The following is a 173,729-nucleotide window of genomic DNA, read 5'->3' on the forward strand; positions in this document are numbered from 1 at the left end:
TTTTAAGAGAGCTCCTCTTGTACATTATTATTCATTTCGTACAGATAGATCCTTGCTGCCCTTAGTCATTGAGGATTTGCACAGTGGACAAGACTTAGTTGAAAGCTTTGCATCAGTAGACGAGGTGATTCTCTGCCAGGTTTTGCAACGGCTGCTTGTGCATATCCAAGCCTCAATAATTCCAGTGGGGGTATCCCTTGCAGGAACAATGGGGCCTCCTAATGTTGATTTCCGAGTGGTGGTTGTTGTTCGGCTCGTAGAACTTGGACTGTTGGCATCCATCTTAGGTTTAGGAAAAGCGGATAAAAGGAAGCGCGATGGATCTGCTTTTTTACCGCGGTAGTAGGCTGGAGAACTGATGATCAAATCATCCTTGGCCCGAGTTATGGCTACATAAGCAAGTCGGCGTTCTTCCTCCAGGGCAGCCGCTTCTTTATTACGACTATTTTCCCGAGGAAATACATCTTTCATCTGCTTAACATCCAAGGCCGAGCTATGCGGCATATTACCTTCACAAGCCCCGATCAAATAGACTACCGGAAATTCCAGCCCCTTCGATTTATGGATCGTCATCAATGACACCTTATGGGTCGGATTGTCTGACTTCTGCTGCTTCATGTCTCGCCGTTTCTCCACTACCTCTTGGACAAAAGACAGGAAGGATTCCAACGTATCGAATCTTTTGGCTGAGGACTCCAGCTCGTCCAATGTTTCTTTTAACAATTCCTTTTGATGTGTCACCTTATTCTGCTTGTTAGTTTCCAGAAAGGAATCGTAAAAGTCGCGGCGGATCAGCTGAATGGCATTCAATGGCTTGAGTGAAGCTAAGGACTTAATCAGCTTGATGCGTTCTTTGATCTTTTCCTTCTGAAAATCCTTAAGCTGGGGGAGCCCCAGCAGATGAATGAGCGGCCACTTTTTGGCTTGAATGGCTTCTTGATCTTGAATGATTCGGATACCCTGATCGCGATTAATATAGAGAGTTCCAAGTATGCCTTCAATGGCTTCAAAGCTGCGGCGGTTCAAGGCAAGAGAAAGATGATCGATAACTGGCTTGACCATCCACTGCTCGTAGAAGGACTCCTTATCACCGTAATCGATGAAAGGGATATTATGCAGAATAAACTGCTCAATGATGGCCCGGCTGTTGCTAGCTGAGCGGTACAATATAGCAGCATCCCCATAGCCTCGTATGCTTTCGTTTACTTGACGCAGCAGATGACTAAGAATCCATTCGGCTTCTTCATCGCTGTTTGAAGGTCTTATATATTGCGGCGGTGCAGCTTCACTATGTTTGGTGGCGCGCAGCGTCTTTTTCTTGCGTTCCTTATTATGTCGGATGACGGCATTACCGAGACCCACAATGCTGGGAGTGGAGCGGTAGTTGATGTCCAGTGTAACTGTTTTTGCCGTTGGGAAGCGCTGATCGAACTGTAGTATAAATTCATGGCGCGCTCCGTTAAAAGAATAGATCGTCTGGTCATCGTCGCCGACAATCATCAGATTTTCATGCGTTGAACCGACCATTTTTATCAGCTCATACTGAACCAGGTTTGTATCTTGAAACTCGTCCACGCTAATGTAGGTAAATCTTTGTTGAAGTGAACGCAGCGCAGCAGGCTTTTGCTTCAGTAAATGGTAGCAGTTTAACAGGATATCGTCGAAATCGATTTGGTGGCTGGCCTTTTTCCATTCCTCGTAGCGGAGAAAAATTTGCTTTAATTCTTTCTCTTCGGCTGTACTATCGGGTAACTCGCTAAGCTCAATCATTTGCATTTTGTACGAAGACAGCAGGGAAAGCAGCACTTCCGGCTGATACGTTTCCTGCAGCCCCATTTCGAGAAGGATACGCTTAACGGAAATTTGCTGATAGCGTGTGTTGGTTATAATCTCCTGATCGAAGCCGTGAGTGCGAATGATTTGCAAGCAGAAGGAATGAAAGGTTCGTGCCTGAATAGTAGCGGCAAGCTGGTTGTTCAAGCCAGGCATTGACGAAATACGCTCCTTCATTTCTTCGGCAGCTTTTTTGGAAAAAGTAACGAGCAGCAGGCTTCGGGGATCAACGCGATGAACGGCTACCAAATAAGCTGCCCTGCATACCAAGACGGTTGTTTTCCCTGAACCTGCTCCCGCTAATGTCAGCAAAGGACCATTGAAGTGACGGACGGCTTGAATCTGAGGTGCGTTTAACCGGATACCTTGCATCTCTAAATCACGGAAAAAGAAAGCATCGCTGTCATCGTCAGTAACGATTTCTGTACTGGTTGTAAGCTCTGCCATCGGAGCATATGGAATAGTCTTACTGCCTGCTCCCAGAGGGACTTTGTGAAATTGGGGTTCGCTCAATAAGATCACCTGTTTCATTGTTCATTGCCATAAGAAGCTTTAACTTGTGTTATTTTAACACAGTCACGGCTGCTTTGTGGAGGAAAGGGAATTTCTATGCGCGCCTCATTTTTATGCAATTACAAAAAAAAGCAGGATTTCACGAGGAAATCCTGCTTGGTAATTAATGTGGAACTTGTACTGTAGGTGTAACAACTCGAGGTTGAATCAACTGTAATAGTTGAAGCACATCATCCCTAGTAAAGCCGGGTTTGCCGTCAACATCCTTCTTCAGAAGGATGTTTTGCAGCACATAGCTAATGTCAATCACTGTGTAAACTGTTACAACACTATTGAGCATGCTTGGTTTAGCTGCAAAAGCTTGCAATATCTGATTGGCAGCTAGTTTAGGTTTGTTAGCTGGATCGTAGACCAGACTGCCCGAGGTTGGTCGCGTGTTGTTAAGAGTGTAGTAAATGATTACATCGGATCCTGCGGTTGCAGTATTCAAGGTAATCTCGGTTTCCCCGTTTGGCAGTCGGGTTTCTGTTGGCTGAACCGCTGCTACTTGATTTGCTCCAAACACACCGTATGTTGAGAAATGAGTTACGAACGCAACGGCTCTTCCATCTGCTGTAATAACGGTTGGCTGATACTCCCAAGTCCCTTTGGTCTTGTTGTAATAAAAAATTCCAACACGGCTTTTATCCGAACCTGGAGTTATAGGGAACTCCAGCCTAACGGGATGGTTCTGATCGATAGTCGCACCTGTCAAGGTGAAATCCAGGATGTCTCCCGCAAGAGTAAGAGGGAAGTTACTATAAGATTCCGACGATTGTGTAACTGTAAGTCTGGCATCGGGACCAAGCGCAGCACTCGACAAATCAACAGTAACTCCATTAGTGAAAGTAATGGTTGGACTGACGGAGCTCACGGGTTGGGGCTGTCCCAACGGTGCTCCGCTAATGATTTTAATGAAGTAGGACTCTTCGGTGGAGCCGTTAGTAGACCTGATTTTAAACGTAAGCTCCGTATCATTGCGAAGCATCGGTACATAAAGCTCGTAGCCAGTTCCCTTACGGCCATAAGTGACTCCAGTTACATTGCCCGACACATTCACTAGTTGTGCGGAAGAAACGGTCGGTTGAATATAGAAATATACAGATTGTGTCACAGAGCTCATGGTGAAACTAAAAGTATTGCCTGACCTCAATCCCAGTGTGTTTCCATACGAAACGCTCGTTACGGTAGCATCGTTGCTTGTATCAGCTGCACGGTTGATGACAACTTGATATGCGTAAGTCTTCGTTTCATCTGCTGCCGTAACAGTGATAGCTAATGTATTGTCACCGACATTTAGCGATATCGGCAAAGGCTTACCGCTGGTGGAAACTTGGCCATCAATACGCAGAGTTGAGTTACCATCGGCCAATGAAGCAACAACGTCCAAGCTGCTGATCGAATAAGGAACGTTGACCGCAAAGCTTTGCGACGTTTGGTTGGCAGTAAGCGTCTGGCTGCTACCGCCAATGGTCAGGCTGCTCAAGTTAGCGTTGCCGGACAAAGGAGCAGCACGGTTAACGACAATGTGATACGCATACTCAGTTCCGTCTTCTGCCGTAACAGTGATAGCTAATGTATTGTCTCCGACATTTAGCGATATCGGTAAAGGCTTACCGCTGGTGGAAACTTGGCCATCAATACGCAGAGTTGACTTCCCATCGGCCAATGAAGCAACGATATCCAAGCTGCTGATCGAATAAGGAACGTTGACCATAAAGCTTTGCGATGATTGGTTGGCAGTAAGCGTCTGACTGCTACCGCCAATGGTCAGGCTGCTCAAGTTAGCGTTGCCGGACAAAGAAGCAGCACGGTTAATCTGGATTGTGTAAGTACGCTCATTAAGGTCTTGTGCGATTAATTGTACAGTGACCGTGTTCAGCCCAACGTTTAAAGGAGCGGTGTTGATCAAGCCGTTCGCATAGGTGGCTCCGCTGACTGTGCCGATGGAAGCGTTCGGCGATACGGAAGCTCCAAGCGTCAAAGCCTCAACCGCATAAGGCACACTAACGGTAAAGGTATTATCACCGGCAGGTGTCACGGAATACGCTGGGTCGACCGTAAGTGTCAGTACAGCAGCATTGGAAGGGACTGCACGATTAATGACAATGTGATAGGCATATTCAGTTCCGTCTGCTGCCGTAACAGTAATATCTAATGTATTGTCACCGACATCTAGCGATCTATAAACGGGCTTACCGCTAGTGGAATCTTGGCCATCAATACGCAGTTTCGCTGTAGCATCGGCTACGGTAGCTACAATGCTCAAGCCTTCCATCGTGTACGGTACGTTTACGGTAATGCTTTGTGAAGCTTGGTTAGCTATCAATGACTGTGGAGTGCCGCCGATGATCAAGCTGCTTAGGTTGGCATCGTTTGATAAACGAATGATGGAAATAGAGTAATTATTCGTAGTACCATCTTCTGCCGTAACCTTTAATTGTATTGTATTATTTCCAACAAGCAACTCAGGGATAGTGATAACTCCGCCGTTGTAAACAGCACCGGTCACAGTTCCCCCAATAATACTGATTGCAGATGTATTATGAACCGTTGGTGTTAGGGAAACAGACGTTACTTCATGAGAGACTTTGATTTTAAAAGAGTCTGCCCCCACATTTTCCACGGTACCTGTGTTTGAAGCGACAGATAGGGAAGCATCGCTAGAACCGAGGTTTCTGGTAACGGTTATCTTATGTTCAGCTACTGTGTTGTCCTGGGCAATTACAGGTACTTTAACCTCATAGGCTGTTCCGGGATCTGGCAACGATACAACCCAACCATTCGAGTCGTATACAGCGCCAGTTACATTTCCAATACGGGCCTGTGGGGAAAGCTCCCAGGTTAATTTAACAGAGCTTACTGAATAAGGGACTTCAACCTGGTAATCGCCTGCAACAGATGTGGTAGTTCCATGGCTGCTTGTTACTTTTGTCAATTCTTTTGCATTAGACAGCATGGTCAGTCGATACGGATCACTAAAAGCTCCTGTTCCGCTAATTACACCAATGGAAGGGTTTAAGTGAACAGCGGGCCTAACTGCATATTCAGAGTGGGGTTGACTGAAATAAATATTTCCCCAACTATCAACAATGTGGACAAATTGCCCATACTCATCTTCTTCGGAATTATTTTGTTCAACTACCCTAGGTGTAAGCAACCACCAATCATACTCTTGCCATTCTTCATGCCGTAAGGTGCCGTCTCCGCCATATTCTTCTTTATCAGATAAAGCTTTATATTGTTCGGTGTTAAGCAATCCGACCTTTGCTTCTACAGTACCATCGGTACCGTAAACTACAGCGCCGGAATTATCCCTAACATCCCAGGAATGGTTGTCAATCCAGTCCTTCTGGGAAGACAAGCTGTTGTAAAAATCTGCATTTAAGTAGTAGGCTAGCGATCCCGTTTTTGTAGGGGCGTATTTTATACTGTCAATGCTACTCTCGCTTTCGTTGGACCAGGACTTACTCCCGATTTTATACACATCATCCATACCTAACAAAAGTCCATTTTGGCCAGGGTTCCACAGGAGCCATTTTTTACCGCCGAGTTCAACGTAAGAACCTTTATTTAATTGGTTTAGCAAGCCGCTAACGTATTTGCTGCGATACTGTTGAATGGCTTCGTTCAGGCTGGATTGGGCTGTCAGCATTTGAGCTGTTGTGGAACCAGGGTTTTGCAGCACGGCTTTAGCCGAATTGATGTGCAATTGCAGCTCAGCTTTGGAACCGGCAGAATAATTCCCTACTCCTGTCCCTTCCAATGTGTGAGAGATTAGCCCTTCGGCTTCGGATACGGTGTAGCCAAGATCCTTGGGATACGCAGTAACCCGTACGTCATCGATGTACCAGCCGGGCGAAGTATTTGCATTCCATTGCAATGCAAACCGGATTTTCAACCCTTCAACATTGTAGGAAGGATCCAACTCTACTTGCATTGGCTGCCACGAGGAGCTCATGACGGATTCTGAAGAAGGCCCTTCTATCTCTCCACGTTGCCTTTGTATAAAAAGGGTCTGCCAGCTCGCTCCTGCATCCTTACTGGCTTCCACTTTGATGGAACCGCAGCAGGATCTTAGCTGCACCCACTGCATCCAATTAACAGATAATTTCCACGCTTCCGTAGGTGATGGTTGAATTGGCGGTGATATGATGTAGCTGTCCTCGTTAGAATAAAAATTTCCCGTCAGATTGGTGGCCCATAGTTTCGTACCGGATGCCGCTTGCATCGGTCCTGATTGTGGTACTCCATACTGCCAGCTGGAGATAGTGCCTCCTGATGTAAATCCCCCGTTATTTGCTTCGAAGTCACTGTTGTATAAGAAGTTGGGCTGTTTTACTTTCGTTTTGAACTGTGCAATGGCCTGCTGTATAGGTGCAAGTGCATTGTCCAATTCATTTTGAGTAAGCACATCCTTAAATGCTACCGTTTGTGCGTTAAGTAAGGCAGCGTTCAGTGGTGCTTTTGCTCCGGTTTCATAATAACCTACCGAATTGCCTTCCTGGCTATGCTCAAGCAGATGCTGGGCTTGCCAAATTTCATTTAACAAGGAGCTGGTGTTCAGTTGACCGATAATGATGTCATCCACGAAGACACCGGCCTGTTGGACGGAGGAGTCACTATAGAAATGGAATTTCATTCTGAAATCGGCAACGGCGTAAGAGGGGTCAAGGGTGAATTTTTTTTGAACCCAGCGTTCTTCTCCGCCGCTTTCATCCAATAGTTGAGTCCACTCATTGCCTCCGTTTTTAGATATAGATACCCTTAAACCGTCATAGCCTTGCTCCGTCTGAGCCCATTGCCACCACGTCAAGGTTAATGGCGCGTCAGTGCTGGCGCTACTCAAGTCAATGACTGGGGATGTCAAATCGCTCTCTTGGCTAGCGGCGTAGACCCCGCTCAAATTCGTCCCCCATGCCTTATTACCGGAATGGCCTGATTTGGGGCCAATTGTTGGCGTACCACATTGCCAGATTTCGGAAGTACCGCTTCGCACAAATCCGCACGGAGTATTTTCAAAATTATTGCTATATAGAGTACCCGGCAAGTATTTGGAGGCTTGGAAGTTCTGTACAGCTTGTTTTAAAGCAACAACAGCTGCATCTACTGCTTCAAATCCCGGATTGCTGTCGCGAACTGCAATGGCATTGGAAATTGCTTGCTGCAGCTGTGCCTTGGAACCACTCGCATATAGACCGGCTCCGTTTCCCTCTACGGAGGATTGATGTAATTTCTGCGCGTCTGTAATGGATTGGTTGAAGTTAGTGGAGAACCGCTCGATTTTCACGTCATCAATCATCATAGCTGCGGGAACGAGATTGCTGGTAGCCGTCTCTATTTTGAATTTAAAATTTTTCACGGCATAAGAGGCGTCCAGTTCAAAGGAACGTTTGGCCCAGTTCCCTCCCGGTACAAAGTTAATAGGGACGAAATCCCAATTAGCTCCGCCATCTTTACTAACAAAAACTAAGTTTGTGTACTCTAGTATAGGAGAATTGAACTGCCACCAGCTTATCCTGAAGCCTTGGACATTATTCGATGTCAGGTCCATATCCGGGCTAATAAGAGTATCCTTATGGTATCCTGATACACTACCTGCGAGATTGAGAGCCCATACCTTTGACCCGGAGTGTGCGTGAAGATCACCGGCCGTAAGAGTGGCGTGCGACCACAGGTCATTGCTTATAAACCCTCCATTGTTTTCTTCGAAGATCAGGAAAGCAACAGGTGCCAAAGGAACTTCCTTCAATTCAAAATCATTCCAAGCAGTTTGGAGGGCTGCAACAGCTGCAGTCAGATCTGCCTGTGATAAGGCGGCATTATCTCTAGCTGCGGTGGCTGTATGGATTGCGTTAAGCAACTCATTCCTCGCTCCAGCTTGATATTGCCCCTGCGCTGTACCTTCAGTTGTTATGTTATAGACTTCTTGAACTAAGCTTAATAGAGTAAACATTGGATGACGATCCGGCGACAAATTATTATTAAATACTTCTCTTGCAGCCATCAGTGCCGCTATTGCATCATTAATTGCTGCTTGGGAGGAAGAAGGGTTAGCGTTAACGGCTTGCGCTGCTTGAATAGCCACCATTAGTTCAGCTTTTGCGCCGGTTCTATACTGCCCAGGTAAAATTCCTTCAGATGACTTGTCATGAGCGTTGAGGGTATCAACGATAGTTTGAGTCAGCTGCTCTTTATCGGGAAAAGCTCTATTGATCTGCAAGGTATAAGTGGTGGTTGAATCATCCACCCCGGTTACTTGAACCATAATGGCATTCAAACCATAACTGACTGGAACTGCAAAGTCAGAGAGCTGGGAAGCGGGAAAGACTGTTTGACCCAGCTTAAATTCCTTCGCATCCGGATAAGAAGCTTCGGCTGATAAGTGAACTTCGCTTGTATCCGTACCGACGTTTAAAGAATAACTATAACCATAATGCTTGAAAGCCGGAGTTAACGTTCCTTCCGCAGCAGTCAGTGATTTCAGCTCAGAAGGGAGTGGGAATAAGGGTTGGGTAAATTCATTGATAGAGGTGAAAGCTGAGTCCCCCAAGCCGAGCTGACCGTGATCATTGATCCCTTTGCCCCAGAGCTTTCCGCTTGCTGTGAGAGCGAAGGTTTGCTGATGGCCTGCCGCTACGGCGATGACTTCTCCAATATGGGCTGTTAGACTTTCATTTCTGCCGGGAAACGATCCATTGTCTCCCTCGAAATATTCCAGTTCCGTGCCCCCGTTTAAAATATCCAAGATAATCATCTGCTTGCCGCCAGCTGCCAAGGCAGCAGGATTATTTAAAAGGGCGTAAGAATAGTAATAAAAATCAGCAGGGCGTGGGTATGCGGAATATGTATCTGTAAAGATATTATTGACTGAAACAAGTCTATCTCGGTCTATACCGAGCTGCCTCACTGTGTTATCGCCCCAGGACCACAATTTCGTATATAGCTCACTTCCTTCACCGGTACCTGAAATAACAATGGCAACGCTGTGGTAGGAGCCTGCTGCGATTTTACCGACGGTCCTGTTTGTAAAAGTGGATTGAATAGCTGAAGCATATGGACTGGTGCTATCCAACGGAGCATCAGTACCTAACTGTCCACGGTCATTGGAGCCCCAAGAATAGACAATACCGTCCTTTAAAGCCAAGCCATGCCTTCCGCCGAGTGATAGCTCTGTAATCCCGCTAAGCTCTGTAGATTGATTGGTTTTTACAGGGACTGGGAATAAGCTTTTGTTTCCTGTGTCCTGATTGCTAAGCTGGCCGAATTGATTGTCGCCCCAAATCCAGGCTTTGCCGCTGATCGGATCCAACACACCGGCATAATCAAATCCGGCAGACAGCTTGCCGTTAGGTACAACCAGATCGGTACCGCCAGAGGTTTTAACTCTAGCGAAAGTCAATCTGCTAAAGGTAGTGCCATCCCCCAGCTGTCCCTTTTCATTGCTCCCCCAACTGTAAATATAGCCGTTGGCATCAATAGCAAGAGTAAAGGCGGAGGAAGCAGCTCCAGTCTCCGGATTGCCGCCTGCTGCGATGGAAACAATATTCGAGGGAAGTCCTGTAACCTGCCTCGGACTGGTTTGATCTGCACCGGATGTATCATATCCAAGCTGGCCATGATCGTTCGCTCCCCAGGTCCAGACCGTGCCGTCAGATTTCACGGCTGTCGTGTGAGAATACCCAGCGGATACGGCTTTAAAGCCGGAGTTGCTTTCGCTGGTCCCATAGGCAAGGCTTATCTCTGGCAGGCTCATAAGTGCTGATAATAGAAAGCAGATGCAAAGAGATAATTGCACTAATCGTTTGGTTAAACTTTGACCAGGCAGATTGGACCTAAGTCTGTCAGTCATTTTTTGGATAAGCATGCATATCCTCCTTTTTCCATAGTATTTTAGTACCATTAAATTTAATTATATAACAAGTTTCGCTATTATTCTGTTAATTTCTTCAATAAATAAGACTAATTTGTAAGCTGTTTTTGATAGAATTAGTTATTTTTTGCTGTACTGGATCATATCGGGTTTATTGGGGGATTGACAGGGTCAAGCAGGAAAAAGTAAAGTGGAAACTAAAAGGTACCTATGTGGTTTCCTGAGTTTCTGTTGCTGGAGGTTATATTTGTGGATGAAGTGAATCACTTGCGTATAGTGCAAGCAGCAGCGGAACTTTTTAATGCTAAAGGATACCGTAATGTCACACTAAGTGAACTGGCTGCGCGGCTTGGCATGAGTAAGAAAACGCTGTACTTGTACTTTAGCGGCAAGGAAGAAATAGCCGAGGCAGTGCTGGAGCAGACGATGCAGGCTATAGCCTGCAAAGTTGCCGAAGGTGCGGAGCGGAAGGGCAATCCGATACAAATTTTAGAGGATACTTTTGCGGCGATCAAACAAGAAATAATAAAGCTGAATCCTGTCTTCCTGGAGGATATTCAGAAATATATTCCTGGGATGTGGAAACGGCTTGAAGACTTTAGAGCCGGGCAGCTCCTATTCATTGAAGGTCTACTCAACCAAGCGCAGCAGTTGGGGTTAATTCGTGACCTGAACCCCAAATTAGTCTCAGCTATTATGCTGCAAAGCATCCAAACCTTCGTACGGCCTGATTTTGCAGCAAAGCATGGGGTTGCCATGGTAGAAGTTGCGGACACTCTGTTTTCTTTGTTTACCAAGGGGCTTCGGAAGGAGAATAACGAATAAGGAGCGTGTGCATGATGGATAGCTATGTGCTTGACTTCCAACAGATCGATAAAGCCAGCTTACCTCTTGTAGGGGGGAAAGGAGCCAACCTGGGGGAAATGACACGAGCGGGTTTTCCCGTTCCCGCCGGCTTTTGTGTAACCACAGGAGCGTTTCGTGCTTTTCTTGAACAAAGCGACGAAATGGAGGCGTTTTTCCTTAGCTTGGCGGCTGTAAAGGCTGATCAGCTGGATGAAATTGCAGCGCTGGGCCGTGGTATTCGCGAGCATCTGGTGACGGTTGCAGTCCCGGCTGAAGTGCTTGCAGCAATAATGGCCAGCTGGCGCCGATCCGGAGAGGCCCAAGCTTATGCTGTCCGATCCAGCGCAACCGCTGAGGATCTGCCTACGGCATCGTTTGCCGGACAACAGGACACGTACTTGAATGTACTGGGCGAGGAACAATTGCTTGAAGCTATTCGCAAATGTTGGGCATCCCTTTTTACCGACCGTGCGATTTCATACCGGGCGAAGAATGGCTTCGACCATCGAGCGGTGCTGTTATCTGTGGTTGTACAGCAGATGGTATTCCCCGAGGTGTCGGGTATTATGTTTACCGCTGACCCTATCAGCGGACATCGCGGCACGGTCTCCATTGATGCCGGCTTTGGGCTCGGAGAGGCCCTAGTGTCGGGCTTGGTTTCCGCTGACTTGTACCAAATACGTGCAGGTGAGATCTTTGCCAAGAAGATTGCAAAGAAAAAGCTTGCGATCTTTCCTCTGCCTGAAGGCGGCACTGTTACTCGACAATTACCGGAGGATAGGCAGGGTCAGCAAGCGTTGAGTGACCCGCAGATCCTTGAGCTGGCTGCCTTGGGAGAGAGGATTGAGAAGCATTATGGATCGGAACAGGATATTGAATGGTGTTATGCTGAGGGACGTACATATGTGGTTCAGAGCCGTCCGATTACATCCTTGTATCCTGTCCCGCAGATGAACGTTCCTGAGGGGGAATCCCCTCATATTCTCTTATCGTTCGGTCACCAGCAGATGATGACCGATGCCATGCGGCCACTCGCGCTATCGGTCCTGCGTACGATGATTCCTTTCGGCAAGGCTGCGGTTCGAGTGGAGAGCAGCTTCACGCAGTGCGCGGGAGGCAGAATGTTCCTCGATATAACGCAGCTGTTCACGCTGAAGCCTGCTCGACGTTTCTTCCCCAAGCTCTTGAGCGGTATTGATGAGCTTATAGGCATCGGAGTCGAGGAATTCGTGCAACGCGAGCCGTTCATTCGCAGCCTTCCGCGGCAAAAAGGCCTTAAGCGGGGAGCGCTGCGTCTGATTATGCCAATTGCCGGCAAGGCGATTCATAACCTGCTGTTCGCTGATACCTCGAGAGCCGTTCAAATCGTGAACGAATGGATGGCTGCAAGGCTGACGGAGGTCCGGACACAATTGACAGGTGTAGTCGGAGCTGAGCGGATCATGCGTGTGCAGGAGCAGGACGGGATGATGCTACGTTCGCTTCTTCGCAACGTGATAGCCTATCCATTGGCTGGCATCATATCGTTAGGGCTGATTAAGTCGCTGACAAAGAAATGGCTAGATGACACGAAGACGGTACATGTGCTGAATAAATCGCTGACTGGCAATGTTACCAGTGAGATGGGCCTCATGATCGGCGATTTGGCGGACACGGCAAGGCGTTATCCGCAGATTGCCGAGATCATTGGCCAAGCCGATAACGCGAACTTTCGCAGCAGCTTGCAGCAGGCCGATGGCGGAGACGAGTTTATTCGCCAGTGGGATCGATTTATGCAGCATTACGGCATGCGCTGTCCTGGCGAGATCGATATCACGCAATCGCGATGGAGTGAGGATGAGAGCTTGCTGCTTCCAGCGGTTCAAAGTCATATGCGAACGATGGAGGCAGGCGAGCACAGGGAGAGGTTCGCGCAAGGAGCGACCCAGGCAGACGAAGCCGCTCGTGAATTGATCGGACGAGTGCGTGCGCTGCCATTCGGATGGTTCAAGGCAAAGCTGATGTCTCGCTTGATCAAGGTGTTCCGCAATTTGATGGCTATTAGGGAGCATCCGAAATATTTGATGATGCAGACGTTTGGCCTTATTCGCCAGGCACTGATGGATGAAGCAAGGCTGCTGGTTGAAGCGGGAGTACTAAAGCATGAGGAAGATGTGTATTACCTGACCCTTGATGAGCTGCTGCAGCTAACACAAGGGGAGCCTCTTATTCGCTTGAGCTTGGATGAGAAGATAGCTGAGCGAAAGCGGGAATATGCACGCTTTCGGAATCTTACGCCGCCGCGCCTTATGACAAACGAAGGGGAAATTATCACCGGTCACCGCAAGCAGAAGGATGCGCCGGAAGGGGCTCTGCTCGGCACGCCTGTATCTGTCGGTGTCGTGGAAGGTTTCGCACGCGTGGTGCTTCGCCCAGAGGAAGCTAGACTGAACAAGGGTGAAATATTGATCGCACCGTTCACCGACCCGGGTTGGACGCCATTATTTCACTCGGCCATTGGCTTAGTGATGGAGGTCGGCGGGCTCATGACCCACGGTGCCGTAGTCGCCCGGGAGTATGGACTGCCCGCAGTCGTCGGGATCGATGGCGCCACGCAGCGGATTAAGGATGGCGACTATATTCGGCTCGACGGTACGCGAGGTTACGTGCTGATACTGAAGCGACAAGATTGAACATCCGGCTGTGTTAAGGGAACGCCTCCATAAGTACCTACCCATACTTACACGAGAGCGTATAACTTTAACGCAGCTGTAGCTCTCCGTGATCAGGAGAAAGAGTGTCTTTCCCTCAGCTCAAGCTGAACAAACAAGCCCATCGACTTCTCTGCCCAAATTATTCGTGTTAAGATGAAGGAAAGTATTGGACCAACGGAAGAGCCGTTAAGAATGGAGGCCGCAATGAAAGCTTTACAGAATAAAATAATTACAGAGGGAATTGTTTTAAGCGACCAAGTGTTGAAGGTGGACTCATTCCTCAACCATCAGGTTGATCCGGAGCTAATGCTGGGGATTGGACAAGCATTCGCTGCAAGATACGCCGATAGCGGAGTCACCAAGGTGCTCACACTCGAATCGTCCGGAATTGCCCCAGCCATCATGACCGCATTGACATTGAAAGTACCGCTCATCTTTGCCAGAAAACAAAAATCATTAACATTGAAAGATAATCTCTATGTTGAAACCGTATATTCGTTTACCAAACAGCAGCAGAATGAGATCACCATTTCAAAGAAATTTTTATCTGCAGGTGAGAAGGTTCTAATCATTGACGACTTTCTGGCGTACGGTGAAGCAGCTATTGGAATGGCACGTATTGTTGAAGCGGCAGGCGCGGAGGTAGCGGGAATTGGCATAGTGATCGAGAAATCGTTCCAGAATGGGGCGAATAAACTTAAAGAGTCCGGGTACCGGGTCGATTCCCTTGCTCGAATTGCGTCTTTATCCGCAGGAAAGATTGAATTTATAGAGGAATAGCAGCAAGGAACATCAACAACGGAGGAGCTTGGTCCTGATGGGGCTAAAGTTCCTTTTTGTTTATCAAAAGGGGATATTTTTGCTTCCTCTCGTATACAGCAGGCGCTAACACAAACAGACTTGTCTCTGAAGGGTAGCTTAAAGATTTTGCAAGGAAAAAGGGAGCAAGTCATAGGGGCAGAAGGGAAAGTACAATGACATCGAAAAATGTTTTAGTCACCTCATGCATGAAGTACTGCTTCAATAAGCCCTCTTGTTTAAAGCCCAGCTTTTCCAAAATTTTTAGAGACGCCGTATTGCCTGGTGCTACCTCAGCTTGAATTCTGTGAGCTCCTATTTGTTCAATGCCGAACCGGGTAACGACTCCCAAAGCTTCTGTCATGATGCCTCTGTTCCAATATCTGCTGGATAGCTCAAATCCGATATTGACCGGGAGAAGCGGTTTGTTGGCGAAGGTGCCTCGGATAGGCATGTACATGATAGTGCCGATCAAATGGTTGTTTGTATGCAGAGTAATCCCCCATGGGAGAAGCTGCTTGTTTTCAAATTGCTGATTCCATGATGCAATCAAGTCCTGCGCATGGTTGGGAGAGGAAGGACCGTACCAGTCGAGATATTTAGTGAGCTGAGGGTCGGAATAGATCCCATAAAGATCAGCGGCATCATCTGCCGTCATTTGTCTTAATAACAACCGATTTGTAGTAAGTGTTGGAAAAGAGGAGTAGTTCTCCATATGTAATAGACCGCGCTCTCGTTATGTGGTAGTAAAACCTATAACCGGATTGTAACCTATTAATATGAAAATAAGATGAACTCCACTTAAAAAAATAGGTGTGTGCTGCTGCGGATTTTTGGGGAAATTGGACGAGAAACCATTCCAAATGTAAGGTTTGTGAATAGGCTGGAGAAGAAATACTTCTATAAAGAGTACTCATAATCGATAACTTCAGACAAAAAGGAGTGGTTTGCTGTGGCAAAAGGTTTTGATTGTGCTACTCCATTGACAGCACAAACTGCAGCGGCTTTTCGTGCTGACGGGTATGAGTTCGTTTGTCGTTACCTGGTACCTAGCGGGGCGAAGCGGTTAACATCCAATGAAGTTACAGTAATCAGCCAAGAGGGTCTCCAAATCGTCTCCGTGTTTGAAACAACGGCGGCTCGAGCACTTGGCGGTCGAGCGGCCGGTCTGGCCGATGGAGCAACTGCTCTGGAGGTAGCGGCACAAATAGGGCAGCCTGAGGGCAGTACCATTTATTTTGCCGTTGATTTTGATGCCACCTCTGTCCAGATGCCAACGGTCATTGAATATGTACGGGCAGCCAGCGAGGCAACTCCCGCTTACAATACAGGGGTATACGGCTCTTATGCGGTTGTTGAGGCTGTAAGCTCCGCCCGCGCCTGCTCGCGCTTCTGGCAGACGTATGCGTGGAGCGGAGGCAAACAATCCGCCGCGAACAACATCTATCAATACCAAAATGACATAATTGTAAATGGAATCGCTGTTGACTTGGATGAGTCTTACGGCAGCGAAGGCTGGTGGAGTCTTGGCTCGGATAACGGAGGGGGTGAAGATACGATGCTTGATCCAGGTGTAGCCCAAACGATTATCAACACGTGGATTTCCCCGGCGTGGTTTGAAGCACAAGATCAGGAGCAGAAGGATTATCTGCACTGGCTGGCTAATCAGCTTCGGATTGCATCCGGTCAATCGCCGGATTAAATGGGATTAACCTGTACCCGAGTGGAAGCGGGTACAGGTTCCCCCTTTTTTATAGAGCCGGATGGAGAAGTGAAACTGTTGTCTTCGTTTCCGACACAGTTAACCAGATTGAAGATTTGAGCGGGATTTATCATTTGGAGTGCAATTCCAATTTCACGAAATTTTATATGCAAAACTTAACCTTAATTATGGTAATCTGGACTAAAGGTTCCCTGATAAAGCTGTAGGGTTACTAATATCTGAAGGAGGTTATTGCGTATGAAACTTCGCTGTGCAATTCTTGATGACTACCAGCATGCCGCTCAGACCATGGCGGATTGGACATCTATCTCTGACAGGGTAGAGATTGAGACCTTTCATCAGCATCTGGATAATGAGGATGAGCTTGTTGGTGTGATCCATGATTTTGACATCATTATAATCATGCGTGAACGAACTCCTTTTCGGGCGCAGCTTCTGGCCCGTCTGCCTCGTTTGAAGCTGCTTATCACAACGGGCATGCGAAATGCATCGATTGATCTGGCAGCGGCTGCTTCGCATGGAGTGGACGTATGCGGCACTTCGGGCGGCGGCGATCCTACCACAGAGCTTACCTGGGCTCTGATCCTGGGGCTTTGCCGCAATATTGTGCAGGAGCACAATGCGATTCGGTCGAACGGCCCGTGGCAGAGTTCAATCGGGTCCGACCTACGTGGCAAACGGCTCGGATTGCTGGGGCTTGGTAAGCTTGGCGGGAATGTGGCGCGTATTGGACAGGCCTTCGGGATGGAAGTAATAGCCTGGAGCCAAAATTTAACCAAAGAGCGAGCGGAAGAAGTTGGCGTTCAGCTGGCTTCATCCAAAGAAGAGGTGCTGGAAAGCAGCGACATTGTTTCCATTCATCTTGTGCTCAGCGAACGGACGAGAGGCTTGCTCGGTGCTGAGGAGCTCCGCATGATGCGTCCATCCGCTTATTTGATTAATACATCCCGCGCTCCAATTGTGGATCAAACCGCCCTTGTAGAAGCTCTCCAAAACCAGTGGATAGCAGGTGCGGGTCTAGATGTGTTTGAGATAGAGCCATTGCCCGCGGATAGCGCATTTCGTCAACTTCCTAATGTTCTGACCACTCCGCATCTTGGATATGTATCACGAGCGAACTATCAAACTTATTATCGGGAAGCTGTGGAGGATATAGAGGCTTTTTTATCCGGTTCACCGATTCGGAAGCTGTCTTAATTTTATGTACAGCCAATAAATATGAATGTATATGTTTTGGGGTGAGCGAAGCTTACCCCTTTTTCCAATTTTCAGTAAGGTAGAGTATAGACTAACGGAACGTAAATGCTCTATTGTTTGAAAACCGATCCTATTTTATGAAGTCACGGAACTACGATGCGTTATTCCGACTTTAATAGACAGAAATGCCATATTTTAAGCAAATAAGAGATCCTAGTTCCGTTTCAATTGAATACTAGCGCTAAAACAATGAAATAGCGCACCTCACATCCTTCGGTTGGAACCCCACACCGGATTTCTCACGCACACACGTAAGAGTTGGCACATAAAAGGACCGTGAAGTTCATTCCTGACGGTTTTTCTAAAAATTGCCGCGTATTTTCACTATCACTATAGGGTGCCTAATTAGACTCATCCGGTTGCCCGAGTTTTTGTTGCAAGGAATACGCCATCCGTCACTTGGTAATTCTAAAGTAGAATCGGGGTGAACAGGATGGCGGCAGTGTGGGCCTGGAACGTCATATGGTGTGCAATAATGATATCGCTGCTCTACAAATTCGTAGATTGGCGGGATATTCGCAAGGTTTGGGTTGGTTTTTTGGCTATGCAAACGATCACGTGGAGTGTGGGCATTACACTGGTGAATTCCCATCTGGTGGAGTATCCTGTACGCTTGTTTCCCGGCGCGACACACCAAAACTTTGTGACAGGATATTTTATTTATCCATCTCTTAGCGTTCTGTTTAATCAATATTTTCCTCGTATTGGCAGGGTGAAGCAGTTTTTTTATACATTCGCATACGCTGGGACTGCGGCTTTCTGGGATTATATAATGTCCGCGTATACAAATATAGAGAATCATTTGAATTGGAATCCAGTTAAGCAGTTCTTGATATTATTCATTGGATTACTTGCATGCAGATGGTTTGTGGCCTGGATGTTCAAACAGCATTTTCCAGACAGGGGTTTAGACGATGCGGGATATTAATCGTTTATTAGAAGCCGCGGTTTGGGTGGTTTCTGCGTTACTTCTCCTGTTTTTTGTTCCAAAGAAGAAATACCGAGAAGCATGGATTAGCTTCTTTATTATGCAGCTGCCTACATGGTTACTAGGTTTATTTGTCGTGCAGCTTGGGCTAATCGAGTACCCGAGCCGGTTTATGGCAGATGGGACGAACACTAGTTTTACATATGAATTTTTTGCGTTGCCGGTCATCAGTATTATTTATAATTTGCATTATCCATCTGACAGGGGAGCCGGATTACGATTAGGCTATGTTCTCTTGTATGCCAGCGTGTTAACGGGTATGGAAATTATTATCGAAGCCTATACGGATCTTGTTGAATATATACATTGGAATTGGTTGTATACATGGGTAAGTGTACTGCTTACCCTACAAGGGTCCTATTGGTTTTATGTCTGGTTTACAAAAGGAGCGGGGAAGGTTAAGCCTCTGTAAAAAAAGTCCCCATTGGGGACTTGAAAGAGAACTTAAGGAATAGTAGCTGTTATTAATTAGTACGTAATATTTACCGTACGCGTCGGTTCGATATAATCCACTTTTGCCCCCAGCACTTCGGCTAGCAGTCGAACCGGCACCATAGTATTTTCCCCAATCAGCCTGGCAGGCGTTGTTGTTGAACGAACCTCCCCATTTACCATATAAGAATCTTTCGTTGTATACAGCGTAACCTTCAAGCTTCCTTTCGTATAGACAGCCGCGCGTTGGGCTTCATCCCAATCCACGCTGGCTCCCAGGGCCGCTGCAAGATCGCGGATATACAGATAAGAGAAACCTTCAGTGATAACAGGAGTTCTTTTCATTGGGAAGCTAATGCCATCCACCTGATAGCTGCTGCTATCGAGCCCGAAGCTGGCTGTGCGCATCATAGGGGCTACTGAAACGAAATACTTTTTGTAATTCGCCGCATTTTGATGCAGCTTCTTTTTGCCGACCTGGTAAGCGGGCTCTGTTGAGAAATCCCACTCTTTATCTTCAGTTACCGTACTTCCGTCCTTCTTGGTTACCTGCAGCTTCAGCTTTACATAATACCTCGAATCGGCCAGGAGCGGCTTGCGCGGCATTATTATAACGGCATTGTCTAAATTTTTATCGTTATCTGGCGTATTTACAAGAGTTTCCACAGGCTGCTTCTTGCTATCCAGCAGCTCCGAGCTGATCAGCTTGACATTTTTTACTGAAGAGCCGTAATACTGGGCCATGATCGGGTATCCGACAGGGAAAGCTTCGTTCGGATGAATGCTCAACGGGTCAGGAGATTCATTGCCCTCAAAGGTTGTTGGTACATAGCGGTCTCCTTCCGCAGGAGAGACGACAAGCTGTGGGCCTGCATCGGGTTCGAGCCCGAATTCTATGATGGTATAATTGCCCGTTTTACCAATTCCCACTTCTTTTATATAAGGGTTCAAAAAAGGATTTCTATGGTAAGGAGCATCGAATAAGGCATCGATAGCTTCATCATTAGTACCGGTTATATAAGCTGCATCTTCACCCACTGCCTTAGTAAACCCAAAATAAGCAGCACGTTCCAGTGGTGTTATGCCAATAAAGGCGGTTTTGTCAGAGTCTTGGGTATGAAGACTTTCTTGGCTTGCTTGGCTCTGCTTAACCTTGTTAATGTCCAAATAATTGGAATGAGCAGTGGCACTTGCGCTCAGCTGTTCGTTGAAATTAAAAGCTGGGAGTCCGTGAAGGACCCGGTAATCATTAATTATAGTAAGTGTGCTCAGTTGATCCGGTGTGGCGGCAGCAAATTGCTTGATCGCATCCTTGGCGACATTGAAGGTCCATGATTTCTCTAAAGTCTCATAACCTGCAAACTTGATAGCGATCCGAACGGTATAAGGACCAGGTGCCAGATCTTTGGATGGAGTATGAGTAAATATAGAATTTACAGCATCATAGGATACCGCCACGCTTTGACCGTTCAAATACATGGAGTACGATGAAGGCTGGGTATTCGTATCGCTTTTGAAATAAAAGGAAAGAGTCGGCTTTGTGACGCCAACGGTTTGTTTGGGAACTCCCTCATAGCTATAAGAGAACGCATCTGCTTGTTGTGCCGGAAGTGCAAGGCTGGCGCACCAAATCAGGAGCGTTAATGGAAACAGCAACAAATAATGGCTTAAACGTCTGGCTCGGTTCATTGATCTAATCTCCTCACTTATTTATTGACCCCTGTCTTTAAACATACACTAAATTTCAACAAAAGGCGCGTGAATTCCTTCTTTAAAATGTTTCCAATGGTTGTTCAAGGTCAACTTGTGAATTGTGTGTCATTTATATTGACATTTACATAACATAAATGTACAGTGGATAAAATATAATTTTAGGCATGAGGATCAAACGCAAATTGGATATGAACTAAGGGAGGGGAAGTCAATGTTATATGACAGAATTACAGATGTTATGCAAAAAATCCCCAAGGTTGATCTTCATTTACACCTGGACGGCTGTGTGAAGCCCGAAACGATTATGATCCTCGCAGAGGAGCAAGGTATTTCGCTTCCGGTTAGCGACAAGGAGCGGCTCCTTCCTTATTTGCAAGTGGCTGAGAATTGCAGCAGTCTTACACAGTATTTAAGTAAATTTGATTTTACAGTTCCTTTTCTACAAACGGCTGATGCTTTGCGGAGGGTCGCTTATGAGGCTGTTGAGCAATCGGCCGGACACTATTGCAAGTATATCGAGGTGAGATTCGCACCCCAGCTTCATAGAAACAAAGGACTGACTGTAGATGAGGCGATCTATTGGGTCATTGAAGGCTTGAAGCAGGGGGAGCGAAGGTTTGGTGTCAAAGCTCGTGTGATTGCCATATGTATGAGGAACCATTCGGAGCAGGCTAACAAGGAAGTTATTGAGGCCGCGGTGAATTACATCGGCAACGGTCTCGTAGCTGTCGATTTGGCAGGAGATGAAGCTTCTTATCCTGCGGAAAATTTCCGCGGAACCTTTGCGCTGGCAAGGAGGTTGGATATTCCAATAACGATCCATGCCGGAGAGGCGGCGGGCCCAGGCAATATATACGAAGCGATCACCCATCTGGGGGCCGTGAGAATTGGACATGGGGTAAGGGTGCAGGAGAATCCGGCTATTATGGATATTATTAAAGAGAGAAGAATCCCTCTCGAATTATGCCCGGTCAGTAATATACAGACGAAGGCAGTGAGCGATTGGGATGCCTATCCAATTAGACAGTACTTCGACCAAGGCTTGGTATTGACTATTAATACAGACAATCCGACTGTATCCGGCACGAATATTACGGAGGAATACAGGATTATTACTGAAAAGTTCGGCTTCACCGTGCCTGATCTTATTACACTCGTAATGAATGGAGTGGAAGCTTCCTTCCTGGAAGCCAATGAGAAGCGATCGCTCAGGCTGGAGTTCGAGCAGCTGATAGGAGAGCTGTAGTGCGAACAAATAGGCTTAATTCCAGTGGGCTTCTTAGTTCACCTTCCCATCGACAGCTCCTCGTTCCTAATTAAATAAACCTGGCCGCTAATAGGGTCAGGTTTATTTAATTTACTGCATTGTTAGCCGCGATGGCCTGCTGCGGGTACGTAAGAGTGATGCTCGTGGCGCACCCGGGCTTGCTAAGGATGCGCAGCAGCGAAGCTGGTCCGTACTGCAGGGATAGCCGCTTGCTCGTGTTAGAAAGTCCGACATGATCGGACTGCATCGACTCTGACAGGAAGGATGCGCGGATTTGCTCAAGCCGCTCCTTCGGTATACCCGTTCCGTTGTCAAGAATGGTCACTTGCAGGGTGGTTCCTTTCAAGCGGCATTTCACCTTAATCCGCAGGAATTCGCGGCTCTCCAAGCCATAGTGGATACTGTTCTCAATAAGCGGCTGGAGACTGATTTTAATTACGTGGCAAGCCTCGGCTCCCTCTTGAATATCCCATAGTACATCGAACCTGCCTGGGAACCGGGAGTGTTGAATGTCGATGAAGCTTTGGACATGAGCTATTTCCATATTTAATGGAACCAGGTCATCTTTGGAACGCACGGCATACTCCATAAGATCGCTTAGCTGTTCGATCATTCGGCAAGCATCGTTAGGGCCGCCTGTCAGTTGAAGTGTTTTCCAATATATAGAATGCAGAGTGTTATAAAGAAAATGCGGATTCATTTGCGACTGTAAAGCTTTAAGCTCCAGCAGTTCCATCTTTGCTTTCCGTTCGGAGAGCTGGATTTTTACATACTTGTGCTCTAGAAATGTTTCCAAAATCGATTTGATGATCCACTCGTATACATCATTGATTTTGGATGGAATATCCGGCATAGGCTGTGCGGGACGGTCTGCAGATTCCAGTATACTCGCGATTTGTACAATTTGCCGATAATTTCTCCGAGTGATCCACAGAGCATACACGGAGCTTAGCAGCAGTGAGAACAAGGATAAGATGACTGTCATATACACGATCGTGCGCGGCAAGCTGTACAAGGAATCCTTGGGCACGACAGAAATCAGATTCCACTGCAGACGGGGAACCTGCTTCACGTTAATCAGGTTATCCGCATATTCAAATCGGCTAAGTGACGCATTCCCATCTTGGCTGCCCTCTCTTAACGGAAGGGGAATATACTGGGTGAAGCCGCTGGATTTCATAATGGGCTCTCCGTCTTTGTCCGCAATATAGAAATACCGCCCAGGCAATTCGTTGAAATAATCGAACAATGCTTCAAAGTAGGAAGGGAGAACATTCATGATGATCAGCCCTTTATGATAACCGGGATATCCGTAGGAGAACGGCTTGTAAATAGTCACGAGATGATTGGATTGATGGTCAAACCCATAAGCATCGATTTTCCTGACCTCAGTAATCATCTCTTCCTTGCGAGAACGGAGGTCGCTGTAACGCTCAAACCATGAGGTATCATCGGAACGATTAATTTGGGTAAGTCCATCGCGCGAGCTTAACACCCGGTTATACGGATTTTCATAATACACAGATATGGAGTGAATAAACGGCTTCGAGTTAGCAGGCACATCCAGTACGTTTTTTAAGTAGAATAGCGCTTCCATATCTTCGTAAGAAAAGGAGGGTGCCGACAGAAGACTTTTCAGCTTCAATGTAATTTTAGGATCTTTATCAAAAGAAAGGCTTAAGGAATCCAGCTCCGAGGATATCACCTGCGCAAGCTCGTTTAATTGGTTTAATTGGTTAGCATTGCTCTGCTCTACATTGTAGCGGATATATTGATTAGTAATAACAATAGTTAAGGTCCCTAATATAAACAAAGGGATAAAGCAAGGAATTAAAATCCTCATTAAATGACTGACGAAAAACTTGCGCCGCAAAGCCGAATCAATGAGGGGAAGCTGGAAAGTGCCCTTCATGCCGATATTGCCCCGGCGTTTTGCCATAAAACTGCTTGAAAGACCGGATAAAATTTTTCGCATTCGCATACCCCACCATTTCACTAACCTCAAAGGCTTTAAAGCGGCGGTCCTTTAACAGAACGGCTGCTTTTTTCATTTTGACAGATTGGACATATTCAGAAAATTTGCAGCCTGTCATCTTCTTAAAGTAGGCGCTGACATAAGTAGGATTCATATGCACATGCTTGGCGGACTCCTCCAAGGTTACGGTCCGATATTCCATTTCGATGAAGCTGATTATTTTTTGGATAACAGGATCATCCTGCCCTTCCAGAATTAACTCATTATGCTCCAGCGGCATATCCGAGTTTGAATGCTTGGCTTCCTGATCCAGCTCTATTTTCAACTCGGTTAAGACTGTGAAAATATCATTGAATTTGGCAGGCTTCACTAAATAGTGGCTAACGCCGCAGTTGATAGCTTGACGTGCATATTCAAAATCGCGCAGACCACTGAGCAGAACGATTCGGATGGGAAGCTTGCGGTTCGCAATTTCTTTGGCCAGCTCGATCCCATTCATCACAGGCATTTTAATATCACAAAGCAATACATCAACAGGCTGCTGAAGGATATATTTAAGTGCTTCCATTCCATTGCTGCGTTCTGCCTCGACCCTGAAACCTAGCTGCTCCCAAGGAAAACAGCTGCATAAGGTACTCCTGGTTTCCGCTTCATCATCAACAACCAATAGCTTATACATAGTTATCACCCTCTATCATTATACAAAATTCAAAAAACAAAAGTAAACGGACTTTTTAAAAGAGAAAACAAAGGTATTTTCTAAAGAAATGATACCTTTTCCCAAATAAACAGGAATCTGGAAGCGCTTTACATAAGGAACGACCCTTTTTTCTATAGATGAATCGTGTTACTTTGTTAGAGGCGCCAGTAAAAATAAACGTATTGGGGGATGTAAGATGATAAAAAAACCGCGTTTAGTAGCAGGAATGCTTCTGCTGTCGATGGCTTGGTTGACTGCTTGCTCGGGAGGCTCGGGTACAGCGGGGAATACAAACAGCTCAACAGCAGGAGAAACGAAAACGGATACAAAGGCGGAAGCCAAACAAACGACGCTCCGTTTTGCCTGGTGGGGGAATGATCCGAGGCACAAGGCTACTTTGGCTGCCATCGATGCCTATATGAAATTGAATCCACATGTGAAGATTGAAGCCGAATATATGGGCTTTGATGGATATAACAAAAAGCTGTCAACCCAGTTCGCGGGTAAAACAGCTCCTGACTTGTTCCAGTACACCTATGAGTGGACCTTGGATTTGAGCGACTTTTTGCTTGATTTGAATACAGTGAAAAATATTGTGGATATGTCCACGCTGCCAGCTGATACGCTGAAAGCATTCGGCTCCTATAAGGATCGGCAGATTATGGCTCCGGCAGGGATGTTTGCTTCTACAACCATAACGAATCAAGACTTTCTTCAAAAGTTTGGCATCCCAGCCGATACGGTCTGGACCTGGGATAAGATCATCGAGGAAGGCAAAAAGATTCATGAAAAGGATAAGAATGCATACCTGCTGACAGCGGATATTGATGTTATTAATAAAGTTATTCTGCAACCGTATATCATGCAAAAATCCGGCAAGGGCTGGGTCAACGATGACTTTACAGCAGGCTTTGACAAAGCTCAGCTGACAGAGGGTCTGACTTATCTGTCGAATTTGTACAGCAGCGGCGCGATGGAGCCTTTCGGCGACAGTACGGCTTTCGTCGGCAAGATGGAGCAGAATCCGAAGTGGGTCAAAGGTGAGATCGGCATGCTGCTCGATTATGTGCAGTCGTTGGATAAATATAAGCAGGCGGTACCTAACGCCAAGATCGGCGTAGGAGCTTTCCCGGAAAATCCGGGAGCCGCGCAGTCCGGCAACCCGATGGTGGCGGGAACAGGCTTCGCCATTGCCAAAGATAGCAAGAACAAGGAAGAAGCCGCGAAATTTTTAAACTGGCTTGTCAATGATAAAGACGCTTCGATGCTCTTAACTACACAACGTGGAATACCGGCTTCGTCAACCGCCCGCAAAGCGTTGGAGGATTCCGGCAAGCTGAATCCGGACATTTCCAAGGGCTTGGATTTGGCAGCGAAGAAGAAGGCGGTAGCGCCTAATGTGATAAGCACCAATGCAGAGCTGGCACAGATTGTGAAGGACTCGATTCAGAAGCTGATCTATAACAAAGCAACGCCTGAGCAGGCAGCGGACGAAATTCTCAAAGGGTTCAACGCGAAGCTGAAGGAACTGAAATCATAATTGTACATGGTTATAAAGTTACAGAGAGTGCCGCCTGATTCGGGCGTCACTCTTTTTAAAAGATGTAAAGGAAAGGATAAACCGACTTGAAAAAGATAACGAGTGCGCATGCATGGTGGGGTTTGCTATTTGTGTCTCCGTGGATTATTGGCTTTATTTGGTTTCAGCTCTATCCGCTTTTGCTTTCTTTCTATTACTCTTTTACCGATGCCACGGTTGTGAAGCCGGGTAAGTTTATTGGCTTGGCCAACTACAGCAAAATGCTGACGACAGATAAGGACTTTCTGCCTTCATTGAATGTTACGCTCATATACTCCATTATTGCAGTTCCAGCGAAGCTGGCTTTTGCCTTACTAATTGCTGTTATTTTAAATATGAAAAGCAAAGCGGTCAATTTCTACCGTACTATTTATTATTTGCCTTCAATTCTGGGCGGCAGTGTGGCCATCTCTATTCTATGGCGCTTCCTTTTTATGAAAGAAGGAGTAGTTAATAACGTACTTGGTTATTTACATATTCCGCCGATCAACTGGTTGGGAAGCCCGACTGTAGCTCTAGGCACCATCAGCTTGCTGGTGGTTTGGCAGTTCGGATCCTCCATGGTCCTTTTCTTGGCCGGCTTAAAGCAAATCCCAGGGGAGCTTTATGAGGCGGCCATGGTTGATGGGGCAGGCAAGCTGCGAATGTTCAGGCAGATCACGCTTCCGCTCTTAACTCCGATCATTCTTTTTAATTTAGTGATGCAAACAATTAATGCGCTGCAGGAGTTTACTGCTGCCTTCGTTGTAACGAACGGAGGTCCGTTGAAAGCGACCTACCTGCTCGGATTAAAAATATACGACGAGGCTTTCCTCAACATGAAGATGGGATACGCTTCCGCATTATCCTGGTTTTTATTCGCAATCATCCTATTGCTGACTCTGCTGATATTCCGTTCGGCCAGATCATGGGTGCACTATGAAGATGGGGGGAAAAACTAATGAGCATGCCGACACCTTCAGCTTTCCCTGAGATAACTAAGAAACGTAAACAAATGGTTATGAATAAAAAGTGGATGACTCATCTGTTTCTGCTGCTGTTAGGCTGGGTGATGGTGTATCCGTTGATATGGTTGTTCTTCAGCTCCTTCAAAACCAATGCGGATCTGTTCGGCTCCTTGCAGCTGCTGCCGCAACATTTCGTATGGGATTCCTATGCCAAAGGTTGGGCGGGGACGGGGCAGTATTCATATGGGACGTTCTTTAAAAATACGTTTCTGCTTGTTGTGCCAACCGCGTTCTTTACGGTCTTATCCAGTGTGCTTGTTGCTTATGGCTTTGCACGCTTTACATTTCCTCTGCGCAACTTTATGTTTATTCTAATGATATCAACGTTGATGCTGCCGCATTCGGTTATCATTATTCCAAGGTATTTGATCTTCCGCAACCTGGACTGGCTTGACAGCTATTTACCATTTATTGTTCCGGCTGCCTTCGGCTGCTTTCCTTTCTTTATCTTTATGCTAGTGCAGTTTCTTCGTGGGCTGCCTAAGGAACTCGATGAATCGGCGGTTATGGACGGCTGCAGCCCTCCGGGTATTTTGTTCCGCATTTTGCTGCCGTTAAGCTTTCCTGCACTTATGTCGGCCGCAATTTTTCAATTCATATGGACATGGAATGATTTCTTTAACTCGTTAATTTTTATCAACAGCGTCAAAAAGTTTCCGATTTCGCTTGCCCTGCGCATGTCCATAGACTCGACGGGAGGCACGGTGGAGTGGAATCAGATTATGGCGATGTCGGTTCTCGCTGTACTTCCGCCGGTATTGCTGTTTTTCTTCTCTCAGCGGTATTTTGTAGAAGGAATTGCAACTACAGGTATTAAGGGATAAGGAACATTGAAGTGATAGGTCTGAGGGGACAATTGACTTCTCAGGATTATTTGGGGAAAGGTAAAGGTGAAGCATAATGAGTAATGGAAAAACGAAGAAGCAGCCGAATGTAATTGTATTTTTTACAGACCAGCAGCGGTGGGATACGATGGGGCTTCACGGCAATCCGCTGAATTTGACCCCGAACCTGGATCGTATGGCCATGAACGGAACTCATGTGCCTTATGCATTCACCTGCCAGCCGGTTTGCGGTCCGGCACGTTCATGCCTGCAAACCGGATTATATGCAACGGAAACGGGCTGCTTCACCAACGGAATTCCAATGCGCGAGGATGCGGGCACTATTGCTCGCGCTTTTAACGATTCAGGATACGAGACCGCCTATATGGGCAAATGGCATTTGGCGAATACACGGACAGAGCCGGTGCCGGTAGAGAAGCGGGGAGGCTATCAGCGCTGGCTTGCGGCCGATTCCCTGGAGCATACCTCGGATGCTTACCGGACAGTGCTGTATAACGAAGAGAATGAGCGGGTAGAGCTGCCCGGCTACCGAGTTGACGCCTTGACTGACGCGGCAATCCGGTATGTCGCAGATCAGCGCGGGAAAGAGCGTCCGTTTTTCCTGTTTATTTCCTATTTGGAGCCTCACCATCAGAATCATCGGGATGATTATCCTTCGCCGGATGCGTATCGGGGCAGCTATACAGGTCGGTATGTACCGCCTGATCTTGCTGCACTAGGGGGTACGGCGCACCAGCATCTGGATGGCTACTATGGGATGGTCAAACGCCTTGATGAAGCGCTCGGCCGCTTGATGGACGCGCTGAAAAGCCTTAATCTTGCTGATAATACGATTATCGCCTTTACCTCGGATCATGGCTGTCACTTTAAAACTCGCAACAGCGAGTACAAGCGCTCCTGCCATGAAAGCTCCATTCGTGTGCCGATGGCCTTTACCGGCCCTGGGTTCAGCGACGGAGGAAGCGTGCGGGAGCTGGTCAGTCTCATCGACCTTCCGCCCACACTGCTGGATGCCGCTGGCATTGCTGTGCCGCAGCAGATGCAAGGGCGTTCCCTGCTTCCGCTGCTTCGCGGCGGAAGCTCGAATGGCGCCGCTGAGACAGAGTGGCCGCGGGAGGTGTTCGTGCAGATCAGCGAATCGCAGGTGGCACGTGCCATCCGTACAGGCAGATGGAAGTACGGCGTGACGGCTCCTGAGCGGAATCCAATCAAAGATGCAGGCTCCTCTGAGTATGTGGAGGAATTTTTATACGATCTCATGGCGGATCCTTACGAGCTGTCGAACCTGGTAGATTCGGAGTCGCATGAAGCGGTAAGAATACGGCTTAGGGAGCGTCTGATCTCCCGTATGACTGAGGCGGGGGAGGAAGCTCCAGCTATTGTACCGCTTCCGATGAAGCCTTCTGGGCAGCGTCTTGTACTGCCTGAGGAAATTGAGCTGTAGTCGTTGTGGGAGGACTTCCGCCCGCGTGCAGAATGGATTATGTTCGGACAAATAAAGAAATGATCCAATAAGGAGAGCACGAGTATGAAAAGATTCATGTTCCGGACCCAGCTGAGAAACGGGCACGAAGAAGCAGGTCTATTGCGGCTGGCTGAATTGCAAGAGGATGCTCGCGAGCTTGTTCGTGATGGGGCCATCATGACCATCGGCTGCTACAAGTGGATGAGAAATCTGTTTTTATATTATGAATGCATCGGGCGGGACATCGCCCCTGAGGACATGTTTGGCGGCTTGCAGGAGCATTTGGAGGACTGGCCGGGGACACAGCAGATGAGAAAATGGATTCTTATGACAGACGTATTTCATTTTAACGAACCGGCAAGTTATGATCACTGGCTTCGTAAGGAATCGGTTGAACGACGTGTGGGCAGAGTGGCTCATCTGAAGCCTGAGATGATCAGCAGCTACATCTATTATCATTATCAGCTGCAGGAGGAGCGGGCATTTCTAGGGGATAAGTATGAAATTATAGCGATTCATGAAAATCTGTTGTTCGGCTATCAGGAGTTTCCCAAAGTTATTGAGGACCCGGTTCTCCCCAAGAAGCTGAGCACCTCCGGCACTCCGGTGAATTGGAATGACTCCAGGATGGATCTGCATTTCCAGCCATGGGAGGACGGACATTTGTATTTTAAGCCGATTGATGAAGTATTCACGATTTATTGTGGAGATGAAGCGCTTAAGAAAAAATAGGCAGCTACAAGGAGAATGCTTGAAATATAGGGGAAGCAAGCTTGTGTAAAAGGAGATGTCCAGCGTTGTTTATCAATATTCGCGATTTTGGAGCTGTAGGGGATGCAGTCACCAAGGATACAAAAAGCATTCAAGCTGCAATCGATCACTGTGCATTGCAAGGCGGGGGCACCGTACTTATACCGCAAGGCCAATTCTTATCCGGAACTTTGCTATTAAAATCCAATGTGAATCTTCATTTGGATGCAGCGGCTATCATCGTGAGCAGCCTGGAGGAGCAGGACTTCGTACCGGTCGATTCCGATGGACAGGCGCTTAGCGAAGGCCAAGGAAGCAGCGCGCTGCTCTGCGCCCGGCATGCCGAGCGGATCTCCGTCACAGGGATGGGGATGATTAACGGCCGAGGTGAATTGTTCCTGGAGCCGGAGAAACAGGATGGCGATTATGTACTGCTGCCGATATCGGCTTTTCGCCCCAAAATGATTGATTTTGAAGGCTGTACCGATGTGCTGTTCCGGGATGTTACTCTGCATAGAGCTTCCTCATGGGGACTTCATATGACGGGATGCCAACGAGTTACGATTCAAGGGATTAAGATTATGGGCCAGCTGCGTGCCCCCAATAATGACGGTATTGATCCCGATTGCTGCAAGGACGTCCATATTTCGGATTGCCACATCGAGACCGGAGACGACTGTATTGTAGTAAAAACGACCCAGTATGGTGCCGAACGCTACGGGCCCTGCGAGAACATTACGATAACCAACTGTACGTTGACCACCCATGATTCCGCTGTGAAAATAGGCACCGAAACTCATGCGGATATCCGCAATATAGTGGTGCAAAATTGCGTCATTCGCGATTCCAACCGGGGACTCGGAATATGGGTCCGGGATGGCGCGACCGTTGAGAACATTTTATTCTCGAACACTGTGATTGAAACGAGGCTGTTCAGCGATGAAGCTGAGATCGCAAGGCCGCTTAGATGGTGGGGCAAAAGCGAGCCGATATTTATTACCGCTGAACGGCGTAGTGAGAAGCATGCGGCCCCGGGAACCATTCGAAACATCCGGATTGATCATTTGAGCGTGGAAAGTGAAGGCGGCATTTATCTGGAGGGGTCCGAGGACAGTGTTATCGAGGACATTTCTATTCGTGGTCTCAAGCTGATCATGCGCCGTAAAAGCGGATACCCGGGAGGTTTATTTGATACTCAGCCGTCGATCCGCGGAGTATTCAAGCACGATGTTCCGGCTGTGTTTTGCCGGTATGCCAAAAATGTATCGTTCGATGGTATCGAGGTTGTCTGGGCTGGTGTGCCGAACCAGCATTGGTCTCATGCTTTTTCTGGAGAAAGCATTGATCGGTTATCGCTTAAGGGTTTCCGCGGTGGACCTGCACAGCCTGGCAGCTCGGCAGTCGAATTAAAAGAAGTCAGAGAGCTGTCTGTAGAAGGCTGCAAAGCTGAAGAAGGAACAGGCGCCTTCCTGTCATTGGAGCAGGTAAATCCTGACCAATTGTTTGTAGTCGGAAATGATTTCTCCAAGGCGGAGAGCGCTGTTTGCTTTATGGACGGGTCAGAGCCGGAATATTTTGCCGCTGCTAATCGGATGCCTCAGTAATCAGAAATTTTAGTTGTGGGATACCTTTGACATGGTAGAATATAGGAGAATGCTAAATGTCATGAGAGGGATGATACCATGTTTGGCAAAGTGGCGGCGGATATTTTAGGATTGAGTGATTTAGGCAGTGTGATTAAACGGGAAAATTACGACAAGGTGGATTCTGATGATTATGTCATGCATGAAGATGGTGAGAAGATTTTTTTCCTCATTAAGTCTAAATCGGATGAATATTGCTTCACCAACCAAGCTCTGATTCATCTGGATGGTACGAGTGCTATTAGTAAAAAGCGTTCGCTTCGCCGTTACAGCTACAGCTCCTACCATCTTTCCGATGTAAGCCTTGAGACCGCAGGTACCATCGACTTGGATGTGGAAATTAAATTTACATTAGGCTCTATTGCGTATTCCATTGATGTTCACAAAAAACATCTCGAAGAAATCAAAGACCTGTACAAAGCACTCATCAAAATTGCCGAAATATCCCGTGAAAATGAAATTAGCTTAGCCCATGCTAAGGAAAGCTTGGATACCGCTTCTGGAGTATTGAGCCAAATCACTAAATATCAAGGCAATATAACGGAGCAGTTCAAGGAATTGAATCAAGCTACGTTCTCTTGGCTTACGGATACTCGGAAGCAATACCATGTCAAGGACTTTGGTTTTGTGTTTGAACGTTATATTAACAATTAAAATATAAGAAAAAGCCACGTCCTGCATTGGAATGAAGAGTGCACACCTTACCTTACTTACATGAGAGCATAGGATCATTAAACGTACTCCATGACTATGGCACTAAGCGCCAAAACAGAGGGCATAAAGGAACTAGCTGTTCCGTTATACCTCTGCTTTTTGTGCTTTTCAGGTGATAGAGGAACAAGTGCTTTCGCTATTGTCCTTCATTTCGTAGATGCAGCTCTGCTACTCACCAGCACACCTGATTTCCTTGCGGATTCAGCTTCTGAGATCGAAATGTATGTTGCTAGATGTAGTCAGTGCTTCCACTTGTAGAAAATGGGGATGAGTGGAGGCTCGCAAAAATTGAATTACAATTACTGCCCTACCGAAATTTCCTGCAGCGTGGTATGATAGGGATTTGTGTCATAGACAACAAGAATATGGGAGTGCATAAGCTTGATCAAGTCGGAAAAAACAATTTATTTAATTCTAGCTCTGGTCGTAATCTCTTGGGGTTTAAATATTGTAATGGTCAAGTATCTTACAGCATCCATCTCACCTATGATGGTCGCCGCTATAAGGATGCCCTTGGCGGGTCTTGCACTGCTTCCATTTGTATGGAAAAAGTACGGCTTCTATAAGCCGAATGCCAAGGAATGGCTAATGCTGTCTTTGATAGGCGTCACATCGATTTTCTTTCATCAGCTTTTTTTGGCATATGGAGTTACTACGACTACAGCAACTAATGCTTCCCTCATACTTGGATTAAATCCGCTTACTACAGCGCTGTTGGCATCTATTTTTGTCGGTGAAAAGTTCAATTATAAATTAGGTTTAGGTATATTGTTTGGTTTTTCGGGTGTGATATTGGTGGTTACATCCAAGTCTGCAGACAGCTCGCTTGCTGTTTCCGGCTGGGGAGATATGATCATGTTTCTTTCGATGCTGGCCTACGTGATAGGGGGTCTGCTTATTAAGAAAATTTCCTCCTCTACGATTCCAACCCTTGTAGTCACTGCTTATTCTACTATCATTGGGGGAATTATGCTGAATCTGGGCACTGTTGCAGTTATGGGACCTGCTTCGTATGCAGATGTGCAGTTTACGACGGCAGCATGGCTAGTTATGCTTCTGTCAGCCTGGGGGGCTTCCTCACTCGGTACATTAGGCTGGAATCATGGTATCAAGCGACTAGGAGCTAACCGCACCGCGATGTTTATTAATGCTATGCCTTTTGCAAGTATGGTTGGAGGAGTTATTTTTCTGAATGAGCGAATCGGCTGGATTCATGTGGCAGCTTTTACGCTTACGACAGTTGGTATTGTGATTGGAACGTTGAAGCCGAGAGGTCGGGAGCTTCCTGTTAAGGCGGCTGAGTCCGCTCATTCGTAATATACGACATTATTTTATCCATTAATAAAAATACCTTCATTTTCTGCATCCCTATTATGTGGTACACTGAAAAGGATTTGGGGCTAATGACCCATTCTTGTTTAGAATCCACAGCAACGAAGCTGGTTTTGTTTAATCAAAACGATAGAAGGCACGTTCATAAATAGGGAGGGCGTTGTATTCATGAAAATTAGAGATGTAATAGGCCCAGCAGCAGCAATTGTAGCACCTTATCTTTTATTTGAATATTTGAAAGCGCATCCTAATCTTGATATTCTGCTATCGCTGCCTAGAGGGCATTTTTACATTGTCAGCTTGGTTGCCATTCTGTCTACTATAATTGCTATTGCTGTAGGGATATCGGGAAACCGTGTGCGAAACATCAAAGTATGCTTTTTATCGCTGGCATTCATTTCGTTGGCTGAAGTATTCTCCGTTCACGGGTTATCCACTCCAAACTTTCTAATACATGCATCCCATTTGCCGGGTGTTGCCTCACAGGTAAGCCTTTTGCTTGCCACCTTCTGGTTATGGATGTCTTCTTTATCATCCGATTCGTTGTTAATTTTGTGGTTATCGCGCTGGAAAGGCAATTTAATACCGGTTTGGACTGTTGTTCTTGGTCTTATTGGTATCACTGGACTGCTGTTCCCTCATATGCTCGATTTAATTCCTCTGGATCGTAATCCCTTGAGATGGGTAGCTACCGGAGTTATTGTTGTGCTCAATTCGATGACAATGTACCGGTATTTTCAATCGTATCGATTCTCTCGCTTCCCACTTCAAACCGCTATTATTTATAGCTGCGGATGGCTTATTGTTGCTCAGTTCATTATTGTCTTGGGTGAAACCTGGCGGCTCAGCTGGTGGCTTTACCACCTGCTCTTACTGGCATCTATGATCGTAATGCTGGCTGGGTTATGGAAGCAATATGGGGTGAGCCGGTCTTTAACCATGTCTGTCCGAGCCCTATTCACCAATGATCCGTTGGAGCGGATTACCAGCTGCCTGTCCCCAAGTGTGAGAGCCTTGGTCTTGGCAACTGAGGTGAAGGACACCTATACCGCGGGTCATAACCTGAGAGTCACTCTGTATGCCTTAAGGCTGGGGGAAGAAATGCAGCTGTCACCCGAACAGCTTCGCGCACTATCACAAGGCACCATTGTACATGATGTAGGCAAAATCAATATCCCGGACGCGATTCTTAATAAACCGGGACGGCTTACGCCGGATGAACGGGCGATTATTGAGCAGCACCCGCGCAAGGGCTACGAAATGTGCAGGACGCTCGGATTTATGAAAGAAGAGCTTGAGATTATTCGTTCACATCACGAAAAATGGGACGGCACGGGCTATCCTGATCGTCTTAAGGGGGAGCAAATCCCCTTGTTGGCAAGAATCGTGGCCGTATCGGACGTATACGATGCCCTCACTTCTACCCGTTCGTATCGTAAGGCTTGGACGCATACGGAAGCCATCGACTTTCTTAACGAGCATAGCAATACTCATTTTGATTCAGCCTGCGTAGATGCTTGGAAGCGGATATGCGATCGTGATCCACAAGTGTACCGTTATCCGCTGCATATGATTAGCGATAACAAAAGCAATTATTTGCGCCCGGCTGCTTCTGAAGATGCCAATGTATCCTAGTGAGAGCTTAGTAGGGACTATTGAAATCGTACATAGTTGGTGTGGGTATTTAATTCATTTTACAAGGACTGTCGGAATTCTGCGACAGTCTTTTTTTTGGCAGAGAATTTATATGTCATTTTCATCCAGCATATGGACATGAATGCCGTTGACGAACGGAACGTCAATGCTCTATTGATTGAAAACCCATCCCATTTCATGAAGTTGCGGAACTACGATTCGTTATTCCGACTTTCATAGACGGAAATGCGATATTTTAAATAAATAAGTGATCCTAGTTCCGTTTCACTCGATTAATAACGCTAAAACAAGGAAATAGCGCACCTCACTTCCTTAAGTGAATGATTGGCAGCGCTAAAGGGGATGAGGACATGGGTGTGGGATGGAGGTGTGATAGCGTCCACCCTGGTCGTCACCTCTGGTGACTGCTCGGGTATGCAACCTACCGTTGAAGTTCGGGTTCCTACCGCTATAAAACATAAATTCAAAGGAACACGACTTCAACAGCGGCCGGAAATCCCACATCCATCCCTCCTAAACGCACAAACGTAAAGGTACACCAAGGACGCCGCAAGGCGCTTTTTTTGTTATCTATGATTTTGGCAACTCAAGACATTCGTTGATGCATCGGTTTACCTAACATCATCTGATTAAGCAGCTGAGGTTGTATCGCTCTTTTGGGGCAATGTTGCTTTATGTAAGTACCCAAAAGTTGCTTCGGCCCGCTGGGAATATATGCATCAATTAGGTAAATTATCGCCATACTAATCAAAAGTAGTAGACCAGCAAAGAAGACAAAATAAGGACCTTTAACAGCTTTAATTATTCACTTCCTAATCGGCAGCTGTATAGGTGGAAGGAGCCGTTGATTCTGAACAGACGTAAACGAGAGTCTTCTGTACCACGCAGACCTCTATCCCATCTTAGCCAATATGGTGTGACGCATCTTTACCGTAAAAATCCTTTAATGGTCGCATGGTGGTCAGCCGCATTTCCTGGTTTTGGGCACTTTCTACTTAACCAATATGCACGTGCTTGCTTATTAACACTGTGGGAACTGTTTATCAATTCGTTTGCCCATATTAATGAGGCTATGCTGTATTCATTTTGCGGTGATTTTAAAATGGCAAAGGCTATTATTAATCCCCAATGGGTATTCGCTTATATGCTAATTTACTTATTTTCAATTTGGGACAGCTACCGTTCAACGGTAGAAGCGAATAAGCTTTGTGAATTAGCTGAAATGGAGAATGCACGAATCGATGGATTTATCATACGGCCTTTGGGTATTCAATATTTGGAGAAGAAAAGTCCGCTATCCGCAGCGTTCAGTTCTTTTTTTTTCCCCGGGCTTGGTCAGCTCTATAATCACCGGTTTGGGCTGGCTTTTTATGCTATGTTCTCATACTGCATATATATAGGGCTGTCTCATGCGCATGAGGCGGTGATTATGATGATGCATGGCCGAATCCGTGAATCAACAGCTATTTTACATCCTCACTGGCTGCTTTTCATGCCTTCAATACTCGGAGGTTCTATCTACCATGCTTATATAAGTGCGGTCGAACACAATCGTTTGTTTCGCATCGAGCAGAGACAATTTCTTGCGGAACGTTATGGATTTACCGATAGCAGTACAATTTTTCATTAAGGCAGGAAGATTATATGTTAATCGTAAGCACCTTCGAGCATTCCGTTGAATTGGAGCAGGCCCTGGCTGTTCTTGAGAAGAATGGTATCGATAGCAGTCATATTTTGGCTGTTCCTATGGATGCTTTTCCGAACAAATCATTTGCTTTTGCCTCTGAGGCATCCGAACAAGCTCATAAAGCATTTGAAGTTGGAATGGCTTGCGCTACAGCATGTGGTGTTTTGGGGTCGACCTATGGATTCATTTTGGAATGGGGGCCGCTTATCTGGGGACTTATGGCTGCAGTAGGTGGATTTGGAGCGGGCTTCGGCATCTATCGTTTATATATTGTACCAAGGAGTCAAGCAAAGCGCTTAAAGGCAAGCAAACTTCCCGAAGTAACCGTAATTATCCGATGCACCACTGCCAAACATTTGGAGGTGTGCAAGGTACTCTGGCAGTACAAGGCACTTACCGTCGGATCCATCGCCGACCAATCCGCTCAGCCGGAACCTATACAATAACCAGTAAAACGCTGCTACTATATGTTTTTTAACTGGCAATTTTATTTTCAATCGAGGTATAGTAGTGGAGAAGCTTGTTCTGTTATTCACGTAATCATTTATTTTATTATTTTAAAAGAGAGCGGTGAAATATTGTATGAGTTCCAGCGGCCGTCCATTAAGTGGAGAACCCTTTAAATTGCTCAAAAATAGGGTGTGGAGAACCTACTCTGGAGGTAAATTTCTGGAAGAATGGCAAGGTTCACTCCAAGCAGAGGACACGAGCTTTCCGGAGGAGTGGGTGGCATCCACTGTAGTAGCCAAGAATGTGGGCAGGGAGCACATTAAGGAGGGTTTGAGCCTAGTAAGCTTGGATAATGGGGAGACCATGCCGCTGCTTGATTTAATTTTATCTGATCCCCAAGGCTTTCTGGGTAAATCACATGTTGCTAAATACGGCGCGCAAACCGCATTGCTGGTCAAAGTGCTGGACGCATCTGAGAGACTGACGATACAGGTACACCCGGATAGAGCATTTGCAATGGAGCAGTTTGAATCTCAGTTTGGCAAAACAGAAGCATGGTATGTGATGGGTGGAAGAGCTATCGACGGTGAGGAGCCTTATGTTTTATTCGGATTTAAGCCTGGAGTGACGAAAGAAAGCTGGCGGGAGCTTTTTGAACGACAGGATATTGACGGTATGATCGACGCGCTCCATCGTATCCCTGTTCAGGAAGGCGATGTGTTTCTGGTTGAGGGCGGCATTCCTCATGCTATTGGAAGCGGCTGCTTTCTAATCGAGATCCAGGAGCCTACGGACCTTACTCTGCGTGTAGAAAGAACTACCCCCAAGGGCAATAGTGTTCCAGACTTGGCTTGTCATCAAGGTATTGGAATCGAACGCATGCTCGATTGCTTCCACTATGAATCGCACTCCTACGAGAACGCCAGAAGCAAATGGAAGAAGTCACCTGCATTACTGAGAGAGAGCGAAGACGGCAAGGAGCTGGTTCTGATCGGAAAAGAAAGCACAGACCGCTTCCGCATGCATACAATCGAAGTCACTGGCTGTTTTTCAACTGAAGGCAGCGGCGTATTTGGAATCGCTATTGTCATTTCCGGGTCAGGCTCCGTAAGTTGGGCTGATGGAGAGATGTCTATTAACCAGTCTGACGAAATTTTTATGCCGGCAGGTTTGAATGCGTTGTCATGGAACAGCGATGGCGCTGACAAGCTGAAAGTTGTGTTATGTTATCCTCCCGAGTGAAACGAAGGGGGAATGCATCTATAAGAAAAGCTTCTGATCGAAGCCCATTCGATGAAGATACATTCGTGTATTAGCGGTGGCTTTTCTTGCAATATCAGACTTCTTCAGCTCCGCTGAAAACTTATAGTCTGATATTATAAAAAAACAGAAGCCTCCAACCCACTAGGCAGTGGTGTTGGAGGCTTCTATGTTTGTTGAATAGGTGTCGGAGTAACCCTGTCAAATACGGGAAGGTTATTTATTCGCTGTGGGATTCTCCTTGCTCAGCCTGACGGAAAGAATGACGTTGCCGCCCTTCTTCAAAGGATTCGTATCGCGCAGCACCGTCCGTAATCCTACTTCTCTTACACCGTTTACGGAAACGGTCATTGGAAACGATTCCTGCTTCACTAAGGTGCTCTTACCGTCTGAAATTACATACATATCTACGAATTCCGTTTTATCCTGACTAACCAGATCAATAGTTAAGTAACTATACCCTGATGGGAAAACGGCGGTTTCAATTTCGCCTGCTTTTCGAATGTTTTTCGTAATGGTACCCGACTCGCCATTATTGCCCTGCGTTTTAAAGAAGTCGCGAACATTGGTAGCAGTTTGGCTGGAAGGGCCGCTGCCTTTAGGATCGTTCCAAGGATCGGAAACCCCTGAGTTCGAGCCGGTACCGCTGCCGGTGCCTCCCCCTGCTGCCCCTCCGATTCCAGTACCCGTCTGCTTTAAATCAATTGTAGAGTAATCGACAAGCCAATAACTCTTTTTAAGATAATTATAAATCCGGTTCAGTATTGTAACGGCTTCAGCTCGTGTAACTTTGTCTAATGGGCGGAAATACCATTCATTATTCGCAGTCATGATACCGGAGGACTGAAGGCTTGCCAGAACACTGGCCTGCGCATTGGAGAACCCGTCCGAACCAAATTGGCAATCGCCAGCTCCAGTACCCATAAACAACGAAGGGAACACGCCGTTACTTGTAGAAATTTGGGTATTGGCGGAGTCTAAGCGTCCATCTGCTTGCACGGCTTTATCGTATTCATCTTGATTTTTAAATATTTTAGAGGGAACATCTTTGAATTTGGATACGATGGAACAAACATCATTCGGTGTTATCCGGCGGTCAATCATCCGGGTGTCAAAAAACGAATACAGCATATTAGCCAACTGGAGGCGGTTTAATTGTGTATCGGGTCGGAAAGTAAGCTGGCCATACTGGCTCAGTCCGTATATGCCCCATTGAAAGGAGTTGTCATAAATATCTGAGATTTGCTTGTATGCCCAATGCTCAGGGGGGACATCGGAGAACTGTTCGATTTTATTTGTGCCGGAAGCATATAGATTAGGTCTGTACGTATCGAATAGACGATACACCATCACTGTCCATTCCGCTTTAGTAACGGTTTCATTCGGCAGGAAGGTTCCGTCCGGATAGCCTGTCAAAATTTGGTTTTCGGCCATTAAGCTGATCGAACTTAGAGCCCAACTGTTTTGCTGAGGGTTAACATCGCTGAAAGTAACGGCAGCAGTGGCTGAGGGTCCGGGAAGAATCAGCGCTGCTGTAAGTAATAATGTACACCATTTGCTTATTTTGCCTTGAATTTTTCTCATCTTCAATACCCTCCAATCTCTATCTTTATATCGGCTAATACAGATCGATTGTTAACATTTGGAACGAAATTTGATGAAAACTCGTAATATACAAAAGACAAGTACAATGTAATAATAGGATTTTAATGGGTTAATATTCTTTGTATTTTGTCAAAATGCAACAAATATCGGGCTGATTTGATTATTTTCCAAGTAGAGTTAAAATTTTTTGTCAGTAAAACCGATATAAGCTTTATAGCAAATCGTAGACACTATCATTTCCGGGGAACGCATGAATAGGACGGTGATTTTATTGTAAGGAATGGTTTTGTACAAGGTTTGATTGGTTTGAAATTTATCGAATTAAGGAGAGATACAATTGACATCAATGAAAAAAATAGTTAACTATATGCTGTTGTTCGCGCTGTTGTTCTCGATCATACCGGCTCAGTTTGCAGCAGCGGCGCCGCCACCGCCGTGTTTGCAAGCAGACCCTTCGGTAGTAACTTGCCCGCCGCTTGTTCCTAACTACTTTTTCCCGGATGACGGCGAGTTGAAAGCAACGGCCAACATGGAAATTTTGAAGTCTGGGACGTCCGGCAACTTAACGCGCAACACGGCCAAACTATCCAACTCCGGGAAAATTTCCATAGGGGGGACTTTTCAACAAGTAACCGGTTCTACTTTGACGCTTGAAGTGGAACAAATTTCACTAGTTGGCGCCGAATGGGTTAAACAGGCTAATAAAAGCTCTGTTACTACAGTTGGAGCTGTTAACAACCGTTTTCAGGTTAGCGATGTAGATCTTTTTCAGGGTTACAACCGCTTGACATTCATAGGCTCGCAGGGAGCAGCTACAAAAAAAGATGTTTTCTATGTACTATACGATCAGGCTCCTTTGATTAAGAAAATGCAAATTAACTCAAACAGTGAGCTTTTGGATTTGAATGAGGGAGCGAGCCTTGTCCTGACGAAAGGCGTTGCTTATATTCAAGGTACCGTTGATAATGCTAATAAAATGACGATTAACGGCGAAAAAGCTTCCGTATTGGATAATGGCTTGTTCTATGGGCCGGCTATGAATTTGCAGCCAGGATTGAACAAGTTTGAAATTACAATAGCTAACAATACCGATACGATTACAGTTAAGCGTCAAGCTTACTACTATGATAAAGATAAGCCATTTACCATTGTTGATGTAACACAGGATGGTGTTAAGCAAAGCTTGCTAACTTCACCTCCTCCTTCGTTTACGGGTACAACACATAGCGCTGATTTAGACTTGCAATTTTTAGTTCCTTTTGATAGTGCGCCTTTTAATGGAAATTCTACCATTACTATTAACGCGGGTACTCCTGTGAATATTACTGCAGCGGGGACTAACCCGAAAGCGACTGAAACTGTCATCACCAATACATATGGTTCGCCTGCGTTCAAACTGGTGAATGTAACAGTTCCTGCTGCTTTTTACCCATTGGTAGAAGACTCAGCCGGGACGCTGCTCCCGAATCAACCTGTAAACATTGCAATCAGTTATATACCATCCATTGGTGGTACGCCATGGACGATCATTGATAAGTTTCAGTTTAAGCTTGCCTCGGGTCAAACATTGATTAGAGGTGCAAGATTGCTGCAGGGATACGATGGCGTTTCTCCAATTACGGATGCAACATTGAGTGCCCCTTTAAACGGTCAAGAAGTAAAAACGCAGGATTTCTATATCATTGTGGACGCTACAGCACCTTTAGCGGTAGCGGATCCAAATGATCCGACTATAACCAATTATTTAACGGTTGGATTGCAACCACTAGGTAATACAACAATTACAGCTACACAAACTGGTGTTGCTTCGCCAGCTGGCGCAACAGTTAACATTGGCCAGGTTTATAAAATTTCCAACCTGCCGGAGGGTGCTCAAACCATTGCTTTTGCAGTTGGCACCAATCCTGTTTCATACACAGCGAGAGTAACTTATGTTTCTAAGCTATACATTGAGCTGGATAATCTATATGAAGGTCAAGTTATTGAGAAAGATACATCCGTCTTGACAAATAATATAGTTCTATCAGGGAAATATATTGGATTCGGTCCTGACGCCAGAGTGAAGAACGAGAAATTATTCGTTAACAATGTCAATAAAACAACCGGTCCGATATCCATAGTAGATGCTAACGATAACACGATTCGTAATATTGATCCGATGACTCTTGTTATTTCAGCTTCGGGGCCATTATTCATCGGCGAAAATAAAATCAAGATAACGGTTGATTATACCGATGGAGTGTCGACCATTTTGCGGAATTATGTAAAAGAGGTCAAGTTTTATATTGTCGATAAAAATTTACCGGTGATTAGCGATATTAGACCATTAACGCCGCCAACATCAACAAGGGTACCTCTGACAGATCCGATTAGAGCGAATTATTTGCCGCCTTCTCCGGAGCTTCAATTAATTAACGGTGCGTATGTAACTACCCTTTCTAAATTCGACTTATTCGTTGAAGGTTCCGGAGCAGATGATATAACGATTAGAGAAGGGGCAACAGAAATCTTTAAAATGAACCCTAGTGCTACGGTTCCGGCGCCAAATGCTTATTATTCGAGAGCTGACTTTGAAGGAAGCCGGAGCGCCTTCAAGCTTCGATTGGATGATGTGTTAATTCCGGCTGGTTCTCATACTTACACAATTGTATTTACCAATAATACGAATGGTGCTGCAGCTACTTCAACGCTAACGGTGCAAAGCCAAAATGTGCCTTACCGTGTACTTTCACCGGTTCCGAATACAGGCGATAAAATCATTGTTAATAAAAACTTCGTGTTGTTTGATATCGAAGCAGTTGGAGCAAAGGATGTACAAATTAACGGTAATTCCGCCAAGCTGCGCAAAGATATGCCTAACCGGTATATGTACACTTTAACCGGTCTTAAACCGGATACGGACAATAAAATCAATTTGGTTATAAAAGGTGGAAGTGCGGACGTGAAAGAGACAATCACGGTCACGTACGTTTCCAATCCTGACAAAGGCACCATGTTTATGGAGCCAATGAGTGACAAGCACAATGTATTTAATAAAGCTTTGCAGCTTACATTCCCTAAGAACAATGTTCTACGGCGTGAGATTGATGGTAAGATTGAGCCCAAAGTAGACTTGTTATTTGGTATTGCAGATCCTGAGAATGGTAACACAGAGTTAGTCAACGACTATAATCAAAAAGTCGGAACGGACATTGACTCTAGAACGCCGAGCACTCCGACTCAGACGAGAATCCCGATTGACAGCTCACTTTCAAGCAGCTTTGATCCAGGTCTCGGGCCTAGACATTTTATGAGAGTTTCCGATTATTACTGGATTTCAGCAGGTATGGGTGAAGCATCCAAAGTAGGAGCTTCCGACTATAAGCCTGTTACTGGCGGATTGGCGCCGTACTCCACTGAAGGTACTTTTACCCGTTATGATGACAGAAGAAAAGTAGTACCGAGTGAGCGAGGCGTACTTACTATTAAATATGATGATAGTGTTGTATCCCAGGCTGCAGCAGAAGTAACTGTATTCCTTTTGGATGATAAAGGCGAATGGAAAAATATCGGAGGTAAAGTTGATGCGAAAGCTAAGACTGTAACCGTACCGTTTGACCAGTTTGGATACTATATGGTCGCTAAACTGAAATACGGCTATGACGATATTTCCAACCACATTTGGGCACGAGATATTTTGCAGGCTCTATTGTCCAAGGGCTATATGCCAGCTTTGTTTGGAAATGAATTTGGAGCCGATGACAGCGTGACGCGCGGTGAATTTGCAGGTCTGATGGTTCGCTCGCTAGGTATGAAGATTAACTCGGATGACAACAATACATTCGGCGATATATTGCCTGGAAGTAACTCTGCGGCTTGGACGTATGAGGAGATAGAGACGGCGGCCAGAGCTGGTATTGTCCAAGGCTTCGAGGCTCAAATTTTCGGAGCGGACAGGCCGATAACACGTGAGCAGGCAGCGGTTATGCTCTCTCGTGCAATGAATGTCACTTTGGCGATGAATGATGATAAATTGAAGGCCAAAGTTGAGAAGGCATTTGCAGACATTGCGAGTATGGACGTTTATGCACTTCCAGCTATTGAAGCTATGAATTCCGCTAAAGTTATGGTGGGCAGTCCGGTGATTTCTCCTATTCCTACCAAAAACAAACCATTAATTAATTTTAACCCGAAGGGTAAAATGACAAGAGCGGAAGCTGCTCAAATAGCAGTACGCTTATTGCAAAAGTATGTAAAAGGCGCTCTTCCTGCAAACCTAAGTTAACCAAATAAAGGGAAAAAGGGGATGTCCAAAAGACATTCCCTTTTTCCTTTATTTTCAAAATGTTTCCACCCAATTGTGGTTCGATTCATTTGCTTTTTAATCCCTGGCATGGTAAGATGTAATTAATCAAAAAACGTGAGACCTGAATTCACATATTGTTAAGGGTTATCATTAGAACGATGGAACCTTTTGCAATGTGTGAATTTTTATTTTGAAAATAAAAGGATCATGTTAATTTAATTTTGGAGGTATTTACAATGCAAACAGGAACAGTGAAATGGTTTAACGCAGAAAAAGGATTTGGTTTTATCGAAGTTGAAGGCGGAAATGACGTATTCGTACATTTCAGCGCAATCACTGGCGAAGGCTTCAAATCCTTGGACGAAGGTCAACGCGTTCAATTCAACGTGGTTCAAGGCAACCGCGGACCTCAAGCTGAGAACGTTGTAAAACTGTAATATTACAGTAGAAACCGACTGCCCTTAACATGCGTTGAGGGCAGTTTTTTCTTTTTTGGTTGTGCAATCAAAAGGGAGGCTAACCATGTACTATCGAAGAAAATCGTTAGAGGATCTTCCGGAGGAGAATACTGCCATTTGGTCATGCTCGAAAGAAGGTTGCAACGGATGGATGCGGGATAACTTTGCATTCGAATACGTGCCTACTTGTCATCAATGTAATTCCTTGATGGAGAGCAGCGTGAAGATGCTTCCGCTTCTTGTCAACACAAACCGCGATTTGAAATCGATTAAGAAAGGCGTGCAGATTCTGTAGCCGCTGACCTGATAACCGCTTGTTCCAGTATTAGACGGAAAGCGGTTTTTTTGTACGCAAAAAAGGAGCTGCCCCTGAAAGTTTGGAGGAGGGGAGCTCCGATACTTCATTAACTCGTCGTTGCCGGTAAATGTGCAAGGATCGAATGTTTAATACGTGCTTTGGTTTCATCCAAATCGAGATTTTCGAACACATGCTCACAGTCTTTACGGTACGAGACCTCTTCAATATAATGGTCCATATAGTGCCTGATGATTTCATCAGATACAGCTTTGGCTTGCAGTCTTTCCTGGATCAATTGTTTGTTAACATAAATGAATAGTCGGATAGCTTTATCCCCGAATTCATACTTTAGTTTATTGGCACCAGATCGATTAACAATTACGTAAATAACCGGGCTCGCTTTCAACGCTGCTGTGATATCTGCTTTTTTAATGCCATAGAAATGATTGTCGAGCTCGACCGTCTGTATGAACTCCCCACGAATATCAGCTTCAATAAATTCCTTTCTGGAAGTAAAGTAATAATCTTTCCCATGTGTTTCTCTGGGGCGAGGATCTCTTGTAGTATGGGATATCACGAACTGGAAGCCCAATTCTTTGCCGATCTGGTGGGCAATTGTTTTTCTGCCGGAACCGCTGGTGCCTACAAATACAAAAATGGTACCGTTTTCAAAATTTCCGTTCATGAGAACCCCTCCTAGTTTTAAATGTGAAGAGTAACTCTAGTACTAACTCTATTATAGATTAAATAGTCAGAAAATTAAATCTATTTATTTGGCTAAAAAGTATGTTATGGACAAAATAGCAGTAGTTGACTAGTATGGAGTATGAGATCCATTGCGGTGAATTGGCCCTACATAGCAGTACCAAAACCTATTTGACAGGAGAGATCATCAATGTCCCAAGAATGTATTTACTGCGCTCAAGACGAGAGACAAGAAAAGATTATGATTGAAATTGGCAGGCTAAGAGTTTCTACGTTGTTTTTATTTAGGGAGCAAACCTACAGAGGGCGCTGTATCGTAGCATTAAATGATCATCAAACTGAATTTTTCCACCTGTCCCAGGACAAACAGGACGCCTATATGAGGGATGTTGCACAAGTTGCGAAAGCGATTGAACAGGCATTCTCGCCGGATAAAATCAACTACGGTGCATTCGGTGATACGATGCCGCATGTGCATTTTCACATTGTTCCTAAATATAAAGATGGAGCGGCATGGGGCAAGATGTTTGAGATGAGCCCTGCGGATAATAAGCAGCTTACTGATGCAGAATATGAAGAAGTTATTAACAAAATTAAGCAGCACTTATAAGATTTAGAGGCGGGGCTTGATTTAGACAATAGTTTGGCTAAGGAGGATCGAGAAGACATGACTTATACAGCAAACAGTCAAAGATATGAGGAAATGAAGTTCCGTCATTGCGGCCGCAGTGGATTGAAGCTTCCGGCCATATCGTTGGGATTGTGGCATAACTTCGGTGGTGTGGATGTGTTTGAGAACGGCAGGGCGATGGTGCGCCGGGCCTTCGATTTGGGAATAACTCATTTCGACTTGGCCAATAACTACGGACCCCCTCCTGGAAGTGCTGAGGAGATGTTTGGCAAAATTATTCAGGATGATTTCGCTCCATACCGGGATGAAATTATTATATCCTCCAAAGCGGGATATTACATGTGGCCAGGACCCTACGGGGAATGGGGCTCCAAGAAATATCTAATCTCTAGCTTGGATCAAAGCCTTAAGCGGATGAAGCTCGATTATGTTGATATTTTCTATCATCACCGTCCTGATCCGAATACTCCACTGGAAGAAACCATGGGAGCACTAGACTTGGTAGTTCGTCAAGGGAAAGCGCTCTATGTGGGACTCTCTAACTACAGTGCAGAGCAGACTAAAGAGGCTGTCCGTATCTTGAAGCAGCTGGGGACGCCTTGCTTGATCCATCAACCAAGATATTCGATGCTCGATAGATGGGTTGAGAATGGCCTGTTGGATGTGCTGGACGAGGAAGGCGTGGGAAGTATTGCTTTCTCTCCGCTTGCGAAAGGCATGCTGACCGACCGTTATTTACACGGAATTCCGAAGGATTCCAGGGCTGGAGGACAGAGCGTATTCTTGAAGCCGGAGGATTTAACCGACGAAGTTATGGCGAAAATCCGCAGCTTAACTGATATAGCCGAGAAACGTGGTCAAAAGCTTTCGCAGATGGCTTTAGCTTGGGTCCTGCGTGGCGGGAGAGTGACTTCCGCATTAATTGGGGCAAGCAGAGTCAGCCAGATTGAAGATGCAGTCGCCGCAATTAGCGGGCTTGACTTTAGCGCAGAGGAATTAGCTTCTATCGAGGCTATTCTGAAGAAATAATAGCCTATTAATATTCTATGGAAATCGCAGGAGAGCCAATGGTAATCCGCTGCTGCTGCGTAATCGAATTTCGGTGAACCGCCACTTGGAGGTTCATCTTTTCTTTGTCTCCCTCTGCTGTGGAATGGCTAATTTGGGGGGAGTAATAAGAAATACTGAGGCTTCCGGCATCCTCGTACCTATTAACCTCTTGAGCTTGCAGTTGTTTGGCGAATGACGGCTCTAGCGATGCTTCTTGTTCCTTGATTGACGAGCTTATGACTGCAGAGCCTTGAATCATGATATTCCAGTTAGGCTTAATCCCGATAGCTGTAAGTTTTTCCGTTAATTGCTTTTGAACAATTAGGATGGGAACCGTATCTTGCGGGCGGCTCGTTTCTGCACTTATTATGAGTTCGGTGGATCCGTTGGGGAAGCCAATAAATAGAAGAGTTGTTTCGATTCCTTCCAAATCGGTAGTTTTAGCTTGATAGAGTAGATGATCCCGTTCCTCAATGATCTCGCTGCTGACAGGAATATTTAGTTGAGTGCTAACCTTTCGGCCAATTTGAGCAAAGCTTTCTTTATTAGTGAATGATTGGTAACTGCCCGTATGCTTGATGATTACTTTTCTATCGGAGGAGGCGATAATTTGCTTGGATAAAGGAAGCAAGCGTTTGAGATCTTGATTAGCTGCATCCGCGTGTATAGTCCATAGACTTACAGCTGTTCCTATTGCAAGTAAGATGAGTAGACTGTATTTGGTCATCCGATTCATAGTAATTATCCCCCGGTTTCAAATCTATCAATCTAGTAATAAGCATTGACAGAAGCGGCCGGAAGTATACTTACGGTTTGTACGAAAAAAAAGCACTAGCCGCCTGCGGTTAGTGCTTTTTCCAAGTCGAGCGGATTCGCTCAACTATGACAAACGCGCTCGTCCTGGAGAGGACGGCGCAGCCGTTTATCCTTGTATGGTCGCAGCCCGAAAGCTGCGGCATTTTAATGGGTTTTGTGATGATTGAAAAGTAAGGGAAGCATCTTTGTATCCTTGACCATCTCGGAATGACATATAGGACATAGCGGACTTTTCTCAAGTGAGAAGTTTTCACGCATCCAGCATGAGCATCCTTCTTTACTGCACATCCAAACGGATGTCTGTTCTTCCTGAACCGGTTCCATGGTTTTCTTAGAAAAATACAAGATGAACCCTCCTTCGGTTTGTGCGGTGCGAATTCCATTGTAAGGATTATTAGCGATGGTCAAGAGCAAGATAGCGGATGAAACGTTCCTTCAAAGGGACGTTCTCGTTTATCGAGGTAAAGCGGAGCCCTTTATATATACGTTACTTGTCACTGAAAAAGAACTGCCCGGACGAGCAGTTCTCTCCCTCTGATGAAACCTTACAGTTTCACAACGTTTTCAGCTTGTGGTCCGCGATTGCCTTGAACAACGTTAAATTGTACGCGTTGTCCTTCTTCAAGGGATTTGTATCCGTCCCCTGTAATTGCGCTAAAGTGTACGAATACATCTTTGCCGCCTTCAACTTCAATAAAACCGAAACCCTTTTCTGCATTAAACCATTTCACTGTACCTGTTTCCATCTTCTTAAAAACCTCCAATAGCTTTTACTCATTTTTATATGCATGAACAAAAAATTCACACATTAGAAAGATTACCCCAAAAATCGAATTGATAACCCTTTCTAATATGTGAATTCAAATACGAATGTGTATAACGTAATGATACCACATTTTACAAGTTATCACAACAAATTAACATTTGACTTGGCTTAATTTTACCTGTAATGTTAAGCGATTAAAGGAGGCCGCTAATGCCGACAGAAAACTACAAATTGAACGTATTTGATCCTAAATTAGAGCCTTTTTTAACGGAATTATATAGACAACATCGTGAGCGAGCAGCAAGTATCGATTGGAGCTATCATGAATTTATTCCGTGGGAATTGGGACGCAGTTTTATAGATGAGCCATGGGCCCCGGAGCAGCGGAAACTCCCCTTATCCATTTATACCGCAGTAGAAACCTCCCTTCTGACAGAAGTCAATCTTCCCTTCTTTTACCATCATTTAGCCGTCACCTTTAAAGGCTCTTTGCAGGTTTTGCAGGATTTTGTTCATACCTGGGTTTCGGAAGAGGACCAGCATTCGTCTTTACTGGAAACTTACTTGATTATTACACGAAATGCAGATCCTCATGAGCTTCACCGTCTCCGTAAAGGAGTTGTGGAAGCAGGGTTTGTGCCTGATTTTGACACCGCAATGGAAACGATGGTTTATACCGCGATCCAGGAGCTGGCTACGATGGTGTTTTACAATAATGTAGCAAAAGCAGCTACTCCGTATGATCCACGGCTGGCCAAGCTTCTTAGAAGAATTGCGAAGGATGAAACGCTGCATTTTGCTTTTTATCGCGACGCTGTAAAGGGGTATCTCGGGGTAGATCATAACTTCGTTTATTATATACATAAGGCGATGACGAGTTTTGCTATGCCTGGCAAAGAGATGCCACAGTTCAAAGAGCGGATGGAAATGATATCAAAAGAGGCTAATTATGGGCCTGTATCTTATTTTAACCAAGTCTTCGATTATTTAATTCAATTCTGGGCGATTGAAAAGCTTCAGCCAAGCCGCAGTGAGTCAGAGGCAGCCAAGCAGGATCTGCTTATCTATCACAGCAAGCTGAAAAGGATCAGCGAGCGATTGGCAATTAAAGGTGCAAGTTAGTTATTGTCAGTGGAATAGAAAAGGACGACCGCGTGGCCGTCCCAGGAATCAAAGGGAGGCAGCCGCAATTTCTATTCAACGGCTTCCTCTGTTTTTTTGTGATCCGTTAGCTGAATTCGTCCTAGAAATGGGGTTAGCAGAGCGCCTAATATGACGAAGACCAAGGCGATCTGAAAGACGCTGTGAAGAGAATCCACTAATGAGATTTTTAGAATAGGTACGATCTTCTGAACAATAGCTTGCGGTAATTCTGCCAATGAAGCTGGGTTGAGCAGCAACGAGTAGAGGCCTTGCGGATCGGAGTGAATCATCGAAGTCATTTTGTCGGCAAAGCCGCGCGCTTCGGCTGGTAATTGCTGCAGTACCGGAACCAGCTTGTCGCTCAGCTCATGATCAGATCGGTAATTCATAACGGTCCCAAGGATAGTCATGCCGAACGTCCCGCCGATTTGCCGAAAAAACTGGCTGGAAGACGTTACGACGCCAAGCTCGGTTTTGGGAAAGCTTTCTTGAAGCGCTAAAGTAAGAATTGGCATAACAAGCCCAATACCTAACCCGATAACCATCATATAAGAGGATGCAGTCAGTTTAGTCGTATTCATGCTTAATGTACCCAAAAGAACAAAGCCCGCTGCCATTATGATCATACCCAACGTCATTTGGAAACGAACGCCTATCTTTTGTACAATCTGACCGCCTATTACGCTGGCTATAATCATGGTAATCATCATAGGCGTCATGACGGTTCCGGAAGCTGATGCACTAATACCAACGATCCCTTGCATAAACAATGGAACAAACATGATCGCTCCGAACATTCCGACAGCCATTAGAAATCCAATGCCGTTGATGATGGAGAAGGTACGGTTTTTGAATAAACGCATAGGTAAGATCGCTTCGCTAGCTCTGGATTCAATGCGAATGAATGCAATTATAGAAATTATGGAAACCCCTATCATACCAAGGATTTGCCAAGAGCCCCAAGCGTACTGCTTGCCTCCGAAGGTTAGAGCTAACAGCAAGGGCACCACACCCAGGATCATGGTAATCATCCCGCTGAAGTCGAAACGGATCGGGCCCGTTGCACGCACGCTTTTTAAACCAAGGGCAATAAAAACAACGGCTAGAAGCCCTACCGGAAGATTGATATAAAACACCCACCGCCAATTAAGTGAGTCTACAATCCAACCTCCCACCTGAGGTCCAATGACGGAAGCTAAACCGTAAATGGCCCCAAAAACCCCTTGCCATTTCGCACGCTGTTTACCGGTAAATAAGTCACCTATAATAATCATGGCCATTGGCATCATTATTCCGCCCCCCACACCCTGAAGGGTACGGTACCAAATTAACTGTGTTATGGTTTGGGACATACCGCAAAGCGCTGAGGCCAGCATAAATACTATAAGTCCGGTCATATAGACCACTCTTCGTCCTAATAAATCGGCCAGCTTACCGGCAATAGGAACTACCGTGGTTGAACTTAGCATGTAGGCGGTCGTTAGCCAAGCCATTACGCTCAATCCACCCAATTCTCCAACAATCCGCGGCATGGCGGTACCTACGATGGTCCCATCTAACGCTGCGAACAGCATGGCAATAATTAAACCTGTGATCAACAGTCCCCGCTTTGTTTCAGATCCTTTTGAAACGGCTTCAGAGCCTTGTGAAATTTCCATAGCTAATTTCCTCCTGTCAGTACTTGTAGCGTTTCCTTATAAGAAGTAGAAGATGCAATGTAAGAGATTACGGATTATTTTGGCAGAGGGGACTGCAGATAAGATTGGAAAAGCCTATCTTCTCTGATGTATGAATGTCTGATAAGATGAAGGAAATGGTAGTATACGTTGTTTTTAACCGATTTTACCCACATTCTAACTTTAGAGGAGTTATATGAATAGCGAAAGATTGAGCGGAATGATCACAGCTGAGGATGAAAAACAGTGGGATGGACAAGGCTATGCCAATGGTTGGGAGCACTACGCAGATGAATTGCGGCTTCTTGATTACAGGCTTCAGAGGCTGTATTACAGCAGAAAAAAGCGCATGGATGCCTGGAGAGATGATCCGTATCAGGGGATGTTCGTGTCAGAGGAGGAATTCCTGGGCTTAATAGCAGGGATGGAAAATGATTGGGCAAACGATCCTGAGGCAGCGGCGTTGCTGGAGCAGCTGGAAGATTTGGAGAGGGCGATTGCACACAGAATAGCTGTTAGCGTTCAGGCTGGTGTTAATTTGCCGCTTCAAACGGTTGCACACACATTTGGACTGCGTGCACAGGAGCGGGGCTTCTTAATGATGGCGTTAGCGGTTGAACTGGATCGTAAGTATGAACGGGTTTTCGGGTTTCTGCAGGATGATTTGACCTGCAAGCATCCCAATGCCGGTTTGCTGATTCAGTTAAACTGTCGCAATGCCGCAGACATGCTTGAAGTAAGGGATGTTCTCGCGATGTCGAGCCCATTGTCGAAATATTTTCTGTATAAGGATGAGGCGGACACTGCGCCTGCGAAATCATTCCTCTCCCAGCCGATTGTACTTAATCGGCGGATGGTGCGCTTATTGCTTGACGGCATCGCCTCTGAGCCGTCAGACTCCGTTAAGCGCGTAACGCAGCGTTTCAACAGCGGCAGCCCGTTAGAGCCTCTACGCGTTGATGAGGCGCTTCAGGAGCAGCTCCAGACGTTCGTGCGCAGCATGTACGCGCCTGAGAGGGCAACGCGCAAGCGGCTTGCGTTCCACATCTGGGGCCCGTCGGGCTCCGGGAAGACGCTGCACGCGAAGCATTGCTGCCATGCCTTTGGCAAATCGGCGCTAATAGCCGATGTGGCCGGGATGCTGCTTGCGGAGCGGCCGTTTGCGGAGCTGCTCGATGATGTGCTGCGTGAAGCCATTCTGCAGCAGGCGGTCCTTTGCTTCACGCATATGGAAGCACTGTTTCCGGAGGAGGCGGATGCGGCTGCCCGGCATAAGCTGCGCTCGTTTTTGCACAGCTTGAATAGCTATGGCGGGCTTCTTTTCCTGCTCGCTTACAAACAGATTAAGCTTTCGGGGGATATGAAGGACCGCTGGGTGATTGATTTGGAGCTGAAGGTGCCTGAGACCGAGGAGCGTGAAGCTCTATGGAAGAGCTTCGCCGCTGAAGCCAGAATCTCCGATTCTGTAGATTGGCGGGTGATCGGCGATAAGTTCCGGTTCACCGCGGGGCAAATTCAGCGGGCTATCTCGCTTGCGCAGAGCTTTACGGAATGGACCCGTGCAGGCAGGTTAGCTGCTGTGAATTCTGAGGCGTTTAGCGACGACATTGATGAGCAGGCGCTGTATAAGGCTTGCTTCATGCAAGTGCAGCACCGCTTGGAGAAAAAAGCTTCTCGTATCCAAGCGAAGTACACTTGGGAGGATGTCATATTGCCGGGAGAGCAAAAGGAGCAGCTCCGCAATGCGTGTAACCAAATGAAATACCGCAGTGTCGTTTACGGACAATGGGGTTTTGAGCGTAAGCTGGCTTATGGAAAAGGCTTGAGCATGCTGTTTGCCGGACCTCCCGGGACAGGGAAGACGATGTCCGCACAGGTGGTGGCCCAAGAGCTGCAGCTGGAGCTCTACAAAATCGACTTGTCGCAAGTTATAAGCAAGTATATCGGGGAAACGGAAAAAAATCTCCATGAAATATTTCATGAAGCCCGTCTTAGCAATGCCATTTTGTTCTTCGATGAGACGGATGCCTTATTCGGTAAACGCTCTGAAGTCAAGGATTCTCACGATAAATATGCGAACATCGAAACGGCCTATTTGCTTCAAAAGATGGAGGAGTACGACGGCATATCGGTACTTGCCACCAACTTGCTGGGCAATATTGATGAAGCCTTCATTCGACGTATTAATTACATCATCAAGTTTCCATTTCCTGATGCGGATTATCGGGAGAAAATATGGCGTTCCATGTTTCCCAAGGAAGCGCCTATCGGGGATGATGTTGATTTCAAGCTGATAGCCAGTAAATTTTCCATTGCCGGTGGCGGTATCAAAAATATTGCAGTTTCAGCTGCTTTCTTGGCGGCTGATGCAGGAACACCGATTCTAATGAAGCATCTTCTTCTAGCAGTAAAGCACGAGCTTTTGAAAACCGGAAAGCTAATGACCAGAGATGAGCTGGATTTTTTCTAAATAAACTTGGAATTTGAAACCTCTGAAATCAAGCTATGAAGGAGAAGCCGCTGTAAAAGCATTCTCAGTTACAGATGTGTGTTTAGTAATAAATGCAGCAATTTCTTGCTCTCGAAGCGGCTTGCTTAGTAGAAAGCCCTGAACGATATCGCATTTCCATGTTTTAAGCAAATACAATTGATCGTAAGATTCTACGCCTTCCGCAACGGTTTGAATATCGAGATCTTGAACAAGCCGTATAATCGATTTGGTAATCCTGCCCTCATTATTTTTACCAATATCACGAATAAATGATTTATCCAGCTTCACCAGATGGAGCGGCAGCCGGTTCAAATAATGAAGTGAAGAATACCCGGTTCCGAAATCATCCAAAGCGATACGGACACCGAGTCGTGTTAGCTCCATCAACCGGATGTTTGCAGCATCTATGGATGTAATAAGCATGCTTTCAGTAATTTCAAGCTCAAGCAGATGTGGAGGCAAACCAGTTTCTGATAATATTTGTGAGACATGCTTAGGGAAGTAACTATCGCTAAGCTGCAATGCGGATATGTTGACGCTTATTACCGTGTCAGGAAAAGGGCTCATTAGCAGTGCTTGATACGACTCGCATGCGCGCCGCAGTACCCATAATCCGATCGGTAGAATAGTCCCATTTTCTTCGGCAACAGGTATGAAATCTCCGGGAGAAACAGCACCTAGCTTGGGATGATGCCAGCGAAGAAGAGCTTCGAAGCCGCGAACTTTGCCCGTTTGTATATTAAATTGGGGTTGAAAGTGAAGCTCAAGCTCATTGTTCGATACAGCTTGCAGCAGTCCTTCTTCTAGCTTTGTACGGTAGATCTGCTTCTGCAGCAGATTTACGTCGTACATCATTACGGGTGGCTGTCCTTGTTCTTTGGTACAACGGAGAGCTATATCCGCATGATGTATAAGTACTTCGGCTGTCTCCGCGTCCTTCTGCATAGCTATGCCTAAATTCACAGTGAGATGCATGGTGCGATTTCGAACTACGATAGGCTCGCATAATTTATTGCGGATCCTCGCAGCTTCTGCGAGGATGTGCTCGGAATCCTCCGATGTCGCAAGGCTGCATATGATTTCATTCTCTCGTAAATGAGTGATAAAACATTGAGGAATGAGGCTATTGATCCGTGTGCACACACTTTTTATCAGATCCTGACCGAAGGGATAGCTATGCTGGAAATTAATGATATGAATGATGCAAATGGCTGTTTTTTCAGAGTTGTTCATGTAGCTCTGGAGCTTTTCAGCCGATGTTCTGGTGTTGGACTTAGACATATCGATAAAATTTCGCGCCAAGCTTGTAATGATTTGCAGCCAAGACATTGGGTTCAAACCTCCTGATCCGTAAAGGAACAATGATCGCATGATATTTTCTTCTTCAGATTATGGGTTGAAAGTATGAGCAAAGTTAAGTGATTTCCATTTATGGAGTATTAATCTTTCAAATAATTAACGGACCGGCAGCCGGACATAAGAACAGCCTTGTCCGCCCCTTGATAATAGGAGAAGACAAGGCTGTTGAATGAATCGATGCTGCTTAAGGCAATAGCTCGAATTTGTAGCCGACTCCCCAAACTGTTTTAATATGCTGGGGCTGTCTGGGGTTATACTCTATTTTCTTTCGAAGGTTCGTGATATGAACATCAATCGAGCGCTCATTCACATAGGAATCAATCCCGCGGATGGCATTGATTAATTCGTCGCGGCTAAATACTTTGCCAGGAAAGCTGTAAAATAGTTTCATAATCTCAAACTCGGAGAAAGTGATTTCGACGACCTCATCATTGACGATTAGTGCCCGACGCTCCAAGTCAAGCTGCAGCCACTGCGCGTTGGAGCTTATTGTTGCCGTTGGGCTTGATGAAGCTGCTGCTATGAATGCAGGTGCAAATGCCGTCTGCGGTGAGGAACGCCTTAGCTGAGCGATGATTCTAGCTTTTAGCTCCTGCATGCTGAATGGCTTGCATAAGTAGTCATCAGCTCCAGAGGATAAGGCTTGAATTCGATCTGTGACCTTGGTTTTCATAGAAATAACCAGGATGGGAACATGAGTCTGATGGCGAAGCAGCTTGCATAGGTCAGCACCATCCATATCTGGAAGAATGAGATCCAGCAAAATCACATCAGGAACAAAGGTTTCCAAAGCATCGAAGCTCTCCTGTCCCGTCTCTACCCGCTGTACGTTGAAATTTTCTTCGCTCAAATAAAGCTTCAGCATTTCTCCAATAATTGTATCATCTTCTATAATTAACACTTTCTGCATGTTCAGACACCTCTTGAGTGCGGATTTGAGTATTCTATACAATGGTCTGAAACGCTAATATTTTGCTAATATTTACCGTGTCTATATACCTAAAAGTATTATATCGTGCAGATTTGAGTACGTCTATAAGCCATTTTGTTAGAATATTTGGAAAGTATTAGCAAACATTTGATGGCCAGGTTGTTAAGAATGCTTGGAGAGAGCCCATCCTCGCAGTGCTTCGATGGATGTTTTCTTGTCGATACTTGAGAAAACCTCCTGAAGTCGAATTTCTAATTCATTGCACAATGGAACGAAATGCAGGGAGTCAGCCTCGTCTATAGACAATTCCAGTGCACTGGCTGTGGCAAATACTTTTTTCATGCCAAGATTGCTGGCCGCTCCTCGTAGGGAGTGGGACAATCGTTTAGCCTCGATGAATTGCCCTTCGTTAATATAGTGCAACAATTTGGAGGCAGTTTGGTCATGCTCCTTACGAAAAAGTGCCAGCAGCTTCACGATGATTTCTATCCTGCCATCCAATCTTCGGACGGCTTCCTGAATATCAATACCTTTCAATTCCGGCAAGCTGTCGTAATTGGTTTCTATCGGAGCAGCCGATGGAGAAGGCTGCTGTGGCAGCCATTCGGACAAAGCGGCTGCAAGCAAATCCAGCTCCAGCGGCTTGGTTAGAACGCCGTTCATGCCTACGCGGAGGCATTGCTCATGCTGAGCGTTTGTGACATCGGCTGTTAAAGCAATAATCGGCGTATGCGCATACCGCTCATTCAGACGTATTTGTTCTGTTGTCGCTATCCCGTCAAGCTCAGGCATATGAATATCGGTCAAAATCAGATCAAAATTATGCATAGGCAGCAATTCGAGAGCTTCCAAGCCGTGACTGGCTACCGTAACGGAAACTCCTAGTGCTTCCAGCATGGCTATGGCTACTGTTTGGTTAATAGCCTGATCTTCTATGAGCAGAATATGGCCAGTGAGTGGTCTTAAGGGCCCGGGCAGCTTAGGTTGTACAGGACTTCCTTCTTTGTAACGTACCTGAAGGGCGGCGATTGAATGATACAACTCCAAGCGGCTTACCGGTTTGACAAGAATAGCGTCAGGTCTTTGATTGTCAGGCAGACGCTGCAGCGCATCACGCCCTGCAAGGGTCGTATAGATGATCGTGAGTGCTTCGCGCCGATTAGCGGCCTGTTTCATCTGCAGCCATGTTTCCTCCCCATACATATCCCCAGCCTCCATATCCAATAGCAAGGCGTGAACAGGCGAAGGCTCCCATTCCAGACGGTTTAGCGCATGGGTCCAGCTAGCGGAGGACTCTGCTTGTAAAGAGAGACTGCTGACCATCATGGAAAGGCTTGTCCTAAGCTCTTGTGAGTCTTCTACAATGAGAACGCGAAAATCATCCTGACTTTTCGCAAGTGGGAATAAATGTTTACGGCTCGGATTGGGACTAATGAATCGAATTGTAAAGGTGAAGCTGCTTCCAATACCCGGTTCACTTTCAATGGACAAGGTGCCTCCCATCATTTCAATCATATTTTTGGAAATGATTAATCCAAGCCCAGTTCCCCCGAATTTACGGCTTGTCGATTGGTCTGCCTGCATGAAAGGCTGAAGCAGCAGCTTCATTTGCTCAGGAGTCATGCCGATACCGGTGTCAGTAACCGAGAAACGAATTGCTGCCTCTCCATTCTTATGCTCAACGATTCTAATAAGCAGGGCAACGTGCCCGCTGTCCGTAAACTTGATTGCATTGCTAATCAGGTTTAATAAAATTTGCTCCAGACGAAGTGTATCCCCAATTAGAACAGCCGGCATCTCGCCTTCTATTCGAATGATCATATCTATCGGCTTGTGGCCGAGCAGGACGCTTAACGTGCTGTTGAGCTTGCGAATGGATTCATCCAACTGGAAGCTGGCTTTTTCCAAAGTAAGCTTATTGGCTTCAATCTTGGAGAAATCCAAAATGTCATTGATGACTTGCAGCAGCGTTTGGGCAGAGCTGGAAATTTTACTTTGATAATCACGCTGTATATCAGTGAGCTTCGTTTGCTGCATCAAGTAAGAAAGCCCCGTAATACCGTTGAGCGGAGTTCTGATTTCATGGCTCATACTGGCAAGAAACATGCTTTTGGCTTGATTGGCGCTATCTGCGGCTTCCTTGGCTTGAAGCAGTTCGGATTGGATATGCTTTTGCTCCATAATATCCCGCACGATAGTCGAAAAGAATACATCACCGCCATCGGAAGGCTTGTGGGCTACAATAACCTGGGAGGTTATGATGCAGCCGCCGCTTTGGGTCACAAACTCCGTTTCGCCTTCCCAGTGCCCGAGCTTTTGGGCAATAACCAATCCCTCTGCAAGCTGAATCGACATCTCCGTTTGTAAATAATTGCCGATCAAGCGAGAATCCTCGTCCAAAATCTCGATTCCAAGAAGTCGTTTACCAGCTGCATTGATGTAGAACATATTGCCTTTAAGATCAAAGGAAGCGATAAAATCCTGGGCTGCATCCAAAATATGCAAAAGCCGGTTGCTCGTTTCCGTCGCTTGAATAAATGGGCTCATGTCACGGGCAAGCATAACAAAGCCTTTGAGCGATCCGTCGGGATGCGTCATGAGGCTCACATTCAGGGAAACAGGAAGGCGTGACCCATTGGATCGGATGAAGGTCCAGTCTTGATCCATCTCTATTTTACGCAGCGGCTTTGCGGCAAGCACTGAACAACCCGGCTCCACAGATATACCCAAATCAACGGAGTAAGCGGCAGCTCGTTCTCTTAATTGAACCGGATCATGCCAGAGCAGAGGGGTTTCCTGTTGGACCACCTCACGCGCTCGATAACCGAGCATTTTCTCTGCCGTAGCATTTAAGGAAACTACCTGAAACTCCTTGTCCAAAACAATCATAGCCAATTGATTCGTCTCTACAAAGGATTCGAACGGTTCGAATAAATCTCGTAAGTTTTGAGTCATTTCGTTAACAGACAGGGACAGCAGGCCGAGTTCATCTCTGCTTTTGGTTTCTATGGCGGCCACGGACAGATTCCCTCCGGCTACGGCCTCGGTTACAATCAGCAGCTCGTGAATTCGCCTGATGATCATATGGTTGAAAACATAATAAATTAAGCTTGCCAGAACAAGCTCCATCAAGGCGATTAACCCGACCGTTGAGAAGAACAGGGATTCAAGAGGCTTATTCAAGCTGGATTGCGGGATGTTGAGCAATAGATACCAAGGAGAATTAGCCACCTTAGAATAAAATAACAGCAAGGGTATTCCTTCGAAATTAATGGTCTGGAAGCCTGACCCCTTATCGATGATTTCTTTATATGCCGGACCCAGCTCTGGGAAGTCCCGAAGGTAGTTCCTTTTCAACACAAGCTCCTTATTTCCACTAAACAGTACAGTTGAATCGGTATGCATCAAGGTAACTCTTTCTTTCAGGTTAGGATCATCCGTTTTCAACTGCTCGCTAAACACATTCTGAGCATCCAGAACAATCTCCATTAAACAAATCATACTGCCGGAGTCATCCCACACAGGTAAAAGAATAGTAAAGATGTATTCATGTGTAGTCTTTCTGAAAAAGGGATCGGAAATTTTCCCTTGCCCGTTGCGGGCAATTTGAAAATTAATGTCGCCGGCTATATTGACGGTATCCCCATTCGTTAAATTCAGGTTGCCTTGTAAGTCGGAAATACCCGCTGAAAAATAAATATTATCGGAGTAGACGACTTCCTGACGAAGATAGTCGAGCTTTTCTTCAAGAGTGCCTTTTTTCATAATATTGGTGCGGCTAATAACTTTGGCTTCAGCATAGCGGAGGTTCAACCAATCGTTCAGTCGCTTGGAGCTATCCTGTACCGCTGTCAGGTTCTGCTGTTGAATGTATGAGATCATTTTTTCTTTCGCTAATGAATAATTCACCGTACCGACAATGCTCAAACAGATCGTAGTAATGGCCACTAGCAATAATACCCATTTGATACGCAAGGAATTTGCCATTGTATCCCCCTAATGAAAGGTCAATTGTTTACAAATTGTTAGAGAAGCTCAACAAAACTAAATATATATATCGGAAAACTTTTAATGATTTCTTAGTATCATTAGGACAAATGAGGTTCTTAGATCATATGAACATGAGAATAGCCATGAAGGGGAAATGAATAATGAAATGGACCGTAGGCAGAAAGCTGGTTATGTCTTATGTAATCATACTGGTAATTATGGGATTAGTGAGCGGGTTGAATTTAAAAAGTATGAACCAAATGCAAAAAAACACGAAGGAAATTTCTCAAGTCTGGTTAACGGGAATTGAAATTGCCAATCAGGTTAATTTTTCATTGGAGCATATTATGGTCCTCTATTATCAGATGATGGTCGAGCCGGATACGACGAAAAAAGCGGATATCAATAAGCAGCTGGAAGATACCTTCAATTCTGTCGATAAAAAGCTGGAAGAATATAAGGACTCCTTGGCCGATGCGGAGGATGAACGCAATGCAGCCCAATTGGCTCAAAAATGGAAGGCATTCAGAGAAGCAAATGCGCAATCCGGCAGCCAAGGCCAAGTTAAGGGAAATTCGAAGGCAAACGATCAAGTGTCTCGAACGTTCCAGGAAGTAAGGGAAGGCGTCGCGGTCATTATCAATTTTAACCACCAGGGAGCGACAAGAGCAGAGGAGGAAGGGCAAGCGGTTTATCGTAACAGCATCATACAGATTAGTGCAATGATTGTTATTGCGATCTTGTTTATTGTGCTCATTGCCTATGCAGTGACACGGATCATTTCCCGTCCGATTCTGAAGGTGGCTCAATCCCTAGAAATGATTTCTCATGGTAATTTGACGGCCGAAACTATACATATAAAATCCAAGGATGAAATCGGTATGTTGGTCGGTGCTGTGAACAGAGTATCGAGCTCGCTGAAGGATTCTGTCCTGCAAATGCAGGATGCTTCCAATCAGGTAGCGGCCTCGGCCCAACAGCTGACCGCAAGCTCGGAACAAAACTCCATGGCTGCCCAGCATGTTGCTGAATCCGTTCAAGAAGTAGCTTCCGGGTCGGAGAATCAAGCCTCAAGCGCCATGGAATGCAGCAGAGCTATGGATGAAATGGCCATAGGTATACAGCGGATTGCGGAGACAACATCGGAAGTGTCAGAGCTGTCGGATGAAGCTGCCCGTCATGCAGAACAAGGAACAACGGTTATGAGAACAGCTTCCTCGAAGATTCAAGCGGTTAGCTCTACGGTAGAGAAAGCAGGAGAAATTATTAAGAAGCTGGAAGATCACTCTCAGGACATAGGGCGGATATCCCAGCTCATCGGGGACATTGCCAATCAGACTAACCTGTTGTCTCTTAATGCAGCTATTGAAGCTGCGAGAGCCGGTGAGAACGGTAGAGGTTTCGCGGTGGTAGCTGATGAAATACGTAAGCTGGCGACACAGACGGCTGATTCCATTCAAGAAATCAATGGGGTCATCAATGGTATTCAGCTTAATACGGCACAGGCAGTGGAGACCATGAACGAAGGGCTGTCGGAAGTGAATGGCGGCTTGCATGCAGTTGGTCGAGCGGAGGAAACCTTCGGATTGATAGTCAAATCAACCGAAGAGGTGTCTCGCAAAATTCAGGAGGCTGCGGCTGCAGCGCAGCAAATGTCAGCAAGCTCCGAGGAGGTGGCTGCAACTGTAACCAGTATGGGACAAATCGCGCAGCAAAGTGCCGGTTTGGCTCAGACCGTAGCTGCAACCACAGAAGAACAGCTGGCGTCTACACAGGAGATAACGGCTTCTGCCGGTATGCTGTCCGGTGTTTCTCTGGATCTGCAAAAGCTAATAATTAAGTTTCAAGTTTAAAGCTAAGGTTTTGAACTTAGGGGGCTGTCCCAAAAGTCATTTTGAGACAACCCCTCTACCATTTTATCCTGAATAGATGGTAGCAAAAGAGCCCTCAATTCCACTTTAATAGTTGAAGGCTCTTTTGCACATTCTTGTGTATTTTAGAGATGAATAAGATGGGTCGCTTTCCAACGCGTGCTCATCGCGGGTATCGGGTTCGTGGCTCGGGGTTCGGTTACGGCATTGTATGGCAGTCTGGCGCACTCCGTGCAATTATCAGGAAAATGTCAAGTTAGTTACTCCGAAAATAGCGTTCCAAGCCTTATAGCTGGAATTTCTCCTGCTAATTCTACGTATTTTGGCCGATATCCAGCATATCCCCTATATTAGAGTTAGTTTTTCCAGTTAGATTGATTTCAGGCGATATCCACGCTGGATTAGCGTTACAATTTCCATCTATTTTCGTTCCTTCCGCAGCGGCCCCGACAAATCCTGGTCTCCTCTAGATTGAAAGCAGCCGTCCCATCACTTAAGTAACATTCAAAAAGCGGCCGGACTCATTTTTGGATTTTCGAACCCCCACTCTGATGGGAATTTCCCTACAAAAAAGACGCTTCCATTTCCGCTTACATGGTGGTTTTGGAGGCGTCTTTTTACATAGTTTGGGACTGATTCATTCACTGATACCCTTTTGGGACAGCCTCTTTTTGTCGATTCGAAATGAATGGATCGCGTAGTTTGTTATATAATTCACAAAAACGGCAGTTTTCAACAAAGATAGGAAAATAGACTCATATAAATATATAGTCAACCCTTAAAATTACAACTATAATAGAAAAAGATTCATTTATACGACATACATAACGTGCTGGTAACATGATTCGTCAGCATATCGACAAGAAGAAGGTAGGAGTGATTACCTATAGGCGATTATACGGTTATTGCTGATGTTGGCGCATCTCTGCTGAAATTATTGCAAGAGCAAATGACGCCGGAGCCTATTCCTCAGCCTGAGCTAATAGGGATAGCTTCACCCGCCGATAAAGGAGATCTCTACCTTTCCTTATATTTGTATAACATCAAAGAAAGCGGCGACAATCGACAGACCCGAATGATAGCAAGGGGAACGGGAGAAATTCAATTCCCGCCTGAAACTGTGGATCTTTATTACCTGATAACAGCTTATTCGACAGCTGAACTGCAATCACGTGTCTTAGACGAACATAGAATTCTTGGCAGAGCTATACAAGTGTTGTACGACAACTCGATTTTACGCGGACCCGCACTCGTCGGATCATTGGCCGATCGGGGTGAGGAAGTGCGGATTGTTATGGATACACTCACTGGAGATACATTGACTCGTATGTGGAATTTCGGAGATGTCCCCTATCGGCTCTCAGTTGGTTATGTAGCTGGTCCGATTAATATTGATTCTACTCGGATAAAAACTACAAAACGGGTTACAGAACGTGATTTTCGAATTCAAGGATAGGAGGATTCGACTTGGAAAGTGTCAGAGTAACTAAGCTGAATACGAAGGTTTCGTTAGTAGTTTGTCTTCTGGATTCCTATACCTCGAGTTCTCCCCTTGGATTAAACGCATCTATTGTACTTGAAGGAACGCTATCCAAACCTGTCGTTACATCAAAAGGAACATACATATTTAATGACTTACAAGCAGGTGCCTATCGGCTGTGCGTGAACGCGCAGTATTATTTCGAAGAGTACCGTGATATAGAAGTGGGCCTTGAGAATACACTGGTTCATGTTACACTGTCGCCCCGTCCGTCATATCCTTTTAAGGAAAAGGATACTCTCTTGCGTGCGAGCGTTAGCAATGAACATGGTCAGCCGTATTCCAGGGCTCTTTTAGTTGCAGTGGTGCAATCGGATGACAGTGCTAGGTCGAGACTAGCTCAGGATAAGGCAGAGGCAGGTACGGACCAACTGACAGTCAGCTCGGTTACCGGCAAAATTGTTGTCGGAGACAGGTACCTTATTCGCAGCCGCAATAGTACTCAAGTCGCGGAAGAGCTTTGCTTGGTTGAAGAGGTGCTGGAATATCAGCGCAGGATTAGGCTGGCCCGGCCGTTGACCCATAGCTATGCAAGGGGGGCATTGCTGCTCCCTGTTGTTCAGACGCAGTCTGACGAGCGAGGCGAGGCGGTAATCGCTTTTGCCAACTGCAGAGCTAACCGTTTCGACATCAAGCTTGATATTGTACACAGCGGCCGCTCGCTTTCGAAGGAGGTGAACCTCGCGGAGGGCGGAACTACGCTTGCAGGTAAACTGCAATTCTAACTTCGATTAGCAGCTATAAGGCGGGAACTGATTACAGAAGTAGGCTTTTGGCTAGACAGGCTGTACATAACTTTGTTAGTAGATCGGATTCTTCCATCTTCTATAAACCACAAGCAGAAAGGAGAGAACTGGTTTCATATTTTGCAACGGATCGATGCAGATGGATGAAACTGGGGAACAATGGCTGAGTATTTATCACCTGGAGTCTATGTAGAAGAATTCGATAGCGGCGCGCAGCCGCTCGAAGGTGCAAGTACGAGCACGGCGGGCTTTATTGGTCTGGCACAAAGGGGGGAGATCGAAGGTGTCCCTCTACTGATTACCAGCGTAGCTGATTTTCATCGTAATTTCGGCAGCTATTTATCCGAGAATGCTTTCGGAGATTACCGCTTTTTGTCTTATGCAGTTGAGCACTTTTTCTTGAATGGAGGCTCTCGCGGTTATGTGATGCGTGTGGCACCATCGGACGCCAAGCTTGCAACGAACCAGGGAAGTGCTAATAAAGAGGCGAAAGTGCTGCAAATCACCTCCAAAAACCCGGGTACATGGGGTAACCAAGTGCGCATCGTAGTTGTTCCTGCAAGTAAAGCCAAGACGCAAATTCTTGACATTATCGGGACGCCGGGCGAATCGGTGCAATACCGTGTGAAGAACAATGCCGGTTTCAATGTAGGCGATATCGTAGCCTTCCAGAATGGCGGCAGCAAGCAGTACAACCGCATCGTTTCATCGCTTGATAACATCATCGAGCTGGAATCCGTGCTTGACGGTGAAGAGGATGTCATTGACACCAATTTGCTGCCAGCGAAGGTTCTCACAACTAGTGAGTTTACGATGCATGTATTTTATGGGGATGAAGCGGAATCATTCGAGAAGGTGTCACTAAACGTATCTGCTGCCAATCATGTAGAGAAAATTTTGTCTCGCTCTAATATCATTATAGTTAAAGACATTAGCTTGGGTACGGATTTGGGCGCTGTTGCTCCATTCGAATCGCTGTCCGGCGAGAATGAAGAAGCAGGCAAGTTCCAAATCTCCCTATTTGGCGGCAGCGACGGCTCTATAGCGAATTTAGCAGCTTCCGATTTCATGGGTGTAGACCGCGGACCTGGTAAAAGAACAGGGATTCAATCGTTTATCGACAATGATGTCGTGAGCATCATGTCCATTCCTGGTGTAACCGATCCGAATGTACAGCTGTCCTTGGTGGCGCATTGTGAAAATCTTGGAAGCCGCTTCGCCATTCTCGATGTCCCGCGTGAGAAAACTAAAGTGGCCGATGTCATGACACACCGCAATATTTTCGACAGCAACTATGCGGCGATGTACAACCCTTGGCTACAAGTGTTTGATCCGTTAGACAAACGCAATATTTACATTCCGCCGTCCGGTTCAATGGCGGGTATTTATTCACGCTCCGACCAAACCCGTGGTGTTCAAAAAGCTCCTGCTAACGAAGTTGTTCGCGGTGCCGTAGGCCTTGATTGCCAATACAATAAAGGTGAGCAGGATATTTTAAACCCGCAGGGCGTTAACCTGATCCGTCATTTCGCCGGTCAAGGTATTCGTGTTTGGGGCGCACGTACATGCTCCTCGAACGGTCTGTGGAAATACGTCAATGTCAGAAGGTTGTTCATCTTCATCGAGGAATCGATTAAGAATGGCACCAACTGGGTTGTGTTCGAACCGAATGATGAGCAGCTATGGGCTCGTGTACAGCGTACCATTGAAGCGTTCCTTACCCGCGTATGGAGAGACGGCGCTCTGATGGGCGGCAGCCCAAGCGAGGCATTCTACGTTAATATCGGCCGCAGCACGATGACGCAAGACGATATCGATAACGGTCGTTTGATATGTATTATTGGGGTTGCGCCTGTGAAACCGGCGGAATTCGTCATCTTCCGGATTACTCAGAAAACGAGAGAAGAATAGGTTCTCACTAGTCGTTGAGTAAGAGACGGGCAACAATCAGAACGAAAGGGGACGCGGTAAATTATGCCGGGCGAACGTAACGATCCATACAGAAATTTTAGATTTAGGGTTGAGGTAGAAGGTATTCAACAGGCTGGCTTCAGTGAGGTATCGGGCTTCGATGCATCCTTGGCTATTATTGAATATCGTGAAGGCAATGAGACAATTACACCTCGCAAGCTGCCGGGGTTGGCGAAGTATGGTAACATCACCCTGAAATGGGGCGTTACCGATTCGATGGATATGTACAACTGGATGCAGGAATCGATTGAAGGTAAAATTGCTCGTAAAACAGTCACAATTATTGCAATAGACGAAGAAGGCGCAGATGTAGCGACATGGCAAGTTATAGAGGCGTGGCCTTCCAAGTATACGGCTCCTAATTTCAATGGTACAGGCTCTGAAGTGGCTATTGAGTTTTTGGAACTGGCGCATGAAGGCATGACCCGCACGAAGTAACAATTGCATCGGGGAAACAAGAGAAGGAATGAGGCGGTTGACGCTCTTCTTGTCTCTTGTTTTCCTGCTTATGCGATAATTAGGAGGATATTTTATGGCTTTCAAAACAGAATACGAATTCGAGCTTCCAAGAGGATATGTGGATGATAGTGGTACATTGCATAAGAGAGGCGTAATGCGTTTGGCAACGGCAGCTGATGAAATTTTGCCGATGCGTGACCAACGTGTACAGCAGAACCCGGGTTATTTAACCATTATTTTATTGACTCGCGTTATTACGAAGCTGGGAGACCTGCGTGCTATTGATACCAGAGTTATCGAAAAAATGTTTACGGCTGATCTGGCCTTCATGCAAAATTTTTATCGCGAAATCAATGAAATGGAAGTGCCGAAGGTTCACACATCTTGCCCTAAATGCGAGCATGAATTCGATGTGGATGTGTCTTTTATCGCCGGGATGGAGGAGGCGTAGCAGGTTATCCCATTGATAAGATTTACGAGGAGGCCGGGTTCATCGCTTATTATTTTCACTGGCCTCACGATGAAATCATGTTGATGGAACATCGGGAGCGCCGGAAGTGGTGTGAGGAAATCTCACGGATTAACCGCAGTATGAATGAAGATAAGCCCAGAGATAATCCGTTTGACGTATTTAATAAGAGGTGAGCAAGCAGATGAGTATACCGTCTAAAAAATACGCAGTCAGTCCGGCATTCCGCTTTATAGTAGAATTGGATGGCTTGCTTGTCGGTGGCTTCTCGGAGGTAACGGGGCTGCAAGTGGAAACAGAAGTGATGCCGTATAATGAAGGCGGCGTGAACGACTATGTTCATTATCTGCCGAAGCAAACCAAGTATCAGCGCATTGTTCTGAAGCGGGGAATCACCCAGGCTAGTGAACTGTGGGATTGGTACGAGGGCGTTATTAGCGGGAAGATCAAGCGAAAAAGCGGGTCGATTATTTTAAACAACCCTGCGGGCAAAGAAATTTGCCGATGGAATTTTTTCGAGTCGTACCCGGTGAAATGGATCGGCCCAGAGATGAATGCCTCCAGCACGGGCGTTGCTATAGAAGCTATCGAAATCGTACATAAAGGCTTGAAGACAATCTTCAAAAAATAATCGGCAGGGGGACTAGCATGAAATTACGACAAAAGCATATCCCCCATACGGTTAAGCAGAACATGAACCATACAGCGCTGCACAACAGGCAGTTTGCGGATGGTATTATGGGTAAGTACGGTTTTCGGCGCCATGATTATTTAGGCCGGATTTCATTGATCTTTCGTGAGCTTGATGCACTGTCGGGAGAAGATCAGACCAATAAGGATGCTGAATGGCGGCAAAGGGTAGCCCAGCTGCAAACTCAGCTTGATCAGCTGCGTCGTGTAAGTACGAAGCATACGGTAACGCATAGTGAAACCATATACCGTTTGGAGAAATGGATTCAGCAGTACGGTGGAGCTGTGGCAGGGCGGAAAAGCTCGGATCGCAATACCCGGATTGAAGCTGCCGGTATAACAGCAGGTGGACTTGGCTCTTTACAATCCTCATCTCATGTTCAGCTTAGAACAGACGATTCAAGGGCTGCAGCATCAGCGAACAGAATAAACCCACAATTGGTGCTGAAGGTTGAGCAGAGCTTGGGGAAAAGCAATCCTGGCCAAGGAACGCAGCAAGGGGTAGCGAAGGACCATGTACAAACGTGGGAACCTTTGCAGGGGCAAGTACAGGAGCGGAAGCAAGGGCAAAGGCAAGGGCGAGGGCAGAAGCAAGAGCTAGTGCATAGGCAGGAGCAGAAGCAAGGACAAGAGCAGAAGCTAGTGCAGAAGCAAGAGCAGAGGCAAAGGCAAGAGCAAGAGCTAGTGCAGAAGCAAGAGCTAGTGCATAGGCAGGAGCAGAAGCAAGGACAAGAGCAGAAGCTAGTGCAGAAGCAAGAGCAGGAGCAGAGGCAAAAGCAAGAGCAGAGGCAAAGGCAAGAGCAAGAGCTAGTGCAGAAGCAAGAGCAAAGGCAGGAGCAGAAGCGAGGGCAAAAGCAAGAGCAAAGGCAAGAGCAAGGGCAGAAGCAAGAGCTAGTGCAAGAGCAGAAGCAAGAGCAGGAGCTAGTGCAGAAGCAAGGGCAAGAGCAAGGGCAAAAGCAAGAGCAAGAGCTAGTGCAGAAGCAAGGGCAAGAGCAGGAGCTAGTGCAGAAGCAAGAGCAAAGGCAAGAGCAGAAGCAAGGGCCAAAGCAAGAGCAAAGGCAGAAGCAAGGGCCAAAGCAAGAGCAAAGGCAGAAGCAAGGGCAAAAGCAAGAGCAAAGGCAAGAGCAAGAGCAAGAGCTAGTGCAGAAGCAAGAGCTAGTGCAAGAGCAGGAGCAAGAGCAGGAGCAAGAGCAGAAGCAAGAGCAGAAGCAAGAAGAAGAGCGGAAGCAAGGGCAAAAGCAGGAGCAAGAGCAAGAGCAGAAGCTAAAGCAAGAGCAAGAGCAAGAGCAAGAGCAAGAGCAGAAGCAAGAGCAAGAGCAGAAGCTAAAGCAAGAGCAAGAGCAAGAGCAAGAGCAAGAGCAAGAGCAAGAGCAAGAGCAGAAGCTAAAGCAAGAGCAAGAGCAAGAGCAAGGGCAAGAGCCAGGGCAAGAGCAAGAGCAGGAGCAAGAACAAGAGCTAGAGCAAGTTGAAATGATGCAAGAAGAGCCGTTCTCTGGGCTAAGCAATGCAGGAGCAAAGGGTTTACTGCGGTGGGCTTCTAATAAGCATCACACTAACCGTATGTTGCTAACATTCCGACGTAATGGACCAATAGTTCAAGGATTGGCCGAGGAAGAATCACTACCGAAGCGAGTCAGGAATGGAAGTATTAAGGTTACGAAACAAACCGAACAAGCTGATACAATGTCACAGGGTCGGGTTTACTGGAAGCAAAGTGAACCATCTAGAGTGAAGAGCGGCATGTCCAAACTAAGCTGGCATAGTGATCAGATATGGAATGATGGTTCAAAGAAAGCGGATCATCTTAGGATACCTAGGCTTCAAATGTTAGATTTCGCTGACAATCACGGAATAGCAGAACGACAGGAAGCCAGAGGAAGCACTTTGTTTCCACGATCTTCACAGAGTTTGATTGTTCAGCGCCAGTTTGCTCATCTTTTGCCTTTTAGTAGGGGCGCATCGTTACACACCGAAGTCATGCAGCTGCAGGCCAAACGGGCTGAAGCCATCAACGAACAACTGAACAATCGAATAAGCGAGCAAGGCATCAACGGGATGAAAAGCAATGAACAAGCAATTGCAGTACCTGAGAGACGTCAAATAGACTGGGATAAGCCAGTTATTGAGCAAGTACCTTTGAAACATGAGCATAATGCAGGCGCGACGAAAATAAACCGGCAGCCAGATCAGAAGCAACATACATCGGAAGACGATGACCTGCTTGGAGTGCGGCAAACACCGGTGTCGTCGAGCCGGCTTGAATATAATCTGCAATGGATTAAACGTTTATCGGAGATGTATAAAAGTATTACCAATGTGCCTTCACAGAAGCTTACGTTCGAAATCAAGTCGGAAAGTGGGGAGGTTCTGCAAGGAAAGTTTCCCGAGAGCAGGCTTGGCCGCTTGCTGATGCAAAAAAAGCTGAAGGGCGGGCTTGCTTCACGAGTTCATTTTCATAACAGCATTCAGTCCAAGCAAGCAATGGAGAATAGAGACCTTCGTACCTCTAGGACTTACCGGGAGCTGTTGCTTGAACGTAAAGAATTAGTGCGGGAGGAACAGCCTGGAGCTTATATTCAAAGAAGTATATTACCTGGCACGGATTTAAGAAATGATCGACATGGTGCTGATTCTTCTTTATTTAGAGCAGTTCCAAAAAGCAGTATGGCCGTTGAAAATAATACCATAGGACAACCAAACAGGACGAATGGAATTAGACGTTATGCTTTGAAGCAGAGTAGTTCAATGGTGCGTCCTATAGCTCCACTTGATTCAACAGGAACGAAGCTTACGCAAAGAAGCAGTGAGCATCGCCAAGGGACAGGAACTCTTAACCTGCTTGCGGCTCAAGGGATGATTGCGGGAGCTTCCCCTCTGGCATTAATGCTGCTTAGGACATGGCAGCAGCAGCACACGGCGGAGCGAGCGAGGGCACCGCTGAGTCAGAAGAAGCGGCAAGATGAACACAGTGATTCACCGACAAGCATTAGGAAGCTTGGGCTGACGGAGCCGAACGCAGCCGTAAGAAAGACTACAGGCGCTGAAGAAGCAGCGTTTGGGAGCAGCTCTCACATGGTGGGAGGCAGAGCGGGCGCAGAACAACGCGTGTCTGTGAGGCGGCGTGCGTCCGCAGAGCGGTTGCTTTCCTCCAATGCGGAGGTTTTCCCGGCTCAAGCAGTTCAAACGCTACAGAGGCAAGCAGCCCAGGAAGGTGCGTACAAATGGTGGCGACTTCCGGTGGGGCAGCGGGCGTTGGAGCGCTCACGTTTTGCTACGGAACGGGTCTTATCCAGCGCAGCACCGAGGCGGGCTGACCATAGCCACGGTCATTTTGTTCTAACTTCCCAGAGCAGCTCAATGGTGCAGCGACGGAGTGAGCGGATTCCATTTGCAATTGCTGGGAGAGGCATGAGGTCGAAGGAAACATCGCTGCGGGATAATTCGAAGGGTTTCGTGCTTCTTCCCAATGCAGAGGAGAAAACTCCGAGCAGTCGGCAGCTGTTGGGCTCCCTTGCTCAGCGGGGGGATACAGAGCAGCAGTTTATAGGAACCAGCTTCCCGGACAGAGCGTTGCTTGATCTCAATATGGCCGACGCTAAGCAGTTGGTTAGGGGGACGGCCGCAACCGAAAGGCGAACACTTAGGAAAGGACACCTGCCGTCACAACAGGAAGCTCTTCTGCCCCAAACAGAAGGTCATTTTCTTACAGCAAGCAGCGCAGCCGAGGGTAGAGCTCAAAAAACAGCGGCATCTCAATTGCAGCGAGCTACAGCGGTATTACAGCGATCTTTGGTGGAGCAAGCACCCGTTCTTATGAGAAGTGCTTTTCGGGCGGGTTCTGCTGTGTCTGGCATTAAACAAGCTGACAAGGAGGCAGGGTTCCCTCTTGGACGAGTTGGCATTGTAAAGAGACAGGAAAGACCAACTAATGGGGTGGCTGATCGACTTCATACGGCTGGAATGGGAGCAAAAGCAGGAGCTTCCTCTACTGTTTCGGTAAACAAACCAATTAAAGGATTGAATGAAAACCATCTATCCAAATCAACGAGGATGATGGACATTCAGAGGAGGCAGCTCCAAAGCTCGAATCATTCAAAACAAGCTTATCTGAAGGCTTCTGAGCCCTCTTATTTAAAGTTATTGTCAGGCAGGCAAGAAGCCGGTGATTCAAAAAACACAGGCAGCAGAAACCGGCTTAGAGCCGAGCAGCCAAACGATAGATCGATAGCCTCAGGAATACTTGCTAGCGGGCCGACTGCCAGTATTGTAAACAGGGCAGGATCATTCCGAGGGACTGAAGCAATTAATAGTGCAAATGCAGCGATAGTATCTATTTTTAGATCAGCAGAGCCTGCCTCTAAAAATGGGCCATCGGGTAAGGCAGATGTTTCCTCTAAAGCTGTACATTTAATAGATACTGCTAAGGGAGAAGCCGTACCGGCAAATGTTCAAGCTCGCATACCCAGTGGGATCGCTGCTGGATTACCAGTGGATGGATGGATTGCAAGGCAGCAGACAGAAAGCTCTTCGACCAAGAGCCCGAGCAGTCGTATCGTGAGGCGCAGCCTGGCGGAAGATTTGGCAAAGCCCAGGATTCAGAGCAACAAAGTGAATGCTGTTCAAATTCCAGGAGCATCGACAGCATCCTTATCAAAGCGAATGATTCATGGATTGAAGCAGCCATTAAGTGAACAGCCTGCAACTGTGCAACAGATTGCAAGGACCGTTGCTTCACTCCCCGTAGTGCTGCAGAATCAACGGCAGTTTGAGAAACAACGTGTAGCTGCGCAGCCAAAGACACAAAGGACCGGTGCACATCTTACAGATGTACAAAAGAAGCAGCAGTCTGACACCCAACGTACGGTTACACATCAGGAGCTAGCTGATATAGGTAAAGTATCGACAATAGGTGCAAAGAGAGCTTTAAATCGTCGCAAAGAGAGCCCATTAAATGAAGGTAATGACTTTGCACTTATGCGGGTTGAACAACAAGCTCATGCCAAAAGCTTGCTGCAGCGCAATGTAGAACCTTTAGCATCAAGCTTAACATCCTCGACGTTGGTTCCAATGGCAACAAGCAGCAGCAGTTCTTCAACGATATTGCAGCATAAGCCTATGATAGAAAAAGCTGCTGAGTTGAGGGACACACTTGTTGGAAATGGACAAGCTCCTTCTCGGATTCCGGTTCAATGGCAACCGGAGCAGCGGACCGCTGAAGAAATCACGGATAGGGTACGAAGTCGGACGGCTCATGCGACGCGTAGGGTCAACAGGCAGCAGCCTGAGGCATCCAGCGGCCCAGCAGCATCCACGGCTGCTGTGAGTCGCCGAGCGGCTGCATCCGCTGCTCCGCTGCGCGCGCGGAACGCCCTTGGGGCGCCGCAGCAGCACATAACGGCGAGCCTCATCGGCTCGCCAAGCCAAGCAGTCGCGCCCCGCACGGCGGGTCGCGCAACCGACGGCGCAGCGCTCGAACGAGCTGCTGGCCGCCTTACCGCGACGCGCAGCGCATCGTCGCGGCAGCAAGCCCCCGGGCCACTTGCGCCGGGGCAGGCACAGCCTACCCGAGCCACGCTAATGCCCGGTCGCGGCTTGCTCCAACGGCAGGCCGCTCAGGCGGCTCGCCTGCCGTTAGTGCCTGCGGCTGTCACCGGCGGCAGAAGCATGCCGGTGGCTAGTGCCAATCCGGTCATCATGACGAAGCCGATGACCGCAGCCGTTGCAGGTGCAGAGTCATTGTCGCATCTGCAGCAGCAGCCCTTGAATATGCTGCAAGGGCAGGGGCCACCTCCAACGCTCGATTACAGGCAGCCTGAAGGCCGAGATAGTCAGGAGGATGCTGCGGAGTCACCGAGCATGGATGTGCTAAGACCTCAAAAGTCAGCGGAACCAGCCGAAGAGCAGCTAATGATGGAACAACCGGTCAATCAGGGAGAGCTGAGCAAAGAACAGATCAAAGAACTGATCAAACAAATTCCGCAGCTCGACGTGAATAAGATCGCGGATAAGGTGGCTCGGGAGCTGGAACGGCGAATGCGGTTCGAGCGTCAAAAACGCGGCATGTAATGGACTGATTGTTATCCAGTAGGAGCCCGTTCTTAAGAAGTAATGGCAGTTCAGCATTATATAATGGATAGAGAGGTGGACCGCCGATGGCGCTTAAAAAAGCACAGATCATTGTTGATAAAGGAAACAGCAAGGAAACGATTTCGGTGCTATTTAATCCTAATGAATACTCACTAGATACGAGCAATAGCTACTCATGGGATAGCGTTCCGGGCCTTTCGATGCCGATCGGACAATTTGTCAGCGGCGGTACGACCTCTTTGACGATGGATATATTTTTCGATACTTATGAAAAAGGTACGGACGTAAGGGCATATACCAAGAAAATTTCCGGTTTGCTGGATGTAGAAAAGGATCTTCACGCTCCGCCTGTGTGCCGATTTGTTTGGGGTTCTCTTGATTTTAAAGGCGTTGTAGAAAAAGTGAACCAGCGGTTTACGATGTTTCTCGACTCCGGGATTCCGGTTCGTGCGACATTAAAGGTTACATTCCGGTCATGGCAAAGTAAAAAGGAACAGCTCCAGAATATTCCACGTCAATCTGCCGATCGTACCAAGCAGAAATTGCTGAAGCAAGGAGAGCAGCTGTGGATGGTTGCCGCCCATGAATACGAGAACCCGGGTCTATGGCGTGAGATTGCTAATGCCAATGGCATAGATAACCCGCTCAAATTGCAGTCGGGACGCAGAATAACCGTACCAAGGCTGGAGTGATCCTATGGCAGACCTTAAACTAGATTCCTCTACGTATACGACGGATTCCTTGGCAAAGAAGTACAGTGACTTTTTCGCTCCGGCTTTTGAAATTTCGGTGGATGGCACTAAAATTTCGGATGAAATTGCTGTGGCCAGCCTCAAGGTCGAGAATAGTCTTCAAGGGACTGCAGATTCTTTTTCCTTTCGTGTAACGAATGCTTTTAATTTGATAAAACGTGACTTTGTATGGCTGGATAATGTGTTTGTGCTGGGCAAGGCGGTGGATATTAAGCTAGGCTATTTGGATAAGCTTACTTTAGTTTTTCAAGGGTATATAACCTCTGTGGTCGCTGACTTCTCCGAGGATGACACGCCAAGCCTGATCGTTAGGGGGATGGATCTGTCCTACTTAATGATGAAGGGCTCCAAGTCCAAATCATGGGCGAAGAAAAAATATAGTGACATCGTTAAGGAAATAGCGCAAGCCCACGGGGCCAAGCCGCAGGTAGACGATACTACAACGGAGTATATTACGGTTTCACAAAATCAGATTGATGATTATCATTTTATTCAATATTTGGCCGATTTGGTTAATTACGATTTTTTTGTAGTCGGTAAAACACTCTATTTTCGCAAGCCGCTAACAGAAATGACACCTGTGGTCACTCTGGAATGGGGGACCTTTATACGAAACCTCTCCATTGACATGAATATTGCCGATCAAATTACAGAGGTATGCGTGCGTGGATGGGATAATAAAAAGCTTGAGGTAGTTGAAGCGAAGGCTACTTCTGTCACCAAGCTGGGATCGAATTCCAAAACCGGTAAAGATATTATGAAAGCCCAGGGCAGTTATATCGAGCATGTGTACACGAACATCGATTCTGCAAGTGAAGCCAAAACGCATGCCGAGGCCCTTTTGAATAAACGTTCTATGCAGCTTGTTAGCGGGCAGGGAGAATGCGTTGGCATTCCTGAAATACGCGCCGGTCGCTATATGAAGCTCGGAGGGGTCGGAACCAAGCTCAATCAACCTTATTACATCATTGCAACTACACATATTGTGGATGAAAGTGGCTATGTGACCCGATTCCAGCTGGGAGGAAATGCGGTATGATGAATTATCCCGAGTTTATGTTCCGTGGTACGTCCGAGCCTGTTTTTCCTAAAATTAATGGCGTCATGGTAGCGGTAGTAACGGATAATAAAGATCCCGACGGGCTTGCCAGAGTCAAGCTTAAGCTGCCTTTACGAGAGGCGGAGACAGAGACGGATTGGGTGCGGATGGCTACATTAATGGCAGGTAAGGACCGGGGCAGCTTGTTTATTCCGGAGGTTGGGGATGAGGTGCTGGTTGCGTTCCATTTGGGTGAAATTCGACAGCCTTTTGTAATCGGTACGCTTTGGAGCACGAAGCAGCCTTCCCCCAAAGGAAATGATAAGAACGACCTTCGCAAGTTTAAGTCACGGGCAGGGCATGAGCTGGAGTTTGATGATAACGACTCGGACGGCAAAGTAACGATCAAGACGAAGAAGGGCCAGACCATTGTTTTTTCAGATAAGCAGGATATCATCGACATCAAAGAACAAAGCGGCAACAACTCCATACAAATCAAAGGCGGCTCCGCCAATGAGATTACGATAAAAAGCAGTTCCTCCACCATTATGCTGAATGCCAAGGGCGATGTCAGTATTGAAAGCACGAAGGAAATTAAGATCAAGTCCACGCAGGTTAATATCGAGGCTTCAGCTACAATGGCGTTGAAGGCTGGCGCTTCTCTTGATCTTAAATCCGATGGGATTATTAATATTAAAGGCAGTATGGTCAAAATTAATTAAGGCCGGCAAACTCAGCTTATGCACATGCCTAATGCTTACGAAGATGGCTTTCTGCCTTCCCCATGCAAACTTGTAGTAGTTGATTACGATATAGGTTTTGCATAGCAAAATTCATAGGAGGATCAAACCAATGACGGAGGCTTTTCTCGGACGAGGGTGGAAATTTCCAATCCAAGTGGACAAGGCTACAGGACGCGTCCGTTTGTCGGAATACGAAGAGGATATAGCGGAGGCAATCCGGATCATTCTTGGCACTTCACAAGGGGAACGAGTAATGCGGCCAGATTTTGGCTGCGAAGTGAATGACTTTGTATTTGGGCAGACAGATGATACCACTTTACGGCTTTTGGAGAGCAGCATCAAAGAGGCGATCAGGATGTGGGAGCCTCGTGTACATGAGGTGGATGTCAATGCGGTGCCAGATCCGAACGAGCATGGCAGGGTTAATATTGAAATCCGTTATTTGGTGCGTACGACGAATAACTTATTTAATCAGGTGTATCCTTTCTATATCCACGAAGGGTCCAACTAAACTGTTAATTTTCGTTTTAATAATTCTTTCATTTTACTGGTAAGAGGATGAAGCATAGACCATGAAAAAGCGGACAGAGAGGGGGTGGATGCATGCAGCCTCCCAAAATTGATACAAGCAATATTCAGGATTTAATTGCCCGCATGAAGGAAATGGCGCCCTACTATACGCCGGAATGGCGTTTCTCTCCGGAGGATCCTGATCCGGGTACAGCGTTGTTCTTATTGTTTGCCGAGATGTTTCAGGAGAACATTAAGCGGCTTAACCGGGTTCCGATGAAAAATTTTATTTCTTTTATGAATTTATTGGATATTTCGCTGCTTCCTGCGCGACCGGCTAGCGCATATGTGACATTTCGGTTGAATGTAGGCGTGGTTGAGCCGGTACTTATTTCGGCTGGTACGCAAGTAATGGCAGCTGGAGCTGATGGCGAGGTGCTGTTTGAAACGGAGCGTGCGGTGCTTTTGACACCGGCTATGCTGACAGCCATCTTTTTGTCGAGCAAGAAGCACGATATGATTGTGCCTATTTCTAATTCCTTTACTGCTGCATCCAATGAAGGCATAGCCTCCCCGAATGCTCTGTTCGAACTGCGAGAAGCGGATAATTTACAGGAACATGTACTGTATATGGAGCATGGTGAATTATTTCTTTTGAATGAGACTGCACGTATTGAGCTTGTGGTTGGGCATTCTCTTAGAGCGTTCGATGACGGCTCCCTCTGTGAGCGGCTAGCTAATCCGCTGCAAACGGAGTGGCGGTATGCCTCGGCAAACGGCTGGACCTTGTTTGACCGTGTCGAGGCCAGTGGGAATCGTATCATTCTTTACAAACTGCAATTGGGCGAGCTTGTAGAAAGCGAGCTGTCGGGCATTTCGGGCCGCTGGATTCAGTGCCGAATGAAGAAACGCTCTTCTCAGAGCGTTGTTCCTACTTTGGCTGATGAACAGTTGGAGCTGGACCGGATTTCTGTGAAAACCGACTATGAGGACTGCTTGAACAGAGGTGGCATTGCACCTGATGTAATGTTTTATAACGATATTCAAGCTGACCCTAATGGATTTTACCCTTTTGGTGACATGTTTGCTCCATACGGAACTTTTTATATCTCAAGTCGGGAAGCCCTCAGTAAGCTGGATGGGCTGATTACACTATCGTTCGGGCTTAAGGCGGTTGCGAACCGTTTCCAGCCGGAGCTTGAACAACCTGTGGACTGGAAGCTGGTTATGAAAAAGTCCAAATTTGAAAAACGCAATGTCCCAATCATTTCTATTGCAGAGGTGCTGTGGGAATATTGGAACGGCAGCGCATGGGTGAGGTTGAATGTTGGCAAAGAGGCGGAGCGGTTGTTCTACCATCCGGGGGATGAAATACAGCGTAAGGAAGTGACCTTCCGCTGTCCACAGGATTTGCAGGAAGCTTTCGTTAATTCACAGCTGAGCTATTGGATTCGAGTGCGAATTCTGCATCTTGAAAATTTATATTCTGCAGAGCCCATTTATCTATCACCATGGGTTGAGGATGTAAAGCTTACCTACCAATTTGTGGATCGGAATTATCCGCTGCGACGCTGCTTGACGCTAAATAATACAGCCTTTGTCGACAGGACGGCTCAGAGTCGGGGACAATCAGGAGGCTTTGCTCCTTTTTACCACTTGGATGGAGATTATCCATCCTTATATTTGGGATTTCATATCCCGCCCGTCAAGGGTCCTATTTCTATGTACGTATCCGTTCAGCAGCAAAAGATTACGGAGCAGGATGTTCCTCTCATGGAATGGCAGTATCGCCAAGCCAGCTATAATGGGAATGGATCAGAATGGTCGACTCTGAAGGTTATCGATGACACAAATGGTCTGACCCGAAGTGGTACCGTACAGTTTGCGGGACCTGTTGACTTTGCCAATGAGCTGCTTTTTGGTACGGAAGGCTATTGGATTCGGGTAGTGAATCGTGATGGCAAGTATGACGACCGTTCAGGCATTTATGCGATGCCTGTTGTCAACGGGCTGTACTTGAACACCGTTGCTGCAGTTCAACAAGAAACGATCAGTAATGAATATCCCGATCAAAGGGCTGGCGAGATATCTTCCGAGTACCAATTGAGCCGTACGCCAGTAGTAACAGAAACGGTATGGGTCGATGAAACCGGAGCGATGACGGAGGAGGAAGTTCTTCGACACTTGGAGCAAGAAACGCTGGAGATGGATATCATCCGGGATTCGGATGGCCATATTCAAAGGTTGTGGGTACAGTGGCTTCCTGTCGGGCACATGGCTGAATCTGGAGATAAGGACCGTCATTATACGATAGACCGGGCATTCGGACGCATTCGGTTCGGTAACGGAATTCATGGTATGGTTCCTCCAAAAGGTGGGCTTGAGCAGATCAAGGTTCACTATAAGGTTACGGGCGGAAAAGCAGGCAATGTAGCTGCCAAAACAATCGTGAATCTGCAAAATTCCATCGCCTTTGTAGGAGGCGTGGCTAATCCGGAGGCGGCCGCTGGTGGATGCGATGCCGAAAAGCAGGAGGCGGCCTTGCGCCGCGGCCCGCAGCAGCTGAAGCATCGGGGGCGCGCTGTGACCGCTGAGGATTTCGAGTGGTTGGCACGGGATGCCTATCCGAACATTTCCAGGGTGAAATGTCTTGCCAACTACAATGCTTTAATTAAGCCGGATATCGGCTGTATTACACTCGTCATTCTCCCGCAGGAGGGGGTGGGAGGCATGGCTGCTTTCCCAGAGCTGAAAAAACAGGTGGAGAAATATATTTTGAATCGCGCCTCCAATCTTGTTGCTCTTCCTGAACGGATTCAGGTTATCCAACCGGCTTTTATCGAAGTATCCATTACTGCTGTTGTTGCTGTGCAGGGATTAGAAGCTGTAGTACCTGTTGAGCTGGAAGCGATAGCTAAGCTGCAGCGGTTTCTAGATCCATTAGTTGGTAACTATGATGGGACTGGTTGGCAGATTGGGCAGGAAATCCATTTATCGATGTTCTATTCCTTGCTGAAATCGATCCGTTCGATTAACCACGTGGAGAAGCTTTACATGACCGTCGAAAAGCTGGAGGATGGTGTCCGCACCGAGCTGGATGTGAATCGGCTTGAGCCCCTGCTTCACGGTATCGTAGTCAGCGGCAAACATAAGGTTATTGTGAACGCTATATAGGTTTTGCAGCACATAAGCAAATAGCCTATGGATAAACCATCGCACTCTTGTTAGCATCTGAGATCCTAACCCTTAATGGCTTACCTAATAATTTATAAGCAGGTGTCCTATGTCTGACGTAACCGTTCGTTTAATACATAAGAATGAATTAAGTAATCTTCTTAAATTATACAAGCATATGCATGCACAAGACCCTGATTTAATTTTTGATAATAAGCTTGAAAAGCTGTGGGATGAAATTATGAATGATAGATACATGAAGATCATTGTTGTTGAGAAGGAAGGGACGATAATATCATCATGTGTATTGACCATCATTAAAAATTTAACTAGAAATGCGAGACCTTATGGATTAATAGAGAACGTTGTAACCCATATAGAATACAGAAAGAACGGTTATGCTCGAATGGTATTAAATAAAGCAATTGAATTAGCAAAAGAACGTGATTGCTATAAGCTCATGTTATTGACCGGATCTAAAAGAGAAGAAATACATCGATTTTATGAGAAAAATGGATTCATTAAAGGATTGAAAACCGGCTTTATCATGAAATTCGATTGATTTAGATCACTATACGAAAGAGTGAAGAACTATTTTGACAAAATCTAAAAAAACCTCGATCCCAGAAATAAAAAAATCATTGAAAAGCTATGAGAAAGAAGCGTTAATCTCAATGCTTATGGATTGTTATAAGCTAAGCAGCGATGTGAAGAATTACATCCATATACTCATAAATCCCGATGAAACCATTGAAGAGTTGTTTGAAAAATCAAAGCATCAGATACGGCAGGAGTTTTTTCCTGAACGTGGATTGGCAAGGTTCAGATTGTCCCATGCCAAGAAGGCTATTACAGATTTTAAGAACTTGAGCAATGATGAAGTTAGGACGATTGATTTGATGATCTATTATGTGGAAGTGGGCGTGGATGTTACAAATTCTTATGGAGATATAGATGAACCATTTTATAATAGTATGATATCCATGTATTCGAATGTAATAAAAAAGATAGTAGGGAACGAAGCCCTATTTCATAGATTCAATGAAAGGCTTGAAACGATTGTGCGTAAAACAGCTGGAATCGGTTGGGGGTTTCATGACGAGTTATCCTATTTATATATGGAATTCGCAGCTGAGTTTGAAGAAATGCTAGAGTAGTATGCATTCATGGGAGCACCCAAATTAAAGCGTGTCCCATAGGGACGAAAGCGTTCCAAGCAGATAACAACCAAGGAGAACCACCGCCGAGCCCTCCCCAAACCTTTCGGGTGTCCAGAGGGCGGAAGCCCTTGGGGCCCTCCCTAAGAGTTTTGCGCAGCAAAACTGGCTTCGAAAGCATCAGCTTAGGGAGGGTTTGGGAGGGTCAAGGCTCAGAGAGTTTGGGAGGGTAAAAAAAAAGGAGGTGTAAAATCAAATGCTGCCGATACCTAATTTAGACGACCGCTTTTTCGATCAGATTGTCCAGGAAGCCCGCAAAGCCATACCTAAGCTGCTGCCGGAATGGACCGATGAGAATGCGAGCGATCCGGGGATTACATTGGTCGAGCTGATGTCGTGGATGACTGAAGTTCAACAATATTACCTGAATCGGATTACGGAGAAAAATGAACGGAAATTTCTGAAGCTGTTGGGCATAAAGCTGCTCCAAGCGGAGTCTGCCTCAGCTTATGTCACTTTTTCGGGCAGCACACAGCATAAGGTTCTGCCGAAGGGTACGAAGCTGAAGGCGATGGACCAGCCTTTTGAAACGGTTGAGACGCTTCAGCTGATACCAGCTGAGTTGGATAAAATTATTGTGCGCACCGAGGCAGCAGCAAGTGATTACACCTCTTCCAATCATCACTCTGGAATTTCTTATTACGCATTTGGCCCTGAAGCGAGGAGTGGCAGCAAGCTATATCTGGGCTTCGACCAGGCGCTGCCAGAGCATATGGATATTTCCATTGGATTCAAGCTGTTTGATGATTATCCGGTTTCTATTGGCAAGCAAGCCGATGGGTCGGTCCGATTGGTCTCTTCTGCAGATGTGTCTTGGAAATATTTTGGGGCCGAAGAGGGTGAGGGATGGCTTCCGGTGGAGCTGGTTCGCGACTCGACGGTGCATTTATCCCAAACCGGACAGCTTGTGTTCCGCCTGCCTGCTCCTATGAAGCCGATGCTGGTGCATCCGGCTAATGATAAGCGGCGTTATTGGATTTGCTGCACGCTGGAGCGGGAAGGCTATGAGCTCTCGCCCAAGCTTGAACAAATCCATGCTAATGCCGGGATCGCTGCACAGAGGGAGACGTGGAGCGAGACAGCGTCTTTTACCAGCTCGGGCGAAGCAGAGATGGAATTTGCAATAGTAGGACATCTCCCTTTTTATGGGTTGAATATGGTGCAAGTTCGGGATGCCGCTGGAGATTGGCGAGATTGGCGTTCAGTCATGAATTTAGCTGATTGCGGACCACAAGATCCCTGCTATGAGCTGCATAGAGATAAGCAAATTCAATCGGTCAAGCTTGTATTTGGAAATGGAAGCCATGCCCTTATTCCTCCAGCTGGCGATCATAGTATTAGGCTCATCTCCTATACACCTGAGTTTGAATTGGAACGTTGGCTAGGCCGAAGCAGCGGGCTGCCTAATCAGGAGTTTGAGTTTGATCGTTTGCTAAATTGCTTAAGCGGCAGCTTTCAGCTCCAAATCGGGTGCGTCAAGCCAGGAGCTGAGGAGCTGCTGGTATGGGAGGATTGGTCGGCTGTAGAAGACTTCGACCACTCCGGCTCTGAGGATCGACATTACGTATTGGATACCGCTAATGGCATCATTCGGTTTGGCAATAACGAAGAGGGACTAATCCCCCACAAGGCGGAAATCAATAATGTACGGATTATATCGCTGCAAACCGGTGGAGGCCTTAGAGGCAATGTGAAGGACGGGTTGATTTCGGAGATCGTGACGGCTGAACCTGAACTTCTGGGCATTCGGGTAACAAATCCATTTCCTGCTGCAGGTGGGACGGAAAATGAGACCATTGCCGAAGCGAAGCTGCGCGTAAGGCAGGAACTGCATACGCCATACCGCGCGGTAACAGGTGAGGACTATGAGGCAATTGCCCGTTCCACACCGGGTGTTCGTGTGGCGAGAGTGAAGGCTATTCCTCTATATAAACCGGGGATGAAAATTGAGCAGCAGGAAAAGGCTCCCGCCCAGATGACGGTTGTTGTCGTTCCCTACAGTGAAGCGGCAGAACCTAAAGCAGGCAGCGGCTTTCTGCAGACGGTCCGCAGACATCTCGATCTTCACAGGCTTCTGACCACGGAGCTTCACGTTATTCCAGCAGAATACATTAAGATATCCGTACATGCTGTTGTAGTAATGGAGCCGCATATGAAGGGTGAGGCCAGACGAATTATTCATGAGCTGCAGCGGCTGCTTCATCCATTGGATCAAGGAAGTGAAGCGAGAGGCTGGCCATTCGGGCGTGCTGTGTACAAAGGTGATATTTATGGTGCAATTAGTCGGGTAAAAGGTGTCGTCTATGTGCAGGATCTATGGATAGATTATGAAGGAGCTGGAGCACGAAAGGATGCCAGCGGGGATATTATCATTCCGCCTTATGGATTGGTAACATCGGGCGGGCATGAGATTGAATTGCTCAGCAAGAACGATGTGTAGGGGCTGCAGAACTAGAGATATAGAGTACCTGCAGGAACTAGGGGGTGGGGACGGTGCAGGATCCGTATCAGTTTTTCTCTTTTAATAAACGCTTGGATTGGGATAAAGGAAGCTACTACAATCTGCGGATGGTGAATGGAGACTTAGCCATTCACCAAACCGAGAAATATGCGGTACATAAAGTAATCCGTTGCATGGATATCAATGGCCCTGATGTGATGATGGATTTTACGGTAGGACAAGGCGGCAAGCTATTCGTACTGGATGCGGAAGCTGCCATATGGTCCTACGATGCAGAAAACCGCCATACGGAGCTTATGTTTGGACGGAATCATCAGCTGTTCAGCGGACATGCACTGCTTGCGTCACGAGGTGACACCTTGTTTGTGGCTGATCCAGTAAGTGAGCGCCGTGTAGCAGCATACTCCATATCGAACAGTCAGCTGCTATGGGCGGTTGAAAACTGGAAGAATAGCCCCATATATCCGCTTGCCGTAGCTTCCGACTTGCAAAAACGACTGTATACGGTCGTTCCGTTGGATATGATTATTGGAATGAATGGAAAAGAAGAGGTGCCGGAAGGAGGAAGAATTGGGATTTTGCAGTGGGATGCTGCGGGTGAAGTGGTTGGTGTGTATCAGCATGACTCGCTCAGGCTGGACCAACGGACGGATGCTGAACAGCTGAAGCGAAGATATGATGCGGCTGTATCCGAGGCGGGCAAAGTTCATCTGTTTGACGCATACCGCAACCTGCTAACAGTTTTTAAAGAGGACGGAAGCTTCGACGCCCAGTTCCCACTTGCTCTTGAGGGTTCCTATGCGGGACTTTCCATTGATACGAATAATAATATTTACATCGGAGACAGCAGGTCTGTCGGGGTGGATGAAGAGGATGAGCGGTTCATTCTAAAGTTCGGGGCACAAGGTGAATTTCAGACGAGGGTTTCCGGTTTCCGCGGCCGTACCGATAAGCTGCTGATTAATTCGAGAAACCGGATGTACGTATTGAATGGAGAGTTAGCCGAGATTACACTGCTGGAGCTGCAGCAGCGCACGCTAGAGCTTGAGGAAAGCTCTCTCCCTGAGGGGATTTACTTATCCTCTGAACTGGATACAACCCTTTCGGAGACGGAATGGCACAGGTTTCAGCTGGAGGCGGTCATTCCCGAAGAGACGCAGGTTCGCATTTCGTATTTTGCATCAGACCGCAAAGAGCTGATGGTTGATGGGGAATTTGTCGATTTGAGCAGGTACCTTACCAATTCCGATATTACGCTTAAGGATAAGCTAAGATCAACAAGGGATTTATGGTCTGAGCCCATTGTTAATCCGCGCGATGCTCTGCTAATGAATGCGCAGGGACGTTATCTTTGGTTTAAGCTGGAGATAATGGGCAGCGAACGGCAATCGCCGCTTTTGCATAAGCTGAGGGTTTATTTTCCAAGGCAATCTTTGATTTCCTACTTGCCTCCGATCTATCAGGAGATGCAGGATGATAGCCGTTTTTTGGACCGTTTCCTGTCTATGTTCGGAACCTTCTTTCAGGATATGGAGGAGAAGATCGACCGTATCTCCAAATACTTTGATCCTGATGCGGTGCATGGGCATTATCTGGAATGGCTTGGCACCTGGCTTGCTGTCTCCGAGGATGAGTCCTGGGGAGAAGGCAAGCTTCGTCAACTGATTAAGCAAGCCCCTGAGCTGTACAAGCTGCGAGGCACAAGGCAAGGCTTGTCCCGAATGCTGCAGATTTACACCGGCTCGGAGCCCTATATTATCGAGTATTTTCAAATGAAGCAAATGCAGGAGCGGTCAGAGCTCAGAGAACTGCTGTCTCGGTTGTATGGCGACAATCCTTATGTGTTCTGTGTCATGCTGCCGCAGGAATGTGTGCAGACCGATAAGCAGCGATTGATTGTCGAGTCGATAATTAACGACCAGAAGCCTGCTTTTACTGAGGGGAAGCTGACGCTGCTGCAGCCATGGATGTACATAGATATGCATACTTATATGGGGATCAATACATTTCTATCGGAGCCTACGCTGCTCACACTCGATCAAGGCTCATCGATGCCTTACAATACGGTGCTGATCGATCTGGAACGGGATAAGCGAATGGATATCCATACTCGGCTGGGACTAGATTCAGAGCTAGAATAATAACAATCCTTGGGAATATGTATGAATATAGGGGAAGGCGAGGGAATTTCGATGAAGAAAACACGCTATTATCCGTTTGAACGAAACCGCTATTTTTATGGGAAGCTGCTGACTGTTCGTGATTTTGAATCGGAGCAAAAGTATTTTAACGACAAACGCCGCATGATGAACCGTTTATTGCACGGAGCGGGTGTTATTACAGGATTGCAGGTTATTGCAGTGGATGACAAGTCGGTCTCGGTAGAAATGGGGGCTGCCATTGATGCGTTAGGCCGGGAAATTATTATTTCTTCGCCGGTTACCTTGAAGCTGTCCATGATGGACGGTTTCACTAATAATGAATACGCCAAAAATGTATACCTTTGTATCGCTTATGATGAAAAAGGCAAGGAGCCGGTTCATTCCGTCGCTAATGCCGCTGTTCGCTCCGATGAGATCAGCGAATACAACCGTGTGCTGGAGAGCTACCGCTTATTTATTCGTGAGGAGGCGCCGGACCCGGCTTCTTTTCCTTTAAATAATGTGATGGACCAGACTAGTGTGCTGTACCAGGATTCTCAGGTTCGTATTTTGCAAAGCACACCGCGTTATGTCAATCCGGGACAGCTATTCGAAATGACATTGCGGGTGGAGAAAACGCTGCAAGCGGCTAAGGTGTTTTTCCAATATGAGGTTGCAGGAGATCAAGTTGAGGCGGAAAGCTATGGGGCGTTGACGTTCAGTGAGCCGCAGGACCGCCAGGAAACGGAATATGAAATTAAGGTGCTGCTAAGAGCAGGACGATCCTCCAAAGGCAAAAGCCGGGTTGGCGTTAAGCGCGACACAGCTGTTCTGCGGATAGGCGACAAGCAGGTACCTCTTGCTGCCAGCAGCATGAATGAGCTGAACATCATCAACCGAGCCGTTAAGGATCAGTGGCTGGAGGATTACGTGAATCGTTCCTTGGAGGATTCCTTGGAATCTTCCTCAGAGCCATGTATTTATTTGGCTAAAATTAATTTATTGCAGATGGGCCCGACCTACATTATTGAGAAGGTTGAGCCCGTGCCTTTCGGGGAATATGTCTACAACGCTTCCGCCCTTCACAAGCTAGGTCAAAATGACGGAGTATCCTCACCGACCGATAGTCCGATCGTAACGAAGTCCTCTATAACCAGTCTCGGGTCTGACCAAGAGCCAGAATTGAAGGTTGCATATAATCGGGAAAATAACGAGATTTCGTTCAATCTCGGATTACCGAGTGTCCAGTCGAATCAAGATATGCGGACCGGTGTGGTAGAAATTCCGGTTGCATCGTTAAATAAATTTACTGCATCCCCATTCGGGAAGGGTGGAAAAAGCTATGTTTCCGATGAAATCGAACATGGCTTAGGAGCCGGGGATACTTATATTGTAACCGGCCTTGAGGAAGTGTCCGATGACTACATATCGGACATTCTTAGCAACAGCGAGCGAGTTTACTATGGCGCCTCCGATGTGTTTAAAGGCAGCGAGTTTGAGACAAGCGGCCCGGAAGTGAAGATAGGCACACTCGTGTATCCACGCAAAGGCACCTTCCGCGTAGGTGTCCGATTGCAGCAGCCAACAGAGGCGACGAATATACGCGTTCGTTGGTGGGCGTACAACAAGCCATCCGAGGTGCGGGAAGCTAGCTCAGCTGTTGAGAACTCAGTGCGCGAGGCAGCAAGCGGTAAGGAAGAATAGCCACCCAGCCTCTGGTGCAATCTCTTTAAACAAAAAAACGGCCCCTTGCACTGACAAGGAGACCGTTTTTTATTTTCGAAATGAAGCTTTTCATATTCAGCCTATTTTCTGCCCGAGCAGGATACGATCCCATCCTGAAATTAGATCTTTGATTTTATAAGCAGTCTCGCTAATGAAATTTTCCGTTATGCTTTCGGTTATATATTTCGGTGTTATGAGGGGCTCCTCGCTCAGTAAATCGAACCAATGAATTGTCCGTAACCGCCAGAAGTTAATTTCATCAGCAGAAAGATAGGGGGCAAAGGGGAATATCGGAGTGGTGATTAGTTTTCTCCATACTTCAGGTGTCCATTTTTTTGTTTTATAAATATGGAAGTCAATCTGGTCAGTGTCTCTATAATAAGCTCTTTTTATTTCATCGGCTGGAATTTGGTCATTTGTGGCCTGTTCTTTAAACTGTACATATACACTATAAGTCCAGAAGTAGTCTGTAAGCAGATGAGCAAAATACCCCCGAACAAACCATTTCCATGCCTCATCTTCGTTACTTTGGATCATATGGTGGTATTCAGCTTGTATAAGGTCCATATTCTTGGCAGCGTTTATAATATCTAAATGGGTGCGTCTTTTATCCTCTCTGTTTGTGCCCTTCCGCATATGTATAGAATCTGGAGCGATATTACCTAATAAAAAAGCGGCAGGAATGTCTTCATTTCCCATATAATTTACAGCGACACTTAAATGAATCATCGGTAGCGGCATTTTCTAGTACACCTCTCATCATTTTTGTATCCTATAATATTACAACAAATACCAGATTTTACAATGATGTCATTCTGATAGTTGTCTAACAGCTAGTTCATAAGGGAACTCTATCATTTTTGGTATTTGGCTGTGAAATGACTAGAAATTCAATGTCCTGCTCCGTTTTATTAAACACTTGATGTGCTTGTAGAGGTAGAACCTCAATTCCTTCGTGCTGCCCAATTGTAAACTCCGTGCCGTTTATTTCAATATGCATAACACCTGATAAAATAAAGAAGAACTGACTCGCTTTATTATGGTAATGTCTTACTTCGCTTGTAGCGGGTGGCATTTTTTCGTGGATAATGCTTTTTTCCTCGTTATTGACAAGTCGCCATCCATCGCAGTTATCTCCCCAAGTATAGTGCTCAGCATTATGCTTACTTATCATTTAACCAGTCCTTTGCAGCCGTTTTTCTATCATTTTTGAAAACAATAATTCAGTGACTAGTAATGTGACGGGATGTCACTCGGAATATTCAAGGCTGTTGTCCTCACACCATTCGATAGCGATTTTCTTGTAGCATTCATGACGATAAGCGTACCAATTATCTAAAATTCCCAGATAGGCGAGTGTATCTTTAAATCTTCTAAATGCACCTTTTCCTTGTATGGCTTCTAGTAGAGACCTCGCGCTTTGTTCATTCTCGAGAGAATAGATGTAGCCTTCCATCATTGCATAATCGTTAATATCAAATTTCGTTGGTAATTCCTTATAATTTTCAAAGTTCTCAATTACATCAATAGCTACTTCCATATTATCCTGCTGCCAATCATGCAAATGTTCGAATGACTCTTCTTCTTCCGCAGCCCGCAGCTCCTCCACGGATACGGTTATGACCTGTCCGGTCTTAATATTGAGATACGAATTTGATCCATCAAACTGCATATCCATTCCATCGATTATGTCTCGTAATTTCACTTTCACGGCTCTCAACCCTTTATCAATTTAATAGTCTTTATTCTCTTTATTGTCCTTATAGTAATGATTTATACTAACTAAAAATACCTGCCAAATAAGTTTCCAAATCTGTCTTTATTGGCATGAAGTAAATATGACTATTCGTACCATGGGAGAAGTCCAAAGCTCTTCTGGCAAAATCGATGTTCCATTGCAAAGTAGGTTCAAAGCTTTTGGGAAATACGGCGTTGTTCTTTACCTCCCAATAGTTTCTAGACCTGAGCGAGGTTACAGGAGATACTCCCCAGAAAATATCAGAGCCCTCTAGCAGCTCCATATAAACCTCCATAAGCCTTATATCAAAAAAGGGCTGCGTAAAAAAGCCATCCGTACCCGCATCCAGCTTTTGTTGGACATATTCGTATTCTTTTCGAATGCTGTTCCGATAGGGATCAATAGCTGCATACACCTTGATATTCGGACATTCGGACTTTATCTTTTTTATAAAATCTGTGCTAGTCACCGGATAAACTTTTCTATTTATATCCTGCGGGTGATCCCCGGTTATTACAAGAATTTCGGAGATGCGATGCAGATTCAAATATTCAGTGATGGTAATGTTTTTGTTCAAATCAAAGTTGATCGCTCGTATATGTGGGATACAGTTATCGTAAAAGGTTTTGGAAATAGCAGTGCCTTCCCAGCTGCGAATATCTAATCTCATCAGGTCTGGAATATTAACCGTATTTATGGATGGAAATTTAGCTTTAATTAATTGGAGCTCAGATTGTAAATGCTCGATTCCTCTTGGCACAAGCTCGATAGATATTCTCATGAAGTACCTTCCTATCCTGATTGTGAATATTAATGCATTATTATAAATTATTATACATGATTTTGATGCTTATCTCACGCCTTCAAATTGGTATTTACAAGAAGATTTCAGCATGTCCTGCAATCCGTTTTCATAATAAGGCATTAATTTCAGGGCTGCTTCTATATCCATCCAGCAGATCTCAGATATTTCGTCAGGATGCTGAATTTGAATGGAGCCGCCAACAATAGACGCGTGAAAAATAATAAATAGTACATGATGCTGTTTTGGGGTGAAAAAGCATTCTCTAACCGCGGCTATATCCCCAACCTTAACCGTTAAACCGGTTTCTTCAAAGGCTTCTCGTATTACCGCTTGCTCAAGTGTTTCTCCGTCTTCAACGGCTCCGCCAGGCAGGGACCAGAAGCCTGAATCCTTGTTATAAACCATTAATATTTGTTGGGTTTCCTCATTATAAATCAGGGAATAGGCGACATTTACTCTTTTCATGGAGTGTCTTCCTTTCTGTTTTCGTCATTAGGTTCTCTATGTTTTAGCCCATTCTCGTGCCTTATCGACCATTTCACTTACGAATGCTTCCTTATTCTTCTGATACAAATGAGTATTATCCGGGTACCGCTTGGCGAGCCATAATTTAAGTTCCCCATATTTGGCAGCATTTTCGGGATGGGCGATCATATAGTGTTTGAAATCCAAATGGTCTTTTATATGGGGATCATCCTGTTGATAAATATGGAGATGGACGATTCGCGGGTCTCCTTTTATAAAATATCTTCGCCCGGCTATTCCGTTCTCCCCTCTAGGCTGATATCCATGCTTGGTCATAGTTTCGTTGTAAAAATCTATTTGTTCTATACTTAAAGCTGAGATTAAAATATCTACAATCGGTTTAGCAAACCCTATTTGGGGGACCGACGTGCTGCCGATATGATATATTTCAACGACATTTTCTTTCAAAATGGCTGCGAGTAATTCCGACTCAGACTGGTACCTCTGGATCCAATCCTCTGTCCATGGCTCTATTGCGGTTTTTCTTACCATATTTGCTCCTTTATCTTAAGCTTCATAATTTCTTGCTTTTTATGATCAGGGTAGCTGGGAAATAATTAGCTTTCAAATTGTCTGAGAATGTATCCATTCATTTAACCACCTTAATCGTTATTGCTCTTTCTTTTGTCGTTTATTAATAAATCAAGTCTCTCAATAATTCTTTCATCATTTTCTAGCTTTTTCTTCAATTTATAGTCTATACTGCTAATTCCTAAAACCACTACAAAGACAAGAATAACTAATACAATCACAATTACATCCATTTGTTTGGACTCACCTTTTTCTATAAGACGTAATATCAGTCTCAATTTATTCCTTCCGCTTTGAGCTGTTAATGAGTTTAATTATAATTACTATTAACGCGACAAGAAGTGCGAAAGATATAAGCTGAATAATGGCTGTTGTTATTTCAAAATGCATAAGCTTCACCTTCTTTTTAAATTCATGTAGTCAATTATTTCATGAGGTTCATATATCACATCTGTAATCGAACTATCAGGACAAGACTCGTTTCTTCTATTAAACCATAGGGTTTTTATACCAAGTGAGGAGGCGCCCATAATATCATTTACCCATGAATCACCTATCATAATTACTTCGTCAGAACTGACGTTGCAGATTCGGAGAGCTTCCATAAATATCTGTTTATGCGGTTTGGGGACCCCAATTTCCTCCGAAGTTATTATATGGTCTATGTATTTGATGACTTTGCAAGATACTAACTTTTTATATTGTGTTTTCTTAAAACCATTGGTAATTACGGTTACTCTACAGTCTTGTTCTTTTAGTAGCTCTAGAATTTCAATTATCCCAGGAATTGCTCTAAATGATTGATCATAGCAGCTTACATATAGTTCGCCCAGCTTCTCTAAATCCTCTGGTGGTTTAAGGTTACATCCTATAAATAGTGCTGCAATACGTTCAATCCTGGTATCCTTCAGAGATAAAGCGCCACTTAGGACTTGATTATAATTTCCGTTCAACATCTGCCAGAACTCGGTCTCTAATTGTTCTACTGTCTTCACTCGAAGGTCTGGATAGAGGTTCATAATGGCTTCAATTCCATTTTGGCAAGCGTATCGATGGTCTGAAAGTGTCTCATCAAGATCGAAAAAAACATATTTCATAGAGGGAACCTCCAATCAAATCTTTACCAAAGACATATAAATAGTAAACTTACTTTCTTCATTTTCACCCTGATAATGCTCGTCATATAATTCAAAGAAGGGTGGCTTCTGGGTTCCTTTGTAATTATTTTGATGCAACCATTTGCCGATTTCTTGAAACGATTCATTGATTCCTTGAATGGAACCCTTATGTTTAAAAACTGCATATTCGTTGGCGGGTATCACAAAACTAACCATTCCCTCTGGAACAGCATCCAGTTTATTTACTTCAACTGAGGCGATATACCGTTGATTTAGATCATCGCATACCCCTAAGGTGACAGTGGAATTTACTCTATTTTCAATGAGATGTATGTTTTGGATGAATGGATGCCATATTTTTGGGGCCTCAATTGGTGAAAGAAGGCACTCCATGCCAACTACTGTGAATGCTTCCTTGGTCTCTAGCTTAACGAATTCAATGCTCATAATAAGTTCCACCTTTCGTTTTTAGGCAAAGATTATACACTTATGCTTTGACTTTCCAGAAGCAGGCTAAATTCTCGAACCTTCATCCAAATGCTCTTGTGAGTTGGTCTTTACTATGGTTTTCTTACCGTTATCATATCTCCAAATATGAACACCTGTATCACCTGTCGGAATAGTTACTGGGGCATCATAAGGCAAATTTAAAAAACTTCTAAACAACATTGAGATCATACCTCCGTGAGATACGATGCATATTGTATTTAAACCCTTAGCTTGATCTAGAAATGCCAATAGCTTGGATATGAAGTTTTCAGCTCTTGCTCTAAATTGTATTTCGGTTTCACCGCCCTCTATAGATTCATGACGCTTTCGCCCTCCTACCGGGAAGGGATATTTAATCCGTGCTTCTTCGATTAACATTCCTGCGATTACGCCATTGTTAAGCTCCATTAAATCTTCATCCAAATTTATAGGTAGTTGAACTTTATTAGATATGGCTTCCGCAGTTTCTTTCGCTCTCTTGAGAGTACTCGAATAGATCAAATCCGGCTTGTAATTATGATAAATCCAGTCAGATAGCTGCTTTACTTGTTCTCCCCCTAATTCCGTTAAAGAGTAGTCAGCTCTTCCTTCACAACGCTTTAAAATATCTGCTTCCGACTGTCCATGCCGTATAACTAATATTTCTACCATGAGCTTTCCCCCTATAAAATTTACTTTAGGACGTTTAGCATTTTACAAGCGTCTTAAAAAAGTTACTCTAAAATGGGCTCAAAACCGAAATCACCGCTTGACGAAGTCATTCGATTCCGTCTCCTTATCCGCCTAGCCCTGGACAAAAACTTAAGAACGGTAATGACAGCGCACACGACTTTATTCGAATTTATTCGACTTGAAGCCACTGCCTGCTCCCAAAAAACTGCATTTATACATCCTTTAGCCGGTATTTCCGAAGTCTCATAGAATTCATGCAAATGTGCATTTATTTTTTCATTCTTAGCTAAAGCGGAGTGTTTTCCATGAAAATGGATGTACTTTTGCAGGTTTGTTCTCACTACAGCAATTCCGGTAGGAAAATAACTGCATGTTTGCAGGATTTTGCGAAGACTAGTGGTCGTGGAGGGTCAAGTACTGATTTTGAGGTTGAGCCCTAAAATGAGTGTATTGTTTTTTATATAATGCTCTATTATGGATTTATGAGTTTCAGCGACAGCTATTGATTCTAGCTCTGATCTATTTATATATTTGAGTTCTAATGATTCATCACTGCAAACTAGCCTCTCATACGGTTCAACTTCCACCTTGTAAGCAATTGTAATAATTCGTTTCACGTTTCCATCTGGGAATTCAATATTAATGATTCATCCTTCTTTATTGCACCGCCTATTATCGCCCATTTTCCACTATCGGTTCTTTTTTCCATTAATAATTTATTGTCATTTTCGATTAACGCTACCACACCAACACTTGTAGGCTGGTTCGGTGTCGGAGCATCTATATTTTTATAATAAAATCTTGCCTCTCCCATACGAAGTGCCACATCCTTTCTTCAAAAAAATATCTATTACAATAATACCTTATTATGGAAGTGAACCGTAAGGTTTTTTCGAGGAATAATGTGGGATTGCAGAGTCATTGGCATATGGACGAAATACGAGGTAAAATAGAGATAGATGTCGAATGGTGGAGGTGGAGAACGGATGAAACCAATGGTACATTGCCCAAAGCGATCACGAAAAACGCGGTATGGACAGGCATTAATGGTTGTAGGTATTGCAGCGGCACTGCTTCAGCCGTATTCCACTGTAGAGGCCGGACTATTGGATCGGGTTAAAGATATATACCAGCTGCCGGAGCAGGTGGAGAGCATTCAAAAAGAGTTTGATGCGACAAAGCAGCAGCTGCAGGAGCAAAAGGACAAGCTAACCGAGACGGTGCGGCAGTCGATGCAAACGGAGGAGCGACTGATCGCTCAAAATAAGCAGCTACAGGAGCAGAATGAAGCGCTCCAAAGACGCATCCAATCTATGGAACAAACCGCACAGGATAAAAATGCTTTTACACGAAAAATAACAACGATAGCTATAACGGCCGTTATTCTTGTTTTAGGTTATTTTGTATTAGGTCGCGTGCTTAGGATAACGGTGTGGAGACGGCAAAACAGCAAGATGAAGCAGTAAAAGGGTAAGAAATCGGCGCTGGTCGGGATTGGGAGGGGACAGGCTTGAATATTTCCTATGAGCAATCCGGGCAAATGACGCGATTAGCTGCATTGACATTGGACTTGGGCGAATCCGTGCATGTGCTTCATCCGAATCAGATCGTTGCTTTCCAAGGAGCGCCTTCTCTGCGTGAAGACTCATTCATGAAGCTCTCAGGGATGTATCGAAAAAAAAGAATGGTGCAATCGCGAATCCGCGGGCCGGCCCGCTTTATGCTCGGGCTGCCGGAGGGCTACTCTTTGGGGACGGTTGATATCAAGGAGGATGACGACCTGCTGTTTGAATTTCGTCATGTCCTGTTCTATTCAGAAGGGATGAGCTTCCGGACCCATATACAGACTCTACGCAATGCGCTGATGACACGTGATTTTGTGAAAATGCGATTTCAAGGTCCGGGAAAGCTGGGGCTGCTTACTGCTGGCCCCTTATATCCAATCGAGCTTGATCCGGGTCAACCGCTGTATGTCGATATAAGCTGTCTTGTTGCTTATCCGCAGCATGTCAGCTTAACCCCATGTGTGTACGGCAATACGTTAGCCAGCCAGAATATGAACTACCATTGGGAGATAAAAGGCTCGGGTACCGTGCTGCTGCAGCCGTGTAAGCCTGATAAACTATTAAACGAGCAGATGCAGAGCGACAGCTTGATGCGGCGCATACTAAAAGAAATCATTCCGTTTGGCGGAGTGTTTATCAAATAAAGCTAACAACCACGTAAAAAAGCCCTCGCTTAAATCCGGATTCTCCGGACAGCAAGGGCTTTTAATTCGTTAAGGCTTCGTCGCTAAGATTTCCAGCTGCGACACGGCATCACCGACAGTGCGGTGGGTGAGGATGAGCAGGAAATCATCCTTATAGTAGCTGTTGGTGTAGCCCCCAGTAATAGCCGGCTGTTTCAGCTCAAGAATACGGTACCCTTGCGCGTTCGGCTTGGTTGGGTCTGCGAAGGTTTCAATGACCGGCTGTATCAGAGCTAGCGGCTTGCTGCCCCACAAAGTCACCAGCGTTACCGTGGCTTCCTTCGGATTCATCGGTGTCGTTTCTACATTAAACGACATCTGGTAGTTGGGGTAGCTGAGCTGCAGCTTGGCGATGTCTGTGGCAGCCGCAGCAGCAGCAGCTGCAGGAAGTGTCCCGGCGGCCCCCGCAGCCCCTGCTGCCGTAGGCAGTCCGCTGGCAGGCGCTCCTGCGGGTGCTGTACCTGCGGTAGCATCCGGTACGGCAAGCTGCGCCAATGGATCTGGCAGGCCCAGCATGGTGACCTCGCCAGGCTTGCCCAGCAGGTCTTCGAGCTTCTTGCTGGACAGCCCGATGAAGCTTTGCAGGCTGACTGCGCCGCCTGCGAAGAACGACTTCAACAGCGGAGCGCCATCGGCATCGAATAAAGTGCCTATGCCCTCGTAAACGCCGTTTTTGAACTCGCCTTTGTAGACGAGCTTCCCTGTACCGTCCATCGCTTCTCCTGCACCTTGGTACACACCGTTCAAGAAAGAGCCTTTGTATACGGCCGTTCCTTTGTCGCTGAAGGCAGTGCCTTCTCCGTTGTACATGCCCGCTGCAAAAAGCCCTTTATATTTCAATAAGCCTGTGTCGTAAAATTCCGAGCCTTCCCCGGAGAATCTGCCATTTTTAAACTGGCCGTCATAGAGCAGTATGCCTTTGCTGGTGTACAGCTTGCCGGCCCCATTATACTCGTGTGCGGCAAATTCTCCTTCGTACAGCAGCGTTCCTGTTGCATCGAACAGCTTTCCTGCGCCGCTGTAGCGGCCTGCGTTGAAAGCCCCGTCGTATTGAAGCGCCCCATTAGGGTAGTACAGCTTGCCAGTCCCGCCGAATTGGCCGTTTTGAAACTCGCCGATGTAGCTAACCTTTTTATCCGCTGCATAGAGAGTTCCTTGACCGTTATAGGCATCCCCGAGAAACTGGCCTTTATATAGCAGTCTGCCTTGTTCATCGTTCAAGGTGCCTGCTCCATTTTTTTGACCCTTATCCAACTCGCCGTCATACAGTACGATCCCTTGCTTTCCATACAGCTTGCCTTTTCCTGTAAACAAACCTTCGACCAAATCACCCTCATACTTGGAGGCGCTTTGCTCATCGACTACTTTAGCGGTTCCTGAGTAAGTTAAGCTTTTGGAAGTATTCTCCTGAAGGACAGGTACCCGATTGAAGAATTTGTTAATCATAGCAGGGGGCTTGATAAATATGAAATAAGCGAGCACCAAAATGACAAGCGCAATAAACAGCAGCAGTCTCTTGGAAACATAGTACTGGCCAATAAGCACATAATTGCGAAGAGAGGTTTCTTTGGCCACAAGCATGCGCTTCAATATGTCCTGGAATTTTTTGATGATGATCCCGGGCAGCTTTTTCGCGTCTTGCAGCGGTTTAAGCAGCTTGGTTATTATAGGCGACAAAACCGGCCTAAAAACAGCTTCGACATTTTTTACGAATCCATTCATCGACGTTCTCACTCCCGCTTACAAAATCGCCCGCATGCCGCAGGACATGGGACACCTGAAAAACAGAAAGCCGCAGCAAATTTAGCTTATGGCACTTGGATTGTGGCTTGACCCGGATTTGCGACCTGGATGACGCCGCCCCAGTTGCACATACACTTGGAGCTATTGTTGAGCGCGGGCATATTGGCAATAAGGACAGTAGGCGAACCGGGCGCCCATGGAGCAGCTGTGACAGGTACGCAGGGCATGGGAGTGAGTACACCGAAGGCAGCTGCTGTTGCTGCGGCAACGGTTGGGTTGGAAGGAGAGTTGCACATGCCAAACGGTGTAATGTTCATTATTGGCTTATTATCCATAATATTAGCTATCGGCATAGAGGTCATGACGAGGTTCATAGGAAGCACATTCAAGGTACCGGGCGCAGCGCCGAAGGTACATTGAATCATAGCGCCTCCACAAACAAGCATTCCCATCGAATGAACCTCCCTTTAGCCCTAAAAATTTGAGTTATAATCAGCCTTCCGGCTTCAGAACGAGTCGTATGTAAAAGCGAACATATAGTAGAAACAATTAATTTAATAGTACTAAAAAATACCCAATGCGGCAATAAAATCCTTTTAAAGACCTAATTCGTCCGTATTCGTGTTAATTTTCCAAAAAGAGGATGCGATATGCCTACAAGTATTGTACTATTAAACTATGAAAATGGGACTCGGAGGGATTTGCTTTGGATGTCGCAAAAGGTGTCGGACGCTGTCTGGTGCTGCTCCTAATACTGAATCATATGTTGGTTGGTTTGGTGTCGGCTGCTCCTGGTGATAAGGTAAGGGAGCTGCCGCTTAAGGATGCCGTACAGTTGGGTATTAAGAACAGTCAAGACATTCGAGAAGCGAAGTCGGAAGTTACCAAGAAGAAAGTGGAGCTCACCCAAGCGCAGTACGCAATAAAGAGCGAGGAAGCCAAGGATTCAAGTCTGTTTGCCAAGCCAAGAAACTTAAGTAAGGATTTGCAGATTCGTCTGAAAATTCCTGAGGCACGCAAACAGCTGCTTATTGCGGAGGAGACGCTCAAGAGTAAGACTCGATCGGTTCAGAATGACATGGAGAAGCTGTATTGGAATGCCGTGCAAGGCATGCTTGCTGAAGCGGTGTCGCAGAAGAAGCTGGACGCAGCCAAAAAAGCGTTGGATGGCGTTAAGACGATGCAAAAGCTGGGATTAGCGGATCAAGCGGCTCGGGAGCAGGCGGACAAGGCTTTGGAGCAAGCAGCATCGGAGCTGAAGCAAGCACAGCTGTCCTATAAATCGACCCGACTTGCGCTTGGAGAGAAGGTAGGACTGGATCTGGAGTCGGGTGTGACGCTTTCCTACATCCAGGACTATGCCAATTTGAACCAAGCAATGCTGGAGAAATATACTTCAGGCGCAGAAAAGACGAATCTGGGGCTGCTTCAGGACCGAGAGGAACGCAAGCTGGCTGAGGAGAAGTTCAATACAAACCGAATGCTGTATAGTGCAAAGTTTGGTGAAGCTCGGATGAAAGTCATTGAGAGCATGTACCAAATGAAGGATATGGATTATGACCTGTTTATGGCCAACTATGATGTGACATTGGAGAAAATAGGTACGGATTGGCAAGGGTGGGTATGGCTTGGTATTATTCCGCTTCCTAAAATTTTGCTTCAGGGGGAATATGACGGATTAAGGTATTTCGATGATATTCGGCAGTCGCTGCCGATCTCGATGATGGATCAGAACAAAGCTGTTTTGAAGGAAAAAGAAAGCCGGAAAAACGTGATTTTAGCGATCAGGCAGTCGTATTTGGACGCGAAGGGCGCGGAGGAAGCCTACGCCCAATCATTGCGCGTTAGAGATAAAGCAGCTGACGGGGTTGAGGAAGCTATTAAGAAAATGAAGCTCGGACTTCTGAAGACAGATGAGCTGCAGAAGCTTATAGAAGCGAAAGAGCAAGCAGAGCAAGCCGTTACCTCAAGCTGGATCAGCTATAAGCTGGCCTTGGGCAAGCTGAATTTTGATTCAGGCGGTGAGGTGGAGCTGACGTATAAAGAAGGGATTTTGCCGTATCGTGAGATTGATGATGGTTTGGCCAAAATCAAGCCGCCTCAACCGGAAAAGAAAGGCCCTGCGGGCAAATGGGAATTGAAGCCGTCAGTTGGCGAGCTGATGAGTGATTTCGCCATACAAGCGGATAAAGGGCTGGAGGCAACTGATTTTGCGATCTTTACTGCTGAAGGGAAGCCAGTTGGCAAAAAGAAGCCGATCAAGAAACGGGTGAGGCATTTAAGCGTCATGTTCAGCCAGCCGGAAAACTTGAAGGTGGTGCTGTTTAAGAAAAATGAGGTTGTCGCCGAAGGTGCCCTTGCAGGTAATGGGACATCGGGTACGATAGCCTTCGATAAGCCGGGGGAATTAGCGGCACTTCCTGCTGTGAAGGAAGCTGCACAAGCTTCAGCCAAGCCGAATGTAGAGGTTGAGAAGGGCGAAGCGCCGGAAGGAACCTTGATTATTGGCACTTATCGTATTCCTGTGGAAGCCCTGACACCTGAATTGTATAATACAGCCAAAGCTACAATGGCAGCATCGGGACAGGGTGTGTTCTTAAAATCGGAATTGTCGGGAGGAGCTTGGGTTTCCAACGAAAATGCTATGGACTTGAAAGCGATGGAGGATCCCAATGGATCGGCAGTGGTTGCTCCTGAGAAGATAGCAGCACTTAAGCTGACTGTTGAGCTTAGTGAGTCTGGCCTAATAGCGCCGCTGCTCACTGCTGCGCAGATGGTTCAAGAAGTTGAGGCTCTTAAAAAAGATACAGAGCGGTTAAAGCTGGCCAAGGAAGAGGCAGTGGCGGCGAATAAAGGTGCGGACATTGCCCGCTTGTCTATTGAGCTAAAGGATGCAGAGGCGCAGCTGGCACTGATGCAGGCGTTGCAAGCCGGTGACCAACAGGCAGCGTTTAAGCAGATTGCGCTGGTGCATAACCCGGAAGCGCTGCTAAAGCAGTTGGAGGCGGAAGCGGGCAGTGGCGCGAGCGGAGGAGCCGCAGGCGGAGCAGGCAGTGGCGCAAGCGGAGGCGCCGCAGGTGGAGCAGGCAATGGCGCAAGCGGAGGCAGCGCAGGCGGAGCGGGCAGTGGCGCGAGCGCCGCTGTAGTCGAGCAGCGCAAGCAGCAGCTGCAGCAAGCGCTCGCTGCGGGCGATGCCGCAGCTGCGTCTTCGCTGGCCGCACAGCTGTCGGAAGCGGCCATGCAGCTAGCTCTGCTAGAGAGCGGCCGTGCCGAGAGCGTAGCTGCGCTGCAGGAGGCGAAGGCCAAGCTGCAAGCAGCTGTGGCGGAAGCGCAGAAGCAGAAGGACATGCAGCGGGCTGAGCAGCTTCTGAACTCGATAGCATCACTCGATAATGCGGTGCTATCTGCACAGAAGGAAGCGCTGTTCATGCAATTGGATGCGATTATGCAGTTGCCTTCTCAATTGCTGGACGGGGAGCAGCAGGTTAATGCAGTGCTTCCTGAAGCGGTTCAAGGCGTGCTGGCTCAAGAAAGCAAGCAAATTTTAGAACAGATTAAGAGCGTTGAGCTTGAGAAATACTCGAAAGAGCAATTGGTGCTGTTGAGTGAAGCCGCTGCGGAGATGAAGCAAGCCTACGGCGATTCAATGCAAATTTTTCCGGTTGAAAATGTAATTTCTCCGGATTTGTCGATTCTCTTTGAGGTCCCTCCTGCTATAATAAATGGAAAGACCTTTTTGCCGATAAGGCCGGTTTCTGAGGCATTTGGAGCCGTTGTAATCTATGATGAGGCTGCTCGTACTGTCACTATCAGTCATGAAGGTGCAATGATTGTATGTACAATAGACAGTACTACTGGTTATGTGGATGGTGAAGCCGTATCCTTGGACACGGCACCCGTTTTAATTGCGGGAAGGACGTTTGTTCCACTTCGTTTTATTGCTGAGACGATAGGACTTGGGGTGCATTGGGACGAGGGGACGAGGACGATCCTGGTTTCTTCCCAATAAGATTTAACAGCTAGTAGTTTGCGTAAGCAGACTAACATCGGGAGCCTGAACTCAGTGGGGAAATCAACCCGCGAAGCGGACTGTTTGTAAACGGACTTTACGAGCTTGCGAAAATGAGGCGATGAGAGAACGATGAAGAAGTATATAGCGGTTTTGCTGCTCGTGCTAATACTGGCTGCCGGGGCAGGATATTATGTGTATTTAAACAAGGGTACGCTAACTAGCTCTCCTTTTCGTAAGGATTTGCCGTTCGGAAGTGTATCCAATGCGCTTGTCGACGAGGAGAACAATCTCTATGTGATCGACAACTCCAAGAAATCGATAGTTAAGCTGAATTCCTCTGGAAATGTTATTTATACCGTGAGCACGAACGATACTGGCGGTGAAATCTACCATTTTAACGAGCTTGCGGCAGATAAACAGGGCAACCTGTATACGGTCAAAACGACGCTTGATTCTTATGGCCTAACTGTCAGATCGGAGCAGATTATCCGCCTTACACCGGAAGGGCAACAAGATCAGGCTTTCTTTCGCAAAGACTACAGTGAGTCCGAGCGCAAAAGGTATCGTATAGGCAGCCTGAAATCACTGAAGGTTCAAGGCGATGTATTGTCATTTTTTGTGGATGATTTTAATGAAACTATACTTTATCAAGCCGCTGCCGGCAGTACAGAGCCTAGAGCTGTCTTTACCGCCAAGCTTCCCGAAGGGAAGTATTTGGCTGGAGTTGCAGGAACAACCGTGGGTCAGATCTATGTTTCCGCCCGAAGCGGTGAAATTTATCGCATGCAGGAAGGCGGACGCTACGAGCTTATTTATCCTTTACCTGGCATAGACCGCTCGTATAGAAATTTTCCGGAGAAGCTTAATTTGGATCGAAAAGGCCGTTTGCTTTATATAGATTACTACGGAGAAACAATCAGTCGGATAGATCCTGCCAATCCGTATATCGTGGAGGCGCTGCTAACCAAAGAAACAGCCAAGCAGCAAGGTATGGAAATTTCCTCAGACGTTATGCCGACGATTGCTCTTGGTGCGGACGATAGCTTGCTTGAGGTACATGAGGGAATGATATTGCACCAAAGCCCGGATGGAACGATTATAGGAAAGATAACCGGAGGAACGTATTCTACGGAGGCCATGGGGCATAAGTGGTTCGTTTGGGCTTTAGCGGTAGTTGGGCTGCTGCTGTTTGCTTTTGCGGTCAAATTGCTCTATTTCAACATAATGAACCGAAGAATCTCGCTCATGCTCAAGCAGATCATTGTTTTCGTACCGGTTATCGTTGCTTCAATGGTTCTGCTCTCCTATTTTATTTATACGAACTTTTCCCAAAAGCTTGAGGATGAAACGATTCATGAGCTTTCTTTGCTGGCGCGTAATGGCCGGAATTTGATCGATGGCGACAAGCTGGAGAAGATGAGCTCTCCACTGGAGTATATGAGCAGCGATTACAAATCGTTTCGTCAAAAAATGGACTCTGTTTTCGAAGGAAGCGATGAAAGTGGAAACAGAGGCTTTTACAAAGCGCTCTATAAATATGAGGATGGCGTTATTTATCGGATCATAGAGGATGCGGACGACGTCAACATGTTCAACCCGTTCCCGCAGACGGAGAAGAACCAGGAGGTAGTTAAGCAGGGTAAGATTGCTACGGACCAATGGCAGGATGAAACCGGCTTCTGGATTTATGCATTGGGGCCCATTTATAACAGCTCAGGCAAAATTGTCGGTCTCTTCGAAACAAGTAAAAACATGGAAGGTATTCTTCAGCACAGACGTGAGCTGCTTCGTAACATCATTCAGAATATCGCTGTGATTACGTTAATATTACTATGTATCTTTATGCTGATGACCTATCTGATGCTTTCATCGATACGCAAGCTGCGCAGCAGCGCAATCGCTATTTCCCAAGGAAATTGGGATACGGTTGTTGATATTCGAACCCGCGACGAGGTTTCTGATCTGGGAGACAGCTTCAATATGATGGCAGAGCATATTCGCGGTTACATTGCCAAGGTGACACGGGTAAGCGAAGCCTATTACCGTTTTGTGCCGCAGCAGTTTCTGAAATATTTGGATAAGGACAGCATTCTGGAAGTTCGGCTTGGCGATCAAGTTGAGCAGGAAATGAGCATATTAATTGTTAATATACGGTCCTTCTATTTACTGTCGAAGAAGTTGACACCTGAGGAAAATTTCAATTTTATTAACTCGTTTTTGAATCGTTTTGGTCCTTATGTCCGCAATCATGATGGGCTGATCAATAAATATGCGGGAGCGGGCTTTATGGCGCTGTTTCCTAACGCTGTGGAGCAAGCGCTGCTTTCTTGCATCGGAATGAGAAAGGAATTGGATCTGTACAACGTACATCGTGCTCATTCCGGGTACCGGCCTATCGATATTGGTATCGGGCTGCATAAGGGCCCTCTTCGGCTTGGAATTATCGGGGAGGAGCAACGGCTGGAGGGGAATGTTATCTCGGATGATGTCAATCTGGCCAATGAGCTGGAGAGACTGACTGAGCCATTGGGAGCTTCCATTCTAGTTTCTGACTTTATTATTCAATCGCTCAGTGACCGCAGTATATTTCAGTACCGCAGCCTTGGATTGATTAGGGTGGAGGGCAAGGAGGAGCCGCTGCAAGTATTCGATGTGTACCATGGAGAATCGGATACAGCCAGAGCTTTGAAGGAAAAAACAAAAGCATTGTTTGAGCAAGCGGTAGTGCTGTATCAGGTAGGGCGCTTTTATGACGCAAGAGAAGCTTTCGTGCAGGTCATCAAGATCAACCGTCAAGACAAAGCCGCAAAGCTATATTTCTATTTATGTGATGAATATTTCCAGAACGGTACCACAGAAGAATGGAACGGCACATTGTCCGTGTCCTAAGCTCGAGGTAAGACGGGGGAGTAAGCCATGAATGAAATTAACATTGTAACTATGAAAACGGAAAGAGAGGCACAGCGGGTCAGTCAGTTTTTTCTTTCGGAGCAATCATTTGACGATCAGCGTCATACACCCGGAGAGATCGAACACTTTCGCAATAAGCCTCTGGAAAGCTTGGGACTGCAAACACATCAGCATTGGTATGTGGAAAACGAGGAAGGTGAAATCGTAGGTGCCATAAGCGTCACCGAAAATGAGCATAAAACAGGCGGGTATTTGTGGGATTACATTGTGGTACGTAAAGATTACCGGAAGCGCGGGATTGCAAATAGGCTCTATGAAACGCTTCTGGAATTTGTGAAGTCGCAGAAAGGGCGTTATATACTAACCTACACCTGTGACTTGGAGGAGTACAGCACGATACGGCGAATTTTTCATGAACGGGGTTTTGAGCACATAGGCAGTTACCCCGATTATTATTATGAGGGCGAGGGCCGGATGGCCTTTTTGAAAAAGCTTTAGTTGGCGTCAACCCAGACAAATGCGCTCGTTCTTGCAGGACAGCGGAGCCGTTTATCCTCGGCGGGATATTTTACATAGACAGGACTTGATGGTTGTTATGAGTACGATAATTCGATTGCTTGGGCTGCGTGCGGAGGACTTGCGTAAGCTGTGGGTTATGCTTCCGGTGTTTTATTGCGGCGGTATTGCTGAGCTGCTCAATTATACAGCGTTTATGGCTCTGTTTAATCAACGGTTCGGAGTGCAGTTTTTACCATTCGTCTATATTGCGGAAGCGATAATTATGCCTTTGGAGGGCTGGTTATTGGCAAAGCTGGCGGAAAAGCTGCCAAAAGCCAAGCTGATGCGAACGTTGTATGTTATGATGACAGGCTTGCTGCTGATCAATGGGTTCATTCTCTTGGGATTCAAGCTGGGGGAAATTGACTATCGGTATTATTATCCGATTTTATTTATTTGTTCCAACTTCGTTGTGCGCCAGCTGACCTTGCTGCTATGGAGCACAGCGTTTGACTTGTGCCCGACACAGCAAGCCAAACGTGTGATGCCTATTTTTGTTGGCGCTGCGATGGTAGGCGGTATTACAGCCGGTTTTATTGCTCAGCAGGTCACTCACTATTGGGGAACGGAAGCGGTATACTTACTTTCCCCTTGCTTTTTGCTGCTGGGATTATGGAATTTCCGCAAAGCGATCGCGCAATATTTGGCCCCGCTTACGATTAAAAACGAAGTCAGGTCGGGTGCATTGGAGACGGCTGCGGCATTGGACCCTGGTGCATCGTCAGGAACTTATATTAGGCAGATGGTGCGGAATCCGTTTCTGATCTGTGCTGTGGCACTCATGACCTTGATGCCTGCCTTATACTTTTTAATGGAGTACCAGTATTTCACCACAACGCAGCAAGCTTATCCCAATGAACGTGACTTAACGGCTTATTACGGTATGATTATTACGATTCAATTCACGGTCGCCCTCCTGCTGCAAACCTTCGTTGGAAGATTGATGAACTGGCTGGGTGCAAGCAATATGCTGCTGGGGATCGCAATAGTGTTTATTGGCGGATTCGGAATTTCCGCTTTATTCCTTGACACTCCCCTCGGGCTTGCTGCGGTATCAGGAGCTTACGCGATTTTTTATATTTTGCTGTATTATACGGCGGAGCCTTGCTATCAATTGTTTTTCAAAATGCTGCCGATTTCGCAACGAGATGGAGTTCGTTATGTAGCTCAGGGTATAGCCGCTTCAGGAGGTATTTTGCTTGGGGCGCTGCTGTCCTTGCTCCATTCGGAGGGTGTGCTGGAGATTCAGCTGCAAGCGATTATCGGGGTCGCCCTTGCTGCATTGTTGGTAGTCGTAGCTTGGTTCGGACGTAATTTGTACATTAAAGAGTTGGTCAAAAGTGTTCAGTCGTTCCACACCGATTTGTCCGATATGGCGGCCTCCTTTCTCGGGGGGATGCGCAATACCAAAATGCTTCAGGGGGTGCTTGAACATCTCGACGACCCTAACGATCACGTCCGTGAATTGGCGTTGGAGATGATCAGCAAGGCGAAGGATTCCTCGTTCCTCCCCCGGCTTGTCGAGTTAATCCGCGATAAGAATCCGCGTATCCGCATTGCAGCTTTGCGTGCGATGAACCTGCAGGGAGCTACTCTTCAGGAGCTCGTTCAGGTGGCTTCATTCCTCGAAGACGAGGAACCTGGCGTACGTGTGGAATGCGTCAAGCTCATTGCGAAGGCGGAGCATCTAAAAAGCCAATCGCATTATTTTATCCGCATGAAGCTTCTGGATTCTCATCCTCAGGTGGTAGCAGAAGGGATTAGAGCAATCTATGCGCTGCAGAGCGAGGAAAGCTATCCGGCCTGTGATGAGGCGATTATTAAGCTGCTGGATACCGGCGGTGAGTGGGCAGTTTATGGCTGTGGCGTTATAGCTGATTTGAAGCTATATTCGTACACGGATTGGGTCCTGTCGCTTCTGGATGACCATCGACCTGCAGTCAAGGTGGCGGCGGTTCATTGCTTAGGTAAGCTGAAGCATGATGCATCCATTGGATCCTTATTATTAATGTATCCTAGAGCGGATCAGGAGCTGCGCAAAACAATCGTTCAAGGCTTGATCGATATGGGTAGTATTGGAATCGCAGCTCTGATGGAGGGCCTTCAAAACCCCCATCCGCTCATATGGGATGCTTGCTTGGCTGCTCTGTCGGATTTGCTTCCAGAATCGCAGATCCGGCAGACTCTAGTGGAGTCGTGCGTGAAGCGGATGCAGGACTCAAGCAGGGAGAAGGCGCTATCCTCTGCCATCCGCGCGTTAGGTATGGAAGGGCTGGCCGATTTGGCAGGTCAGCGCTATAAGGAAATTCGGATCGCACTGTGCGATGCGGCATGGTCGGTTCTGTCGAAGCTCGCGGATGAGCGTGTAGTAGCCACTGTGCGGGAAACGGTACAGGATGAGAATGAAGAGATTCGCGAGAATGGTTTGGAAGTGCTAGCTGAAGGACTCGGTGACCGGAAGCTTGCTTACGCGCTTCTAGATATGCTGAGGAACGGCAACGAGGCCGAGGCAGATGCACTAGAGGATCCAAGGGTCGTACTGGAGCAGGCTTGCCATTGGTCGGATGATTGGCTGCGAAGTATTGCGGCACACGCTTTAGACAGAGAGGTGCAAGACGAGATGGCGAATGATCAGAAGCTGTTGTCGATGCTGGATAAAGTTATTTTTCTTAAGCAGGTATCCTTATTTTCTGACGTATCGGTCGACGAGCTTGGACTTATTGCAGGCATTACACAGGAGGAAGTGTACCCCGATCAGACCTTTTTGCTGCGGCAAGGGGAGACCAACTCGAGTATGCATTTGATTATCGAAGGCAATGTTGAGCTGAGCAGCGTTTCTTCTAACGGCTTGGAGAGCACGCTCGGCGTTCTGGGCCCCAAGCAGGCAATTGGCGATACAACGGCGTTGGATCAGGCCAAATCCTCTATTACGGCGCAAGTGATATTCGATGAAGTTCGGGTGCTTTCATTACGCGGGGATAATTTAGAGAGGTTGGTTCGTTTGTATCCGGAGATTGGCATCGGCCTATTGCATGCTTCGAGTGCCCGGGTGCGTCTGCTCGAATCGATGCTGACCAAGATGGGATAACGGTAATGTGAAGCGGGGAGGGATCGCATGAACAAGCAAGTCAGTATGGAGCTGAGAAATGATCTGGCGGAGCTTATTCGGCTGCGAGATTGGTTTATCGAATGGTCAGGGCCCTTGTCTATCGATCCGAAAATGTTATTTCATTTGAATCTTGTCTGCGATGAGCTAATTACGAATACAATTTTATATGGGTATGGGGCTGTTGAAGAGCCTGAGGAGCATATAATTGAAGTTCACTTGACTGTGGATGGGGATGATATTGAGCTGTTGATCACAGATGACGGTATTGCTTTTGATCCATTGTCCCTGGCAGCAGCTGATATAACATTGGGTATAGATGAACGGGCGATTGGCGGTCTGGGGATTCATTTTGTAAGAGAAGTGATGGATGAGGTTGCATATGAGCGGATTGGGGAAAAAAATACGATTCGTTTGAGAAAAATAGGGCAGCGGCCCTTAGAGACGGAGGGGACAGCATGAATGTAATGGAACGAATAGTTAACGGTGTTGTGGTGCTGGATATTCAAGGGAGGCTGGATGCCAATACATCGGGAATCCTCGAAGCCAGTTTTCTTAAGATGATTGAGCAGGGGAATACCCGATTTGTTTTTGGGTTGGCTCAACTGGAGTATGTGAGTAGTGCGGGTCTGCGTATTCTACTAGTTGCAGCCAAAAAATTAAAAGCATTGAAGGGCAGCTTGGCTCTGGCACAAATGACTGATAATGTGAAAGAAGTGTTTGATATATCGGGGTTCAGCACTATTTTTACGATTTATGGGACAGAGGCTGAAGCGCTGGGCGCAATAGGATAATACGGAATAGCGGAGCCGGGAGGCAGGTGAAGGAAGATGGGCGATATTCCATTAGGGTGGTTATTGGCAGTCGTGCTCTTGCTGCTCGTTGTGGCGGCTGTGGAATGGAAGCGGCGTGAGGCAACGACGGAGCTGCAGAGGACGCATCAGTTATTTGAAGTCAGCCTAGAGATCAACTCGACAATTCTTAAGCAGGACCTGCTGAAAAAGATTATGGATACAGCTTCCCTTGTAACCGATGCTGAGGCATCCTCTGTTATATTGGTCGACCCTGAAACGGGAGATTTATTTTTCGAGGTTGCACTTGGGGAAAAAGGCGATGAAATCCGCGAAATTCGTCTGACCATGGGGGAAGGGATTGCCGGATGGGTGGCGCAAACAGGAGAATCGGTGAAGATAGATGATGCATCTCGCGACTCGCGCTGGTCTTCGAAGGTAGCCAATCGTGTGGACTACCCCACGCGAAGCTTGATGTGCGTTCCCGTAACAAGCAAGGGAGCCATCATTGGCGTGCTGCAGGTGTTGAACAAACGAAATGGCAAGCATTTCAGTGACAAGGATCTGAGACTGCTGCAGTCTATTGCTTCGCCAACGGCGGTTTCCTTGGAAAATGCCATGCTGTACGATGCTTTGGAGAAATCGCTCAGGGCCCTAAGCGATACGGTCGCGGCCAAGGAACGAATGGAGAGCGAGCTGAGAATTGCACGCGATATCCAGATGGGTTTCTTGCCTCGCGGGGTGTCCTCAAGGAGATCCGTTCCTATTCAGATGGGCGGATTAGGGGAGCTTCAGGCGGAAGAGCTTGATGTAGAAGCGGTAGCGGCTGGTGAAGTGTCCTTATTGTCAGAGGAGCAGCAAGAAATTCCGGCTAAGGTCCGTTCCGTTATCCGTCCCGCTCGCGAGGTGGGCGGTGATTTCTATGATTACTTTACACTGGACAGCTCGAAGCTTTTCTTCACATTAGGCGATGTTTCGGACAAAGGGATTCCTGCGGCGCTCTTTATGGCTGTAACGATGACGCTCATCAAAGGAAAGATGACGCCGGACATGACGCCGGGGCAGCTGCTGACTGAGGTCAATAATGAACTGTACAAGGATGAGTCAGCGATGTTCGCGACGATTTTTTGCGGGGTATTGGACATGCAAACCGGGAAGCTTGAGTATAGTGACGGCGGACACTGTACGCCTTATATAATCCGAAGCAACGGAGCTGTCGAACCGCTTAGAGGAATCAAGGGCGTACCGCTTGGCGTAATGGATGATCGGATATATGCCGACAATACGGTTATGCTCGAAGCAGGTGAGACCATTGTCCTGTATACGGACGGAATCACCGAAGCTGAGGATTCACAGCTTCGGCAGTACGGTACAGCGAGATTATACGATGTATTAGGTGGTAAGCTTGCAGCGGAAGGCGAATCTGGTCTTTCTGTACAAGAACTAATGGAGCGGATTTTGAACGATGTCGACCAGTTTACGAATGGAGCATTGCAATCCGATGATATCGCGATGCTTTTAATAGAACATAATCGGATTGGATAGGAAGATATGGAGCAGAGAATGATTTTCTCCGTTTGGGATATTCTGCCTATCAACAATATGATATATTAGTAATACTAGATTACGAGATGCGAAGTATTGTTTGATATAAGTTTATCCAGGAGGTGCAGCATGCCCATCCATCAATCACGACAAAATGGCAAATCGTCCGCTATGGCTAATGTACAGAGAAGATCGAACTCAGCAAAGTCTGCTTCCAACGCGATTCATTCACCACATAACGGGCAGCAACTAACCGCCGCTAGTATGATGAATTTGCAAGGAACCATCGGCAACCGTGGTGTACAGAGAATGATCTCGGGTTCGCAGGACCATGGTGTTGGCAGCCGATTTCCGATTCAAACGAAGATGGCCGTTGGACCTGTAGGCGATAAGTACGAGCAGGAAGCCGATAAGGTAGCTAGCCAGGTCGTGCAGCAGCTGCAAACGAAGCCGGCAACGGATTCGGTTCAGCGAATGGAGCAGTCGGAGGAAGAATCCGAAGAGCTGCAAATGAAGCCGGCGGCAGAGTCGATTCAGCGAATGGAGCTTCCGGAGGAAGAGTCGGAAGAGCTGCAAATGAAGCCAGCGGCAGAGTCAATACAGCGAATGGAGCTTCCGGAGGAAGAGTCGGAAGAGCTGCAAATGAAGCCAGCGGCAGAGTCGATACAGCGAATGGAGCAGTCGGAGGAAGAATCCGAAGAGCTGCAAATGAAGCCAGCGGCAGAGTCGATACAGCGAATGGAGCAGTCGGAGGAAGAATCGGAAGAGTTGCAAATGAAGCCGGCGGCAGAGACGATTCAGCGAATGGAGCTTCCGGAGGAAGAATCCGAAGAGCTGCAAATGAAGCCGGCGGCAGAGACGATTCAGCGAATGGAGCTTCCGGAGGAAGAATCCGAAGAGCTGCAAATGAAGCCAGAGGCTGGAGGCGGGTTCGATGTGACACCTTCGGTTGAGCAGCGTATACAAGCCAAAAGCGGAGCCGGCTCGCAAATGGATTCGAAGACGAGATCCGGTATGGAGCAAGCAATGGGGGCTGATTTTAGTGATGTTTCCATTCATAATGATGCGGAATCGGGTAAACTTAATGAGGAAATTGGGGCACAAGCCTTCACACAGGGGAATGATGTATTTTTCTCCAACGGGAAATACGATCCATCTAGCCCTCAAGGACAAGAGCTGTTGGCCCATGAATTGACTCATGTGGTGCAGCAGCGGGGCAAATAGTTTTTTTTGATTCAGCTGAACGGATAAAAGTAAAGAGACATCTTACGAGGCTCATGCCTCAGAGATGCCTCTTTTTGCTGTGCTGAACCTCTTTTTGACAGAGGAGAAATTGCGTGCAATTAGAATCTAGTTTTGCCGAAAAAAAGTCGTAGGCTGTGACTGAGGCTGTACTTGCGAAGCCTGGACAAAGCTGTTCATTTGATGAATTACTTGCTCTACATGTTGTTGTGTCTCAAGTAGACGGCGTTTTTGAGCATCCAATTGAATATCAATTTGAGATTGCGCTTGCTGCAGATCCTGCTGCACTTGCATTAACTGCTGTTGGGCTTGGCGCACATTTTGTGTAAACGTGCTTAGACCTGAAGCGGTCAACGCTTGTTGGGCTTGTTGAGCCTGTTGGAATTGCATCATCTGTTGGTCCTGCTGGAATTGCTGATAGGATGGATAGGTGGAAGACATTACTGTAAAACCTCCTGGTGGATGTTATGTAATTGCGCTTCAAAAACCCTTTTATGTGCCAACTTTATTAAGTTGTGAAAAACATGCGATCTTTATGCACGCTCTTGCTGCTCTATATCCATAAACGGAGAAATAGAGGGAAATATGCCATCCATTCACATGCTTTTTAAAGTGCTGCGCGGGAAACGATATAGTATCATCATGCTTTTATTTGAACCTCATAAATACAAAAAACAGAAATAACAAACTATTATTTAGTGTATTGTTAAAAGTAAGTTGATGTGATATTATAAGCAAAATATAAACCATAATTAAAGGAGCGAACCTCAATGAATACAACCAAACTTGGACTAACTGCTGAAGAAGTTATTCTTTCGAGGCATTCCGTACGTAAATACCAACGTGATGTTAAGATACCGGATGCTGAGTGGAATGAAATATTAGAGCTGGCTTTTAGTGCTCCATCCTCTTGGAATTTGCAGCATTGGCGGTTTCTTGTAGTAAAGGAGCAAGCTAATAAGGACAAACTGCTGCCTATAACGTATAATCAGCAGCAAACCTCCGATGCATCAGTTGTTGTAGTAGTGCTTGGAGATCTTCAAGCCAACCTTGTAGCTCCAGACGTATATGAGAAAGCTACACCTGAAATTCGTGATATGATGATTGGTCAAATCAATGGTGCTTACGAGAACAATCCACAGATTGGGCGTGATGAAGCCATCCGTAATGCTTCATTTGCTGCTATGCAATTGATGTTGGCTGCCAAAGCCAAAGGTTATGACAGTGTACCTATGGGCGGTTATAATGCAGAGGCGCTAATCAAGGAATTGAACATTCCAGAACGATATATCCCTGTGGTGGTTATTCCCATCGGGAAGGCGCAAGTAGAAGGTCGCGCAACGGATCGTCTACCACTTAATCATCAGGTTATTGAAGAGAGCTTCTAAGCTTTAAGCATAAAAATCGGAACCGCTGCTCATATTACTGTTAATGCGACAGGTAAAGGAGCGTGCGGTGTGGTACAGAAAGATACGAATCAAGAAAAAATCGGCAGCACTGATAGTGTACAACAGGATGAAGCTGTTATGAGCCGAGCACAATTTAATGCCGCTAACGAGAAGTTGATCGAGGATCAATTGCAAATAAGTGAAGATAAGTTGTTTGATTATGTTCCAGGTGAAGAAAAGTAAATGATAAGAAGCTTGCTCGAAATTGAGTAAGCTTCTTTTTCTTTGCCTAGAGAACTTAAAAGCAAGGTTAAAAGTGCTAATAAAAATATGTTGCCACTGCCTTCTCCCAAAAACCTGCATCTATACAGCCTTTGGGCCGGTATATCCTAAGTCTTATAAAATTCATGCAAATGTGCATTTATTTTCTTCATTCATAGCTGAACCGGATCGTTTTCCATGGAAATTGAGGTACTTTTGCAGGTTTGTTCTCACTAAAGCAATTTCGGTAGAAAATAACTGCATGTTTGCAGGCTTTTGTAAGGACCGGTGATGGTCGGAGGAGGGTCAAGCACTGATTTTAAAGTTGAGCCATAATTAAGTGATCCATGTAATGGTGAGGCAGTGGGCTATGTCGAATTTTTACGTAAAACGTTTTGTTGATCCAGCAGAGCAATGAATTCCTTTGCCGCCGGGGAAAGATGTTTGCTCCGATGATAGATATAACTGATTCCTCTTCGAAAGGTTATCCCTTTTATTGGAATCTCAACGAGCAAGCCGTGTTTGGTTTCCTGTTTGATTGCAAAGTTGGAAACAATAGATACTCCGAGTCCATGAATGACCCCTTGCTTGATAGCCTCCAGATTGCTTATCTCCATATAGTTGGGTGGAGTAAACCCGTTTTCGGCAAATTTTGCTTCCAAAAAGGTCCGCGTAGCCGATTTATTAGGTTTCAAAATCAACGTTTCATTTGCCAATTCCTCTAAGGTGCACTCTTCCTTTTGGGCCAGCGGATGCTCGGGGCTTACGATTAGAGCAAGCTCATCCTGGTAAAAAGTTGTGGCTTGAAAACGAGCTTGATCAATAGCTATTCTATCGGACACAACCAGGAACTCCACTTTGTTGGACTCCAGCATATGGATCAAGTGATTGGAGGATGTAATATTCATGTTGATTTTAATGCCGGGATGTTTCTTGGTAAAGTCACTGAGGATTGCAGGCAGCAGATACACCCCGACAAAATTGCTCGCTCCAAAGGATAAGGTTCCGTAAGCCAAGCTCTCGAGCTGCTTAATATGCTCTTTAGATGAATGAACCAGATTAATAATTTGCTCTGCGTAGGGCTTGAAATGATTTCCTTGATTGGTTAAGTACAGTTTTTTCCCTATACGGTCAAAAAGCGGAACCCCAAGCTCCTCCTCCAAACTTTGGATTTGCATGCTGACAGCGGGCTGCGAGCAATAAAGCTGCTCCGCTGCTTCGGTGAAGTTCAAGCATTCCGACAAGGTAATAAAGGTTTGCAGCTTGGTTAGATTCATTTCCGCCATCCTTCTCGTAAAATTAAACTATAATGTTTTCTTATTATAATCCAATTTAAATCAAATTGTTTAATAATATTACCGAAGATATAATGAAAATGCAAATGAAAATGAGGGATGCTGAAAGGGAGAAAGTGATGTTCACAAACTGGAAGCTGGGTACCAAGTTGTTTGCTTTGTATGTCATCGCATTTCTGGCATTAACCTTGTCCACCGGATTAGCTTTATTGACGATGGGGAATGTGTCCGGGCAATTGATTCAAATTTTGTACGTGGAAAGTTATCAAATAAGCTCCCTTATTCTGCGTGCAGATAAAGATTTATATCAACAGCTGCTAAATCAAAGAACCATCGTTCTTACAGAAATGCCTGAAGAAGAATACAACAAGCAAATGCAGCATTACAAAAGCAATCTGATCAATATTCGCAATCGCATGCTGGAGGGAAAGGAAATATTCGAGAAAAGCCGCGCGAAATACGAAGGCATTCTTACTGAGAAAACCCGGAAGAACGTTTTTGATAATTTGGACGATTTTTTTCGGCAGTTCGATCATTGGCAAAATCAGACGACAGGTTTGGTGGAAAAGGTGCCCATGGTACCGATAAAGGACCGACAAAAGATTTTGAATGAAATCGTAACCTACGATGTTCAGTTTGAGGAAGCACGGAATACGCTCAAAGAAATTCGTTACCTCATGGATTCAATAGCCAAAGAAGAGGTGGACAATGCGCATCAAATAACTAGAGAAGCACGAAAAACCATTCTCCTTATAGCGTTGATCCTCTTTCTTGCAGTTTTTTTATTGGGGTGGTACGTGATTCGTTATATGGTCAGATCAATTAATCAAATTGTTCGCGTATCCGACCTTGTTTCCAAAGGGAGGCTGGCTGTGGAACGTATCCAAGTTAAGAACAATGATGAAATTGGTCTGCTGGCTCAATCCGTCAATACAATGACAGATAACCTTCGTCAGCTGATCCATAATGCAAGTGAGACCGCAGAGATGGTTGCCGCTTCGTCGGAGCAGCTGCTCGCCGCTGTTGAAGAAGGAGAGTTCACGGCGGACAAAATCCGGGAAGGCTCCAGAATGGTTTCAGAGGGGAGCAAGCGGCAGAATGAAATGGTTACTCATACTTTTGAAGCTATTAAATACATGTCCGAAGGTATGTCTGCTATAGAAGGTAAGGGTCAGACCGTTGCACGTTCGTCGGAAGAAGCTCTTTTGGCTTCACAGGATGGCTGCATATCGGCACAAAATGTCGTCAATCAAATGAAGGAAACCAATGATGCGGTTAATAAGACATCGTCTATCATTCTTCAACTGGGAGAGCGATCGGAGGAAATCAGTAAGATCATCCATACTATTAACGAGATTGCCACCCAAACGAAGCTGTTGGCGCTCAATGCTGCCATTGAGGCTGGCAGAGCTGGAGAACACGGCAAAGGTTTTGCAGTAGTGGCGGAAGAAGTGAAGAGGTTAGCAGAAATATCAGGGGAATCTACGATAATCGTTGCAGATGTTATTACGGATATTCGCAGTCATACTCAACATGCGGTACAAGCCATGAAGCTGGCCGCTGAAAAGGTGCACTTGGGACTTGTAAAGTCTGAACAAGTGATAGTTGTCTTAGAGATGATTCAGGCAAAAACGACGAGCGTAACGGAAAATGTGAATGGCATGTATGAAAGTTTAGAGCATATGAAACGTGAAAGCGTTAACATCTTGCGAGCAACAGAGGAGGTGAGCAGAGTTGTCGATGATAATACCCAATCCAGTCTTGATAACGATATGCGGATTAACCAACAGGTTTCATCTGTAAGGGAAATATCCGTATTGGCCAGATCGTTGTCAGAAATCGCCGAAAGAATGGATCAGCTGTTAAATAAATTTAGCAAATAATATTCAGTTTGGAGATGAGCTGTTTGCAATGTGGGGTTGGTATAAGCGGGACGGGGAGAATCGGGCGGTTATTAATTAGAAAAATATTATCAGATAATACCCATCCTATTCATTTGAAGGCAATTAACACGTCATATCCTACTCATATAATCGCACATTTATTGAAATATGATTCCGTGCATAGGACATGGGAGGCCGACATCGAGACAGGAGAAAACTATCTGCTCATTAACGGTCAACGGTTAGAAGTCACGTCCGAGAGGAATCCGGAACTTATTCCGTGGAAAGACTTGGGAGTCGACTTGGCGGTTGATGCAACAGGAAAGTTCAATGATCGTAAGGGGGCGCAAAAGCATCTTCTTGGCGGGGCATCCGCCGTACTGTTGACCGCACCGGGGGAACAGGTGGATCTAACTATAGTTATGGGAGTAAATCAACAAGACTATGATCCTATGAAGCATATTTTACTCTCTGCCGCTTCCTGCACTACCAATTGCTTGGTACCTGTATTAAGTATATTGGATCGGTCGTTTCACGTGAACCACGCCTGGGTTACTACTATTCATTCTTATACGAATGACCAAAGACATCTGGATAATCCTCACCAGGATTTGCGCCGTGCGCGTGCCTGCACACAATCCATTGTTCCAACCAGTACTGGCGTAGGAAATGCCCTTAGGGATGTTATGCCCCGCCTTGCTCCTGTAGTTCACGGTTTATCGATAAGGGTTCCTACACCAGATGTGTCACTGGTCGATTTGACGGTTGGTGTAAATTGTCGGGTATCGCAGGCTGATGTACGAAATGCGCTGCAGTCAGCGGTAAAAGGGGAGCTTAGCAGGTATGTTGAATATACCGAAGCCCCGTTAGTTTCGATAGATTTTATAGGATGTGAGAAATCTGCGGTCATCGATGGTCTGTCTTTAGCAGTTCGAGATGATCAAATTAAACTTCTCGCTTGGTATGACAATGAATGGGGATATGTCAGCAGAGTGATGGATATTTTAAGTATGGTTATTAATAAAAAACAGGAAGTGTTTAATAAATATGGATAATTACAAGGATTCATCAATAATGTTGGGAGTCATTTTGTGCAAGTACTGCGGAAGTGAAATCGCGACGGTAGATACGGAAAAAGTGACTATATTTTATAGCGACTGTAAACGTGAGGTTTGTCGAGAACCTGGAAAAGGGAGAGTAGACGAATAAGGATAAGCTAAAGAAAAAACAATAAGGTTTCCTTATGATAACAAGAATTAAATCAAATTGTTTTATGATTTTTAGCTGGATATAATGAAAGCGGAAACATTACTAATTGCGAGGGGGCTATACAAGATGGCTGAGGTCTTATCGACCCTAAAAACAGATGGCAAGGAACCACCGATCAAGAAAAAAAGCCGAGTTGAGGAAGTTATGAAAAAGTGGGGGATTCCCATTGCAGTTGTTGTGTTTTTACTATTATTTTTTATGCCTACACCTGAAGGAATGACCCCAGTAGCCCAAAGATCCATAGCTGTATTTACAGGGGCTCTGATTCTTTGGATAACGACCCCTATCCCCATTTATTTGACATCAATCGCGGCGATTCTGATGCTTCCTTTGATTGGAGCGGTTAAAGATCAGGATGTTGCTTTCGAATCATTAGGGTTTGGCGTCATATGGCTGATGGTTTCCGCATTTGTCCTTACCTCTGCGATGATGAAGTCAAATTTGGGCAGAAGGTTCGCACTGTGGATGGTCACCAAGTTTGGTAAAACACCGAAAACGACACTGCTCGTATTGATCATTATCAACTTTATTTTGGCGTTCTTCGTCCCTTCAACGACGGCCAGAGCTACGTTGATGGTGCCCATTTGCATGATTTTGTTGGAAGTCTATAAGGCCATTCCAGGTGAAAGCAACTTTGGGAAAGTAATGATGCTTCAAGGAGTCCAGGCGGATGCTATCGCTACATCGGGAGTTATGACCGCTACTGCGGGCAACATTATTGCCGTCGGTTTCATCAACGAACAAGCGGGCGGACACATCGGTTATATGGATTGGCTGTTGGCTTCGATGCCGACCGCTATCGTCACCATGCTGATAACCTTCCTCATCGGGTTTAAGCTTTTCTCTACAAAAGGAGAGGCCAATTTTGAGAATGCGATGGGGACGCTGAAAGATGAGCTGAAGAAGCTCGGTTCCTTTTCTAAGGACGAGAAGAAAGCATCGATTATCTTTATCATAACCGTAATCCTGTGGGCAACAGGGGATTACCAGAAGGGCTGGTTCGGTTTTGAAATCAGCACCGAACAGACCGCTGTCATTGCCGCGCTCCTATGTCTGCTTCCTCGTATTGGAATGCTGACCTGGAAAGAAGCGAACATCAAATGGGAGCTTATGATTTTCGCTGCGGGTGCATATTCCGTAGGAAACGCGCTGGATAAATCAAAGGGCGCTGAATGGATTATTAAAAATGTGGTTAGCGGCCTAGGTTTAGAACAAATGAACCATGCCTTGGTCTATGTGGTGGTGATATTCCTCAGCATGTACAGCCATCTCATATTTACGAGTAAAACGGTTAGAGTCACGATCTTGATTCCGGCGTTCATTGCTCTGGCCAAGTCATTGGGTATGGATCCGGTTGCTCTTGGATTGGCTGCCGCTATGACCATGACCTACACGATCACACTCCCGCCTCATTCGAAGGTCAATACGATCTATTTCGGAACAGGCTATTTCTCAGTCCTTGATCAAGTTAAGTATGCGATCGTTACATGTTTTGTAGGAGCTAGCGTTATCAGTTTGGCTTTATTCACCTGGTTTAAAGTATTGGGATTATAATATAGAAGTTGTTCAAAAAGCCTTCTTTTTGAACACGAACTTATAGGAGGAAACCATGCTGTACAGAAAAGCTATAGTGGCAATTGCCGACGGATTGGGGGACCGCCCTCATCCATTATTAGATAATAGAACCCCATTGGAATATGCAAAAACTCCGAATCTGGACCGCCTGGCTTCTAAAGGCATTACAGGCATGATGGATTTGATCAGTTCAGGCATTCCTGTGGGAACGGATATGGGACATTTAATTTTATTCGGATATCAACCTCATCATTATCCGGGTCGCGGACCCATTGAAGCGTTAGGAATCGGTATGGATGTCAAGCCGGGAGATATTGTGCTTCGCTGTAATTTTGCTACGGTAGATGAGGACGGAATAGTTGTTGATCGCCGGGCAGGACGAATTCGTGAGAATACTAATGAGATTGCTCAGGCTATTGATGGCATGGAGCTGGAAGATGGAGTAGTGGCCTACGTGAAGCCGGCTACGGAACATCGGGCTGTGCTGATCCTGCGCGGAAACGGTTTGAGCGATAAAGTCAGCGATTCGGATCCTAAGGCTCCGAACGATGGTAAACCCTACTGTAGGATAAAACCTTTAGACACTTCCGATGAAGCTGGAAGAACAGCCATTCTTTTAAATTTATTTCTTAAGAAGGTCCACGCCATACTATCGGCTCATCCTATTAATCAAGAGCGCATTGAACAGGGAAAGCTGCCTGCTAATTTTATTTTGACAAGGGGAGCCGGACAGGTGACCCAGCTTGAGCCCATTGTACAGCAGCTAAACTTTAGGGGGAGCTGCATCGCGGGCGAAAGTACCGTATTAGGCGTTGCTCAATTAGCCGGGTTTAAAACTGTGACGGATATCAGAATGACAGGCAATATAGATACGGATATCGAATTAAAAGCGAGATTGGCAATAGAAGAAATTGCTGACAATGACATGGTATATGTTCATTTCAAAGCACCGGATATTAAAGGCCACGATAACGAGCCGTTCGAGAAAGCAAGAGCGATCGAGCTGTTCGATCGGATGGTAGGCCTTATCCTGCAGCAGCTGCCTGAGAATGTGTATTTGGCCTTGGCTGCCGATCATTCCACACCTTGTGAAGTAGGTGAGCATACAGGGGAGCCCGTGCCGGTACTTATATACGGTCCTAGTATCCGTAGAGATCGGGTTCAGCAGTATAATGAATTGGATTGTGCTTATGGAGGATTAGGACATTTATCCGGGAATGAGTTTGTGACGACATTGCACGGATTAATGGGATATGTGAAAAAACAGGGTAACTAAACAATGGATCTGAACCATCCGTATTGCCGACAAGATAAATCTCGGCAATACGGATTTTTATTCTCTCGGGATTACACCCACGTGCCGTTGCGCAGAAGCGGTTCCCGCACACCGTCTGCGGTTTCTCCATCGATGTTCAGTTCACCTGAGCCGATCATGAAATCGACATGGGTCAGACTGCTGTTAGCGCCATGGGCTGCTAATTCCTCTTTAGTCATCAGTGTGCCTTCTTTGACGCATAACGGATAAGCGCTGCCGATGGCGAGATGAGAGGAAGCATTCTCGTCGAATCCTGTGTTGAAAAAGATAACATTCATCGCAGAGATCGGTGAACCATGAGGAACTAAAGCGACTTCACCTAGATAGTGGGAGCCTTCGTCCGTTTCAATCAGCTGCTTGAGTATTTCATAGCCCTGTTCAGCGCTATAATCAACAATGCGGCCGTTTTCAAAGGTAATCGAAAAGCGGTCAATCAAGTTGCCGTTATAATTAAGCGGCATGGTGCTGCTGACCTTGCCGTTAACGCCGTCCTTTGCCGGCAGTGTAAACACTTCTTCCGTTGGGAGATTCGGTACAAAGAAGGCTCCGCGTTCATTATAGACACCGCCTGCAACCCACAGATGCTCGGGCGGCAATTGTATAGATAAATCGGTTCCTGGGGCTGTATAGTACAGCTTGCTGTAGTTTTTGCTGTTAAGGAAAGCGACTCGTTCCTGCAATTCCCTAATATGCTCTTCCCAGGCACCGATGGGGTCATCGCGATCCAAGCGCGTTGCCTGGAAGATATATCCCCACAGTTTATCTATAGCTTTTTCTACCGGCATATCAGGAAAAACCTTGGCCGCCCAAGACGGTGTAGGTACAGATACAATTGACCAGCTTACTTTGCCGGCTTGCAGATAGGCTCGGTGCTCCTTCATTGCGTTCATTTGCGTCTTGCTGGCTAAGCTGATTTTAACGGGATCTATGCCCTGCAGCAGCTCGGGATTTGGCGCATGTACCGTTAGAAAAGCGGCGTCTTGACGGGCCATTTCAGCATATCCGGCAGCTTTCCATTCAGGAAACCGTTCGAAGGATTCATCACGGGCATGGAGAAACCGGATTCGCCGGATCGCTTCGTCATCCCATTCTACCAGCACCTGCAGTACTCCTGATTCGTAAGCCTTTTGGGCGATTTTACGTACAAAATCAACCGCGGCAATAGGAGCCGTCACAACAAGTGTCTGCCCCTCATGTATGTTCAGACCGACCTTTAAAGCCAGTTCTGCGTACTTTTCCAGTTGAGCTTCGAAATTCTCCATCTTATTCTCAACCTCCCTCATCTATGCAACTTTGATGTGCTCACTTATATTATACGGGGAAAGACCTTGAGAATGAAGTTTTGCTTATAGGATGAATCTATAGAGATCATTTATTTTATATATTTATAACTATTTTCGAATTCTTATATACTTATAACAACAAAACGGTTGAGAGGAAGGGTCGGAATGGGACATTCGGTAAAAGAACAGTTTGATGCTATAGCCAAACAATATGATCGGCAAAGAAGGCAATTGATCCCTTGCTTCGATGATTTTTACGGAGTGGCTGCCATGTTGGCGTTTGTACAGAATTTTTCTATTTCGGGAATCCGAGTCTTGGATCTGGGCGCAGGAACCGGCCTGTTTAGCGCCTTCGTTAAGCACAAGTACCCGGATGCGGAATTCACCTTAATCGATCTAAGCGAAAACATGCTACAGACAGCCCGTGAACGTTTCGGCCCGACATCTAATATCGAATATATCGTTGCTGATTATACCAATTATGACTTTTCTAAAACCTATGATCTTGTCATTTCGTCCCTTTCCATACATCACCTGACACATCCTGGGAAAAGAAAACTGTTTCGGACTGTTTATTACCTATTGTCGGATGGCGGGGTTTTTGTCAATGCTGATCAAGCGATGGGGAATACTACCTATGTTGATACTTATTATAAGCAGCAATGGGAGGCGGCTATTCAACTGAGCGGATTATCCAATGAGTCGATAGCGGCTGCCAAGGAGAGACGGAAACTGGATATCAACGCAACTGTAAATGAGCAAATTGTATGGCTGCAGGAAGCGGGTTTTGCAGACGCAGACTGTATGTACAAATATATGGATTTTGCCGTTTTTTTTGCAAGAAAAACAAGTTTAAAGCAGCCATAATCTTGGCCCCCAAATAGCGTCAATTGAACCTTGCATCTGTTTTTTCTTCAGAGCCGCGAGGTTCAATTGGCGCTTTTGGTGTTAGATCACATGTACTTGACGAAAAGGCCATTTAATATTATAGTGGCTTTATACCCATACGGGTATATGTAATAAACATAATGCGAATTATGTTCTTTTTTTGGTCTGTTACATACCCGTATGGGTATGTGGGGCGGATTGAGCCGAGTTAGCGGTGCTTATTACTGCGATAGCCGTAAAATTGGCATCCACATTATAGTTGAAGGAGAAATAACAGGATGATCGATCCAGTTCAATTGCAGGGAATGAGTGCGGAATCATTGGCTAAAAAAGTTTTGGATAATGAATTGGTTTTTATTTTGGACGTTCGTAACGAAAGTGATTTTAAGGATTGGCAGATCGAAGGCAGCAATGTTCATATAATGAATACCCCCTATTTTGAATTGCTCGATGGGGTTGATTCTATTTTAGATACAATTCCGGATGATCAATTAATTCTGGTTGTATGTGCCAAGGAAGGGTCTTCCAAGTTTGTAGGAGAACAGCTGATTAAGGAGGGAAAACAAAATGTTTTTTACTTAATTGGAGGGATGAAATCTTGGAGTGAACATTTGGAGCCTGTCAAAATTGGGGATTTAAAAGACGGAGGGGAGATTTATCAATTTGTCCGTATTGGCAAAGGCTGTCTGTCTTACATGGTTATCTCCGATGGAGAGGCTGCTGTGATTGATGCAGTTCGTATGACCGATGTGTTTGAGAATTTTGCAAAGGCAAAGAATGTCACGATTAAACATACTATTGATACTCATCTTCATGCTGACCATATTTCTGGCGGTAGACAATTAGCTGAAAAAACAGAGGGTTCTTACTGGCTCCCGCCTAAAGATGCGACAGAGGTTATATTCCAATATGAAAAGCTTGAAGAAGGCAAAACGCTTATTGTAGGAAATACGCAAATCAGCATTCAGCCGATTTATTCGCCGGGTCATACGATAGGGAGTACTTCATTAATTGTGGACAATCAATACTTGCTCACAGGCGATATCTTATTCGTCAAGTCAATTGGACGCCCTGATTTGGCTGGCAAAGCAGAGGATTGGGCTGCAGACCTAAGAACGACCTTGTACAAGCGTTATAAACAGCTGGCAGATGATTTGACGGTGCTTCCTGCACATTTTGGTAAATACACAGAGTTAGGCGATAAAGGACAAGTTTCTGCGCGTCTGGGTGATTTGTATCGAGATAATCCAGGCTTAAACATTCAAGACGAATCCGAATTTAGACGAACCGTTTCTGAAAATCTGCCACCCCAACCGAATGCTTATCAGGAAATACGGCAGACGAATATGGGCAAGATCAGCCCTGCGAATGAAGAACAACGGGAAATGGAGATTGGGCCGAATCGTTGTGCGATTCATAATTAGCTTGCGAGAACCGATGCTGTGGGAATCAATAAATATTTATATAAAATGGAGGTTTTATTCATGTCAACATTACAAGTGAATCGTACTTTAGAATGTGAGGGACTTGCCTGTCCCCTTCCGGTGGTTCGTACTAAAAAAGCGATAGAAGAAATGGAAGCCGGAGAAGTATTGGAAGTACGAGCAACAGATAAAGGCTCAGTTGCAGACCTTAAAAGCTGGTCCAGCCGTACAGGCCATCAATATGTAGGGTTAAAAGAGGACCATGGAGTATACCGTCATTTTATTCGCAAATCCGATGCAGCCATAACCAAGGCTGAGATGAGCTACCCTCATACAGCAACGAATGATGATCTTCAAGCAAAAATGGCCGCTGGAGAAAAGCTCCAAATTCTCGATGTTCGGGAACCGGCCGAATATGCATTCGGGCATATTCCAGGAGCGATATCCATCCCGTTTGGCGAGTTGGAGGCTAAGATCAGTCAGCTTGACAGAAGCAGCGAATATTATGTAGTTTGCCGTGCTGGGAGCCGGAGTGATGCTGCATGTCAGATGCTCAATGAGCAAGGGTTCAAAAGCATTAGAAATGTCATACCCGGCATGTCTGAGTGGGTTTATGATGTTGAAAAGATGGAGGGTTAAATTTTTATGGCAGAAATTAAAGAAAAATCAACCATCGTACTTTTTAGTGGAGACTTAGATAAAGCTATTGCTGCATTTATTATTGCAAACGGCGCTGCTGCTTATGATCACGAAGTAACCCTATTTTTTACCTTTTGGGGGCTTAACGCTCTTCGTAAGGATGAGAAGCTTATGGTAAAAAAGGGGTGGTTAGAGAGCATGTTTGCCAAAATGATGCCGCGCGGCGCAGACAAGCTTGGATTATCACGAATGAATTTTGGCGGAATGGGGCCCAAAATGATCAAGCATGTATTGAAGAAGCATAATGCTTTGTCATTGCCGCAATTAATAGAACTGGCTCAAGAGCAAGGTGTAAAATTGGTGGCTTGTACGATGACTATGGATCTGCTTGGTCTGCAGCAGGAGGAATTAATGGATGGCATTGAATATGCTGGGGTTGCAGCTTACTTGGGTGATGCCGCAGATGCTAAAGTGAATTTGTTTATTTAATGGGTGGTCTCCTCTTCCCTTACGTTGTTTTTATAAAACATATCGGCAATAATATACCTATACAGGTATGGTTAATGGGGAGGGTCTTTAAAATGAAATACGATGAGGATGTCAAAAAAAGATTAAAACGTGTGGAAGGCCAAATTCGGGGCGTACTGAGAATGATGGAGGAAGAGCAAAACTGCAAAGATGTTGTAAGCCAGCTGTCCGCGGTCAGAAGTGCAGCCGATAAGGCGATTGCCTATATCGTAGCGGTAAATTTGGAGCAATGTATTGTTGAAGAAAAGGAAGCCGGCAGAGACACCAGTAAAATGGTGAGACAAGCAGTGGAATTGTTAGTCAAAAGCCGGTAAGGCCTAGCGGGAATACACAATAAATTAGACGGACTCCTATATGATTATGAAGTAATTAAAATCATTAGCTATTTACATGGCTAATGGTTTTTTTGTATATAAGGAAGTGCTCATTTAATAGCTGTATGGCATCAATCTTGTGTCATTGCATGGGATAAGTAGGGTCAGTGGGTATGAGTATAATGACCCTGGCAGGGGTAAAGAGTCATTATGATATAATGAAGATAAGATATGAGCTATCGTTTGGTTAGAGGAGTGAGGAGTAAGTGGAGTTTTCCAAAGTGTTTATTATAAATATAAGTATTCTGACTACATTGACCTATACCGCAATGTTAATCCATAAATATTTGCTTCACCAAGCTTCAGGTGTGTTGAAATATGCCCTTTCCGTGCTGCTCGCCATCGGTGCTGGTTGGTTGACCATGGTCTATAGCTTTGATTTTGGTCTGGATATTAAATTCGATTTGCGGTTTCTGCCTTTGATTATTTGTACTTTAGTCTATTCCAATCCCATTATCTTACTTGTTATCGGTGTTGGGATCGGGGCGGCCCGCCTCACGTTTGGTTTGAATAGCGCAGCTTGGGCAGGCTGCTTAAATATGGTGCTGCTGGGTGTTCTTTGTGTAGTTTTAAATATGCTATTAAAGAAACTAGATTGGAATTTCTGGGCTAAGATCACAGTTGTCATTTTTGCTGTCAATATCGCCAATTGTGTGAATGTGGTTTTATATGGAACCATTCCAAAAGAAATTTATATTAGCCAAATTGTTCCCGCCATCCTTCCGGCAAGCATACTTTTAAGTTTTTTTTATGTGTTTATGCTCAGCGATTTTCATTTGGAACGGCGTAGAGTGGCTGATGTTCAAATTGCACATGATTCTTTGCAGAAGCAAACCGATCAACTGATTGAAACGCGCAAAATATTAGAGGAGAAGGCGCATCAACTGATGCTTTCCTCTCAATATAAATCAGAATTTCTAGCTAATATGTCGCATGAGCTAAGGACCCCTTTAAACAGCATTATTGCACTATCTCAATTTATTATCGATGGAGATAAGCAGGAGGAAGGATCCGAGGCCGCCGAATATGCAGCCATTATTCATTCCTCAGGGCAGGAGCTGCTTAGGCTGATCGACGATATATTAGATCTATCGAAGGTAGAGGCAGGACGGATGGAGATTTTGAGTGAAGAAGTCATTATCAGCGAAATCACCTACGTAATGCAGCATAGCTTTCGCCATATAGCTGAGCAGAAGGAGCTCGAATTTATAATCCAGGAGGATCCTGATCTTCCGGCTCTAATTCATACGGATGCGCTTCGTCTGCAGCAAATTTTACGGAATTTGCTTTCCAATGCGTTCAAGTTTACGGCATACGGAAGCGTAACACTCAAGGTGTGGAAGCCTGAGCCGGGGATTGAGGGGATGTCTGGAGATTGGGTAGCCTTCTCAGTAATGGATACAGGTATTGGAATACCTGATAAGATGCAGGAGCCGATATTCGAGGCGTTCCAGCAGGCTGACGGCTCTATAAGCCGCAAGTACGGGGGGACCGGCCTTGGCCTGTCGATAAGTCGTGCATTAACCGGACTGCTCGGAGGGCGTTTGGAATTAACCAGCACGGCGGGGCAGGGCAGCACCTTCACTTTATTTTTGCCAATTCGTTAACGTGCTGTGACTAGAGCCAATAAGCTAGAAGAGTACAAGCTTCCCATGACTGCTGAAAAGCAGGGGAGGCCTTTTTTTTTTATGGAAAACGGCAAGTTTTATAAAAATCCTAAAAAAATTACAAAAAATTCTAAAATCAATCGCGTTACGTTCCTCTCACAAATTCATTACAATTAGCTGTGTCAGTCAAATGAAAACACTTACATCAAGATATAGCAAGAGGGAGGATAAGGAATTGAAAGCATTGAAACGTATTGCGCTTTCCATTGACAGTTTTTTCGAAAACTTTTCGATGCTGGCGCTGCTGGCCATGATTTTGATCGTAACCGTTCAGGTAATGACCCGCAAGCTGTTTAATTTTGTGTTGTTCTGGTCAGAAGAGGTGACTCTGTTGCTGCTAGTGTGGTTTTCCTTTCTCGGTATTGCTATCGGGTTCAGAGAGAAGCTGCACATGGCTATCGACACGTTTACCAGTAAATTGCCGGCAAGGTGGAACTGGGTGTTGGACAGGGTTATTTACGCGAGTACCTTTGCCTTCGGTGTGTATCTGGTCATATCCGGAGCCGAATTTACGGAGTTGATGAATGAAAGCACTCTCGCAGCTACCAAGCTGCCCAATAGCGTTATCTACGTGATTATGCCTATCACAGGCGTGTTGGTGTGTGTATATTCGTTTCTGCAGTTTATCGGTATTGAAACCAAAAGGCATTACGGTATAGAAGAGGGTGAGCACTAGTGGAAGAAGCAACAATTGCCGTATTGATTCTAAGCGTAAGCTTTGTGCTGTTTATGATTCTGAGGTTTCCGATTTCTCTTACTTTGGCGTTATCCACACTTCTGACGGTAATGTATTTGGAAATACCGCTTGCAGTAGTCGGCCAGCGGATGGTTCAGGGGATAAGCTCCTATTCGCTGCTGACGATCCCGTTCTTTATATTGGCGGGCCATATGATGAGTGAGGGGAAGCTCGCTTTGCGGCTCGTCAACTTCGCCCAATTGATTGTCGGCAGGGTTCGCGGCGGATTGGCGATGGTTAACTCTGTGGCGTGTATGTTTTTCGGAAATATTTCCGGATCTGCCGTCGCGGACGTGTCCTCTATCGGTTCGGTTATGATTCCTATGATGAAGAAAAAAGGGTATGATACCGATTATGCAGTTGGTGTAACCGTATCCTCAGCCATTCAAGGTGTTGTTGTTCCGCCAAGTCACAATCTTGTGTTATATTCTTTGGCAGCAGGTGGTGGAGTATCCATTGCGAGTCTGTTCTTGGCGGGAATCGTACCTGGTATTATCCTGTGTATTTCATTGATGGCAACCAGCTATGTCTACGCAATCAAACGGGGATATGCCAAGGGCGACCCTATACAGCGCAAGGATGTCCCCAAGATTGTGCTTGACGGTGTGATGTCTTTGTTAACGGCAGCCATCATATTGGGTGGTATTTTTACCGGCTGGTTTACTGCAACGGAGTCCGGCGCGCTTGCCTGCTTGTATGCATTCATCCTGACATTCGTTGTTTACCGCGATATTCCGGTTAGTCGAATGTGGCTAATTTTGAAGAAGACATTCCGTACGGTATCGATGGTTTTGTTCCTGATTGCCGCATCCGATGCATTCAGCTGGTTATTGGCTTACTTGAAAATCCCCGGTATGGTGACAGATTTGATGCTCGGCATCTCCGACAGTCCGATTATTATTTTGCTCATTATTAACATATTGCTGCTAATTTTGGGAGCTCCGATGGATATGGCGCCGCTGATCCTGATCATGACGCCGATTTTATTGCCGGTTGTTACTCATCTGGGAATGGACCCAGTGCACTTCGGAATAATTATGATGTTGAACCTGGGGATAGGGTTGCTTACTCCTCCGGTAGGGACGGTGCTGTTCGTAGGCTGTGCAATAGGTAAAATATCAATTAGTCAGGGTACGAAAGCAATGATGCCATTTTTCTATGTGATGTGCGTGGTGTTGCTAGTACTGACATATATACCTGATTTGGTAATGTGGCTGCCTAATATGATGAAACATTGACGATTGAGTCGGTTCAAAACTGGGGTTAAGAGGACTCTTGACCCCCTATGTAGGAAAAAAACTACAAAGTAAAGGGGTAATTTAAACAATGAAAACGTTAACAAGAACCGTAAGCATCATTTCCAGCTTGGTCATAGCAGGAGGTTTGCTTGCAGGCTGCGGGAGTAAAGATGCTTCTTCGAATGCCGCCGGAGGAGAGAAGAAAGACGAAGGAAAGAAGTATACCTTTCGATTGGCTGATACACATCCTGCCGACTACCCGACGGTCATTGGGGATAAAAAGTTTGCTGATCTTGTTAACGAACGGACGAAGGGGCGCATCAAAATCGATGTATTCCCAGCTTCTCAGCTTGGAGAAGAGAAAGCAGTTCTGGAGCAGGTACAGCTAGGTGCTATTGAGTTCACTCGTGTAAGCAGCGGACCTTTGGCTGAATTCAATAAAAACTACGGTGTGTTCAGCTTACCCTATGTATTCGATAATGATCAGCATTTGTGGAAATTCCTTGAGAGCGATCCCGCTAGTAAGTTGCTGGACAGCTTGGAAAGCTCCAAAATGAAAGGCTTGGCCTACTACAGCTCAGGAGCGCGTAATTTCTACTCACGTAAGCCATTAACTAGCTTGGCTGATGTAAAAGGACAAAAAATCCGTGTCATTCAAAATAAAATCAACATTGATTTGATGAGCGCACTTGGTGCTAACGCTACACCAATGGCTTACGGAGAAGTATTTAGTGCATTACAAACAGGCGTTATTGACGCTGCGGAGAACAATTATCCGAGCTTCCAATCGTCCAATCACTTTGAAGTAGCCAAGAATTTGATTCTTGACGGTCATCAGCGTGTGCCGGAAGTGCTGTTGATCAGCCAAGCGGCTTGGAATAAGCTGTCTGAGGACGATCGCAAAATTATTAAGCAAGCGGCATTGGATTCCGTCAAAACCCAACGTGAGTCCTGGGATAAATATGAGAAGGAAGCCGAAGACAAAGTGCGTGCCGCCGGCGTTAAGATCACGGAAGTTAAGGATGTTAAGCCTTGGCAGGATGCGGTTAAACCGGTTATCGATAAGTACCGCGCTGAATACAAAGAAGTGCTGGAACAAATCGACGCAGCTCGCAAAAAATAATTTCTTGGCATCTCCTAGCGTGCCCCTGTTATTTTCAGGGGACACGCTATTTTACTTCTGTTACTATACTTGTATAAGCATTCATTTGGTCTATTATGTTCGGCATAACATTGATTCGATAATATGAATCAATTGTTTCTTTCTATTTTTCAAGCGTGTTTGAAAATGAAACGGTTCGACGGTGGGGACGGAGGGCTCAGCAAGTTTTGGAGAAACGCCAGTGTTCGCCTTTGTTATTTTGTTGTCACCTTGGATTTTATACGATGAAAACAACAAAATAACAACAGCGATCGGAAAAACTTGGCTGAAGCCTGCAGTCGATCGAACCGTCGCTATCCTTTTTATTTTCACATCACGCCCCCTCCGGAGGCGACACTCATGCAAGCATGGAAACGAGCGGCGGACTGGTTCCAACGCTATATTTTACTTCGAAATCTGCCGCTCACCAGCAAAATGTTTTTCTACTCCGCGCTGATTGTCGTATTTCCGATGCTGCTGGTCGGCTTGATATCCTACGAACGCTCGTCTGAGGTATTGGAGCGGGAGGCAGGGCAGTACAGCTGGCAGATTATCGAACAAGTGAAGACGCATGTTGAGTACTATGTGCGTGACTTTGAGATCAATACGCTGCGAATTATTAACCATCCCGATATGGTTCAATTTTTAAGGATGAGAACGCTAGAAGAGGTACAGCAGAGCGGGATACGGGATGAGATTGAGCAGGTATTGAAAAATGCGACTTATTCAAGGTCGGATATATCGAATATAACGGTCATTTTGAACGATGTGCAGGTTGTGGATGCAACGGAATTTAACAGTCCAACTCCTGCAGAGGAATTGGAAAAGGAGTATTGGTATCCCAATATTCCACTGGATGGCTCTCCAAGATTGATCAGCCGTGTCATCCAATGGCCTGATCGCCAGGAGCAGGTTATTTCTATCGTGCGCCGTTTGATAAGCCCTCATACTCTAGATCCTATTGGTGTCATGATCATGGACGTCAACTTTAAACGAATTCAAGAAATTACAGAGAAGGTGAGCATTGGGCGGACAGGTTTTCTGTATATTCTCGATGCCCAGAATCATTATGTATATCATCCGGATATGCAGCAGGTCGGCAAACGGGCCAGTGATATCAATATCGGCTACATGCTGCAGAACGATAGCGGCTCTATGATCACCATGGAAGAGCCGAGTAATTTCCTCACCTACAGCTTATCTCCTTATCTGGGCTGGCGGCTAGTGACCTCGATTCCTTACAAAGAGCTGACCAACGGAGCCAACTATATCGGTCACACCATCTTTTGGACGCTATTGGTGACACTGATTGTGGCCTATTTGCTGGGAATAGGGTTCGCAACCAGCTTGCTGCAGCCAATTCGAAAGCTGCATCATTTTATGAAAAAGGTCGAAGTCGGAGATTTCTCGGGGAAGCTTGAGGTGCGCTCCAAGGATGAGCTGGGGCTGCTAACGCACGGCTTTAATAAAATGGTTGAGAAGCTGGAAGGGCTGCTAGAGGAAATTTACTTTACGCGGTTGCGAGAAACAGAGGCGTCCTTGCGGCAAAAGGAAACGGAGCTTAAGGTGCTGCAGTCCCAGATGAACCCTCATTTTCTATACAATTCTCTGGAAACTCTGCGCGGTATGGCATTGGATCAGGATATGGATGACATTGCTGAAATGTCGGCTTCGTTAGCGAAGCTGCTGCGCTATAATTTGAAGAATGATTCCCCGACAGTCAGCCTTCGGGAAGAACTTCGTTTCTGCGAAGTCTATTTGCGGATTCAGAAGTTCCGGTTTGAGGAAAGATTGGAATATGAGCTGGATGTGCCTGAATGGGCGTTGGACCAAAATATTGTTAAGTTTTCGCTTCAGCCTATCGTGGAGAACAGCATGATCCATGGCATAGAGCCCGGGATCGGTCTTATGCAAATCCGCATAACGGCTGTAAGAGATACGGAGGGGACCTTCTTCGTAGCGGTAAGGGATACAGGGGTTGGCATGTCCGAAGAGCAGCTGAGACATATTCATCAAGATTTGGAGGGCAAGGATGTACTGGCAGGGGGCGATCACATTGGGATCGTTAATGTTCATAGGCGTATTTCCTACTTGTACGGAAAGGAATACGGGGTCACCTTAAACAGTATTCCAGGTAAAGGGACTGCGGTACGTATCCGGATTCCTTTTCTGGAGGAGAGCGGCAAGGCGGTTCCCATAACATTAGACGGAAGCAGCCGTGCCCTGTTTTAAAATTGCCCATAATGAGTCAAGTGTTAGGGTAAGCGGACTAAAGGAGGTGGAGCGGTGCCATGTATCAAGTGTTGCTGGTGGATGACGAACGGTGGGTACGTACCTCGTTGAAGCGGGTGCTTGAGAAAACAGAGCTGCCTTTTTCCGTAACGAAGGAAGCTTCAAACGGTCTTGAGGCGTTGGATTGGCTGGAGGATAATAAGGCAGATCTCATTCTGACGGATGTGCGGATGCCGGTTATGGAAGGATTGGCATTTGTACAGGAGGTGCGGAAGCAGGATAGCGGGCAGCAAGTTATTTTAGTCAGCGGATATGATGATTTTCAATATGTACAGCAGGCACTTAGGCTTGGGGTCATTGATTATTTGCTTAAGCCGGTTGAAATAGAAGATATGAAGCGATGTCTGGTCAAATGGATGGAGCACAAACAGGGCCAACAGCTCGAAAGGTCAATGGCTAACAACAAGGCAACGAATGACGACAGATTGCATAAATCGCCTATAGAGCAAGTAAAAGAGTACATTCAGGCTCATTTGGCAGGAGAAATCACACTGACCGAGGCAGCCGCGCGAGTTCATTTGAACCCAAGCTATTTAAGTCAACTTTTTAAGCAGCAGTTAAACCGCAATTTTGTTGATTATATCGTCGAGGTACGGATGGAGGCGGCTAAAAGGCTGCTGTGCTGCACTTCTCTTCGGATCAATGAGGTGGCGGATCGGGTTGGTTACGCGGATGTGGCGTATTTCAGTAATACGTTTAAGAAATGGAATAGCTGTACGCCATCAGAATTCCGCAAGGAGCAGGCGAGAACCGGAACTGCCCAACAAGAGTTCAAATAGCGAGCATAGTGAAGAGGCAGGCCATAGAGCCTGCCTTTTGAATTCCTTGAAATAGTATGGATTAGAATCTTTATATAGAAACTGCACTCTGCTATTTAATTTAGAGACTTCGCTGCAGGTTCTGAATTAATTGATTCATTTGCTGCAGCAATTGTTTATATTGTTCGTTCGACAGATTAAAATGCGGGATACAAGTCTCGGGAATACAAATGGCTTTTTCTTTGAGCTTGCGACCTGCTTCTGTCAGTTCAATAAACACCACACGTTCATCAGATTTGGAGCGTTGCCGGGTTACTAAACCGGAATCCTCCATCCTTTTTAACATAGGCGTCAATGTCCCAGAGTCCAAATATAAGAGTTCCCCAAGTTCCTTGATCGTACACGTTTGTTTCTCCCATAAAACCATAAGAGACAAATATTGCGGGTACGTAATCCCCAACTCATTAAGCAATGGCCTGTATAAGCTGGTTATTTCCCTTGAGCAGGCATAAATGGAAAAACAAAGCTGATTCTCTAGCTTAAGCAATTCTTCCGAATTCATTGTAATGATTCGCCATTCACCAATTTTTGAATATCTTCTTCAATGGCTTCGGGTTCCATCCTTGCAGGATACTGCTTGACGACTTGACCTTCCTTATTAACCAGGAATTTAACGAAATTCCATTCAATATCACCTGTATGATGCGGAGCGGGTACATTGTTAACCAAATAATCAAACAGCGGATGCGCATGCTCGCCTTTTACATCAATTTTGGCAAAGAGAGGGAAGCTAACGTTATAGTTCAGCTCACAGAAGCTCTTAATTTCTTCATTGGTCCCTGGTTCTTGATTTTTAAACTGATTGCTAGGAAAACCTAATACCTTAACTCCTGAATCCTTATAAGTATCGTAGATGTGCTGTAAACCTTTATATTGCGGAGTAAGTCCGCAGCCGCTTGCCGTATTCACTATGAGGAGAATGTCTCCTTTGTAGTCGGAAAGAGCTTTTTCTTCTGAAGAAATGGTTTGAACCGTATAATCATAAACGGACATGGTAGAACCTCCTAATTATATGAAGATTTTAAAATCGTGATCAATGGTTGTGTGAAATTAAATTGTGCACAACTAAAAATTCTTGAGCTAAATATAGCATGTGGTTATACAGAAGTCAATAAGGTTCATTCCAATAATATCCGGGTAAAAAAGGTCAGGAATACATGCGGAGGCTTGGAAATAACTACGAGCACTTGGTATACTTAGGTTTGGACAGGAAATAAAGGAATGGGGGAATAATAGATGGACTATATCCGTGTTACAGGAATTAATGATCCGTACTTCAGACAAATGCATGATCTGATGAAATCGGTTTTCCCATCTGAGGAAGTGCTGGAATACGACCTATGGGCGGAGCCATTGAACGATCCGAGCATTCGCGTATTTGTGGCCGTACATGAGGGTGAAGTCGTCGGCGCGACCGAATACCGTTATTATGATGACATGAGAGTGGCGATGACCGACTTTACCATAATTGGCCGCGAAGGTCTTGGAATTGGGCCGTTTTTAGTGAAAAATCGGACTGATGATATTAATCTATTGGTAAATGCGGGGAGCGGCGTTTTGCTTGGCATGTTCGCTGAGATCTATAATCCTTACTTGGCAAAGGACTACAGCTTTGGAGGGGTTAAGGCGATGGACCCGTTCGTACGACGTGAAGTGCTTGCTCATCTGGGTTATCGCAAGCTGGATTTTCCGTATGTTCATCCATCCTGGCATAATGACGGCGCTGCTGTACAAGAGCTTGATCTGTGCTTCATGCCGTTCGGCGAAGGCGCATTTGATGTGGAAACTATTGTTGCAGGCACCATTACTAACTTCCTTGAAAGATATTATGAGGTTCTGCCTAATAAGCCTGAGCAATGGTACAAGATGATAGAGCAGTTGAAGGTCAGTGAACCCGTTCGTTTGCTGCCGCTGTAGAGCTTGCTAGAACAAAAAACAAAAGGCATCCGTCATGTCAATAACATGGTCGGATGCCTTTTGTTTGAACCATTTTCTATTGGGTATTCATAAAGGGCTTTTTCTCTCTAAGGACATAATTCATCTTGGAGGGCTCCGTTTGAAGGAGCCATTGATCGAACGCATCCTTGTAAACATCACAGGTGATTTCATAAACGACCGATTCCACAGGTGAAATTGTGACGCCGCGATCGTTTTTTACGGCTTTGGAAACCGTAATATCAGCGGTAAACTTGACCTTGGCTGTTGCTCCGGAAGCATCCATGGTGATTTCTTTTACTATGATGCCGTTATTTTTGATGCCGTCGCCGCTAGTGATGGACATGGCCGCTTGAATAAAGCTGCCGCTGTGAGTGACATTGTCGATAAGTCGATGAATTCGTTTTTGCGGGTCGGTTTCGAATTGTACTTGGACCGACCGATTGGATTCATTCCAAGCAACATCGGCACCGGCGGCTTCGCTTACAAAGCGGAGCGGGATAAAGGTGCTTCCATTCTCCAATGAAGGCGTTACATCCAGATAATATACCGTCTCATTTACCATTGCGGTTCCACGATTGATAGATAAAGAAATACTTAAACCGCCGCGAACGGCTTTTGCTGTTTGCTTGTCCGCATCCCATGTTACCAGGAAGCCCAATTTCTCGAATAAGGCCCGCATTGGAACCATGGTGCTTCCATCCTTAATAAATGGGGACGGATCCCACTGCTGCAATTCCTGCTGTATATATACATGAATCTTTGAAGTTTCCTGAGCACTGACTTGCGCAGGAATGATCGCTATCAACATAGAAAAAATAAGAGTAATTGAGGCTAAACGAATCTTTTTTATTCCATGCATGTAAGCCATTCCTCCTGGGAGCTTTGCTTTAAGCAAAGTTACTTCGTAAGTTAATTTGCCTGAATCTATTGAAAGAATTCTAAGAACTTGTACGGGTCAATGATTGATGGGCCGACTGCAACGCTTTAATTACCTCCGCCAGCTCCTGTTCATTCCAATGAAGAGTGATGTATCTGGGGCGGTAGCCTCCACTGTTCACTTCGAGCATAGCAGTTTGTTTCTCATCATCGACAACGAGCGTAAGAGCATCGGTTTCATACATCGTAATCCAAGCCATCGACATAATTCCTCCATGTAATGCAAATAAGGGCCAAAGTAAGCAATTCAACAGAGAAGCGCGAAATCCTTTTATTTAAAACCTTACAAAATATACCATGGTTTTGGACAGTCGGGAATTGTTGACGGTTTCCCTTTTGCCGTTTTTTTGGTATCTTGTCAATAGCAGCTTGCACTTGCACGGTAATGCAAAAAGCAAATACAGTAAACGAAAGGGGCATCAAGGGATGGCAGCGTCTTTAATATCGATCATCATTCCTACGTATAACAGGCTGGGTTATATCTCTGAGTTGATTGAGTCATTATGGAGGCAGACCTACCGCCATTTGCAAATCATTGTGGTTAATGATGCCGGCGAACCGGTTGATGCAGTAAAAGATCTGTACCCCGAGCTGGATATAACGATCGTTAATATGAATCAGAATTTAAAGCATGTCCATGCAAGGAACCGGGGTCTGGAGCTTGTAAAGGGCGATTATATTCTGCTGTGCGATGACGATGATCTGCTGGTACCGACTCATATTGAACGGATGCTCAAGGAAATTGCCGACGCCGACCTGGTTTATTCGGATGTTGAGATATTCGACTACATTCTACAAGATAGTACGCGCAGGGCGACGAAGCGTTTCGTCTTTGCCTATGAGCATGATGAGGCAGCGATGAGAAGGTTTTCGACATTCGTCTCCTCGGGCTGCTTGTATAGGAGGGAACTGCACGACCGATTGGGACCGTTCGATACGAAAATGTACCACTACTGGGATTGGGACTTCTTCCTTCGTGCGGTTGATCATTTCAGGGTGAAGCGGGTACCGGTAGCCAGCGCGTTGTATGCTTTTTCCCAGCAAGGTGGTAATATGTCGGGACAGCATGAGGACATGAGGCCCTATTTGGACAAGCTGTCAGCTAAGCATGGACTTGGTGAATTGCCTACGAAAAATTTCTTCGTGCTGCTGGAGGAGCCTGAAGTCAGAAGCCGCAAGGCGGTAACAGAAATCGTGTGGGATGGAGAGCCCATTGTATCGAGGCTTGCGAGTAAGCAGGAACAAGTGGAATAGAGGACGAGGATCGGGCAGATAGATTGTTTAGAATGGCTGTTAAGGGGGACGTATTATTTTGGTTGGCACGATAGAGCAGGCGGAAGCTTTGCTGAAGAAGTACTATGGCTACGGAACATTTCGGGATGGGCAAAAGAAAGTAATCGCCAGTGTGTTGGAGCAGCAGGATACGCTTGGCATTATGCCAACAGGCGGGGGGAAATCGATCTGCTATCAGGTGCCGGCGATGCTGTTGAACGGTACGACAATTGTCGTTTCTCCGCTCATCTCGCTGATGAAGGACCAGGTGGATGGGCTCGATAGTATCGGCGTGCCGGCGACTTACATCAACAGCTCGCTGTCCTATGCACAGGTGGAGCAGCGCATCCGCAAGGCAAGTCAGGGCGAATACAAGCTGCTCTACGTTGCGCCTGAGCGGCTGGAGTCGGAGCGATTCGTAGACCTGCTGACGAATCTGGCCGTGCCGATGGTGGCGGTGGACGAGGCTCACTGCGTATCGCAGTGGGGCCATGACTTCCGCCCAAGCTACCTGGCCATCAGCCGGCTCGTGGAGAGCTTGCCGACGCGGCCTATCGTGGCTGCGTTCACAGCCACAGCAACGGATCAGGTGCGCGAGGATATCGTCAAGCATCTGAGGCTTAGAGAGCCGCAGATGTTTGTGACAGGCTTCGCGCGCGACAATCTCGCCTTTTCAGTTATCAAAGGCGAGAACAAACGGGATGTGATGCTCGATTACATCCGCGGGCATCAAGACGAGGTAGGCATCGTATACGCAGCCACCCGCAAGGAAGTGGACAATCTGTATGAGCTGTTGCGCAAGCAGAAGGTGCCTGTAGGCAAGTATCACGCAGGCATGACCGATAAGGAACGGGCTGAGGCACAGGAGAAATTTCTGTTTGACGAAATTCGTGTCATGGTAGCGAGCAACGCCTTTGGCATGGGTATTGATAAGTCCAACGTACGATATGTCATCCATTACAATATGCCTAAAAATATGGAAGCTTATTATCAAGAAGCGGGCCGTGCTGGGCGGGATGGCGAGCCAAGTGAATGTATGCTGCTGTTCAGCCCGCAGGATATTCATATACAGAAATTTCTTATTGAGCAGTCCATTGGTGACACCGAACGCCAAGCCCAGGAGTACAGACGCCTTCAGCAGATGGCGGATTATTGCCATACGTCGCAGTGCCTGCAGCGCTACATTGTGCGTTATTTCGGCGATGACGTCGAGGATTGCACTCGCTGCAGCAGCTGCAGCACCGAGCGGCAGCTGACGGACATCACTTTGGAGGCACAGAAGATCTTCTCCTGCGTACGACGAATGCGGGAGAGATTCGGAGCAACGACCGTGGCGTCGGTGCTTAAGGGCTCCCGCAACAAGAAGGTGCTGGAGATGGGCTTCGATGAACTGACAACTTACGGTCTGCTGAAGGACCGTACGGAGAAGGAGATTGTCGACCTGATTCAATTGCTGGTCGCCGAAGGCTACCTGCTGATCACCGACGGCAAATATCCAGTGCTGCGGCTGCAGGCCAAAGCCCAGGCGGTGCTCGCAGGCAGCGAGCGCGTGGTGCAGAAGCTGCGCATCAAGCACGAGCCGGCAGCCCGCGAGGTCGAAGCGGAGCTGTTCGATGAGCTGCGCAGGCTGCGCACGGAGATCGCTAAGCGCGAGGGCATACCGCCGTATATCGTGTTCCCGGACAGCACGCTGCGGGATATGTGCGGGATCAAGCCGACCAATCCGGCGGCGATGCTCAAGATCAAGGGTGTCGGGGAAGCGAAGTTTTTCAAGTACGGAGCTTACTTCATCGAGTTTTTCAAAAACTATAACGGGTAGAGTAGAGGTGAAGGACTGTGGCGAAGCAGAAATATTACGTGGTATGGGAAGGGAAGGTACCCGGAATCTATACCTCATGGGCAGAATGCCAGGTGCAGACGAACGGCTACCCGCAGGCGCGGTTTAAAGCTTATGAAAGCGAAGCGGAAGCCAAGGCCGCACTATCGCGCGGCTGGAAAGCCTCCTTCGCTGGAGCAGCCAAATCAGCCGCATCCTCAAGCGCGGGCGGCGGCTCTGCCAAAAGCGGAGCGGCCAAAGGAGCCGCAGGGAAATCCGCTGCTGGCCTTAATGGCGCGCTTCCCTCTGAAGTCGTACTCGACAGCATTTCCGTCGATGTGGGCAGCAAGGGAAATCCCGGCATCGTTGAATATAAGGGCGTGGATACCCGGACCGGAGAGATTATCTTTCAGCATCCTCCGATTTCAAAGGGTACGAACAACTTGGGCGAGTTTCTGGCCGTTGTTCATGCATTAGCCTATTTGAAGCAGAAGGGCAGCTCAATGACCATCTATAGCGATTCGGTTACAGCGATGAGCTGGATACGCAAGAAAGAGGTATCCACCAATCTGCCGCGAGATGCATCAACGGAAGAGATATGGACGCTGGTCGACCGTGCTTTAGCTTGGCTGCACAATAACACCTACAGCAATAAAATTATCAAGTGGGACACGAAAGCATGGGGCGAGATTAAGGCCGACTACGGCAGGAAATAAAGGACTCAGGCGGTAGTTTGGTTTTATCATTGTCTTTTTTTGAGAGGCCGGTCTTAATATCGTTATAAGGGGAGGAACCCCATCTAGCGGGGAAGAGTATATGAAGACCGTAATGATTAGTTTCCAGGCGGAGAATCGACTAATCAGGCACAAGAAAGGGCTATAAGTGCGTGTTCAAAAAGTCAACTTTTCAGCACCGAGAAAGTTGCAGGAACCTGAAGAAGGAGGAGCGTAGTTTAGGGGAAACCTAAATGAGCACTGGACTTCGAAGGGAAAAGCATGATTCGATGTCGAATAAGCTTCCTGAGTTGCTTCGTGATCAAAAGGGGACTTTTTGAACAACCTCTTAAATGTATTTAAGAAGATTATTGAAGAATTTAAAGGGTAGAGAATTGTAATAGGAACTCACGGAGATATCATGACATTGATGACGAATTATTTTGATCATACGTTTGGCTTTGAGTTTTGGGGAGTCGATAACGATGCCGGACATTTATAAATTAGAGTTTGAAGAAAATGCTTTCATTGTGTGGATCATATCTTGCCAACAGTAACAATTGATGATATATTTATCATGTGGTACCGGTTACATATAGGTTGCGGAATACACATGATGATCTGTCATACTATTATTTTAAGGAGGTGTTTGTAAGGTTGGGCAAGTTTGATTTGGTTTTGTTTGATTTGGATGGTACGTTAACCGATTCCAGCGAGGGGATTGCAAATGGTATCCAATACGCACTTTCCAAGTTTGGAATGCAGGAAGAAAGCAAGGAGCGGTTGGTACAGTGGATCGGACCGCCGCTTCTGGACACATTCCGGACTTATTACAGGTTTGACGAACAAAAAGCTAGGCAGGCAGAAATGTATTACCGCGATTACTACACAAGGAAAGGCATGTACGAAAATACTGTCTTTACGGGGATTCCTCAGATGCTTGATGAGCTTCAACAAGCAGGCACGCAAATGCTAGTGGCCACTTCAAAATCTGCACCGATTGCCAAAAGCATTTTGCAGCATTTTCGTCTTCACACCTTTTTTAAGGTGGTAACAGGGAGCGACCTAGACGGGACCAGGGCTTCAAAATCAGAAATTATTGATTCTGCTCTTAAACAATTCACTACTGGAGAGAGTCGAAAGGTCGTTATGGTCGGAGACCGCAAGCACGATATCGTCGCGGCCCATGACAACGGAATCACATCCGCAGCTGTCTCGTACGGATATGGTACACTTCAAGAATTGGAAAAAGTGCAGCCGACCTATTTCGTACATTCAGTGAGCCAACTGAGAGCATTATTGCTTGCCTAATTTAGAAAAGGGAGACCAACGATGGATACATTACTGGCACAAGAAATATACCAGACCGCCCATTTGACGGGCACTTTTCAGCTCAGGTCAGGACGAATATCGAACGATTATTTTGACAAGTATTTATTCGAGTCGGAACCAAATCTTTTGAATCGAATAACGGATCAGTTAATTGCCAAAATTCCGGATAACACGGAATTGCTTGCAGGCTTGGAACTTGGAGGCGTTCCCATCGCTACAGCATTATCTTTGAAAACGGGCATACCTGCGCTTTTCGTCCGCAAAAAAGCGAAGGAATACGGAACATGCAAGCTTGCAGAAGGGATGCCGCTATCCGGTAAAAACGTTTGCATCATTGAGGATGTCGTGACGACAGGAGGGCAGATTGTGCTTAGCGCAAACGATATGAGGGGATTGGGTGCGAAAGTGTCTCACGCCATCTGCGTAATCCGAAGGGAAGAGGCCGCTCAAGAGCATCTTCTGGTCAACGGGCTGCAACTGTCCTCTTTGTTTACATTTAAAGACTTAATGACTTTTTGTAAATAATGTGGTAACGGTTACACATTGAGTTTATGTTTGTCGAGAGGGCTTCAATCAGAAGCTTTTATTTATAATATCAGACTGTATAAGTTTTCAGCGGAGCTGAAGAAGTCTGATATTGCAAGAAAAGCTACCGTTTAGACACGAATGTATCTTCATCGAAAGGGCTTCGAATAGAAGCTTTTCTTATAAGATATGTGGTACCGGTTACATATAGAGACATTTATTATTTCGGAGGAGGCTGCATCGGTGGAACAAATGATTTTGGATACAGATATTGGAACAGATGTGGACGATGCTTTGGCGTTGGCATTGGCCTTGAAATCCGAGGAGATCATGCTTAAAGGAGTAACTACCGCTTACGGGCATGTAGATTATCGCGCGCGAGTGGCCAGGAAGCTATTGCGGCTGTGTGACCGAGAGGACGTCAAGGTATATGCCGGAATTGGAGCGACTTTACTCCGTAAACGGCAATTGATCGGTTACGGCCATGAAGTGGACGAGGAAATGCTGACTGACGAGCGTTATAATTACGAATCCATGCATGCCGTTGATTTTATTATCGATACGGTGTTGAAAAATCCACATCAAATTACGTTGGTCTGCATCGCACCGATGACCAATATAGCGGCAGCGATCATCAGGGAACCTAAAGTTGCCGAGCTTGTCAAACGAATCGTCCTCATGGGAGGCGTGACCCGATTAGGCGATAACGGGGTTGAATTGCCTTTCTTGGAATATAACGTAAAATGCGATCCGGAATCAGCCTCCGTCGTTTTTTCCAGCAAGGCGCCGATTTATATGGTGGGATTGGATGTCACGACGAAAGTGAAGCTGACGGAAAAAGAACAAGAACTTCTAGCGGGCTCAGATCAGCCTCTGAATCGAGAGTTGGCGAAGCTGATCACCAGGTGGCAGCGGCTTTCGGGCAAGGATTGGTGCGCGATGCACGATCCCCTCGCCGTATCGCTCCTTTTTGATCCTTCTCTCGTCAAGTTCCGTAAAATGGATGTTCAGGTCGAATACGATCATCGTCATCCTTCCGGTCAAACGGTCGCTGTTGCAGACGCACAGTCTACAATTCACGTCGGCCTGGAGGTAGAAACGGATAAGTTTATGGATCAGCTAATGCGGAGACTTCTTGCAAATTAAAAGTACAAAGGGGAGATTTACATGAAAAAACCGGTTTTCAAAATGACTTGTTTCCTCAGCCTCCTGCTGACAGTTTCGGCATGTTCGTCGGCTAACCAAGCGAACGTTGCGCCAAAGCCGAATACGCCTATAGAGCTGACTTTTGTTACTCTTAACGGTCGGGATAATGACGGATACAACGAAGTGATCAATCATTTTGAAAAAGCCAATCCCGACATCAAAGTCAGACTGGAAATGTACCCATACCGCCAATTGTTGGAAACGGTAGAAGTAAAAATGGGCTCTAAATCAAAAGATATCGATATCCTCTCGGTTGACGCTCCGTTGGTTGCGAATTATACCGTAAAAGGTTATCTTGAACCGCTGGAGCCTTTGTTTAAAGATGTGAACTTCAAGGACAAATGGATCAAATCTTCGCTGGATGCAGGAACTTACAACGGTGCACTGATGGCCGCTCCTATCAATACATCCAGTCAGGTGTTGTATTACAACAAAGATATTTTAAACGAAAGAGGCATCGTCCCCCCAAGCCCGGATATCGACAAAAGATGGACCTGGGAGCAGCTCGTTGATTCAGCCAAAAAGCTGACCTTTAATAAAAACGGAGGCAATCAACCTGACGTCTTCGGGTTCAGCTTCGAGCAGATTGATCGCCCTTACCAGCTATTGGCTCTGCCACAAAGCCTAGGTGCCCAAGTTATAAGCGCCAATGGAATTACGGCAACAGGTTATACGAACTCATCGCAGATGAGTGAAGCAGGCAAATTTTATTTCGATTTGTTCAACACGTGGAAGGTTAGTCCCAAAATTTCTTCGGACTTATCGGTCGAATTTTTTATGACAGGCAAAGTCGCAATGTTTATCGGCGGACCTTATAACGCCGAGAAGTTTAAAAATGCGAATCTTAATTTTGGCATCGCCCCGCATCCTTATTTTCAAGGGAAAAAAGTCGCTACACCGACTGGAAGCTGGCATGCAGGTATTTCCAAATACTCCGCCAAAAAAGAGGCAGCCGCCAAATTCATTCAATATTTGACTTTCGGTGAAGGCGCGAAAATATGGAACGACAAGCACCATGATGTCCCGGCTTATTTAGATATATTGAATGAAATTGAAAAAGATCCGAAATATAACGCGTTCCCAAATCAAGTTATGCGCATTGCCGCATATGAAGCGAGAAATACGGGGGTTCCGCGGCCTTCAACTCCGGGATATTTGGAATGGGAATCGATTTTAGGAAAGTCGTTTGAAGACATGAAAAACGGGGCCGAGCCCAAATCAACATTGGACACGGCATCCAAACAAATCGACGGTTTATTAAAAAAATACGAGTCGCTTGTCAAGTGATGTCGCGGTAAACGGACAAAGAGGAGCGGACCATTCGCTGAGCTCCTCTTTTCCTCCCACGGAACAGGCATTATATCTCTCTTCAAAGGTGGCTGTCAGCATGCTCCGAAATAAACTCGTACCGTATGTTTTTCTTTTTCCGGCAATTCTAGGTTTGCTTGTTTTTAAGCTGTATCCGATTACGGATGCCTTGATCCAGAGTTTTTACGCACCGACTTTTCTTGCCGATGTCAAGCAGTTTATCGGTTTGCGCAACTATATGGAGCTTTTAACCGACTCTGTTTTTTGGAATTCCGTGAAGGTGACGCTATTGCTGAACATCGTTATAAATCCTCTACAAATTGCGCTTGCTTTCCTGCTTGCATTGCTTCTAAACCGCAAACTCAAAGGAATTGGTATTTTCCGCGGTATTCATATCGTTCCGATATCCGTCTCCGTCCCGATTGCGTGCATATTATGGGCGATTATGCTGAATCCCGAGCAGGGTCTGGTCAATACGATACTTGTTTGGATCGGTTTCGACCCCCAGCCCTTTTTAGCGAGCAAAAATCAAGCTTTATGGACGATTATTTTGATTGCCACTTGGAAGGGAGTAGGATATTGGTCGATATTTTTGCTGGCCGGCTTGCAGGAAATTTCGCCTTCGCTGTACGAATCGGCTTCCATAGACGGCGCGGGAAAAGCCCAGCAATTCCGAAACGTAACCTTTCCCATGCTGAAACGTACGTTGACCTTTGTTACGGTTGCTGATACAGTGGCCAACTTTTTGCTCTTTGCCCCGATGTACATCCTCACTAGAGGAGGTCCGGAGAACAGCACTAACGTCCTCATGAATGAAAGCTTTAACCTGGCGTTCGTCTATTCGGATATGGGCAAAGCTTCCGCGATCATTATTCTGCTTCTGCTCATGCTCGCAGTGATTATTTTGCTGCAGTTCAAGTTTCTTAAAGCGGAACATTAAAGGGGACACTAAGAAAATGTCTAAGGGAAAATCCAACTCTGCGTTTTTTTTCTGCATTCATCTCATCATTGCATGTTTGGTACTGCTGCCGTTATTGTTTGCCTTAGTCTCCTCATTTCGGCCATTAACCGAAATTTTTCGGTACGTTTCGCCATTTTCCTGGAGGACCTTCATCCCAACAGAGCTTACATTTGACGCCTATACGAGTTTGTTTACGGCAAGAGGTTTTGGGAGAATATTCCTAAACACCTTTCTTGTTACATTCGTCACCGTGATTGTCGGAGTTTTCATCAACTCGATGGCGGCGTTTGCGTTCTCCAAATTCGAATTTCGCGGCAAAAACACGCTGTTTTTGCTTGTTCTGGTGACGTTCATGATTCCGTTTGAAGTCATTGCCATTCCGTTATACAATTTAGTTGACCATTTGGGCTGGATCGATACGTATTGGGGACTTATTGTTCCCGGACTCGCCAACGGCCTGGTTATTTTTCTGTTCAGGCAATTTTTCATGGATATGCCGACGATGCTCCTTGAATCGGCTCATTTAGATGGCGCTTCCTGGTCGACTATATATACTAAGATCGTAATGCCGCTGAGCAAGCCTGTTACAATCAGCGCGGGTTTGCTGCTCTTCCTTTTTCAATGGGAATCGTTTTTGTGGCCCGTTATTGCAACACGTTCAAAGCAATATAAAGTCATTCAAGTGGCTATGAGCGATTTTGTGACAGAACATGCTACTTTTTGGAACGAAATGTTTGCGGCATGTACGCTCGCAGTTCTCGTTCCCGTACTCGTGCTGCTGCCGCTGCAAAAATACTTCGTGCAGGGCGTTACCGGCACAGGCATTAAAGAGTAAGGGCTCCCGTTTATTATAGAGAGGAATGGATCGAAATTATGGCAACTATTCGCGATGTGGCAAAGCTGGCAGGCGTGTCGGTGGCGACCGTTTCAAGGGTGATTAATCAAAGCGGTTACGTCAACAAGCAGACGGAAGACAAAATAATGAAGAGCATGCGCGAATTGCAATATACTCCCAATACATTGGCAAGAGGGTTGGCCAATAAAAAAACGGACTCGATTGCGCTGATCATACCGAACATCACAAATCCGTTTTTTCCGGAGCTTGTGCAAGCTGTCGAGGACGCCGCCAACCGTTACGGATATACTTTGCTGCTCGGGAATTCCTACAATAACGAAGAGAACGCCCTTCAATACATTCATATTTTCAAAAACCGGTTTGTGGACGGCGTGTTGATATTCGCTTCACATCAATTCGATTCAAAAGATTTAAGTGAAATCGACAAAATTGAAATTCCGACGTTCGTGATCGACAAAGCTTTGGACAACAATCAGATTTTCTCGGCAAAAAACCGCAATTTTATGGGCGCCACCATGGCAGTAGAGCACTTGCAGACGATCGGCTGCCGACACATTGCGCATATCCGCGGTCCGGAGAAGCTCTTTCCTGCCCGAGAACGATTCCGCGGCTACCAGGATGCTCTGGAAAAGACGGGAGACTTCAATCCGTCCTATGTGGAGAACGGCGATTTTTCGATGGAAAGCGGCGTGGAGGCGACCCTTCGTCTTCTGGACAAGCATCCCGAGATCGACGGCATATTCGCCGCCAACGACCTTATGGCGGTAGGAAGCCTTAAAGCATTGCAGCGCCAAGGGAAAAAGGTGCCCGACCAAGTCGCGCTGATCGGCTACGACGGTATTCAGCTGCTGCAGATGTTCGAGCCTGAGATCAGTACGATAGCGATACCGATTTACGATATCGGCAACGCCGCAGTTTCTATATTAATCGACCTCATTAACGGCAAAGAAAACCGTTTCGGAATAAATTCGAATATTATGGATGAATTCGAAGTTAAACTGATACAAAGAGCGACAACAACCAAATAAAAACCAGCAGTTTGAGAGGTGAGCCTGATTAGTATTTTGGTAGCAGGCAGTATAAATATGGATATTGTTAGTTATGTCTATAAGCATGCCGTTCCAGGCGAAACCGTACAGGCGCTGCGGACGGAACATCATGCAGGAGGAAAAGGAGCGAACCAGGCCATGGCTGCAATGCGATCCGGGGCTTCGGTTACGATGATCGGTGCGGTCGGAAACGATGCTACGGGGAAATCGCTGCTGCAGGAGCTCCAGCAAGGTGGGTTTTCTACCGGTCATATATGCGAGAAAGTCGGTTTATCGGGAATGGCCTTCATTACAGTTGACAAAGCGGGTGAAAATCAAATTGTTTTATCGTCAGGGGCGAATGCCGAGCTCACAATACAAGATTTGGAAATGGCGTTTTCCGACACAGCTGCCTTTCATGGAGTCCGAATGCTGCTGCTGCAAAACGAAATCCCTTGGGAGCTTAATGCCTATTTGATCCAAACGGCTAGACGGTTGGGCATCAATACGGTTTTTAATCCTGCCCCGGCTTTAAACATTACACCTGAGATGCTTCGACAATTGAACACGTTGATTCTGAACGAAACAGAAATCGCAGCGATTACAAACCGTCAAATCGATAGCTATGTTCAAGCAGAAGAGGCTGTGAAGGAAATCGCGGCACTGGGTGTCAATGAGGTCATTTTGACGATGGGGGGCGAAGGTTCCCTTTATTATAACGGAGAGGGCCGATTGATCCGGACAAAAGCTTTTTCTGTCCCTACCGTGGATACTACAGCCGCCGGCGATACGTTTATCGGTGCCTTTGCTGCGGCAAGCTGCACTGATATGGAGGTGGAAGAACGGCTGCGATTTGCCACGGCTGCTGCTGCTTTGACCGTTTCCAGACAAGGAGCGCAGATCTCCATTCCACTTCGCTCTGAAACGGTCGATTTTTTGAGTTCGACCGCATTTTGAATAGAGTAGAGGTCTAATTGGCCATTCATATTTTTTAATCTGGAATGAGGTCTTTCATGGAAAAAGTATTTATATTGCTGTTTATTGTCGCTGGCATCGGTCTCAGCTCTCAGGCTGCCATCAACGGCGGCTTAGGTAAAACGGTCGGCGCGCTTGAAGCCACATTCATTTCCTTTCTGGTGGGGACGATCGTCTTGTTTTTATTCATTTTGTTTTTTGGAAAAGGCAACGTGCTGCTGCTGTTCACTGTTCCCAAATGGCAATTGGTCGGCGGTTTGATTGGCGCCGCTTACATCGCCATTCTCACCTTCGCCGTACCTAAAATTGGGGTCGGTGTGTCGATCATTTCAGTGATCTGCGGGCAAATTTTGATGAGTATGCTAGTCGATCATTTCGGTTGGTTCAACGGTGCCAAGTTTCCTATCAACGGTTCGAAAATCATCGGCGTCGCCTTTTTAGTCATTTCGTTAATTTTTTTGGCTCATGGCAATTCTACTAAGGCAGCCGGATCGCTGGCTAAAGAATCGGAGTCAAACGTAACGGACAATGCCGAAGGCAATCCCAGGCTACCCACGGAACCGAATAAGTCTTAAAATACGCATTTTCAATATTTCGGGCTGTCGCGATCGCGGCAGCTTTATTTGTTTAAGTAACTTGCGTAGATTCATGGCATAAGTACCCATTCCATTCAGCTATAAACTCAAGTTTTCGATAATGCACCTAAGAAAAACGCAGCATTTGGATGAAATCAGGAGAATTCCTCTGAAAATACTTGCCTATACGGCTTAGAATAACAATATAAGGCATGAAAAATAGTCTGAACTCGTTTATAATCGATGACAGTGAGCATCGGACCCGGCAATCCTGAGAGTGGAGAGCTAAACAGACAACAGAATAGGAGAGGGTTTTTCTTGTTTTTGCAGTACATTAAACGAGGCTTCTTTGGCAATGTCCGCAACGATGTTTTATCAGGAATTACGGTTGCTCTAGCACTAATACCAGAAGCTATTGCTTTCTCCATTATGGCGGGTGTTGACCCGATGGTGGGGCTGTACGCGTCATTTACAATCGCTGTAACCATTTCTATTGTTGGGGGCAGGCCGGGCATGATCTCGGCAGCGACGGGGGCGATGGCCTCCCTGATGGGTCCCATAATTGCCAAGTATGGGTTAGATTATTTGTTTGCAGCAACGATATTGACTGGACTCCTGCAATGGATACTTGGGATTTTTAAAGTGGGGCGCTTCATTACATTTGTTCCTCATTCCGTCATTATAGGGTTTGTTAATGCTCTGGCTATTATTATTTTTATGGCTCAGCTTCCTAATTTTATTGGAGAGTTTTGGCCTATGTACCTTATGGTAGCAGGGACGCTTGCGATTATTTATCTGCTTCCATTAGTAACCAAAGCGATACCTTCTGCGTTAACGGCCATCATTGTAATTACAGTTATTGCAATTGCAACAGGCTCGGATGTCCGCACAGTTGGAGACATGGGAGAGATTAAGCAGGCGCTGCCGTTTTTTCATATACCACAAATCTCCTGGACATGGGAGACGCTATTCATCCTGCTTCCCTATTGTTTGGCGTTGGCTGTTGTAGGCTTGACGGAATCTCTGCTGACGGCAACCATCGTGGATGAGATGACGGAGACGAAAAGCAACAAAAACCGCGAGGTACGCGGACAAGGAATCGCTAATATAATTACAGGATTCTTCGGCGGTATGGCGGGTTGTGCGATGATAGGGCAGACGGTTATCAATGTTAAATCGGGCGGAAGAACGCGTCTGTCCACCTTAGTTGCAGGTCTGTTCCTCTTATTTCTGATCTTGGTGCTGGGAGATATCGTGAAGCAGATTCCAATGGCTGCATTGGTAGGAGTTATGTTCATGGTATGTATAGGGACGTTTGACTGGGGCTCCATACGAACGTTGGGTACAATTCCACGTGGTGATGCTATTGTAATGGTACTGACCGTTGTGATTGTTGTTGTGACCTCTAATTTGGCGATTGGAGTTGTGTCAGGCGTTATATTAAGCGCGTTAAATTTTGGCTGGAAGATGGCAAGCTTGCGCTGTCAGGACCATAGGGATGAGCAAGGACGTAAAGTTTACCGTATCTCAGGCCAGCTCTTTTTTGGGACGATGATGCATTTTATTGAACTGTTCGATCACCACGCAGATCCGGATCATATCGTGATTGATCTTAGCGCATCTCATGTGTGGGATCACTCTGCCATAACCGCTATTTCTAAAGTAATTCAGAAGTATGCCGGATTAGAGAAAACGGTCTCGATAACTGGATTGAACAAGGAGAGCCAACGAATGATGGACCAGGTAGGATTTTCCGGTTCTTCTTCACATTAAAATAACAAGTTTAAAAAAAGGCAGCCTCGTAACCCTAGTGGGATGAGGTTGCCTTTTTGGGTTGAAAGTATAGGGTATACTTAGCCTCTAACTATTTATCGTGGCGGTCGATATGTAGACGAGGCTCTGTATTGGATGTTGTGTCTTTGTAGATTTCTTGCTCTTGGCTCTCCAGAGGAAGACTGACAAGGGTCCACTCTGTTTGCCCGTTAGTCGGGTCAAAGGGGAATTCATCGCCGCGTTTTAGCGTTTCCTCACGGCCCCACTCATTTTCATAGATGCCGGTCGTTTCGACTTCTTCACCGGAAACCGGCTGCATGCTTTTATTGTCTGCCATATGATGAACTAAACCTCCTTATATTTATATCAAGGAATAGTATGCCCGACTTCCATGGAACTATGAGGGAGGAGGAGGCTTGGTGATAAATCTGCACTTTCTTTAATGTTCAAAAAGAGTATACTAAATAGGAAATTATAGACGGAATGTGTTGATGCAGATGGGAGAAATAGAACAAAATGGCATTGTGGGGAACGATAGTTAATGCGGCTGCAATCATTGTCGGGGGGCTGCTGGGACTGGTGCTTCATCGGATGAGTGAGGGTATACGGTCAACCGTTATACAAGGGATAGGCTTGGCACTTTTAGTGCTGGGAGTATCCATGGCATTGAAATCAACGAACTTCCTGCTTGTTGTCGCCAGTCTTGTGATTGGCGGAATAGCAGGGGAGCTGCTGCAGGTGGAACGGGGGCTGGAGCGTCTTGGCGGTCAATTGGAGCGTGGTGTTCATAAAGTTTCGGGGCTTTGGCAAAAGAGAGCGGATACGCTGTTAAGCTCAGCGACGACCACGGACAAAAGTGAGGAAAAGATACGGGGACGAATTGCCGTAGGGTTTGTCAATACTACACTGATTTATTGCGTAGGCGCTATGGCAATATTGGGTGCGCTCGACGGTGGACTTCGCGGCCAGCACGACATTTTGTATACGAAAGCGATGTTAGACGGATTTTTATCCATTATTTTTGCTTCGACATTGGGAGTCGGTGTCTTGTTTTCCGCTATTCCGGTGTTCTTGTACCAAGGGATGATTGCAGTTGCGGCATCCGGGATTACAGAGCTTATCGAGCAAACCTTACTTAACGAAATCATAACTCAACTAACAGCGGTAGGCGGCGTATTAATAATGGGGCTTGGCTTAAATTTATTGGAAGTACGCAAAATTCACGTAGCCAATTTGCTGCCATCCCTTTTGATAGCTGCTCTAGGCGTACCTATCGTGCACTGGGCATCCTCGTGGTGGTGAACAGGTAGATTATATAAAGTAATGTGAATGAGTTTAGAAAGAAAGGACCTCTCAGGGAGAGGGAGAAGCTGCCGTAAATATTCGTCACGTAAGTGAGGGGTTGGAACGGCTTTTCTTATGGAAAAACAGGAACGTATGTGCTATAATCGAGTTGCTAGTTGGTTGTTTTTTCCATATAATAACGTATGAAAGAATTGTTTTAATCATAAATTCCTGTGCTGTAATCCCCCAAATATGGTATCTTGCATTAGGAACTGCATCCTGCCATTTATTTGAAAATATTGGCTTATGCTTATTAAACGAGCTTTCCGCATGGAAGCTTTCAGGAGGGTTTGACTGTGTCTTTTATTGGAAGGTTATCGTGGTTTTTCCAGCAGCAGTGGGGAAAATACGCTTTGGCTATTATACTGATGGCTACGGTAAACATATTAGGTATCATACCGCCGAAGATGATTGGTAATGTAATTGACCAGATTCGAATAGGAGGACTTTCAGCGGAAGCGCTTAGGAATAATGTCCTGCTGCTTGTTGGCTTAGCTGTGCTGATTTATATGATGGTATACATATGGGTAACGACATTGTTTGGAAATTCGATTTTGCTTGAAAAGCTGCTGAGAGGACGGCTGCTGCAGCATTTGACACGGATGTCGCCATCCTTTTTTCAGAGGAACAGCACAGGAGAACTGATGGCACTTGCGACCAATGATGTGCTGGCGGTCAGCCAGACGGCCGGGTACGGAGTGATGACGCTTGTTAATACATTAGTAGGTACAGCGGTAGTTCTTATAACGATGGTTTCATTGATCAGCTACAAGCTGATGCTCGCCGCGCTCATCCCCATGCCGTTTCTTGCACTGGTGATCAACGTGCTTGGCAAGAAGACCCGCAAACATTTTATAGCTGCGCAAACGGCTTTTGGTAAGATGAATGATCAAGCATTGGAATCGATTTCCGGGATGCGTGTCATTCGCTCTTATGTGCAAGAGGAGCATGATATAGCCGCGTTCGATCAAGTGACTAAGGATGTTATGAACAAGAACAGGAAAGTAGCGGCTGTCAATGCGCTCTTCCATCCTTCTATTGCACTTATAGTTGGTCTTAGCTATGCAATTGGTATCGGGTACGGAGCTTATATGGTGTTCCATAACCAAATTTCGCTGGGACAGCTGGTTTCGTTCAATATTTATCTTGGCATGCTGATTTGGCCGATGATTGCGTTCGGCGAATTTATTAATATTTTACAGCGGGGAAATGCCTCTGTGGATCGGTTGACGAAGGGCTTCGAACAGCAAGCTGATGTGCAGGATGCGGCTATGACGATTCCAGTAGAGGTGCCGGGGCAGATCACAATGGATCGCTTGAGCTTCCGTTATCCTGGTGCAGTACAGGATAGCTTGAGGAACATATCGCTTCAATTAGGGAGGGGACAGACGCTTGGCATTGTAGGACGCACAGGGAGCGGCAAGAGCACTTTGCTCAAGCAATTGCTGCGGCAGTATCCGGTTGAACCGGATCGGCTGTTCATTTCGCAGGTACCTGTTGAACAGATTGCGCTGTCGCAGGTACGCGGCTGGATCGGCTATGTGCCGCAGGAGCAACTGTTGTTGTCCAAATCCATACGTGATAACATTGCCCTCGGGTTGCCTGGGGCATCGGATGAAGCTGTGTGGAAGGCAATTGAAATGGCATCCTTTACTAAGGACATCGATCATTTGCCGGATGGGTTGGAGACCATAGTAGGCGAGAACGGAGTTATGCTGTCAGGGGGGCAGAAGCAGCGGGTGAGTATCGCACGTGCTCTGATGACTGATCCTGAGATATTGATTCTGGATGATTCGTTATCGGCGGTTGATGCCCGGACGGAGAGTGCTATATTGTCTAATCTGCGTAGAGAGAGATTGGGCAAAACAACCTTTATTGCAACGCACAGGCTCTCCGCCGTAGTACATGCCGATTGGATTCTAGTGTTGGATGATGGTGCAATCATAGAGGAAGGCACTCATGAGCAGCTGATGCTTCTGGGTGGCTGGTATAAGGAGCAATTTGACCGCCAGCAGATGGAGGCCAGCCTGGACGGAGTATAGAGTCAAGAGCAGCTTGAAAGGAAGTGAACCATGAAGGGAAAACAAACGGTAGCCAGTCGATTAACGGCTTATGCTATGCTGTATAAGCTTCGAATTGCAGCAGCGTTATTGGTATTATGCTGTGCTGTAGGAGCAGAGCTGGCGGGGCCTTTCATCGCCAAAACTATTATCGATAAACATATTAGCAGCGTACAACTTCCGTGGTATGAGGCGAGTGCCGACAAACAGCCTCCGACGGGAATGAAATCGATAGGGATAGCCGGAAAAACCTACGTAAGGAGCGATTGGATATCCTCGCAATCGGCAGGGGACAAGGCTTCTCTTATAGCGGGATGGAAGGAAGTACGCTTTATGCAGCTGGAAGGCGGCATGTACTTAATTGACTCCACGCCGCAATTTGAAGGAAATTGGTCGTTGTCCACCGACAATACAACAACAGGACAGCGAGCGGCAGAAGGAAATCAGGCTACCGTTATGGTGAAACGAAACGCCACAACAACTGAGCTCTTTCCAGCCAAACGGCTTAGTGTTGTTGAAGCAGGAGCGTTATACCAGTACGAAGTGGGAGCTATTATACAATGGTTGGGGCTGTTCATCGCTCTGCTGCTAGCTGCCAGTGTGCTGCACTATTTGCAGGCGTATACGCTGCAGTCTACTGCGCTGCGGATTATTCAACGGATGAGAATGGATCTTATGCGGCACATCCAACGAATTCCGATCCGTTTCTTTGACAGCACGCCGATAGGCCAGGTTGTCTCCCGGATTGCCAATGATACGGAGGCTATCCGTGATTTGTTTATGAGCTTCATGGCCACATTCGTGGTTAGTTCAATTAATATTTTGGGAATCTATGTGGCTTTGTTTTTATTGGATGTCCGGCTTGCGTTAGTTACATTAGTATTCATTCCGCTCTTTGCCGCTGTAATGTGGGTTCATTTAAAATTTTCCAAAAAGTATATTACTATAATGCGGGCACGACTCAGTGATATGAACGCAATGATCAGCGAATCGATTGCCGTTATGCCGATTCTTCAAGCATTCCGTCAGGAGAAAGCGCGGCTGTCTGAGTTCGAGGTGCTTAATAACGATCGGTACCGCAGCAATGTGAAGCAGTTCCGGGTGTTTTCGTTGTCATCCCGTAATTTCTCAGGGCTTATAGGGTCACTATTTACCGCAGGTACGATCTGGTACTTTGGCGGGCAATCGCTGCAAACAGCTATATCCTTCGGTGTATTTTATGCTTTTATCGATTATTCGGGCCGCTTCTTTCAGCCTATAATCGGAATTTTTGATCAGCTTATGAATGCGCAGCGTGCTGTGGTTTCAGCGGAAAAGGTGTTTTATTTGCTTGATCTGGAGGGACAGGAGCTTGAAGATGCCGTTGGCATTGCGAGGCTGGAAGGACATGTGGCTTTTGATAATGTGACCTTCGCATATAAAGAGGGTGAGCCGGTGCTTCGCGGCATTTCCTTCGAAGCAAACAAGGGTGAAACTATAGCGCTTGTCGGGCATACAGGCTCAGGTAAAAGCTCGATTATGAATCTTCTGCTGGGCTTTTACGAGCCATCTAACGGTGAAATTAGAATTGATGGCCGTAGTATAGCGGGAAAGTCAAAGCAAGCACTGCGTAAGCATATGGGCATCGTACTGCAGGACCCTTTTCTGTTTGCGGGCGATATTAAGTTTAATGTGAGCTTGTATAACAAAGAGATCGATGAGTCGAAGATCAAGCAAGCGTTGACGGATGTAGGTGCATCCTCATTTATTGAGAAGCTGCCAGGTGGCTACGATGAACCGGTTGTGGAACGCGGGAGTACGCTATCGGCAGGACAAAGGCAGTTGATCTCCTTTGCACGGGCTCTGGCTTTTGATCCGGCCATACTGATCCTTGATGAAGCGACAGCGAGTATCGACAGCGAGACAGAGGGATTGATTCAACAAGCCCTTAAAGTAGTAAGCAAAGGAAGAACAACCTTCATCATAGCCCACCGTTTGTCGACGATTCGTGACGCTGATTTAATTCTTGTCCTTAATCGCGGAGAGATCGTAGAGCGTGGCTCCCATAACCAGTTAATGGAGAAGCAGGGTCGGTACTATCAAATGTATCAGCTGCAAAAGGGCGGCGAGAGCCAGTTCGCCAAGCCGACGGTGTGAACAGGGTGGTTTCATAGCCGAGTTAACTTAAGTTTCATGTATTCGAAGACGAAATGTATAGGGATAGGAGACCTTTCATTCCACTCTAAGGGAGTGAACGGTCTTTTCTGCCCTTTTTTCTTTCCAGGCTGCGGTGTTTGATTTTTTGAATAATGGGGAAATAGATATTAGGGAGGATTGAAGGGCAAACTTACAGAAAAGCTTTATCGAAGGATAAGGTCAAGTGGAGGGGAAAATGAAGATAAGATATAGCAATTTAGATAATGTAACTAATAAACAGTCGATCATGCAAGTTTACAAGTGGATGAAAAAGAAGAAGAAAATGTCGAGATCTTATTATATCCAACATCATTCAGATATCGATAAACATTTTTTGCGTGAAAACAATTCAAAGACGACGATTACCTGGATAGGTCACTCAACGTTCCTCATCCAGATGGGTAAAACTAATATTATAACAGACCCTGTATACGCTAATACTATGGGTATTCGCAAAAGGCTGACCAAGCCGGGAATTCCATTCACCGAGCTGCCTCCAATAGATATTGTCCTTATCTCTCATGCTCATTATGATCATTTGGATTTTCCTACCATTAAAAGAATCGGACGAAATGCACAGTATTTACTTCCCATCGGACTAAAATCACTGTTTGAACGCAAACAATACCATCACTCCACAGAGTTGGCATGGTGGGATAGCAAGCGATTAAATGGCATTGAATTTACGTTTGTTCCGGCGCAGCACTGGACCCGCAGGACACTTTTCGATACAAATACCTCTCATTGGGGAGGATGGATCATGAAGAATGGGGCAAGTGGAGAAACGGTTTATTTTGCCGGGGATAGCGGTTATTTTAAAGGATTTGAATTGATTGGAAAAAGATTTACTATTGATTATGCGCTGCTGCCAATAGGAGCTTATGAACCGGTATCCATCATGAAAATAGCTCACATGTGTCCGGAAGAAGCCGTGAAGTCCTTTATCGACTTAAAGGCAGCTTCATTTATCCCTATGCATTATGGAACCTTCAAGCTGGCTGATGACACGCCCGAGGAAGCATTACTACGGCTTAAAGCGGAGTGGAAGAGGCAGAAGCTAGATGAAGCAGAATTAAAAATTCTTTTGCTGGGGGAAACATTGATCCTGTAGGTAGTGTGACAATGAAAATGATAATATATAACAAACCTCCGATGCCGTTTGTAGAACGAGCTTCGGAGGTTTGTTTGTAAGTTGGGAGCGAAAGGATCAACAGCTTATTGAGATCTGCGTGTCATCTGCTGCCAGACAGAGCCCTCGGCCGCATGACCGCCTTCTATTCGCTCTATGGCCATTTTGATTTGCATGCGAATTTCAAACTCAGCATCATTTTCGACTTCATGCAGGGCGGCAAGGGCTTGATCATCGCCGACTTCATAGAGAAACCGGGCCGCACGCCAACGGACCAGTTTGTTTGGGTCCTTCAGCGCTTGAATCATAGCTGGGGCGGCAGCAGGGTCGCCGATGTCGGATAATGTATCGCCCGCAGTTCGCCGTACTGATGCCGACGAATCCTCCAGCGCGCGGTATAAATAGGGCAGTACCTGCGGCTCCTTCAGGTCCCCGAGGTATACGGTGGCCAGCCGTCGAATCGATGATTTCTCATCATCGAGTGCCTGAATCAATAGCGGCAGCGTCTCAGCGGACGGCTTTACCTGCTGGAGCGCAGCATAGCGCTGCTTCCAGTCAGGGTCAGCCAGCTGCCGCAGCAGCTCCTCAGGTCTCAGCGTCGCGCGCCCTGCCGACCTTACAGCAGCGGCGCCCTCGATAGAGTCGCCGCTCAGCTGCTGCTGCGCCTGCTCTATAAGCTGCTGCAGGCGCGCCTCATCGTAGGTGGCATCAATTTCTTGCGCCACCTCTTCAAGCACTTCCTTCAGCTCGCCGTAGCGGATTCCCCAATCTTCGAGCGAACGCTCCTTGATGAGATTGGGGGATGCCGCTGCCGCCTGGACGGCGGCCTGGCTGAAGCGTTCGGGCAGTGCGGTGCGCTGCTGCTCGGCACCGCTTTGTACACGTACCTGCAGCGGAATGCCGCGGAAATGCTGCAGCAGCACTTGAACCTCGCCGAAGGCTGCATCGCTGTCACTATCTACGGCTCCTCCAGATAAAGCAGCTTCCATACCGGCAGCATCTCCGCCCAGTACTTCACGCACCTGTGCGAGGATATACTGCCAATCGGCTTTGGCCGTGCGATCGACCGCAATAAAATCGGCCGCATGATAAATGCTTTTTACGCCTTCAATGTGCAGCAGCTTTTGAATGAAAAGAGGTGTTTTGGCTGAAGATGCCTGCTCTGGCGAGTAAGTAGTTCTGATTCCATCGGAGAGCCGTTCGTTCAGCTGCACTTTCATTGTATTGGGACTGGGAGTGGGCTCTATGGATACAATTTTCATTTAAGATCGTTCCTTTCCTATGAAAAAAAAGACCGGTTAGCTCGGCAATGCCGGTTTCGGTCTTCTTTTCGTATACTATGTTGAAAAAAAATTAGTCTTTGTCGATCAGGTTGCGATGAAGGTAATTCTCATCAAGTGTTTTGGTAAGATCAAATACGGTATGCGCTAAGTCCAGGTTTTCAAATATATGCTCGCATTGATCCTTATACGCCATTTCATCTTCGAAATGAGACATGTACCGTTCAATTAATTCCGGTGAGTCTCCACGATCTTCTTCACGCTTAAGGATGATCTGCTTGTCAGCATAAATAAAGACGCGGACTGCTTTTGTATCATACAGCTTTTTTACGGCTTCAGCACCAAAACGGTTGAGGATTAAGTAAACAGCTCCATGCTTTTGCAGTGTGTTTACAATATCTTGCCCTTTAACCCCATAAAGATTACCGTCAATTTCGATAACCTCAATAAATTCGTTGTTCTTTTGACCGTTGGAAAAAACCTCATGGGTTACAAAATGATAGTCCTGACCATCTACTTCCGCCGATCGGGGAGCTCTTGTCGTGTACGAAATTACCTGCTTCATTCCCAACGTGTCGCCTGACATCTGGGCTACCGTCTTGCGGCCTGCGCCATTGGGTCCGGTAAAAATAAAAATAACATCTTCTTCTTTTAACTCGTACATGGATACCCCTCCTTGGTTTTGGAAGTTTGATACAAAAAGTGGCGTGTACTTTATTTTACCTGTTTTGATTCGATAGGTAAAGGACATTTACAGGATTACCACACTAGAGTATTTCCATTGAAATGGGTAAAATATGTGATCTAAATAAAGAAAGCTATTAAGCGGCTTAATTAAGAAGAAATTAGTGTGGTTCCGTTTACGGAGCAGCTTAGCGTTTTCTTGTCCCGCGTGGACCGCCATCGTTGCGTCCTGTACGAGGCTTGCCGCCGCTTGGCCCTTGGCCACGCTGGCTATCTCGTCCCCGACCGGCTGCACCCCCGCCGGATGCAGGGCCGTCGCCGCGACCACGTCCTGCCGCCGCGTTAGCGTTCCGCTGTGCTTCATGCTTCGTAGTCCACGCCCCGGCATCGCGCCCACGCCCTGCGTTGGCAGGACCGCGTGATGCCGCGCCTGCCGCGCCGCGTCCGCCGGCACTAGCACCGCGTGCGCGGCCAGCGTTAGCGCCGCCAAAGTCGCCGGCGCCATCGCGCTCGCCACCTGCGTTGCGCCAAGGAGTCGCTCCGCCAGCGCCGCGAGAACCCGCCGCGCCGCGTCCACCAGCATTGGCCCCGCGTGCGCGGCCAGCGTTAGCGCCGCCAAAGTCGCCAGCGCCATCGCGCTCACCACCGGCGTTGCGCCAAGGAGTCGCTCCGGCTGCGCCCCGAGAGCTAGCCGCGCCGCGTCCGCCGGCACTAGCTCCGCGTGCGCGGCCAGCATTAGCGCCGCCGAAGTCGCCAGCGCCGTCGCGCTCGCCACCTGCGTTGCGCCAAGGAGTCGCCCCGGCTGCGCCGCGAGAGCTAGCCGCGCCGCGTCCACCGGCACTGGCACCGCGTGCTCGGCCAGCATTAGCGCCGCCGAATTCACCGGCGCCTTCGCGTTCAGCTGCCGCGCGCTCGGTTCTGGCTTTGGTCCAAGGCGAAGTAGGAACTTCGCTCCGCGCCGCTGCCGCCCCGCGTCCAGCACCCGCACTTGCTCCGCGGCCGAAACTAGCGCCGCGCCCAGCACTTGCTCCGCGGCCGAAACTAGCGCCGCGCCCAGCACTTGCTCCGCCGCGACCACGTCCACCCTCACGTCGAGCGTTGGAGTCGCCGCCACGAGCTGCGCCGCGTCTTCCTCGTTGAGCGGAATCACGATCACCACGTGTACTCATATCAACCCTGTCGTCTTTGTCAGATGCCCTGCGTCCCACGACGTTTCCGCGTCCGCTGGTCCGAGCCTCGCTAAGCTCACCATCAGCTTTGACAGTCCGTCGAGGCAACTCTGCGTTGATTCCTTGCTCGATAGCCTCAAGTGTACCCAGGTCGTGCTGGGTTACCATGGTAACAGCCATTCCGCGCTGTCCGGCACGTCCTGTCCGGCCAATTCTGTGAATGTAGCTTTCAACGTCATGAGGCATATCATAATTGAATACATGAGTAATACCTTCAATATCCAATCCGCGAGCTGCAATTTCAGTGGCTACCAGAAGTTGAATTTTAGCGTCCCGGAAACGTTTCATAACTTGTTCGCGTTTAGCCTGGGTCAAATCGCCGTGCAGCTCATCGGATGAGTAGCCCATTTCGCGAAGAGCTTCATTCAGTTTAGCTGCTCTCAGCTTGGTTCGGCAGAAAATCATAGCCAAGTAAGGGTTGTATTCGTCGATCAAACGAACTAAAGCTTCCTGCTTGCCGCGGTCCGTTGTTTTAATAGCAATTTGTTCGATCTCGGTCAATGTAACCTGCTTGGTTTTTACTTTGATTTCCTGTGGCGTTTTCATGTAGCCTTTGGCCAAGTTGCGGATCGGTCCCGGCATTGTTGCTGAGAATAGCAGGGTTTGTCTTTTTGGAGAGGTTTGAATAATGATTTCTTCAACGTCCTTTAGAAAACCCATATGCAGCATTTGATCCGCTTCATCCAGTACAAGCGTAGATATACGCTGAAGCTGAACGGTGCCTCTACGCAAATGATCAAGCAGACGACCGGGTGTTGCAATAATCAAGTGTATGCTTCCTTCAAGCTTTTTAAGCTGCCGTTCTACATCTTGTCCGCCGTATGCAGCAAGTACACTTATTCCTTTAATTGGAGCCCATCTTTGAACCTCGCTAGTTATTTGTATAGCTAGCTCACGTGTAGGTGTCAAAATAAGCGCTTGAGTGTAGCTCTTCTTGGGATCTAGTTTTTCCAATATAGGCAGCACGAAAGCCAATGTCTTACCTGTGCCTGTTTGTGCCTGGGCAATGACATCATCTCCAGATAAAACTACTGGGATAGCTTCTTTTTGGATTGGAGTAGGCTCTGTATACCCCTGTTGGCTTAACGCCTCCGTCAATTCACTGCTAATGCCAAGATTGGCAAATACATTTTTCATTATTTTAATCTCCTTATTTACCGTTCATTCCATTCCATACAATGCATGAATAAAACTCACGTTCATTTTCCATCCTACTCAACTTAAGAATATTCAGGTTCTACCTGCATTCTACAGGAACCGGGGGGAAAAAGAAACCAGTCGATTCGCAGCAAAACCCTCTGCGTTTCTTCATATATAATATGAAGGAAAACAGAGGGGAGCAGGAATCCCATTCTATTGCTGCTTTGTATGTTCAATAACGGAGATTGAGCAGCATGAGAGGGGTGAACAATAAGCTTAATGTTTAATGAATCTGTCTTCCAATAGATTAGGACTAGCCTTCCGATTGGGTAGGGATAGTAGGCTGGGTTCCAAAGATATAATCGGAAATGGCATCGAACTCTTTAACATAAGGGGTTAAATCGTTGCCCTTCCAGGATTCTTGTGCAAGTCTGTTTAGCTCATTGATATAATCCCGGTGTGCAGATATATAGACATCAACGACTGTTGGCTGCAAAGAACGGATTTTCTCAGCAATTTTTTGCTTGAATAGATGGGAGATTTGCTCATGATGCTGAACGGTTTCGTAGGAATTTGTACCCGTAGCCAGCTTGTTGGGATCCGCATAGTCGTTAAAAGGAGTGGCAGGGTTGTACAAACCGCGGACTGTTCCTCCATTGTTCGTTTCTCGGGTACTGCTTTTTGTGCCGGATGCTGTACTGTCTATGATAATGGCAACATAAGCCGTATTATCCGCCATCATCACAATAGCGCTATTAACCCCATTCATGGCAGCGACCTGATCCGACAAAAACTGATTCATTTCGAGACGGGTATGATTGTGCGATACCGTTGTATATTGCTGCGCCGTCTGATAGGCTCTTGAAGTATCCTGACGGTGTTCATCACGCTGACTTCCATAATTGCTTGCACTGTTGTAATCATACCAACTGAAGCATCCACATAAGCCAAATAATGAACTTGAACACACAATTCCTAGAAAAATCCGGTTAAACCGCATAAAAGGGCCTCCTTACCTTTTTCATCGAATGTACTTCATATACAATATCTCCCTTGGAAAACAGCATTTGCGGGCATTAAATTCTATATGTAGGATTCATCAAATCAAGGTAATTATACATAGATGTGAAATCACATTTTCTTGCATAAAACTCTTTGTTTATGGAAATAAAATACGAGAGGCATAATTGAAAAAACCAATGGGGGCGCAGGATTGAGAACAATTTGTGAACTTCTCCAGATTCATTGACAAAAAAGGGGTACGTATTTATAGTTAATAATGGTGAATAGGTTCATTGACAATATATGACCTTTTGTTCGAAAAATATTAGCTTTAGAGGTGGGATTGATAAGATGAATCGATGGCAAAATCTGTGGCGTTTCATCCCTCTTTTCGGGTTGATGATGTTGCTTTTGACGGGGTGTGGAAGCGATACGATTTCAGCCTTGAGACCTAGAGGACCAGTAGCCAGAGACCAGCTGTTCTTAATGAAGCTGAGCTTGGGTATCATGATCGTGGTAGTTCTGGTTGTTTTCGCGATCTACTTGTACGTGTTAGTACGCTTTCGTAAGAAAAAGGGCGATAAAGATATCATTCCAAAGCAGGTTGAAGGCAGTCACACGCTTGAAATCATTTGGACAGTTGTCCCTATCATTTTATTGCTCATTTTGGCTGTACCTACAGTCAGTTATACGGTTAAGCTGGCTGAGAACAATATTCAGAATAAAGATGCGATTCATGTTAAGGTAACGGCGCATCAATTCTGGTGGCAGTTCGATTATCCGGAGCTGGGAATTGCAACAGCCCAGGATATGGTTATTCCAGCAGGCAAGAAGATTGCACTGGAAATTACCTCAGCAGACGTGATTCACTCCTTCTGGGTACCGTCACTTGCAGGTAAACAGGATACTAACGTTGGAATGACGAACATTATGTATTTCGAAGCTGATGACGCTGCTGTCTTCTTAGGGAAATGTGCCGAATTATGCGGAGCTTCGCATGCATTGATGGACTTCAAGGTTGTTTCCAAAAGCGAAGCGGATTTTACTAAATGGGTTGATAAAATGAAGCAGCCGGCGGTAATTCCTGCGGATGCCAAGGCCGGTGAGCAAGTGTTTAAAGACAATTGCCTATCCTGTCACGCGGTTAACGCACAAGGACTTGGTTTTGGACCTAACTTGAACGGGTTTGCATCACGTGAAATGATTGCAGGTGTCCTTCCAAAAGGTACTGCTAATGATAAGAGCTTGCATGATTGGATCAGTAATCCACAAGAAGTGAAGCCGGGTAATAAAATGCCTGCGTTTGGTCCTACTGGTTCGAAACCGCTGCAAGAACAGCAAATTAATGATTTGATTAAATACTTGAATGCATTGAAATAAAGAACATCTTGGTAAAAAGGAGGTAAATACGTTGGATCACTCTCACACTAGAAAACAGTACACCGGTTTAATGGACTGGTTGACTACGGTTGACCATAAGAAAATCGGTATTCTGTACTTGATTTTCGGGGGATTTTTTTTCCTGCTCGGCGGTCTTGAAGCTGTTCTGATTCGGATTCAGTTGATGTTTCCGGATAACAAAATATTTATCGGCGATACGTTCAATGCATTAACTACCATGCACGGTACGACGATGATTTTCTTCGCGGCTATGCCGATCATCTTTGCATTTATGAATGCGGTAGTGCCGCTTCAAATTGGTGCACGCGACGTAGCGTTTCCTTTCGTAAATGCACTTGGCTTATGGTTGTTCTTCTTGGGTGGTATTATGTTGAACGTGAGTTGGTTCCTGGGCGGCGCTCCTGCTGCAGGCTGGACGGCTTATGCACCACTATCAACCATCGTTGACACCACCTCGTCTTATCATGGGGTTGACTTCTATGTACTAGGTTTGCAGATTGCCGGTTTGGGTACGCTGATCGGGGGTATTAACTTCCTTGTAACGATCATTAATATGCGTGCACCTGGTATGACCTATATGAGAATGCCTTTGTTTACTTGGACGGCGTTCATTACTTCTGCGCTTATCTTGTTCGCTTTCCCTGCTATTACAGTAGGCTTGGTTCAGTTAATGTTTGAGCGCCTGTTCGACGGTGCATTCTTTGATGCCAGTCGAGGCGGTAATTCAGTACTCTGGGAGCATATATTCTGGATCTTCGGTCATCCGGAAGTTTATATCCTGATTCTACCTGCATTCGGTATTATTTCAGATATCGTAAGTACATTTTCCAAAAAGCGTTTGTTCGGATACAGCTCCATGGTATTCGCTACAGCGTTGATCGGATTTTTAGGCTTCATGGTTTGGGTCCATCATATGTTTACAACAGGGATTGGGCCTGTAGGTAATGCCATCTTCGCTATTGCAACAATGGCAATCGCGGTTCCTACCGGTGTTAAAATCTTTAACTGGCTGTTTACCCTTTGGGGAGGACAAATTACGTTCTCCACGGCTAATATATTTGCTACAGCTTTTATCCCAACGTTCGTTATGGGTGGTACTACAGGGGTTATGCTTGCGGTTCCAGCGGCTGACTTTCAATACCATGACACCTACTTCGTCGTAGCGCATTTCCACTATGTTATCGTTGGCGGACTTGTCCTGGGCTTGTTTGCAGGGATGTACTACTGGTGGCCAAAAATGTTCGGACGTATGCTTAACGAGAAATTGGGGAAAGTTCATTTCTGGACCTTCTTTATCGGCTTCCATCTGACATTCTTCCCTCAGCATTTCTTAGGATTGATGGGGATGCCGCGCCGCGTATTTACATATCAGCCTGGCGTTGGTTTGGAAGAAGGCAACTTGATCAGTACATTCGGCGCCTTCTTGATGGGTATCGGAACTATCGTTTTCTTAATCAATGCAATTGCAACAGCGCGTTCGCCACAGAACGCTCCAGCGGATCCGTGGGATGGCCGTTCCTTGGAATGGGCAATTCCGTCACCTCCGCCAGAGTACAATTTTAAACAAACTCCACTTGTACGTGGATTGGATGCTTTCTGGAAAGAGAAAATGGCAGGAAACAAAGAGATGACGCCGGCAGAACCGATCGGCTCGATCCATATGCCTTCACCATCTATACTGCCGCTTACCTTCTCAATCGGATTCTTTATTTTAGGCTTTGGATTCATGTACCACAATTATGTTGTAGTTGCTGTTGGGGCTGTCATCATGTTGGGAAGCATGTTCCTAAGATCCGTATATGATGACAAAGGATACCACATTGAGCCTGAAGAGCTGGAAGATAAGGGGGTTAAAGCATGAGTGTACATCATGAAGTAGGTGGTGCTCTGCCACCTCATGCGGAAACCGCAACTTTGGAAGGCAAGAATAAAGTAATGGGCTTCTGGCTCTTCCTTGGCGGAGAATGCGTATTGTTCGGTATGCTGTTTGCATCCTTCATAGCATTGCGCAATCAAGTACCGGATGGACCGACTGGCCAAGAAATTTTTCAATTAAGCATTGTAGCTTTATCGACATTTATCTTGTTGACAAGCTCTTTGACCAGTGTATTTGGAACTATGGCATTGCACCGCGGTAATTTGAAAATGCTGAATTTCTGGATGATCATTACCGTATTGCTTGGCTTAGGCTTCTTGGGCTTAGAGATTTATGAATTTGTTCACTATGTGCATGAAGGCCATATATTCTCGAGAAGTGCTTTTGCTACTTCGTTCTATACACTAGTAGGCTTTCACGGAGCGCACGTAGCTTTCGGGGTATTGTGGATTTCGTTGTTGGTCATTTCATCTATCAAAAAAGGTCTTACAGTCGTAACGGCGCCGAAATATTATGTTGCCGGTCTGTATTGGCACTTTATCGACGTAGTTTGGGTGTTTATCTTCACCGTAGTGTACTTGTTAGGGAAGGTGGGACCATAAATGAGCAGCCATCAGCACACATCAGACGCTGGCAAGCGGCATAAGTTAGAAGGCCCAAGAAATCACTACTTGTCCTACATTGTTTCGATTGTGTTAACTATGTTGGCCTTCGCGGCCGTTTTATACGGAGGCTTGGACCATTCGTTTCTTATCATTTTCCTGGTAGGCTTAGGTTTAGTGCAGGCCGTCTTCCAGCTAGCCTATTGGATGCATATGAAAGATAAGGGACATTTCCTTCCGATTGTCGGATTGTTGTTCGGATTCTTCGTTGCTTTGACTGGAGTAGTTATGGCGGTATACTGGGTTTGGTGGTAAAAAATTTAGAGGTGGCTTGAAGAATGAGCCCCTCTTTTTTTTACAAAACTTTGCACTATTTTTCACAAATTAGTAACAAGTAGGAAATAGTCTGTAAAAGGAAGGAGAGGTTGACATGGATGCAAGTCAAATGGGACATATGGGACACACAGGAAGCGGTGCATTTTCAGAGTTTGCTGCCCTATGGAGTCCTGGTTGGATCCTCGTTGTTATCATTGTAGGTTGGTTGTATGCAATGGCCGTTGGTCGTTGGAGGCAGCAATTTGAAGATTCTTCTCCTGTAAGAATAGGCCAGCAGCTATATTTCTATACAGGTTTGCTGCTGTTTTACGTAGCTGAGGGGAGTCCCTTATATTATTATGGCCACCATTACAGCTTTAGCGCGCACATGCTGCAGCAATCCATATCGTATTTGGTAATGCCGCCGCTGATCCTGCTAGGCTTGCCAGGATGGCTGTTAAGACCGATGTTTCGAAGAAATGTGGCTCATTTGCTAATGAAAGGGTTCACGTCGCCATTGATTTCGTTATTCCTGTTTAACCTTATTTTCTCCCTTTATCATATTCCGATTATTATGGATTATTTAATGGCGAACCCGTTAGCACATACGATTTACACCGCAATTTTTATGTTGGCTGCGTTCCAAATGTGGTTTCCCGTATTCTGCCCGCTGCCTGAGTACAACCGGATGAATGAGCTGCGCAGAATGGCTTATATTTTTGTTAATGGGATTTTATTGACTCCTGCCTGCGCTCTAATTATTTTTGCGGAAGAACCGATCTATGCTTCCTACAAAGGCATATCCGAGCAGTTTCTATATATGTCCGTATTGAATGATCAGCAGCTTGGCGGAGTTATAATGAAAATTATTCAAGAGATTGTCTACGCCATTGCATTAGGCTATACCTTCTTCCGTTGGTACCGTAAGGAACGCAAGCAGGAGGAAGAGGAAGAGTTGGCGCTTGAAGGCTATGTTCAGCCGCATGCCAATATGAACCGGGCTTAAATTATTTATTTATTAGGTGGGAATACGAATGCAAATATTGCCTACGGTTAGCACGCTATTTATTGTTATCAGTGCTATTTTTGTAGCCTTTGGTTGGTATCATATTGTGAAGGGAAACCGTGAGACGCATCAGAAGCTGATGTTATGGGGGGCCGGATTCGCTCTAGCCTTCTTTCTGGTTTACGCATCACGGACTATCTTTGTCGGAAATACGAGCTTTGGCGGCCCGGAAGAGCTGAAGCTGGCGTACCATCTGTTTTTATTTTTCCATATCGCATTGGCGACATCTGCTGCAGTATTCGGTATCGTTACATTGCTGCATGCCTTCAACAAGCGTTTTGCCAAGCACAAAAAGATAGGCCGCATAACGGCAGTCGTCTGGCTCCTTACAGCTCCAACGGGTGTTGTTGTCTATGTGCTCCTATATCTGATGTATCCAGGCGGCGAAACGAAGCCGATGATAGATGCCATATTAGGCTTATAGAGTTTTTGATCATGCGTTACTTGAGTCACATTTGTTGCAGGTCCTGTTGATGTGAAGGACATTGCAATGAACGTGGCTTTTTTGTATATACCCATTTAATTATTTGGTATTGATCCGGCTTATTTTCAAAGCTGTTGCTTGGGCAGGGTAGGATTGATTAATCATGCCGTCATTTACTATGCTAACTTTATCCCCGATAGCCAGAGAATCGTATTCGCCGTTGTTCTTAACTGTAATCCAAGCTGCATCCGGCTTAACTTCATCCAGGAGCTGTTGAACGGATTTTTTGCTAATATCTTCAGCTTTAGTGTTTTTGACGACTAGTACCTTATGATCGGATTTGGAAATAATATAGCCTTCCTTATAGTTCCAAACCTCCTGTTTAGATGGCGCTGGGGACTCCTTACTCGATGAACATCCGGAAATACAAGTGGCTAAAACAGTTAATATCATCAAATACCGCACTTTGCAGCCCTCCATAGCTTGATTTATTAAGACCGATTTAGTTTGACAAGTCTTTTACAAATTAACGGTGTAGGACAGTATAATGTTGCTAAGATATGGAAAATTCATGATGATCATTTATTTAAAATGGTTTGTTATGGTTACTTTTAGCGACCGGATTTATACTTACTTCTTTGTAACTTGCCACAAAAAAGTAACTAACTGGTGTTAACTTCAGCTCTTACAATATCTCCGTTAAAGCTGTATTATTCGAGATAGCATAGTAAACGATTTCATATATAAATGGAAAACCGTTTCTGAATTTCAGCCTGCTGGAAGGAGATTTTATGACATCAAAAGCGGCTTCATCCCAGTACCGCATTCCTTTGTTTTGCGTTGTTACACTATTGTTCTGGTTCTCTATGTACACTTGTGTGCCCATATTAACCGCGTATGTTGAATCTTTGGGAGCCTCCCACAAAATGGCTGGGTTAATTGTAGGCATGTATGGGTTTAGCCAAATGCTGCTGCGTATCCCGGTTGGCATTATGTCAGACCGATTTCACAAGCGGAGACTATTTATTGTGTTTGGCATGCTGTTCACGACGTTGGCAGGGGCAGGAATACTGGTTTCACAGAGTGTGACCTGGATCCTCATTCTTCGGGCTTTGGCAGGTGCCGCGGCAGCTACATGGGTTGATTTTACGATTCTTTTTACAAGTTACTATCGTAAGGAAGAAACAACAAAAGCTATTGGGACGATTACCGTATACAACTCTTTGGGGCAAATGCTTGGTATTTTAACCGGCGGCTGGTTTGCCGATATGTATGGTTGGGAGTCATCCTTTCTGATAGGAGCTGTTGTAGGGACGATTGGTTTTGCGGGATCCTTCTTCCTGGTAGAGAAGTTTGATAATAATGCCCAGAAAATTACGATGCACGGCGTTGTAGAGGTAGCTCGGGACCGAATGCTGATTGTTGTATCGTTCTTAGCTATTTTGTTTCAGCTGCTGACATTTGCCACTGTATTTGGCTTTACACCGGTATATGCCCAAGCATTAGGGGCGACTAAGCTGGATATGGGGCTGCTCACTTTTTTTTCAACCTTTCCGACTGCAGTAGCTGCATGGGTGGGGGGAAGGCATCTGTCTGCAAAGCTTGGTGAGAAGAATGTAATTATCGGTGGATTTATTCTGAGTGGTATTTTTACGGCAATAATCCCAATGACCTCTCATTTGGGACTGTTAATATTGACACAAGCGATAGCGGGATTTGGAAGGGGCTTGTCAACACCGATTCTGATGTCGCTTAGCATTAAACACATGGATTCAGGTAAACGTGCAACAGCAATGGGTTTTTATCAGGCAATCTATGGGCTAGGGATGTTTATGGGGCCTTTGTTTATGGGAATTGCAGGGGATTTGCTGACGCTTCAGCAAGGTTTTGTCATTGTTGGAATACTCGGCTGCGTTTCAGCATGGTTAGCCTACCGATTGATTCAAGTCAAGCCGCTTGAGAACATGGCAAAAAGTTAAGCTTGGCAGCTGAAAAGAAAAGGAAAAGGCGTACACTTTAACGAAGGAGTTGACACGTATGGAAAAGAGAAGGTTGGGTAAAACGGATTTGCTTGTAAGTGTTCTGGGCTTCGGTGGTTCCGAAATTGGTTACGAGAACGCCTCTTTGTCTGAGGTGGAAAGGCTTCTTGGAAGCGCGTTGGATGCAGGTCTTAATGTTATCGATACAGCTGAATGCTATAAAACGAGTGAAGAACTGATAGGCCAAGCGGTAGGGCACCGCAGGAACGACTACTATTTGTTCACTAAATGTGGTCATGCATCGGGGTTCGATGCTCCGGATTGGGATCCCAAGATGCTGGCTGACAGCATAGATCGCAGCTTAAAGCGACTGAAAACCGATTATGTGGACCTGATTCATCTGCATAGCTGCAAGGAGGAACTGCTGCGGGATGGAGAGGTTATTGCCGTGCTGAAGAAAGCTCAGGAGGCAGGGAAAACTCGCTATATCGGATACAGCGGTGACGGCAATGCAGCCTTGTATGCTATACAATGCGGGGCATTCGACTCGCTGCAAACCTCTATCAATATTGCGGATCAACAAGCGGTTCAGCTGACGCTGCCTGAAGCAGTGGTCAGACAAGTAGGCGTTGTTGCCAAACGTCCAATAGCTAATGTAGCATGGCGTTCCGGCGCAGAGAAGCCAGCGTCCGCTTACCATCATACCTATTGGGAGCGTCTGCAGCAGCTGGAGTATGATTTCTTGAAGGGTGACCCGTCAAAGGCGGTAGAAACAGCGCTGCGCTTTACGCTCAGTCAGCCGGGAGTGGCTACAGCTATTGTAGGGACAGCCAATCCGGACCGCTGGGTGCAGAACGCCGTGCTTGCTGACAAGGGATCGCTAACTGACCAGCAAATGCAGGCGATTAGAGCGCGTTGGAATGAAGTTGAGGCGGGTAAAGGCTGGGCTGGGCAAGGATAGTAATTTTTGGCCGCCCGATCAGTTTAATGCAGGGAGGCTATCGGATGGATATCCGTCGTATAGGGCATGAGGAGGTTCAGGAGGTACATAGGTTGATGGTTGATGTAGTTTCCAGGCTTCCCTCCAGTGCGCTGTTCTCGATGGATAGTACAGACTATCTGTATACTCGTGTTCAAGACCATGGTGAGATATATGGTGCTTTTCTAGAGGAACGGCTTGTTGCTTTTACAGTCCTTGCATTTCCAGGTGTCGGCGCAAGTAATTTGGGGCGTGAGTTCGGCGTGCCGGAGGCGGAACTGCTCCGTGTGGCTGTTCTTGATGCGACGGTGGTTCATGAGACTGCACGAGGTCATGGGCTGCAGCGTCAGTTTCACGAGCTGAGGGAAGAACGCGCACGGGCTTATGGCTGCCTGCATCTGTTCTCGACGGTTCATCCAGAGAACCACGTGAGTAGGCGAAATCTGGAGGACGCAGGGTTTACACTTCAGTTTACCCGCCCGATGTATGAAGGCCATTTACGGCACTGCTATGCCAAACGGCTAGTTTAACCATCTTGACCTAATCTTCAATGGAGCTTATTACCATTCGAGCCCACAAGGATGACGAGCTTTCCGTATGGACTTTTTTATATTCGGATAGCGGGGAAGTAGATATGTACTAAAGATCCTGAACGGAACTGAAAATTCCGTTATTTAATCTACGGCCTCCAATTTAGGACGATAGCGGAAGTCGGATTTCCGCGAGCGACCGGGCAAGGTCGTGTAATTTAGCAGGTGGAACCCCTGCTTGGTAGAACGTGCAGCCGCGTTGCCAATAGCGAGTCTTGGGCTATCAGCAGTAATGTTGAGTGCTAAGCGTAGACAGTCAGGCAGTAGGCCTGAAAAGTGACGGAGCCCCGAAATTGACTAACATTGAGATAGGCCGACGGTATGCGGAATCTGGAAGGCAACATCTACACAGACGC

General features: G+C 46.2%; 143 protein-coding genes. 101 read left to right on the forward strand and 42 right to left on the reverse strand.

Going from position 1 to position 173,729, the window contains the following annotated elements; translation table 11 throughout:
* Window positions 1–27 precede the first annotated feature (27 nt).
* Both NV381_RS21290 and NV381_RS21295 read right to left on the reverse strand, forming a co-directional pair.
* On the reverse strand, window positions 28–2,346 hold the full coding sequence (locus tag NV381_RS21290; protein WP_258215296.1) for a UvrD-helicase domain-containing protein: 2,319 nt from the start codon (window positions 2,344–2,346) through the stop codon (window positions 28–30).
* Window positions 2,347–2,509: 163 nt separating this feature from the next.
* Window positions 2,510–10,252, reverse strand: coding sequence for a cadherin-like beta sandwich domain-containing protein (locus NV381_RS21295; protein WP_258215297.1), 7,743 nt, complete (start codon window positions 10,250–10,252; stop codon window positions 2,510–2,512).
* 255 nt (window positions 10,253–10,507) lie between these two features.
* Here NV381_RS21295 and NV381_RS21300 point away from each other — a divergent pair, with 255 nt between their 5' ends.
* The 3 genes from NV381_RS21300 (at window position 10,508) to NV381_RS21310 (ending at window position 14,577) form a co-directional block, all read left to right on the forward strand.
* A complete protein-coding gene (locus tag NV381_RS21300; RefSeq protein WP_258215298.1) occupies window positions 10,508–11,083 on the forward strand; it encodes a TetR/AcrR family transcriptional regulator in 576 nt (191 codons plus the stop codon).
* A gap of 11 nt (window positions 11,084–11,094) precedes the next feature.
* A complete protein-coding gene (locus NV381_RS21305) occupies window positions 11,095–13,776 on the forward strand; it encodes a phosphoenolpyruvate synthase (protein ID WP_258215299.1) in 2,682 nt (893 codons plus the stop codon).
* 225 nt (window positions 13,777–14,001) lie between these two features.
* Entirely contained in the window at window positions 14,002–14,577 is a 576-nt protein-coding gene (locus NV381_RS21310) for a xanthine phosphoribosyltransferase (protein ID WP_258215300.1), read from the forward strand.
* Window positions 14,578–14,746: 169 nt separating this feature from the next.
* On the opposite strand, the gene NV381_RS21315 is transcribed toward NV381_RS21310, so the two are convergent.
* Window positions 14,747–15,310, reverse strand: a complete 564-nt coding sequence (locus NV381_RS21315; RefSeq protein WP_258215301.1) for a GNAT family N-acetyltransferase — start codon at window positions 15,308–15,310, stop codon at window positions 14,747–14,749.
* A 237-nt stretch (window positions 15,311–15,547) separates the two neighbouring features.
* Between NV381_RS21315 and NV381_RS21320 the strand changes: the two genes are divergently transcribed.
* The 4 genes from NV381_RS21320 to NV381_RS21335 all read left to right on the forward strand — a co-directional run bounded on the left by NV381_RS21320 (window position 15,548) and on the right by NV381_RS21335 (window position 18,975).
* Window positions 15,548–16,297 (forward strand): DUF1906 domain-containing protein, encoded by a 750-nt coding sequence (locus tag NV381_RS21320; protein WP_258215302.1) that lies wholly within the window; start codon window positions 15,548–15,550, stop codon window positions 16,295–16,297.
* 258 nt (window positions 16,298–16,555) lie between these two features.
* Window positions 16,556–17,515 carry a D-2-hydroxyacid dehydrogenase family protein gene (locus NV381_RS21325; protein ID WP_258215303.1) on the forward strand — a complete coding sequence of 320 codons (960 nt, stop codon included), beginning with the start codon at window positions 16,556–16,558 and terminating at the stop codon, window positions 17,513–17,515.
* 493 nt (window positions 17,516–18,008) lie between these two features.
* A complete protein-coding gene (locus NV381_RS21330; protein WP_258215304.1) occupies window positions 18,009–18,503 on the forward strand; it encodes a CBO0543 family protein in 495 nt (164 codons plus the stop codon).
* Window positions 18,490–18,975, forward strand: a complete 486-nt coding sequence (locus NV381_RS21335) for a CBO0543 family protein (protein ID WP_258215305.1) — start codon at window positions 18,490–18,492, stop codon at window positions 18,973–18,975. Before NV381_RS21330 ends, NV381_RS21335 begins: the two co-directional genes overlap by 14 nt.
* A 56-nt stretch (window positions 18,976–19,031) precedes the next feature.
* On the opposite strand, the gene NV381_RS21340 is transcribed toward NV381_RS21335, so the two are convergent.
* Window positions 19,032–20,684 carry a stalk domain-containing protein gene (locus NV381_RS21340; RefSeq protein WP_258215306.1) on the reverse strand — a complete coding sequence of 551 codons (1,653 nt, stop codon included), beginning with the start codon at window positions 20,682–20,684 and terminating at the stop codon, window positions 19,032–19,034.
* 235 nt (window positions 20,685–20,919) lie between these two features.
* Here NV381_RS21340 and add point away from each other — a divergent pair, with 235 nt between their 5' ends.
* On the forward strand, window positions 20,920–21,954 hold the full coding sequence (add, locus tag NV381_RS21345; RefSeq protein ID WP_258215307.1) for an adenosine deaminase: 1,035 nt from the start codon (window positions 20,920–20,922) through the stop codon (window positions 21,952–21,954).
* Window positions 21,955–22,060: 106 nt separating this feature from the next.
* Here add and NV381_RS21350 read toward each other — a convergent pair whose 3' ends face one another.
* Entirely contained in the window at window positions 22,061–23,950 is a 1,890-nt protein-coding gene (locus tag NV381_RS21350) for a sensor histidine kinase (protein ID WP_258215308.1), read from the reverse strand.
* Window positions 23,856–24,629, reverse strand: coding sequence for a response regulator transcription factor (locus tag NV381_RS21355; RefSeq protein WP_258215309.1), 774 nt, complete (start codon window positions 24,627–24,629; stop codon window positions 23,856–23,858). The genes NV381_RS21350 and NV381_RS21355 overlap by 95 nt, the downstream gene beginning before the upstream one ends.
* Before the next feature lie 217 nt (window positions 24,630–24,846).
* On the opposite strand from NV381_RS21355, the gene NV381_RS21360 reads away from it, so the two are divergent.
* From NV381_RS21360 to NV381_RS21415, 12 genes are all read left to right on the forward strand, one after another.
* The gene (locus NV381_RS21360) at window positions 24,847–26,190 is read left to right on the forward strand and encodes an ABC transporter substrate-binding protein (RefSeq protein ID WP_258215310.1); all 1,344 of its coding nucleotides are present in this window, start codon (window positions 24,847–24,849) and stop codon (window positions 26,188–26,190) included.
* Between the two features lie 86 nt (window positions 26,191–26,276).
* The gene (locus NV381_RS21365; protein ID WP_258215311.1) at window positions 26,277–27,170 is read left to right on the forward strand and encodes a carbohydrate ABC transporter permease; all 894 of its coding nucleotides are present in this window, start codon (window positions 26,277–26,279) and stop codon (window positions 27,168–27,170) included.
* The gene (locus NV381_RS21370) at window positions 27,170–28,060 is read left to right on the forward strand and encodes a carbohydrate ABC transporter permease (RefSeq protein WP_258215312.1); all 891 of its coding nucleotides are present in this window, start codon (window positions 27,170–27,172) and stop codon (window positions 28,058–28,060) included. The genes NV381_RS21365 and NV381_RS21370 overlap by 1 nt, the downstream gene beginning before the upstream one ends.
* Before the next feature lie 76 nt (window positions 28,061–28,136).
* Window positions 28,137–29,525, forward strand: coding sequence for a sulfatase-like hydrolase/transferase (locus NV381_RS21375; protein ID WP_258215313.1), 1,389 nt, complete (start codon window positions 28,137–28,139; stop codon window positions 29,523–29,525).
* A gap of 84 nt (window positions 29,526–29,609) precedes the next feature.
* The gene (locus NV381_RS21380) at window positions 29,610–30,278 is read left to right on the forward strand and encodes a hypothetical protein (RefSeq protein ID WP_258215314.1); all 669 of its coding nucleotides are present in this window, start codon (window positions 29,610–29,612) and stop codon (window positions 30,276–30,278) included.
* A gap of 65 nt (window positions 30,279–30,343) precedes the next feature.
* Window positions 30,344–31,900, forward strand: coding sequence for a glycoside hydrolase family 28 protein (locus NV381_RS21385; protein WP_258215315.1), 1,557 nt, complete (start codon window positions 30,344–30,346; stop codon window positions 31,898–31,900).
* A 78-nt stretch (window positions 31,901–31,978) separates the two neighbouring features.
* Window positions 31,979–32,593: a PH domain-containing protein gene (locus NV381_RS21390; protein ID WP_258215316.1), complete on the forward strand. Its 615-nt coding sequence runs from the start codon at window positions 31,979–31,981 to the stop codon at window positions 32,591–32,593.
* A gap of 441 nt (window positions 32,594–33,034) precedes the next feature.
* On the forward strand, window positions 33,035–33,970 hold the full coding sequence (locus tag NV381_RS21395) for a DMT family transporter (RefSeq protein WP_258215317.1): 936 nt from the start codon (window positions 33,035–33,037) through the stop codon (window positions 33,968–33,970).
* Between the two features lie 183 nt (window positions 33,971–34,153).
* Window positions 34,154–35,620, forward strand: coding sequence for an HD-GYP domain-containing protein (locus tag NV381_RS21400; RefSeq protein WP_258215318.1), 1,467 nt, complete (start codon window positions 34,154–34,156; stop codon window positions 35,618–35,620).
* Between the two features lie 865 nt (window positions 35,621–36,485).
* Window positions 36,486–37,271 (forward strand): hypothetical protein, encoded by a 786-nt coding sequence (locus NV381_RS21405; protein WP_258215319.1) that lies wholly within the window; start codon window positions 36,486–36,488, stop codon window positions 37,269–37,271.
* Between the two features lie 14 nt (window positions 37,272–37,285).
* On the forward strand, window positions 37,286–37,774 hold the full coding sequence (locus NV381_RS21410) for a hypothetical protein (protein WP_258215320.1): 489 nt from the start codon (window positions 37,286–37,288) through the stop codon (window positions 37,772–37,774).
* A 136-nt stretch (window positions 37,775–37,910) separates the two neighbouring features.
* The gene (locus tag NV381_RS21415; RefSeq protein WP_258215321.1) at window positions 37,911–39,020 is read left to right on the forward strand and encodes a type I phosphomannose isomerase catalytic subunit; all 1,110 of its coding nucleotides are present in this window, start codon (window positions 37,911–37,913) and stop codon (window positions 39,018–39,020) included.
* Window positions 39,021–39,254: 234 nt separating this feature from the next.
* On the opposite strand, the gene NV381_RS21420 is transcribed toward NV381_RS21415, so the two are convergent.
* Window positions 39,255–40,622 carry an S-layer homology domain-containing protein gene (locus NV381_RS21420; protein ID WP_258215322.1) on the reverse strand — a complete coding sequence of 456 codons (1,368 nt, stop codon included), beginning with the start codon at window positions 40,620–40,622 and terminating at the stop codon, window positions 39,255–39,257.
* A gap of 367 nt (window positions 40,623–40,989) precedes the next feature.
* On the opposite strand from NV381_RS21420, the gene NV381_RS21425 reads away from it, so the two are divergent.
* The 3 genes from NV381_RS21425 (at window position 40,990) to NV381_RS21435 (ending at window position 45,681) form a co-directional block, all read left to right on the forward strand.
* The gene (locus NV381_RS21425; protein ID WP_258215431.1) at window positions 40,990–44,907 is read left to right on the forward strand and encodes an S-layer homology domain-containing protein; all 3,918 of its coding nucleotides are present in this window, start codon (window positions 40,990–40,992) and stop codon (window positions 44,905–44,907) included.
* 257 nt (window positions 44,908–45,164) lie between these two features.
* Window positions 45,165–45,365: a cold-shock protein gene (locus NV381_RS21430; RefSeq protein ID WP_171651867.1), complete on the forward strand. Its 201-nt coding sequence runs from the start codon at window positions 45,165–45,167 to the stop codon at window positions 45,363–45,365.
* A gap of 85 nt (window positions 45,366–45,450) precedes the next feature.
* Window positions 45,451–45,681 (forward strand): cold-shock protein, encoded by a 231-nt coding sequence (locus NV381_RS21435; protein WP_258215323.1) that lies wholly within the window; start codon window positions 45,451–45,453, stop codon window positions 45,679–45,681.
* Window positions 45,682–45,790: 109 nt separating this feature from the next.
* On the opposite strand, the gene NV381_RS21440 is transcribed toward NV381_RS21435, so the two are convergent.
* A complete protein-coding gene (locus NV381_RS21440) occupies window positions 45,791–46,369 on the reverse strand; it encodes a guanylate kinase (RefSeq protein WP_258215324.1) in 579 nt (192 codons plus the stop codon).
* Between the two features lie 210 nt (window positions 46,370–46,579).
* Between NV381_RS21440 and NV381_RS21445 the strand changes: the two genes are divergently transcribed.
* Together NV381_RS21445 and mgrA are read left to right on the forward strand one after the other, a co-directional pair.
* Window positions 46,580–46,999, forward strand: coding sequence for an HIT family protein (locus tag NV381_RS21445; RefSeq protein ID WP_258215325.1), 420 nt, complete (start codon window positions 46,580–46,582; stop codon window positions 46,997–46,999).
* A 57-nt stretch (window positions 47,000–47,056) separates the two neighbouring features.
* Window positions 47,057–48,049 carry an L-glyceraldehyde 3-phosphate reductase gene (gene mgrA / locus NV381_RS21450; RefSeq protein WP_258215326.1) on the forward strand — a complete coding sequence of 331 codons (993 nt, stop codon included), beginning with the start codon at window positions 47,057–47,059 and terminating at the stop codon, window positions 48,047–48,049.
* 7 nt (window positions 48,050–48,056) lie between these two features.
* Here mgrA and NV381_RS21455 read toward each other — a convergent pair whose 3' ends face one another.
* The 3 genes from NV381_RS21455 to cspD form a co-directional block, all read right to left on the reverse strand.
* Window positions 48,057–48,806, reverse strand: coding sequence for a YwmB family TATA-box binding protein (locus NV381_RS21455; RefSeq protein WP_258215327.1), 750 nt, complete (start codon window positions 48,804–48,806; stop codon window positions 48,057–48,059).
* A gap of 224 nt (window positions 48,807–49,030) precedes the next feature.
* Window positions 49,031–49,231, reverse strand: a complete 201-nt coding sequence (locus NV381_RS21460) for a cold-shock protein (RefSeq protein ID WP_171651966.1) — start codon at window positions 49,229–49,231, stop codon at window positions 49,031–49,033.
* A 200-nt stretch (window positions 49,232–49,431) separates the two neighbouring features.
* Complete coding sequence (cspD, locus tag NV381_RS21465; RefSeq protein ID WP_166152724.1) at window positions 49,432–49,632, reverse strand: cold-shock protein CspD; 201 nt, start codon at window positions 49,630–49,632, stop codon at window positions 49,432–49,434.
* Between the two features lie 230 nt (window positions 49,633–49,862).
* On the opposite strand from cspD, the gene NV381_RS21470 reads away from it, so the two are divergent.
* Window positions 49,863–50,774 carry an acyl-ACP desaturase gene (locus NV381_RS21470; RefSeq protein ID WP_258215328.1) on the forward strand — a complete coding sequence of 304 codons (912 nt, stop codon included), beginning with the start codon at window positions 49,863–49,865 and terminating at the stop codon, window positions 50,772–50,774.
* 71 nt (window positions 50,775–50,845) lie between these two features.
* Here NV381_RS21470 and NV381_RS21475 read toward each other — a convergent pair whose 3' ends face one another.
* The gene (locus NV381_RS21475) at window positions 50,846–52,453 is read right to left on the reverse strand and encodes an MDR family MFS transporter (RefSeq protein WP_258215329.1); all 1,608 of its coding nucleotides are present in this window, start codon (window positions 52,451–52,453) and stop codon (window positions 50,846–50,848) included.
* Window positions 52,454–52,667: 214 nt separating this feature from the next.
* On the opposite strand from NV381_RS21475, the gene NV381_RS21480 reads away from it, so the two are divergent.
* Window positions 52,668–54,941 carry an AAA family ATPase gene (locus NV381_RS21480; protein ID WP_258215330.1) on the forward strand — a complete coding sequence of 758 codons (2,274 nt, stop codon included), beginning with the start codon at window positions 52,668–52,670 and terminating at the stop codon, window positions 54,939–54,941.
* A 33-nt stretch (window positions 54,942–54,974) separates the two neighbouring features.
* Here the strand turns inward: NV381_RS21480 and NV381_RS21485 are convergent, their stop codons facing one another.
* From NV381_RS21485 to NV381_RS21495, 3 genes are all read right to left on the reverse strand, one after another.
* On the reverse strand, window positions 54,975–56,291 hold the full coding sequence (locus NV381_RS21485) for a putative bifunctional diguanylate cyclase/phosphodiesterase (protein ID WP_258215331.1): 1,317 nt from the start codon (window positions 56,289–56,291) through the stop codon (window positions 54,975–54,977).
* Window positions 56,292–56,505: 214 nt separating this feature from the next.
* Complete coding sequence (locus NV381_RS21490; protein ID WP_258215332.1) at window positions 56,506–57,231, reverse strand: response regulator transcription factor; 726 nt, start codon at window positions 57,229–57,231, stop codon at window positions 56,506–56,508.
* A 183-nt stretch (window positions 57,232–57,414) separates the two neighbouring features.
* A complete protein-coding gene (locus NV381_RS21495; RefSeq protein ID WP_258215333.1) occupies window positions 57,415–61,239 on the reverse strand; it encodes a response regulator in 3,825 nt (1,274 codons plus the stop codon).
* A 164-nt stretch (window positions 61,240–61,403) separates the two neighbouring features.
* Between NV381_RS21495 and NV381_RS21500 the strand changes: the two genes are divergently transcribed.
* The 19 genes from NV381_RS21500 to NV381_RS21585 all read left to right on the forward strand — a co-directional run bounded on the left by NV381_RS21500 (window position 61,404) and on the right by NV381_RS21585 (window position 88,816).
* Window positions 61,404–63,095 carry a methyl-accepting chemotaxis protein gene (locus NV381_RS21500; RefSeq protein WP_258215334.1) on the forward strand — a complete coding sequence of 564 codons (1,692 nt, stop codon included), beginning with the start codon at window positions 61,404–61,406 and terminating at the stop codon, window positions 63,093–63,095.
* Between the two features lie 922 nt (window positions 63,096–64,017).
* Entirely contained in the window at window positions 64,018–64,569 is a 552-nt protein-coding gene (locus NV381_RS21505) for a DUF4255 domain-containing protein (RefSeq protein ID WP_258215432.1), read from the forward strand.
* Between the two features lie 11 nt (window positions 64,570–64,580).
* The gene (locus tag NV381_RS21510; protein ID WP_258215335.1) at window positions 64,581–65,378 is read left to right on the forward strand and encodes a hypothetical protein; all 798 of its coding nucleotides are present in this window, start codon (window positions 64,581–64,583) and stop codon (window positions 65,376–65,378) included.
* Window positions 65,379–65,558: 180 nt separating this feature from the next.
* Window positions 65,559–67,310, forward strand: a complete 1,752-nt coding sequence (locus NV381_RS21515; RefSeq protein ID WP_258215336.1) for a phage tail sheath family protein — start codon at window positions 65,559–65,561, stop codon at window positions 67,308–67,310.
* Window positions 67,311–67,373: 63 nt separating this feature from the next.
* On the forward strand, window positions 67,374–67,808 hold the full coding sequence (locus tag NV381_RS21520) for a phage tail protein (protein ID WP_258215337.1): 435 nt from the start codon (window positions 67,374–67,376) through the stop codon (window positions 67,806–67,808).
* A gap of 94 nt (window positions 67,809–67,902) precedes the next feature.
* A complete protein-coding gene (locus NV381_RS21525; protein WP_258215338.1) occupies window positions 67,903–68,280 on the forward strand; it encodes a phage tail assembly protein in 378 nt (125 codons plus the stop codon).
* Window positions 68,281–68,300: 20 nt separating this feature from the next.
* The gene (locus NV381_RS38255) at window positions 68,301–68,474 is read left to right on the forward strand and encodes a DUF6760 family protein (RefSeq protein ID WP_308862129.1); all 174 of its coding nucleotides are present in this window, start codon (window positions 68,301–68,303) and stop codon (window positions 68,472–68,474) included.
* Between the two features lie 8 nt (window positions 68,475–68,482).
* Window positions 68,483–68,929 (forward strand): phage tail protein, encoded by a 447-nt coding sequence (locus tag NV381_RS21530; protein WP_258215339.1) that lies wholly within the window; start codon window positions 68,483–68,485, stop codon window positions 68,927–68,929.
* 17 nt (window positions 68,930–68,946) lie between these two features.
* Window positions 68,947–75,054 carry a hypothetical protein gene (locus tag NV381_RS21535; RefSeq protein ID WP_258215340.1) on the forward strand — a complete coding sequence of 2,036 codons (6,108 nt, stop codon included), beginning with the start codon at window positions 68,947–68,949 and terminating at the stop codon, window positions 75,052–75,054.
* Window positions 75,055–75,140: 86 nt separating this feature from the next.
* The gene (locus NV381_RS21540; protein ID WP_258215341.1) at window positions 75,141–75,767 is read left to right on the forward strand and encodes a LysM peptidoglycan-binding domain-containing protein; all 627 of its coding nucleotides are present in this window, start codon (window positions 75,141–75,143) and stop codon (window positions 75,765–75,767) included.
* A gap of 4 nt (window positions 75,768–75,771) precedes the next feature.
* Window positions 75,772–76,866 (forward strand): phage late control D family protein, encoded by a 1,095-nt coding sequence (locus NV381_RS21545; RefSeq protein ID WP_258215342.1) that lies wholly within the window; start codon window positions 75,772–75,774, stop codon window positions 76,864–76,866.
* Window positions 76,863–77,588, forward strand: a complete 726-nt coding sequence (locus NV381_RS21550) for a phage baseplate assembly protein V (protein ID WP_258215343.1) — start codon at window positions 76,863–76,865, stop codon at window positions 77,586–77,588. Before NV381_RS21545 ends, NV381_RS21550 begins: the two co-directional genes overlap by 4 nt.
* 130 nt (window positions 77,589–77,718) lie before the next feature.
* Complete coding sequence (locus NV381_RS21555) at window positions 77,719–78,120, forward strand: GPW/gp25 family protein (RefSeq protein WP_258215344.1); 402 nt, start codon at window positions 77,719–77,721, stop codon at window positions 78,118–78,120.
* A 92-nt stretch (window positions 78,121–78,212) separates the two neighbouring features.
* The gene (locus NV381_RS21560) at window positions 78,213–81,293 is read left to right on the forward strand and encodes a baseplate J/gp47 family protein (protein ID WP_258215345.1); all 3,081 of its coding nucleotides are present in this window, start codon (window positions 78,213–78,215) and stop codon (window positions 81,291–81,293) included.
* Window positions 81,294–81,402: 109 nt separating this feature from the next.
* On the forward strand, window positions 81,403–81,855 hold the full coding sequence (locus tag NV381_RS21565) for a GNAT family N-acetyltransferase (protein WP_258215346.1): 453 nt from the start codon (window positions 81,403–81,405) through the stop codon (window positions 81,853–81,855).
* A 34-nt stretch (window positions 81,856–81,889) separates the two neighbouring features.
* Entirely contained in the window at window positions 81,890–82,450 is a 561-nt protein-coding gene (locus NV381_RS21570) for a DUF6155 family protein (RefSeq protein WP_258215347.1), read from the forward strand.
* A 256-nt stretch (window positions 82,451–82,706) separates the two neighbouring features.
* Window positions 82,707–84,950: a putative baseplate assembly protein gene (locus NV381_RS21575; RefSeq protein ID WP_258215348.1), complete on the forward strand. Its 2,244-nt coding sequence runs from the start codon at window positions 82,707–82,709 to the stop codon at window positions 84,948–84,950.
* A gap of 53 nt (window positions 84,951–85,003) precedes the next feature.
* A complete protein-coding gene (locus tag NV381_RS21580) occupies window positions 85,004–87,112 on the forward strand; it encodes a phage tail protein (protein WP_258215349.1) in 2,109 nt (702 codons plus the stop codon).
* A gap of 51 nt (window positions 87,113–87,163) precedes the next feature.
* Window positions 87,164–88,816, forward strand: coding sequence for a hypothetical protein (locus NV381_RS21585; protein WP_258215350.1), 1,653 nt, complete (start codon window positions 87,164–87,166; stop codon window positions 88,814–88,816).
* A gap of 96 nt (window positions 88,817–88,912) precedes the next feature.
* Here the strand turns inward: NV381_RS21585 and NV381_RS21590 are convergent, their stop codons facing one another.
* The 11 genes from NV381_RS21590 to NV381_RS21640 form a co-directional block, all read right to left on the reverse strand.
* Window positions 88,913–89,578, reverse strand: a complete 666-nt coding sequence (locus tag NV381_RS21590; protein WP_258215351.1) for a hypothetical protein — start codon at window positions 89,576–89,578, stop codon at window positions 88,913–88,915.
* 97 nt (window positions 89,579–89,675) lie between these two features.
* Window positions 89,676–90,011: a cupin domain-containing protein gene (locus NV381_RS21595; protein WP_258215352.1), complete on the reverse strand. Its 336-nt coding sequence runs from the start codon at window positions 90,009–90,011 to the stop codon at window positions 89,676–89,678.
* A gap of 75 nt (window positions 90,012–90,086) precedes the next feature.
* Window positions 90,087–90,548, reverse strand: coding sequence for a UPF0158 family protein (locus NV381_RS21600; protein WP_258215353.1), 462 nt, complete (start codon window positions 90,546–90,548; stop codon window positions 90,087–90,089).
* Window positions 90,549–90,615: 67 nt separating this feature from the next.
* The gene (locus NV381_RS21605) at window positions 90,616–91,356 is read right to left on the reverse strand and encodes a methylenetetrahydrofolate reductase (protein ID WP_258215354.1); all 741 of its coding nucleotides are present in this window, start codon (window positions 91,354–91,356) and stop codon (window positions 90,616–90,618) included.
* Between the two features lie 69 nt (window positions 91,357–91,425).
* Window positions 91,426–91,845: an NUDIX hydrolase gene (locus tag NV381_RS21610; protein ID WP_258215355.1), complete on the reverse strand. Its 420-nt coding sequence runs from the start codon at window positions 91,843–91,845 to the stop codon at window positions 91,426–91,428.
* Between the two features lie 36 nt (window positions 91,846–91,881).
* Entirely contained in the window at window positions 91,882–92,397 is a 516-nt protein-coding gene (locus NV381_RS21615; RefSeq protein ID WP_258215356.1) for a GrpB family protein, read from the reverse strand.
* Window positions 92,398–92,507: 110 nt separating this feature from the next.
* Entirely contained in the window at window positions 92,508–92,669 is a 162-nt protein-coding gene (locus tag NV381_RS21620) for a hypothetical protein (protein ID WP_258215357.1), read from the reverse strand.
* A gap of 162 nt (window positions 92,670–92,831) precedes the next feature.
* A complete protein-coding gene (locus NV381_RS21625; RefSeq protein WP_258215358.1) occupies window positions 92,832–93,533 on the reverse strand; it encodes an HAD family hydrolase in 702 nt (233 codons plus the stop codon).
* A 15-nt stretch (window positions 93,534–93,548) separates the two neighbouring features.
* Window positions 93,549–94,001 (reverse strand): GyrI-like domain-containing protein, encoded by a 453-nt coding sequence (locus NV381_RS21630; protein WP_258215359.1) that lies wholly within the window; start codon window positions 93,999–94,001, stop codon window positions 93,549–93,551.
* A 66-nt stretch (window positions 94,002–94,067) separates the two neighbouring features.
* Window positions 94,068–94,694, reverse strand: a complete 627-nt coding sequence (locus NV381_RS21635; RefSeq protein ID WP_258215360.1) for a histidine phosphatase family protein — start codon at window positions 94,692–94,694, stop codon at window positions 94,068–94,070.
* 634 nt (window positions 94,695–95,328) lie between these two features.
* A complete protein-coding gene (locus NV381_RS21640; protein ID WP_258215361.1) occupies window positions 95,329–95,529 on the reverse strand; it encodes a hypothetical protein in 201 nt (66 codons plus the stop codon).
* Window positions 95,530–95,701: 172 nt separating this feature from the next.
* Here NV381_RS21640 and NV381_RS21645 point away from each other — a divergent pair, with 172 nt between their 5' ends.
* On the forward strand, window positions 95,702–96,181 hold the full coding sequence (locus NV381_RS21645) for a DUF3450 domain-containing protein (protein WP_258215362.1): 480 nt from the start codon (window positions 95,702–95,704) through the stop codon (window positions 96,179–96,181).
* A gap of 44 nt (window positions 96,182–96,225) precedes the next feature.
* Window positions 96,226–96,924 (forward strand): AIM24 family protein, encoded by a 699-nt coding sequence (locus NV381_RS21650; RefSeq protein ID WP_258215363.1) that lies wholly within the window; start codon window positions 96,226–96,228, stop codon window positions 96,922–96,924.
* A 69-nt stretch (window positions 96,925–96,993) separates the two neighbouring features.
* On the opposite strand, the gene NV381_RS21655 is transcribed toward NV381_RS21650, so the two are convergent.
* Together NV381_RS21655 and NV381_RS21660 are read right to left on the reverse strand one after the other, a co-directional pair.
* A complete protein-coding gene (locus NV381_RS21655; protein ID WP_258215364.1) occupies window positions 96,994–98,685 on the reverse strand; it encodes an MORN repeat-containing protein in 1,692 nt (563 codons plus the stop codon).
* Window positions 98,686–98,771: 86 nt separating this feature from the next.
* A complete protein-coding gene (locus tag NV381_RS21660) occupies window positions 98,772–99,158 on the reverse strand; it encodes a DUF4280 domain-containing protein (protein ID WP_258215365.1) in 387 nt (128 codons plus the stop codon).
* Between the two features lie 254 nt (window positions 99,159–99,412).
* On the opposite strand from NV381_RS21660, the gene NV381_RS21665 reads away from it, so the two are divergent.
* The 8 genes from NV381_RS21665 (at window position 99,413) to NV381_RS21700 (ending at window position 112,852) form a co-directional block, all read left to right on the forward strand.
* The gene (locus NV381_RS21665; RefSeq protein WP_258215366.1) at window positions 99,413–102,715 is read left to right on the forward strand and encodes a stalk domain-containing protein; all 3,303 of its coding nucleotides are present in this window, start codon (window positions 99,413–99,415) and stop codon (window positions 102,713–102,715) included.
* 132 nt (window positions 102,716–102,847) lie between these two features.
* The gene (locus tag NV381_RS21670) at window positions 102,848–105,607 is read left to right on the forward strand and encodes an adenylate/guanylate cyclase domain-containing protein (RefSeq protein ID WP_258215367.1); all 2,760 of its coding nucleotides are present in this window, start codon (window positions 102,848–102,850) and stop codon (window positions 105,605–105,607) included.
* A gap of 27 nt (window positions 105,608–105,634) precedes the next feature.
* Window positions 105,635–106,126: a GNAT family N-acetyltransferase gene (locus NV381_RS21675; protein WP_258215368.1), complete on the forward strand. Its 492-nt coding sequence runs from the start codon at window positions 105,635–105,637 to the stop codon at window positions 106,124–106,126.
* 97 nt (window positions 106,127–106,223) lie between these two features.
* Window positions 106,224–109,274, forward strand: coding sequence for a HEAT repeat domain-containing protein (locus NV381_RS21680; RefSeq protein ID WP_258215369.1), 3,051 nt, complete (start codon window positions 106,224–106,226; stop codon window positions 109,272–109,274).
* Between the two features lie 27 nt (window positions 109,275–109,301).
* Complete coding sequence (locus NV381_RS21685) at window positions 109,302–109,754, forward strand: ATP-binding protein (RefSeq protein WP_258215370.1); 453 nt, start codon at window positions 109,302–109,304, stop codon at window positions 109,752–109,754.
* Window positions 109,751–110,086, forward strand: coding sequence for an STAS domain-containing protein (locus NV381_RS21690; protein WP_258215371.1), 336 nt, complete (start codon window positions 109,751–109,753; stop codon window positions 110,084–110,086). The genes NV381_RS21685 and NV381_RS21690 overlap by 4 nt, the downstream gene beginning before the upstream one ends.
* Window positions 110,087–110,122: 36 nt before the next feature.
* Window positions 110,123–111,628 (forward strand): PP2C family protein-serine/threonine phosphatase, encoded by a 1,506-nt coding sequence (locus tag NV381_RS21695; RefSeq protein ID WP_258215372.1) that lies wholly within the window; start codon window positions 110,123–110,125, stop codon window positions 111,626–111,628.
* A 129-nt stretch (window positions 111,629–111,757) separates the two neighbouring features.
* Window positions 111,758–112,852, forward strand: a complete 1,095-nt coding sequence (locus tag NV381_RS21700) for a DUF4157 domain-containing protein (RefSeq protein WP_258215373.1) — start codon at window positions 111,758–111,760, stop codon at window positions 112,850–112,852.
* Between the two features lie 126 nt (window positions 112,853–112,978).
* On the opposite strand, the gene NV381_RS21705 is transcribed toward NV381_RS21700, so the two are convergent.
* A complete protein-coding gene (locus NV381_RS21705) occupies window positions 112,979–113,311 on the reverse strand; it encodes a hypothetical protein (RefSeq protein ID WP_258215374.1) in 333 nt (110 codons plus the stop codon).
* A 329-nt stretch (window positions 113,312–113,640) separates the two neighbouring features.
* Here NV381_RS21705 and NV381_RS21710 point away from each other — a divergent pair, with 329 nt between their 5' ends.
* Together NV381_RS21710 and NV381_RS21715 are read left to right on the forward strand one after the other, a co-directional pair.
* Complete coding sequence (locus NV381_RS21710) at window positions 113,641–114,258, forward strand: nitroreductase family protein (RefSeq protein ID WP_258215375.1); 618 nt, start codon at window positions 113,641–113,643, stop codon at window positions 114,256–114,258.
* 69 nt (window positions 114,259–114,327) lie between these two features.
* Complete coding sequence (locus NV381_RS21715) at window positions 114,328–114,501, forward strand: hypothetical protein (protein WP_258215376.1); 174 nt, start codon at window positions 114,328–114,330, stop codon at window positions 114,499–114,501.
* Window positions 114,502–114,887: 386 nt separating this feature from the next.
* Here the strand turns inward: NV381_RS21715 and NV381_RS21720 are convergent, their stop codons facing one another.
* The gene (locus NV381_RS21720) at window positions 114,888–115,796 is read right to left on the reverse strand and encodes a LysR family transcriptional regulator (protein WP_258215377.1); all 909 of its coding nucleotides are present in this window, start codon (window positions 115,794–115,796) and stop codon (window positions 114,888–114,890) included.
* Between the two features lie 137 nt (window positions 115,797–115,933).
* Here NV381_RS21720 and NV381_RS21725 point away from each other — a divergent pair, with 137 nt between their 5' ends.
* The 5 genes from NV381_RS21725 to apgM all read left to right on the forward strand — a co-directional run bounded on the left by NV381_RS21725 (window position 115,934) and on the right by apgM (window position 121,817).
* Window positions 115,934–117,697, forward strand: a complete 1,764-nt coding sequence (locus NV381_RS21725; protein ID WP_258215378.1) for a methyl-accepting chemotaxis protein — start codon at window positions 115,934–115,936, stop codon at window positions 117,695–117,697.
* Window positions 117,698–117,720: 23 nt separating this feature from the next.
* Window positions 117,721–118,752, forward strand: coding sequence for a type I glyceraldehyde-3-phosphate dehydrogenase (gap, locus tag NV381_RS21730; RefSeq protein ID WP_258215379.1), 1,032 nt, complete (start codon window positions 117,721–117,723; stop codon window positions 118,750–118,752).
* Window positions 118,753–118,771: 19 nt separating this feature from the next.
* Window positions 118,772–118,906, forward strand: a complete 135-nt coding sequence (locus tag NV381_RS21735) for a GapA-binding peptide SR1P (RefSeq protein WP_258215433.1) — start codon at window positions 118,772–118,774, stop codon at window positions 118,904–118,906.
* A gap of 126 nt (window positions 118,907–119,032) precedes the next feature.
* Window positions 119,033–120,520, forward strand: coding sequence for an SLC13 family permease (locus tag NV381_RS21740; RefSeq protein WP_258215380.1), 1,488 nt, complete (start codon window positions 119,033–119,035; stop codon window positions 120,518–120,520).
* Between the two features lie 55 nt (window positions 120,521–120,575).
* Complete coding sequence (apgM, locus tag NV381_RS21745) at window positions 120,576–121,817, forward strand: 2,3-bisphosphoglycerate-independent phosphoglycerate mutase (RefSeq protein ID WP_258215381.1); 1,242 nt, start codon at window positions 120,576–120,578, stop codon at window positions 121,815–121,817.
* Window positions 121,818–121,888: 71 nt separating this feature from the next.
* Here apgM and NV381_RS21750 read toward each other — a convergent pair whose 3' ends face one another.
* On the reverse strand, window positions 121,889–123,118 hold the full coding sequence (locus NV381_RS21750) for an aminopeptidase (RefSeq protein ID WP_258215382.1): 1,230 nt from the start codon (window positions 123,116–123,118) through the stop codon (window positions 121,889–121,891).
* A 186-nt stretch (window positions 123,119–123,304) separates the two neighbouring features.
* Between NV381_RS21750 and NV381_RS21755 the strand changes: the two genes are divergently transcribed.
* The 9 genes from NV381_RS21755 to NV381_RS21795 all read left to right on the forward strand — a co-directional run bounded on the left by NV381_RS21755 (window position 123,305) and on the right by NV381_RS21795 (window position 131,756).
* Window positions 123,305–124,006, forward strand: a complete 702-nt coding sequence (locus tag NV381_RS21755) for a class I SAM-dependent methyltransferase (protein ID WP_258215383.1) — start codon at window positions 123,305–123,307, stop codon at window positions 124,004–124,006.
* Window positions 124,007–124,305: 299 nt separating this feature from the next.
* Complete coding sequence (locus NV381_RS21760) at window positions 124,306–125,451, forward strand: MBL fold metallo-hydrolase (protein ID WP_258215384.1); 1,146 nt, start codon at window positions 124,306–124,308, stop codon at window positions 125,449–125,451.
* Between the two features lie 60 nt (window positions 125,452–125,511).
* Complete coding sequence (locus tag NV381_RS21765) at window positions 125,512–126,090, forward strand: sulfurtransferase TusA family protein (RefSeq protein WP_258215385.1); 579 nt, start codon at window positions 125,512–125,514, stop codon at window positions 126,088–126,090.
* 6 nt (window positions 126,091–126,096) lie between these two features.
* Window positions 126,097–126,579 carry a DsrE/DsrF/DrsH-like family protein gene (locus NV381_RS21770; RefSeq protein WP_258215386.1) on the forward strand — a complete coding sequence of 161 codons (483 nt, stop codon included), beginning with the start codon at window positions 126,097–126,099 and terminating at the stop codon, window positions 126,577–126,579.
* A gap of 92 nt (window positions 126,580–126,671) precedes the next feature.
* Window positions 126,672–126,932 (forward strand): metal-sensitive transcriptional regulator, encoded by a 261-nt coding sequence (locus NV381_RS21775; RefSeq protein ID WP_258215387.1) that lies wholly within the window; start codon window positions 126,672–126,674, stop codon window positions 126,930–126,932.
* A 266-nt stretch (window positions 126,933–127,198) separates the two neighbouring features.
* Window positions 127,199–128,599, forward strand: a complete 1,401-nt coding sequence (locus NV381_RS21780; protein ID WP_258215388.1) for a sensor histidine kinase — start codon at window positions 127,199–127,201, stop codon at window positions 128,597–128,599.
* A 235-nt stretch (window positions 128,600–128,834) separates the two neighbouring features.
* Window positions 128,835–129,335, forward strand: coding sequence for a TRAP transporter small permease (locus NV381_RS21785; RefSeq protein ID WP_258215389.1), 501 nt, complete (start codon window positions 128,835–128,837; stop codon window positions 129,333–129,335).
* On the forward strand, window positions 129,335–130,633 hold the full coding sequence (locus NV381_RS21790) for a TRAP transporter large permease (protein ID WP_258215390.1): 1,299 nt from the start codon (window positions 129,335–129,337) through the stop codon (window positions 130,631–130,633). The genes NV381_RS21785 and NV381_RS21790 overlap by 1 nt, the downstream gene beginning before the upstream one ends.
* An 88-nt stretch (window positions 130,634–130,721) precedes the next feature.
* Entirely contained in the window at window positions 130,722–131,756 is a 1,035-nt protein-coding gene (locus tag NV381_RS21795; RefSeq protein ID WP_258215391.1) for a TRAP transporter substrate-binding protein, read from the forward strand.
* 93 nt (window positions 131,757–131,849) lie between these two features.
* Here NV381_RS21795 and NV381_RS21800 read toward each other — a convergent pair whose 3' ends face one another.
* Entirely contained in the window at window positions 131,850–132,107 is a 258-nt protein-coding gene (locus NV381_RS21800) for a hypothetical protein (RefSeq protein ID WP_258215392.1), read from the reverse strand.
* Between the two features lie 27 nt (window positions 132,108–132,134).
* Between NV381_RS21800 and NV381_RS21805 the strand changes: the two genes are divergently transcribed.
* Both NV381_RS21805 and NV381_RS21810 read left to right on the forward strand, forming a co-directional pair.
* Window positions 132,135–134,006: a sensor histidine kinase gene (locus NV381_RS21805; RefSeq protein ID WP_258215393.1), complete on the forward strand. Its 1,872-nt coding sequence runs from the start codon at window positions 132,135–132,137 to the stop codon at window positions 134,004–134,006.
* Window positions 134,007–134,065: 59 nt separating this feature from the next.
* Window positions 134,066–134,845, forward strand: a complete 780-nt coding sequence (locus NV381_RS21810) for a response regulator transcription factor (protein ID WP_258215394.1) — start codon at window positions 134,066–134,068, stop codon at window positions 134,843–134,845.
* 100 nt (window positions 134,846–134,945) lie between these two features.
* Here NV381_RS21810 and NV381_RS21815 read toward each other — a convergent pair whose 3' ends face one another.
* Together NV381_RS21815 and NV381_RS21820 are read right to left on the reverse strand one after the other, a co-directional pair.
* Window positions 134,946–135,386, reverse strand: coding sequence for a MarR family winged helix-turn-helix transcriptional regulator (locus NV381_RS21815; RefSeq protein WP_258215395.1), 441 nt, complete (start codon window positions 135,384–135,386; stop codon window positions 134,946–134,948).
* Window positions 135,383–135,877, reverse strand: coding sequence for a glutathione peroxidase (locus NV381_RS21820; protein ID WP_258215396.1), 495 nt, complete (start codon window positions 135,875–135,877; stop codon window positions 135,383–135,385). The genes NV381_RS21815 and NV381_RS21820 overlap by 4 nt, the downstream gene beginning before the upstream one ends.
* A 243-nt stretch (window positions 135,878–136,120) precedes the next feature.
* Between NV381_RS21820 and NV381_RS21825 the strand changes: the two genes are divergently transcribed.
* Window positions 136,121–136,801, forward strand: a complete 681-nt coding sequence (locus NV381_RS21825) for a GNAT family N-acetyltransferase (protein WP_258215397.1) — start codon at window positions 136,121–136,123, stop codon at window positions 136,799–136,801.
* Window positions 136,802–136,877: 76 nt separating this feature from the next.
* Here the strand turns inward: NV381_RS21825 and NV381_RS21830 are convergent, their stop codons facing one another.
* A complete protein-coding gene (locus tag NV381_RS21830) occupies window positions 136,878–137,681 on the reverse strand; it encodes a copper amine oxidase N-terminal domain-containing protein (protein WP_258215398.1) in 804 nt (267 codons plus the stop codon).
* Between the two features lie 79 nt (window positions 137,682–137,760).
* Window positions 137,761–137,958, reverse strand: a complete 198-nt coding sequence (locus NV381_RS21835) for a hypothetical protein (protein WP_258215399.1) — start codon at window positions 137,956–137,958, stop codon at window positions 137,761–137,763.
* Window positions 137,959–138,184: 226 nt separating this feature from the next.
* Here NV381_RS21835 and NV381_RS21840 point away from each other — a divergent pair, with 226 nt between their 5' ends.
* From NV381_RS21840 to NV381_RS21900, 13 genes are all read left to right on the forward strand, one after another.
* The gene (locus tag NV381_RS21840; protein WP_258215400.1) at window positions 138,185–139,012 is read left to right on the forward strand and encodes a glycosyltransferase family 2 protein; all 828 of its coding nucleotides are present in this window, start codon (window positions 138,185–138,187) and stop codon (window positions 139,010–139,012) included.
* 58 nt (window positions 139,013–139,070) lie between these two features.
* Window positions 139,071–140,849 carry a DNA helicase RecQ gene (gene recQ / locus NV381_RS21845; RefSeq protein WP_258215401.1) on the forward strand — a complete coding sequence of 593 codons (1,779 nt, stop codon included), beginning with the start codon at window positions 139,071–139,073 and terminating at the stop codon, window positions 140,847–140,849.
* Window positions 140,850–140,866: 17 nt separating this feature from the next.
* Window positions 140,867–141,562 (forward strand): ribonuclease H, encoded by a 696-nt coding sequence (gene rnhA, locus NV381_RS21850; protein ID WP_258215402.1) that lies wholly within the window; start codon window positions 140,867–140,869, stop codon window positions 141,560–141,562.
* Window positions 141,563–142,216: 654 nt separating this feature from the next.
* On the forward strand, window positions 142,217–142,870 hold the full coding sequence (locus NV381_RS21855; RefSeq protein WP_258215403.1) for an HAD-IA family hydrolase: 654 nt from the start codon (window positions 142,217–142,219) through the stop codon (window positions 142,868–142,870).
* A 21-nt stretch (window positions 142,871–142,891) separates the two neighbouring features.
* Window positions 142,892–143,416, forward strand: coding sequence for an orotate phosphoribosyltransferase (gene pyrE / locus NV381_RS21860; RefSeq protein WP_258215404.1), 525 nt, complete (start codon window positions 142,892–142,894; stop codon window positions 143,414–143,416).
* 252 nt (window positions 143,417–143,668) lie between these two features.
* Entirely contained in the window at window positions 143,669–144,562 is an 894-nt protein-coding gene (locus NV381_RS21865) for a nucleoside hydrolase (RefSeq protein WP_258215434.1), read from the forward strand.
* A gap of 21 nt (window positions 144,563–144,583) precedes the next feature.
* On the forward strand, window positions 144,584–145,909 hold the full coding sequence (locus NV381_RS21870) for a sugar ABC transporter substrate-binding protein (RefSeq protein WP_258215405.1): 1,326 nt from the start codon (window positions 144,584–144,586) through the stop codon (window positions 145,907–145,909).
* Between the two features lie 100 nt (window positions 145,910–146,009).
* Entirely contained in the window at window positions 146,010–146,870 is an 861-nt protein-coding gene (locus tag NV381_RS21875) for a carbohydrate ABC transporter permease (protein ID WP_258215406.1), read from the forward strand.
* A 16-nt stretch (window positions 146,871–146,886) separates the two neighbouring features.
* Window positions 146,887–147,726, forward strand: coding sequence for a carbohydrate ABC transporter permease (locus NV381_RS21880; protein WP_258215407.1), 840 nt, complete (start codon window positions 146,887–146,889; stop codon window positions 147,724–147,726).
* A 38-nt stretch (window positions 147,727–147,764) separates the two neighbouring features.
* Window positions 147,765–148,775, forward strand: a complete 1,011-nt coding sequence (locus NV381_RS21885; protein WP_258215408.1) for a LacI family DNA-binding transcriptional regulator — start codon at window positions 147,765–147,767, stop codon at window positions 148,773–148,775.
* An 18-nt stretch (window positions 148,776–148,793) separates the two neighbouring features.
* Window positions 148,794–149,732, forward strand: coding sequence for a ribokinase (locus tag NV381_RS21890; RefSeq protein ID WP_258215409.1), 939 nt, complete (start codon window positions 148,794–148,796; stop codon window positions 149,730–149,732).
* A 56-nt stretch (window positions 149,733–149,788) separates the two neighbouring features.
* Window positions 149,789–150,325: a DMT family transporter gene (locus NV381_RS21895; protein WP_258215410.1), complete on the forward strand. Its 537-nt coding sequence runs from the start codon at window positions 149,789–149,791 to the stop codon at window positions 150,323–150,325.
* A 318-nt stretch (window positions 150,326–150,643) separates the two neighbouring features.
* Window positions 150,644–152,098 carry a SulP family inorganic anion transporter gene (locus tag NV381_RS21900; protein ID WP_419182288.1) on the forward strand — a complete coding sequence of 485 codons (1,455 nt, stop codon included), beginning with the start codon at window positions 150,644–150,646 and terminating at the stop codon, window positions 152,096–152,098.
* A gap of 91 nt (window positions 152,099–152,189) precedes the next feature.
* Here NV381_RS21900 and NV381_RS21905 read toward each other — a convergent pair whose 3' ends face one another.
* Window positions 152,190–152,435: a hypothetical protein gene (locus NV381_RS21905; protein WP_171651786.1), complete on the reverse strand. Its 246-nt coding sequence runs from the start codon at window positions 152,433–152,435 to the stop codon at window positions 152,190–152,192.
* A 179-nt stretch (window positions 152,436–152,614) separates the two neighbouring features.
* On the opposite strand from NV381_RS21905, the gene NV381_RS21910 reads away from it, so the two are divergent.
* From NV381_RS21910 to NV381_RS21925, 4 genes are all read left to right on the forward strand, one after another.
* Window positions 152,615–153,400, forward strand: coding sequence for a DUF554 domain-containing protein (locus NV381_RS21910; RefSeq protein ID WP_258215411.1), 786 nt, complete (start codon window positions 152,615–152,617; stop codon window positions 153,398–153,400).
* Window positions 153,401–153,738: 338 nt separating this feature from the next.
* Window positions 153,739–155,484: an ABC transporter ATP-binding protein gene (locus NV381_RS21915; RefSeq protein WP_258215412.1), complete on the forward strand. Its 1,746-nt coding sequence runs from the start codon at window positions 153,739–153,741 to the stop codon at window positions 155,482–155,484.
* A gap of 30 nt (window positions 155,485–155,514) precedes the next feature.
* Entirely contained in the window at window positions 155,515–157,638 is a 2,124-nt protein-coding gene (locus NV381_RS21920; RefSeq protein ID WP_258215413.1) for an ABC transporter ATP-binding protein, read from the forward strand.
* Window positions 157,639–157,873: 235 nt separating this feature from the next.
* On the forward strand, window positions 157,874–158,788 hold the full coding sequence (locus NV381_RS21925) for an MBL fold metallo-hydrolase (RefSeq protein ID WP_258215414.1): 915 nt from the start codon (window positions 157,874–157,876) through the stop codon (window positions 158,786–158,788).
* A 104-nt stretch (window positions 158,789–158,892) separates the two neighbouring features.
* Here the strand turns inward: NV381_RS21925 and NV381_RS21930 are convergent, their stop codons facing one another.
* From NV381_RS21930 to NV381_RS21945, 4 genes are all read right to left on the reverse strand, one after another.
* Window positions 158,893–160,068, reverse strand: a complete 1,176-nt coding sequence (locus NV381_RS21930) for a conserved virulence factor C family protein (RefSeq protein ID WP_258215415.1) — start codon at window positions 160,066–160,068, stop codon at window positions 158,893–158,895.
* 91 nt (window positions 160,069–160,159) lie between these two features.
* On the reverse strand, window positions 160,160–160,750 hold the full coding sequence (locus tag NV381_RS21935; protein WP_258215416.1) for a guanylate kinase: 591 nt from the start codon (window positions 160,748–160,750) through the stop codon (window positions 160,160–160,162).
* Between the two features lie 208 nt (window positions 160,751–160,958).
* Complete coding sequence (locus NV381_RS21940; RefSeq protein ID WP_308862126.1) at window positions 160,959–163,136, reverse strand: DEAD/DEAH box helicase; 2,178 nt, start codon at window positions 163,134–163,136, stop codon at window positions 160,959–160,961.
* A gap of 316 nt (window positions 163,137–163,452) precedes the next feature.
* Window positions 163,453–164,139: a YhcN/YlaJ family sporulation lipoprotein gene (locus NV381_RS21945; RefSeq protein WP_258215417.1), complete on the reverse strand. Its 687-nt coding sequence runs from the start codon at window positions 164,137–164,139 to the stop codon at window positions 163,453–163,455.
* 353 nt (window positions 164,140–164,492) lie between these two features.
* Between NV381_RS21945 and coxB the strand changes: the two genes are divergently transcribed.
* From coxB to NV381_RS21975, 6 genes are all read left to right on the forward strand, one after another.
* Window positions 164,493–165,521 (forward strand): cytochrome c oxidase subunit II, encoded by a 1,029-nt coding sequence (gene coxB / locus NV381_RS21950; protein ID WP_258215418.1) that lies wholly within the window; start codon window positions 164,493–164,495, stop codon window positions 165,519–165,521.
* Between the two features lie 70 nt (window positions 165,522–165,591).
* Window positions 165,592–167,403, forward strand: coding sequence for a cytochrome c oxidase subunit I (gene ctaD / locus NV381_RS21955; protein ID WP_258215436.1), 1,812 nt, complete (start codon window positions 165,592–165,594; stop codon window positions 167,401–167,403).
* Window positions 167,400–168,020, forward strand: a complete 621-nt coding sequence (locus NV381_RS21960; RefSeq protein ID WP_258215419.1) for a cytochrome c oxidase subunit 3 — start codon at window positions 167,400–167,402, stop codon at window positions 168,018–168,020. The genes ctaD and NV381_RS21960 overlap by 4 nt, the downstream gene beginning before the upstream one ends.
* A complete protein-coding gene (locus NV381_RS21965; RefSeq protein WP_258215420.1) occupies window positions 168,021–168,335 on the forward strand; it encodes a cytochrome C oxidase subunit IV family protein in 315 nt (104 codons plus the stop codon).
* A gap of 115 nt (window positions 168,336–168,450) precedes the next feature.
* Window positions 168,451–169,341: a cytochrome c oxidase assembly protein gene (locus NV381_RS21970; RefSeq protein WP_258215421.1), complete on the forward strand. Its 891-nt coding sequence runs from the start codon at window positions 168,451–168,453 to the stop codon at window positions 169,339–169,341.
* A 28-nt stretch (window positions 169,342–169,369) separates the two neighbouring features.
* Complete coding sequence (locus NV381_RS21975; protein ID WP_258215422.1) at window positions 169,370–169,825, forward strand: DUF420 domain-containing protein; 456 nt, start codon at window positions 169,370–169,372, stop codon at window positions 169,823–169,825.
* A 99-nt stretch (window positions 169,826–169,924) separates the two neighbouring features.
* On the opposite strand, the gene NV381_RS21980 is transcribed toward NV381_RS21975, so the two are convergent.
* Window positions 169,925–170,290 carry a YobA family protein gene (locus NV381_RS21980; RefSeq protein ID WP_258215423.1) on the reverse strand — a complete coding sequence of 122 codons (366 nt, stop codon included), beginning with the start codon at window positions 170,288–170,290 and terminating at the stop codon, window positions 169,925–169,927.
* A 326-nt stretch (window positions 170,291–170,616) separates the two neighbouring features.
* Here NV381_RS21980 and NV381_RS21985 point away from each other — a divergent pair, with 326 nt between their 5' ends.
* Genes NV381_RS21985 through NV381_RS21995 form a run of 3 tightly spaced genes read left to right on the forward strand, consistent with a single transcriptional unit; the run spans window position 170,617 to window position 173,313 of the window.
* Window positions 170,617–171,804, forward strand: coding sequence for an MFS transporter (locus NV381_RS21985; RefSeq protein WP_258215424.1), 1,188 nt, complete (start codon window positions 170,617–170,619; stop codon window positions 171,802–171,804).
* Window positions 171,805–171,862: 58 nt separating this feature from the next.
* Window positions 171,863–172,765, forward strand: a complete 903-nt coding sequence (locus tag NV381_RS21990) for an aldo/keto reductase (RefSeq protein ID WP_258215425.1) — start codon at window positions 171,863–171,865, stop codon at window positions 172,763–172,765.
* A gap of 44 nt (window positions 172,766–172,809) precedes the next feature.
* Complete coding sequence (locus NV381_RS21995; protein ID WP_258215426.1) at window positions 172,810–173,313, forward strand: GNAT family N-acetyltransferase; 504 nt, start codon at window positions 172,810–172,812, stop codon at window positions 173,311–173,313.
* Window positions 173,314–173,729: the final 416 nt, after the last annotated feature.

The organism is Paenibacillus radicis (ex Xue et al. 2023) (genome assembly GCF_024722015.1).
Classification (GTDB): Bacteria; Bacillota; Bacilli; order Paenibacillales; family NBRC-103111; genus Paenibacillus_S.

What these genes read in the sequence shown, in the direction of transcription:
- NV381_RS21295 (WP_258215297.1), bottom strand. Translation starts at nt 10,252, where the DNA reads ATGCTTATCCAAAAAATGACTGACAGACTTAGGTCCAATCTGCCTGGT.
- NV381_RS21305 (WP_258215299.1), top strand. Translation starts at nt 11,095, where the DNA reads ATGATGGATAGCTATGTGCTTGACTTCCAACAGATCGATAAAGCCAGC.
- NV381_RS21310 (WP_258215300.1), top strand. Translation starts at nt 14,002, where the DNA reads ATGAAAGCTTTACAGAATAAAATAATTACAGAGGGAATTGTTTTAAGC.
- NV381_RS21315 (WP_258215301.1), bottom strand. Translation starts at nt 15,310, where the DNA reads ATGGAGAACTACTCCTCTTTTCCAACACTTACTACAAATCGGTTGTTA.
- NV381_RS21325 (WP_258215303.1), top strand. Translation starts at nt 16,556, where the DNA reads ATGAAACTTCGCTGTGCAATTCTTGATGACTACCAGCATGCCGCTCAG.
- NV381_RS21330 (WP_258215304.1), top strand. Translation starts at nt 18,009, where the DNA reads ATGGCGGCAGTGTGGGCCTGGAACGTCATATGGTGTGCAATAATGATA.
- NV381_RS21335 (WP_258215305.1), top strand. Translation starts at nt 18,490, where the DNA reads ATGCGGGATATTAATCGTTTATTAGAAGCCGCGGTTTGGGTGGTTTCT.
- NV381_RS21340 (WP_258215306.1), bottom strand. Translation starts at nt 20,684, where the DNA reads ATGAACCGAGCCAGACGTTTAAGCCATTATTTGTTGCTGTTTCCATTA.
- add (WP_258215307.1), top strand. Translation starts at nt 20,920, where the DNA reads ATGTTATATGACAGAATTACAGATGTTATGCAAAAAATCCCCAAGGTT.
- NV381_RS21350 (WP_258215308.1), bottom strand. Translation starts at nt 23,950, where the DNA reads ATGCGAAAAATTTTATCCGGTCTTTCAAGCAGTTTTATGGCAAAACGC.
- NV381_RS21355 (WP_258215309.1), bottom strand. Translation starts at nt 24,629, where the DNA reads ATGTATAAGCTATTGGTTGTTGATGATGAAGCGGAAACCAGGAGTACC.
- NV381_RS21360 (WP_258215310.1), top strand. Translation starts at nt 24,847, where the DNA reads ATGATAAAAAAACCGCGTTTAGTAGCAGGAATGCTTCTGCTGTCGATG.
- NV381_RS21370 (WP_258215312.1), top strand. Translation starts at nt 27,170, where the DNA reads ATGAGCATGCCGACACCTTCAGCTTTCCCTGAGATAACTAAGAAACGT.
- NV381_RS21375 (WP_258215313.1), top strand. Translation starts at nt 28,137, where the DNA reads ATGAGTAATGGAAAAACGAAGAAGCAGCCGAATGTAATTGTATTTTTT.
- NV381_RS21380 (WP_258215314.1), top strand. Translation starts at nt 29,610, where the DNA reads ATGAAAAGATTCATGTTCCGGACCCAGCTGAGAAACGGGCACGAAGAA.
- NV381_RS21390 (WP_258215316.1), top strand. Translation starts at nt 31,979, where the DNA reads ATGTTTGGCAAAGTGGCGGCGGATATTTTAGGATTGAGTGATTTAGGC.
- NV381_RS21400 (WP_258215318.1), top strand. Translation starts at nt 34,154, where the DNA reads ATGAAAATTAGAGATGTAATAGGCCCAGCAGCAGCAATTGTAGCACCT.
- NV381_RS21410 (WP_258215320.1), top strand. Translation starts at nt 37,286, where the DNA reads ATGTTAATCGTAAGCACCTTCGAGCATTCCGTTGAATTGGAGCAGGCC.
- NV381_RS21415 (WP_258215321.1), top strand. Translation starts at nt 37,911, where the DNA reads ATGAGTTCCAGCGGCCGTCCATTAAGTGGAGAACCCTTTAAATTGCTC.
- NV381_RS21420 (WP_258215322.1), bottom strand. Translation starts at nt 40,622, where the DNA reads ATGAGAAAAATTCAAGGCAAAATAAGCAAATGGTGTACATTATTACTT.
- NV381_RS21425 (WP_258215431.1), top strand. Translation starts at nt 40,990, where the DNA reads ATGAAAAAAATAGTTAACTATATGCTGTTGTTCGCGCTGTTGTTCTCG.
- NV381_RS21430 (WP_171651867.1), top strand. Translation starts at nt 45,165, where the DNA reads ATGCAAACAGGAACAGTGAAATGGTTTAACGCAGAAAAAGGATTTGGT.
- NV381_RS21435 (WP_258215323.1), top strand. Translation starts at nt 45,451, where the DNA reads ATGTACTATCGAAGAAAATCGTTAGAGGATCTTCCGGAGGAGAATACT.
- NV381_RS21440 (WP_258215324.1), bottom strand. Translation starts at nt 46,369, where the DNA reads ATGAACGGAAATTTTGAAAACGGTACCATTTTTGTATTTGTAGGCACC.
- NV381_RS21445 (WP_258215325.1), top strand. Translation starts at nt 46,580, where the DNA reads ATGTCCCAAGAATGTATTTACTGCGCTCAAGACGAGAGACAAGAAAAG.
- mgrA (WP_258215326.1), top strand. Translation starts at nt 47,057, where the DNA reads ATGACTTATACAGCAAACAGTCAAAGATATGAGGAAATGAAGTTCCGT.
- NV381_RS21455 (WP_258215327.1), bottom strand. Translation starts at nt 48,806, where the DNA reads ATGAATCGGATGACCAAATACAGTCTACTCATCTTACTTGCAATAGGA.
- cspD (WP_166152724.1), bottom strand. Translation starts at nt 49,632, where the DNA reads ATGGAAACAGGTACAGTGAAATGGTTTAATGCAGAAAAGGGTTTCGGT.
- NV381_RS21470 (WP_258215328.1), top strand. Translation starts at nt 49,863, where the DNA reads ATGCCGACAGAAAACTACAAATTGAACGTATTTGATCCTAAATTAGAG.
- NV381_RS21475 (WP_258215329.1), bottom strand. Translation starts at nt 52,453, where the DNA reads ATGGAAATTTCACAAGGCTCTGAAGCCGTTTCAAAAGGATCTGAAACA.
- NV381_RS21480 (WP_258215330.1), top strand. Translation starts at nt 52,668, where the DNA reads ATGAATAGCGAAAGATTGAGCGGAATGATCACAGCTGAGGATGAAAAA.
- NV381_RS21485 (WP_258215331.1), bottom strand. Translation starts at nt 56,291, where the DNA reads ATGTCTTGGCTGCAAATCATTACAAGCTTGGCGCGAAATTTTATCGAT.
- NV381_RS21490 (WP_258215332.1), bottom strand. Translation starts at nt 57,231, where the DNA reads ATGCAGAAAGTGTTAATTATAGAAGATGATACAATTATTGGAGAAATG.
- NV381_RS21495 (WP_258215333.1), bottom strand. Translation starts at nt 61,239, where the DNA reads ATGGCAAATTCCTTGCGTATCAAATGGGTATTATTGCTAGTGGCCATT.
- NV381_RS21500 (WP_258215334.1), top strand. Translation starts at nt 61,404, where the DNA reads ATGAAATGGACCGTAGGCAGAAAGCTGGTTATGTCTTATGTAATCATA.
- NV381_RS21515 (WP_258215336.1), top strand. Translation starts at nt 65,559, where the DNA reads ATGGCTGAGTATTTATCACCTGGAGTCTATGTAGAAGAATTCGATAGC.
- NV381_RS21520 (WP_258215337.1), top strand. Translation starts at nt 67,374, where the DNA reads ATGCCGGGCGAACGTAACGATCCATACAGAAATTTTAGATTTAGGGTT.
- NV381_RS21525 (WP_258215338.1), top strand. Translation starts at nt 67,903, where the DNA reads ATGGCTTTCAAAACAGAATACGAATTCGAGCTTCCAAGAGGATATGTG.
- NV381_RS21530 (WP_258215339.1), top strand. Translation starts at nt 68,483, where the DNA reads ATGAGTATACCGTCTAAAAAATACGCAGTCAGTCCGGCATTCCGCTTT.
- NV381_RS21535 (WP_258215340.1), top strand. Translation starts at nt 68,947, where the DNA reads ATGAAATTACGACAAAAGCATATCCCCCATACGGTTAAGCAGAACATG.
- NV381_RS21540 (WP_258215341.1), top strand. Translation starts at nt 75,141, where the DNA reads ATGGCGCTTAAAAAAGCACAGATCATTGTTGATAAAGGAAACAGCAAG.
- NV381_RS21545 (WP_258215342.1), top strand. Translation starts at nt 75,772, where the DNA reads ATGGCAGACCTTAAACTAGATTCCTCTACGTATACGACGGATTCCTTG.
- NV381_RS21550 (WP_258215343.1), top strand. Translation starts at nt 76,863, where the DNA reads ATGATGAATTATCCCGAGTTTATGTTCCGTGGTACGTCCGAGCCTGTT.
- NV381_RS21555 (WP_258215344.1), top strand. Translation starts at nt 77,719, where the DNA reads ATGACGGAGGCTTTTCTCGGACGAGGGTGGAAATTTCCAATCCAAGTG.
- NV381_RS21560 (WP_258215345.1), top strand. Translation starts at nt 78,213, where the DNA reads ATGCAGCCTCCCAAAATTGATACAAGCAATATTCAGGATTTAATTGCC.
- NV381_RS21565 (WP_258215346.1), top strand. Translation starts at nt 81,403, where the DNA reads ATGTCTGACGTAACCGTTCGTTTAATACATAAGAATGAATTAAGTAAT.
- NV381_RS21575 (WP_258215348.1), top strand. Translation starts at nt 82,707, where the DNA reads ATGCTGCCGATACCTAATTTAGACGACCGCTTTTTCGATCAGATTGTC.
- NV381_RS21585 (WP_258215350.1), top strand. Translation starts at nt 87,164, where the DNA reads ATGAAGAAAACACGCTATTATCCGTTTGAACGAAACCGCTATTTTTAT.
- NV381_RS21590 (WP_258215351.1), bottom strand. Translation starts at nt 89,578, where the DNA reads ATGCCGCTACCGATGATTCATTTAAGTGTCGCTGTAAATTATATGGGA.
- NV381_RS21595 (WP_258215352.1), bottom strand. Translation starts at nt 90,011, where the DNA reads ATGATAAGTAAGCATAATGCTGAGCACTATACTTGGGGAGATAACTGC.
- NV381_RS21605 (WP_258215354.1), bottom strand. Translation starts at nt 91,356, where the DNA reads ATGAGAATATCTATCGAGCTTGTGCCAAGAGGAATCGAGCATTTACAA.
- NV381_RS21610 (WP_258215355.1), bottom strand. Translation starts at nt 91,845, where the DNA reads ATGAAAAGAGTAAATGTCGCCTATTCCCTGATTTATAATGAGGAAACC.
- NV381_RS21615 (WP_258215356.1), bottom strand. Translation starts at nt 92,397, where the DNA reads ATGGTAAGAAAAACCGCAATAGAGCCATGGACAGAGGATTGGATCCAG.
- NV381_RS21620 (WP_258215357.1), bottom strand. Translation starts at nt 92,669, where the DNA reads ATGGATGTAATTGTGATTGTATTAGTTATTCTTGTCTTTGTAGTGGTT.
- NV381_RS21625 (WP_258215358.1), bottom strand. Translation starts at nt 93,533, where the DNA reads ATGAAATATGTTTTTTTCGATCTTGATGAGACACTTTCAGACCATCGA.
- NV381_RS21630 (WP_258215359.1), bottom strand. Translation starts at nt 94,001, where the DNA reads ATGAGCATTGAATTCGTTAAGCTAGAGACCAAGGAAGCATTCACAGTA.
- NV381_RS21635 (WP_258215360.1), bottom strand. Translation starts at nt 94,694, where the DNA reads ATGGTAGAAATATTAGTTATACGGCATGGACAGTCGGAAGCAGATATT.
- NV381_RS21640 (WP_258215361.1), bottom strand. Translation starts at nt 95,529, where the DNA reads ATGGGAGAGGCAAGATTTTATTATAAAAATATAGATGCTCCGACACCG.
- NV381_RS21645 (WP_258215362.1), top strand. Translation starts at nt 95,702, where the DNA reads ATGAAACCAATGGTACATTGCCCAAAGCGATCACGAAAAACGCGGTAT.
- NV381_RS21655 (WP_258215364.1), bottom strand. Translation starts at nt 98,685, where the DNA reads ATGAATGGATTCGTAAAAAATGTCGAAGCTGTTTTTAGGCCGGTTTTG.
- NV381_RS21660 (WP_258215365.1), bottom strand. Translation starts at nt 99,158, where the DNA reads ATGGGAATGCTTGTTTGTGGAGGCGCTATGATTCAATGTACCTTCGGC.
- NV381_RS21670 (WP_258215367.1), top strand. Translation starts at nt 102,848, where the DNA reads ATGAAGAAGTATATAGCGGTTTTGCTGCTCGTGCTAATACTGGCTGCC.
- NV381_RS21675 (WP_258215368.1), top strand. Translation starts at nt 105,635, where the DNA reads ATGAATGAAATTAACATTGTAACTATGAAAACGGAAAGAGAGGCACAG.
- NV381_RS21680 (WP_258215369.1), top strand. Translation starts at nt 106,224, where the DNA reads ATGAGTACGATAATTCGATTGCTTGGGCTGCGTGCGGAGGACTTGCGT.
- NV381_RS21685 (WP_258215370.1), top strand. Translation starts at nt 109,302, where the DNA reads ATGAACAAGCAAGTCAGTATGGAGCTGAGAAATGATCTGGCGGAGCTT.
- NV381_RS21690 (WP_258215371.1), top strand. Translation starts at nt 109,751, where the DNA reads ATGAATGTAATGGAACGAATAGTTAACGGTGTTGTGGTGCTGGATATT.
- NV381_RS21695 (WP_258215372.1), top strand. Translation starts at nt 110,123, where the DNA reads ATGGGCGATATTCCATTAGGGTGGTTATTGGCAGTCGTGCTCTTGCTG.
- NV381_RS21700 (WP_258215373.1), top strand. Translation starts at nt 111,758, where the DNA reads ATGCCCATCCATCAATCACGACAAAATGGCAAATCGTCCGCTATGGCT.
- NV381_RS21705 (WP_258215374.1), bottom strand. Translation starts at nt 113,311, where the DNA reads ATGTCTTCCACCTATCCATCCTATCAGCAATTCCAGCAGGACCAACAG.
- NV381_RS21710 (WP_258215375.1), top strand. Translation starts at nt 113,641, where the DNA reads ATGAATACAACCAAACTTGGACTAACTGCTGAAGAAGTTATTCTTTCG.
- NV381_RS21720 (WP_258215377.1), bottom strand. Translation starts at nt 115,796, where the DNA reads ATGAATCTAACCAAGCTGCAAACCTTTATTACCTTGTCGGAATGCTTG.
- NV381_RS21725 (WP_258215378.1), top strand. Translation starts at nt 115,934, where the DNA reads ATGTTCACAAACTGGAAGCTGGGTACCAAGTTGTTTGCTTTGTATGTC.
- NV381_RS21735 (WP_258215433.1), top strand. Translation starts at nt 118,772, where the DNA reads ATGTTGGGAGTCATTTTGTGCAAGTACTGCGGAAGTGAAATCGCGACG.
- NV381_RS21740 (WP_258215380.1), top strand. Translation starts at nt 119,033, where the DNA reads ATGGCTGAGGTCTTATCGACCCTAAAAACAGATGGCAAGGAACCACCG.
- apgM (WP_258215381.1), top strand. Translation starts at nt 120,576, where the DNA reads ATGCTGTACAGAAAAGCTATAGTGGCAATTGCCGACGGATTGGGGGAC.
- NV381_RS21750 (WP_258215382.1), bottom strand. Translation starts at nt 123,118, where the DNA reads ATGGAGAATTTCGAAGCTCAACTGGAAAAGTACGCAGAACTGGCTTTA.
- NV381_RS21755 (WP_258215383.1), top strand. Translation starts at nt 123,305, where the DNA reads ATGGGACATTCGGTAAAAGAACAGTTTGATGCTATAGCCAAACAATAT.
- NV381_RS21760 (WP_258215384.1), top strand. Translation starts at nt 124,306, where the DNA reads ATGATCGATCCAGTTCAATTGCAGGGAATGAGTGCGGAATCATTGGCT.
- NV381_RS21765 (WP_258215385.1), top strand. Translation starts at nt 125,512, where the DNA reads ATGTCAACATTACAAGTGAATCGTACTTTAGAATGTGAGGGACTTGCC.
- NV381_RS21770 (WP_258215386.1), top strand. Translation starts at nt 126,097, where the DNA reads ATGGCAGAAATTAAAGAAAAATCAACCATCGTACTTTTTAGTGGAGAC.
- NV381_RS21775 (WP_258215387.1), top strand. Translation starts at nt 126,672, where the DNA reads ATGAAATACGATGAGGATGTCAAAAAAAGATTAAAACGTGTGGAAGGC.
- NV381_RS21795 (WP_258215391.1), top strand. Translation starts at nt 130,722, where the DNA reads ATGAAAACGTTAACAAGAACCGTAAGCATCATTTCCAGCTTGGTCATA.
- NV381_RS21805 (WP_258215393.1), top strand. Translation starts at nt 132,135, where the DNA reads ATGCAAGCATGGAAACGAGCGGCGGACTGGTTCCAACGCTATATTTTA.
- NV381_RS21810 (WP_258215394.1), top strand. Translation starts at nt 134,066, where the DNA reads ATGTATCAAGTGTTGCTGGTGGATGACGAACGGTGGGTACGTACCTCG.
- NV381_RS21815 (WP_258215395.1), bottom strand. Translation starts at nt 135,386, where the DNA reads ATGAATTCGGAAGAATTGCTTAAGCTAGAGAATCAGCTTTGTTTTTCC.
- NV381_RS21820 (WP_258215396.1), bottom strand. Translation starts at nt 135,877, where the DNA reads ATGTCCGTTTATGATTATACGGTTCAAACCATTTCTTCAGAAGAAAAA.
- NV381_RS21825 (WP_258215397.1), top strand. Translation starts at nt 136,121, where the DNA reads ATGGACTATATCCGTGTTACAGGAATTAATGATCCGTACTTCAGACAA.
- NV381_RS21830 (WP_258215398.1), bottom strand. Translation starts at nt 137,681, where the DNA reads ATGCATGGAATAAAAAAGATTCGTTTAGCCTCAATTACTCTTATTTTT.
- NV381_RS21835 (WP_258215399.1), bottom strand. Translation starts at nt 137,958, where the DNA reads ATGGCTTGGATTACGATGTATGAAACCGATGCTCTTACGCTCGTTGTC.
- NV381_RS21840 (WP_258215400.1), top strand. Translation starts at nt 138,185, where the DNA reads ATGGCAGCGTCTTTAATATCGATCATCATTCCTACGTATAACAGGCTG.
- pyrE (WP_258215404.1), top strand. Translation starts at nt 142,892, where the DNA reads ATGGATACATTACTGGCACAAGAAATATACCAGACCGCCCATTTGACG.
- NV381_RS21865 (WP_258215434.1), top strand. Translation starts at nt 143,669, where the DNA reads ATGATTTTGGATACAGATATTGGAACAGATGTGGACGATGCTTTGGCG.
- NV381_RS21870 (WP_258215405.1), top strand. Translation starts at nt 144,584, where the DNA reads ATGAAAAAACCGGTTTTCAAAATGACTTGTTTCCTCAGCCTCCTGCTG.
- NV381_RS21875 (WP_258215406.1), top strand. Translation starts at nt 146,010, where the DNA reads ATGCTCCGAAATAAACTCGTACCGTATGTTTTTCTTTTTCCGGCAATT.
- NV381_RS21880 (WP_258215407.1), top strand. Translation starts at nt 146,887, where the DNA reads ATGTCTAAGGGAAAATCCAACTCTGCGTTTTTTTTCTGCATTCATCTC.
- NV381_RS21885 (WP_258215408.1), top strand. Translation starts at nt 147,765, where the DNA reads ATGGCAACTATTCGCGATGTGGCAAAGCTGGCAGGCGTGTCGGTGGCG.
- NV381_RS21895 (WP_258215410.1), top strand. Translation starts at nt 149,789, where the DNA reads ATGGAAAAAGTATTTATATTGCTGTTTATTGTCGCTGGCATCGGTCTC.
- NV381_RS21905 (WP_171651786.1), bottom strand. Translation starts at nt 152,435, where the DNA reads ATGGCAGACAATAAAAGCATGCAGCCGGTTTCCGGTGAAGAAGTCGAA.
- NV381_RS21910 (WP_258215411.1), top strand. Translation starts at nt 152,615, where the DNA reads ATGGCATTGTGGGGAACGATAGTTAATGCGGCTGCAATCATTGTCGGG.
- NV381_RS21920 (WP_258215413.1), top strand. Translation starts at nt 155,515, where the DNA reads ATGAAGGGAAAACAAACGGTAGCCAGTCGATTAACGGCTTATGCTATG.
- NV381_RS21925 (WP_258215414.1), top strand. Translation starts at nt 157,874, where the DNA reads ATGAAGATAAGATATAGCAATTTAGATAATGTAACTAATAAACAGTCG.
- NV381_RS21930 (WP_258215415.1), bottom strand. Translation starts at nt 160,068, where the DNA reads ATGAAAATTGTATCCATAGAGCCCACTCCCAGTCCCAATACAATGAAA.
- NV381_RS21935 (WP_258215416.1), bottom strand. Translation starts at nt 160,750, where the DNA reads ATGTACGAGTTAAAAGAAGAAGATGTTATTTTTATTTTTACCGGACCC.
- NV381_RS21940 (WP_308862126.1), bottom strand. Translation starts at nt 163,136, where the DNA reads ATGAAAAATGTATTTGCCAATCTTGGCATTAGCAGTGAATTGACGGAG.
- NV381_RS21945 (WP_258215417.1), bottom strand. Translation starts at nt 164,139, where the DNA reads ATGCGGTTTAACCGGATTTTTCTAGGAATTGTGTGTTCAAGTTCATTA.
- coxB (WP_258215418.1), top strand. Translation starts at nt 164,493, where the DNA reads ATGAATCGATGGCAAAATCTGTGGCGTTTCATCCCTCTTTTCGGGTTG.
- ctaD (WP_258215436.1), top strand. Translation starts at nt 165,592, where the DNA reads ATGGACTGGTTGACTACGGTTGACCATAAGAAAATCGGTATTCTGTAC.
- NV381_RS21960 (WP_258215419.1), top strand. Translation starts at nt 167,400, where the DNA reads ATGAGTGTACATCATGAAGTAGGTGGTGCTCTGCCACCTCATGCGGAA.
- NV381_RS21965 (WP_258215420.1), top strand. Translation starts at nt 168,021, where the DNA reads ATGAGCAGCCATCAGCACACATCAGACGCTGGCAAGCGGCATAAGTTA.
- NV381_RS21970 (WP_258215421.1), top strand. Translation starts at nt 168,451, where the DNA reads ATGGATGCAAGTCAAATGGGACATATGGGACACACAGGAAGCGGTGCA.
- NV381_RS21975 (WP_258215422.1), top strand. Translation starts at nt 169,370, where the DNA reads ATGCAAATATTGCCTACGGTTAGCACGCTATTTATTGTTATCAGTGCT.
- NV381_RS21985 (WP_258215424.1), top strand. Translation starts at nt 170,617, where the DNA reads ATGACATCAAAAGCGGCTTCATCCCAGTACCGCATTCCTTTGTTTTGC.
- NV381_RS21990 (WP_258215425.1), top strand. Translation starts at nt 171,863, where the DNA reads ATGGAAAAGAGAAGGTTGGGTAAAACGGATTTGCTTGTAAGTGTTCTG.
- NV381_RS21995 (WP_258215426.1), top strand. Translation starts at nt 172,810, where the DNA reads ATGGATATCCGTCGTATAGGGCATGAGGAGGTTCAGGAGGTACATAGG.